This is a genomic window from Methylophaga marina (assembly GCF_030296755.1).
Classification (GTDB): Bacteria; Pseudomonadota; Gammaproteobacteria; order Nitrosococcales; family Methylophagaceae; genus Methylophaga; species Methylophaga marina.
Genome location: NZ_AP027741.1, coordinates 230,686 through 461,371 on the forward strand (window position 1 = coordinate 230,686; position 230,686 = coordinate 461,371).

General features: G+C 43.8%; 203 protein-coding genes, 9 tRNA genes, 1 other RNA gene, 9 pseudogenes and 2 riboswitches (2 of these 224 running past the window's edge). Of the genes and pseudogenes, 91 read left to right on the forward strand and 131 right to left on the reverse strand.

Features of this window, described 5'->3' with window-relative positions; translation table 11 throughout:
* From QUE24_RS01160 to QUE24_RS01170, 3 genes are all read left to right on the forward strand, one after another.
* Window positions 1-105: the end of a zinc-dependent alcohol dehydrogenase family protein gene (locus QUE24_RS01160; RefSeq protein WP_286304875.1), read on the forward strand. 885 nt of this gene lie to the left of the window's left edge; the window shows 105 of its 990 coding nt (coding positions 886-990); its start codon lies beyond the left edge, outside the window; it ends in the stop codon at window positions 103-105.
* A gap of 15 nt (window positions 106-120) precedes the next feature.
* The gene (locus tag QUE24_RS01165; RefSeq protein ID WP_286304876.1) at window positions 121-1,224 is read left to right on the forward strand and encodes an alkene reductase; all 1,104 of its coding nucleotides are present in this window, start codon (window positions 121-123) and stop codon (window positions 1,222-1,224) included.
* Window positions 1,225-1,375: 151 nt separating this feature from the next.
* Entirely contained in the window at window positions 1,376-3,310 is a 1,935-nt protein-coding gene (locus QUE24_RS01170) for a PQQ-dependent sugar dehydrogenase (RefSeq protein ID WP_286304877.1), read from the forward strand.
* A 37-nt stretch (window positions 3,311-3,347) separates the two neighbouring features.
* On the opposite strand, the pseudogene QUE24_RS01180 reads toward QUE24_RS01170, so the two are convergent.
* The 5 genes and pseudogenes from QUE24_RS01180 to QUE24_RS01200 all read right to left on the reverse strand — a co-directional run bounded on the left by QUE24_RS01180 (window position 3,348) and on the right by QUE24_RS01200 (window position 7,760).
* A pseudogene (locus QUE24_RS01180) lies at window positions 3,348-4,972 on the reverse strand (diguanylate cyclase domain-containing protein).
* Window positions 4,962-5,384, reverse strand: coding sequence for a substrate-binding domain-containing protein (locus tag QUE24_RS01185; protein WP_286304880.1), 423 nt, complete (start codon window positions 5,382-5,384; stop codon window positions 4,962-4,964). Before QUE24_RS01185 ends, QUE24_RS01180 begins: the two are co-directional and overlap by 11 nt.
* Window positions 5,384-6,238: a hypothetical protein gene (locus QUE24_RS01190; protein ID WP_286304881.1), complete on the reverse strand. Its 855-nt coding sequence runs from the start codon at window positions 6,236-6,238 to the stop codon at window positions 5,384-5,386. Before QUE24_RS01190 ends, QUE24_RS01185 begins: the two co-directional genes overlap by 1 nt.
* Window positions 6,239-6,267: 29 nt before the next feature.
* A complete protein-coding gene (locus tag QUE24_RS01195) occupies window positions 6,268-6,627 on the reverse strand; it encodes a hypothetical protein (RefSeq protein ID WP_286304882.1) in 360 nt (119 codons plus the stop codon).
* A 629-nt stretch (window positions 6,628-7,256) separates the two neighbouring features.
* A complete protein-coding gene (locus QUE24_RS01200; RefSeq protein WP_286304883.1) occupies window positions 7,257-7,760 on the reverse strand; it encodes a methylated-DNA--[protein]-cysteine S-methyltransferase in 504 nt (167 codons plus the stop codon).
* A 107-nt stretch (window positions 7,761-7,867) separates the two neighbouring features.
* On the opposite strand from QUE24_RS01200, the gene QUE24_RS01205 reads away from it, so the two are divergent.
* The 4 genes from QUE24_RS01205 to QUE24_RS01220 all read left to right on the forward strand — a co-directional run bounded on the left by QUE24_RS01205 (window position 7,868) and on the right by QUE24_RS01220 (window position 14,551).
* A complete protein-coding gene (locus QUE24_RS01205) occupies window positions 7,868-8,272 on the forward strand; it encodes a hypothetical protein (protein ID WP_286304884.1) in 405 nt (134 codons plus the stop codon).
* 442 nt (window positions 8,273-8,714) lie between these two features.
* Complete coding sequence (locus tag QUE24_RS01210; RefSeq protein ID WP_286304885.1) at window positions 8,715-10,043, forward strand: TolC family protein; 1,329 nt, start codon at window positions 8,715-8,717, stop codon at window positions 10,041-10,043.
* Entirely contained in the window at window positions 10,036-11,418 is a 1,383-nt protein-coding gene (locus tag QUE24_RS01215) for an efflux RND transporter periplasmic adaptor subunit (protein ID WP_286304886.1), read from the forward strand. The genes QUE24_RS01210 and QUE24_RS01215 overlap by 8 nt, the downstream gene beginning before the upstream one ends.
* Window positions 11,411-14,551 (forward strand): efflux RND transporter permease subunit, encoded by a 3,141-nt coding sequence (locus QUE24_RS01220; protein WP_286304887.1) that lies wholly within the window; start codon window positions 11,411-11,413, stop codon window positions 14,549-14,551. The genes QUE24_RS01215 and QUE24_RS01220 overlap by 8 nt, the downstream gene beginning before the upstream one ends.
* Before the next feature lie 20 nt (window positions 14,552-14,571).
* Here the strand turns inward: QUE24_RS01220 and QUE24_RS01225 are convergent, their stop codons facing one another.
* Window positions 14,572-14,967 carry a MerR family transcriptional regulator gene (locus tag QUE24_RS01225; protein ID WP_286304888.1) on the reverse strand — a complete coding sequence of 132 codons (396 nt, stop codon included), beginning with the start codon at window positions 14,965-14,967 and terminating at the stop codon, window positions 14,572-14,574.
* A 135-nt stretch (window positions 14,968-15,102) separates the two neighbouring features.
* Between QUE24_RS01225 and QUE24_RS01230 the strand changes: the two genes are divergently transcribed.
* From QUE24_RS01230 to rlmF, 5 genes are all read left to right on the forward strand, one after another.
* Window positions 15,103-15,699 carry a heavy metal-binding domain-containing protein gene (locus QUE24_RS01230; protein WP_286304889.1) on the forward strand — a complete coding sequence of 199 codons (597 nt, stop codon included), beginning with the start codon at window positions 15,103-15,105 and terminating at the stop codon, window positions 15,697-15,699.
* On the forward strand, window positions 15,596-16,879 hold the full coding sequence (locus QUE24_RS01235; RefSeq protein WP_286304890.1) for a heavy metal translocating P-type ATPase: 1,284 nt from the start codon (window positions 15,596-15,598) through the stop codon (window positions 16,877-16,879). The genes QUE24_RS01230 and QUE24_RS01235 overlap by 104 nt, the downstream gene beginning before the upstream one ends.
* Window positions 16,858-17,556 (forward strand): HAD-IC family P-type ATPase, encoded by a 699-nt coding sequence (locus QUE24_RS01240; RefSeq protein WP_350226596.1) that lies wholly within the window; start codon window positions 16,858-16,860, stop codon window positions 17,554-17,556. Before QUE24_RS01235 ends, QUE24_RS01240 begins: the two co-directional genes overlap by 22 nt.
* A 177-nt stretch (window positions 17,557-17,733) precedes the next feature.
* On the forward strand, window positions 17,734-19,005 hold the full coding sequence (locus tag QUE24_RS01245; RefSeq protein ID WP_286304891.1) for an O-acetylhomoserine aminocarboxypropyltransferase/cysteine synthase family protein: 1,272 nt from the start codon (window positions 17,734-17,736) through the stop codon (window positions 19,003-19,005).
* A gap of 272 nt (window positions 19,006-19,277) precedes the next feature.
* Window positions 19,278-20,033, forward strand: a complete 756-nt coding sequence (gene rlmF, locus QUE24_RS01250) for a 23S rRNA (adenine(1618)-N(6))-methyltransferase RlmF (RefSeq protein ID WP_286306147.1) — start codon at window positions 19,278-19,280, stop codon at window positions 20,031-20,033.
* Window positions 20,034-20,048: 15 nt separating this feature from the next.
* Here the strand turns inward: rlmF and QUE24_RS01255 are convergent, their stop codons facing one another.
* Window positions 20,049-20,930: a diguanylate cyclase gene (locus QUE24_RS01255; RefSeq protein ID WP_286304892.1), complete on the reverse strand. Its 882-nt coding sequence runs from the start codon at window positions 20,928-20,930 to the stop codon at window positions 20,049-20,051.
* Between the two features lie 97 nt (window positions 20,931-21,027).
* Window positions 21,028-22,206, reverse strand: coding sequence for a pyridoxal phosphate-dependent aminotransferase (locus tag QUE24_RS01260; RefSeq protein WP_286304893.1), 1,179 nt, complete (start codon window positions 22,204-22,206; stop codon window positions 21,028-21,030).
* 332 nt (window positions 22,207-22,538) lie between these two features.
* Here QUE24_RS01260 and dksA point away from each other — a divergent pair, with 332 nt between their 5' ends.
* Window positions 22,539-22,961 (forward strand): RNA polymerase-binding protein DksA, encoded by a 423-nt coding sequence (gene dksA / locus QUE24_RS01265; RefSeq protein ID WP_286304894.1) that lies wholly within the window; start codon window positions 22,539-22,541, stop codon window positions 22,959-22,961.
* 110 nt (window positions 22,962-23,071) lie between these two features.
* Here the strand turns inward: dksA and QUE24_RS01270 are convergent, their stop codons facing one another.
* The 4 genes from QUE24_RS01270 to QUE24_RS01285 form a co-directional block, all read right to left on the reverse strand.
* Entirely contained in the window at window positions 23,072-25,687 is a 2,616-nt protein-coding gene (locus QUE24_RS01270; RefSeq protein WP_286304895.1) for a translocation/assembly module TamB domain-containing protein, read from the reverse strand.
* 50 nt (window positions 25,688-25,737) lie between these two features.
* Window positions 25,738-27,105, reverse strand: a complete 1,368-nt coding sequence (locus QUE24_RS01275) for an AsmA family protein (protein ID WP_286304896.1) — start codon at window positions 27,103-27,105, stop codon at window positions 25,738-25,740.
* A 2-nt stretch (window positions 27,106-27,107) separates the two neighbouring features.
* Window positions 27,108-28,856 (reverse strand): autotransporter assembly complex protein TamA, encoded by a 1,749-nt coding sequence (locus QUE24_RS01280; RefSeq protein WP_286304897.1) that lies wholly within the window; start codon window positions 28,854-28,856, stop codon window positions 27,108-27,110.
* An 83-nt stretch (window positions 28,857-28,939) separates the two neighbouring features.
* Complete coding sequence (locus QUE24_RS01285) at window positions 28,940-29,860, reverse strand: helix-turn-helix domain-containing protein (protein WP_286304898.1); 921 nt, start codon at window positions 29,858-29,860, stop codon at window positions 28,940-28,942.
* 154 nt (window positions 29,861-30,014) lie between these two features.
* Here QUE24_RS01285 and exaC point away from each other — a divergent pair, with 154 nt between their 5' ends.
* From exaC to QUE24_RS01305, 4 genes and pseudogenes are all read left to right on the forward strand, one after another.
* Window positions 30,015-31,535, forward strand: coding sequence for an acetaldehyde dehydrogenase ExaC (gene exaC / locus QUE24_RS01290; RefSeq protein ID WP_286304899.1), 1,521 nt, complete (start codon window positions 30,015-30,017; stop codon window positions 31,533-31,535).
* 129 nt (window positions 31,536-31,664) lie between these two features.
* Window positions 31,665-33,628 (forward strand): annotated as a pseudogene (acs, locus tag QUE24_RS01295) (acetate--CoA ligase).
* Window positions 33,628-34,029: an RNA-binding S4 domain-containing protein gene (locus QUE24_RS01300; protein ID WP_286304900.1), complete on the forward strand. Its 402-nt coding sequence runs from the start codon at window positions 33,628-33,630 to the stop codon at window positions 34,027-34,029. The pseudogene acs and the gene QUE24_RS01300 overlap by 1 nt, the downstream one beginning before the upstream one ends.
* Before the next feature lie 3 nt (window positions 34,030-34,032).
* The gene (locus QUE24_RS01305) at window positions 34,033-34,461 is read left to right on the forward strand and encodes a MazG nucleotide pyrophosphohydrolase domain-containing protein (protein WP_286304901.1); all 429 of its coding nucleotides are present in this window, start codon (window positions 34,033-34,035) and stop codon (window positions 34,459-34,461) included.
* On the opposite strand, the gene moaA is transcribed toward QUE24_RS01305, so the two are convergent.
* The 3 genes from moaA to QUE24_RS01315 form a co-directional block, all read right to left on the reverse strand.
* On the reverse strand, window positions 34,458-35,465 hold the full coding sequence (moaA, locus tag QUE24_RS01310) for a GTP 3',8-cyclase MoaA (RefSeq protein ID WP_286304902.1): 1,008 nt from the start codon (window positions 35,463-35,465) through the stop codon (window positions 34,458-34,460). The genes QUE24_RS01305 and moaA overlap by 4 nt on opposite strands.
* A gap of 9 nt (window positions 35,466-35,474) precedes the next feature.
* Complete coding sequence (locus tag QUE24_RS15740; RefSeq protein ID WP_350226597.1) at window positions 35,475-35,690, reverse strand: YgaP family membrane protein; 216 nt, start codon at window positions 35,688-35,690, stop codon at window positions 35,475-35,477.
* 68 nt (window positions 35,691-35,758) lie between these two features.
* A complete protein-coding gene (locus QUE24_RS01315) occupies window positions 35,759-36,430 on the reverse strand; it encodes a Bax inhibitor-1/YccA family protein (protein WP_286304903.1) in 672 nt (223 codons plus the stop codon).
* 160 nt (window positions 36,431-36,590) lie between these two features.
* On the opposite strand from QUE24_RS01315, the gene QUE24_RS01320 reads away from it, so the two are divergent.
* The 9 genes from QUE24_RS01320 to QUE24_RS01360 all read left to right on the forward strand — a co-directional run bounded on the left by QUE24_RS01320 (window position 36,591) and on the right by QUE24_RS01360 (window position 43,719).
* Window positions 36,591-36,680, forward strand: a tRNA-Ser gene (locus QUE24_RS01320).
* Between the two features lie 292 nt (window positions 36,681-36,972).
* Window positions 36,973-37,593, forward strand: coding sequence for a hypothetical protein (locus QUE24_RS01325; RefSeq protein WP_286304904.1), 621 nt, complete (start codon window positions 36,973-36,975; stop codon window positions 37,591-37,593).
* On the forward strand, window positions 37,554-37,766 hold the full coding sequence (locus QUE24_RS01330) for a hypothetical protein (protein WP_286304905.1): 213 nt from the start codon (window positions 37,554-37,556) through the stop codon (window positions 37,764-37,766). The genes QUE24_RS01325 and QUE24_RS01330 overlap by 40 nt, the downstream gene beginning before the upstream one ends.
* A gap of 136 nt (window positions 37,767-37,902) precedes the next feature.
* A complete protein-coding gene (locus tag QUE24_RS01335) occupies window positions 37,903-38,505 on the forward strand; it encodes a hypothetical protein (protein ID WP_286304906.1) in 603 nt (200 codons plus the stop codon).
* On the forward strand, window positions 38,502-39,398 hold the full coding sequence (locus QUE24_RS01340) for a ribose-phosphate diphosphokinase (RefSeq protein WP_286304907.1): 897 nt from the start codon (window positions 38,502-38,504) through the stop codon (window positions 39,396-39,398). The genes QUE24_RS01335 and QUE24_RS01340 overlap by 4 nt, the downstream gene beginning before the upstream one ends.
* 23 nt (window positions 39,399-39,421) lie before the next feature.
* Window positions 39,422-42,055: a plasma-membrane proton-efflux P-type ATPase gene (locus tag QUE24_RS01345; protein ID WP_286304908.1), complete on the forward strand. Its 2,634-nt coding sequence runs from the start codon at window positions 39,422-39,424 to the stop codon at window positions 42,053-42,055.
* Window positions 42,052-42,843, forward strand: coding sequence for a M90 family metallopeptidase (locus tag QUE24_RS01350; RefSeq protein ID WP_286304909.1), 792 nt, complete (start codon window positions 42,052-42,054; stop codon window positions 42,841-42,843). Before QUE24_RS01345 ends, QUE24_RS01350 begins: the two co-directional genes overlap by 4 nt.
* Before the next feature lie 57 nt (window positions 42,844-42,900).
* Complete coding sequence (locus QUE24_RS01355) at window positions 42,901-43,332, forward strand: hypothetical protein (RefSeq protein ID WP_286304910.1); 432 nt, start codon at window positions 42,901-42,903, stop codon at window positions 43,330-43,332.
* 150 nt (window positions 43,333-43,482) lie between these two features.
* A complete protein-coding gene (locus tag QUE24_RS01360; RefSeq protein ID WP_286304911.1) occupies window positions 43,483-43,719 on the forward strand; it encodes a hypothetical protein in 237 nt (78 codons plus the stop codon).
* Window positions 43,720-43,867: 148 nt separating this feature from the next.
* On the opposite strand, the gene cmoB is transcribed toward QUE24_RS01360, so the two are convergent.
* The 3 genes from cmoB to tsaB are packed head-to-tail and all read right to left on the reverse strand — an operon-like array spanning window position 43,868 to window position 46,250.
* A complete protein-coding gene (gene cmoB, locus QUE24_RS01365; RefSeq protein ID WP_286304912.1) occupies window positions 43,868-44,836 on the reverse strand; it encodes a tRNA 5-methoxyuridine(34)/uridine 5-oxyacetic acid(34) synthase CmoB in 969 nt (322 codons plus the stop codon).
* The gene (gene cmoA / locus QUE24_RS01370) at window positions 44,833-45,567 is read right to left on the reverse strand and encodes a carboxy-S-adenosyl-L-methionine synthase CmoA (protein ID WP_286304913.1); all 735 of its coding nucleotides are present in this window, start codon (window positions 45,565-45,567) and stop codon (window positions 44,833-44,835) included. Before cmoA ends, cmoB begins: the two co-directional genes overlap by 4 nt.
* Window positions 45,567-46,250: a tRNA (adenosine(37)-N6)-threonylcarbamoyltransferase complex dimerization subunit type 1 TsaB gene (gene tsaB / locus QUE24_RS01375; RefSeq protein WP_286304914.1), complete on the reverse strand. Its 684-nt coding sequence runs from the start codon at window positions 46,248-46,250 to the stop codon at window positions 45,567-45,569. The genes cmoA and tsaB overlap by 1 nt, the downstream gene beginning before the upstream one ends.
* A gap of 259 nt (window positions 46,251-46,509) precedes the next feature.
* On the opposite strand from tsaB, the gene QUE24_RS01380 reads away from it, so the two are divergent.
* Complete coding sequence (locus tag QUE24_RS01380) at window positions 46,510-46,749, forward strand: hypothetical protein (protein ID WP_286304915.1); 240 nt, start codon at window positions 46,510-46,512, stop codon at window positions 46,747-46,749.
* Window position 46,750: 1 nt separating this feature from the next.
* Here QUE24_RS01380 and QUE24_RS01385 read toward each other — a convergent pair whose 3' ends face one another.
* From QUE24_RS01385 to QUE24_RS01410, 6 genes and pseudogenes are all read right to left on the reverse strand, one after another.
* Window positions 46,751-47,323 carry a YceI family protein gene (locus tag QUE24_RS01385; RefSeq protein WP_286304916.1) on the reverse strand — a complete coding sequence of 191 codons (573 nt, stop codon included), beginning with the start codon at window positions 47,321-47,323 and terminating at the stop codon, window positions 46,751-46,753.
* A gap of 14 nt (window positions 47,324-47,337) precedes the next feature.
* On the reverse strand, window positions 47,338-47,889 hold the full coding sequence (locus QUE24_RS01390) for a cytochrome b (protein ID WP_286304917.1): 552 nt from the start codon (window positions 47,887-47,889) through the stop codon (window positions 47,338-47,340).
* A gap of 84 nt (window positions 47,890-47,973) precedes the next feature.
* Window positions 47,974-50,141: pseudogene (locus QUE24_RS01395) on the reverse strand (YgiQ family radical SAM protein).
* Window positions 50,142-50,221: 80 nt separating this feature from the next.
* On the reverse strand, window positions 50,222-50,779 hold the full coding sequence (locus QUE24_RS01400; RefSeq protein WP_286304918.1) for a L,D-transpeptidase family protein: 558 nt from the start codon (window positions 50,777-50,779) through the stop codon (window positions 50,222-50,224).
* Window positions 50,780-50,833: 54 nt separating this feature from the next.
* Entirely contained in the window at window positions 50,834-51,643 is an 810-nt protein-coding gene (locus tag QUE24_RS01405) for a spermine/spermidine synthase domain-containing protein (protein ID WP_286304919.1), read from the reverse strand.
* Window positions 51,643-52,632, reverse strand: coding sequence for a DUF3530 family protein (locus QUE24_RS01410; RefSeq protein WP_286304920.1), 990 nt, complete (start codon window positions 52,630-52,632; stop codon window positions 51,643-51,645). Before QUE24_RS01410 ends, QUE24_RS01405 begins: the two co-directional genes overlap by 1 nt.
* Window positions 52,633-52,768: 136 nt before the next feature.
* On the opposite strand from QUE24_RS01410, the gene rpe reads away from it, so the two are divergent.
* From rpe to trpC, 6 genes are read left to right on the forward strand one after another with little or no spacing between them, the layout of a single operon-like run.
* A complete protein-coding gene (rpe, locus tag QUE24_RS01415) occupies window positions 52,769-53,461 on the forward strand; it encodes a ribulose-phosphate 3-epimerase (protein WP_286304921.1) in 693 nt (230 codons plus the stop codon).
* A 7-nt stretch (window positions 53,462-53,468) separates the two neighbouring features.
* Entirely contained in the window at window positions 53,469-54,137 is a 669-nt protein-coding gene (locus tag QUE24_RS01420; RefSeq protein ID WP_286304922.1) for a phosphoglycolate phosphatase, read from the forward strand.
* A gap of 9 nt (window positions 54,138-54,146) precedes the next feature.
* Window positions 54,147-55,643, forward strand: coding sequence for an anthranilate synthase component I (trpE, locus tag QUE24_RS01425; RefSeq protein WP_286304923.1), 1,497 nt, complete (start codon window positions 54,147-54,149; stop codon window positions 55,641-55,643).
* Between the two features lie 15 nt (window positions 55,644-55,658).
* The gene (locus tag QUE24_RS01430) at window positions 55,659-56,237 is read left to right on the forward strand and encodes an anthranilate synthase component II (protein ID WP_286304924.1); all 579 of its coding nucleotides are present in this window, start codon (window positions 55,659-55,661) and stop codon (window positions 56,235-56,237) included.
* 9 nt (window positions 56,238-56,246) lie between these two features.
* Entirely contained in the window at window positions 56,247-57,260 is a 1,014-nt protein-coding gene (gene trpD / locus QUE24_RS01435) for an anthranilate phosphoribosyltransferase (protein ID WP_284722476.1), read from the forward strand.
* A gap of 4 nt (window positions 57,261-57,264) precedes the next feature.
* Window positions 57,265-58,065, forward strand: a complete 801-nt coding sequence (gene trpC, locus QUE24_RS01440) for an indole-3-glycerol phosphate synthase TrpC (protein ID WP_286304925.1) — start codon at window positions 57,265-57,267, stop codon at window positions 58,063-58,065.
* Here the strand turns inward: trpC and crp are convergent.
* Window positions 58,045-58,731 carry a cAMP-activated global transcriptional regulator CRP gene (gene crp / locus QUE24_RS01445; protein WP_284722474.1) on the reverse strand — a complete coding sequence of 229 codons (687 nt, stop codon included), beginning with the start codon at window positions 58,729-58,731 and terminating at the stop codon, window positions 58,045-58,047. The two genes, trpC and crp, sit on opposite strands and share 21 nt — an antisense overlap.
* A 116-nt stretch (window positions 58,732-58,847) precedes the next feature.
* Between crp and QUE24_RS01450 the strand changes: the two genes are divergently transcribed.
* Genes QUE24_RS01450 through QUE24_RS01460 form a run of 3 tightly spaced genes read left to right on the forward strand, consistent with a single transcriptional unit; the run spans window position 58,848 to window position 59,977 of the window.
* Window positions 58,848-59,267 (forward strand): OsmC family protein, encoded by a 420-nt coding sequence (locus QUE24_RS01450; protein WP_273181719.1) that lies wholly within the window; start codon window positions 58,848-58,850, stop codon window positions 59,265-59,267.
* 59 nt (window positions 59,268-59,326) lie between these two features.
* A complete protein-coding gene (locus QUE24_RS01455; protein WP_286304926.1) occupies window positions 59,327-59,692 on the forward strand; it encodes a VOC family protein in 366 nt (121 codons plus the stop codon).
* Window positions 59,693-59,695: 3 nt separating this feature from the next.
* On the forward strand, window positions 59,696-59,977 hold the full coding sequence (locus tag QUE24_RS01460; protein ID WP_284722472.1) for a YcgL domain-containing protein: 282 nt from the start codon (window positions 59,696-59,698) through the stop codon (window positions 59,975-59,977).
* On the opposite strand, the gene mutS is transcribed toward QUE24_RS01460, so the two are convergent.
* A complete protein-coding gene (gene mutS / locus QUE24_RS01465; protein ID WP_286304927.1) occupies window positions 59,974-62,532 on the reverse strand; it encodes a DNA mismatch repair protein MutS in 2,559 nt (852 codons plus the stop codon). The genes QUE24_RS01460 and mutS overlap by 4 nt on opposite strands.
* A gap of 16 nt (window positions 62,533-62,548) precedes the next feature.
* On the opposite strand from mutS, the gene QUE24_RS01470 reads away from it, so the two are divergent.
* The 9 genes from QUE24_RS01470 (at window position 62,549) to QUE24_RS01510 (ending at window position 69,262) form a co-directional block, all read left to right on the forward strand.
* Window positions 62,549-63,049 carry a CinA family protein gene (locus tag QUE24_RS01470; protein ID WP_286304928.1) on the forward strand — a complete coding sequence of 167 codons (501 nt, stop codon included), beginning with the start codon at window positions 62,549-62,551 and terminating at the stop codon, window positions 63,047-63,049.
* A gap of 56 nt (window positions 63,050-63,105) precedes the next feature.
* On the forward strand, window positions 63,106-64,146 hold the full coding sequence (recA, locus tag QUE24_RS01475; RefSeq protein WP_284722469.1) for a recombinase RecA: 1,041 nt from the start codon (window positions 63,106-63,108) through the stop codon (window positions 64,144-64,146).
* A complete protein-coding gene (locus QUE24_RS01480; protein WP_284722468.1) occupies window positions 64,143-64,592 on the forward strand; it encodes a regulatory protein RecX in 450 nt (149 codons plus the stop codon). Before recA ends, QUE24_RS01480 begins: the two co-directional genes overlap by 4 nt.
* A complete protein-coding gene (alaS, locus tag QUE24_RS01485; RefSeq protein ID WP_286304929.1) occupies window positions 64,582-67,185 on the forward strand; it encodes an alanine--tRNA ligase in 2,604 nt (867 codons plus the stop codon). Before QUE24_RS01480 ends, alaS begins: the two co-directional genes overlap by 11 nt.
* Before the next feature lie 2 nt (window positions 67,186-67,187).
* Window positions 67,188-68,411 (forward strand): aspartate kinase, encoded by a 1,224-nt coding sequence (locus QUE24_RS01490; RefSeq protein ID WP_284722466.1) that lies wholly within the window; start codon window positions 67,188-67,190, stop codon window positions 68,409-68,411.
* 242 nt (window positions 68,412-68,653) lie between these two features.
* The gene (gene csrA, locus QUE24_RS01495; protein ID WP_091711813.1) at window positions 68,654-68,839 is read left to right on the forward strand and encodes a carbon storage regulator CsrA; all 186 of its coding nucleotides are present in this window, start codon (window positions 68,654-68,656) and stop codon (window positions 68,837-68,839) included.
* A 56-nt stretch (window positions 68,840-68,895) separates the two neighbouring features.
* Window positions 68,896-68,985, forward strand: a tRNA-Ser gene (locus QUE24_RS01500).
* 48 nt (window positions 68,986-69,033) lie between these two features.
* Window positions 69,034-69,110 (forward strand) — tRNA-Arg (locus tag QUE24_RS01505).
* A gap of 75 nt (window positions 69,111-69,185) precedes the next feature.
* A tRNA-Arg gene (locus tag QUE24_RS01510) sits at window positions 69,186-69,262 on the forward strand.
* Window positions 69,263-69,589: 327 nt separating this feature from the next.
* Here the strand turns inward: QUE24_RS01510 and QUE24_RS01515 are convergent.
* The 4 genes from QUE24_RS01515 to QUE24_RS01530 all read right to left on the reverse strand — a co-directional run bounded on the left by QUE24_RS01515 (window position 69,590) and on the right by QUE24_RS01530 (window position 74,059).
* Window positions 69,590-70,414: a sulfite exporter TauE/SafE family protein gene (locus tag QUE24_RS01515; protein WP_286304930.1), complete on the reverse strand. Its 825-nt coding sequence runs from the start codon at window positions 70,412-70,414 to the stop codon at window positions 69,590-69,592.
* Window positions 70,415-70,495: 81 nt separating this feature from the next.
* A complete protein-coding gene (locus QUE24_RS01520) occupies window positions 70,496-71,524 on the reverse strand; it encodes a methionine synthase (protein ID WP_286304931.1) in 1,029 nt (342 codons plus the stop codon).
* Window positions 71,525-71,551: 27 nt separating this feature from the next.
* Entirely contained in the window at window positions 71,552-72,571 is a 1,020-nt protein-coding gene (locus QUE24_RS01525) for a DUF1852 domain-containing protein (RefSeq protein ID WP_286304932.1), read from the reverse strand.
* Window positions 72,572-73,150: 579 nt separating this feature from the next.
* Entirely contained in the window at window positions 73,151-74,059 is a 909-nt protein-coding gene (locus QUE24_RS01530) for a LysR family transcriptional regulator (protein WP_286304933.1), read from the reverse strand.
* Between the two features lie 109 nt (window positions 74,060-74,168).
* Between QUE24_RS01530 and QUE24_RS01535 the strand changes: the two genes are divergently transcribed.
* Window positions 74,169-74,963 carry a ferredoxin reductase domain-containing protein gene (locus QUE24_RS01535; RefSeq protein WP_286304934.1) on the forward strand — a complete coding sequence of 265 codons (795 nt, stop codon included), beginning with the start codon at window positions 74,169-74,171 and terminating at the stop codon, window positions 74,961-74,963.
* Between the two features lie 108 nt (window positions 74,964-75,071).
* On the opposite strand, the gene QUE24_RS01540 is transcribed toward QUE24_RS01535, so the two are convergent.
* Complete coding sequence (locus tag QUE24_RS01540; RefSeq protein WP_286304935.1) at window positions 75,072-75,644, reverse strand: DUF2726 domain-containing protein; 573 nt, start codon at window positions 75,642-75,644, stop codon at window positions 75,072-75,074.
* Window positions 75,645-75,863: 219 nt separating this feature from the next.
* Window positions 75,864-77,564, reverse strand: a complete 1,701-nt coding sequence (locus QUE24_RS01545; RefSeq protein ID WP_286304936.1) for a methyl-accepting chemotaxis protein — start codon at window positions 77,562-77,564, stop codon at window positions 75,864-75,866.
* A 265-nt stretch (window positions 77,565-77,829) separates the two neighbouring features.
* On the opposite strand from QUE24_RS01545, the gene QUE24_RS01550 reads away from it, so the two are divergent.
* Together QUE24_RS01550 and QUE24_RS15990 are read left to right on the forward strand one after the other, a co-directional pair.
* On the forward strand, window positions 77,830-79,851 hold the full coding sequence (locus QUE24_RS01550; RefSeq protein WP_286304937.1) for an LTA synthase family protein: 2,022 nt from the start codon (window positions 77,830-77,832) through the stop codon (window positions 79,849-79,851).
* A 114-nt stretch (window positions 79,852-79,965) separates the two neighbouring features.
* Window positions 79,966-80,403, forward strand: a complete 438-nt coding sequence (locus QUE24_RS15990; protein ID WP_491562458.1) for a YMGG-like glycine zipper-containing protein — start codon at window positions 79,966-79,968, stop codon at window positions 80,401-80,403.
* Here the strand turns inward: QUE24_RS15990 and QUE24_RS01560 are convergent.
* The 9 genes and pseudogenes from QUE24_RS01560 to QUE24_RS01600 form a co-directional block, all read right to left on the reverse strand.
* Window positions 80,344-81,216, reverse strand: a pseudogene (locus tag QUE24_RS01560) (allophanate hydrolase-related protein); the annotation flags it as partial. The gene QUE24_RS15990 and the pseudogene QUE24_RS01560 overlap by 60 nt on opposite strands.
* A 5-nt stretch (window positions 81,217-81,221) precedes the next feature.
* Window positions 81,222-82,070, reverse strand: a complete 849-nt coding sequence (locus QUE24_RS01565; protein WP_286304939.1) for an amidase family protein — start codon at window positions 82,068-82,070, stop codon at window positions 81,222-81,224.
* On the reverse strand, window positions 82,070-85,660 hold the full coding sequence (gene uca / locus QUE24_RS01570; RefSeq protein ID WP_286304940.1) for an urea carboxylase: 3,591 nt from the start codon (window positions 85,658-85,660) through the stop codon (window positions 82,070-82,072). The genes QUE24_RS01565 and uca overlap by 1 nt, the downstream gene beginning before the upstream one ends.
* A 73-nt stretch (window positions 85,661-85,733) precedes the next feature.
* Entirely contained in the window at window positions 85,734-86,372 is a 639-nt protein-coding gene (locus QUE24_RS01575; protein ID WP_286304941.1) for an urea amidolyase associated protein UAAP2, read from the reverse strand.
* Between the two features lie 18 nt (window positions 86,373-86,390).
* Window positions 86,391-87,128 carry an urea amidolyase associated protein UAAP1 gene (locus tag QUE24_RS01580; RefSeq protein ID WP_286304942.1) on the reverse strand — a complete coding sequence of 246 codons (738 nt, stop codon included), beginning with the start codon at window positions 87,126-87,128 and terminating at the stop codon, window positions 86,391-86,393.
* Window positions 87,125-87,904, reverse strand: a complete 780-nt coding sequence (locus QUE24_RS01585) for an ABC transporter ATP-binding protein (RefSeq protein WP_286304943.1) — start codon at window positions 87,902-87,904, stop codon at window positions 87,125-87,127. The genes QUE24_RS01580 and QUE24_RS01585 overlap by 4 nt, the downstream gene beginning before the upstream one ends.
* On the reverse strand, window positions 87,901-88,725 hold the full coding sequence (locus QUE24_RS01590; RefSeq protein WP_286304944.1) for an ABC transporter permease: 825 nt from the start codon (window positions 88,723-88,725) through the stop codon (window positions 87,901-87,903). Before QUE24_RS01590 ends, QUE24_RS01585 begins: the two co-directional genes overlap by 4 nt.
* A 23-nt stretch (window positions 88,726-88,748) precedes the next feature.
* Window positions 88,749-89,816, reverse strand: a complete 1,068-nt coding sequence (locus QUE24_RS01595; RefSeq protein WP_286304945.1) for a putative urea ABC transporter substrate-binding protein — start codon at window positions 89,814-89,816, stop codon at window positions 88,749-88,751.
* A 57-nt stretch (window positions 89,817-89,873) separates the two neighbouring features.
* Window positions 89,874-89,972, reverse strand: a riboswitch (guanidine-I (ykkC/yxkD leader).
* A gap of 208 nt (window positions 89,973-90,180) precedes the next feature.
* Window positions 90,181-91,773 carry a methyl-accepting chemotaxis protein gene (locus tag QUE24_RS01600; RefSeq protein ID WP_286304946.1) on the reverse strand — a complete coding sequence of 531 codons (1,593 nt, stop codon included), beginning with the start codon at window positions 91,771-91,773 and terminating at the stop codon, window positions 90,181-90,183.
* Window positions 91,774-91,981: 208 nt separating this feature from the next.
* Between QUE24_RS01600 and rimO the strand changes: the two are divergent.
* A pseudogene (gene rimO, locus QUE24_RS01605) lies at window positions 91,982-93,292 on the forward strand (30S ribosomal protein S12 methylthiotransferase RimO).
* On the opposite strand, the gene QUE24_RS01610 reads toward rimO, so the two are convergent.
* The 7 genes from QUE24_RS01610 to QUE24_RS01640 form a co-directional block, all read right to left on the reverse strand.
* Entirely contained in the window at window positions 93,289-94,053 is a 765-nt protein-coding gene (locus QUE24_RS01610) for a TIGR01458 family HAD-type hydrolase (RefSeq protein ID WP_286304947.1), read from the reverse strand. The pseudogene rimO and the gene QUE24_RS01610 overlap by 4 nt on opposite strands.
* 81 nt (window positions 94,054-94,134) lie before the next feature.
* Entirely contained in the window at window positions 94,135-95,460 is a 1,326-nt protein-coding gene (locus QUE24_RS01615) for a DASH family cryptochrome (protein WP_286304948.1), read from the reverse strand.
* Between the two features lie 85 nt (window positions 95,461-95,545).
* The gene (locus QUE24_RS01620; RefSeq protein WP_286304949.1) at window positions 95,546-97,501 is read right to left on the reverse strand and encodes an alpha-amylase family glycosyl hydrolase; all 1,956 of its coding nucleotides are present in this window, start codon (window positions 97,499-97,501) and stop codon (window positions 95,546-95,548) included.
* A gap of 33 nt (window positions 97,502-97,534) precedes the next feature.
* Window positions 97,535-98,398 (reverse strand): carbohydrate kinase family protein, encoded by an 864-nt coding sequence (locus tag QUE24_RS01625; RefSeq protein ID WP_286304950.1) that lies wholly within the window; start codon window positions 98,396-98,398, stop codon window positions 97,535-97,537.
* Complete coding sequence (locus QUE24_RS01630; protein WP_286304951.1) at window positions 98,395-99,249, reverse strand: HAD-IIB family hydrolase; 855 nt, start codon at window positions 99,247-99,249, stop codon at window positions 98,395-98,397. Before QUE24_RS01630 ends, QUE24_RS01625 begins: the two co-directional genes overlap by 4 nt.
* Window positions 99,246-101,399, reverse strand: coding sequence for an HAD family hydrolase (locus tag QUE24_RS01635; RefSeq protein WP_286304952.1), 2,154 nt, complete (start codon window positions 101,397-101,399; stop codon window positions 99,246-99,248). Before QUE24_RS01635 ends, QUE24_RS01630 begins: the two co-directional genes overlap by 4 nt.
* Window positions 101,400-101,543: 144 nt before the next feature.
* Window positions 101,544-102,179: a 2OG-Fe(II) oxygenase gene (locus QUE24_RS01640; protein ID WP_286304953.1), complete on the reverse strand. Its 636-nt coding sequence runs from the start codon at window positions 102,177-102,179 to the stop codon at window positions 101,544-101,546.
* Between the two features lie 215 nt (window positions 102,180-102,394).
* Between QUE24_RS01640 and QUE24_RS01645 the strand changes: the two genes are divergently transcribed.
* Window positions 102,395-104,341 carry a cytochrome c/FTR1 family iron permease gene (locus tag QUE24_RS01645; protein ID WP_286304954.1) on the forward strand — a complete coding sequence of 649 codons (1,947 nt, stop codon included), beginning with the start codon at window positions 102,395-102,397 and terminating at the stop codon, window positions 104,339-104,341.
* 54 nt (window positions 104,342-104,395) lie between these two features.
* Here the strand turns inward: QUE24_RS01645 and QUE24_RS01650 are convergent, their stop codons facing one another.
* Window positions 104,396-105,979: a molybdopterin-containing oxidoreductase family protein gene (locus QUE24_RS01650; RefSeq protein ID WP_286304955.1), complete on the reverse strand. Its 1,584-nt coding sequence runs from the start codon at window positions 105,977-105,979 to the stop codon at window positions 104,396-104,398.
* A gap of 77 nt (window positions 105,980-106,056) precedes the next feature.
* Window positions 106,057-106,515, reverse strand: a complete 459-nt coding sequence (locus QUE24_RS01655; RefSeq protein ID WP_286304956.1) for a molybdopterin-dependent oxidoreductase — start codon at window positions 106,513-106,515, stop codon at window positions 106,057-106,059.
* A 229-nt stretch (window positions 106,516-106,744) separates the two neighbouring features.
* Window positions 106,745-106,823: riboswitch (cyclic di-GMP riboswitch) on the forward strand.
* Between the two features lie 34 nt (window positions 106,824-106,857).
* Here QUE24_RS01655 and QUE24_RS01660 point away from each other — a divergent pair.
* A complete protein-coding gene (locus QUE24_RS01660; protein WP_286304957.1) occupies window positions 106,858-107,334 on the forward strand; it encodes a hypothetical protein in 477 nt (158 codons plus the stop codon).
* Between the two features lie 213 nt (window positions 107,335-107,547).
* The gene (locus QUE24_RS01665; protein WP_286304958.1) at window positions 107,548-107,730 is read left to right on the forward strand and encodes a hypothetical protein; all 183 of its coding nucleotides are present in this window, start codon (window positions 107,548-107,550) and stop codon (window positions 107,728-107,730) included.
* A 29-nt stretch (window positions 107,731-107,759) separates the two neighbouring features.
* Here QUE24_RS01665 and QUE24_RS01670 read toward each other — a convergent pair whose 3' ends face one another.
* The 3 genes from QUE24_RS01670 to QUE24_RS01680 form a co-directional block, all read right to left on the reverse strand.
* Window positions 107,760-108,284 carry a hypothetical protein gene (locus QUE24_RS01670; protein WP_286304959.1) on the reverse strand — a complete coding sequence of 175 codons (525 nt, stop codon included), beginning with the start codon at window positions 108,282-108,284 and terminating at the stop codon, window positions 107,760-107,762.
* Complete coding sequence (locus QUE24_RS01675; RefSeq protein ID WP_286304960.1) at window positions 108,284-112,036, reverse strand: EAL domain-containing protein; 3,753 nt, start codon at window positions 112,034-112,036, stop codon at window positions 108,284-108,286. The genes QUE24_RS01670 and QUE24_RS01675 overlap by 1 nt, the downstream gene beginning before the upstream one ends.
* A gap of 386 nt (window positions 112,037-112,422) precedes the next feature.
* Window positions 112,423-112,716: a hypothetical protein gene (locus QUE24_RS01680; RefSeq protein WP_286304961.1), complete on the reverse strand. Its 294-nt coding sequence runs from the start codon at window positions 112,714-112,716 to the stop codon at window positions 112,423-112,425.
* A gap of 221 nt (window positions 112,717-112,937) precedes the next feature.
* Between QUE24_RS01680 and QUE24_RS01685 the strand changes: the two genes are divergently transcribed.
* The 4 genes from QUE24_RS01685 to QUE24_RS01695 all read left to right on the forward strand — a co-directional run bounded on the left by QUE24_RS01685 (window position 112,938) and on the right by QUE24_RS01695 (window position 114,486).
* Complete coding sequence (locus QUE24_RS01685) at window positions 112,938-113,126, forward strand: hypothetical protein (protein ID WP_286304962.1); 189 nt, start codon at window positions 112,938-112,940, stop codon at window positions 113,124-113,126.
* Between the two features lie 135 nt (window positions 113,127-113,261).
* The gene (locus tag QUE24_RS01690) at window positions 113,262-113,912 is read left to right on the forward strand and encodes a hypothetical protein (protein ID WP_286304963.1); all 651 of its coding nucleotides are present in this window, start codon (window positions 113,262-113,264) and stop codon (window positions 113,910-113,912) included.
* A 25-nt stretch (window positions 113,913-113,937) separates the two neighbouring features.
* Window positions 113,938-114,108, forward strand: a complete 171-nt coding sequence (locus QUE24_RS15745) for an ogr/Delta-like zinc finger family protein (RefSeq protein ID WP_350226598.1) — start codon at window positions 113,938-113,940, stop codon at window positions 114,106-114,108.
* Window positions 114,109-114,210: 102 nt separating this feature from the next.
* On the forward strand, window positions 114,211-114,486 hold the full coding sequence (locus tag QUE24_RS01695; RefSeq protein ID WP_286304964.1) for a hypothetical protein: 276 nt from the start codon (window positions 114,211-114,213) through the stop codon (window positions 114,484-114,486).
* 60 nt (window positions 114,487-114,546) lie between these two features.
* Here the strand turns inward: QUE24_RS01695 and QUE24_RS01700 are convergent, their stop codons facing one another.
* The 3 genes from QUE24_RS01700 to smpB all read right to left on the reverse strand — a co-directional run bounded on the left by QUE24_RS01700 (window position 114,547) and on the right by smpB (window position 117,350).
* On the reverse strand, window positions 114,547-115,908 hold the full coding sequence (locus QUE24_RS01700; RefSeq protein WP_286304965.1) for a KAP family P-loop NTPase fold protein: 1,362 nt from the start codon (window positions 115,906-115,908) through the stop codon (window positions 114,547-114,549).
* Between the two features lie 561 nt (window positions 115,909-116,469).
* Window positions 116,470-116,807: a transfer-messenger RNA gene (gene ssrA / locus QUE24_RS01705) on the reverse strand.
* A 63-nt stretch (window positions 116,808-116,870) separates the two neighbouring features.
* Entirely contained in the window at window positions 116,871-117,350 is a 480-nt protein-coding gene (smpB, locus tag QUE24_RS01710) for an SsrA-binding protein SmpB (RefSeq protein ID WP_286304966.1), read from the reverse strand.
* A gap of 129 nt (window positions 117,351-117,479) precedes the next feature.
* Between smpB and QUE24_RS01715 the strand changes: the two genes are divergently transcribed.
* From QUE24_RS01715 to QUE24_RS01725, 3 genes are read left to right on the forward strand one after another with little or no spacing between them, the layout of a single operon-like run.
* Entirely contained in the window at window positions 117,480-118,847 is a 1,368-nt protein-coding gene (locus QUE24_RS01715; protein ID WP_286304967.1) for a sodium-dependent transporter, read from the forward strand.
* A 22-nt stretch (window positions 118,848-118,869) separates the two neighbouring features.
* On the forward strand, window positions 118,870-119,310 hold the full coding sequence (locus QUE24_RS01720) for a type II toxin-antitoxin system RatA family toxin (protein WP_007145456.1): 441 nt from the start codon (window positions 118,870-118,872) through the stop codon (window positions 119,308-119,310).
* Window positions 119,297-119,608: an RnfH family protein gene (locus QUE24_RS01725; protein WP_284722449.1), complete on the forward strand. Its 312-nt coding sequence runs from the start codon at window positions 119,297-119,299 to the stop codon at window positions 119,606-119,608. Before QUE24_RS01720 ends, QUE24_RS01725 begins: the two co-directional genes overlap by 14 nt.
* Here QUE24_RS01725 and QUE24_RS01730 read toward each other — a convergent pair whose 3' ends face one another.
* Both QUE24_RS01730 and QUE24_RS01735 read right to left on the reverse strand, forming a co-directional pair.
* A complete protein-coding gene (locus QUE24_RS01730; RefSeq protein ID WP_286304968.1) occupies window positions 119,609-120,430 on the reverse strand; it encodes a ferritin-like domain-containing protein in 822 nt (273 codons plus the stop codon).
* A pseudogene (locus QUE24_RS01735) lies at window positions 120,423-121,402 on the reverse strand (ABC transporter permease). Before QUE24_RS01735 ends, QUE24_RS01730 begins: the two are co-directional and overlap by 8 nt.
* Before the next feature lie 257 nt (window positions 121,403-121,659).
* Between QUE24_RS01735 and QUE24_RS01740 the strand changes: the two are divergent.
* From QUE24_RS01740 to QUE24_RS01755, 4 genes are all read left to right on the forward strand, one after another.
* The gene (locus QUE24_RS01740) at window positions 121,660-122,007 is read left to right on the forward strand and encodes a rhodanese-like domain-containing protein (RefSeq protein ID WP_286304969.1); all 348 of its coding nucleotides are present in this window, start codon (window positions 121,660-121,662) and stop codon (window positions 122,005-122,007) included.
* Window positions 122,008-122,017: 10 nt separating this feature from the next.
* On the forward strand, window positions 122,018-122,773 hold the full coding sequence (locus tag QUE24_RS01745; RefSeq protein ID WP_286304970.1) for a hypothetical protein: 756 nt from the start codon (window positions 122,018-122,020) through the stop codon (window positions 122,771-122,773).
* Between the two features lie 61 nt (window positions 122,774-122,834).
* Complete coding sequence (locus tag QUE24_RS01750; RefSeq protein ID WP_286304971.1) at window positions 122,835-123,683, forward strand: HvfB family MNIO-type RiPP peptide maturase; 849 nt, start codon at window positions 122,835-122,837, stop codon at window positions 123,681-123,683.
* The gene (locus QUE24_RS01755; protein ID WP_286304972.1) at window positions 123,676-124,425 is read left to right on the forward strand and encodes an HvfC family RiPP maturation protein; all 750 of its coding nucleotides are present in this window, start codon (window positions 123,676-123,678) and stop codon (window positions 124,423-124,425) included. Before QUE24_RS01750 ends, QUE24_RS01755 begins: the two co-directional genes overlap by 8 nt.
* Before the next feature lie 47 nt (window positions 124,426-124,472).
* Here the strand turns inward: QUE24_RS01755 and QUE24_RS01760 are convergent, their stop codons facing one another.
* Both QUE24_RS01760 and edd read right to left on the reverse strand, forming a co-directional pair.
* Window positions 124,473-125,105 carry a bifunctional 4-hydroxy-2-oxoglutarate aldolase/2-dehydro-3-deoxy-phosphogluconate aldolase gene (locus tag QUE24_RS01760; RefSeq protein WP_286304973.1) on the reverse strand — a complete coding sequence of 211 codons (633 nt, stop codon included), beginning with the start codon at window positions 125,103-125,105 and terminating at the stop codon, window positions 124,473-124,475.
* 21 nt (window positions 125,106-125,126) lie between these two features.
* Complete coding sequence (edd, locus tag QUE24_RS01765) at window positions 125,127-126,950, reverse strand: phosphogluconate dehydratase (RefSeq protein WP_286304974.1); 1,824 nt, start codon at window positions 126,948-126,950, stop codon at window positions 125,127-125,129.
* Between the two features lie 341 nt (window positions 126,951-127,291).
* Between edd and trmB the strand changes: the two genes are divergently transcribed.
* The 3 genes from trmB (at window position 127,292) to QUE24_RS01780 (ending at window position 131,101) form a co-directional block, all read left to right on the forward strand.
* The gene (gene trmB / locus QUE24_RS01770; RefSeq protein WP_286304975.1) at window positions 127,292-127,981 is read left to right on the forward strand and encodes a tRNA (guanosine(46)-N7)-methyltransferase TrmB; all 690 of its coding nucleotides are present in this window, start codon (window positions 127,292-127,294) and stop codon (window positions 127,979-127,981) included.
* 84 nt (window positions 127,982-128,065) lie between these two features.
* On the forward strand, window positions 128,066-129,295 hold the full coding sequence (locus QUE24_RS01775; protein WP_286304976.1) for an OmpP1/FadL family transporter: 1,230 nt from the start codon (window positions 128,066-128,068) through the stop codon (window positions 129,293-129,295).
* A complete protein-coding gene (locus QUE24_RS01780; RefSeq protein WP_286304977.1) occupies window positions 129,296-131,101 on the forward strand; it encodes an AMP-dependent synthetase/ligase in 1,806 nt (601 codons plus the stop codon).
* Between the two features lie 2 nt (window positions 131,102-131,103).
* Here QUE24_RS01780 and folC read toward each other — a convergent pair whose 3' ends face one another.
* The 14 genes and pseudogenes from folC to QUE24_RS01850 all read right to left on the reverse strand — a co-directional run bounded on the left by folC (window position 131,104) and on the right by QUE24_RS01850 (window position 146,729).
* Entirely contained in the window at window positions 131,104-132,399 is a 1,296-nt protein-coding gene (folC, locus tag QUE24_RS01785; RefSeq protein ID WP_286304978.1) for a bifunctional tetrahydrofolate synthase/dihydrofolate synthase, read from the reverse strand.
* 6 nt (window positions 132,400-132,405) lie between these two features.
* Complete coding sequence (gene accD, locus QUE24_RS01790) at window positions 132,406-133,260, reverse strand: acetyl-CoA carboxylase, carboxyltransferase subunit beta (protein WP_284722437.1); 855 nt, start codon at window positions 133,258-133,260, stop codon at window positions 132,406-132,408.
* A 19-nt stretch (window positions 133,261-133,279) separates the two neighbouring features.
* Window positions 133,280-134,101, reverse strand: a complete 822-nt coding sequence (gene trpA / locus QUE24_RS01795; protein WP_284722436.1) for a tryptophan synthase subunit alpha — start codon at window positions 134,099-134,101, stop codon at window positions 133,280-133,282.
* A 10-nt stretch (window positions 134,102-134,111) separates the two neighbouring features.
* Window positions 134,112-135,332 (reverse strand): tryptophan synthase subunit beta, encoded by a 1,221-nt coding sequence (gene trpB / locus QUE24_RS01800; protein WP_286304979.1) that lies wholly within the window; start codon window positions 135,330-135,332, stop codon window positions 134,112-134,114.
* The gene (locus tag QUE24_RS01805) at window positions 135,325-135,939 is read right to left on the reverse strand and encodes a phosphoribosylanthranilate isomerase (protein ID WP_284722434.1); all 615 of its coding nucleotides are present in this window, start codon (window positions 135,937-135,939) and stop codon (window positions 135,325-135,327) included. The genes trpB and QUE24_RS01805 overlap by 8 nt, the downstream gene beginning before the upstream one ends.
* A gap of 36 nt (window positions 135,940-135,975) precedes the next feature.
* Entirely contained in the window at window positions 135,976-136,755 is a 780-nt protein-coding gene (gene truA / locus QUE24_RS01810; protein WP_284722433.1) for a tRNA pseudouridine(38-40) synthase TruA, read from the reverse strand.
* Between the two features lie 15 nt (window positions 136,756-136,770).
* Window positions 136,771-139,287 carry a motility hub landmark protein FimV gene (locus QUE24_RS01815; protein ID WP_491562454.1) on the reverse strand — a complete coding sequence of 839 codons (2,517 nt, stop codon included), beginning with the start codon at window positions 139,285-139,287 and terminating at the stop codon, window positions 136,771-136,773.
* A 113-nt stretch (window positions 139,288-139,400) separates the two neighbouring features.
* Complete coding sequence (locus QUE24_RS01820) at window positions 139,401-140,423, reverse strand: aspartate-semialdehyde dehydrogenase (RefSeq protein WP_286304981.1); 1,023 nt, start codon at window positions 140,421-140,423, stop codon at window positions 139,401-139,403.
* Between the two features lie 20 nt (window positions 140,424-140,443).
* The gene (gene leuB / locus QUE24_RS01825) at window positions 140,444-141,514 is read right to left on the reverse strand and encodes a 3-isopropylmalate dehydrogenase (protein ID WP_286304982.1); all 1,071 of its coding nucleotides are present in this window, start codon (window positions 141,512-141,514) and stop codon (window positions 140,444-140,446) included.
* 41 nt (window positions 141,515-141,555) lie between these two features.
* The gene (leuD, locus tag QUE24_RS01830) at window positions 141,556-142,194 is read right to left on the reverse strand and encodes a 3-isopropylmalate dehydratase small subunit (protein WP_286304983.1); all 639 of its coding nucleotides are present in this window, start codon (window positions 142,192-142,194) and stop codon (window positions 141,556-141,558) included.
* A 15-nt stretch (window positions 142,195-142,209) separates the two neighbouring features.
* Window positions 142,210-142,800 (reverse strand): YceI family protein, encoded by a 591-nt coding sequence (locus tag QUE24_RS01835; protein ID WP_286304984.1) that lies wholly within the window; start codon window positions 142,798-142,800, stop codon window positions 142,210-142,212.
* Window positions 142,801-142,809: 9 nt separating this feature from the next.
* Entirely contained in the window at window positions 142,810-143,706 is an 897-nt protein-coding gene (locus QUE24_RS01840; protein ID WP_286304985.1) for a flagellar motor protein MotB, read from the reverse strand.
* A gap of 20 nt (window positions 143,707-143,726) precedes the next feature.
* Window positions 143,727-144,490, reverse strand: a pseudogene (gene pomA / locus QUE24_RS01845) (flagellar motor protein PomA).
* An 88-nt stretch (window positions 144,491-144,578) separates the two neighbouring features.
* Window positions 144,579-146,729 (reverse strand): ABC transporter substrate-binding protein, encoded by a 2,151-nt coding sequence (locus tag QUE24_RS01850; RefSeq protein ID WP_284722425.1) that lies wholly within the window; start codon window positions 146,727-146,729, stop codon window positions 144,579-144,581.
* A gap of 129 nt (window positions 146,730-146,858) precedes the next feature.
* On the opposite strand from QUE24_RS01850, the gene QUE24_RS01855 reads away from it, so the two are divergent.
* Both QUE24_RS01855 and QUE24_RS01860 read left to right on the forward strand, forming a co-directional pair.
* Complete coding sequence (locus tag QUE24_RS01855) at window positions 146,859-147,647, forward strand: enoyl-ACP reductase FabI (protein ID WP_284722424.1); 789 nt, start codon at window positions 146,859-146,861, stop codon at window positions 147,645-147,647.
* Window positions 147,648-147,718: 71 nt separating this feature from the next.
* The gene (locus QUE24_RS01860) at window positions 147,719-148,921 is read left to right on the forward strand and encodes a dicarboxylate/amino acid:cation symporter (protein ID WP_284722423.1); all 1,203 of its coding nucleotides are present in this window, start codon (window positions 147,719-147,721) and stop codon (window positions 148,919-148,921) included.
* 43 nt (window positions 148,922-148,964) lie between these two features.
* Here QUE24_RS01860 and QUE24_RS01865 read toward each other — a convergent pair whose 3' ends face one another.
* From QUE24_RS01865 to QUE24_RS01900, 8 genes and pseudogenes are all read right to left on the reverse strand, one after another.
* Complete coding sequence (locus QUE24_RS01865) at window positions 148,965-150,848, reverse strand: SurA N-terminal domain-containing protein (protein WP_286304986.1); 1,884 nt, start codon at window positions 150,846-150,848, stop codon at window positions 148,965-148,967.
* A 92-nt stretch (window positions 150,849-150,940) separates the two neighbouring features.
* Window positions 150,941-151,017: transfer RNA gene (locus QUE24_RS01870), tRNA-Asp, on the reverse strand.
* 9 nt (window positions 151,018-151,026) lie between these two features.
* Window positions 151,027-151,102: transfer RNA gene (locus tag QUE24_RS01875), tRNA-Val, on the reverse strand.
* 11 nt (window positions 151,103-151,113) lie between these two features.
* Window positions 151,114-151,386, reverse strand: a complete 273-nt coding sequence (locus tag QUE24_RS01880; protein ID WP_091711754.1) for an HU family DNA-binding protein — start codon at window positions 151,384-151,386, stop codon at window positions 151,114-151,116.
* Between the two features lie 207 nt (window positions 151,387-151,593).
* Window positions 151,594-152,403 carry a 16S rRNA (adenine(1518)-N(6)/adenine(1519)-N(6))-dimethyltransferase RsmA gene (rsmA, locus tag QUE24_RS01885; RefSeq protein WP_286304987.1) on the reverse strand — a complete coding sequence of 270 codons (810 nt, stop codon included), beginning with the start codon at window positions 152,401-152,403 and terminating at the stop codon, window positions 151,594-151,596.
* A gap of 7 nt (window positions 152,404-152,410) precedes the next feature.
* Window positions 152,411-153,396 (reverse strand): annotated as a pseudogene (gene pdxA / locus QUE24_RS01890) (4-hydroxythreonine-4-phosphate dehydrogenase PdxA).
* A complete protein-coding gene (locus QUE24_RS01895; RefSeq protein ID WP_286304988.1) occupies window positions 153,393-154,658 on the reverse strand; it encodes a peptidylprolyl isomerase in 1,266 nt (421 codons plus the stop codon). The pseudogene pdxA and the gene QUE24_RS01895 overlap by 4 nt, the downstream one beginning before the upstream one ends.
* A gap of 83 nt (window positions 154,659-154,741) precedes the next feature.
* Complete coding sequence (locus QUE24_RS01900) at window positions 154,742-157,000, reverse strand: LPS-assembly protein LptD (protein WP_286304989.1); 2,259 nt, start codon at window positions 156,998-157,000, stop codon at window positions 154,742-154,744.
* A gap of 285 nt (window positions 157,001-157,285) precedes the next feature.
* Here QUE24_RS01900 and QUE24_RS01905 point away from each other — a divergent pair.
* The 3 genes from QUE24_RS01905 to QUE24_RS01915 all read left to right on the forward strand — a co-directional run bounded on the left by QUE24_RS01905 (window position 157,286) and on the right by QUE24_RS01915 (window position 157,605).
* Window positions 157,286-157,361: transfer RNA gene (locus QUE24_RS01905), tRNA-Ala, on the forward strand.
* Between the two features lie 23 nt (window positions 157,362-157,384).
* Window positions 157,385-157,460: transfer RNA gene (locus QUE24_RS01910), tRNA-Glu, on the forward strand.
* 70 nt (window positions 157,461-157,530) lie between these two features.
* Window positions 157,531-157,605, forward strand: a tRNA-Glu gene (locus tag QUE24_RS01915).
* 89 nt (window positions 157,606-157,694) lie between these two features.
* On the opposite strand, the gene lptG is transcribed toward QUE24_RS01915, so the two are convergent.
* Together lptG and lptF are read right to left on the reverse strand one after the other, a co-directional pair.
* Window positions 157,695-158,759, reverse strand: a complete 1,065-nt coding sequence (gene lptG, locus QUE24_RS01920) for an LPS export ABC transporter permease LptG (RefSeq protein ID WP_286304990.1) — start codon at window positions 158,757-158,759, stop codon at window positions 157,695-157,697.
* Window positions 158,759-159,889, reverse strand: coding sequence for an LPS export ABC transporter permease LptF (gene lptF / locus QUE24_RS01925; RefSeq protein ID WP_286304991.1), 1,131 nt, complete (start codon window positions 159,887-159,889; stop codon window positions 158,759-158,761). Before lptF ends, lptG begins: the two co-directional genes overlap by 1 nt.
* Window positions 159,890-159,979: 90 nt before the next feature.
* Between lptF and QUE24_RS01930 the strand changes: the two genes are divergently transcribed.
* The 3 genes from QUE24_RS01930 (at window position 159,980) to QUE24_RS01940 (ending at window position 164,868) form a co-directional block, all read left to right on the forward strand.
* Window positions 159,980-161,470: a leucyl aminopeptidase gene (locus tag QUE24_RS01930; RefSeq protein ID WP_286304992.1), complete on the forward strand. Its 1,491-nt coding sequence runs from the start codon at window positions 159,980-159,982 to the stop codon at window positions 161,468-161,470.
* 2 nt (window positions 161,471-161,472) lie between these two features.
* The gene (locus QUE24_RS01935) at window positions 161,473-161,898 is read left to right on the forward strand and encodes a DNA polymerase III subunit chi (RefSeq protein ID WP_286304993.1); all 426 of its coding nucleotides are present in this window, start codon (window positions 161,473-161,475) and stop codon (window positions 161,896-161,898) included.
* 147 nt (window positions 161,899-162,045) lie between these two features.
* Window positions 162,046-164,868 (forward strand): valine--tRNA ligase, encoded by a 2,823-nt coding sequence (locus QUE24_RS01940; RefSeq protein WP_286304994.1) that lies wholly within the window; start codon window positions 162,046-162,048, stop codon window positions 164,866-164,868.
* A gap of 71 nt (window positions 164,869-164,939) precedes the next feature.
* On the opposite strand, the gene QUE24_RS01945 is transcribed toward QUE24_RS01940, so the two are convergent.
* The 5 genes and pseudogenes from QUE24_RS01945 to QUE24_RS01965 form a co-directional block, all read right to left on the reverse strand.
* Entirely contained in the window at window positions 164,940-165,494 is a 555-nt protein-coding gene (locus QUE24_RS01945) for a PepSY domain-containing protein (RefSeq protein ID WP_286304995.1), read from the reverse strand.
* Window positions 165,495-165,649: 155 nt separating this feature from the next.
* Entirely contained in the window at window positions 165,650-167,344 is a 1,695-nt protein-coding gene (locus tag QUE24_RS01950; RefSeq protein ID WP_286304996.1) for an NAD-dependent malic enzyme, read from the reverse strand.
* A gap of 119 nt (window positions 167,345-167,463) precedes the next feature.
* Window positions 167,464-167,811: a LuxR C-terminal-related transcriptional regulator gene (locus tag QUE24_RS01955; protein WP_350226608.1), complete on the reverse strand. Its 348-nt coding sequence runs from the start codon at window positions 167,809-167,811 to the stop codon at window positions 167,464-167,466.
* 6 nt (window positions 167,812-167,817) lie between these two features.
* Window positions 167,818-168,119: pseudogene (locus QUE24_RS01960) on the reverse strand (response regulator); the annotation flags it as partial.
* Window positions 168,109-169,482 (reverse strand): sensor histidine kinase, encoded by a 1,374-nt coding sequence (locus QUE24_RS01965; RefSeq protein WP_286304999.1) that lies wholly within the window; start codon window positions 169,480-169,482, stop codon window positions 168,109-168,111. The pseudogene QUE24_RS01960 and the gene QUE24_RS01965, both read right to left, overlap by 11 nt.
* Window positions 169,483-169,675: 193 nt before the next feature.
* Here QUE24_RS01965 and QUE24_RS01970 point away from each other — a divergent pair, with 193 nt between their 5' ends.
* The 13 genes from QUE24_RS01970 to QUE24_RS02030 all read left to right on the forward strand — a co-directional run bounded on the left by QUE24_RS01970 (window position 169,676) and on the right by QUE24_RS02030 (window position 183,698).
* Entirely contained in the window at window positions 169,676-169,873 is a 198-nt protein-coding gene (locus QUE24_RS01970) for a hypothetical protein (RefSeq protein ID WP_286305000.1), read from the forward strand.
* 105 nt (window positions 169,874-169,978) lie between these two features.
* On the forward strand, window positions 169,979-171,088 hold the full coding sequence (locus QUE24_RS01975; protein WP_286305001.1) for a type II secretion system protein: 1,110 nt from the start codon (window positions 169,979-169,981) through the stop codon (window positions 171,086-171,088).
* Between the two features lie 204 nt (window positions 171,089-171,292).
* A complete protein-coding gene (locus tag QUE24_RS01980; RefSeq protein WP_286305002.1) occupies window positions 171,293-172,042 on the forward strand; it encodes a type II secretion system protein in 750 nt (249 codons plus the stop codon).
* A complete protein-coding gene (locus tag QUE24_RS01985; RefSeq protein ID WP_286305003.1) occupies window positions 172,030-173,040 on the forward strand; it encodes a type II secretion system protein in 1,011 nt (336 codons plus the stop codon). The genes QUE24_RS01980 and QUE24_RS01985 overlap by 13 nt, the downstream gene beginning before the upstream one ends.
* A complete protein-coding gene (locus QUE24_RS01990) occupies window positions 173,040-174,788 on the forward strand; it encodes a PilN domain-containing protein (protein WP_286305004.1) in 1,749 nt (582 codons plus the stop codon). The genes QUE24_RS01985 and QUE24_RS01990 overlap by 1 nt, the downstream gene beginning before the upstream one ends.
* The gene (locus tag QUE24_RS01995; RefSeq protein WP_286305005.1) at window positions 174,785-175,444 is read left to right on the forward strand and encodes a hypothetical protein; all 660 of its coding nucleotides are present in this window, start codon (window positions 174,785-174,787) and stop codon (window positions 175,442-175,444) included. Before QUE24_RS01990 ends, QUE24_RS01995 begins: the two co-directional genes overlap by 4 nt.
* Complete coding sequence (locus QUE24_RS02000; protein WP_286305006.1) at window positions 175,444-176,535, forward strand: type IV pilus twitching motility protein PilT; 1,092 nt, start codon at window positions 175,444-175,446, stop codon at window positions 176,533-176,535. Before QUE24_RS01995 ends, QUE24_RS02000 begins: the two co-directional genes overlap by 1 nt.
* Before the next feature lies 1 nt (window position 176,536).
* Window positions 176,537-178,165: a GspE/PulE family protein gene (locus QUE24_RS02005; RefSeq protein ID WP_286305007.1), complete on the forward strand. Its 1,629-nt coding sequence runs from the start codon at window positions 176,537-176,539 to the stop codon at window positions 178,163-178,165.
* Between the two features lie 18 nt (window positions 178,166-178,183).
* Window positions 178,184-178,432, forward strand: coding sequence for a hypothetical protein (locus QUE24_RS02010; protein WP_286305008.1), 249 nt, complete (start codon window positions 178,184-178,186; stop codon window positions 178,430-178,432).
* Between the two features lie 20 nt (window positions 178,433-178,452).
* Entirely contained in the window at window positions 178,453-179,403 is a 951-nt protein-coding gene (locus tag QUE24_RS02015; RefSeq protein WP_286305009.1) for a type II secretion system F family protein, read from the forward strand.
* 4 nt (window positions 179,404-179,407) lie between these two features.
* Complete coding sequence (locus tag QUE24_RS02020; RefSeq protein ID WP_286305010.1) at window positions 179,408-179,881, forward strand: hypothetical protein; 474 nt, start codon at window positions 179,408-179,410, stop codon at window positions 179,879-179,881.
* 59 nt (window positions 179,882-179,940) lie between these two features.
* Window positions 179,941-181,971: a type II secretion system protein GspD gene (locus QUE24_RS02025; protein ID WP_286305011.1), complete on the forward strand. Its 2,031-nt coding sequence runs from the start codon at window positions 179,941-179,943 to the stop codon at window positions 181,969-181,971.
* A gap of 68 nt (window positions 181,972-182,039) precedes the next feature.
* Entirely contained in the window at window positions 182,040-183,698 is a 1,659-nt protein-coding gene (locus tag QUE24_RS02030) for a PglL family O-oligosaccharyltransferase (protein ID WP_286305012.1), read from the forward strand.
* Here QUE24_RS02030 and QUE24_RS02035 read toward each other — a convergent pair.
* The 7 genes from QUE24_RS02035 to QUE24_RS02065 form a co-directional block, all read right to left on the reverse strand.
* Entirely contained in the window at window positions 183,695-184,024 is a 330-nt protein-coding gene (locus QUE24_RS02035) for an SUF system Fe-S cluster assembly protein (RefSeq protein WP_286305013.1), read from the reverse strand. The two genes, QUE24_RS02030 and QUE24_RS02035, sit on opposite strands and share 4 nt — an antisense overlap.
* Window positions 184,025-184,036: 12 nt before the next feature.
* On the reverse strand, window positions 184,037-184,393 hold the full coding sequence (gene sufU / locus QUE24_RS02040; protein WP_286305014.1) for a Fe-S cluster assembly sulfur transfer protein SufU: 357 nt from the start codon (window positions 184,391-184,393) through the stop codon (window positions 184,037-184,039).
* 87 nt (window positions 184,394-184,480) lie between these two features.
* Entirely contained in the window at window positions 184,481-185,740 is a 1,260-nt protein-coding gene (locus QUE24_RS02045; protein ID WP_286305015.1) for a cysteine desulfurase, read from the reverse strand.
* A gap of 3 nt (window positions 185,741-185,743) precedes the next feature.
* Window positions 185,744-187,048 carry a Fe-S cluster assembly protein SufD gene (gene sufD, locus QUE24_RS02050; protein ID WP_286305016.1) on the reverse strand — a complete coding sequence of 435 codons (1,305 nt, stop codon included), beginning with the start codon at window positions 187,046-187,048 and terminating at the stop codon, window positions 185,744-185,746.
* A complete protein-coding gene (gene sufC, locus QUE24_RS02055) occupies window positions 187,045-187,806 on the reverse strand; it encodes a Fe-S cluster assembly ATPase SufC (RefSeq protein WP_286305017.1) in 762 nt (253 codons plus the stop codon). The genes sufD and sufC overlap by 4 nt, the downstream gene beginning before the upstream one ends.
* Before the next feature lie 50 nt (window positions 187,807-187,856).
* Window positions 187,857-189,305, reverse strand: coding sequence for a Fe-S cluster assembly protein SufB (gene sufB / locus QUE24_RS02060; protein WP_286305018.1), 1,449 nt, complete (start codon window positions 189,303-189,305; stop codon window positions 187,857-187,859).
* Entirely contained in the window at window positions 189,298-189,780 is a 483-nt protein-coding gene (locus QUE24_RS02065; RefSeq protein ID WP_286305019.1) for an SUF system Fe-S cluster assembly regulator, read from the reverse strand. Before QUE24_RS02065 ends, sufB begins: the two co-directional genes overlap by 8 nt.
* A 191-nt stretch (window positions 189,781-189,971) precedes the next feature.
* Here QUE24_RS02065 and bamJ point away from each other — a divergent pair, with 191 nt between their 5' ends.
* Entirely contained in the window at window positions 189,972-190,652 is a 681-nt protein-coding gene (gene bamJ, locus QUE24_RS02070; RefSeq protein WP_286305020.1) for a BamJ family beta-barrel-assembly machinery protein, read from the forward strand.
* A gap of 52 nt (window positions 190,653-190,704) precedes the next feature.
* Here bamJ and ampD read toward each other — a convergent pair whose 3' ends face one another.
* On the reverse strand, window positions 190,705-191,253 hold the full coding sequence (gene ampD, locus QUE24_RS02075; protein WP_286305021.1) for a 1,6-anhydro-N-acetylmuramyl-L-alanine amidase AmpD: 549 nt from the start codon (window positions 191,251-191,253) through the stop codon (window positions 190,705-190,707).
* 86 nt (window positions 191,254-191,339) lie between these two features.
* On the opposite strand from ampD, the gene nadC reads away from it, so the two are divergent.
* Window positions 191,340-192,182 carry a carboxylating nicotinate-nucleotide diphosphorylase gene (gene nadC / locus QUE24_RS02080; RefSeq protein ID WP_286305022.1) on the forward strand — a complete coding sequence of 281 codons (843 nt, stop codon included), beginning with the start codon at window positions 191,340-191,342 and terminating at the stop codon, window positions 192,180-192,182.
* A gap of 56 nt (window positions 192,183-192,238) precedes the next feature.
* Here the strand turns inward: nadC and QUE24_RS02085 are convergent, their stop codons facing one another.
* The 28 genes from QUE24_RS02085 to QUE24_RS02215 all read right to left on the reverse strand — a co-directional run bounded on the left by QUE24_RS02085 (window position 192,239) and on the right by QUE24_RS02215 (window position 222,371).
* Entirely contained in the window at window positions 192,239-192,739 is a 501-nt protein-coding gene (locus tag QUE24_RS02085) for a PepSY domain-containing protein (RefSeq protein WP_286305023.1), read from the reverse strand.
* Window positions 192,740-192,793: 54 nt separating this feature from the next.
* The gene (locus tag QUE24_RS02090) at window positions 192,794-195,118 is read right to left on the reverse strand and encodes a TonB-dependent receptor (RefSeq protein ID WP_286305024.1); all 2,325 of its coding nucleotides are present in this window, start codon (window positions 195,116-195,118) and stop codon (window positions 192,794-192,796) included.
* Between the two features lie 162 nt (window positions 195,119-195,280).
* Entirely contained in the window at window positions 195,281-196,666 is a 1,386-nt protein-coding gene (cysG, locus tag QUE24_RS02095) for a siroheme synthase CysG (protein WP_286305025.1), read from the reverse strand.
* Window positions 196,667-196,669: 3 nt separating this feature from the next.
* The gene (locus QUE24_RS02100; protein WP_286306062.1) at window positions 196,670-197,176 is read right to left on the reverse strand and encodes a DUF1223 domain-containing protein; all 507 of its coding nucleotides are present in this window, start codon (window positions 197,174-197,176) and stop codon (window positions 196,670-196,672) included.
* A gap of 17 nt (window positions 197,177-197,193) precedes the next feature.
* Window positions 197,194-197,448, reverse strand: a complete 255-nt coding sequence (locus QUE24_RS02105; RefSeq protein ID WP_286305026.1) for a DUF1223 domain-containing protein — start codon at window positions 197,446-197,448, stop codon at window positions 197,194-197,196.
* Window positions 197,449-197,461: 13 nt separating this feature from the next.
* Window positions 197,462-198,541 (reverse strand): tRNA pseudouridine(13) synthase TruD, encoded by a 1,080-nt coding sequence (gene truD, locus QUE24_RS02110; protein WP_286305027.1) that lies wholly within the window; start codon window positions 198,539-198,541, stop codon window positions 197,462-197,464.
* A gap of 2 nt (window positions 198,542-198,543) precedes the next feature.
* Window positions 198,544-199,023: a 2-C-methyl-D-erythritol 2,4-cyclodiphosphate synthase gene (gene ispF / locus QUE24_RS02115; protein ID WP_286305028.1), complete on the reverse strand. Its 480-nt coding sequence runs from the start codon at window positions 199,021-199,023 to the stop codon at window positions 198,544-198,546.
* Complete coding sequence (ispD, locus tag QUE24_RS02120; RefSeq protein WP_286305029.1) at window positions 199,023-199,733, reverse strand: 2-C-methyl-D-erythritol 4-phosphate cytidylyltransferase; 711 nt, start codon at window positions 199,731-199,733, stop codon at window positions 199,023-199,025. The genes ispF and ispD overlap by 1 nt, the downstream gene beginning before the upstream one ends.
* The gene (gene ftsB, locus QUE24_RS02125) at window positions 199,723-200,010 is read right to left on the reverse strand and encodes a cell division protein FtsB (protein ID WP_286305030.1); all 288 of its coding nucleotides are present in this window, start codon (window positions 200,008-200,010) and stop codon (window positions 199,723-199,725) included. Before ftsB ends, ispD begins: the two co-directional genes overlap by 11 nt.
* Before the next feature lie 5 nt (window positions 200,011-200,015).
* Window positions 200,016-201,302: a phosphopyruvate hydratase gene (gene eno / locus QUE24_RS02130; protein ID WP_286305031.1), complete on the reverse strand. Its 1,287-nt coding sequence runs from the start codon at window positions 201,300-201,302 to the stop codon at window positions 200,016-200,018.
* Window positions 201,303-201,337: 35 nt separating this feature from the next.
* The gene (gene kdsA, locus QUE24_RS02135; protein ID WP_091711720.1) at window positions 201,338-202,183 is read right to left on the reverse strand and encodes a 3-deoxy-8-phosphooctulonate synthase; all 846 of its coding nucleotides are present in this window, start codon (window positions 202,181-202,183) and stop codon (window positions 201,338-201,340) included.
* 4 nt (window positions 202,184-202,187) lie between these two features.
* Complete coding sequence (pyrG, locus tag QUE24_RS02140) at window positions 202,188-203,819, reverse strand: CTP synthase (protein WP_286305032.1); 1,632 nt, start codon at window positions 203,817-203,819, stop codon at window positions 202,188-202,190.
* A gap of 85 nt (window positions 203,820-203,904) precedes the next feature.
* A complete protein-coding gene (tilS, locus tag QUE24_RS02145) occupies window positions 203,905-205,245 on the reverse strand; it encodes a tRNA lysidine(34) synthetase TilS (protein WP_286305033.1) in 1,341 nt (446 codons plus the stop codon).
* A gap of 8 nt (window positions 205,246-205,253) precedes the next feature.
* Window positions 205,254-206,210: an acetyl-CoA carboxylase carboxyltransferase subunit alpha gene (locus QUE24_RS02150; protein WP_286305034.1), complete on the reverse strand. Its 957-nt coding sequence runs from the start codon at window positions 206,208-206,210 to the stop codon at window positions 205,254-205,256.
* A 59-nt stretch (window positions 206,211-206,269) separates the two neighbouring features.
* Window positions 206,270-207,370 carry a PilT/PilU family type 4a pilus ATPase gene (locus QUE24_RS02155; protein ID WP_414673349.1) on the reverse strand — a complete coding sequence of 367 codons (1,101 nt, stop codon included), beginning with the start codon at window positions 207,368-207,370 and terminating at the stop codon, window positions 206,270-206,272.
* Between the two features lie 95 nt (window positions 207,371-207,465).
* Entirely contained in the window at window positions 207,466-210,963 is a 3,498-nt protein-coding gene (dnaE, locus tag QUE24_RS02160; RefSeq protein WP_286305035.1) for a DNA polymerase III subunit alpha, read from the reverse strand.
* A gap of 31 nt (window positions 210,964-210,994) precedes the next feature.
* Window positions 210,995-212,755: a mechanosensitive ion channel family protein gene (locus QUE24_RS02165; protein ID WP_286305036.1), complete on the reverse strand. Its 1,761-nt coding sequence runs from the start codon at window positions 212,753-212,755 to the stop codon at window positions 210,995-210,997.
* Window positions 212,752-213,801 carry a beta-N-acetylhexosaminidase gene (nagZ, locus tag QUE24_RS02170; protein ID WP_286305037.1) on the reverse strand — a complete coding sequence of 350 codons (1,050 nt, stop codon included), beginning with the start codon at window positions 213,799-213,801 and terminating at the stop codon, window positions 212,752-212,754. The genes QUE24_RS02165 and nagZ overlap by 4 nt, the downstream gene beginning before the upstream one ends.
* 12 nt (window positions 213,802-213,813) lie before the next feature.
* Entirely contained in the window at window positions 213,814-214,323 is a 510-nt protein-coding gene (locus tag QUE24_RS02175; protein WP_286305038.1) for a L,D-transpeptidase, read from the reverse strand.
* On the reverse strand, window positions 214,320-215,927 hold the full coding sequence (locus QUE24_RS02180; RefSeq protein WP_286305039.1) for a DNA recombination protein RmuC: 1,608 nt from the start codon (window positions 215,925-215,927) through the stop codon (window positions 214,320-214,322). The genes QUE24_RS02175 and QUE24_RS02180 overlap by 4 nt, the downstream gene beginning before the upstream one ends.
* 99 nt (window positions 215,928-216,026) lie before the next feature.
* Window positions 216,027-216,602, reverse strand: a complete 576-nt coding sequence (locus QUE24_RS15750) for a vWA domain-containing protein (RefSeq protein ID WP_350226599.1) — start codon at window positions 216,600-216,602, stop codon at window positions 216,027-216,029.
* Window positions 216,599-217,045 (reverse strand): vWA domain-containing protein, encoded by a 447-nt coding sequence (locus tag QUE24_RS15755; RefSeq protein ID WP_350226600.1) that lies wholly within the window; start codon window positions 217,043-217,045, stop codon window positions 216,599-216,601. The genes QUE24_RS15750 and QUE24_RS15755 overlap by 4 nt, the downstream gene beginning before the upstream one ends.
* Window positions 217,046-217,133: 88 nt before the next feature.
* On the reverse strand, window positions 217,134-218,069 hold the full coding sequence (locus QUE24_RS02190; RefSeq protein WP_286305040.1) for a VWA domain-containing protein: 936 nt from the start codon (window positions 218,067-218,069) through the stop codon (window positions 217,134-217,136).
* Complete coding sequence (locus QUE24_RS02195; RefSeq protein ID WP_286305041.1) at window positions 218,066-218,605, reverse strand: MxaK protein; 540 nt, start codon at window positions 218,603-218,605, stop codon at window positions 218,066-218,068. Before QUE24_RS02195 ends, QUE24_RS02190 begins: the two co-directional genes overlap by 4 nt.
* Window positions 218,598-219,614, reverse strand: coding sequence for a vWA domain-containing protein (locus tag QUE24_RS02200; protein ID WP_286305042.1), 1,017 nt, complete (start codon window positions 219,612-219,614; stop codon window positions 218,598-218,600). The genes QUE24_RS02195 and QUE24_RS02200 overlap by 8 nt, the downstream gene beginning before the upstream one ends.
* A complete protein-coding gene (locus QUE24_RS02205; protein ID WP_286305043.1) occupies window positions 219,611-220,444 on the reverse strand; it encodes a hypothetical protein in 834 nt (277 codons plus the stop codon). Before QUE24_RS02205 ends, QUE24_RS02200 begins: the two co-directional genes overlap by 4 nt.
* An 11-nt stretch (window positions 220,445-220,455) precedes the next feature.
* Window positions 220,456-221,346: a DUF58 domain-containing protein gene (locus QUE24_RS02210; protein ID WP_286305044.1), complete on the reverse strand. Its 891-nt coding sequence runs from the start codon at window positions 221,344-221,346 to the stop codon at window positions 220,456-220,458.
* Window positions 221,347-221,351: 5 nt separating this feature from the next.
* Window positions 221,352-222,371, reverse strand: coding sequence for an AAA family ATPase (locus QUE24_RS02215; RefSeq protein ID WP_286305045.1), 1,020 nt, complete (start codon window positions 222,369-222,371; stop codon window positions 221,352-221,354).
* 306 nt (window positions 222,372-222,677) lie between these two features.
* Here QUE24_RS02215 and QUE24_RS02220 point away from each other — a divergent pair, with 306 nt between their 5' ends.
* Window positions 222,678-224,036 carry a sensor histidine kinase gene (locus QUE24_RS02220; RefSeq protein WP_286305046.1) on the forward strand — a complete coding sequence of 453 codons (1,359 nt, stop codon included), beginning with the start codon at window positions 222,678-222,680 and terminating at the stop codon, window positions 224,034-224,036.
* Between the two features lie 2 nt (window positions 224,037-224,038).
* On the forward strand, window positions 224,039-224,704 hold the full coding sequence (locus tag QUE24_RS02225) for a response regulator (RefSeq protein WP_286305047.1): 666 nt from the start codon (window positions 224,039-224,041) through the stop codon (window positions 224,702-224,704).
* 27 nt (window positions 224,705-224,731) lie between these two features.
* On the opposite strand, the gene QUE24_RS02230 is transcribed toward QUE24_RS02225, so the two are convergent.
* The 6 genes from QUE24_RS02230 to bioA form a co-directional block, all read right to left on the reverse strand.
* On the reverse strand, window positions 224,732-226,288 hold the full coding sequence (locus QUE24_RS02230) for a hypothetical protein (RefSeq protein ID WP_286305048.1): 1,557 nt from the start codon (window positions 226,286-226,288) through the stop codon (window positions 224,732-224,734).
* Window positions 226,252-226,821 carry a hypothetical protein gene (locus QUE24_RS02235; protein ID WP_286305049.1) on the reverse strand — a complete coding sequence of 190 codons (570 nt, stop codon included), beginning with the start codon at window positions 226,819-226,821 and terminating at the stop codon, window positions 226,252-226,254. Before QUE24_RS02235 ends, QUE24_RS02230 begins: the two co-directional genes overlap by 37 nt.
* 158 nt (window positions 226,822-226,979) lie before the next feature.
* Window positions 226,980-228,554 (reverse strand): alkyl hydroperoxide reductase subunit F, encoded by a 1,575-nt coding sequence (gene ahpF / locus QUE24_RS02240; protein ID WP_286305050.1) that lies wholly within the window; start codon window positions 228,552-228,554, stop codon window positions 226,980-226,982.
* Window positions 228,555-228,629: 75 nt separating this feature from the next.
* The gene (gene ahpC, locus QUE24_RS02245; protein ID WP_286305051.1) at window positions 228,630-229,196 is read right to left on the reverse strand and encodes an alkyl hydroperoxide reductase subunit C; all 567 of its coding nucleotides are present in this window, start codon (window positions 229,194-229,196) and stop codon (window positions 228,630-228,632) included.
* 184 nt (window positions 229,197-229,380) lie between these two features.
* Complete coding sequence (gene pqqA, locus QUE24_RS02250; protein ID WP_081443609.1) at window positions 229,381-229,452, reverse strand: pyrroloquinoline quinone precursor peptide PqqA; 72 nt, start codon at window positions 229,450-229,452, stop codon at window positions 229,381-229,383.
* 153 nt (window positions 229,453-229,605) lie between these two features.
* Window positions 229,606-230,686: the 3' portion of an adenosylmethionine--8-amino-7-oxononanoate transaminase gene (gene bioA / locus QUE24_RS02255; protein WP_286305052.1), read on the reverse strand. 221 nt of this gene lie beyond the right edge of the window; only the last 1,081 of its 1,302 coding nucleotides appear in the window; the start codon falls outside the window, past its right edge; it ends in the stop codon at window positions 229,606-229,608.

Sequence of the window (230,686 nt, forward strand, 5' to 3'; positions counted from 1 at the left end):
CTGAGCCCAGTCATAGCAAAGACATTTGATTTTGACGATATCGTGGCAGCACACAGCTATCTGGAAGCCAATAATCAATTAGGCAAAATTGTTATTACACTCTAACTCTAAGGATTCACTATGACATCAATGAATCAGCAAACAGAATCACTTTTATCGCCTATCGAACTGGGTTCTATCAGCTTGAAAAATCGCGTCATCATGGCGCCTTTAACTCGTAATCGGGCTGGTGAAGGCTTGGCTCCGACGGAAATGAATGTGGAGTATTACCGTCAACGTGCATCAGCCGGCCTCATTATTAGCGAAGCAACATTGATTTCAGCAAAAGGGATTGGCTATCCGAACACGCCCGGAATCTACAGCGATGCTCAGATAGAAGGCTGGAAAAAAGTGACTGAAGCTGTCCACGCTGAAGGTGGCAAAATTGTATTGCAAATATGGCACTGTGGCCGGGTCTCACACTCTTCCATGTTACCCGACGGTATGAAGCCACTCGCCCCTTCAGCCATCAAACCTGCCGGTGAGGTATATACCTATGAGGGAATGAAGCCCTATGAAACACCCGAGGCAATGACTGCAGATGATATCAAACAGACAATTGATGACTTCCGAACTGCCGCTTACAACGCGCTCACAGCAGGTTTTGATGGTGTAGAAGTACATTCTGCCAATGGTTATCTGCTTGACCAATTTTTGCGTGATGGCAGCAATCAGCGTACAGATGGCTATGGCGGCAGCATTGAGAACCGTGCCAGACTGACATTGGAAGTCGTTGATGAAGTTTGCAAAATCTGGGGTTCGGACCGAGTTGGGGTTCGTCTGTCACCTCTTCAACCCTTCAATGATATGAAAGATAGTCAGCCTCAGCAGACTTTTGAGTACGTTATTAAAGCGTTAAATGCTTTCAATTTAGCGTATTTACATATCACAGAAATGGGATCAGAAAATCCGGGCATGGCAGGTCCGGCATTTGATCTGAGTTTATGTCGTGAATGGTACCAAGGTCATTACATGACCAACAGTGAATATACGTTTGATACCGCCAATGTTGCTATCAAGAGTGGTGACGCTGACTGTATTTCATTTGGCAAACTATTTATAGCGAACCCGGATTTAGTGGAAAGATTTGCCACGCAATCGCCGCTCAATACTCCGGACAGTGACTCATTCTATGGTGGTGATGCCCATGGTTACATCGACTACCCTTTTCTTACTGAACAATAACTGTCGGTAAAAAGTAATCCATTTTTAGACAATAAGTACTCCAGGTATCAGAAAAAAGCACCCTGATACCCGCATAAAAACAGTGCAGTGATGATAACAATACAGGTGTCGCTGTTCTGATCATTAAGAAATACAGACTAAAGGAGGATGTATGACATTAAAGACTATCTCTAAGCTAGTATTAGCCAGCACAGTAGGACTAATGAGTCAGGCTGTATTGGCAGATCGGGCAGATGCAGAAGCAAATCTGCACAAACTCAACTTGCCAGAAGGATTCCATATTGATGTATATGCTGAAGTCGAGGGTGCTCGTCAAATGGCATTGGGTCAATCAACAGGAACAGTCTTTGTCGGCACACGCGGTAATAATGTTTTTGCTGTTGTTGATAAAAACAAAGATCGCAAAGCGGAAAAAGTCGTCAATATTCTTGATGATTTAAAAGTAGGTAATGGCGTCGCCATGCACCAGGGTAATCTCTACGTCGCTGAGCAAAACCGTATTGCACGCTACGCTGCACCAGGTTTTGACCTGACGCTCCCATTCAAACAAATGCGTGAAGTCATTTACGACAAACTCCCGGATAAAGCCCATCATGGCTGGCGTTATATTGCTTTTGGCCCCGATAACAAACTGTATGTGACGGTCGGCGCCCCTTGTAATATCTGTAACCCTGAAGGTATCGAGGCCAGCATTATTCGTATGAATGCTGATGGCAGTGAGGCTGAGATTTATGCCAAAGGGATCAGGAATTCAGTCGGTATGGATTTCCAGCCCGACACTGGTGACTTGTATTTCACTGATAATAATGTCGATATGATGGGTGATGACACCCCACCAGGTGAGCTCAATGCGGCTCCTGAAGCGGGTATGCATTTCGGTTTCCCATTTTATGCTGGTGGCAAGGCACAACATCCAGATTGGAAAGACAAAAAAGTCCCACAAAAAGTCACCTTCCCAGTGCAAGAGTTTCAGGCACATACAGCGAGTCTGGGCCTTAAATTCTATACAGGAGACATGTTTCCAGCCGATTATAAAGGCGATGCTATTATTGCTCAGCATGGTTCCTGGAATAGAACCAGCCCTGTTGGTTACCAGTTAATGCGCGTCACTTTTGATGATAATCATCAGGTAACGGGTCAAGAAGTCTTTATTGATGGTTGGTTACAAAATGGAGAAGCCTGGGGACGACCAACCGATGTATTACAACTTTCTGATGGTTCATTGTTGATTTCAGATGACTACAATGATGTGATTTATCGTGTCAGCTATGGCGATGACAAAGCAGCAAAAGTCGCTACGTCTCGCTCAAATAGTCAAACGATCAGCGGCTTGGTGATGCCTGAATCAGCAATTGCTGCACCAGATGGACGTGTGTTTATTACTGAAATTGGTGAGTTTGGCAAAGCGGGTGATGGTAAGGTTACCGTTATTGATAAAGACGGTCAAAAGTCAACTTTAGCCACAGGCTTAAATGATCCAAAAGGCATCGATTTATGGAATAACGAACTGTATATTGCTGACGTCGATCATGTCGTGAAAGTCGACATGGATGGCAAGGTCAACGTTATCGCTGATAAGAAAGCACTTCCAGGAAAACCCGTATTCCTGAATGATGTGGAAATTGATGGTAATGGCACCATTTATGTTTCAGACAGTGGCACGGATGAAGGTGAAAACGCTGGTATCTATCAAATCACACAAGCAGGAAAAATAAGTGAAATTTTAAATACCAACTCGGCGATTAAACGCCCAAATGGCCTATTGATGGATGGTAATGACACACTATTAGTCGCCGACTTTGGTACTGGGGATCTGTACCGCACATCTATCAGTTCAGGCAAAACCGAGGCCTTAAACAAGGGCTTTGGTGGCGCAGATGGTCTGGTCAGAGACAGCAAAGGTTATCTTTACGTGAGTGATTGGCAGAATGGTAAAGTCTGGCAATTAGTTGAGCCTAAAGCGACACCTCAGCTCATCAGTGAAGACTTTGTCTCTGCAGCTGACATTGCACTATCTGCAGATGGTCAGTCAATACTGGTACCTGACATGAAAGCCGGCAAATTAATCTCTTTGCCAATTCAGTAAATCATTCTATCTATGCCCGGTGTTCACACCGGGCATTTTAAAATCCAGTGATCACATTATCAGTATCAGCGGTCTTCAAACTGGGTTGTTTAAAATAGTTATAACCATTTTTGTGCTGTGACTTCACTTCATACATAGCCAGGTCAGCATATTTAAGCAGTGATTCCAAGTTGTCGGCATTGAATGGATAAAGCGCGATACCGATACTCGCACTAATATTGACCGTGTTATAGAGCTCACATTCAATTGGTTCACGTAAAATACTCAGCAGTTTTTCTGCGATACGACTCGCTTCCAATAGGTCTGTGGTTAATCTGGCAAAAATAACAAATTCATCGCCCCCCAACGTATCGCCACATCGTCAGCACGCACAGAACTCAATAATCGATTTGCGACTTCAATCAACACTTTGTCACCTGCTTCATGGCCAAACTGGTCATTAACGGGTTTAAAGCCATCCAAATCGATCATAAACAGGCCATAAGCAAAACGCTTAGTCTCAGCTAATGTAATGAGCTGTTCTATCTTATTTTCTCCAGCACCACGATTATAAAGATTGGTTAAAGCATCAACTTCAGCCTGCCCTTTGAGTTTTTCTTCACGATTCCGACGTTCAGAGATATCTTGTAAAACAATCTCAAATGACGACGCTTTATCATCATCAGTCATAAGTGAAATAAGACAATATAGCCATCGAGTCTCACCACTGTCCTCAATTTTTATATCAACGGCACGTGACTCACCTGTTAATAAAACCTCAGCAGCAGCCGACTCTAAACGACTTTTTTCCTCGTCAAAGACGGTGAAGAATGAAACGGGGTCTTGCTGAGAAATTTTTTCAAAACTTGGCTTACCAATAATATTTCTGAATGATGGGTTATGCAGTTTCATTTTGCCATCAATATCCACAATTGCGATGCCATGACTGGATTGCTCAAAGATATCTCTGAAACGGTTTTCGAGCTCTTCTACTTCCTGTCGTAGCGCTCTTTCAAGGTTGATATTATCTTCAACCGAGCTCAATAAGTGGTTGATATCATGAGTTAATAAACCAATTTCATCATATTTGTGTGATGGCGTAGGAACCAGGCGTTGGTCACTACCAATACGAATACTATGCAAACGCTTGGCTAGGCGTTTAATTTCTGTAATGAGCTGTCTGTTAAGTAAAAAAATGATTAAGGTAATTAAAATAAATGTCTGCACAGCGATGAGAGTCACATGATTCATAGCCGTTTTTTTAGCATCGAATTGAATTAAGTCAATATTTGGGGCAACCAATAACTTTCCGACCATTTCACCCGTAACAAAGGGTGAATCTAAATTAAACCGCAGAGTCTCAACGGACTCATCAGGCATAATGCCACGCGTTGATAATGTTTCCTGGGTGGATTTTAGTACCACGGCTTTCACTAAATCACTGGCAGCAATGCCGTCAACTACTTCTTTAGCCAATGTCAGATCATCCAGATAGGCAGCAATGGCAGCAGTTTGGGACACGGCATGAACCAGTTGCCTCAGTTGTTTTTGACTCTGGGCAAACTCTTTTGAATAGGTATAACTATAAAATACATAGCCAGTACATAAGGCCGACACCAGGCCAGCAAGCAACAGTATTAGGGCTAAACGTGTTGCGATACTGGTACGAAGCTTAGTCAACATAACCAAGAATTTTTAATTTATCGTTCACTTTATCTGCTTCAACATAGCCAATAGCATCCGTATCTGTCTCTAAGTAGTTAATCAACTCTTTATCACTGACTTCTCTGGGCAAGGTCGCTCGTCCAGAAAAAAGTAATCGGGCTCGGTATGAATTGATTTCGTTAAGTGTTTTATTAACAAGATTGAGATAAAACTGTTTTCTCGTAGACGAGTTAAGTTTCTGGTCAAGTAAAATAATGCGCTGTCCCGATGCATAGAATGTGGTTCTTCCCATGAAAATATCAATGATTTGTTGTTTTGATAATTCATTTAAAGGATTATTTTTATTGGCCACAACAACAAGATCATCGGCAGAAACCATGCTAGGCATCAATGATAAAAGCAGTATGAATGATACGAATAACGTCTTCATCAGAATATAAAATCCATGGTCAGACTAAACGTATTAAAACTGTGTTGCTTATCTATAGGGTTTTTCTGCTCGAAAATAAAATCGCCATATTTTTCAATCCAGGTTCTATCCCACTGCGCTTTTAATGACACTCTCTGTGACACATCCCAACGCGCACCAATACCAATACTTCCCTGATCGGTATACATAGCATTGCTCGCAGCCTGCGTAATAGCTTGTAGTTGCTGATAAGCGGGAATAAAGGCCGGCGCTGATGTTATCTTCTCTCTACTGCCAAGCGTTTTAAATTTACTGACGATAATATACGGTGTGATTGAACCGAAACGATGACCCACGCTGAGGTATCCGGAAGCATATTTATCTTGAACGCTGGTTTCCGCTTTCACTAAGCTGAGTTCACTTTGAATCAACCAGTTATCTTTGTCATAGCTAACGCCAGCGGCTAAATATTTAAGCCAGGTATCATTGATAGAAAATCCAGCCAGTGAAGCCGCTTCAGGCCAGCCAAATTCTGATGCTTGTATTAAAGCCTCATCAAGTGCCGCTACAGGATCTGCCTTATCATTAATCTTCGCTTGAGAATACAAAACACGAAATTGCCATGTCTGATTTTCCCAACCCAGGCTTACACCATAATTGGGCTCAAAGATAACCTCTTCTGAACCATCGCTAATGGCATAAGGGAAATGACTACGTCCTCCCCAGATAGAGGTGGTCAGCATTCCATCTGCTAGCCTTGAGTTATGTTTTAACTCAACACCATCATATTTATCACTGGCGATCTGGCCATAGAATTCAACTGGATGATGAGCCCATAAATTAGCAAACCCCACGTTCTTATATTCAGATGACATAAAAACGCCATTCGGCATGCGGCCAATATTCAGCTCAAAAGCATCATTGATATGGTAGGAAAAAAAGCTGACTCAATACTTCGGTTCAGGGAGTTTTCTGGTCGTTTTTCTAATAAGAACTGCGTCGTGAATGTCAGTTTATGGTTAAACGCATAGTCCAGCTGCATTCCCAAATTAGAAGCAGTCGTCCAATCAAACCCTTTATCGAAGCCTTCTTGTTCAATCGAATGTCGATAATAAATATCATCACTATCGTTATAGACAAGACCAAGTGAACCATAGCCGTTGATGTGAAAATTATCGATACCGGTATCAAATGCTGCTGCTTGAAATGGATATGTGATTATCCACAACAACAATAGATGTAAACGGTATCTGAGCTTGAACAACTTAATACTCTCACTTTCACGACTTAATTAACGAATTCCCATAAGAATTATATAGATATTTTCCTCAAATTTGTTATGCAAAACTCAATTTCAAGGTATAGCTGGTCATTACGCTAGTTACTCACAATTTCTGTGGAAAATAATGTGGATAACTTTCTAGTAAATCTGTAAGTGTTTCTTTTATGGCAACCTTTATGATGTGGTTAAATTTTAACCAACGAGAAAATCAGCCGAAAAATGTTGATATATCTAGGTTTATGAAACAGACATGATCAGTATTCCAGAAATAATCGTATTCTTTTTACTAACAATTTCAGTGGATAAGCATGTGCATAACTTTCTGGTAAATCTGTAAGTGACTCTTTTATGACAAGCTTTATGACTTGGTTATTTTTTAACCAATCCCATTTTCGCATAGCAAAGTCATCGTTGAAGATGGAAGATCAAAAAGAAGTAAACTCGATAAAAGAATCACTTATTCACCTTACTCACAATTCCAGTGGATAAGCATGTGGATAACTTTCTGGTAAATCTGTAAGTGTTTCTTTTATGACAAGCTTTAAGGAATGGTTAAAATTTAACCAGCACCTATTAAAAAGCTATCCTAAGAAACGCATTATTGAAGATGTTCAAACACTTAATAATGCTCTCTCACGCCCTAATAAAATCTGTTTACGTTCAATGCCCCAGCGATAGCCTGAAAGGTTTCCGTTTTTATTCACAATACGATGACAAGGAACCAGTAATGCCAGTGAATTCGCGGCACAAGCATTGGCAACGGCTCGCACTGACGAAGGCCGACCAAGCATCATTGCGAGCTCAGTATACGTTCTGGTTTGTCCAGCAGGTATTTGCAATAAGGTATTCCATACTGACTTTTGAAACGATGTACCTTCCATCTGAATGGGCAAATCTAGCTCGCCTGTTGGCGCTTCAATATAGTTTAAAATCTGGATTAAATAATCCGTTAATAAGGTATCGTTTTCCTGCTGTTTTGCATGTGGATATTTTTCCAGCAGGTGCTCAACTAACCTGTCTGGATCGTCAGCCAGTGCCACAAAACAGATACCATTGTCATTGCCAGCCACCAGAAGACAGCCGAGGCTGGAAATACCTAACTCATAAAACACCATGAACTTGTCCTCCCTATTGAATGTATTTTTCATATAACATATGAAGCTCTGAACTAAATCGTATTCATCATTGCCAGAGACATGATTGAATACTGAGGAGTGAACCATTGAAAATTTCTAGCTTATTGCTTTTTTTATGCATGTGCCCTGCTGTATTCGCTGGTAATTTGAACTATCAGTTTAGCGGAGATAGTTTACAAAAATTATATGCTGAGCTTCATTATTTACGTGAAGTAGGTATCGAAATTCATCAAAAATACGATGTGAAAAAAAACCCAGATCAGCTTCGCTTTTGTAAGGGTGAGTACGGATTTATTTCTACACGTGCAAAATCCACCATTGGTATTGCAAACCGTTTGACCAGTCCACACAAAGATGAATATATCGCCGCTGGCTGGAAAGCCTATGAATGCAGTCAGTGTAGTGGTAGTATCGAAGCATGTGATGCAGTGCCTCCAGTACTTGAAACCATAAAAGCAGAATTCAAAGAAAAACAAAACGCGACTGAATAAACTAGTGAAAACATTAACGACACATTTGCTACTGCTGTGCATGACACTGATGATGACTTTGTCATCATGGTCAGCGCACGCAGAAAAAGCAGAAATGCGTTCAGCTATGGCTCACTCTTCATCGCACTCTATTCAATCTTCTGATTCTGACCAACACTGCGCAGAAACGATATCCAAAGATTGCAAGCACTGTATGGATATGGATCACTGCCAATCCAATCATCATAGCTGTTTCAACACGGTAACTCTGCCATCAAAGAGCACTTTCTCCACTAATCAGCCTCTGTTAACTCTACTCACCTTGAGTCAGATTGAAGCGAAGCCGACAGATCAACACAACTCCCTGTTCAGGCCCCCTATAAGTTCATAACTCCCATCCCCTCATTTCCATGAGGCCTTAGCACATCTGTGCTTATATCATTATTAATGATTGGTGAAGCTTATGAACCGATGGAATAGTTCCATTACTGCGTGGCTGATTTTACTGCCACTGATTTCCCTTATACCAGCGGCTTATGCGGCTGAAGATACTTCATATAGTATCGAACAGACACAGGCTGTTTTGCCCTTAGATATCGCCATCACTGTGGCAGAGCAGTCCAACCCGGGGCTTGCCCAGCGTCAGGCCCGAGCTGAGGCGATGTCTGCTCTCCCCTCACAACTTGGCAGCCTGCCAGACCCAATGATCAGCATGGGCCTGGTTAACTTACCAACCGATAGCCTCAGTACCTCACAAGAAGCTATGACTCAGTGGCAATTAGGCATTAGTCAGGAGATTCCATTTCCCGGCAAGTTAGCACTGAAACAACAAGCGGCCACTGAACGAGCCAGTGCCAGCGCGTTTATGACGACAGAGTATAAACAGCAGCTAATTAAATCTATAACGAGCTACTGGTGGCAACTGTTTTATCTGGAAAAGACGTTGACGGTAATTTCCAGCAATAAAACGTTGCTTAAACAATTTATCGATATTGCTGAAACAAAATATCGTGTCGGACATGGTCTGCAGCAGGATGTGCTGCTGGCTCAACTGGAATTATCCAAACTCCTAAACCGTGAGATTGAGTTAAACAGTCAACGTGAACAGTTGGTTATCACACTCAATACCTTACTTAGCCGACCTACGCATACGCCCATTCAGCTTCCGGACTTTCAAGATATTGATACCACTCTCCCTGATATTAAATCTGCTGCAGAAATTCTCCATCTCGCGAAACAAAATAGGCCGTTTCTACAACAGCAAAAACACCTGATTGCTGCAGCAGCAGAAGATAAAGCCTTAGCTGAAAAAAACGTGCTACCTGATTTTAAAGTTTCGGCAGCTTATGGTCTCAGACAAGGCAATAATCTGGATGGCTCTGATCGTAGTGACATGCTGTCATTGCAAGTCGGAATTAACGTGCCGTTATTTGCCTACAAAAAACAAAAAATGGCCATTTCACAAAAAAACAGTGAATTAAAACAACAACAGTTCGCCTATCAGGATAGCTGGAATCAGGTTCAAGCAGAGATTGCTAATTACATGACGCAATATGAGCAGGCACGTCAGCAATATAGTTTATTAAATACAGGCATCTTGCCTCAGGCCCGACAAACTATAGCGTCAATGCTATCGGGTTATCAGGTGAATAAAGTCGACTTTCTTAACCTGGTAAGAGCACAAATCACACTTTATGACTATGAAACCCAGTTATGGCTTAGCGTAAAAACAGCAAAAACGGCATTAGCAAATCTGAAGGCCAGTGTAGGTAAGGACACTTTTTATGAATAAAACAACGTATATTTTTATCAGTTTAATCAGCGGCTTATTGATTGGTACTGGCGGTTTAATGACATATCAGCACTTGACCAGCCCACCAGCAGTGACAGCAGAAACCACGCAGAAACCGGCCAAACCGTTGTATTACCGTAATCCAATGAATCCGGAAGTCACGTCGCCAGTTCCTGCTAAAGACCATATGGGCATGGACTATATACCGGTTTACGAAGACGAGGCCTCTACACCAGAAAAAGCTGGTACGGTTAAAATTGATCCGGTCACCGAACAGAATATCGGTGTTCGTACCGCAACTGCCAAACTTTCCAGCTTATCGCACCTTATTCGTACAGTCGGTAAGGTGACCTATGATGAAGAGCGCATATCTAAACTTCACCCCAAAACAGAAGGCTGGGTTGAAAAGCTTTTTGTCGATAAAACAGGTACCAAGGTTGATAAAAACACGATGTTATTAAGTGTGTATTCGCCACAACTGGTCACCAGTTCACAGGAATACTTATTAGCGATTAGCAGTGCAAAAACCCTGGAAAACAGCCCCTTTGACGATATTCGCCACAGTGCAGAACAAATGGTTGTTTCAGCGCGGCAACGTCTGGCATTACTTGATGTGCCTGAGCATCAAATTCACGATATGGTGAAAACAGGCAATATCCCTAAAGCGCTGCATATCCATTCTCCGTTTAATGGCACAGTGATTAATATCGGCGCCCGTGAAGGCCAGTATGTCACACCCCAAACGGAGTTATATATGCTGGCCGATCTCAATAAAGTCTGGGTGATCGCACAGGTCTATGAGTCGGATCTGCCTTGGGTCAGTGAGAACGATACGGTTGACATGCAATTAACTGCCATTCCAGGAAAAACCTTTAAAGGCACGCTTTCTTATATCTACCCCTATGCTGAAGCTGCAACCAGAACCATTAAAGTGCGTATGGCATTTGATAATCCGGATTTGCTATTAAAACCGGACATGTTTGCAAATGTCACCATTCATACCAAAAATCAGCCTGAAGCCATTACGGTGCCGACTGAGGCCATAATTCGTTCAGGTGATAAAGAGCAGGTGTTTATTATGAGAGCAGCGGGTCAGTTTGAGCCGCGTAAGGTCACTACCGGATTAAGTGCCGATGGCAGGACGCAAATCCTAAACGGCGTGAATGTGGGTGATGAAGTGGTAACGTCTAGTCAGTTCTTGATTGATTCTGAGTCTAAACTTAATGAAACGACTGAGAAAATGCGTGCAATTGGCGCCCCTGCTTCTGAAGAAATGCACGATCATCAACAGAACATGATCGAACAGGAAATGTCAGCACCCGTGTCGTCTTCGTCAATGAACATGCCAGAGATGGAGCATCATCACCATGATTAAGTCCATTATTGATCTGGCATTACGTGAAAAGCTACTGGTTTTACTGGCAGCAAGTTTTCTAATCGTCGCCGGTGTCTGGAGTCTGAAAAATGTATCACTGGATGCCATTCCGGACCTATCTGATGTTCAGGTGATTGTATTCACACAGTATCCGGGCCAAGCACCACAAGTGGTTGAAGATCAAGTGACCTATCCCTTAACGACAGCTATGTTAGCTGTACCAAAAGCCAAGTCTGTACGGGGCTATTCCTTTTTTGGCCTATCGTTCGTTTACATTATTTTTGAAGACAATACCGATATGTATTGGGCACGGTCACGTGTGCTGGAATACCTGAATTATGTCAGTAACCGTCTCCCAGAAAATGTATCTCCAAGTCTCGGACCTGACGCTACCGGTGTTGGCTGGGTGTATGAATATGCCTTAGTTGATAAAAGCGGTCGTCATGATTTAGCACAATTGCGTTCCATACAAGACTGGTATTTACGTTATCCGCTGCAAACCGTGGATGGCGTGGCAGAAGTGGCTTCGATTGGCGGTTATGTCAAACAATATCAAATCGAAGTCGATCCCAATGCCCTGCTGAATTACCACATTCCATTATCCAAAGTGAAAACAGCCATTCAGCGTTCGAATAGTGATGTTGGCGGTAAATTAATTGAAATGGCAGAAACCGAATACATGGTGCGTGGATTGGGTTATATCCAATCACTTGATGATATTCGCTCAATTTCCGTCAGTGTGACTGAAGATGGCACGCCAATTCGTCTGGCAGATATCGCTAATATTCACTACGGCCCTGATTTACGCCGGGGACTCGCTGAGCTGAATGGCGAAGGTGAAGTCGCAGGCGGTATCGTCGTTATGCGTTATGGTGAAAATGCACTGAGTACCATTAATAACGTAAAAGAAAAACTTAAAGAACTGGAAAAAAGCCTGCCAGCAGGTGTGGAAATACTGCCCGTCTATGATCGCAGTGATCTGATTCATCGTGGTGTGAATAATCTTAAACACAAGCTGCTGGAAGAGTCGCTTATTGTCAGCTTGATTTGTATTATTTTCTTATTTCATGCACGTTCTGCACTGGTAGCAATTGCTACTTTACCCATTGGTATATTGATGGCATTTATCGTAATGCACTGGCAAGGGATTAATGCCAATATTATGTCGCTTGGCGGCATAGCTATTGCGATAGGTGCGATGATTGATGGTGCCATTGTGATGATTGAAAATGCACATAAACACCTGGAAAAAGCCGCAACTGAATTAGGCAGAAAGCTCTCTTCATCTGAACGCTGGCAAGCGATAGCGACTGCCTCTAAAGAAGTGGGACCGGCATTATTTTTCTCGCTTATGATTATCACCGTGTCCTTTCTGCCGGTGTTCACGCTGCAGGCGCAGGAAGGCCGTTTATTCAGTCCCTTAGCATTCACCAAAACGTATGCCATGGCAGCGGCAGCTATTCTGGCAATAAGTTTAGTACCTGTTTTAATGGGATTACTGATTCGCGGCAATATTCTTGCTGAAGCCAAAAACCCGTTGAATCGTTTATTACACGGTATTCATCGGCCTATTCTAAAATTTTGTATTCATTATCGTTTTCCCGTATTGCTTATCACCGTATTGCTGTTAGCTGTTAGTATCATTCCCATACAACGAACAGGTAGCGAGTTTATGCCACCACTCGATGAGGGTGACATTTTGTATATGCCAACCACCTATCCCGGACTCTCTATCTCTAAAGCACGGGAGTTAGTGCAGCAAACAGATAAGATTCTCCATACCTTTCCCGAAGTGGCTTCGGTGTTTGGTAAAGCTGGTCGCGCTGAAACAGCCACAGATCCGGCTCCGTTATCCATGTTCGAAACAACTATTCGTTTAAAACCGCGAGAGCAATGGCCAGACCCTAGTAAAACCACACGGCAACTGATGAATGAAATGGATGAAGCCATTCAGTTTCCAGGTCTGACCAATAGCTGGACAATGCCCATTAAAACAAGGCTGGATATGTTATCGACAGGCATCAAAACACCGGTCGGTGTAAAAATCAGTGGTCCCAGCTTAACCGAACTCAATACGTTAACGGCGCAAGTTGAACAACTGCTCAACACACTCCCTGAAACCTTGTCTGCATTTGGTGACAAAGCGACAGGTGGGTATTTTGTTGATATCAATATCAACAGAGATGAAATTGCGCGTTATGGCTTACATATTGGCGATGTACAAGATGTCATTCAGACAGCCATTGGTGGTATGAATGTCACCTATACGGTTGAAGGCCTGGAGCGATATCCCGTCAATTTGCGTTATCCACGGGATATGCGTGATAACTTAAATGAGCTTAAACGCACCCTGATATCCGCGCCAACGGGGGCTCAGATACCCTTATCGCAGCTGGCAGATTTGAGTCTCAAACGCGGTGCCCCAGTCATCAAGACAGAAAACTCACGGCCCAATGCCTGGGTCTATATTGATATAAAATCCGATGATATCGGCGGCTATGTAGAGAAAGCACGTCAATTGATTGATGAAAAGGTATCGCTGCCACCGGGTTATACCCTCAGTTGGTCAGGGCAGTTTGAGTATATGCAACGGGCAGCAGAGCGACTTAAATTAGTGATTCCTCTGACACTGTTACTTATCTTTTTATTGTTATACCTCAACTTCCGTAATATTCGGTCACCGCTTATCGTGATGCTGTCGATTCCGTTTGCCAGCATTGGCGGTTTATGGTTGCTCTATTGGCTTGGATTTAACTTCTCTGTTGCCGTTGCTGTCGGTTTTATTGCACTAGCTGGCGTTGCTGCTGAGATTGGTGTGTTAGTTCTAACCTTTATCGATCAGAAGATAGATGAAGTCAGGAAACAGAACCCACAACAACAACTCACCAAAGAGGCTATCTGGCAAGCTGTGTTTTCAGGCAGTGCAGAAAGAGTCCGTCCAGTTGCCATGACCGCTATCGCCATTACCGCTGGCCTGCTACCAATTTTGTGGAGTCATGGTACCGGCAGTGATGTGATGCAGCGCATTGCTGCGCCTATGGTAGGCGGGATGATTTCCGTTACCGTATTAGCCTTGTTTGTTTTACCGTTAATTTATGGTTTGGTTTTACAGTTTATTGAGCGTCGAAAATAGATGTGTAATGCAAATTTAAATCAGACATTAAATGCCGCCAGTATTGCACAGGGTTTGCTTTCCCCGCCTGCAGCGCAGTTACCCGCCAAGCGTTTTAAACTGTCACGTGCTTGCTGCATTTCAGCTATTTTGGCGTCCAGCTCTTGTAAACGTCGCATGGCTAGTTGATATGCGCGGTGATGATCTTGTGTCGAATCAAGCCCTATGAGCTCTTTAATCTCACGTAAAGTAAAGCCTGCTTCCTGTGCTTTACGTATAAATTTGAGACGACGCAAATCATGCTGCCCATATCGACGAATACCGCCAGTGCTATCAGGCGTATCAAGTAAGCCTTTGCGTTGATAATAACGGACGGTTTCCACCGTCACATCGACTTGTTTAGCGAACTGCCCGATGGTCCAACTGTCTTTTTTCATAAGGATATTGACTCTGTACTATGGTACGTACTCTATAGTCTAACCAAGCTCATAAGTTTAATCATCACCATTACTGTCAATTGGGTAGAAAACAGCAATACCCTATTGATAAAACAATTATTTCAGGAGAAGACAATGGCGACTGATCCCGTATGTGGTATGCAGGTTGATGAAACCTCTGCAAAATACCAAACCAGCTATAAGCATAAAAATTATGCGTTTTGCTCTCAACACTGCTTAAATAATTTTAAGGCGGATCCCGAGTTTTATCTTAATAAGCCTGAAACAGAGTCGGCGAAAAGTTGTTGCAGCGGCAAACATGATCATCAGCCTAGTTCAGATAAACACCAGCATACTCATGCCGATGCCAAAGGCGACTATATTTGCCCCATGTGTGAGGGTGTTCGAAACGATGGGCCTGGCAGTTGCCCGAAATGTGGTATGGCATTAGAACCTGAAACCCCCGTTTCAACTAACCAGAAAACCGAGTACACCTGCCCAATGCACCCGGAAGTCATACAGGATGAACCTGGTGACTGTCCGATTTGCGGTATGGCCTTGGAAGCTACCACCGTTGAAGTCGAGCCGGATAACAGCGAATACAAAGACATGTTAAAACGCTTCATTATTGGGGGTATTAACATTACCTGTGTTTTTAATTGCCATGTTACTGGAAATGGCCCCATCACTGTTTCCAGCAGAGAGCAGTATCCAACAATGGTATTGGGCTGAGTTTTTACTCGCCACACCTGTTGTATTCTGGGCTGGCTGGCCATTTCTGGTGCGTGCTGTGCAATCAGTGAAAACTGGCCACTTAAATATGTTCACCCTGATCGGACTTGGCGTGAGTGTCGCCTGGACATACAGCATCATTGCATTGCTCTTTCCTGGCGTATTTCCAGTCAGCATGCAACACGACGGTGTGGTAGCCGTTTACTTTGAAGCTGCCGCCGTCATTACGGTGTTAGTACTGTTGGGTCAAGTATTAGAATTGAGGGCTCGCAGCCAAACCAATACTGCCATCAAACTATTAATGGATTTGGCGCCAAAAACAGCACGAAAAGTCACCGACTGTGGCCATGAAAAAGATATCCCACTGGATCAAGTCAAAGTGGGTGACAAATTACGGATTCGTCCTGGTGAGAAAATTCCTGTTGATGGCTTGGTCATCGAAGGCGAAAGTCACATTGATGAATCCATGGTCACAGGCGAAGCCATGCCGGTGAATAAAAAAGTCGATGACAAACTGGTCGGTGGCACAGTCAACGGCACTGGTAGTTTGTTAATGCAGGCTGAAAAAGTGGGTAGTGACACCCTGCTCTCACAAATCGTGAAAATGGTCGCTGAAGCACAGCGTTCCCGGGCACCAATACAAAAACTGGTAGATAAAGTCGCAGGCTATTTTGTACCGACTGTGATTGCAGTGGCCATTATTACCTTTATTGTCTGGTTTGTAGTTGGGCCTGACCCAAAACTGGCACATGCTTTAATCAATGCTGTGGCAGTATTAATCATTGCCTGCCCTTGTGCTCTGGGTTTGGCGACGCCGATGTCAATTATGGTGGGCACCGGCCGTGGTGCAGCTCATGGTGTGTTGATTAAAAATGCAGAAGCCTTAGAGAGTATGGAAAAAATCGACACGCTGGTTGTCGATAAAACCGGCACCTTAACTCAAGGTAAACCTGAGCTTTCTGTTATCGAAGCCGTTGTTGGCTTTGAAAAAAATGCTTTATTGCAGTGGGCTGCCAGCCTGGAGCAACATAGCGAACATCCGCTGGCAACCGCATTAATTGCGGCAGCAAAAAACAAAATCTATCACTTGCTGAAGCCAAACAGTTTCAGTCACATACCGGTCAGGGAATCAGCGGCAGCGTTGATGGTAAATCTATTTTGTTTGGCAATAAAGCCTTGATGCAAGCCAATAAGGTTGATGTCAGTGGGCTTGAATCACGAGCAGAAGCATTACGTCAGCAAGGTGACAGCGTGATGTTACTGGCTGTAGACGGTCAAGCAGCTGGACTAGTTGCCGTCGCAGATCCGATTAAAGACACCACCAAAGCCGCTATTGATGCCTTGCATAAAGAAGGTATCCGTATTGTGATGCTGACCGGTGACAATCATGTCACAGCCAATGCTGTGGCAAAACAGCTGAACATTGATGAAGTGCATGCTGATGTGCAACCGGAACAGAAAAATCAGCATATTAAAGATTTGCAAAGTCAGGGACGTATTGTCGCAATGGCTGGTGATGGTATCAACGATGCGCCAGCACTGGCTCAGGCAAACATTGGTATAGCGATGGGCACAGGCACCGATGTCGCTGTTGAAAGTGCTGGTATGACCTTAGTAAAAGGTGATTTAACCGGTATTCATCAAGCGCTAAAACTCAGTCGGGCCACCATGAAAAATATCCGACAAAACCTATTCTTTGCTTTTGTCTATAACTCGCTGGGTGTGCCTGTGGCCGCCGGGATTTTATATCCATTTTTTGGATTATTGCTTTCGCCTATGGTGGCAGCCGCCGCGATGAGTCTCAGCTCAGTATCCGTTATTGGCAATGCTTTACGGTTACGCCGGTTAAAGTTATAAGCTTTTCAGAAGCTTAAACTTGTTCTTCTCTAAAGCAGAGTCATGGTCTTGTGGCTCTGCTTTTTATATCTCATGTGACCAATTACCCTCTCATCATGCGTACTCATGTTAATCTCTGCCATGTAGACAAGCTTAACCACAATAAAATGATATAACTCAGCGCTTATGGAGAGAATTATGCGATTAGAATCACTCGCCTTACATCACGGTTATGAATCTGAACCGACGACTAAATCAGCTGCCGTTCCTATCTACCAAACGACCTCATATACGTTTGACGATACTCAGCACGGCGCTGATTTATTTGACCTGAAAGTTCCGGGCAATATTTACACACGAATTATGAACCCAACCAATGACGTGCTGGAAAAACGTCTTGCCGAGATGGAAGGCGGTATTGCTGGTCTGGCCGTGGCATCCGGCATGTCAGCGATTACCTATGCTATCCAGGCGATTGCTGAAGCAGGTGACAATATTGTCAGTAGTACCCAGCTTTACGGTGGCAGCTACAATCTGTTTGCCCATACCTTCCCGCGACAAGGGATTACGGTGCGTATGGCCTCTTTTGACGATTACGACAAAATCGAAAGCCTGATTGACGAGAAAACCAAAGCCTTATTCTGTGAATCAATTGGTAACCCTGCCGGTAATATCGTTGATATACAGCGTTGGGCTGAGATTGCTCATCGTCATGGTGTACCGTTAATTGTCGATAATACAGTAGCCACACCTTATCTTTGCCGTGTTTTTGATCATGGTGCAGATATCGTCGTGCATTCATTAACGAAATACATCGGCGGTCATGGCACAACAGTTGGCGGCATGATTGTCGACTCAGGTCGTTTTGACTGGGTGGCGAATAAAGATCGTTTCCCGATGCTTAACGAACCTGATCCTTCTTACCATGGCGTGGTCTATACAGAAGCATTAGGGCCTGCCGCCTATATTGGTCGTTGTCGTGTCATTCCGCTGCGTAATACGGGTTCAGCCTTGTCTCCTCACAGTGCCTTTTTATTAATGCAGGGTCTTGAAACCTTGGGTTTAAGAATGGAACGTCACTGTGAGAATGCACTGAAAGTCGCTAATTATTTGCAACAACACCCTAAAGTGGAATGGGTCAATTACGCGGCTTTAGAAAACAGCCCCTATCATGCGGTCTGCCAGAAAATTACCAAAGGTCAGGCTTCCGGTATTCTCAGCTTTGGCATCACCGGAGGCAAAGAAGCAGGTGCCCGCTTTATTGATGCTTTGCAGATGATTTTACGTCTGGTCAATATTGGTGATGCAAAATCACTGGCCTGCCACCCTGCTACCACCACTCATCGTCAGTTAAACCCGGAAGAGCTGGCCACCGCAGGCGTATCAGAAGATTTAGTGCGGATTTCGGTCGGGATTGAACATATTGACGACATTATTGCTGATATCGCTCAGGCACTGGAAAAAGCATAAAAACAGCTTTATTTATCTCAACCTGATCTCACGGTCAGGTTGAGCATATTATTTTTTTATTGCCACTCGCCACACTTATAATGGCATCTCATTAAGTTGAGAGCGCTCTTCGTGCCATAACCAACGCCCATCAAAAAAATGACTAAACGCTCACCTAACAAAGGTTTACATCCTAGAAACCTTCATAATCACGGTTATGACTTTCTTGAATTGATAGCCAGCCATCCCCCTTAGACGCTTTTGTATTCACCAATGATTTTGATCATTTATCTATCGACTACAGTGATGCTGAGGCCGTCAAACAACTAAATGCCGCTCTGCTGGCACATCATTATCAAATCAAGGACTGGGCTATCCCCGATGGTGCCTTGTGCCCGCCGATTCCTGGACGCGTCGACTATATCCACTACATAGCTGATTTATTAGGTGTTACAGATCGCACTAGCGATATCCGAATGCTCGATATAGGTATTGGCGCCAATGGCATTTATTCTCTGTTAGCCAGTCGGTGTTATGGCTGGCAATGTGTGGGCAGTGATATCAATGAAACGTCACTCAACAATGTCGCCACCATACTCGATAACAACAAAACATTAGAAACACAGGTGACACTGCGTCATCAGCCAAATCCACATCACATATTTGAAGGCATCATTAAGCAAGGTGAGCGATTTGATGTGAGCGTGTGTAATCCGCCTTTTCATGCTTCTGCTGAAGCAGCATTAAAAACGCATCAACAAAAACAACATAATTTAAAGCTAAAAACCAATAAGCCTACATTGAATTTTGGCGGTTCAGCAGCCGAATTATGGTGCAATGGTGGTGAGAAATTGTTTCTCAAAAAGATGATTCGTGAGAGTCAGGCGTTTGCCGAGCAATGTCGTTGGTTTACCAGTCTGGTGTCAAAAATTGAGAACGTAAAACCCGCAACCAAGTTAATTCAAAAACTGGGCGCTACTGAGGTAAAACAAATTGATATGTATCAAGGTAACAAAATCACACGCATCCTCGCCTGGACGTTTCAGTAAAACGACCAACTGTAGCTAACGAACCTTCACTAAGTTGCCGCCAGCCGCTTTCGCCTCGTACATGGCTTCATCCACCTTGTTTATAGCATCGTCAACACTATAGGCGGGATCAAGGGATGTCACACCAATCGAGGCCGTGACTTGTAATGTATTACCTTCTTTATCGTAAATAATCTGCTGTTCTGCAACCATGCTGCGAATACGCTCTGCCACATGTTCGGCTTGTTCTAATGTGGTATTGGGCATGCAAATCAGGAATTCTTCGCCACCGTAGCGATAAAGCTGATCATAAGGTCTCAATACGTGCTGTAAACATGCGACCGTTTTAATCAATACCTCATCGCCGACTGAGTGCCCGTAGTTATCATTCACCTGTTTAAAGTGGTCAAGATCGAGCATAGCCAATGCGCTGGATTGTTGGCTTCGTTTTGCCAGAGCATGCTCTTTATTCAGTTCAGCCTGCATACCGGCTCGCGTCTGAGCCCCAGTTAAGGGATCCAGGTTCTGGTCCAAATCGGCGAACTCGTGACGTAATGCCTGGAACTGTGTCCGCATCTTTTCAAGCTCATCGTTAAACTCATCAAACAAGCTCACTGGAATCCCTTGATCAGACACGACAAGCTCAATCAGTTGCTTCGCTTTTCTGTGCATCTTTTCATGGGATATTTCCAGAGACACAAAGGTGGGATGTTCCTGAATCAGCTCGATATGTGAGGTGTACAACCACTCACCAAATTCACATGACTTATGTGCATCATTTTTGAGATCTTTTTCATCAGGTGCCACGCGGGACACTAACACTCGCAAAAGCCGTTGATACCATTGTTGATGACTGTCTATCGCTTTATCTATTTCATCAATAACAAAGCGTAATTGTTGGTGAATCACCGTTGTCATGCCTGCCCATCCGATTGGTAATGAATATAGAGCCGACGATGTCAGACTCTCATTTGACTATTCCATATTAGCGTTTGCTAAACAAGCCTTATTTGATTTATCCAGTCATGACACGTTTGATACGCTCAGCAGCTTCTACCAGCAATAACTCATCTCTTGTATAGGCAAAACGACAATGTGACACAGCTTGGTGATGGCCAAAATCCAAACCTGGTGTGATAGCGACACCGGCTTGACTTAGCAGGAACCGGGATAAAGCCATACTATCGGGTATCTGCTCATTCAGCAGTGTTGAACAATCTGCATAAAGATAAAAAGCACCTTGTGGCGTGACGGGTATGGAAAAGCCGATATCTTTCAATAATGGCAGCAAGGTATTTCGGCGGCGCTCAAAGGCTTGGCGACGTTGTTCTAATATCGCTAAGGTATTGGACTGAAACGCCGCCAGTGCGGCATATTGCGACATGGTCGTTGGTGCAAGAAACAGATTCTGGGCTAATTTGTCCATCACTTCGGTATAGCCTTCCGGCACCATTAACCAGCCCAAACGCCATCCCGTCATACCAAAGAATTTAGAAAAGCTGTTGACGACAAACACCTGATCACTCACCGATAAGGCCGTGGGCGCGTGAAAGCCATCATAGGTAAGGCCATGATAAATCTCATCAACGACTAGATGGCCTGATTTTCTCGCGACAGCAGCAGCTAACTCCTTGAGGTCTGGTTGGGTTAACACCGTGCCTGTTGGATTAGATGGTGAAGCGACTAAAGCCATCGCGGTATTATCATCCCAATATTGCTCAATATGCTGAGCGGTGAGTTGGTATTGGTTATTCGCATTAACCGGAATACTATTGACGCGTCCTTCAACAAATCTGGCAAAGTGTTTATTGCAGGGATAACCGGGATCCGCCAACAACACCTGCTTCTGTTTCTCGAGTAACGCTCCCATTACCAAAAGTAATGCGCCTGATGCGCCTGGTGTGACAATAATTCGCTCAGCATTGACCTTTACCTGATACTGCTGTTCATACCAGCCAGCAATTGCTTCTCTTAATTCAGGCAAACCACACGCTGGGGTGTAATGCGTCTTACCTTGCTTTAATGCATGCATGCCGGCTTCGATAATCGGTTGAGGTGTGTCAAAGTCGGGCTCACCCACTTCCATATGAATGATGTTCTGTCCTGCCGCTTCCAGCTGTTTAGCCTGAGACAAAATATCCATAACGTGGAAGGGAGAAATTGCGTTTGCGCGACTGGCGACTTTTTTGGTCATGCCGTATCCGTTTGAGTTTTAAGGTGAAATAATTGGCGGCTAGTTTAGCAAATTCAGCTGGTTTAACAGCAGCTATTGAAAAGGCTTGCCAATGCCCATACATAGGCGTACTAATCTACTGTTGAAAAAGATAGACAGGTGCGCGTTTCGGTGCCATGCTCTCTGGTTTTTAATCAGACTGATGTCGAGACGAAGAGAAAAAGTGATGGTTTTTTATTGTTAAATAATCAATTATCACCACACCCGTTCATCGACGTTAATTTTAATTTTGCACAAGCTGGGCGCTTCTGGTATAGATTCGCCCTTGGTTTTAGAAAGTATGAGGTTTCAAGATGGAAAACACTCAAGTCGACACTAAGATTACTCCTTACCAGGAGCAAGCAGGCGAAGAGTATATGAACGATGCTCAAGTTGAGCACTTTCGTCAGATTTTAGAAAACTGGAGAGCACAGCTTCGTGCTGAGGTCGACCGCACCGTTCATCACATGCAAGATGAAGCGGCCAACTTCCCCGATCCAAATGATCGCGCCACACAGGAAGAAGAATTCACACTTGAGTTACGCACACGTGACCGTGAACGTAAATTAATCAAGAAGATTGATGAGTCACTGGTGGACTTAGAAAAAGGTGACTACGGTTTCTGTGAGTCATGTGGTACTGAAATCGGTATTCGTCGTTTAGAAGCTCGACCAACAGCAACGCTATGCATCGATTGTAAAACTCTGGACGAAATCAGAGAAAAGAACCGCATCTGATTCGTCTGTTATAAGGCGTTGTTTCAAAGCATCAGGATTGATGCTTTAAGACCTCATACGCATAAAAAAGCCCCGATACCGGGGCTTTTTTGTATCGTCTGTTTCAACCTCTAATCATTAGATGGTTCATAGGTATAAAGTAAATCTACACCACTTTCAGTGCCCGATTCAGCTTTTAACGCCCAGATTTTACTTAGCTGATATCGAAGCTCCACACTACTGACTGAATCAAACACGCCAATCCCGTAGCTTAGATAGAGTTTTGGTGATAAGTATTTACCAATCGTCAGCGCTGCATTTTCTTTACTATCACCGGTAATAGCAAACTCATCCAGACCAAACGTGTTAGCAATATCGTCACCAATCATCGCCCCATTTTGTAGGCCAATACCTGTCGCCGCTGAGGCCAATAGCGCCGCATCGGTGGCGCTGGCTTGCTCAATCGGTTTGCCTAAAATCAAATAAGATAAAATATCATCCTGACTCATATCAGGATCAGAAAATAACGTTGCCTGAGGTGCACTCACATTACCTTCAATATACAGGCCTGCAGTCACCTCTTTTGTTTCTCGTACTGCTTTAATATCCAGCTCAGGATTATCAATAGGACCAGAAAAACGAATTTTGCCATTGTCGACTTTCAACAACTGTCCATAGGCAATATAGCTTCCGTCTTTAATCGTTATCTGGCCATTACCTAGCAAGACATCATTAGGGTTACCTGACACCTGCAAATTACCAGTCAAGCGTCCCTGAAATCCCATAGCTTTGATCTGAACTTTGTCACCAAGACTGACCGTGATATCCAACTGAGTTTGTGAGGAACTCGCCTGTTCCGTTTGGGTATCTGAAATGACCTTCACATCAGTACTGGGGCTCACTGATGAGTTAAACCGAGTCGGTTCAATCTGGGCGCGTGGAATCGATACTTTCCCTGTGACTTTGGTGGCTTCCGGAGTCACTGTAATCGTCATATCGGGCTCAGCAATAACCAGTGCTTCAGGTGTGTTCATCACTTCAAGCTGTGACCCTGATACATTTGCAGTCAGCGCCCAGCCCGAGTTCTGTAGCACATATTCACCTGTGACATTGAGCTGCCCTTCACCGGATTCAGCCATTAAGGTCATCTGAACCTTGTCAAGGTTACCGTTAATATCCGCTTGGATATTTTTCACAATAATTCCGGCATCCACCACGCTAACCTGTCCATTAGCCAACTTCGCTTTACCATCAATCTCTGGTTGCTCTATGGTTCCGCTAATACCGATATTGACATCCAGCTCGCCTTGCAAGCCTTCAATGGCCGGATGTGAAAATTGTAATGCTGACATATCCGCGATATGGGTAGTGATCTTACCTTTTAGTGCTGCCTGGTTTGGGTCGGCCATTAAAGCCTCTGCACTGGCTGTTGCTATGTCTGCATTGATGGCTGATACACCCTCTATTTGAGGTTCAATGTGCAGCTGTGCTGTGGTCTGAGTCTCATCTAACTGATACTCAATAAAGGTATTTTTCAGCGTAACGGCTTGCTTTTGTTGAAGGTCTGACTGATTAAGCTTAACAGAACCATTTTCTAGAGAAATTTTGCCTGCCCCCGTCATATTATTGTGCTTATCTGCTGCCAGGTTAAAGCGGCCTTTTAACTGTCCTTGCAGCTGCTCAAGTTCCACGGCTAGTGGCTCAAACAAAGTCAAAGGTAAATCCGCAAACTCGCCTGATACTTGCCACTGTTCTTGAGAATGTATTGCAGCCAAACAGAGATTTCCTTTTTCAGACTGCCAGCAGTGACGGGGAATATCTTGCTGTTGCGCACTGAGTTGAAGCTCACCTTTTTCTCTCAGTTGCCAAACACCCGCCTGTTCATTACCAAAACTGAATTGACTGAACTGTCCTGTCCATATTTCCTTGTTCAGCTGTCCGTCTACTGCTAAATCGAGATTGATCATGTTTGAGTCAACATTAAGCTGTATTTGGTGAGACTGTTGTTTTCCTTGCACAGCAAGCTCAATACGATTTATGAGTTGATCGGATAGCGTCAGTCCAGTAACAAGAATGCTGCTATTGGTATTGCCATTAGTTTGCAGACTGACATCAATATTGCCTGAGAGTGTCTCTATTTTTGTTGTTTCAAAAGCAAGGGCTTGGCCATCAATGTCAGCCAAAATACGTGGCTGTTCGACACTACCTGTTAACTCGCCTTCACCGCTCAGTTGTCCTTGCAAGCCAGGATACAGATCTTGTAGGTCAGGTGAGCTTAATGTCCAGTCAATATCTAGGATGCCATTTTGAAGCTGTCCATTTAAACTCAACTGTGAATCACCGGAGTTTGCTTTGAGAGTATCAATCCAGACATCTTCAGCTTGGGTGCGTAGTTTGGCTTCAATCGCCAGCGGTTTCTGTCTCAGTGTGCCAGATAATCTCAGCGACTCTAATTCGACGGCTAGTTGCTTATTTTTCTGGCTGACTTTTAACGGTACCTGACCGGATAAGTTACCTGGCCATTCTGGCACAATAATCCCAGGGTTGAGCTGTGTTAATGTCAGCTCACCATTCACTAAGGATTCACCCACCCAGGCTAACCGGCCTTGATATTCAACTTTACCCTGCCCCAACTCAACATATAATTGGCTTTGCTCAAACCCTATATCGGTTTGTCCATCACCTGAGGCTTTTACCTTCATGGCGACCTCATTTACCGATAAATCAGTTTCTGAGCGTAATGTCATGCTGCTGGTATTGCCTGCTAAACTTAATCGACCTTCCCTTATATCAATAGCTAATTCACTAAGCGAGTCAGGTATGGTGATATCACGCCAATGGGCCTCAAGATCATAAGTGATTGGGGTTGATGACCAGTCAATATGACCTGCCGTATCGATATTTCCCCCAGACCTTGCATCTCGAGTTGTTCGATTTCAAGCGATGAATCATTGCCTTCCAGCTTTGCCGTGATCGCGATGGGCTCATTCTGGTAACTTGTTACCGTATCCATTGTAGCTTGGTAATGCTTTAATGAACCGGTTAGCATGACTTCGCCTTGCTCACTTTTTATCAACATATCGTCGCCTTGTAATGGCCACTGAAGTTGTTGCCATACCGCCTTAAGATCAAAGGCTATATCAGGTGTATTAGTATTGACCTTGCCTGCGACGGTAATGATTTTGTCGTTATCAGGGGTCGCTGTAAGCTCGATATTCCAGTCAGCCATATCGTCAGTGTTAGCTTGAATAGCCAGATCAATAGCTGGCAATTCCGGCTGTTTCGCCGTCAATTGCAGCGAGCTCGTCATGCTAGACAGCGTGCCTTTAGCTTGAAGATTGACCTTGTTTAGTTCTAATGGCTGCTCAGGCACAAGTTGACTGACATCAACTACATCGGCAGAGACTGTTAATATCCAGTCCAACGAAGAGGTCAGGTCATTAACAACCAGTTTCTGCTCAGATTTAACGGGCTGCTGAACATGCTGAGTGAGTACCAGTTGTTGTTGATTGCCGCTTATATTGCCATCGATGATGACAGTTTCAGCTAAGACATCCGAGATTTGTGCCTGATACGCCAAATCGACCGCATGTTCTGCTGTTAAGCCTATACGCCCTTTCAACTCTAGCTGCCCATCTTCGCGTTCGATGTATAGTTTTTTGATAATGACATCATCTGCTATGGTTTCAAGCTCAAGCTGGACATCTTCCAACAACGTATTGCTTGCTTCAGTTTGAGCAACAGTGACATTTTTAACACTAAGCGTTTCCAGCTTAATGCTCAAAGGTAAATGGATATCCGGCAGTGTGAAGTCAGAACTAGACTGTTCCGTCTCCTGGCTTTGTTCTGATGTGCTCAAGATCAGACCATCCACAGCCACTTGTTGAATGAATAACTGGCGTTTTAATAAAGCTGATGGCTGCCATTGCAATACCACACTCTTAATCTGAACGGCGGTTCCCTGCTCTGGTTGATAACGAACATCAGATAAAGACAACTTGCCGAATAATTGGCCATTAGCTTCTTTTACATTCAGCGCCGGCACAAATGTTTGAACGATATTGAGTGATGCTTTCAGACCTGACTGAGTCGTCAAAAGCCACCCCATACTAAGAATGATGGCCACAAAAACAACAATAACACTGATAAGAATGGGCTTACGCATGTTTATAAATCCGGGCCAATAACGATGTGTAATGCAATGGGCTCATCCTTATCTGAGAGTCCCTTTGCTAAATCAACACGAATTAAACCGACAGGTGAACGCCAGCGAACACCAATACCAACGCTGTATTCAATTGGATCACTAAAACTATTAAAAGCGTTACCAAAATCAGAAAAGACAGCCCCGCCCCAGTCTTTAAGAAACATATGTTCGAGCTCCACACTACCTACCGCGAGATAACGTCCACCCACGACGTCACCATCAGAGTTTTCAGGCCCAAGAGATTGGTAGTCAAAACCGCGAATACTGTTATCTCCACCAGTAAAAAAGCGCAGCGAACTCGGCAGCCTGTCAAAGTCGCTGACCTCAGTCGCACCGACCGATCCTCGTGTAATAAAACGGCTATTCTCACCAAACGACTGAATGAACTTACCTCTGACGACGATCTGACCGAATGTAATATCTGATAATACGGCTTCTGATGCGCCAGACAGACTCAAAGATAAACGAGCCCCGTGTTTTGTGTAGATAGTATTGTCAGCCCAGGTTCTACTCCAAGACATGCCTGGAATAAGTAGTAGTGTCGATTCACTCTCATCAGAAATATCAAAATTTTCCTGTAATACTTTGAGAGAGCCTGTCTCGTCCCAACCCCACCTATCACGTTTGTAATAGCCACCAACAGCGAAGGATTCACTTTCACTAGTATCTGTATCTTGCTGTTTAAATTCAGTATTCACACCCACCGTATTAATGGTTTCACTCCAGAAAGGCATGACATAATCAGCACTGACTGTGTTGGTGACTTGTGATAATCGGGCATTCGCTTCGAGCCGGTGTCCTCGCTTGTTCACGTAACGGTTTTCCCAGCCAAGACTTAATCTTGCACCGGTGTCAGTACCGTATCCCAACCCCGCGGTATAAAGTTGTCGAGGTTTTTCTTCCAGGCTGATATCCATAGGCACTGAACCATCATCACGCTCAGCACGATTGGTTTTTACTGAAACAGAATCAAAATAACCACTGTCACTAAGATTCTTTCTTAGCGTTAATGCTTTTGTATTCAGATAGGGTTCACCTTCGGTATATGGGAGTAACTTTTCCAGTAATGGCTCACCAACTACCGTGTCTGGAAACAATGTTTGACCAAACCGGTATCGAACACCTGAATCATAATGAAGATACACATTTGCGATGTTTTTTGGCACATCGACCTCAACCTCTGATTGAGTCAATTTGCCTTCAAAATAACCTCGACTCATACCCAGCGTTAATATCGATTTTTTTGCAGCTTCGTATTTTTGGTGATTAAGCTGCTGGCCTGGCTCTATGGCAAACGACTTTTTGAGTTTTATAAATTCTGGATCCTCAGCAGCCTCTCCTATAAAAGATAGATCAACCAGAGATAGCTTAACTGGCTCACCAAGAGCAATGGTATAAATGGCTTGCCAGTTGTCTTTGTCATGATGTAATTCAGCGTTGATGTCTGGCTGGTAATAACCAAATACCGTAAGCATTGTGCGCAACTCTTCAATTGCTGAGGTATGCAGTTTTTCCAGATAACGTTGATTTAAACGATCACTGTCTTTTTGTTTTTCAATTGAAAGGCCATTGAGTAAGGTCTTACTCAAGGCTTCATCTACACCGTTGATTTTTACAGTTAATTTAATAGGATCAGAGAGCGATACTGAACTAAAAAATATCAGTATAAATATGAATAATAGTCTGTAAAGAGAGGCTATTGCAGGCAAAATAATCTCGGGTTGAAAGTAAGATAGACAGCTATTATGACAGCAGAATAATGACTTGCCGATGATAAATTGAGATAGGCGTTTTACTTTTTATTGATGAACTTCTGACGATAAACGCTTGGCGCACAGCCAAAAAAACCGGTAAAGCGACGACTAAAGTGACTTAAATCACTAAAACCAAAACTGTAACAAGCATCCGTCACACTTTTACCAGCCTGCATGGCTTCTGCTGCTGCTTTTAAACGAATTTGCTGCTGAAACTCACCCGGCGTACAACCCAATTGCTTTTTAAACTCTACATACAGTCTGCTTCGACTCATACAGGCCTTACGACATAACTGATCCACATCCAGAGGATGAGCAATATTCTGCTCCAAATAATGAATCGCTGCTGTCACACCTGTCGCATCGGGAGATTGCTGGCAATAACTTAATAGGACATCACGCCCTTGTTCCCTGAGTAGTCTAATCACCAGCTCAGTAACACTGAGATCCAACATAATCTCTTTATCTGGATCATTGCGAGTGTACAAAGCCACCATTTTTTCCAGCAAATGCTGAGTATCACCCGTGTGATGTTTATGAATGATTTTGGGCTGATATTCCCACTCGTGATTAGGGGCATCAAGCACAATGAGATCTCGCATACGCTCTGACAGTTTTTCAATTCTGTCTTTTGATATCTCTATGGTCAGACAGGTTGTGGGATCGGTTTCATTGGCATCCGGAAAATCAATTTCCACAAGTTCGCCTGGAGGAACAACATAAGACTCATGCGGCAAAAACAGTTCACCGTCATTCTTATGCGGGCTATGCATGACTTTTCGACCACTTACCATGCCACAGTAGAGCAATTGCTGCGCTTCCAGCCCAACTCGGCTTACGGCACGATAGGTATCGTAAATGCTCAGTTCTGACTCAGGGCCAGCAAACTGAACTTTATTTTCAGTCAAGAATTGTCGTTTTTCACGCCGTTTTACCAGCGAGAGTTTCTCAATTTTCATCCAGACATCTTATACCAAATTCGAAAATAATTTTGGAATGCTTCTGGACTCTCAGTCAAGTGATTGAGATTTTCAGTCAAGCGCACTTGCCAGTGATGGAATTATCCTGCATCTTTATGTTCAGACTATAACCATAAGCAAAGAGAGAAAGACTATGATCTATGCAAAACCCGGTACTGAAGGCGCTGTCGTCAGTTTTGAATCGCGTTATGAAAACTTCATTGGTGGCAAATGGGTTGCGCCAGTGAAAGGTCAATATTTCACGAATACCACGCCTGTAACAGGTGAAGTGATTTGTGAAATTCCAGAATCAACTGCAGAAGATATTGACTTGGCATTAGATGCTGCTCATGCGGCGAAAGATGCTTGGGGTAAAACGTCTGTTCAACAACGTTCTAATATTCTGTTAAAAATTGCCGACCGCATTGAAGAAAATCTTGAAATGCTTGCCGTGGCTGAAACCTGGGATAACGGTAAAGCCGTTCGTGAAACATTAAATGCCGATATCCCACTCGCTGCAGACCACTTCCGATATTTTGCTGGCTGCATCCGTGCACAGGAAGGCACCATGGGTGAAATCGATGAAACGACTGTCGCATACCACTTCCATGAGCCTCTCGGTGTCGTAGGTCAAATTATTCCATGGAACTTCCCGCTTCTGATGGCAGCATGGAAACTGGCACCAGCATTGGCTGCTGGTAACTGCATTGTGATGAAACCGGCAGAATCAACACCTGTTTCCATTCTCAAACTGATGGAAGTCATTGGTGACTTGTTACCTGCTGGTGTTTTAAACATTGTTAATGGCATGGGTCGCGTTGCTGGTGAAGCATTAGCCTCAAGTACACGTATTGCCAAAATTGCCTTCACTGGTTCAACACCTGTCGGCTCGCACATCATGAAACGTGCTGCTGAAAACATTATTCCTTCAACTACTGAATTAGGTGGTAAATCGCCTAACGTGTTCTTCGAAGATATCATGCAACAAGAAGAAGACTATATTAATAAGTGTGCTGAAGGTTTGGTTCTGGCCTTCTTCAACCAGGGTGAAGTCTGCACATGTCCATCTCGAGCGGTTATTCAAGAAAGCATCTATGATGACTTCATTAAAATTGTTATTGAACGCGCTAAGAACATCAAACGTGGTAACCCTCTGGATACTGAAGTACAGGTGGGTGCGCAAGCTTCACAAATGCAATTTGAAAAGATCCTCAGCTATGTTGATATCGGTCGTCAGGAAGGTGCAGAAGTACTTATGGGCGGTCAGGTTGAGCAACTCGGTGCTGAATTCGACAATGGCTACTACATCCAGCCAACATTGATGAAAGGCCATAACAAAATGCGTATATTCCAGGAAGAAATCTTTGGACCCGTTGTCTCTGTAACTACATTCAAAGATGAAGCAGAAGCTTTAGAAATTGCCAATGACACCGAGTTTGGTCTGGGTGCCGGCTTGTGGACGCGTGATATGAACCTGGCTTATCGTATGGGCCGCAGCATTCAGGCCGGTCGTGTGTGGACTAACTGCTACCATATGTATCCTGCTCATGCCGCATTCGGTGGCTATAAAAAATCCGGTGTTGGACGTGAAACCCACAAAATGGTGCTGGAACATTATCAACAAACTAAAAACTTGTTGGTTAGCTATAGCACTAGCCCACTCGGTTTCTTCTAGAAGCCTGTTCACTCCCAAAACTCTCCCTCAATACAAATTGAGGGAGAGTTTTTTATGTCTGCTTAACACACATTGATAATCATTGTATTGTGTTAATTTAGCTAAAGAATAATTATAAAGGTGTCGCATATGGCTCAAGATAATATCGAATCAACCTTACACGAAGATCGTCAATTTCCACCTAGTGAAGCCTTTCTGAAAACGGCATCATTACTCTCAGACCAACTTGATGTCTTATACAAAAAAGCGGAACAAGATCACGAAGCATTTTGGGCTGAGATAGCGCGCCAGGAAATCGATTGGAAACAGCCTTTCACCCAAACTCTAGACGATACTAATGCCCCGCATTACCGTTGGTTTCCGGATGGCAAGCTCAACGTCTCTTATAACTGTCTGGATCGTCAGCTTGAAAAAAATGCGGATAAAACAGCCGTCATTTTTGAAGGTGAAAAAGGCGATGTAGAACATATCAGTTATCGAGAGCTTCATCGTCGTGTCAGCATCTTTGCCAATGCTTTGAAAGCACAAGGTATTGGTAAAGGTGATCGCGTCATTATTTACATGCCCATGATTACTGAAGCTGTCGTTGCTATGCAGGCTTGTGCACGGATTGGCGCGATTCATTCGGTGGTATTCGGCGGGTTTTCAGCGTCATCCTTAAAAGACCGTATCGAAGACACTCAGGCCAAATTGATCATCACCGCCGATGGCGGCTTTCGTGGCGGCAAAACCGTTGAATTGAAAAAAACGACCGATCAAGCATTAGATGCTGGCTGCGAAAGCGTCGAAAAAGTCATTGTTTATCAAAGAACAAAACATGAAGTGCCTATGCAAGCTGGAAGAGATATCTGGTGGTCTGATGTGACAGCAGATCAGCCTGAAGAATGTGAACCAGAATGGATGGACGCAGCAGACCCGTTATTCCTTCTTTATACTTCAGGTTCTACTGGCAAGCCTAAAGGCATTCAGCATAGTTGTGGTGGTTATCTGTTAAATGCCATCACCACCATGCGTTGGGTTTTTGATATTCAGGACTCCGATGTTTTCTGGTGTACAGCTGATGTCGGCTGGATTACCGGTCATACTTATGTGGCCTATGGTCCGCTTGCCACTGGTGCGACACAAGTTATCTATGAAGGCGTGCCAACCGTTCCTGATGCCGGCCGTTTCTGGGATATCTGTCAGCGTCATGGCGTCACCATTTTCTATACAGCTCCCACGGCTATTCGTGCATTAATGAAAGTCGGTGATGAAATCCCAAACAGTTATGACTTATCTAAGTTACGGCTATTAGGCACCGTCGGCGAGCCGATTAATCCTGAAGCCTGGATGTGGTATCACAATGTCATTGGTCAGGAGGTTGCCCAATTGTTGATACCTGGTGGCAAACTGAGACGGGCGCTCATATGATTGCCCCCGTACCAGGCGTTACTCATGCTAAACCTGGCTCTTGTACTCGTCCACTTCCGGGGATTGATGCCGCTATCGTCAATGATGAGGGCGAAGAAATTACCACAGCCAATCAAGGTGGTTATCTGGTCATTCGTAAGCCTTGGCCTTCGATGATTCAAACTATCTGGGGTGATGATCAACGATATAAAGACACTTATTGGCCTTATTTCGGTGGTAAATATTATTTAGCCGGTGATAGCGCCAGACGTGATGATAATGGCTTTTTCTGGATTATGGGCCGTATTGATGACGTGTTGAATGTGTCTGGTCATCGCCTGGGTACCATGGAAATTGAGTCCGCTTTGGTGGCTCATCCACTCGTAGCAGAAGCCGCTGTCGTTGGTCGGCCACATGATGTGAAAGGTGAAGCGGTATTTGCCTATGTTGTACTAAAAGGCGATCGCCCTGAAGGCGGCGAAGATGAAGAGCTAACGAAAGAACTGCGTAACTGGGTGGGTGAACAAATTGGACCTATCGCTAAACCTGATGATATCCGTTACTCAGATAATTTACCTAAGACTCGCTCCGGTAAAATCATGCGTCGTTTACTAAGAACCATTGCCAAAGGTGAAGAAATCACCCAAGACACATCCACGTTGGAAAATGAGTCTATCTTGTTGCAACTGCAAGGTAAGGCTTAATGGCACAACAGGACGCTCGTTCTGAATCTCAACGATTAGATAAATGGTTATGGGCCGCGCGTTTTTATAAAACGCGTGGTCTCGCTGTTGAAGCCATTTCAGGCGGTAAAGTACATGTTAATGGACAACGTGTTAAACCCAGCCGCACAGTCCGTATTGATGATATGCTAACCATCTCAAAGCCACCCTATGAGTTTGAAGTGATTATTCAGGGTTTAAATCTTCAACGCCGCCCTGCTTCTGAAGCTGAACAGCTTTACCAGGAAACTGAGCAAAGCCGTGAAAAGCGCGAACTCTTGCGTGAGCAGATAAAGAATGAGCCACTGGGCTTTAGGCAACAGAAAGGTCGTCCTAGTAAGCGGGATCGACGAAATATCATCAAATTTACCCGTGACACCTGAGTTATGTCAGACAAAGATTTCCTTCTCACGCCGATTAAGCAGACTGAGACCGACGCCTTTAAACTAGCCATTGCTATGCAGAAACGTGCTTCCCAGGCGGGTTTTGACTGGCCTGATTCTGTTGGTGTGTTGGATAAAATTCATGAAGAACTTGAAGAGCTAGGCCAGGAAATAAAACAACAATCTGACAAATCTCACTTGCAGGCCGAACTCGGTGATATCTTATTCGCCTGTTGCAATCTGGCAAGGCATTTGGAGATTGATCCTGAAGAAGCATTGAACAGTAGCAATGATAAGTTCTATCGTCGCTTTAATTATGTTGAAACAGCAGTGACAGCTCAGGGAAAGCAGTTTGCCGATTTTTCACTAGAAGAGCTGGATGCTTTCTGGAATTCAGCCAAGCAACTTGAAAAAGCTGAAGATAAGGATTAGCCGCCAGTCACGCTCATATGACGGAAAATAATCGGCTGCGCCTTGATATCAAAGTCGTGGCCTTTAGGTTTAATGTCCATTGAACCAACAATCGCTTGTTTTAAGGCTTGCATATCACCAGGCTGCTGCCGAATAACCTCACGTAAATCCATAGAGTGTTCCTGCCCTAAACACAGTAACAAACGCCCTTCTGTCGTCACTCTGACGCGATTACAGCTATCGCAAAAATTATGACTATGTGGTGAGATAAACCCAACCTTGCTTGTGGTACCAGCGACTTGATAATAACGTGATGGTCCGCCTGTTGTTTCGATACTGGGCTGCAGGTCAAATGCCGAGTTTAAAGTGGTTAAGACTTCATCGCTGGAGCAATAACTCTCTTCACGTGCATGCGAGACATGACCTAATGGCATTTCTTCAATATAGGAAATATCCAGATCGTTATCTATAGCAAACTGGGCTAAATCAATGATTTCATCTTCATTGCGCCCTTTCATGATGACAGCGTTTAATTTAATACGCTTAAAGTTAGCTTTTTTTGCTGCTGCAATGCCGGCAAGAACTGTGTCTAAATCACCTGTTCTTGTCAGTGCTTTAAATTTTTCCTCGTTGAGAGAGTCCAGACTGATATTAATACGATCTAAGCCTGAATCAGCTAGGGTCTGTGCATATTTTTCCAGCTTGGAGCCATTGGTAGTTAATGTCAGCTCTTTCAGTGAAGTAGAGGACTTAAGCTGGCCTAGTTCATTAAAAAGCCAATCTACATCTCGTCTGACTAGTGGCTCACCACCAGTGATACGCACTTTTTCTACACCGAGTTCGCAAAATGCGCGTAATAGAAAAACAATTTCTTCTAACGTGAGTAATTGCTGGCGAGGCATGAAGGTCATTTCTTCATCCATGCAATACACACAACGAAAATCACATCTGTCCGTAATAGACATACGAACGTAGGTCACTTTACGACCAAAACGATCAATCAGTTGTGTGGGTAATTCAGCCATTGTGTTTATTTAACTCTTTTTGCTTTCTGTATCGACCCGACAAGATGTTTGGCATGTAGACAACCCCAACACTCGATAAGCAAGACATCGACCAGTAAAAGCATTGAATAACAAAGCGACACCTAGTAGCCACCACCAATTATTATCATAGATGGCATAGGCTATTATAACGATGCCGATAATAATACGACACCAACGATCCCAAGTAGCCAGATTTTTTTTCACCGTTCCACCATAAAAATAAACCCCGCAGTGCGGGGTTTATTAGAAAGCAAATGAACCAGATAGTTCAATTAGTCATCGCCAGAGAAGGCACCAATTAATTGCAGCAGGCTAACAAACAAGTTGTAGATACTGACATACAGTGTGATGGTTGCCATGATGTAGTTAGTTTCACCACCGTTGACGATTTGGCTTGTTTCAAAAAGAATCAGACCAGCCATTAATAGAACAAACATGGCTGAGACAGCTAATGACAGACCTGGCATTTCAAAGAAAAATGCAGCTAGACCAGCTAAGAAGGCAACCAAGATACCAACAAACAGGAAGCCACCCATGAAGCTGAAGTCTTTTTCACTTTTTACAGCATATGCTGATAAAGCCACAAAGATGATACCTGTGCCACCCAGGGCCTGCATGACGATTTGTGGGCCATTAGGCAAACCTAAGTAGGCGTTTACAATCGGACCTAAGGTCAAGCCCATAAAACCAGTTAATGCAAAAACAGACACAATGCCCCAGGCACTGTTACGAAGTTTAGATGTTAAGAAAAGTAAGCCAAAATACCCAACCAAGGTGATAATAATGCCAGGGTGAGGCAGGTTGAGTGCCATAGATAATCCAGCAGTCATAGCACTAAATAATAGTGTCATGGCTAATAAACTATAGGTGTTACGCAATAGTTTATTGGTTTGAACCGCAGACTGCTGTGAACGAACAACAGTTGATTCAGCGTTATAATTCATCAGTGATTCTCCGTGTTTTTTCCAGTTGATGAAAAGCTTATAGTAATGACATCTATCCTACCCGATAAGTTCTAAATGGCAATAGATATTATCTATCTACAAATAAATTTATTTTTACGGTTGTGTTACCGGGCCATTATCTGTATTATTTCGCCTCTCTGGAGAGTTGACAGAGCGGTTGAATGTACCGGTCTTGAAAACCGGCGTGGTTTAACGACCACCCAGGGTTCGAATCCCTGACTCTCCGCCATACATTAAAAGCCCCTTCTCGAAGGGGCTTTTTTGTTTCTGGCATAACTAGGCTTCACCCCGCCGTCTTTTAGATATATTCTTCCTCTGAAAATTTCTTCCCTACCTACCTTTAAGCACTATATTTAAAGATAAAAAGTGTGTTCACTTTTCAGTCATTCAAGCCTGCCCATTATCAAAAATAATCCTATACTTCCTACTTACTGATACAGATCATTTTTGCTGATAAATCAGATTGACCAATTGAGTAAGCAGCCATTAAGCTTTAATCAGTTATTCTCACAGAGACGAAGATGATTGATACGTCGGAATTACCTGCTGCCATCCCTTCCCTGAAGTTAAAGTGTGTCGCCATCGATACTTATAAAGAAAACGTGGCCTACTTGCACCGTAGTTGTGGCCTTTATCGTAGTGAGGGCTTTCAAGCACTGAGTAAAATAGAGATTCACACAGCTGATAGTGAGCAACCTGTGATTGCCGTTTTAAATGTTGTCGATGACACTTCCATTACAGATGTCGATGAGCTGGGGTTGAGTGAACAGGTTTATGAACAACTTGGCATTCCTGAAGGTTCTGAGGTGTTTATCAATCATGCCAGTCCTCCAGATTCGCTCAAATCCGTACATAAGAAGATCGCAGGCGAAAAGCTTAATTACGAACAATATCTGCACATCATTCAGGACATCGTTAATAACCGTTATTCAAAAATAGAAACTGCCGCATTTATTGTGGGTTGTGCTGAAACAGGCATGGAGCGTGATGAAATATTACATCTGACGCATGCGATGGTTGATACAGGAGAGCGGATTGATTGGGGGAAAGTTTGGTCTGCGATAAACATTGCATCGGTGGCATCCCCGGCAATCGCACCACCATGCTACTTGTGCCTATCATTGCTGCTCATGGCATGCTGATGCCTAAAACATCGAGCCGGGCAATTACGTCACCTGCTGGTACCGCAGATACCATGGAAGTCTTAGCTAACGTCGATTTGTCACTGCGTCGCCTTCATGAAATTGTCAGTGAACAACGTGCTTTTCTGGCTTGGGGGGCACTGCAAAGCTGGCCCCGGCTGATGATGTGCTGATTTCTGTAGAACGCCCTCTATCCATGGATTCGACTGGTCAGATGATCGCCTCAATACTTTCAAAAAAATGGCCGCTGGAGCGACACATTTAATTATTGATATTCCCATAGGGCCTTCAGCAAAAGTACATACACACATGGAAGCACTGAAGCTGCGTAAGCTTTTTGAGTATGTTGGCGACAATATGGGATTACACTTAGAAGTGGTCATTACTGATGGCAGCCAACCTATCGGTAGAGGCATAGGTCCAGTTCTGGAAACCCAGGATGTTATGAAGATCCTGACAAATGAACCTGATGCGCCCATCGATTTGAAAGAAAAAGCATTGCAACTCGCTGGCAGGATTATCGAATTTGATCCCGATGTCCGAGGCGGCCAAGGTTATACCATCGCCAGAGACATTCTTGAATCAGGCCGAGCCCTCACTAAAATGAATGCCATTATTGATGCTCAGGGTCGTAACAACACTCCGATGCGTGTTGGGAAGCTGCATTATGATATTTGTGCTCAAACAACGGGTAGCATCAGTGCAATAGATAATCTCAAAATCGCCTCCATTGCACGGCTGGCAGGTGCTCCTATGGATAAAGGTGCGGGCGTGTATCTACATAAAAAGGTCGGTGATAAAGTGAAACAAGGCGAGCCTTTGTTTACTATTTATGCTGAGTTTAATGCCGATTTTACCTTTGCAAAAAATGCCGCAATGACCGATAACAGTTATCAGATCGAGCACTTATGAGCATGCCCCCCACCCTATTATTAAGCTTCTCTGACTACGAGCAACAAGCCAAAGCGCTTGCTGTTGTCTGTGGCATTCCTTATGAAACTGTCCTGTTGCACCGCTTTCCAGATGGCGAAAGTCAACTGACCTTGCCAGTCAATTTAGCGGAAACAGTTATCCTATGCCGCAGTCTCGATGATCCTAACCACAAATTAGTCGAATTGATGCTCACTGCACAATCATTACGTCAGCATGGTGTAAAACGGATTATTCTGGTGGCACCCTATCTTTGTTATATGCGACAAGATAAAGCTTTTCACCCAGGGGAAGTCGTTAGTCAGACCATTGTGGGTCATTTCCTGGCTGATTTGTTTGATGCTGTCATTACAGTCGATAGCCATCTGCACCGTATCTCCCAGTTGAGTGAAGCTATTCCGCTGGAACAGGCTATTAATCTCACCGCCACACAACCCATGGCAGAATTTATAGAAGCGCATTTCACTACCCCACTCCTTTTAGGACCGGACGGTGAATCAGAGCAATGGGTAAAAGAGATTGCCACACATTTTGGCTTTGACTATGCCGTGGCACACAAACAACGTTTAGGTGATCATAATGTTGTCGTCACATTGCCAGAGAATGACTATGCCAGACGCAATATTATTATTGTGGATGATGTTGCCAGTACGGGTAAAACCCTACTGGAAGCAGCCAAAAAACTAATGCCATATCAACCAGCATCCGTCAGTGTGTTAGTCAGTCATGCTTTGTTTATTGAAGATGCCATAGCGCAACTCAATGCGGCAGGTGTCAAACAGATATATAGCTGCGATAGCATTCCTCATCAAACAAATAGCGTGAGTTTGGCCAATATTCTCGCTAAGGCTTTACAGGGCGTTTTACAACAATAGATTTAGTTCAAAAGGGGTAAGATTTGACATCATTATTTCAGAAAGCCACTGACGATTTTGCCCATCAACCGATTGCTAAGACTTTTAACTCACTGAATGTCGACGCAAGCCTCGGCTTGTCGGATGCAGAAGTACATCAACGCCAGCTTGATTACGGTCTGAATCAAATCATCAATCAAGAAGAATCCACCTTGCAGCGGATTTTAAAACGTTTCTGGGGCCCGATTCCCTGGATGATTGAAATTGCCGCCATCTTATCTGCCGCGGTGGGTAAGTGGGAAGATTTCATCATTATCAGCGTCTTACTCCTTATTAATGCCGGACTCGACTTTTTCCAGGAGCACCGCGCACTTAATGCCCTAAGTGCCTTAAAAAGCCAGTTAGATACGCAGGTACGCGTGTTACGCGATGGCAAGAGTCAATTGGTTCGCTCACAAGAACTCGTGCCTGGCGATATCATTCGATTACGAATGGGTGATTTGGTCCCCGCTGATGTACAGTTGCTGACTGGTGATTATTTGTCCATTGACGAGTCTTCACTGACTGGTGAGTCTTTGCCAGTCAGCAAAAGAAGTACTGACGTTGCCTATGCCAACACCATTATCCGTCAAGGTGAGATGGATGCGATTGTGATCAATACCGGTCAGCAGACACGGTTTAATAATGTGGTCAGCCTGGTTGCATCAGCTTCGGTTAATGAGCATAGCCACTTTCAAAAGATGGTATTACAGATTGGGCACTTCCTGATTCTCTTATCGCTGGCGATGGTGGCATTGATTGTTATCACAGGCTTATCTCGCCATGAAGATCTGCTGGAATTGGCCCGCTTTGCATTAGTGTTATTAGTGGCAGCAATACCTGTTGCCTTACCAGCAGTGCTATCAGTCACTATGGCTGTAGGCGCTTATAAACTGGCAAAACACAAAGCCATCGTCACTAAGTTAACAGCAATAGAAGAACTGGCTGGCGTCGATATTTTTTGTTCAGATAAAACGGGCACGTTGACCAAAAATGAAATGCAGGTCATGGAGATACTGCCATTCAATGGAACCAGTGAGGCAGCACTTATGCGAGCTGCCGTTTTAGCATCGCGCTCAGAAAATACAGATCCAATTGAAATCCCGTTATTTCGTCATATTAAAGATAACTATCCTGAAAGTGACTGGTCAACATGGCAACAAACGCACTTCACGGCTTTTGATCCCAGCAAAAAATACACAGCAGCTCAGTTACAAAAAGCTGACCAGAAGATGGCCGTATTTAAAGGCGCTCCACAAGTCATTATGGCGATGGTAACGAATCTAACCGATAACGACATCAACACACTCAATCAGCAGATTAATCTTCTGGCAAGTAAAGGCTACAGAACACTGGCAGTAGCGCAGCAATATGAAAGTCAAGAACATGAATTCCTGGGACTGATTCCACTTATCGATCCGCCTCGGGATGACTCTAAACAAGTGATTGATGAGATGCGTCAGCGTGGTGTCGAAGTGAAAATGATCACCGGAGATAATATTGCTATTGCCCGTGAAATTGGGCATATGCTCGGACTAAACAAACGAGCTGTTCAATCTAAACAGATTACCGGTAAATCCGGGCAGGAAATTAAAGAGCTAGCATCCAGTCTGGCTCAGGCTATCTATAAACGATTAAATCCGGATGTGTCTTTCAAACAGGCAAAACAGTTTGCCGATGAGGTAATGACCGATCTGGAAAATATTTACGACACCAGCTTATTAGAAACGGAATTTATTCATACACATGAGTCTGCTTTGCTGGACATGCTGGAGTCTATAGAAATATTTGCCGAAGTCTTACCAGAAGATAAATACATGATTGTCGACGCCCTACAAAAGTCCGATCACATTGTGGGCATGACAGGCGATGGTGTGAATGACGCGCCCGCTCTTCGCAAAGCCGATTGTGGTTTTGCGGTTTCCAATGCGACCGATGCGGCAAGAGCGGCAGCAGATATTATTCTCACCGCACCAGGTTTATCTGTCATCAATCATGCCATAGAGCAAGCGCGTTTTACGTTTGAACGCATGAAAAGCTATGCGACATTTCGTATTGCTGAAACCATTCGCATTATTTTGTTCATGACATTAAGCATCCTGATATTCGAGTTTTATCCCATAACGGCGCTGATGATTATTCTACTGGCGCTGCTCAATGACTTACCGATTCTGACTATCGCTTATGACAACACTTACCAGTCTCCAACCCCAGTCAGGTGGAATATGCATGAATTGTTTATTTTGTCGTCAGCGTTGGGGCTTGCTGGGGTATGCGCATCATTTTTATTATATTTGTTCTTACGCGAGCAGAATTTAGATACTGATACGATACAAACCCTCATATTCCTGAAACTTCTGATTGCCGGCCACAGTACTATTTTTGTGACACGAAATAATGGCTGGTTCTGGCAAAAGCCCTGGCCATCTCCACTGTTATTAGCTGCGACATTGGGTACAGAAATTATTGGTACATTGATGGCTGTGAACGGACTATTTATTACAGCAGTGAGTTGGGAATATGCCGGGTTGATGTGGCTATATGCATTGGTTTGGTTTGTTATCGATAATGCGATAAAAATGGGCATTCAACATTTTATTTTCAATCAACCCAGGACCAAAAAAACGCTCTCTGCATGAATATCATCCGTAAATGGCACACACTCAGAGTCCTTAAACAGTATCCGATACCCTTTGGCTTATGGCATGAGGTGACCCGTCACTTACCTCTTATTGAGGCCAGATCTATTTCTGAACGAGCACGTATTCGACTATTGGCAACACTGTTTATTCATAAAAAAACATTCAGTGGCGCGGCTGGCGTAACGGTGACACCAGAAATGGCTGTTACTGTTGCGGCTCAGGCATGTGTTGCTATCTTGCATTTGGGACTCAACACATATGATGGCTGGCGAGAAATTATTCTCTATCCGGGTGCCTTTCAGATTAAACGTGATATCACTGATGAAAATGGCGTAGTTCATAAGCAAACACAAGGCTTGAGTGGCGAGTCATGGTCACGGGGACCCGTTATCTTTTCCTGGCAGGATATTAAACATGACAGCCAGCAGCCTTACCGAGGTCATCATGTTGTCATTCATGAGTTTGCTCATAAATTAGATATGTTATCAGGCCGTGCCAATGGCATGCCGCCATTACATCCGGATATGTCGTTACAGGAATGGACTGAAACTTTGACGGCAGCCTGGCAAGGTTTATTACATGACTTGGCCACACATAAACATACCTACATGGATCCTTATGCCGCCACCAATCCGGCTGAGTTTTTTGCTGTAATAACTGAGTATTTCTTCACCACACCGGTAGCATTAAAACGACATAACACGCATTTATATGAGCTATTAAAGGCTTATTACCGGCAATCGCCACCCGATTTAGAAAAATTTCATACTAAACATCACGTTTAAGCCGCCGTTTAATACGTAACAGAAACTGTTTCTGAAAAATCCAGTCGAATCATTATCATGCTGACAAGGAGATGTTATGCAAGAGATTCTTGGCACACTTTTATTGATGGCGGTCAACTTCAGTCAGTACGATATGCCAGAAAAAAACCTGTTATCGAACCGGTCAATCATCAGCAACTGATCGATATTCTATGTGATGGTAAAGAATGTAATGCCTTGGCATATTATGACGATAAAAAAGATATCATCTTTTATGACAAGAAACTGACCAAAGATAGCATCATCTCTCAGGGGTATATTGTTCATGAGTTAGTGCATTTTCTTCAGGATCAACATGGAGCGATGATTGAAAAGCCTGACTGCACACAGCGCATGATTCTGGAACGAGAGGCCTATCAAGTTCAACAACGTTTTTTGCGTGATAATCATGTCATGACTTACGATGTTGACATGGCAATCCGTTTATTAAGTGGTGTATGTCGGCGCTGAGGTCTATTTGATAGTTGTTATAATCAAATCGATAGGGATATACTCGACCTTTTACGAAATGAATGATGTTACTTAACCATGTCTCTGGTGGTGCGAAATGAAATTAGAGCACATCCTTAAGTAACGTTTCTACTCCAGTTACGGAAGTCTATGTTTTCAAGCAAAAGGCTCTATATATTAAGTTTAATCAGTGTCAGCCTGATAACTACGGTAACCAGCACGAAAGCTTCTCTGGATTTATTAGCAGGCGTTGAGGCTGGAATTGATACTGATACCGCCATGACCACGCATGACTTACAACAAACCCAAAAATCCTGTCAACAGAAACCATTGGCAAAAGTCATTTCTGGAAGAATGAGGTCACTGGCACCGCTTACGAAATTGTGATTGACCACCATTATTCTTATGGTCACTATCCTTGTCTCGCCTATGACCTTATTATTACAAAAGAGGATAATACCCAGACAAAATCTCTCGATGCCTGCAAAAACAGTAACGATCAATGGATTTCAATTACTTCTGGAGCGACAGCACTCTAGGGCGCTTTAGCGATAAACACACCGCGTTTCGGTGCAGGGTATCCTTCAATCGTTTTTGTGACGTCATTCGGATCAAGGAAATCTTTTAAAGACTCAAATGTCATCCACTCTGTACTTCTTTGCTCATCGAGTGACGTAATAGATTCATCTACACAACGCACTTCTTTGAATCCACACTTCTTGAGCCAAACCAGCATAGTCTCAGTGCTTGGTATAAACCACACATTGCGCATCTTCGCATAACGCCCTTCAGGTATCAGACTCATACCTTCTGGTCCATCAATAATCAATGTTTCCAGCACTAACTCACCGCCCGACTTCAGGCAATGTCTTAATTCCATAAGGTGAGTTAACGGTGAGCGACGATGATATAAGACCCCCATGGAAAACACTGTATCAAACCAGGCCAGTTTCTCAGGCATGTGCTCAATACCTATTGGCACCACAAAATGTCTAGCGCTGGCAATATAACGTTGCATCACATGATATTGCATGGTGAAAACAAGGGTAGGATCTATGCCCATAACAAATTCAGCACCCTCACCCAGCATTCTCCAACCATGGTAGCCATTGCCTCCGCCCACATCTAATACTCGCCGACCAAGAAGCGGACTGATATGGGGTAAGACCCTGTCCCATTTCCAATCCGATCGCCACTCGGTATTGATCTCAATATCAAAAAAACGATAAGGCCCTTTGCGCCAAGGATGAAAAGTCTGAAGACAGGTTTTCAATGCATCAATATCATGACCATTCAAGTCTTGTTGCTGACCTATTCTGACCTCACTTTGTAACTCGATTTGACTTGGAGTAATGTCAGGTAAAGCAGAAAGAGCCTCCTGCCATAAAGGCATTTTGCCATGCGTTTCTTCGGCGAGTTTTTGGTTAATTTGTTGTTCTAATGTCTGCCGCCAGCTATCTAACCCAGCAGACTCAAGATATTGATATAAACCTTGGTAAATCACTTTATGGCAACCATCGAAACAAAGTTAAAACATTGATACCATTTTTCGGTAAAACCAAAGCCAGCAGCACGTAAGCGCTGTTGATGCTGCTCTAAAGATTCAGGGATCAAGACGTTTTCGAGCGCCGTTCTTTTCTGACTGATTTCCATATCACTGTAGCCATTTGCTCGCTTGAAGTCGTGGTGAACATCAATATGAAATTGGTTGATACTGTTATCAGGAAATGCCAGTTTCTCTGACAGAATTAATATTCCCCCCGGCTTTAAACCATTATAAATTTGATTAATTAAAGCCTGACGGTGCGCCAACGGAATAAACTGCAAGGTGAAGTTCATCACAACCACAGAGGCATTTTCAATTACCGTGTCAGCGATATCCTCGCAGACGAGTTGAACCTCAATATCAGAGGCCTTATCAGCCAGTAATATGTGCTGGGCTTTTTCAATCATCGCAGGCGAGTTATCCACGGCAATAATCTGGCAATTCTGCTTTTTTATGCGCTGACGTATCGATAAGGTCACAGCACCAAGCGAACAACCTAAATCATAACAACGGCTATTATCCAAAGCATACTTAGCCGCGAGGATACCGATATTAGATATCAATGTGGCGTAGCCTGGCACTGAACGCTGAATCATATCCGGGAAGACATCGACGACTCTTTCATCAAAGCTGAAATCCACCATTTGTTCTAATGGCGCAGCGTAGATAGTGTCCTGTTTCTTCACCATTATTGCTCACCTTTTTTCTTAGCAACATTATCACGAAGGTAAACAGGCATCGCTTGTTCAGCTGGCAAGGTGTGTCCCTTTTCGGCTTGTTTTTCAGCCAATTTTGCAATGGCAGCAGCCGTAGGTAAGAGCTCATTATCCAGCGTACTTACTTGTTTGGAGAACTTCGCCATCATGGCTGTCTCATACTCTTTCCAACCCGTACCAGCAGCAAAAAATGATTGCTCTGAACTCAACTCGATTTGTTCAGGTAGACACACTCGTTCTTCGCCGACTAATACAGCTAAGCCATCCACGGACTGATAAAGTGCACTATAAACTTCCTGCATACGGGCATCCATGGCCACTGCAATACATTCAGCATGGTGCTCATCAATAGCACGCTGTGCCACCGCTGCTAATGTCGATACGGGCACGACTGGAAGACTGGCAGCATAGGCAATGCCTTGAGTGACACTCACCCCTACCCTAACGCCAGTGAAAGAACCTGGACCGCGACCAAACGCAATACAATCCATATCAGATAGCCGACATCCTGCCTCAACGAAAAGCGCATCCAACATTCCCAGAATTTTTTCTGAGTGCCCTCGTTGAGTCAGCAGTGATTGTTCAAACAGTTCGCCATTTTTAAGGATGGCCACTGAGCACATTTCTGTACAGGTATCGAGAGCAAGAATATTCATAGAGTGCTTATATGTTGGTCATTTGGATGTCACAAACGCGCATTATAATGCAAACAGTCAGATTCAACGGAGGAAATCATGGCTTTATTAATAGATGTACTTTATGTACTACGTGAACTGGGTAAGTTGTTATTTGTGATCGTAACATCACCGTTTGCCTTTGCAGCTGGGCTGTTAACGATGCTGGGAAGCAATTAGAATTTTCATTCAATTCAATCTGTTATAGCATAGTCATGTCAAACTTTTTTGGAGGTTTGCAATGGCTATACAACATCTACAAGCGCTTGAATTAGCCGCACAAGGCGACTGGGACGGGGCTCACAAACTGATTCAAAGTTATGAAGACAGTTTTGCCTGCATGATTCATGGCTATCTTCATTATGTAGAAGGCGACAAAGGCAATGCTGCTTACTGGTATCAACGTGCGGGACGTTCAATACCAGCAAACAGCTTATCTGAAGAATTTGACAGACTCTACGACCTCGCCAAACAAATCTGAATTATTGCTTAATCCCTTCAATGGATAAGGTCAGATACACAACTTGTGATGAAGGGCCTAACATATCAACGTTAATACCGTAGTCGGAAATAGTAAATTCTGTTTCACCAACAAAACCTGCACGGTAACCGCCCCATGGGTCTTCGCCTTCCCCGACTTTTTCAACCGGGAAGCTTAGTTCATGGGTTACCCCGTGTAGTGTGAAGTCTCCTGTAACAACTAAGCTACCGTCGTCCTGTTGTTTGAACGAGGTCGACTTAAAGCTGGCATCTGGAAACTTATCTGTTTCCAAGAATTTTTCACGTAAGTGTTTATCACGTTCAGCAAAGTTGGTATCAACACTGGCGACATCAATATCTACATTCACTTGTGACGCTTCTGGTTGCTCAGCATCATAAGAAAATGTGCCAGAGAAGTCGTTAAAACGTCCACTCATCCAACTATAGCCCAGATGCTGAATGCGAAAATCAATAAAAGCGTGGGCTTTTTCAGTATCGATTACATAATCAGCGGCATAAGCCGGCATGAAAGCCGATAAACCTAATAACGATGTGGCAAGAATAGTTTGTCTCATTTTTTTCTCCTTGTTTATTTTCTACCAAGCATTTGCTTGAGCGTTGCGTCTTTATCAATGAAGTGATGTTTTATGGCGGCTAGAGCATGTACTGATGCCATAGCGATAAGAAAATATGCCGCCCATAAGTGAATAGCGCCTGCCGGATCGACCCAGTCAGGTTTATTTGAAATGATGGCGGGAATGGTGAACCAGTCGAAGACGGATAGACCATCACCTTTGGCTGTGACCATAATATAGCCACTTATCGCAATGATGATAGCGACTACGTTCATGGACTGATGTGTGACTTTTGCAGCCAGGTGCTGCCAATGAGGAATAGAGTTAATGCCAGGCGGCGTTTGCCGGAAAAGACTCCAGCCCCACCGAACAATAATCAATAAGGCTGTGACAATGCCAATCCCTTTGTGCCACCACGGTGCTTGATAATACCAATCGTCGTAGTAGCCCAAATCAACCATCCATAGGCCTGAAGCAAAGAGAGCGATAATAAAAACAGCAATCAACCAATGCAGTAAAACCGAAAAAGCATCATAACTTGAGCGAGCGGTAGATTTCGATTTCATCAATGTCCCTATTCAGAAAATGCGTGATATAGGCAGATTGACCATGGTCAATTAAAAATGTTTCTCAAATAATAATTTTTTTTATTAACGCTGGCGTCTTTTTGCTTTCACTTTGGTTTTACCGGGTCTCGTGTGCTGTGTACGGAAACTTTTGACATTTTTTGCCTTGCGAGTAATACGACGACCTTCACCATTTTCGCCGGTGCCCGCAGGTTGCCAGTTTGGAATTAAATGTTTTTTGCCATTTCCAATTAGATCCGCCCGGCCCATACTTTTGAGAGCTTCGCGTAACATCGGCCAATTTTCAGGATCGTGATAACGTAAGAATGCCTTATGCAGGCGACGTACCTTCAAGCCTTTTGGCACTTCGATATCGCCACTATTTCGTCTGACTTTATGTAAGGTGTTTTTGCCAGAGTGGTACATGGCCGCTGCGGCTGACATTGGTGAAGGGAGATAAGCTTGAACCTGATCGGCTCTGAAACCATTACGTTTTAACCAGAGCGCCAGATTCATCATGTCCTTATCCGTCGTACCAGGGTGTGCGGCAATAAAATAAGGAATCAAATACTGCTCTTTACCCGCCTCTTTTGAGTATTTATCAAACATTTGTTTGAACTTGTCATAAGTGCCAATACCCGGCTTCATCATTTGTTGCAGCGGGCCTTCTTCTGTATGTTCAGGCGCAATTTTTAAGTAACCACCGACATGGTGGGTGACGAGTTCTTTGACATACTCCGGTGATAACACAGCTAAGTCATATCTCAGTCCTGAAGCAATCAGAATTTTTTTAATGCCGGGTAATGAACGAGCGCGTTTATAAAGATTGATAAGAGGGGTGTGATCCGTGTTTAAATTTTTACAAACACCAGGAAACACACAAGATAAACGGCGACAACTGGCTTCGATTTTAGGATCGTTACAAGCCAGACGATACATATTAGCAGTGGGGCCACCCAAATCAGAAATGACGCCAGTAAAGCCCGGCGTAGTGTCTCGTATCGCTTCTACTTCTTTGATGATCGAATCTTCAGAACGACTCTGAATAATACGACCTTCATGTTCTGTAATAGAACAGAACGTACAGCCACCAAAACAACCACGCATGATATTGACCGAAAAACGAATCATATCGTAGGCCGGAATCGTCATCTTTCCGTAACCCGTATGCGGTAAGCGGCTGTAGGGTAAATCAAACACAGCGTCCATCTCCGCTGTAGTCAACGGTATGGGGGCGGGTTCAACCAGACATCCTGATTGCCATGCTGCTGAACTAATGCCAGCGCATTACCCGGATTCGTTTCTAAATGCAGAATACGTGACGTATGTGCATAGGTGACGGGGTCATCTTTTACGGCATTATAGGCAGGCAGCCGTATGACGGTACGGTCAGCATTTCTCGGGGAAACCCGATGAATTTTGATAACGTTCGTATTTTCAGCGGGTTTACTTTGTTCTGTTTTTGCCTTCTCTTCTGCACAACTTTCTTCAGTTTGCATCTGATAGGGATCAATGGGCGGGTTAAGTTTTCCGGGCGTATCCACCAGAGTCGAGTCTTTTTCCCACCAGCCAGCACGCTGTTCATGCTTTTTGGTGTAGGCCGTGCCACGAATATCAGTTAAATCACTGACAGGTTCACCAGCGGCAAGACGATGTGCAATTTCCACCACCTGTCTTTCACCATTACCATAGACTAGAAGATCGGCTTTTGAGTCCATGATGACACTGCGACGGACTTTTTCAGACCAGTAATCATAATGGGCAATACGGCGAAGGCTGGCTTCAATGCCACCGATAATGACTGGCACGCCTTTGTAAGCTTCCTGACAACGCTGACTATAAACCACCACACTTCTGTCAGGGCGTTTACCGCCTGATCCACCTGCGGTATAGGCATCATTGCTACGGATTTTACGATCGGATGTATAGCGGTTGACCATAGAATCCATATTGCCGCCAGTGACACCAAAGAACAGATTAGGCTTACCCAGTTTGGTGAAATCATCTGTGCTGGTCCAGTCGGGCTGAGAAATAATGCCGACCCGAAAACCATGCGATTCTAATAAACGTCCAATCAGCGCCATACCGAAACTAGGGTGATCGACATACGCATCACCAGTGACAATGATGATGTCACATGAATCCCAGCCCAGCGCATCCATTTCCTCGCGGGTCATGGGTAATTCAGGTGCGATACCAAAACGATGTGCCCAGAATTTACGGTAGGAAAACAGATCAGGCGCGGATTGCATGAGGACCCCAGCAGAGTAAAAGCGATAAACGTGGATATTCTAGCAAATTCAGCTGCATATCCGACAATTTTAATCAGGCTTTATTCCATGATTTTGACTTCAGTCCCCACCCTGACAAATGTCAATAACTCATCGATTTCTTTATTTCTCAACGCTATGCAACCTTGCGTCCAATTAGCTATACGATGAATTTCAAGTTTATCTTTGGTTTCAACACCAATTCCATGAATACCAATGACACCACCTAGCGCTGTATTTTGAGGTGGAATGCCGCCAAAAATGTGCGCATCAAGAATTCTTCGATATTGTGACTTTTTGATATGCCCGGCTTTTAAACCATTAATCGCATCTCTGACACTCGGATAATCGAGTTGTAAAAACAAGTGAAACCGTTCACTGTCCTTGATTTTAACGATGTGATAGCTACCCAATGGCGTTAGTCTATCCCCTTCCTTTTGTTTTGCTTTTCTGCCGCCACTGCCAATGGCAGCATGATAAGAGCGTATGACCTTATCGTTTTTCTGCACCAATAATTTATTTTCAGATCGTTTAATAACAATCTTATATGCGTTTTCAGCCCAGCTTACCTGTTGATGTGAAAACAAACTCAACAATAACAGCAAAACCCACTTCTTCATGAAACCCCTACAAACTAAAGACTGACCAATAAGTACACCCACACAAAGCCAATCTTAAATCGCAAATAAACGATGAATGAAATTTCGGTTTTGTCTGATGAGATTTTGTAATGAACGTGGCAAGTTAACTTGATACATCATTTCTAAATTATTGACCTGTTGACGTAATTTCTTCAGATACGCATTTTCCACATTAAACTTGGTGGCTAAAGCGATGACGTTACCTTTATTCTCGACCGGCAGAATCATAGCACGCTGTTGAAAGCTGTCATTAATTCTTTCCATGGTGGAGTTAAACAAAGCACGCTCACTTCCCCATAAGTTGATGCTCAACACACCATTGTCAGTCAGAATCCCAGAACAGGCATCAAAAAAAGCCTGAACCCCCACACTGGCCGCCATCCCATTTTGGTCATAAGCATCAACCAAAATCAGATCATAACTAAAGTCTGTTTGGTAAAAGCACTGATTCACATAGAGATAACCATCACCCAAATTGATGTTTAAATTCGGGTTATCAATCGGAACCTGGAAAAAAGACTGTGCCACATCCACAACGTCGCGACGATATTCCACGACATCGACATAACAATCAGGGAAATGGTGCAATAGAAACTTGACCAATGAACCGCCACCCAGCCCGATAACTAAGACTCGTTGAGGATTGGGATTCAGTAACAAACACCCCATCATTGCTTGTGTGTAACTCAGCTCCAGATAGTGCGGCTGATTAAGCCGCATTGAACTCTGTCTGGGAAAAGTCCCAAAATGCAAGGAGCGGATATTGCCACTGTCTACCACCTCAATTAAACCATCATCAGATACGGCTTGATGGATGAGACTGCCATCACCATAAATGCGCATTAAGCATCATCCTCGGCGATAAAGTGTTTGTGTAGCCAACCACGAACGATGCCAAGAACATTGGCTTCAGCGCCATAGAAGCTGGGACTGATCGTGATGATTTTTCGTTGTTCATAATTGTTCACATTGGCTTTTCTCATATTCGCTTTGCGTTGAACCGCTTTTATATCTGTTTGTAATGGTCTCTCAGCTATCAGATCGAGTATTACTTTTACTTTAGGTGGTTCAGTCAACTCAATATCCGTATTAATCCACACGATGCCTACCTCACCGCTTGCCATTGAAAAACTCTCATTTGCCAGATTGGCTGCTTCACCAAACCCAATAATGGCCGTCGGTCCATCCTGTTTTTCTGCCAGATAACTCATAGCTGCAGCAATGCGTGCTTCATTACTGACTATATAAGGTGTGTTCTCAGTGTCTGATTGTTCACCATCACCTTCAGCAGTTTGGTTCTCTGCGTCGTCTGCTGCTGCCTCTGTCGGCTCCTCACTCTGTTCTGTTGCTGTTTCAGTTTCTGCCGCTGCTGGCTGCTCTGCATCATCGCTATCGTCAGAACTCGTATTAGCAGCATCAGTGTCAGTTGTTTTTTCTGAATTCGATGGTGCGAGGTACAGATTAGGAGTGAGTTCATAGTGTAAAGCGACTGTCATGGTTGACCAGCCAGCTTTGCTTAAGCCCGTTCTGAGGGTGCGAACAATGCCATCGCTATCGATATCCTGACCACGTCCATGCAGAATCAATACTTTCCCTGCTGATTTACCCAGACTATCCGGCATGTATGTGGCATCTATCGATTGCTCACTGACGGTCAGTGCAACATAGCCTTCCACATTACCCTGCTCACGTAACATAATCGGTGAATTTTCTTCGGCAACTGTCTCATTATCATCAGCCCCAGCAGGGGTTTCTGTTTCATCAGCAGCTTGGGCCTGAGCCAGATAAACTGTCATTAACAACAAAGCGATAAATTTCAACCGTTTTCGCAAGTCTAACTCCATCTCATTATTTTCAGGTCCAGTATAATCTCAGCCTATTGATTTCAAAAGCTGAAAAAAGAAAGCCGATACGGTAAAGTATCAGGTTTACATCACGTTTTTATTATTCGATTTAAGAGAGACAATCATGGCTGAATTCAAAATTGCCCCTTCAATCCTGTCTGCAGACTTTGCTCGTTTGGGTGAAGAAGTAGATAACGTTCTTGCTTCAGGTGCGGATATTGTGCACTTTGACGTAATGGATAACCACTATGTACCGAACCTGACAATTGGTCCATTGGTATGTGATGCACTGCGCAAACATGGTGTCACCCATGAAATTGACGTGCATTTAATGGTCAAACCCGTTGATCGCATCATCCCTGACTTTGCTCAAGCTGGCGCAACATTTATTACTTTCCATCCAGAAGCCTCAGAACATATTGACCGTAGTCTGCAATTAGTGAAAGCCGAAGGTTGTAAAACCGGTTTAGTATTTAATCCAGCCACACCACTTTCTCTAGCTGAACACGTTTTAGATAAAGTAGATCGTATTCTGCTGATGTCAGTTAACCCTGGTTTTGGCGGTCAAAAATTCATTCCTCATACGCTGGAAAAACTACGTCAAGCACGCAAAATGATTGATGAAAGTGGTTATGACATTGATTTAGAAATCGATGGGGGCGTTAACGTCAATAACATCCGTGAAATCGCTGAAGCCGGTGCGCGTACCTTTGTGGCTGGTTCTGCTGTATTTGGTGCAGCGAAAGATAGTGATCCTAACCGCTATGAAACAGTGATTGCTGCGCTGCGTGAGGAATTATCTAAAGCAAACGTTTAATCGCTCAATGAAGTTAGATTTACCTGAGGTTGTTTTTATTGACCTTGATGGCACGCTGGTTGACAGCGTGCCAGATCTAACTTGTGCAACCAATCACATGCTCAGCAGTCTAGGATTGGCAAAAGCAAGCGAAACTGACGTCAGAAGTTGGATAGGTAATGGCATTCCCCGACTTATTGAACGAGCACTAACAGGCGAAATGCAACAAAAAGCAGAAACAGCATTACTGCAAAAAGCATTGCCTCTATTCTTAGATTATTATCAGCAGTTCCCCTGTGAAAGCAGTCAGGTTTACCCAGATGTGTTCACAGGACTGTCCTGGCTTAAAAAGAAGCAGATTAAACTAGCTTGTGTCACTAACAAGGATGAAACGTTTACTCTGCCTTTGCTTGAAAAGCTTGGTCTGAAAGATTATTTTGACCTTGTGGTGAGTGGTGATACAACGCCACATAAAAAACCACATCCGGCACCATTACTGTATGGTGTTGATTACTTTCGGATTACCTCCGAAAAGGCATTAATGATCGGCGATTCCGTCAATGACGTAAAAGCAGCTAGAGCTGCTGGACTTGCCATTATATGCGTGAGCTACGGTTACAATCACGGTCAGCCAATTTCTGCAGCTGCCCCCAATACCGTAATAGATACTTTTGCAGAGCTGGAAAGCTTATTTTAGAAAGAAGCAATGAAACAGTCAGAATTTGATCAACTTGCCACAGAAGGCTACAACCGCATCCCCTTATCAAGGGAAGTTTTAGCAGACTTAGATACACCATTAAGTGCTTATCTCAAATTGGCTGATGCGCCCTATTCCTACCTGTTTGAATCTGTTCAGGGTGGTGAAAAATGGGGTCGTTACTCGATGATTGGCTTACCTTGCCACACAATTGTTCGCGTTCATAATAAAGACATTGTGGTGGAACTGGATGGACAAGTTGTTGAAACAGCACAAGCCGACGATCCTCTGGCATGGATAGAACAATTCCAGACACGCTATCGTGTTGCAGAAATCGATTCATTACCAAAATTTAATGGTGGTCTTGTCGGTTATTTTGGCTATGACACTGTACGTTATGTTGAATCACGACTGGGTAATGCACCGGACTCTGACCCGCTCGAATGTCCTGATATCCTCTTAATGGTGTCAGACGAGTTAGTCGTGTTTGACAATCTAAGTGGTCGATTACATTTGATTGTTCACGCAGACCCAAATACAGAAAATGCCTACCGTCAGGCACAACAACGTCTGGACGAGTTAACACAAACGTTGCGTCAGACAGCGATGGACTTCCATCAGAATAAAGCCCATAAACAAGTCAATGAAGAAGACTTTCAGTCTGGCTTTACTGAGAAAGGCTTTACTGATGCTGTCGAAAAGGCAAAACAATACATTAATGACGGCGATATCATGCAAGTGGTGTTGTCTCAGCGCCTGACCATTCCTTACAGTGCGCCTCCGATTGATTTGTACCGAGCCTTAAGAACCCTTAACCCTTCACCTTATATGTACTACCTGAATCTTGGTGAGTTTTTTGTGGTGGGTTCATCACCTGAGATTTTGGTTCGCATGGAAGATCAGGAAGTCACTGTTCGTCCGATTGCCGGCACCCGTCCTCGTGGTAAAAACGAAGAAGAAGACATTGCCTTAGAGCAGGATTTATTATCAGATCCTAAAGAGCTTGCTGAGCACTTGATGTTGATTGACCTCGGTCGTAATGATGTTGGCCGAGTCAGTAAAACCGGTACCGTTGAACTCACCGATAAAATGGTCATTGAGCGCTATTCTCATGTCATGCACATTGTGTCTAATGTTACCGGTCAAGTGGTAGACAATATGTCAGCCATTGACGCTTTAAGAGCGACCTTCCCCGCTGGCACAGTGAGTGGTGCTCCTAAAGTGCGTGCCATGGAAATTATTGACGAATTAGAACCGGTCAAACGCGGCGTTTATGCTGGTGCAGTTGGCTATTTATCTTGGTCTGGCAATATGGATACGGCCATAGCCATACGCACAGCAGTTATAAAAAATGATCTGCTGCATATCCAGGCGGGTGCCGGTATTGTTTATGACTCCGTGCCGGAAATGGAATGGAAAGAAACGATGAATAAGGCCCGCGCGATCTTTCGTGCTGTTGCCATGGCGGAAGCAGGATTGGAAGCCAATCCTCATGCAGAAAGCTAACCTAGGACTAGATACATGCTGTTAATGATTGATAATTATGACTCTTTTACCTATAACCTGGTGCAATATTTTGCTGAGCTCGGGGAAGACGTCGCCGTTCATCGTAACGATAAAATTACCATTGCAGACATTGAAGCAATGAACCCTGACAAAATTGTTCTATCACCCGGTCCATGTACACCAAATGAAGCTGGTATATCCATGGAAGTTATCAAGCATTTCGCCGGAAAAAAACCGATGCTAGGTGTCTGCTTGGGTCATCAAGCCATTGGACAGGTGTTTGGTGGTGAAGTGATTCATGCCAGCCAAATAATGCATGGGAAAACGTCTAAGGTGTATCACAACAATACGAGTGTATTTAGAGGCCTGAATAACCCTTTAGAAGCCACACGTTATCACTCCTTGGTTGTGAGCAAATATAACTTGCCGGATTGTTTCAATATTACCGCCTGGACCCAAACGGAAGATGGTGAGCTGGATGAAATCATGGGCATTGAACATAAAACACTGCCAATAGAAGGTGTGCAATTTCATCCAGAATCCATTCTGACCGAACAAGGTCACGAATTACTGAATAACTTTCTGCAAAGATAAGGGCCTTTCATGGATATACAGGCAGCGATCAAGCAGCTCATCCTGCGCCAAGATTTTAGCCACGACCAAATGACTGACGTCATGAATCAAATCATGACCGGTAATGCCACACCAGCACAAATTGGTGGTTTTTTAATTGGTCTGCAAATGAAAGGTGAAACGGTCACAGAAATTGCAGCAGCGGCCGAAGTGATGCGAAGTCTGGCGACCCCTGTTCACATCAAGGGCAAACATGTTGTTGATACCTGCGGTACCGGTGGTGACGGTGCCAGTACCTTTAATGTTTCTACAGCCAGTGCCTTTGTTGCCGCAGCAGCGGGTTGTCAGGTGGCCAAACATGGAAACCGTTCCATCAGTAGTAGTTCGGGTAGTGCCGATGTGCTTGAAGCCGCTGGCGTTAACTTAGAGCTTAGTCCGGAACAGGTAAAACACTGTATCGAAACAGTAGGTGTCGGTTTTATGTTTGCTCAAAAACATCATGGCGCCATGAAACATGCGATTGGACCGCGTCGTGAGATGGGTGTCAGAACTATCTTTAACCTACTTGGCCCGCTCACCAACCCTGCTCAAGCCGCTCATCAGGTCTTAGGTGTATTTGATAAAAAATGGGTAAAACCGATGGCTGAAGTGTTACAAAAACTCGGCAGCCAACATGTTTTAGTGGTTCATGCTGAAGATGGTCTCGATGAAATCAGTATCGGTGCAGAAACTCATGTCGCTGAGCTCAAAGAGGGTAAAGTGACTACCTACACGATTAAACCGGAAGATTTTGGTCTTCAGCAGAATACGATTGAAACCTTAACGGTCAGCAATGCACAGGATAGCCTATCGCTGATCAAAGAAGTCTTCGACGGCAAACCTGGTCCTGCGCGTGATATTGTTGTGTTAAATGCTGGTGCAGCAATTTATGCAGCTGATATCACTGTTTCACTCGCAGAAGGTATTGCTATGGCGGCAGAGCTTATCGACTCAGGTGCCGCTACTCAAAAATTAAATGCCCTTATTGTTACAAGCCGAACTTAATACTATGTCTGAAAATACACCTGATATTTTACTCAATATCCTACAACGCAAACAGCAGGAAGTCGCTGAACGCTCAGCTAAAATTCCGTTAGCTATCATGCAGCAATTAGCTGAACAAGCTAATCCTGTTCGCGGTTTTGTTGAGTCTATCAGCAAAAAAATGCTTAATAACGAACCCGCTGTGATTGCAGAAATCAAAAAAGCCTCGCCCAGCAAAGGTTTAATCAGAGAAAACTTTATTCCCAAAGACATTGCTGTTAGTTATGAAAAAGGCGGTGCGGCTTGTTTATCTGTTTTAACTGATCGTGATTTTTTTCAGGGGCATGAAGTTTTTTTACAAGAAGCCCGTAATGCTTGCTCTCTGCCAGTGATTCGAAAAGACTTTATCATTGATCCTTATCAGGTATTTGAAGCAAGAGCGATAAGTGCTGACTGTATTCTGTTAATTGTCGCGGCTTTGGATGATAACCAATTAGAAAACTTAAGTCAGCTGGCGATTCAGTTGGGTATGGATGTGTTGGTCGAGGTTCATGATCTAGAAGAGCTGGAACGCGCTTTGGTATTAAACTTACCTTTAATTGGTATCAACAACCGCGATCTTCGAAGCTTTGACACGTCACTCGACACCACCCTGTCATTATTGCAACGCATTCCTCAAGGTCATATCGTGATTACCGAAAGCGGCATTCATACTCGTGATGACGTCAAATTAATGCGTGACAATAAGGTCAATGGTTTCTTGGTAGGTGAAGCCTTTATGCGGGCAGATGATCCCGGTACGGAATTAGCCAAGCTTTTTTACTAAAGGTTTTTTATGACGATGTTCTTCATCATAGATGATCATCGTCTTTCCTTTTGCCCATAACAGGCCATTGTCTTGTAACTCTTTTAGTACACGGCCAACCATTTCTCGAGAACACCCGACCATACGGCTAATTTCCTGGCGTGTGACCTTGATTTGCATGCCATCAGGATGACGCATTGCATCTGGTTGTGCCGCTAATTCATGTAAAGCCGCCTCGACTCTACCTGCCACATCAAGAAATGCCATATCGGTGGCTTTACGAGTCGTTGATAACAAACGTTTCGCTAATTGTTCTGCAATGGTAAATAACAGTGTTGGGTAACACTCTTTTAACTGAGTCTTTGAGAGATTCATGATTTGTTGATACGAAATCTCTTCGGTTCGGACATCCGTTCTGGCACGGACAGTGACCATACGCTCACCGACATCGGAAAACATACCAATTTCACCAATAAAATCACCCTGGTTCAGATAAGCGACGATGAGCTCCTCGCCTTCTTCGTTCTCCATACAAACACTGACAGAGCCTTCACGGATGTAATAAAGCGTGTGAGGAGGATCACCAGGACGAACAATGATATTTTTCGCCGGATAGGTTTTTGTGTGACAGCAGCGAAAAAACTCTGCTAATCCTTGCTCAATGGCCTTGTGTCTATGATAGTCCATCTATTTATCCAAAATGGGTGAGCGGGCAATAATACAGCATAAACGGGTATAATCCCTTAGCGATTTGATAAATATGTCAAATTTAAAGTGACTTATCAACTTTAGGAAACATTTAAATGAAAGCACGAGTGAAATGGGTCGAAGATGTTTTATTCCTCGGCGAGTCAGGAACAGGTCATACCGTAGTGATGGATGGCCCGGAAGAAGCAGGCGGACATGGCACCGGCATGCGTCCGATGGAGTTATTACTGATGGGTATGGCTGGGTGTACAGCCTTTGATGTCATCGAAATATTGAAGAAGTCTCAACAAGATATTCGCGACTGTGTTATTGAGGCGAATGGCGAAAGAAGCGAAGAAGCGCCAAAGGTTTACACTAATATTCATATTCACTACAAAATCACCGGTAAAAACGTAAAGGCGAATTTTGTTGAGCGTGCCATCAAAATGTCGACAGAGAAATATTGCTCAGCCACCATTATGTTGGCAAAGACAGCAACGGTGACGCATGATTACGAAATCATTGAAGTCGAGTAATAAAGAAAAGAGTAACAGATGTCTGAAAAAAACGAGTACGGCCAGGCAAAACCGGTGGCATGCGACATGTCGCCCTCTTTGTTGATGATTTGGCTGCATGTGAACATTTCTATACGGAATTACTTGGGATGGAAGTCGAGTGGCGGCCGGATGAACAGAATGTCTATCTGACTTCAGGTAATGACAACCTTGCCCTACATCAGGCAGCTGAACCTGCTGCACCAGCCCATCAACAAAAATTGGATCATATTGGTTTTATTATTCCAGCCATAGAAGAAGTTGACGACTGGTTCGAGTTCTTAACAGCACATGATGTGAGCATTCGAAACCCACCGCGTACTCACAGAGATGGTGCCAGAAGTTTTTACTGTTACGACCCTAGTGGTACTGTAGTCCAAATTATTTATCATCCACCTATCTCATAGATAATGAAAACGTATATTTATAAAAGTCTAAAAAAAGAAGAGTTATATCTTTACATCAGCAAGAAAGATGATTTTTCAGAAGTCCCACAGGCGCTCTATGACTCAATGGGAAAAGAGCCACAGTTCGTTATGGAGCTTGAGTTGTCACCCGAAAAACCACTCGCCCGTGAAGATGTCATCACCGTGATGAAGAATCTGGAAACGCAGGGATATCATGTTCAAATGCCTCCCCGTCCAGAAAAACTCGGCGACTTTATGAATCAGAAAAAACAGCACCTTCACTAGTGCCTGAGTAATTGGCTAAGCTCATACAAGATATCTAATGCTTGTTTTGGGCTTAGTTCATCGGGGTTTATTTGCTCTAGTCGTTTCTCAAGCGGCGAAGATTCTGCTTCTTGGGTAAATAAGTCTTGTTGTGGCTGCGCGTTTGTCGTGTCGACTGAGTAGTGGGTCTGTTCCAGTTGCTTTAATTTGGTTTTGGCGGCTTTAATTACATCAGCAGGCACACCAGCAAGCTGAGCTACCTGAAGACCATAGCTTTGACTGGCGGCCCCTTCTTTCAACTGATGAAGAAAGACAATCTTGTCACCATGTTCGATAGCATCCAGATGCACATTCCTGGCTTGCTCAAATAACTCGGGTAGTTGTGTCATCTCGAAGTAATGTGTCGCAAATAAGGTATAAGCGCCGATATCACGAATCAGTTTTTCAGCACATGACCACGCTAAAGCTAGACCATCAAAGGTACTGGTTCCACGGCCAATTTCATCCATTAAAACCAGGCTATGGCGTGTAGCGTTGTTCAGGATAGTCGCCGCTTCATTCATTTCCACCATGAAGGTCGAACGACCTGAAGCTAGGTCATCTGATGCCCCGATACGGGTAAAGACTTGATCCACGGGCCCGATAATCGCTTTACTCGCCGGCACATAACTGCCCATATGTGCCATTAGGACGATCAATGCTGTCTGACGCATATAGGTCGACTTACCCCCCATATTGGGACCGGTAATAATTAATGTGGACTGCTCAGCGGTTAATTTCAGATCATTAGCGCAAAAAGCTTGGTTTTGACACACTTCCACAACCGGGTGTCGACCTGCTTCAATATGGATTCCAGCATCATTCACAAACTCAGGGGCGACATAATCCAATGTCTCGGCCCGCTCAGCAAGATTGGCAAGCACATCCAGCTCAGCTAATGACATAGAACATTCTGATAAGGCCATTAATTCTGGGGCCACTTTATCGAACAATTCATCGTAAAGCGCCTTTTCTAAAGCTAATGCTTTTTCGTTCGCACTGAGAACCTGTTCTTCGAAGCGTTTCAGTTCAGGTGTGATGTACCGCTCAGCGTTTTTTAATGTCTGACGCCGAACATATTCATCAGGCAATGTAATATCGTGAGCACGACTAAGTTCGATAAAATAGCCATGCACTTTGTTATAGCCTACTTTGAGCGTATTAACGCCTGTTCTATGGCGTTCTTGTTGTTCAAGTTGATCTAAAAAGCCACTGGCATTTTTATGCAGATCGCGTAAACGATCCAGCTCCTCGTTATAACCTGCTTTAATAACCCCACCATCTCTGATGAGAACCGGCGGTTCATCGATAATCGCTTGTTGTAATAGCAGAAGTAATTCACTGAACGTGCCTAACTGTCGATCCAGTTGTCGCAGATGGGTACTTTGCTTCGATTTTAATAACTGATGTAATTCAGGCAGCGTTTCTAAAAGACGTCGAATATGCATAAAATCACGAGGTCTGGCTGTGCGAAGCGCCATCCGTGACAAAATACGTTCAATATCTCCCAACGACTTCATCAAATCATGACAGTCGTTGAAACTGTTGTGTTCCAAAAACTCCTGAATCACACCTTGTCTATCGACTAATGTTTTGTGATCACGTATTGGACGCATTAACCAGCGTCTCAACATACGTGCGCCCATCGGTGTCGCGGTCCTGTCAAGTACCGAAATAAGGCTATTTTCAATGCCTCCTGCCAGGTTACGTTCAAGTTCAAGATTTTTTCGTGATTGTGGATCCAGTCGAATGCTGTCTTTCGAATACTCAACACTAAGTTGGCGCAAATGAGGCAACGCTGTTCTATGTGTTTCTTGTGCGTAGTTCACTAAACATCCGGCAGCGCGAATAGCAATATCCAGTCCCTCACAGCCAAAACCTTTTAGATCAGTTGTATTGAATTGTTCACATAATCGAGTTTTGGCTGCCTTTAATTCAAAATGCCACTCCGGTAGCTTGCGCAGTTGTTTTTCAAACGCCTCAAACCCCGCCAGTAATGTTTCACTTAATAAAATTTCTGCGGGTTGTAACCTGGCTAATTCCGCTTTTAACAATTCAGCATTATCTAGTTCACTGATAATAAACCGCCCGCTGCTAATCTCAGCATAAGCTAATCCATATCGCCCTTTTTCTTCACAAATAGCGAGCAGGAGATTTTCATTGCGGCTATCCAGCAGTGCTTCTTCCGTCAATGTACCTGGCGTCAGAACTCTGACAACTTGTCGCTCAACAGGACCTTTACTCGTTGCCGGATCACCTATTTGCTCACAAATAGCAACAGACTCACCCAGCTTAATAAGCCTTGATAAATAATTATCTGCCGCATGGTAAGGCACCCCCGCCATAGGAATCGATGCACCGTTACTGCTGCCACGGGCCGTTAATGTGATATCAAGCAGTTCGGCGGCTTTATGAGCATCGTCAAAAAAGAGCTCATAAAAATCGCCCATACGATAAAACAGCAAAAATTCCGGATGTTCGGCTTTGATGCGCAGATACTGCTGCATCATTGGAGTATGATTTTGAATTTGAGTCATTTTTATAGTTTATATCATGCAAAATATTTCTGACGCATCACTGCAAGCAAAAATCATTCAAGTCGCTGAAACTTTAAATAAAAAGCATTTAATGTTGGCGACAGCAGAATCATGTACTGGTGGCTGGGTGGCGAAATGTTGCACTGATCTTGCCGGTAGTTCGAGCTGGTTTGAACGAGGTTTCGTCACCTACAGTAACCAGGCTAAACACGAGCAACTCGGCGTCAAGTTAGCTTCACTCGATCAATATGGCGCTGTCAGTCAGTTAGTAGCCGAGGAAATGGCGATAGGTACACTTCGCCATTCGAAAGCCGATATTAGCGTGTCATTAACCGGTATTGCCGGCCCCGGTGGCGGTACAGAAAACAAACCTGTTGGTACAGTATGGATAGCGTGGGCATCTCAAAGAGATAAAGTCAGCAGTCAGCTTTTTCAATTCGATGGGGATAGAGAAAGTGTCAGACGACAAGCCGTGTTAGCGGCCTTATCCGGAATCATTAAAAACGCTAGAGACTGACTGCTATCTATGGGATAATCGAAGGATTTATTAAAAACAGCTTCAGAGGTAGTGCAATGGATGACGATAAGAAAAAAGCGCTAGGCGCCGCGCTTGGTCAAATTGAGAAGCAATTTGGTAAAGGCTCTGTTATGCGTCTGGGTGATAATGTCGCAGCTCGTGACGTGTCAGCCGTATCTTCTGGCTCAATTGGGCTAGACGTTGCACTTGGTATAGGTGGTCTTCCTCGTGGTCGTGTTATTGAAATTTACGGACCAGAATCTTCAGGTAAAACTACATTGACGTTGCATGCTATCGCTGAGATGCAAAAAACAGGTGGTACAGCCGCGTTTGTGGATGCTGAACATGCTCTTGATCCTGTTTACGCTGAAAAATTAGGTGTCAATATTGATGACCTGCTGGTTTCTCAGCCTGACACAGGTGAACAAGCCTTAGAAATCACCGATATGCTGGTTCGTTCCGGTGCTGTGGATATCGTAGTGGTAGACTCCGTTGCCGCATTGACGCCAAAAGCGGAAATCGAAGGTGATATGGGTGACAGTCACATGGGGCTTCAGGCTCGTTTAATGTCACAAGCATTACGTAAGCTGACCGCTAACATTAAACGCTCCAATACGCTGGTTATCTTCATCAACCAGATTCGTATGAAAATTGGTGTCATGTTTGGTAACCCTGAAACCACAACAGGTGGTAACGCGCTTAAATTCTATGCCTCTGTACGTTTGGATATCAGACGTATTGGTGCAATCAAAAAAGGTGATGAGATTCTGGGTAACGAAACCCGTGTCAAAGTCGTCAAAAATAAAGTCGCTCCGCCCTTCAAACAGGTTGAATTCGACATCATGTATGGTGAAGGTATTTCACGTGAAGGTGAATTGATTGATTTAGGCGTTCAACAGAATATTGTCGAAAAATCAGGCGCTTGGTATAGCTACAACGGAACACGTATCGGTCAGGGTAAAGATAATGTGCGTGGCTATCTTAAAGAAAACCCAGAAATGTCGGCTGAAATTGAAAGCAAAATACGTGAAACCATGTTGCCTAAAAAGACAGCCAAAAAAGATGATAGCGCTGTTGAGGACGACGTCGAGGCGTGAAGCAATCAGCCAGTGCACGAGCCGTAAGCTATTTAGCCAACCGCGAACATAGTGCTCATGAATTGGCACAAAAGCTCAACAAAGCAGGTTTTGATGCAGAAGAAGTTGAGAAAGTTATTCAACAACTAAAAGAAACAAATCTGCAAAGTGATGTTCGATTTGCTGAAAGCTTTATCCGTTCGAGAGCAAATCGAGGTTATGGTGCGGTTCGCATCAACATGGAATTAAAAGATCGGGGTGTGGCTGCCGACATCATCACCGAATGCATGACCGCGGCAGAAATAGATTGGTTTACGCTTGCCTCAGAAGTACGTTGTAAGCGTTTTGGCGAGGAAATACCTGATGATTATAAAAGCCGAGCAAAACAGCAAAGGTTTTTACAGTATCGGGGATTTACTCATGAACAGATAACGGAAAGTTTTAATTTAACCGACGATGAAAAGTAGCGCAGATATTCGCAAGTTGTTTCTCGACTTTTTCGCAAGTAAAGGTCATGAAGTCGTAGCAAGTAGTCCTCTTGTCCCTGCTAATGACCCCACTCTTCTATTCACCAATGCAGGTATGGTGCAATTTAAGGAAACCTTCTTAGGTCAAGAGACGCGTAAGTACACGCGTGCTGTCACGTCACAGCGATGTGTGCGTGCCGGCGGTAAACACAATGACTTGGAAAATGTCGGTTACACCGCTCGCCACCATACGTTCTTTGAAATGCTGGGTAACTTCAGCTTTGGTGATTACTTCAAGCGTGAAGCTATTCAATATGCATGGGAGTTTCTAACAGAAACACTTGGGCTGCCTGCTGAAAAATTGTGGATCACCGTTTTCGAGGAAGATGATGAAGCGGCTGATATCTGGTTAAAAGAAATTGGTGTTTCAGCAGAACGTTTTTCCCGTATTGGCGCAAAAGATAATTTCTGGTCAATGGGTGATACAGGTCCATGTGGCCCATGCTCGGAAATATTCTATGACCACGGTGAAGATGTTGCCGGTGGTCCGCCTGGCACACCAGAAGAAGATGGCGATCGTTATATCGAAATCTGGAATCTGGTCTTCATGCAGTTCAACCGTTCAGCTGATGGTACCTTGACACCGTTGCCAAAACCTTCTGTTGATACGGGCATGGGGCTTGAACGTCTGGCAGCCGTGCTACAACACGTTCATAACAACTACGAAATTGATCTATTCCAACATCTGATCCAAGCGATTCAAAAACTGTCTGGTACAGAAGATCACACTAACTTCTCACTACGCGTTATCGCCGATCATATTCGCTCATGTTCATTCATGGTCACCGATGGTGTTTATCCATCGAATGAAGGCCGTGGTTATGTCTTGCGTCGTATTATCCGTCGCGCGATTCGTCATGGTCATAAGCTCGGACTCAAAGACAACTTTTTCTACAAGCTGGTGCAACCTCTTGTTGATGAAATGGGCGAAGCATTTCCTGAACTTGCCCAATCGCAGGAGCTTGTTGAAAAAGCACTTCAACAAGAAGAAACACGCTTTGCTGACACGCTGGATAATGGGTTAAAAATTCTGGACCAAGCCATTGAAGACATGGGTGATAAAGAGATTCCAGGTGAAACTGTTTTCTTACTCTATGATACATACGGCTTCCCTATCGATCTGACTGCAGATATTGCTCGCGAACGCGGCCTGACAATTGATATCGCTGGTTTTGAACGTGCCATGGAAGCACAACGTAGTCGTGCCCGTAGTGCGAGCCAGTTCTCAGGTGGTTTATCAGACCAAATTACTATTGATAGTAGTACAGAATTTTGTGGTTATGACCTCACTCAACATGACAGCACCATCCTGGCAATCATCGTCAATGGCGAACATGTTGATAGCATTTCTGAAGGTCAAGAAGGGTTAATCGTATTAGACAAGACCCCTTTTTATGCTGAGTCTGGTGGTCAGGTAGGCGATCACGGTGACATCAACGCAGATAACGCGAGCTTCACGGTTACCGATACGCGTAAACAATCTCAAGCATTCACACATATCGGTCGATGTGAACATGGCCGTTTCCAAGTTGGTCAACATGTCACCGCACAGATTGATGAAAATAACCGTCTGGCGACAGCATTAAATCACTCAGCGACGCATTTATTACATGCGGCTTTACGTAAAGTTCTTGGCGAGCATGTGATGCAGAAAGGTTCATTAGTCAATCCACAACGTTTGCGCTTTGACTTTTCACACTTTGAGCCTGTGACACGAGCTCAGCTACGTGAAATCGAACATTTAGTAAACCAACAAATTCGCCTCAACCACCCTGTTGAAACTCGTTTAATGGCCATAGAAGAAGCGAAGAAAAGCGGCGCAATGGCTTTGTTTGGCGAGAAATACGATGACGAAGTCCGCGTATTGAGCATGAGCGATTTCTCAATCGAACTCTGTGGTGGTACCCACGTTAAACAAACCGGTGACATCGGTATGCTCAAAATTATTTCTGAAGCGGGTATTGCATCGGGTGTGCGTCGTATTGAAGCCGTCACCGGTGAAAAAGCGATTGATTACATAGAGCAAATGGAATCAACCCTCACTGATGTATCTGAGTTACTAAAAGCTAAACCTGCCAATGTACAAGACAAAGCCTCACAGCTGGTACAAAGACAACGTGAGTTAGAAAAAGAACTGGACGTATTAAAAGCCAAATTAGCCAGCAGTGCAGGCAATGATTTAGCAGATTCTGCTACCGACATTAACGGTATCAAAGTATTGGCTTCCACGTTGGAAGGCGCTGATGGTAAATCACTTCGAGACACCGTCGATCAGCTCAAAAATAAGCTTGGCACGGCTGCTATTGTACTCACCGCTGTTCAGGATGAAAAAATTACAATTATTGCTGGCGTTACTAAGGATATTACCGATAAAATCCGCGCCGGAGATCTGGTTGGTCATATAGCTAGTCAGGTTGGTGGTAAAGGTGGCGGTCGTCCTGATATGGCTCAAGGCGGCGGTAATGAACCTCAGAACCTGGCAGCAGCTCTAGCTTCTGTACCAGACTGGGTGACTTCGAAGTTGGAAAACTAAGCATGTCTTTAATTGTTCAAAAATATGGTGGCACATCTGTTGGCTCCGCTGAACGTATCCGCGAAGTAGCCAAAAAGATCATTGATTATCGTAATCAAGGTCATGATTTAGTCGTTGTGGTTTCAGCGATGAGTGGCGAAACAAATCGTTTAATCGATTTAGCCAAACAACTAAGCGATAACCCGCGTGGCCGTGAGTTAGATGTGCTTTTATCAACAGGTGAGCAAGTTACCATTGCACTGCTCAGTTTGACACTTGCTCAAATGGGTATGCCCGCTGTTTCTTATACAGGCAGTCAAGTCCGCATCCTGACTGATAATGCACATAACAAAGCACGGATTATGGAGATTGACGACAAGAATATTCGTCAGGATCTCAATCAGGGCAAAGTGGTGGTGGTTGCAGGATTTCAAGGGTGTGATGAGAATGGTAACATCACCACTCTTGGTCGCGGTGGTAGTGACACAACGGCTGTTGCATTAGCAGCTGCACTAAAAGCGGATGAATGCCAGATATACACCGATGTCGATGGCGTCTATACCACTGATCCCAGAGTTGTTTCTGAAGCACGTCGCCTAGACTCTATTACTTTCGAAGAAATGCTGGAAATGGCCAGCTTAGGTGCAAAAGTTTTGCAAATACGCTCTGTCGAATTTGCGAGTAAATATAACGTCCCATTACGTGTCCTTTCCTCATTTACTGAAGGTGGTGGCACATTAATCGCGGCTGAGGACCCATCAATGGAACAAGCTTTAATTTCAGGTATTGCATTTAATCGTGATGAAGCCAAACTGACTATTCTTGGTGTACCTGATCACCCTGGCATTGCTTCACAAATTCTCGGCCCTATCGCAGCTGAGAACATTGAAGTCGATATGATCATTCAAAATACCGGTCATGACTCGACAACAGACTTTACATTTACTGTTCATCGCAATGACTATCAAGCAGCATTAACTATCTTACAAAGAACGGCTGAGGAGCTGGGTGCTAGAGAAGTTAATGGTAACGAAAAAATTGCCAAAATCTCTGTTGTCGGTGTAGGCATGCGCTCGCACGCAGGTATTGCCAGCACAATGTTCGGTTCACTAGCAAAAGAAAACATCAATATCAGTATGATATCCACTTCAGAAATCAAAATCTCTGTAGTTATTGATGAGAAATACCTGGAGCTGGGTGTCAGAACATTACACAAGGCATTTAATCTAGAACAAGCACCTGCTTAAAAGCTAAATGCTTGAGTCTCGTCATGTTTTTGAGATGATTTTATCGCTTAGATGTTCTGTTCCTGATAAAATATTATCTGAACAATGGATAAAAAAGTTTTTTTTATAGTCCATGAATAAAGAGGCGAGAAGACCTCTACATAAATGAATAGGACAAAGGCACGAGGCCTGATCAATCGAAAGGAGTCATCATAATTCTCCTGATACCTCGGCCTAATTTTTGAGAGTAAGGGGAAAAAAACATGTTAATACTCACACGTCGTGTTGGCGAATCACTCATCATCGGTGACGATGTTGTTGTAAACGTACTTGGTGTTAAAGGTAATCAGGTAAGAATTGGTGTAGACGCTCCTAAAGACGTCACCGTACACCGTGAAGAAATCTACGATCGCATTCAGGCTGAAAAAGATCAGCCAAATGTGAGTTAAATTTACAATTATCACTAGCCAAATCGTTATCATCTGATATACTAGGCGGCTTTGATGGAGAGCTGGCCGAGTGGCTGAAGGCGCGCCCCTGCTAAGGGCGTATAGGTTTACCCCTATCGAGGGTTCGAATCCCTCGCTCTCCGCCATAAATTTATTGAAGGCATCTTTGTATGCTTGTATAATAAGCGGCTTTAGCGCCCGTAGCTCAGCTGGATAGAGTACCTGGCTACGAACCAGGCGGTCGCACGTTCGAATCGTGCCGGGCGCGCCATTTAAGTACATAATCAAGCAGTCACCGAGAAATCGGGACTGCTTTTTTATTTCAATAAACGATCACAGATAGATAGCGCCCGTAGCTCAGCTGGATAGAGTACCTGGCTACGAACCAGGCGGTCGCACGTTCGAATCGTGCCGGGCGCGCCATCTGTCTTTGTCGTTAAACCTCTACCCCTTCTCCCTGCCTCTCCTAATATAAGCTAGTTAAAAATAGACTCACTAAGCTGATTAACGCGACTTTTATTTTCCAGTTAAGCAATCAACGTCTGCCATATTTCTCAATTGATACTTTCTTACAGCATCCGTTTTGTCATCCAATTAAGAAGATACGGAAAAATTGTTGGCTGCTCTCATTCTTATATAAATAAGAGCCTATTTATACTGATATGACGCGTTCAGTAAATCGTTGCAGATATTAGGGGCCGAAAGGATGCTTCCTAATATGTACTCATCTTAAAAGCTACTGTCAGCTGTTTACATAAATACTTGAACTAACATACGTAGCCCGGTTATCAACAATATAACTGCAAACACTTTCTTGAGATTTCGAGCATTTAATTTGACTGCCAGGGTAGCGCCAACCGGAGCAAATAATACCGTCAGCGGCACAATACATACAAAGCCGATGATATTCACCAGACCAAATGTACCTGCAGGGGCATCTAATGGTGTGCTCCCGATAAACAACATGGTAAGAGCGCCAGGTAAGGAGATAATTAAACCTATGGCTGCCGCAGTACCAACGGCCTTGTGTGCGGGATAGTTATATAAAGTCAGTAATGGCACGGAGAGTGTGCCTCCGCCGATACCCACCATAGAGCTAAAAAAGCCAATAGCCGAGCCCATCACTGATTGCCCCAGCTTGGCGGGTAATTGCTGAAATAAGGCAGATTTATTTGTCCTTATCAACATATTCAATGCTGATAAGGTCGCAATAATGCCGAATAATGCTGTCAGCCACACTCCATCAACACGTGTCACCAACCAACTTCCTATTAAAACACCAACAAGAATAAACACGGCCCAGCGCTTTAAAAGAGCGAAATCGACATTACCTTTCTTACTGTGTGAATAAATCGAGCTGAGTGATGTTGGCACAATTGTGGCCAAGGATGTGGCTGTTGCAATGACCATGGCAGAATCTGGCGAGACGCCAAAGCCTTGAAACAGAAAAAACAGCACGGGCACAATGACAATGCCGCCCCCTACTCCCAGTAATCCTGCCAGCACGCCAGCAAATATGCCAGTCGCCATCAGGGCCAAAAATGTGGTGATATTTGTTGTTATGAATTCAAGCACACTCGTTTACTTCTCTATGCGATAAAACACTCGTAATCACACCACGAGACTGGTATGGCCTCATGGGTTTTACATTTACGTTTAAGGCGACAGTTCATTTCTGATGATGTCTGCTCCAGCACTCAATGCCTTCAGCTTGCCAAGCGCCAAGTCACGTGGCAAAGGAGCCATACCACAGTTCGTACAAGGGTAAAGGTTTTCGGCATCCACAAATTGAAGTGCTTGTCGCAGGGTATTCGCCACCTCATCTGCCGTCTCTATGCTGCTGCTCGCCACATCGATGGCACCCACCATAATCTTCTTACCTCGAATCAGTTCGATGAGCTCCATCGGCACATGTGAGTTGTGACATTCCAGAGAAATCATATCAAGACTGGACTGTTGTAGCTTGGGAAAGATGGATTCATATTGTCGCCATTCTGAACCTAATGTTTTTTTCCAATCAGTGTTGGCTTTGATGCCGTAGCCATAACAAATATGAACAGCTGTTTCACAAGTGAGTCCTTCTACAGCTCTTTCCAGGGTTGCCATTCCCCAATCATTCACCTCATCAAAAAACACGTTAAAAGCCGGCTCATCAAACTGAATAATATCGACTCCGGCCGCTTCGAGTTCTTTTGCTTCTTGATTCAAAATTTTGGCAAATTCCCAGGCCAGCTTTTCACGACTTTTGTAATGACCATCGTATAAAGTATCAATCATGGTCATAGGACCAGGCAGCGCCCATTTAATTGGCTGATCTGTTTGTTCACGCAGAAATCTGGCATCTTCGACAAAAACAGGTTTTTGTCGGCTTACCGCTCCCACAACCGTTGGAACACTGGCATCATAACGATCACGGATCTTGACTGTTTCACGCTTATCGAAGTCGACCCCATCAAGATGTTCAATAAATGTGGTCACAAAGTGTTGGCGTGATTGTTCACCATCACTGACGATATCAATACCAGCACGTTGTTGTTCGTGTAGTGACAGTTTTAAAGCATCGTGTTTACCATGGGCTAATGCATCACCTTCTAATTTCCAAGGAGACCAGAGCTTTTCAGGTTCTGCCAGCCAAGATGGTTTCGGCAAACTACCAGCTGTTGATGTGGGTAATAGTTTTTTCATAATCATAATTTCTATATTGTAAGTAGACTAGGAAGCGTAATTCTCAAACCATTTCTGCAGCACGGCCTGATATGGTTTGATGAAATGCTCTTCTGCAAATTTGCCTTGTTTAACAGCTAACTGACTGCGTTCTTCTCGGTCATACACAATTTGTGTAATTGAGTGATCAGCATGTCTCAGATTAGGCTTGTAGAGATTACCCGCCACGGCATTGGCGTTATAAATCTCTGGTCGGTAGATTTTCTGAAATGTTTCCATGGTGCTGATCGTGCCGATAAGCTCAAGGTTGGTGTAATCCGTGAGTAAGTCGCCAAAAAAGTAGAATGCCAATGGCGCCACACTATTTGGAGGCATAAAGTAGCGAACTTTAAAGCCCATTTTTTCGAAATATTGTTCTGTGAGAGACGGTTCATTAGCGTTGTACTCGACTCCTAGGATGGGGTGCTGATTTTCAGTGCGCTCGTAGGTTTTATTATCAGACACGCTCAGGCAAATCACTGGCGGTTTATTAAAATTCGCTTTGTAAGTATCTGAGCACACAAAATCTTTAAACAACTTGCCATGAAGCTCACCAAATCTATCCGGAATGGTGAATTGAGACCGTCCTTTATTATGTTCCAGCAGTAACACACTAAAATCATAATCTCGTACATAGGATGAAAAATTATTACCGATGATGCCATCGATAAGCTTGTTTGTTTTTTTATCAACGATATAGGTCTTCAACATTTCAATAGATGGAAAGTGTTGACCATTGCCTTCAATATCAATGTCGACCGAAATGATTTCAAGCTCGACAGCATAACGTTCCCCTTTAGGGTTATCCCAATTCGCTAAGGCATTGAAACGACTGTCTACCATTCTTAAAGCATTACGCAAATTCTCCCGGCGTCTCTCTCCTCTCGCTAAATTAGCGAAGTTGGTCGTGATCCGTGTGTTATCAGAAGGCTGATAATTCTCGTCGAAACGAATGCGCTTAATCGTATACTCAAAGTCTGTATTCATCGTGATTCGTGTCCTGTTAAATGCAATATCATCTTGATTCATTTCACTCGCTGCTCACTGTTTATGCCTAATAGTTGCTTCCAGCTTCAATTAGGTCTTACAAAATCACTTGTGCTTTCAGCGGTGAGAGAAGTTATACAGGGACTTACACATGAATAAAATTGATATTATTTCATATATCGATTAATTAAATTCATGACTTAGATAAACAGAACTGATTATCGAGGGTTTATGGATAAAACACAGACCGCAAATGTTGCCGACCAGACATGACATTTATTCTCTCAATTCCATCCATCTGAGTGGAAAACGAATCTAAAGCGCACGTATGAAAGGACAATGTTGTGGACAGTCAGATGGTGGAGACACTAAATAGCGTGCTGAGATAATAAGCCTGCGGCTGTCACGAGGAAGAAAAATCACTATTACAGCCAATAGAGAAGCCAGACTTTTCGATGAGGCTATGACGTTTATTTACCCGTGCTGTTGAGCGTGACAATTTGTGTCTCAATGACAGTCAACCCTGATAGTCTCTCTGTCACCATCAACTTCATAGCATCTATATCAGCAATACAATAAAAGCTGATTATCAACCGGTTTTGACTGGACGCTGTGTCAACCTCAGTGGTTTATCGAGCCCATAGGATGATTATAACTACGCGCTAGCTCTATAAACGCTTTGAGGTAGGCAATATCCTCATCACTATCACGCGTGCCCAAATAGATTTGCTTAGCTATACCAACTTTACTCAAACGCACCACAGCAAGCGGCAGTTTAAGACAGTATTCTTCTGCTAACCAGCGAGGCAAGGCAGCCACACCGCGTCCAGATGCCACCATTTGCAGCATAATTTCAGTTGTCTCACTGGTTTTATGCTGTTTAGGAACGACCTCTGCCGGGTTAAGAAAATGTGTATAAATATCGAGTCTATTCGTGGCTACCGGATAGGTCAGTAATACCTCATCAGATAAATCTTCTGCCCGAGCATAATCGCGCTCTGCTAATGCATGCTGCCGAGGTACAACAAGCACTTGCTCATAATCAAAAACAGGAGTGAAACTCAGCCCTTTTTTATATAAGGGATCGGGCGTGACTAATAGATCGATTTCATAATCAAGCAGCGCCCCCACTCCACCAAATTGAAATTTCTGTTTCACATCCACATCAACATCTGGCCAGGAATCTAAAAATGGAGAAACCACTTTTAACAACCATTGATAACATGGATGGCACTCCATCCCAATTCTTAAGGTTCCACGCTCGCCATGAGCAATCTGCTTAAGCTTATCTTCTGCGTAATTAAGTAAAGGCAGCACTCTGTTAGCAATATGGAGTAAATAACGACCTGCTTGTGTTAAACGCAGGCTTCGTCCTTCTCGTAACCAGATTTCAGTACCCAGGTTATCTTCCAGTTTTCGCATGGTATGACTGAGCGCTGATTGTGTGACACATAAAGCTTTAGCGGCTGATGTAAGCGAGCCATGTTCTTCAACAGCATGCACAATTTTTAGATGGGTACGTTCGATCATAAGCTTCATGAGTAAAATTAATTGGTATGTGAAAATATACCATTTTTATTCATTGTTTAAGTCATTTAGACTATGGATATGATTAAACATGTACTGATGGATTTATTGAATGAATGATGCTGCCAATACTCGGACCTATCCGGTCGTTGAGTACTTTTGCCAAGTTAAAAAGCTAAATGCATTAACGGCAACAACCTTTGAGATAGAATTAGAAGCGCCTGAAGGGGCTGAGTTAGAGTACGCAGCAGGTCAGCACTTAGCATTGGAATTAGACGTGAATGATGACGGTACACCACAATCACTGTCTTACACGATTGCAAACAATATTGATTCCTCTCGTCCACGCCGCTTACAACTTTTTATTCAGAATGGCAGTGAGTTCGCCAATAAGATCTTAAAAACACTGTCATCCTTGTATGAGAATAATGAGAGATTGAAGGTCACTTTAGCAATGGGAAACGCATACCTGCAAACAGATCTAGCATTACCTCATCTATTAATTGCAGCAGGCTCAGGCATTGCTAAAGTTAAATCAATTACCGAAGAAATCATTAAACAACAGCCTGATGCAAACGTGCATATCTATTGGTCCAATAGACAAGCGAATGAATTTTACCTGCTGGATACGTTTGAGCATTGGTCCAATCAGTATAGAAACCTAAGCTTCACACCAGTATTAGAGGTGACTGATCCAGACTGGCCGGTTCGCTTTGGTTATCTTTATCAAGTGATTCAGGAAGACTTTGACAAGCTGAATGATGTTCAAGCTTATCTCTGTGGTTCGCCGCAAATGGTCTATGGCACAATCGATAGACTTGAACCGAAAGGATTGAAAGAAACAAATTGTTATTCCGACGTTTTTGAATATATGCCAAGAGATAAGTTTACGTCGGCTAAAGGTTAAGATTAACAAGCCATGAGGGCTTGTTTTGCGTGAATTATTGACGATTAGCCGTTTGCCCTTTGGCTAAAGAAAATCCTGTTTAGCCACTTAACGAACATCGGGATGAAATTAGTTATCAGGGTTGATAAGAATTTTTATATCATCAGCTTTGATGGCAGATGACTCATGGATAGCAAACTCGGGATGAATGGCTTTTTTGACTTTGTCTGCAATCAGTTGTGGCTCAGCATTTTCTTCAGGAGAAAAGTGTAATAAAGGTATTTTGGCTGCCCTCAAGGCATTATCGATAAAGGCATTGTACTGCTTATCAGGCTGAGCATCAGAGCTATTATTCAGTTTAATTGCACATAAAATCTCTGACGTCTCTGCATCACTGAGAACAAAATCCACATACATCAACTGAATATATTGGCTTGCTTTTTGGCTGGCTGACTTAGATTTGGTGTGTTTCAACGTCAATAAATCAGAGAGACGGACTTTAGAAGCAATGTCATATTGCTCATTTACAGCAAGCTGAAGTTTGTGTTTAAACGCTCTCTCTGTGGGCGTATACAAAGATGGGCGCTTCAGATAGGGATAAACCTTCATTTTTTCTATCTGTTTATTATCCTTCTTCATCAGCGAAAGAAGCAAAACGGCAACTAATATAACAACAAACAGTGAAATGAAAACAAATGACATTGAGATATCCCAGTTGAAAATCAGATCTTAGAATATGTTGTCATCGCTCAGCAATAGATAAAAGCCTCAACACAGAATGAGCCAGTAAGAATTCGTTTTATAACAAGATAAAACATCGCTACCGACTATGAGTACTTAAACGAATAGAAGATAGAAACACGTTAGCGAAACAGTCACTCCAATCAGAGATAAGCCAGACTCATCTATCTGATCATCAGCTTAAGACACTTTAAATTGTCTCACCATATTAGTGAGTCTTTCACTTAGCTGAGCAATTTCCTGACTAGCTTGTGATACCTGCTCTGAACCTTCGGCCGTATTTTCTGATACCTGTTGAATGTTGAGAACATTGTTATTAATTTCATTCACAACATGACTTTGTTGCTCGGCGGCCGTGGCGATCAGTGTATTCATCTCAGTTATCGAACTGACAGAATTTGTTATTTCCTTCAGTGAGTTAGTTGCATTCACAGCCTTAGCGACTAAGCCCTCAATACTGGTCTTATTCAACTCCATTGAGCTCACAGCATTATCCGAACCTTGTTGGAGAGTGAGAATCAGATCTTCAATTTCTTTTGTTGAGTCCTGGGTTTTTTGGGCTAATGAGCGCACTTCATCAGCCACAACAGCAAACCCCCGTCCCTGATCACCGGCCCGGGCTGCTTCGATGGCCGCATTTAACGCCAGTAAATTGGTTTGTTCAGCAATATTTTTGATTACATCCAGTACAGTCCCAATGTTTTCACTATCAGACTTTAATGTTCTGATGACCGATGTAGATGAGTTAATTTCGTCCGCAAGATTGTTAATCGAAGCGACGATTTCTTCGACAACTTGTCTTCCAGACTCTGAGTCTTTATCGCCTTTGATTGCGGCCGCTGAGGCTTTTTCAGCACTATTCGCCACTTCCTGAACGGTCGCTGTCATTTGTGTAATCGCTGATGCGACATGCGTTGTTTCATTTTTCTGTTGTGCAATATTCTGATTAGTTGAACGACTGACTACCGACGTTTCTTCGGCTGCTGTCGATAATTGTTCAGAAGCGTCAGTGATGCCCATGACCAGTTTTTGTAATTTTTCGACAAAGCTATTGAAGGCATTGCCCATCGCACCGACTTCATCTTTACTGGCAAAATTCATGCGTTTTGTTAAATCATTATCCTGAGCCATCGTCGTCAGCACGCTCATGACACCTTTAATGGGGGTAACGATATTGCTGATAATAATTTTGGAAATGAAGATACCAACAACCAAAGATACCACCGCCATCGCAATCAGGCTGAGTAAACTCGAACTTTGCAGATCCTTGACATTAGTGACCGAACGATTGGTAATGTTATCAATACTGGCTTGCATGGCTTGTAAGCTTTCAAACAGCTTCGCTTCAATAGCCACTAACTGAGCTTGTTCGTCTTTTGAGAGATAACCACCACCTGACATACTGCCACCGCGCTTGATGATTTGAATCGCACTATCGACATACTTCTGGTAATTGGCTTGCTGTTCAACAACTTTAGCCGTATTTTCTTCCAAACTCGCCACATCAGCCTGAAGATCAGCATCTAACGCTTTGTCTTTGGATGCATTAAGAATGGCCACAATATCCTGCATAGCCTGATTAGTTTGCAGCGTGATAGCTTCGATCTTGGCAAAATGCTCTTTGATAACTTTTCTTCTGGCACCAGATTTGGCATCAATCATTAGTGTTTGTAGTTCAGAGGCCTTCTTTAGCTGGAGCTGGCGGGCTTCAGCCACATTCTTCTCAAGCGGTAACGACATTTGATAGATGACAGAAAATTCGCTTGAAATGTCATTCATTTTAAAAATAGCAAAGGCTGAAATCAGCAGCTGCGTTAGCCCAAGAATAACCACCACACTGAAAATCTTTTTCCCAATAGGAAGATTCTTAATAAACTGCATTTCAACCTCATGTATCTACAAATCGTCTGAATTTAGCCTGATATGAAAATTTCATAGCATTACCAGGAATTATATCGGCCTGATTTCCAAATAATGAAGCACTTTTAGCTCATCGTGTCTTAGTTTCTGCCTAATGAGCAATATCACTCATCATGTATCTGTCTTAAGCATCTGTTAATAAGAACAATTCAGACTGACGTCCTACTTTATATGACTAATCCACTCTCAAGTGAGGCTGGAGCAATCAATAACGCTCGGATGTTCCATGTCAAAATATAAAAACAACTTATTCTTTGATCTTTATTTTATTTTTAGTTCGGCATTCATTTTAATGCTGTTACAGACGCTACTAAGAGGCGTTCTCTTATGGCGAAACAATGATCTGACAGCCAGCATTCCCAGTCATGATCTTATTCATGCTTTTCTTACCGGGCTTCGCTTTGATTTGATTGTCACTGTTTATGCGCTGCTGCCATTAATAATTGGCTTACTGTTTAGAAAAGGTTTAAGCAACCGTAAAGCCTATACAGTCTGGCTTACCTTCGTTTCCAGCGTGATGATCTTTCTCGCTATCGTTGAGCTCGACTTTTATCATGAGTTTCATACACGGCTGAACAGCCTGGTTTTTGAATATATGAAGGAAGATCCGGCAACAGTATTAAGCATGATTTGGTATGGGTTTCCTGTCGTCACTTACCTCATCATTATCGGTCTAATGATCACGGCATTATTTTGTATCTTTACTGTAAACAGCCGGATTAACCAAGCCAAGTCCACTGATAAAACTCGATACAGCCTCAGAATGACGGCATTTCTCGTCGTATTGTTAATATCAGTCGTGGCCGCACGAGGCACATTACGTCAGGGACCACCACTGCGTTGGGGTGATGCCTTCCAGAGTAATTATCTTTTTGCCAATCATTTGGGCTTAAACGGGGTTTATACATTAGCTAAAGCCGTTATCGGTACCAAAAAAGGTGATAATAAATGGCTCAAGAAAATGCCATTAGCTGATGCCGACAGTACTGTCGAGGAAATGATTCTAACGCCATCTGATCAACTTATAGACCCCGAGTACTCACCAGTATTACGTAGTTATCATGCACGTGTGGGTTTAACCCAAAAACCATTAAATGTTGTGTTCATTCTGATGGAAAGCTTCAGCGGTGAATATGTCGGTGCTTTAGGTCATGATGAAGGCATCACACCAGAATTCGACAAACTCGCCAAACAAGGCCTGTTATTCAATCGCTTTTTCTCAAACGGCACACACACTCACCAAGGTATGTTTACTTCATTAGCGTGCTTTCCTAACTTGCCTCACTATGAGTATTTAATGCAACAGCCTGAAGGCAGTAACCATTTTTCCGGTTTGATACAAATGACAGCCGACAGGGGTTATCAAAGTATGTACATCTATAACGGTGACTTTGCCTGGGATAATCAAAAAGGCTTTTTTGGTGCCCAGGGTATGCAGCATTTTATTGGCAGACATGATTTTGTGAATCCTGTTTTCTCAGATCCTACCTGGGGCGTATCTGATCAGGATATGTTCGACCGGGCTACCGAAGAGTTACAAAAAATGCCTAAAGACAAGCCATTTTTTGCCTTTTTACAGACTTTATCCAATCATACCCCATATGCCTTACCTACCCAGCTGCCTATTGCAAAAGTGACAGGTCACGGTGAGTTGAATGAACATTTAACGGCAATGCGATATGCCGACTGGGCATTAGGTCAGTTTTTCAAAAAAGTAGCCAAATCAAATTATTTCGATAACACACTCTTTGTTTTAGTGGGTGATCATGGTTTTAGCACGCCCAATCAAGTCACTGATATTGATATGCTTAAATTTCATGTGCCGCTGTTAGTGATTGGTCCAGATGTTGTCAGAAAATATGGTCACACTAACTCAACGGTCGGCGCTCAAGTCGATATTGCACCGACAGTCGCGGGTTTAATGGGTGGAGATACCACTTATAACTGCTGGGGCCGTGATTTATTAAATATTAATGACGCCGGATTTGCTGTCATTAAACCATCAGGCTCAGATCCAACCACAGCTATCATTGATGATAATAAAGTGCTGGTTAAATCAACAGACAACAATGCAACGTTATATAACTATGAGTTATTACCAAAAGCTTCTGCAAACACGCTTCATGACGCTGTTGACACAGAGAAACTGGAGCATCGTTTAGATGCCTATATTGTATCTGCCACATCGACTTTATTACGAGGTAAAGCCGGTATAAAAACACCAGATAACCGCGTTGCTGTAAATTGATCAGCCTAGCGAATAATTGCCATCCTTTTTATATTTAGTTATGTTGTGCACTAGTTATTTGTAAAGAGGATGAATAACAATATGAAAATAAAATTCCTGATCATTCCATTGTTGATGACAGCATTTGCTGCTCATGCTGATAGCTCCACAGTCGATGCAGCAGTAGGTGGTGGCATCGGTGGTGCTATAGGCGCTGCTGTGGGTAATGAGGTGGGTGGTCGCGAAGGCGCAATGATTGGTGGTGCTGTAGGTGCAGCCACTGGTGTCGCCGTTAACACTGATGAAGAAGGTCACAGCGAACATCATGACAAACGTCATCATGAAAACCATCAGGGGCATTTCTGCCCGCCTGGCCAAGCAAAAAAGGCAACTGTTAGTTATCTGAAAAAGCCGTCATCAATGACGGCTTTTTTATATCGCTTATTTATTCAGCAAATACTTACGCCAAGATCTGAAAGATGTAATGTCGGTCGCCTGCTCAAGGCCATAAGACTCACAGATAAACCCTGTAACCCAGCGTCCATCTTTTACTTCAAGCTTGCCCAAACCTAATGGGGCTGCAATGCCTGCCAGAAAAGAGCCTAACGTTGCTGTGGGTAAAGACCAAAGTTCCATTTCAATCTCTGACCCGCTTTCATCACGAACTAATCCAGGTCTTTTGGGCGGACCACCCGCTAAGGCATAAAGCTTATAGGTGTTAGCTGTTACCGTTTTCTCTAAAAATACGCCGCCCCGCTCTGTCAATTGATAATTGAGTGGTTGTCCTTGTAAATGCGCTCCACACACAGCGACAGTGATACGATCACCACAGCTTGAGATAGCCGCTGATGAATCTGGGCAGGCAACATCCATCGCACCTAAAGGCAATCGTAATGTCTGCTGCATCAAATTGGCATAACTTAATAATCGGGCATCACTAAAAGCACGTGAAAATAAGGTCACACCAAACGGTAAACCCGATGAAATAAATCCTGTCGGTACCGCTATCGCACTGCAATCGAGCAGGTTCATAAAGTTAGTGTAATGCCCCAGATTACTATTAAGTTTTATCGGGTCAGCCTGTACCTGTTCAATGGTATAGGTGGTGCCAGCTGTTGGCGTCAGAATAAAATCATAGCTTTGCAACACGTCTCTTACCTGCTGTCGGCAAGCCTGTAACTTATATTCCGCTTTAAATAAGTCATCTGCTCGGGCATCTTCCTGTGTCGCCAGAATATCCTGAATGACTTGCAGCATAGCTTGTCTGTTGACGCCTTCTGTTGCCACACGACGCTCCGCCACCCAAGGGCCTTCATAAAGCAGTCTGGCCGCAGTAAAGAATGGTTCGAAATCGATAAAGTGTTTCTCACCACCCAGGCTTTCCAGATGTTTTACCGCTTGTTCAAACTGCTCAGCATATTCTGCATCACCAAAAAATTCAGCTGATCAGGTTTTGGCACAGCAAAACTAAACGTACTCTCGGCTAACTGACCGTAGTTACCTTTATTGGTATCCAGATTGGGTCTGGCAAACGCATCATTGGCATCAAACTCAGCGGCGACATTAAATACGGTATTGGCATCATCCGTCGTCAAGCTGAAAATAGATACACAATCCAAGCTACGACAGGCTGGCACGACACCATCGGTACTCAATAAACCACGAGTTGGTTTTAAACCAATCAGATTATTAAAGGCGGCTGGCACACGTCCTGACCCAGCTGTATCTGTACCTAGTGAAAAGCTGACTAATCCTAATGCCACAGCCACTGCTGAGCCTGAACTTGAGCCACCAGAAATATAGTCTTTATCAAAACTGTTATGGCATGGTCCCCATTTTTCAGGCGAACGCACGCCCACAAGCCCGGTAGCAAACTGGTCAAGATTGGTTTTACCTAGCGGAATCGCTCCGGCATCAATCAATTGCTGTACAACAAAGGCTGATTTATCGGGCGTGTAAGTATAAGCCTCACAGCCCGCCGTGACAGGGAACCCAGCCAACTCAATATTATCTTTGATGGCAAAGGGAATCCCAAATAACGGTTTTTCTTCAATACTGCTGTTTTCCAAAGCATCCAGATAAGGCTGAAGTTGTTCCATACTGAATAACTCGATCCAGATATTGTGATCAAGGTATTGCTGACAACGCTCTAAGGCATTCTCAATAACTTGTTTTGGCGATAAATCACCAGTTTGATACGCCTGCTGCAATGCCGCAATGGTCATATTTTGTTGTGACATTATTCAACCTCCAACACTAATAAACGGTCACCCATACCTACTTGTGATCCTGCTTTTCTGGAAAGTGAAGTCACTTTACCTGCCTGCGGTGCTGTCACCAGAATTTCCATTTTCATCGCTTCTAAAATCATCAAGGTGTCGCCTTCTTTCACGTCTTGCCCCTCTTCCACTTCGATTTTCCAGATACTGCAATTCAATGGGCTATCCACTGATATCGCATTGTCTGCCAGAGGCAATAAAGCTTCATTCACTTCGGCTTGTTGATCACCACTATCAAAATGCAATAAACCATCACGTTTCCAACGTTCTAATTCTTCATTAAAGGCTTTCTGACGCATGCTGGTGAACGTATCAATTTCAGCTTGATGTTGTTCAATAAAGGCGTTGTAGTCTTTTAAATTGAAGCGTGTTTCTTCAATCTTGAGTTCATAGTTACCATGAATAAAGTCACGACGAATCTGCATTAACTCATCATGGCTGACTTCATAAAACTGAATTTGATCAAAGAAACGTAATAACCAGGGCTTGGTAAATTCTTTGGTTGTTTCGTAACGATTCCACATTTGCAGAGTACGTCCGATAAACTGATAACCACCCGGCCCTTCCATGCCATACACACAAAGATACGAGCCACCAATTCCCACTGAGTTTTCTGCGGTCCAGGTTCTGGCTGGATTGTATTTTGTCGTTACCAGACGGTGTCTTGGATCCATTGGCGTCGCCACCGGCGCACCGAGATACACATCACCCAGTCCCATCACTAGATAACTGGCATCAAACACGATCTTCTTCACATCATCTACTGAGTCAAGACCATTGATACGGCGAATAAACTCAATGTTGTCAGGACACCACGGTGCATTTTCTCTGACTGATTGCATATATTTTTCGCTGGCTAAACGACAAGCTTCGTCATCCCAGGAAATCGGGATATGCACAATACGCGTGGGTAAATCTAAGTCATCCACATGCTGGATATCTTTCTCTGCCTGTTTTAATACAGTCATTAAGTCATCAAGCGATAACACCATACTGTCATAGTGCACCTGCAGCGAACGGATACCTGGCGTCAGCTCTAAAATGCCCGTCACCGCCTGTTCCTGTAACCACAACATTAAGGCATGTACTTTAAACCGCAGATTGATATCTAAGGTTTGCTCACCAAATTCGACTAAGAGATAGTGATCCCCTGCCAGTCTGTAGGTGATATCCATCCCTGATGAAGCATCTTTGCTAATGGCATGAACAGGCGTATCTATAACGGCAGGCTCTACGGATACTGATTGTTGACTTAAACCATCAATCGCCTGATTTTGTGCACGCTCTAAGGCATTGGCTGTTTCAATCGATACAGGTATAAAGCGAACGGTATCTCCTGCTTTTAACTGGCCCACTTTCCATAAATCAGCGGTAATTACGGTTGCCGGACAAACAAAACCACCCAAAGAGGGTCCATCTGGCCCAAGAATAATCGGCATATCCCCAGTAAAGTCGATAGACCCAACAGCGTAGGCATTATCGTGAATATTAGAAGGATGCAGACCAGCTTCGCCGCCATCGGTTCTTGCCCATTCTGGTCTTGGCCCAATCAAACGCACGCCGGTACGACTGGAGTTGTAATGAATTTTCCAGTCTGTGGAAAAGAACATCTCGATATCATTATCAGTGAAAAAGTCGGGTGCACCATGTGGCCCGTACACCACATGAATATCCCAATGATGCTCAATTTCAGGCTGTAAAGCAGCTGCCATCACCGCATTATCAGAGACTTGCTGTTCAGGCAGAATATGTAATACATCCCCTGTTTTTAAGGTACGTCCCACATGTCCACCAAACTGACCTAAAGTGAACGTAGAACGTGAACCTAAATATTCCGGACATTGAATACCACCAGCCACTGATAGATACGCTCTGGCGCCCGTGCCTTTTACCTGACCTAATTTCAGCTTATCACCGGCTTGTACTGAAATAACTTGCCATGGTGATTGCGCTTCACCATTTAACTCAATACTCAGTTCAGCGCCAGTCACCACAATACTGGTCGCTACGTTAAAGCTTAGTTCAGGCCCAGACAAAGTGATTTCCAGACCCGCACAGGACTCATCATTACCTAATAAACGATTACCTAAACGGAATGACAGACTGTCAAATGGCCCAGACGGCGGTACACCGATATCCCAATAACCAACACGTGCAGGATAATCCTGAATCGTTGTCATAGTGCCTGGTGACAGGACATTGATCGTCGAAGGCTGATAGACAAAACTATCTAAATAACGCGTGGTGACCGCCGCGTTTAAGAATGCATCATCTTGTAAAATCTGACCGACATAATCGGCATTGGTCTCAATACCGTAAACCTGTAACTCATCCAGGGCTGCCAGTAGTTTTGTATGAGCTGACTCACGGTTATCAGCATGGCTGATAATTTTGGCTAACATCGGGTCATAAAAAGGAGAGACTTCGATACCGGCTTTCACCCAATAATCAACACGAATGGCCTCACTCTTTGGCCAGATGACTTCTGTCAGTAAACCTGAAGACGGCTGAAACTGTTTATGCGGATCTTCAGCATACAATCTCACCTGAATCGCATGGCCTTTAGGTTGAGGTGCTGTAGCAGGTAATTGAGACTCTTTCGCACCGACCTCGACCATCCAGCGAACCAGATCGACGCCGTAGACTTCTTCCGTGACCCCATGCTCAACTTGCAACCGGGTGTTTACTTCCAGGAAGTAAAACTGTTGATTATCGGCGTCGTAGACAAATTCCACGGTACCGGCACTGCGATAATGAATGGCAGACATCAGTCTGACGGCGACTTCCTGCATCTCAGCACGCACATCATCAGGAATATTAGGTGCTGGCGCTTCTTCAATGACTTTCTGATTACGGCGTTGGCTGGAACAATCTCTATCACCTAAGGCGAGAACATGCCCTTCCCCGTCACCAATCACCTGCACTTCGATATGACGGGCACGAGTAATAAATTTCTCAAGAAATACCCCATCATTGGAAAAGTTATTAGCACTGAGGTTTTTAACTGAGTTAAACGCCTGACGTAATGAAGCTTCATCATCACAACGGTTCATACCGATACCACCGCCACCAGCAGTAGATTTGAGCATGACGGGATAGCCGACATCATTGGCTTGGGTTACGGCATCTTCTAAAGAGGTTAATAAGCCTGTGCCTGGTAATAAAGGCACATCGTTCTCTTCTGCCAATGCCCGGGCACTGTGCTTCAGGCCAAACGACTCCATCTGTTCTGCAGTGGGGCCGAGAAAAACAATATTGTTTTGTTCACATAAACGAGCGAATCCGGGGTTTTCACTCAGAAAACCATAACCGGGGTGAATCGCTTCAGCACCAGACTGTTTGGCAATCTCAATAATGCGTTGTTGATTAAGATAAGTCTCACTGGCACGGCCTTCGCCAAGTGAGTAGCTTTCATCTGCAGCACTGACATGCAATGAGTCTCGATCAGCTTCGGCATATATAGCGACTGCCTGAACATTCATCTCATGCAAAGTGCGAGTAATCCGTGTCGCGATGGCACCACGGTTAGCAATTAGAACTTTCTTAAACATGATGGGTATTCCTAATCTGGGTCGTCCCAGCAAATAATGCGTTGTTTCAGGTCGTCCCGAAACATAATCCGTCTTAGCTCCAGATAACCACTTCTACAGGGGTTGGGTTATAAGCGTTACAAGGGTTGTTCAACTGTGGACAGTTAGATATCAGCACAATCACATCCATCTTCGCTGTCATTTCTACATATTTACCGGCTTCGGAAATACCATCAGCAAAGGTCAGTTGACCGTCTTCTGTTACAGGAACATTCATGAAGAAATTAATGTTATGAGTGATATCACGTTTGCTGACACCAAAATGTTCATTTTCAGCGACCGCCAGCATCCAGCTATCACGGCAGGCATGCATGGTCTTTTTCTCCAGTGAATAACGCACGGTGTTAGATTCTGTGGCACAGGCACCGCCCAGCGTGTCATGTCGGCCACAGGTGTCTGCTGTAATTTCTAACATAGGATTGCCAAGATTTGACAACAGGGTTGTTCCTGCAGTGAGATAAACATTACCTTGTTCACGTAACGTATCAATTGCACTGTATCTTTCACTGGGATCAGCCGCACTGTAAAACAGGGTATCAGCGGCCTGATTACCATGTGAATCAACAATTCGCAGCGTTTCGCCGGCTTTGAGCTCATGCATCCAATAATCGCCTGCTAACACTTCTTCACGATAGCTGGCTTTTTCAGGGTTTAAATTACTTTCTTTAATCACAACAATATTCTTCCCTAATTAATGATGATGACCGCATTGATGGTAGATACGGTTATTCTCAAAACCACGCTGATTCTCTGCACAGTGATTCACGCATTCGTCATCTTCAGTCACCGGTGCAGATTCTCTTAACTGATAGATAACGGGATGTTTGGGGTAGGTTTCAGCGGTATTCATCGGGTGTGGGCAGGTATGGAAGATAACCAGCGTATCCATCTCAAAACGTAAATCGATGAAGTCACCGGCTTTACTATTGTTTTCAACAAACTGCATATTGCCATCAGCATCGGTTTTGACCTGACTGAACAAATTCAGATTGGCCGCCATATCACGACGGTTCATGCCGTATTTGGCTAACTCCACCAAAAATGCATGTTCGCCACTTAAGGTCCAGTCATTGCCCGCTTCCTGATAACTTCTATCAGCCCAACGGTTTTTCATTTTCTCAGTGGAAAGGTTTCCGCCTACAGTATCGTGCCAACCAACGCTGTCATCGATGATAGAGCAAAATACATGTCCCATATCTGAGTACAAACAATGGCCTTTCGTCAGCTTGAATGTATGTTGACATTTCAAGGTGTCTGGCGCGTTGTAACGCTCCAGCTTATTCATCGGGTTGTAGAAGAGCATACCGACATTCGCACCGCCCTCTTTATCAATCAGACGCAGTGTTGTGCCCTTTCTGACTAACATTGACCAATGCGTGCCACCAGGCAATGTATCCTCATAAATCAGATCGTTTTGTTTCTCGCTCATACTGTTTCCTGCTTTTGTTTCATTGTGTTTGAGATGTCATCCAAAGTGGATTTCCTTGTGTCACCGACGGGAATATCAAAAGTAATGGATGCCCCGTATCGATTTGGGTTATCTGGGTCTTGACGGTATTTATCGAACACCAATAAGCGAGTGCCCAAATAAAACCCTTCGGTTAAATCATGGGTAATCATGAAAATGGTGATACCAGTTTTTTGCCAGATATCTAAAATCAAGGCATGCATGTCTGAACGAATACCAGGGTCAAGCGCCCCAAATGGCTCATCCAGCAATAACACTTTGGGTTGTTTGATTAAGGCCTGGGCAATCGCTAAGCGTTGCTGCATACCGCCAGATAAAGAAGTGGGATATTGATTGGCGACATGACCAAGCCCGACAAGTTCTAACATTTCCTGAGCTTGGGCACGGACCTGTCGACGCTTGCTGCCAAAACATCTACCCAATAATTTTGATTGACCAAATTCCACACCCAACATGACATTTTCAATTACATTCAAGTGTGGAAAAACAGAGTAACGCTGGAAGACGATGCCACGGTTAGCATCGGGCTCATCACGAATGGGATCACCATCCAGTAATAGTTCTCCCCGAGAGGGTTTCTCTGTGCCCAGCAGCATTTTCAGAAAGGTGGTTTTACCACAGCCTGAAGCGCCCACCAGCGTTATAAACTCCCCTGCTTTCACTGTCAGGTTGATATTTTCGAGCACGACATTATCGCCGTACTCTTTCCATAACTTTTTCAGTTCAATATTGTTCATTTAGCCCCTCCCTCAGTTTGTTGCCAGGGGAAGGCATATAAAGACAAACGACGTAACAGATAGTCAGTCAGAAAGGCTAATAAGGTAATCCACAACACATAAGGCAAAATGACATCCATCGCCAGATAACGTCTGACCAAAAAGATACGATAGCCAAGTCCTTCTGTAGCCGAGATAGCTTCTGCGGCAATGAGAAACAGCCAAGCCGCACCCAGACTCAAACGCACGGCATCAATCAACTTTGGTAAGACCTGAGGCAGCACTACCCGCACAATCAATTGCCAGGTTGAGGCGCCTAGGGTTTGTGCCTTGATGATGAGTTCTTCAGGTAAGGCCATGACACGTAGCTGCACATCACGAATCAGAAAAGGCGTGATACCCAGTACGATTAAAGTAATTTTAGCGACTTCACCTAAACCAAAGATAATAAACAGGATAGGTAGAATGGCTAATGGCGGTACCAGTGATATAACGGTGACAACCGGTGCAAAACTGGCACGAAGTAAAGGGATAATGCCAATTAAAATGCCAACGACCAGACTGATAAGTGCACTGATGCCCACACCAATCCCCAGCCGTTGCAAACTTGCCAGCGTATCAGCCCACAGAAGATAATCACCGGTACGCTTACTCGGCTCAAACGCCATGGTGTGAATCGCATGACCGAATGCTTCAAATGAAGGCATTAGTTTATCGTTTGGATTCACCGCCAGGCGTTCATTCGATGCGACCAGATAAACCAGTAAAATCAGGATGAAAGGTAAAGCACCTAATAACCATTTACCGGCTTTACTGGGCTGCTGATTGATAAGTCGTTTCATAATGATTCTCGGACTGATGACGGTTACAGAGAACCGTCAGCTGCCATGGACATGAAAGACGAATCAAAACGCAGTTTTACATTAGCCGAATTACCAACCACGGTGCCATCTGGGTAAGCGATACCAATAAAACCAGCATCCATCGCACCTTCACCTAACAGCCCATGTTCAAATGAAAACTCACTGACATATTTCATGGTTTCAGGTAATTGCTTGCTTTCAGCAAAAGCGACTGCCTCTTTTGCTTCATAAAACATATTGGTCGCCGCCAGCTGTGCTTTATATCCTTCCAGATCTGTACCCGATGCTTTTGCCATAAAACTTAAGGCATCAGTATCTTCAGCCGCCATACGCGCCATGATTTCATACCAAGCGCCGGTTAATGCTTTACCGAAAGCGGGGTTATCTTTCAGCGTTTCTGTATTGACCAGCAACATATCAATGATTTCGCCAGGAATTTGCGAGGAATCAAACACTTTACTGGTATTTGGCATAGATGCCACTTCAGATAATAGCGGGTTCCAGGTAACGGTTGACGTCACATCATCCGCGTTAAACACACCGACTAAGTCAGCATCTGATGTGTTCACGACTCTGACGTCACGCTCACTCAGACCAATGGTATCCAGTGCACGTGCTAATAAATAATGTGAAACAGAGAGCTCAACGAGATTAACATTTTGACCTTCAATGTCTTTTAAGCTTTTATCATTGCCTTTAAGAACAATGCCATCATTACCGTTAGAAAAGTCACCCAGGATTAACGCTGTAGAATCAACACCGCCCGCAGCAGGAATAGTCAGGGCATCCATATTCGTCATAGTGCAGCCATCAAACTGACCTGCAGTGTATTGGTTGATGGATTCTACGTAGTCATTGATTTGTACCACGTCAATTTCAATGCCGTATTTATCGGCCCATTTTTTGACGATACCGGCATTTGCCGCATAGTCCCATGGCATCCAGCCTGCATAAATTGTCCAGGCAATACTGAATTTATCTTTTTGTTCAGCATTCGCTGAAAAGGGAACAATCAGAAGAGAAAAAGAAAGCAGCAAGAAGCTGATAATACGAAGATTGGAGAACTTCATGAAGTTACCTCACAGTTAAGTTAGAAACACGGTGCAAGAGATGTTTTACAAAAAACAATCTCCCGGGCTTTTATCCCTCCGTGTAACCTTCACTGTGAAGGTCGGTTACTCTCGGTCCAGACATCATCATTGATCGGAACCCTAGAAACCTTATTTCGTCGACAGTAGTTGGTAAACCACCTCAGCACTTAGCACTGATAACGCAGATACCATGCCAGTTTTATGACTATCAGAATAATTAATGTGTGATCATCAACTTAGCTATTTATGCTAAATCTATCTTGACCTCTCAAGTTGCACCATAATGGCACACCCATGATTTCATGCTCACCGTAATGGTGCAATCAAGACTCACCTGAACTTTTTAGCGAGATGAAAACCGGGTAATCATATTCAGTAGATTTTGTGACTCCTGAGCCAGATTTTCAGCATGCACATTCACCTTGTTGGCATTATTCACCACCATTTCAGCATCTGAACTGATTCTGACCACATTCTGATTAATGTCTTCACTCACCGCGCTCTGCTCTTCAACCGCAGTCGCAATCAAGGTGTTGAGTTCATTAAGTTTCTCCACACTTTCTTTAATAGAGCTCACAGAGTCAATAGAACCCTGAATATCCTGACGGCTTGAGGAGGCAGTATCTTTAGTCGTTTCCATACCCTTCACCACTTTGACGACAGAGCCATCCAGTTTTGAAATCAGGTTCGAAATTTCTTGGGTCGATTCCTGGGTTCGGGTCGCCAATGAACGTACCTCATCAGCAACAACAGCAAAGCCTCTACCATGGTCACCGGCTCTGGCGGCCTCAATCGCGGCGTTTAACGCCAGCAGATTCGTTTGTTCAGCAATGTTACTAATCACATCTACAATAGGATTAATTGCACTGGAGTCAGATTCCAGTGTTTTAATATAGTCACTGATAGTATCAAAGGCTTTATCTAGGCTGGTTAAGCCTTTTACTGCTGTTTCAGATTTAGCCATACTTTGTTGCGTTAACTCATCAACATGATTCGCAGACTGGGAAGCCAAGCTAGCATTGCGTGCCACCTCTTGAATCGTGGAAGACATTTCTGTCATAGCGGTCGCCACCTGCTCAGTTTGTGAGGCCTGAGAATTAATTGATTCCATAATGGACTGTTGAGACTGATAGGTATCGCCAGCCGACTTATCAATATTCCCAGCCGAATCTTTCATTCTGACTAATATAGTATTCAATCTGGCATGAAGTAGTTTATTGACCAGAACAAGTTGAGCCACCTCATCATCCGCACCAGTGTAGACCATGCCCATTAATGGGTTATTAACCTCATCATTGGCTTCTTTAATCGCTCTATCGAGTGATGCAAAAATCCAGTTCTTGAGCAGAAGATACGTCGCCAGTCCACCCAACACAGCGATAAGCACTGGCATGTAATAGGGCAATTGCTGAATGACACTGACTTGATTCAGTACACTGGCGACAAAGGCACTCAGCACTACTGATAAGGTCGTTTTACTTTTTAAAGAAAGTCGGGTGAAGATATTACCGAGTTTAGGTTTTTTACCTTCGTTGATTTGTTTATAAAGCTGTTCTGCCCGCTTCACTTCCTGTTTTTTGGGCTTACTACGAACGGACTCATAACCTATCACTTTATCGCCATCAAAAATCGGCGTGACATAAGCATCCACCCAGTAATAATCGCCCGTCTTTGTGCGGTTTTTAACCATGCCCATCCAGTGTTTACCCGATTTTACAGTAGACCAGAGATCAGCAAACGCGGCTGGAGGCATATCAGGATGACGGATGACGTTATGATTCACATGCATTAATTCATCTGTCTCAAACCCACTGACATATTTAAATTCGCTATTAAAGCTGGTTATGATGCCTTTGAGATCGGTTGTAGAAATCAATGGGTTGTCGAAGGTAATTTCTTTATCCGTTACCGGCAGATTTTTTTCATTGTACTTCACCCTGATGAAAGTGAATGGTAAATACGTATTGCATTTACTGTTATCGGCAGCTCACGGTTCTAACTTAAATGTTAACAACAAATTAATGCATAAGCTTTTTAGTTCGCAAGGTATTGTTGTTTTTAGACCGTAAAAATATTTAATAGGACACAAGCCATATCAACAAGTTTTATTTAAAATATAGGCTTTATGATAATTGGTAAGTCATATGAAAGCACCTCAAGTTGGTATTGTCAGTCTTGGTTGTCCAAAAGCCCTCGTTGATAGTGAACGTATCATTACCAAGTTACGTTCAGAGGGTTATAACATTACCCCAAGTTATGATGATGCTGACTTAGTGGTGGTAAATACATGTGGTTTTATAGATTCGGCTGTTGAATAATCTCTCGGTAGTATTGGTGAAGCCATCGCTAAAAATGGCAAAGTCATTGTAACAGGTTGTCTTGGCAGCCGTGATAACACCATTCGCAAACAACACCCTCAAGTTCTGGAAATTACCGGGGCTCACGCGCTCGAAGAAGTCGTCAGTGCCGTCCACAAACACTTGCCTCCACAACATGATCCTTTCCTTAGCCTGGTTCCACCAGAAGGCATCAAACTCACACCCCGCCATTACGCTTATCTAAAAATATCTGAAGGCTGTAATCACCGTTGTACCTTCTGCATTATCCCTTCTATGCGTGGGGATCTGGTCAGTCGTCCAATTCATCATGTGATGACTGAAGCAAAACGACTCGTTGATGCGGGCGTTAAAGAGCTTCTCGTTATATCTCAAGATACCAGTGCCTATGGTGTGGACGTGAAATATGAAGCACACGACTGGAACGGTAGTGAACGTGCAACACGTTTTTACGACCTTGCCGAAGCCCTGGGTGAGCTGGGAATTTGGGTAAGAATGCATTATATCTACCCCTATCCGCATGTCGATGACGTTGTGCCTTTAATGGCGGAAGGAAAAATTCTGCCTTATCTGGATATCCCATTTCAGCATGCCAGCCCACGTATTCTCAAGCTGATGAAACGACCAGCTTCTTCACAAAATAACTTGGAACGTATTCGTGCCTGGCGAGCAGTTTGTCCCGATATCACCTTACGCAGCACATTTATCGTTGGTTTTCCTGGCGAAACCGAAGAAGAATTCCAAGAATTGCTCGATTTTCTTACTGAGGCACAACTTGATCGTGTGGGCGCTTTTGCCTACTCCCCGGTAGAGGGTGCCACAGCCAATGACTTACCAGATCAAATTCCTGAAGCGGTTAAACAAGAACGTCTTGACCGCTTTATGGTGCACCAAGCAGAAATCAGTGCAGCGAGATTACAATTGAAAGTGGGACGCAAAGGGCGTGTCATCATTGATGAAGTTGTTGAAGAAGGCGCGGTGGGCCGTAGTGAAGCAGATGCGCCTGAAATTGATGGTCAGGTATTCATTGATGGCGCCACTCATCTTAAGGTTGGAGATATCGTCGACGTCGAATTTGAAGAAGCCGATGAATATGATCTTTGGGCGAAACTCATCTAAAAATCCAAATCAAATGCCTGATTGACTGCCTCCACTACCGAGTCAGCAATCATGGCGTTGGCGGCGCTAGCCTCAGCTTCGTCTTCCGGTAGAAACTTACCTGTACGCACCAGACACGCTTGAAGCCCGGCATCAACAGCACCAATCACATCTGAGGCCACATCATCACCTATCATCAGAACATCAGTGGCGGCCATGCCTAATGATGTGAGAGCCTCATGAAAAAAACTGGATGCCGGTTTGCCAATAATCTGAGCTTCCACATGGCTGGCGTATTCCAGAGCTTGAATGAATGGCCCTGCATCTAGTTGCAATTGACCTTCACTTTTAAAAAATCGGTTGCGTCCAATCCCCAGTAGCGGTGCGCCATTCATAATTAATGAAAAGGCTTTGTTTAGATTGTCATAACTAAATAAATACGCTGCATCAGTGACAATCACCGCATTAGGTTGAGACTGTTCTAAGTCACTGAACTCTGGTGTTAAGTCGGGATGAATAAGACAAAATGGTCGATACCCCTTCGTCTGGCACAGGCGCTTAATAGCTAGGGGCGCTGTAAAGACTTCATCAGACTTGATATCAAATCCCATCTGTTTGAGTTCGTTCAAGACTGACTGGCAGGTAGCACGTGAGGTATTGGTCACAAAACGCATCGGAATGCTCTGACGCCTCAGTCGCTTAATGAGATCAACCGCGCCACTGATAGGCTGATTGTCTGTATGTAATACCCCACTGATATCAAACAAAATTGCTTTAGTCATAACAATGGCCTCCACTGTATGAGAGCAATGATTTGAGTATGCAATGCTTTTTAGCGGATCTCAATACTCAGACACGATCACTTATTCATCTTTATTTGGCATGATGGGCCAGTCTGCAGCATCAACTGAATCGAGTGGGTACTGATTCGCCTCGCCATGCCATTGTCGAATGAAGTGATGCTCAGGATCGTAGGTCGCCGTTTGTTTTTCCAGATTAAAATGACGTCCCCCACGCGGATCAGCGCCTACTCCAGCAATATATTGCCAATTGCCCCAGTTAGAGGCGACATCATAATCAACTAACTGTTGCTCAAAATAGGCCGCACCAAACCGCCAGTCCAGTTGTAGTTCATTGACCAAACAGCTGGCGACAATCTGACGACCGCGATTAGACATATACCCTGTTTGATTGAGTTGTTTCATGCAGGCATTAACGATGGGATAAGGGGTATTACCATGACACCATTTCTGATAACGCTCAGGATAAAAACAACACGATACGCGTTGTTTATTTATGCCTTCCGGTCTAAACAGTTTGTGCTGATAACGCTGTGCATACCACTGGAAATATTCACGCCATAACAGCTCATAATAAATCCAATAGGTAGATTCATTGGCGACATTGTCTTTTTCATAACGCTGTAATCTGTCTATCAGCTTGCGAGGTGATAATGCACCACTGGCCAGCCAGGCAGACATTTTCGTGGAATTATCCCATCCATCTAATTCATTTCGAACCGTTTTATAGTGTTGAGGTAACTCAGAGGAAAAGTAGTCGTCTAAATGCTGAAGCGCTGCTTTTTCTCCACCATTGAAACCTTTATGTGAATCCAGCACATTCTCTGCTGTTCGTTTCAACCCTGTCACGGTATCAACAGGGGGTGCTAATTGCTGGGGCATCGCTACCGGTTTATCAATAGCAATGGTTTCACAAGCTTGTTTGAATTCTGTAAATGTCGTCGGCAAATGGTTTAAGCCAAAAGGCAACTGTTCAGGCCGAAATAAGGTATGAGTCCAGATAGAATGAAACGCGATGCGTGGGAAATCAGCTCGAAGGTGATGCCACTGTCTTGTTTCAAATACCCCAACATGATGACTACGATAGACGACATCAATCTCATGATTTTTTATCAAAACAGAGATGGCTGAGACCGGATCGGTTGTCATCACAATCAACCGTTGCTCCCTGTTTTTGAGCTCTTTAGCTAAGTCATGCAAACATTGTTCGATAAATTGTCGGCGTATTAAGCCCATGGGCTTTGCATTAAGCCCCGTTTGTTTGAACCAGGCTGAGTCAAAACAAAATAAACAGATCAGTTGTTCACAGTTCAAACTGGCTTCAAGAAGTGCCGTGTTGTCATGAACACGAAGATCATGATTAAACCAATACAAACCTGTTTTATACATGTCTTCTCCTAGAAACAGTTTCCATTCTGAAACTAGAGGGTTGAATGTCGATATTATGTGAAGTTAGTAGAACAAAAATGGACAATCAGCTTTCTTGCAACCAATAAAAACTAAAGGCCGGTATGACTAAGGCATTTTTGAATAAATCTGGACGCTGACCACTGAATAAGTCATAAAGTTGGCCATTTTGCGGATTTCCCCAGCTACCCAATTCGCTTAAATTTAAATGCTGAGGCTTATCGTTGAAGTTGGCAACCACCAGAACACGTTGATGTTGCTGCTGAATGCAATAACGCTCGAAGACAAATAGATGCTCATTACCTACATCAATGAGTTCACGATTATTGAAATCGGCGAACACATCAATTTCTTTACGTACTGAGATCATCCGTTTTAAGGCGGTAAATATTTCATATTGAGGATGGCCAGGCTGATTACGTAAATCTGCTTTATTCCAGTCAATAACAGGCCGATGTACCCAGCGTGAATCCCCTTTCTTGTATGGATCCTCAAGGTAAGAAACATCGTTAGTGGTACCCACTTCATCACCGTAATATAGAAGAGGAATCCCACCAAAGGACATAATCAAACTGTGCAAGAGTAAGATGATTTTGATTGAATCTTCGATTGCCTCAGGATCGCCAATTTCCAAGGCGTATTCCAAGCCGACCAGAGAGGCTAAAGAACCAGAAATACGAGCATCACCTGTTTTTTCATTTTCACCAAACGGCAAACCTCTGGCGTGAGAATGGTCAAAACGCCCCATGTAATAATCAATCAGAAACTTCCGATGTTGTGCTGGTTGGTATCCAACCAGTTCAATATCACGATCATCAAAGCCCAAACCGATATCATCATGGCAGCGGATATAATTCAGCCAGGTTGCTCGCTCTAATTTCACAGGCAAGCTCTTGATGCCTTGATTGAGTAGCTTGGTATTTTTTGTGGCTACGGCATCCCACATCAAAGCCATATAAGTGGCGTTGTAGGCGATTTCACACTCTTTAGCAATTACCGCATCTTCACCAAAGTACTTGGTGACTTCAACCGGTGCGACAATCGCTTCAGCAATATATAAAACGCCAGGCGCGACCACTTGGCAGCAATCTTTCAGCAATTGCAAAATCAAGTGAGCTTCACGTTCATTTTGGCAGGTACTGCCAATTTTCTTCCATAAAAAAGCAACCGCATCCAAACGCAGAATATCGGCTCCCTGATTGGCCCAAAACAGGATCACATCAAGCATTTCGATAAAAACAGTAGGATTAGAATAGTTGAGATCCCACTGATAACTATTAAACACCGTCATGACCCAACGCTGCATATCCTCATCCCAGGTAAAATTGCCGGGTGACGTTTCTGGAAACACTTCAGGCATGCTCTGCTCGAACATATCTGGGACATTACGATTTTCAAACGTGTAGTAATAATCCTGAAACTTAGGATCACCCTCACGTGCTTTTTGCGCCCACTCATGCTCATCGGAAGTATGATTCAGCACCACATCCATGGTCAGTAAGATATCTCTGTCATGCATGCTGCGTGCGAGTTGATTCAAGTCTTGCAGACTACCGGCACGCTCATCTATTTTTCGAAAGTCGCTCACGGCATAGCCACCATCACTGCTACCTTTTGGGCACTGCATGATTGGCATGATGTGTACTAAATTGACGCCAAGATCCTGAAAGTAATTCAGATGGTCTTTCATGCCTTGCAGGTTGCCAGCAAAGCCCTGACTGTATAACGCCATACCTACCCAGTTCTGACTGAGAAACCAGTTATGGTCTGCTTCACGCTCAATATCTTTCTGACGAAGATCTTCTGGACGGCGAATATACTGCCACGCCATTGTTTCAACCAGTTTCTGAGACCGCTCCTTGAAGTCATCTCGATGACCGTATAAGCGCTCAAATAAGGAGTGTATAGCATAAAAATTTGCGCCCAACCGTGTGTAGAAATAGCGTAAATCCTGCTTTGAAATGCCCGCTTCAATTTCATTGAGGATATCGTTTAACAATGTATGGGCTTGCTGTTCGTACATGCTTAACCTTGTTTGAATTATTCTGAATAAGCGTTATTTGTAAAAATCTGGATTTTTACTGATGGCACCGCGTTGCGTCACCACCCGACAAGCGAAAGCTTGTGCTTTTTCTAATGTCGTTTCAATTGACCAGTCCGCTAAAAGACCGTGAATATACATGGCAGTAAATGCATCGCCAGCACCGACGGTATCGATAACCTGTTCATGTTGAGTAGGTGCGACTTCATGAAACTCACCCTCTGTATCTCTCACGATAGCGCCTTTTTCTCCACGTGTCACAATCAACTGATCAAGGTGAAAGTGCGTATGCATTCGTGTCATGTCCTGATACAAATCAGCAGATTGAAAACCGAGCTCATATAACTCACTCTCGTTGAGTTTTACCCAGCGAGCCTGCTCCAGCCAATGATAGACCACCACTTTCTGCCACCAGGGAGACCGTAAATTCACATCAACAAAAATATCCAGTGATGGGTTTTCCGTCAGTTTTTCCAATGTTTTATACGAGGTCTCATGTCGAGCGACTAATGTGCCATGGTAAAAAAATCCGGATAAAACCTGACTGGCTGACTCACCTAACTCAATAAAGTCCCAGGCACTATCTTCAGCAAATGTGTAGCTTGGCTCATCATCTTTTATGGTGATATCAACGCGCCCTGTCTGGTGCTGGTCGTCAATTTGTATAGCTTGCGTATTCATGCCCCAGCTATCCATCTCCGATAAGATGGTTTTGCCTAAGTCATCATTACCTACCCGGCTGATAAAAACAGGAGAATCACCTAAGGCGTGCAGATGCCAGGCCACATTAAAGGGAGCACCACCAAGAACATTTTCTCCGGTAGGAAAACAATCAAATAAGGCTTCACCAAAAAGCGTTAGATTTGATGATGAAGTCATGATGATGCCTCTTTATTGGTTTGCATAACAAAATGCGGTGCAAAGTGTGCCACGCCCTGTAATACGCCCGCAGCATAATTACCTTCATTATCTCGATGACTTTTCGCCAGGAATAAGGCTTCAGCATGACCATTATGTTTGGATAACTCTACTGCAGTCTGTTTTATTTCCGCGCTGGCGTTATCGACCAGAACCGAGGGGATTTGACTGGTTAGAACAGGCAGGTCATTACCACTATCACCAGCAAAAATCACTTCATCCAGCTGATAGGCTAGTTTGCGTTGTAAAAACTCAATGGCATGGAGCTTAGTTGCATGCTCAGGTAAGACATCCAACAGGCCGATATTTTTAGGTTCATCGACGCTCCAGAGAATACTGGCAGCGACATTAGCATCTTTCAAAAAGGCTTCAACACGGGCAATAATTGTATCTTTATCTAAATACAGTGGCAGGTAGTAACTCAGTTTATGGGTGTTTTGCTTGCTGCTTTCCTGTAAACGCAATTCTTTAATGGATCGTAAAATGTGTTTCAGCTGAGCATGGGTTTTGCCATTCCAGTCTTTATCAATCTCAGCTTCCCAGTCCGCCATTTGTTGCCAACTGCCTTTACCTATCTGGTATATCTTGGTACCAACATCGGTAATCGCAAAATCAGGAACGGGTAAGGCATAGTTTTTAATCGCCCGTTTCACCAGTGATACATGACGACCTGTGACATATGCTAGCTTGACCTCATCACGTTCACAAAAGTCGGAAAACTGTTTACGTGCATCAGCTGGCTCTGGCTGAAAGCCATTAGGAATGATGGTTCTATCCATATCCGTGCAGAGTAAAACTTTAGCTTGGCTCATGATGATGCTTTCTTCGTTTTGACATGATCAAAGAACTGGTAATGTTCGAGTGATTCCAAAATGCCTGCAGCAAATGGTTTGTCTGCGAAATAAATACGGTCAGTATCAATCAATTGTGATAACTCCTCATTATGTCTGTTTGCCACTACCGCAGCGAGCGTGTTGCCTCGCATCATATCTTCATCCGCTCCGGAACCGCCGGCAACAAAAATATGTTCAAGTGGTATTTGCCAATGGTCGGCAACATAGCGCAGAGCCATCCCCTTTGATGCTCTAATCGGTAATATGTCTAAATATTGTCCAAAAGCTAGCTGAACATGAACCGATTGTTCCTCCTGATGTAACAGTCGTTTTATATCTTCAACATCTACCTGTTCAGGATCGATGTAATAACTCAGTTTAAATCGACTCTGTTCTGACTTTGGCTGCTTTTCTAATCCAGGATACCCATCGAGCAACAGTCGTACTTTATGGGGCGTCCAGTGATAATCAATATGTTGAGCCCAGGACGTATCTGGCGTTAGCTTAGGTGCATAGTAGATCTCGGTGCCAGAACTGGTGATTAAAATATCAGGTTCAGGAATCTGATGTTTTTTCATCATTCTAAGGGCAACGTCCAAACGCCGGCCAGTCGCAATGGCAAATTTTGTGGTCTTGCGGTTTTCCCGAATCAGGTTAATCAATTTATGTAACGACACATCGTCGCCGATAAGGTTCAAATCCAAATCGGTGAAAATAGCCTGTTCAGCATAGACATGACTGGTTCGCTCAAGCGGCTTACGTTGAAGTAACTCAGCACGTTGAGCAAGTGGTGTCACCAAATCGATATAACGTTTAGCGTGTGCTTGCCATGAATAACACTTCGCTACCCCTTCCAGACCTTTGCTTGAATAGTCATCCCACACATCATTGTCTGTTAATAATTTCAATAGTGCGTCTGTGATAGTCGATGATTCGAGTGGATCAATTAAAATCCCATTATGACAGTTACCAATAATATCTCTTGGCCCACCATCTTCCGTCGCCACAATTGGTACGCCCGAGGCTGCGGCCTCGATCAGAGTCAGACCAAAAGGCTCTGTCAGCGCCGGGTTTACAAACACCCCACCTGATGCCGCAGCAATACGATACATCAGAGGGACTTGCTCACGCTTGTGGTGCTTAGGCATGACCACTTTGCCATATAAATCGTATCGATCAATGGCCACAAAAAGCTCATGAAACACTTCCTGAGCCCCTGCTTCCAGATCATCAATATCATCACGGTTACCAGCAATAATCACTAAGTTTGCCAGTTGTTGCAGCCTTTCTGACTCACCATACGCTTCAATCAGCACGGTGATATTTTTGCGTTTATCAGGGCGGGATAAGGCCAGAATAATCGGTTTATGCGGGTCTGTGAGTTGGTGCGTCAGCTTTTTAAACAACTCACTTTCCAGTTCATTTCCTTCTGGCGGCTTGAACTGTTTAATGTTGGTACCAGGAGGAATGACACGCATTTGATCAGGCTGATAATGATCATAAATTTCGTATTGTTCTTCGATTTCCTGATGGGTACTGGTAATGACACGTTCGGCGGTGGCTAAAGTAATTTCTTCTGCCTCTATACGCCGAGTCATATTGTAAAGTGACTCAATTTGTTCAGTAGTTAAACCACTGGCCAATAACCTTCTTCGTTTAACCCGTCCTAAAGAATGGCCTGTATGGACAAGTGGAATGCCTAGCAGATTAGCCACATGAGATCCCACCAGGCCCGCGTCAGCATAATGGCTATGAATCAGATCAGGAACATGATCTTGTTGTCTGAAAAAATCCGCCAGGTTGTCTGCAAACCCGTCCAGATGGTCCCATAAATGTTCTTTATAGATGTATTCATCAGGACCGGCTTCTATACGTACGATCCTGAATTTATCATTTACCTTCTCAATGGGTTCGGCATATTCAGCATCAACATGGCTGTCTATCACACGGCGTGTAACCAGATCTACCTGACAGACATTGGGAAGTTCAGACAGTGCTTGAGCGAGTTCCAGAACATAGAGAGTTTGTCCTCCTGTATCGGCATCTCTGCCCAGTTCAAGATTATCAGCCCGTATGAGCCCATGCACACTAATTAGTGCGATATAAATCTGCTCAACCCCGTCAGCCATAAAACCTGCTTCTCCCTTTGTTGTGTATGTAAATGCAGATATCGTCTTACCATTGATACTATAGCATCACACTGTGTCAATAAAGATTAGCTTGGGTTAATTGCAGATTCTCTGTGTATTCGACTAAGACAAAACCAATCAAACTTAAATGGATTTTCGACCTGAAATGAGTCGTTTAAGCTTGGCACTTAAACGATGAAAGAAGCGATGTTTATTTCCAGCGGCTGCACTAGTCAGGAAGTTAATCTGTATGGACTGACGCTTGCCATCAAAGGCCGGATAGCCATGCCAGCAATTATCGGTCACTTTGAAAGCGACAAGACTGCCAGGGCCAGGCGTGACTTCATCCACATAGTCATTCATATCGTGACCATTTCGTAAGATTCTCAGTTTACCTGTATCGGCTTGCCAAGCTTCGTTAAGGTAGATAAGGATGGTAGCTACTTTGGTTTTAGAATCGGTATGGATGCGTCCATCTTTTTGTCTGGAATACCCTCTGAGGGTAATCATCATCGGCAAATCCATGACCTGCACATCAAATTTTTCACAAATGATTCGCCGAAATTCCGGGGTATCAATAGAGGTAATTAACGATTTAAAAGGTTCTTGTAAATCAACATCATCGATATTGTAGCTACCGCCATCTGAGATATCAGGAAAGCTCTTGATGATGGCTTGCACCTGCTCAGGATAAATAGATTGTTCTACCTTGAAATAGGGAAATGGAACCGTTTGTACGGGGGCTTTATCAAGAGATTCCAGTTGAATTACATTCGTCATTGTTTTGTCATCAAATCGTCACAAACTGCAAGATTATCACTCTCACCCAATAACATAAACTCCTAAAAATACAGCCTTCAGCGGTTAATCATCTAAAAGTTAGCTGGGTCGAGAACTTCTCCGAGAGACCTGTATCTAAAAAAATCATTTACTCGCTAATCAGCACTAAGGTTTATACTGCGTACGATTCTCATTTAGAACTGCACTCAAGATAAATGATTGATACAACCACCCTCGCTGGAGCCAATAAAAACGTGTTTAGATTTGACCGTCGTATAACCACAGGTCTCATTATCAGTTTGATGATGATGTTGTCATTTATTCATGCCGCACATGCAAACGATGCACAGAGTGAAACGCGACAACTCATGCAGATAGCTGAGTATGTCGGAGCAGATTATAGTGCTGCTGTGGCCAATGGTGAGGTGATCAACGAAGCTGAGTACAGCGAGATGACAGAATTTTCTGCGCTTGCAGTGGAAAAAACCCGACAACTCGAGAACGGCCAACACGCGCTTGAAGCGGCACTTAAATTACAACAAGCCGTTACTAACAAACAAAACCCTGATGTCATTCATGCCATCACAGTGGATCTTCGGAATATCTTGATTAAGCTCTCACCGGACGTCTCTTTGCCCAGCGAATTACTGCCCATTCAACAAGTAAAACAGCTTTATCAGCAAAACTGCAGTGCCTGTCATGGTGCAATGGGTCAGGGAGATGGCACATTAGCCGCCTCTTTGGACCCCACACCGACAAACTTCACTGATAAAGATCGTGCCATGAACCGTTCAGTTATCGGTTTGTATGATGCCATCACCAATGGTATTGAGGGCACGGCTATGGTGGCGCTGTCTCACCTTGATGAGAAACAGCGTTGGTCACTGGCCTTTTATGCAGGTAGCTTGGCCTTTCAGGATCACACTGGTATGGCAACAGTCCCCACTGCCATGACTATTCAGGATTTTGTCAGTAATAGTCCCCAGACATTACTCAATAAATACCCCACGCTTGACGATGACACAGTAGCTCAGCTTCGCTCACATCCTGAGCCGTTATTTGCATCAAATGATCCACTTGCCATGGCCAAACAACAACTGAAAGCGGCACATACAAGTTATCTATCAGGGGACTATAAAGCGGCACAAGCGCTAGCTGTCAGTGCCTACCTTGATGGCTTTGAGCTCGCTGAAAATGCCTTGGATGCCTACGATCCACAGCTACGCAAAGACATCGAAAAATCAATGATGGCATTCAGACAATTAACGGCTCAGTCTGAAAAACAAGACGACATTACCGCACTGCTTGAACAAACCAATCATCAGCTTAGTCAGGCACAAGATTTGTTGTCTGCCGATACCTTATCGGACTCGACATTGTTTACCGCCAGTTTAGTGATTTTATTGCGTGAAGGCCTGGAAGCTATGCTGGTTGTGTTGGCACTGGTCACTGTTCTAGTCAAAACGGAGCGTCGTGACGCGGTGAAATATGTGCATGCTGGCTGGGTTTTTGCCCTGATTGCGGGTGTCGCCACGTGGTGGGCAGCCCAAAATCTGATTAGCATCAGTGGTGCAAGCCGTGAAATCATGGAAGGTGTGGGCGCCTTGATGGCCGCTGTGATTCTATTCTATGTCGGTTTCTGGATGCATAGTAAAACAAACGCGGCGGCTTGGCAGGCTTATATTAATCAACACGTTCATCGACACTTGAGTAAAGGCACGCTGTGGGGATTAGCAGGCCTGTCGTTCATTGCGGTGTATCGTGAAGTGTTCGAAACAGTCCTCTTTTATCAAGCACTACTTACCCAATCGGCGGCATCACAATCCATGTCTATCGCCACAGGTTTTGTTACGGCTGTAGTGATTTTAGGCCTGTTATTCTGGGTGTTTGTTAAATACTCATTACGCTTACCTATCAGAACATTCTTCACTTTCAGTACCTATCTGATGCTGGCTTTATCATTTGTATTAATAGGTAAGGCGGTGGCCGCCCTACAGGAAGCTGATTTGATCAGCATTTCTTCATTACCCGTTGATTTTGCCTTGTCCTGGCTTGGTATTTATTCAACATGGGAGGGATTGTCAGCCCAGCTGGTAATCGTGATGTTGTCTTTGCTTATTCTGATGGGCATCAGACCTTTCGGTAACAAAGAAACCGCTTAAACATCAACATAAAAAAAGCCCGCGAAAGCGGGCTTTTTTTGCACGCTGTCGAGATTAACTCAATCTGACTTCAACCAAATTGTCAGTAAATGTTGGGGCATGGCCCATATCCACAAACTCAGCTGAACTGACACAGTTCACCGTGCCTTTGTTCAACTGTCGCCAATATCCAAGTGTCGCCACGACGATACCGGGACTGACATCATCTGTAATTTGAGCAAGTGCTTCAAATTTACCCCGGTCATTAAATACGGATACCACATCACCACTTTGAATATTTCGGAGGTCGGCATCCACTGGACTTATCATGACAAACTGTTCACCTTGGCCTTTTATTTTGTTGTCCATATTGGCGTAACAAGAATTCAGAAAGCCGTGGCTTTTGGGCGAAATGATATTCAATGGGTACTTTTCAGCTAATGCCGGATTGCTCTCGTGCGTCTCTCTTGATGGCATATAATCTGGCAAGCTATCTAATGACTCACCAGGCTGGAAGCCTTCATACATCTGCCGGAACGGACCAGCCACAAAGTTGGTAGCCCCTTTCACTTCCAGTTCACACTTTCCACTCGGTGTTGGGAAATTCCCATGGCGATGTGGGGCACGATCATCTTTGGTACCTACTTTTAATTTAGCAAAGCCATGTTGGCGTAAATAAGCTAAATCAATGCCTTCACATGCCGGAGAGTCCCAATCAACATAGTTCTCAAGACACTCACTATCCGACCAGCTAAAGTTATCTTCTTGATAGCCCATTCTGGCTGCCAAGCGTCTGAAAATCTCATTATTTGGTATCGCTTCACCCGGCGAGTCCACACACTTTTCATTATAGGTTAGATATAAGTGGCCCCATGACAGCACCATATCTTCCATCTCTGCGCCCATAGAGGCAGGTAGCACGATATCAGCATAAGATGCGGTATCAGAAAGGAAGTGCTCAGCCGAAACAACAAAGAGATCTTCTCGCATCAAACCTTCAACAATCTTGTCAGTTTCGGCGGCTTGCGTGACGGGATTGGCATTCCAGCACATCATCGATTTAATCGGTGTATCGAGCCCCAATTCTCCTGTTAGTGCCCGACCCAGTTGTATTGCATTCACGACCGGCGTGCCTTCCGGAATCAGATCCGGACGCGAAATAACATCAAACTTATAAGGATGCTCCCAGACAGGAAACTGTAATGCACCACCACCAACATGACGCCACGCGCCGGTTAATGCAGGTAAACAGGTGATGGCACGAATTGCTTGACCACCACCATAGTTACGTTCTACAGCCACACCCAAGCGAATAGCTGCTGGTTGGGTAGAGGCAAACTCGCGCGCCAACTGACGAATATCTTCCGCAGCCACACCCGTTATCGAGGCAGCCCATTCTGGTGTTCTGGTTTTGGCTCTTTCAGATAAGGCCTCAAACCCCACTGTGTAGTTGTCGATATAGTCATGATCCTGAAGTCCTTCTTCAATAATCACATGCATTATGGCCATGGCTAAAGCACCATCAGTGCCGGGTTTAGGCGCAATGTGCCAATCCGCTTCTTTCGCTGTTTTGGATTTATAGGGATCGATAACGACGACTTTGGCGCCCTGCTTCTGGGCATCTTTTACAATGTGCCAATGGTGGACATTGGTACTCACCGAATTACATCCCCAAAGGATGATGTATTTAGAATGGATAAAACTCTCAGGGTCGACCCCAGCTGTTGGCCCCACTGTCAGCAACCAGGCTGTACAAGAACCTTCGCCGCAAAAAGTCCGCTCACAAACGGTTGCGCCCATTTTGTTAAAAAAGCATCGCCACCATTTAAGCCATGCACCAGCCCCTGATTACCCAGATAGCTATAAGGCAAAATGGCATGAGGACCATACTCGTCAATAATGGCTTTCCAGCGGCTGGTGATCTCATCAAGTGCTTCATCCCAACTAATGCGTTCAAACTGCCCACTTCCCTTGGGTCCGGTACGTCGCATCGGATGAAGCAAACGATCCTGATGATAGTGACGCTTTTCATAATCTTTGAGTTTGACGCACAAACCACCTCGCGTCATTGGATGTTCTTTATTGCCTTTAACTGAGGTCAGTTGACCATTTTCAACCTCATACACCATGGAACAGGTATCAGGACAATCATGTGGACAGCCACCATGATGCGTCGTTTTTAATACGCTTGCCATATTGCTCTCTCCTTCTCAGATGTGTTTTTATTTTTTTATTATTCATCTGACTATACACCAGTTGAGAACGGGAAATATGCCCGCCGTATCATCAAGTTAGCTAATGATTTTTATATTCATCTGTTTTCGATTCTGACATTTTCCTGTAACAGTGCTTATCTACACTATAGCTGGATGAACAATTCACCATTTAGCGGGTCCTTACTGTGTTGGATTTTTTTCATCAGTTGTAAATCAAAGCCAAACTCGTCGTGAGGCGGGGTCGGAAAGCCACAGGTCTTCCAAGTGAAGATGGCTGGGTTGCATTGCTTGTTTTTTCAATCTAAACATAAGGGAATTTTTATGAAAAAAGCGATGCTATTTGTCGTAGCTTTATTTTTCTCAATCAGTGTGAATGCCGCAACGTTGTCACTCAGTGCAGCCGGTTCAGCCGGTGCTAGTCAAAGCGTTGATTTATCAGACAACGCTGTTGTGCTTGCTGGCGGTACTGTTTCAAAAGCGGGTGATTGGAATTCAGCATTCACTCTTTCTACTGATGTAGATACACCTGTTGTCATTGAGTGGTCTTTCAACCCTGCTATCACAGCAGCAACATTAGTGTTTGGTGCTGTCGGCAGCACTGTCTCATATGCCATCACTGAAGACTTCAGTTTTACTGCTGTTTTACTAACAGGTGTTGATTACGTATTAAGTATTGTTGATGCCACTTCAGGTGCTGTTAAGTATGACGTGTCTGTTTCAGCCGTCCCACTGCCAGCCGCTTTATTTTTATTTGCACCAGCATTATTAGGTTTCTTAAGCCTACGCAAAAAAGTTTAGCCACTGCCTAAGGTATCTCATACAGTCGTTCAATTAGGGAGCTTCGGCTCCCTTTTTTTATGGTAAATGATGTTGATTAACTCATGCAGTATCACGGCAACATAATGAAAGCTATAGTTTTACAAGCTCGTGCCGGTACATAATTATGTGAACTATTTATCGTTGGAAATGACGAAGGTCATGTAAGATGGCACAAAAAGTAGGAGGTAAGAAATGAGTATTTCACCAACACAAGGCAGCCCAAAGATCAGTATTGATGACTATCTTATGGTGAAGAGTGCTCAAATGAGTAACAACAAAGCCAAACTCGATGGTGCCAATGCACTCAAACTTATCGATTCGGCACTACCCGCACCTACTGCCACTCAAGGTAACAACCTAAACGTAAAAGCCTGATTTTCTCAGGCTTTTTTTTGCCTGTTATCTCAGACTGGCAACTCAATCTCAGAATAAAAATCTTTATAGACCAGTTCCGCTCTTAATCGACTTCCCGCCTTAAGCAAGGCTTGCGGTTGGCTTACCTCTTTCATCCACTGCTCTGCCTGTTCCTGTTTCACCAGGTTACACACATCTCCTATTGGCCAATGAAAATACACCTCATGTTGTTTCTTTAAGGCCAAAATGTCTTTATCTGTTGTCTCAGGTATCGGTAGATAAGAGCTGAATAGTTCTAGTCCACCCTGTTGTTCAGGATCATCAGCAAAGTACTCCACGCTAACATCCCATCCTCGAACCAATCCTTGTTCTTCATCACCCGTTTCAATACTCACACCCAACATCGCTAGCGTGCCATCATTGATTTTCGGTAATTTTTTCAGAACATCCTGTATAGCTATCACTGCTTGTTTATCATCTGCAGATAACACATCAAAATTTAATAACCAATTGCCCAAACCAATGGCTGATTGAATCAGTTGTTTATGTGTTTTATCGAGAAGAATATTTGCCATTATTCACTTTTACCTTGCTGAGCTTTTTCATAATTTTTTATCCAGTCGTACACTTCTTCTGCAGGCATAGGTTTAGCGATAGCGTAGCCTTGGGCCATGTCACACCCCATATCCAGCAGGTACTGAAAATGCTCCGTTGATTCCACACCTTCAGCAATGATGTCACGTTTAAAGACCTGTGCGAGTTCAATAATGCCTTTAACGATAGCCATATCTTCATCATTTCTCAGCATATCTCGAACAAAGCTCTGATCGATTTTTAATGTCTTCACCGGTAACTTTCTTAGGTAAGTCAATGAAGAGTAGCCAGTTCCAAAGTCATCTAATGCAAACGGCACGCCGAGATAATTACTCGCAGCGGCCACGACCTGAGATGTCTGCACGGTTTCCAATGCCGATGTTTCCAATATCTCCAGATCAATCGACTCGGGGGATATGCTTTCATACTGATTCAGTGATGCTTCCAGCTTCTTCAGAAAATCAGTGTGTTGAATTTGCTTGGCAGACACATTAATACTGACCTGAATATTGAGCCCTTGCTCTTGCCACGCATGCAGCTGTTTTAACGCCGTTTTTAATACCCAATCACCCATTTCAACGCTGAACTCATGCCCTTCGACGATAGGCAAAAACTCCATGGCACCTAATAAACCTTTTTCAGGGTGTTGCCAACGTATCAGTGCTTCTACCCCGATCACTCGACCATGTCGAAGATCGACTTTGGGCTGATAATAGAGGCGGAATTCTTCGCCAATTAAAGCCAGGTGCAAGCGCTCCAATTGTGTATGGTATTCGTGCATTTGCTGATCGAGCTTGGCATCAAATATATGGTAGCCATCTCGACCCGCTTGTTTGGCTTCATACATAGCCAAATCGGCATGGCGGATCAGTGTGTCGCCATCGACATTATCAATAGGGTAAATCGCGACACCAATACTGGCCGTCACATGATGTTTTCGGCGATTAAGTTTGATGGGTTCTGCTATTTTCTGGCTCAACCTGGTCAAGATGGGGTCAAGCTCATCAATACTATTGATATTGCTGATGAGTACGACAAATTCATCACCGCCCATCCTGGCAGCAGTATCACCAGAGCGCGCCACTTGCCTTAGCCTTTCTGCCACAGCAACTAAAAGCTTATCGCCCGTTTCATGACCAAACTCATCATTAACCGGTTTAAAGCCATCTAAATCGAGGAAACACACCGCCAAAATTTTCTCGTTGCGTTTAGCAACGGAAAGAGCCTGCTCCAACCGATCTGAGAGTAATGTACGATTTGCTAGCTGGGTCAACGCATCGTAATGCGCCATATTCACTAATAAATGTTCTGTTTTTTTAATTTCGGTAATATCGACAAATAACCCAAGGTAACTGATAATTTCACCTTGAGAATTTTTGATCGCACTAACCGTCAGGATTTCAGCGAAAAATTCCCCATTCTTTTTACGATTCCATATTTCTCCACGCCAGCGCCCTTCTGTTTCGATGCAATCCCACATTTCCTTGTAAAATTCTGAGCTCTGCCTCCCCGAAGCCAGGATTTTTGGATCCTTTCCGATTAACTCGTCCTTTGTATACCCCGTAATTTCTGTAAAGGCCTTATTGACACTGATAATCCGGTTTTCTTTGTCCGTAATAAGAATTCCTTCCCAGGCATCGTTGAACACGCTGGCATGTAATCGAAGCGCTTCTTCGTTTTTCAAGCGATCAGTAATATCGTAAAACCAACCAATATTGCAGTCTTCGCCACCATATTGAATGGGTAAGTATGAAGCCAATGTCCACTTTATTCCCTGGCCTGTTATTTTCAGCTCAGTCAGCTGGTTATAGATTGTCTTACCTTCAATGATTTGGTTTAAGTAGCTTTTTACTACAGAGGGATCAACATAAAATGCAAATGGATTGAGATGGTGTAACTTATCTCTACTTTCATTAACCAGTTCTGCATAACGTCTATTAGCAAAAACAATTTTCTTACGGTGATTGGTGACAATACGAACAGCAATGGGGCTATATTCAAGTAATTCTCTGAGTTTGGCTGTATTGCCTCGCAGCTCATCCTGAATTTTCTTGAAGTACGAAATATCAGTACTCGTACCTATCATGCGTTGTGGTTTTAAGTTTTTATCACGCTTGATAATCATGCCCCGCGCCATGATCCATTTCCACGAACCATCACCACAGAGCATACGAAACTCATCTTGATAATTAGCATATTCGCCTGAAATATACCCTCTGAAACGCAGTCTGGCTTGCTCTCTATCCTCTGGGTGAATGTATTCTGATGTCTCGGTTAGTGTGTCTGGGAAAGTATCATCCATATAGCCCAACATCTTCTTCCAACGCTCAGAATATGTGGCTGTGCCGGCTTCAAGATCGATATCCCATACACCATCCCCGGTTGATTCCAATGCCAGTTTCCAGCGACTTTCACTTTCAGCTAATGACTTTTTACTTTCTGAAAGACGACTTAAATACGAATCGATTCGCTCAGCCATCGAATCAAACGCGCTTGCAGCAAGTGTGATTTCGTCGTTGCCTTTCAACTCACTAGCCAAGGCAACCTTCTGCCCCGACTCAAACCGCGTCATTTCTTTAGTCAAACGCGTGATACGTGAAATCACATTCTTATTTACAGCCATGGTAATTAACCAGCCAGAGATAATCGTCACGGCAAACAACACGACCATTAAAATCGCTAACAACTGATTAACCGGCTCTACTAAATCATCGACAGGGATGAGCTTAAAGTAATGCCAGTCAACGGGCTTTACTAACATAGAGATAGCAATGTAGTTTTTACCATCAACAATAATATCTCTGGCAGCAAGTGTCGGCGTATAGTCAGTAGGCTGTGTGAGTAGCTTTTTCAGCTGACTTTCTGTTTCAAGAAACGCGGTTACCTGAGTTTGGTCAGCTGATTCAAGCTGTTTTTGCCACTGGCCAGCGAGAATGAAATGTCCTTGCTCATCAAGCAGAAAATGCTGTGTGTCAGGATAAAATTGCTGTGAGTTAAAGGTAAAACCAAGCACATTACTCAACTGCATATCCTCACCCAGTGACCCAATCCATTGACCATTGACATAGAGCGGATATAAAGCACTCACCATCCATTTTTGATTAACCGGATCAAATAATGGCGGTGTAAAGGTGTGCTGCTTTTCTGGATTTTGTGACGGTGACGTCAACCCTACCCAAGGAGTTTGCGTGTAATCATTGGCAGCATCTTGATCAAACACGAATTGAGGATAGTGGAAATCAAAAATAACCTCGCTGCGTAAATCAGGAGATAAGTACCACACATTTTCGTATGAACGATTAGCCGATGAGCCAAATACTTCCATCACTTGCTTGATACGAAGATGCTGTACTTTTTGCTCATCTGTTAAGGTTGTTGAGTCGGGTAAGAAAATACCGGCGTGAACCTGACCGTCATATTGGTCTTCTTTATTTCGCCAAATACCATCATCGTTGAGCTGCATCGTTTCAGAAAAGGTGTCGATTTCCTCATCCGTGACAGGTTTGCTCAGTTCTTGCTGTAATAAACGAGCTAAGCCCTTTAACTTAGGCTCTGCATAACTCAATTTCTGAGTGGTAATATCAACCTGATTTTGAGTAACGGCTAATAAGTTGTTTATTTCACGATTAAGAAGTTTTTCTTTGGAGTAGGCGCTGACCCATATAGCAGCGGGTATGGATGTCAGCAGAATACTGACAATCACGATTAAACTGAGTTTTTCTCTAATCTGCATCGAGCATTATCTTTTTGAATCCCCTTTTGTGTTCACTCTGGGGTGTGAATTTTTATAAAGTCAGTCTACACAACCTTATAAAAGATGTTTAGTTTTGCTTATTCATAACTGTGATTGACATCCAGATAAAATACCAAAGAACAAAGACCATATCTTTTGTGCAAGTATTTACACTTACAAATAATATGTTTTCTATAGTAAATACAACTTATAAGTCAATGAAAATAAAAAAGTAGTTATCTATAGAACAATCGCTTGCATGAATAAGCGACATCCCATGCTATCAAATACAATCCAGTGAAAAGACCGACATGCATCGACGCAAATCAATCCGTGGTTCGTCCAGAAAAACCATCAGATGCGCAGCAAATACAGACAGAGTGTGATTATTCTGGCTCGTTTAAACACTCATTTTCAATCATCTCGGCAAAATGCTCGATAACCCTCTGCTTTTCAGCCTCTTCTGCCAAGGCTTCGTTATAAGCTCGCAACATCAAGCCACGAGAAAAATTGCCCACCGTCATCTTCATCGCCTCATGAATAGGCGTGTTGTTTTGCCGAACCTCCATAAACTGCTTGGCCTTATTTCCCCAGCCATGACACTTATCATCCTTACTGACAGTATCAGCATCAACCATCACGCTAAATAACATAAAGCAAACTATCGAGATTTTTTTCATGGTTATCACCTCATACAGATATGGAGATAAACAAACTATAAATGCTTGAAGGGAATATCACAGAGAAAGTTGGAAGGAATTTTGTCGATAGGTTGGGTAGATCCATAGCGAAACCCAGTATTGTTAAATGTTGAATTATCTGGTTCTGCGGGGGGCATGCTTCAATTCAACCTACTGGTTATTTTTACACTGCCCTGAAATATCGCATCAAAAAATTACCCGTGGTGAAATCCTTTCCGTATCCGGGTTTATCAGGGGTGATTCCAGAGAGTAATAGTGGCTTTGGGGATATGGAAAAAATTATGCGTGTGTATCACCAGCTGGAAGTCGGAGCGATTCAGCAGCCGTTTTTAGAATTGAATGAATTATTGGGTAAGCAGGTGGTGGATTTTAGAGAGCCGGATTGGTAGTTTGAAAATAGTAATCAGTAGCTACCAAGCATCAATCATTAAAACATAGACTTTCCACATGAAAAATGTATTAAACTGAACTCAAGTTAGTGAAAAACATACAAAATATATTAACAAGGAAGTAACAGAATTTAGATGGCCAGAAGAAAGAGAAGACAAAGAAAAACTCAACCTGAGCCAACTATACCTTGGTATAAAAAAGTTTGGTTCGTCATTTCTGCTACAGCTGTAGTTGTATCAACAGTTATTATCAATGGACCTTCACTTCTTGAAAACGCTAGAAAACTTCCAAGTGAATACAGCGAAACAAGCAATCAATTCAAATCTTGGATTTATGATGATTCTGGCTGGACGGGTAACTGGAGTGGACATCCCGAAATGTATGCCGACATTGCTGATATGAATCTTTCAGATGTGGATATGAAAATCACACTTAGTTCAAAGGGAGGTTTTATTGATGGCACGATTGCGACAAAAGAAATCTGCAAACGCGTGACAATTTATAATTACGTTATTTTAACTGGTGAGGTAGACATAACGGGTAAAAGTGCAGTGGTTATAGCATGGGATATTTTTCAAGGACAAAAAGTCAACTTCGCAAAACTCAGACTAAATCGAGATGGTGAAATTATGACTGTGATACCTGAAGAAGGTATGAAGGATTTATTTCCACAAGAAGCGAGGATTGCATGGGATGGTCCTATAGAATATGACCATAGTTTCTGTTTAGAAGAAAGAAAAGAAATTTTTAAAAGTTTAAGAAATCCCCATTCACCTAAAGAATAGCGATACTTGGAGCAAACAGTTTTCTATGCGAATTGAATGCCCTCACTGCCATCGAAAAGCCATTATTAGTTCGACTAATGCGCTGTCTCATACGGTGAAAGATTTGTATTGCCAATGCACGAACCTTGAGGGTGGGTTGCGGTGCTTCATTTGTGATGAAACTAGGCTATTCTCACAACTTAAACCCGCCGATTAATAACACACGTCAGATGACGATCAGTTTGTTAAAAAGCCTGACTCTAAGTGAGAGACAAGCTTTGCTTCAAGGTGATTTATTTCAAACATAAGGATATGAATTATGAACTTGTTTTACCGTATTGGTGCTGTACTTGAATATCGTTATCGGTCATTGGTTTTTTTAGCTGTCGGAATAATTGCCGCTACCTTATTTGGCCAGTTTCTTGGGAACATTCTGTCTAATATTCAACATGGGGATAATGCCATGTTGATTTCTATGTATCCTGCCCTTAGGCTTCTTTATATTGCTCTTTATCTCTTTGTCTTTTTTATGGCTTTTTATGTGAGCTTTAAAGTGTTTAAAAAAGACTGGGACACTTTTCATCGAATCTATTAAAAGACAGCCTGCCATTCTTATGAATGGCAGGCTTCTTCGCTTTATATTCGAACTAAACAGCTATTCTTCTTCCGAAAAATTGAATTTTTCTATTAGTTCAATTCGTGAAACTAAATGCTTTAAGTCAACAAAGCCTAATCTTCCTTCATGCGAGTTTTCCACAAGCCAAACAATATCTGCTGAGTATTTTCTTGCTGGATCATCAGTGCTTTTATTTCTTACATTTGCAATATGTTGTTCATATATATTGCCAGTGTTTTCTTCCTTAGGTCCTAAAATCTGTGCTTCAATTAAAGCACAAGAAAACGAGCCCAGACGTTCTTGTTCAGGTACAAGATGATGGAAATGGTTTATCATCTTATTTGGCATAGACTTTGGGTTGATATAATCTTGATAGACTTCTGGGTCTGACTCTTTAGTGGCAAGTAGAAGCGTAAGAAGCGCTGGGTAAAGATAGACATTTTCTTTTGTGGTTAAAATTACAAGATTAATGCGAGCCATTAATTGCTCTATATCTCGTAAGCTATAGTTTTTTGCATTTGCTATAACTTTAAACACACTTTTGAGATGACTAGCATCATGTTCGAATTCTTTGAATTTACTTCTTGCTTCAAAAAATGCATTAAAACCAAACGTGTCATAGAGCTGGTCAATAAATTTATCAAGTTCAGGCTTTATAAGAATATATTCAATATCTATAAACCTTTTCAGGTAGCCAATAGATTCGAAGTCATCCCCATAAATGGCTTTTACACTATGAGATAACTGCTCTTTATCCATGGCTAATACAAACACTACTCCCTCAATATCGAGTATATGTTTTATTCGCTCAAAAAACTCAATGGCATAGGTTGGTCTGCAGCGGTCTAACTCATCGATAAATACATATAATTTTTGGTGTTTACCTTTTTTATCAGTGAGTAAACTTTTAATATTCGTTTTAAACCTTTCTATCTCGGATTTGTTTTTAACATATCTATCAATGATATCACCTGCCATTTCTCCAGCCAGGTCCCCAACTACAGGCAATGCTTCAAGTGCAGTAGGTACTTTATTTACAATGTATGAACCAGCTTGTTTAGCCCTATTCCATGCATCCTGTTTACGGCTATTACCATTGATAATTTTTGAGACTTCTTCATTCATTTCCCCCAAAAATGCCAGCAATGGGTCATTGGCAAAATCGGTTTCCCATGCACTGAAATAAATGGCAGAGCTTCCAGTACTCTCAATATGAGCATGAAGCATTTTTAAAAATGCTGTCTTGCCTGTTCCCCATGGTGCGTTTACTGAGAGTACGATCGGCGCAGTGATATTTGTTAACAACAGAGATAAATTTTTAACTTCTTCTATTCTTGATAAACGATCATTTTTAAAAATATCCTCTTGGTCAATAACAAATTCTCTAGCCTTAAAAGCCATTACAAATCTCCCTATAAATTCATAGTGGATATTAAGGCTAGAGTTTAGCTGATATCAAATTTTCTTTTTATTTAATCGGTTAGGCCGATTGTGCGGACGAAATCAAGGGGTCAGCAAACTTGATTTTCTTAGACCAACTTGTCGGTTATGTTGAAGCATGAAACCCAACAAAACAACGTCGCTTAAAGTCTTAAATGTTGGGTTTCGCTATGGCTCAACCCAACCTACTTCTCAGATCGTCAGGCACAAAAAAACCACCCGAAGGTGGTTGTTTTGTATTTGGTGGAGGCGGCGGGACAGTGATTCCTGAATTTTCATTCAGGCCTGGACTATTCCTTCATCTGATAAATCAGATGGAGAGCGTTTGTGAGTATCTGTTTTACCTTCAACCCACCCTAGTATTCCATGGAGATAAGTCTCGTTAGGAACCTATGAGTCTCTAGCCGGCTTACTGGTTTCCCATTCACCGGACGGCGTTGGCATAGGACCCTTGTCCCGTAGCGTTCACCGTATGAGCTCTCTTTTTCCAATAGGGATCACTCCCTATGGCGACCATTTTACTAATCGAACCCGCGTCCGCAGATCCTCCGCCTTCGGATCTACATGCTTATTTCATCTATTAATTTAACTACCTGCTACCCGATGAACAGGGAAAACAAGTAGCGATCTTGTAAAGTTTTAATCTCTTAGTACCAAGCATACCTTGAGACGATCTTGTGAGAGTCGACGCCCGATACCAGACGCACAAGCACGGATCTGGTCGGACGGCATTCACTGGTTATTAAGCAGCTAGTGCGTAGTTGTTATCGTTAGCAACTAATTTAATTCCAGTCTTTTTTACGAGAGAACTGAAGTACTCGGCATGCACCTTAGGTTTTGTAATCCCCGTCGAAGCCAGGTCGCCCCCAAAGTGTTGAACTCTTATATTGTAACGGATGTGACGTTTTTCAACCAGTGAAAACTTATCTTGCTTTCAGAATTCTGGCTTTATCACGATTCCAGTCGCGATCTTTTTCAGTTGCGCGTTTATCGTGTAGTTGTTTACCTTTAGCCAGCGCAATTTCAATCTTGGCCATGCCCTTTTTCCAATACATATTTAAAGGAATAAGTGTGTAACCTTTGCGCTCTACCGCACCAATCAGTTTGTGTAACTCAGCACGATGCAGCAGTAATTTACGGTCACGTTGCGGCTCTGGTTTGATATGCGTTGATGCTGTTTTTAACGCGGTAATGAGTGCGTTAGCTAACCAGGCTTCACCATTGCGAACGTGCACATAGCTCTCGTTGAGCTGAGCTTTTCCATCACGCAGGCTTTTCACTTCCCATCCTTCGAGAACGAGTCCTGCTTCAAATCTATCTTCGATGAAAAATTCATGCCGTGCCTTGCGGTTCACTGCGATGGTATTTTCGCCTACTTTCTTTTTATTCTTTTTCGCTGCCATGTGGATATTATAGAGTGTTTAAACGGCGGCTTCATTATTTATCATTCATAACAACAAAATGAGTGCAGTTTGTTGAAAGCCAAATATTTTGGGTACAATCGAATGAATTTACTATTTTGAGGCGACCGAATGGCTAGACCAACCAAGTCGATTCATGGCGAGTGGACATCTCGCTGGGCATTTATTCTTGCAGCAACAGGATCGGCTGTTGGCCTGGGAAACATATGGAAATTTCCTTACATCGCTGGTGAAAACGGTGGCGGTGCCTTTGTTTTAGTTTATCTCTTATGTATTGCTATTATCGGTGTGCCACTGATGATGGCTGAAATTCTGATTGGTCGACGTGGTCGACAAAACCCCATGAATACCCTGAAATCCATTGCCGAAGAAGAAGGCAAGAGCAAACACTGGCAGTGGCTTGGTGGCATGGGGGTATTAACCGGCTTTTTTATTCTTTCGTATTACAGTGTGATTGCTGGACAGGCGATGGCCTATATTCCCCGCGCATGTGCGGGGGTATTTGAAGGGGTCACTGCTGACGGTGCCATTAGTATCCATAAAGCCTTAGTCAATGATCCAGAACGCTTATTGGCCTGGCACACCATCTTTATGCTGATGACGGTAGCTATCGTTATTCGTGGTGTTCAGCATGGCTTAGAAAAGTCTGTTCGCATTATCATGCCCGCCCTATTTATTATCATTTTGATGTTAGTGGGATATGGCTATAACACTGGCGAATACTTTCATCAAAGTGTGGACTTTTTATTCGCGACTGATTTTTCTAAGCTGACACATACAGGCGTGCTGACCGCAATGGGGCACGCCTTTTTTACATTGAGCTTGGGGATGGGGGCGATAATGGTTTATGGGTCATACCTGCCTCAAAAAGCCTCTATATTCAAAGTCTCTCTGACTATTTCTGTGATGGATACAGGCGTGGCATTACTTGCTGGCTTGGCGATCTTCCCTCTCGTATTTGCCAATGGTTTAGAACCAGGACAAGGACCCAGTTTAATTTTTGATACGCTACCAATTGCCTTTGGTCATATGCCGGGCGGTGAGTTCTTTGGCGGTATCTTTTTTGTCTTATTATTATTTGCTGCCTGGAGTTCTGGCATTTCACTGGTTGAGCCAATTGTTGTATGGTTAGTAGAAAATAAGAATATGACAAGACTCCGAGCCAGCGTGTACTCAGGTGCCATAATCTGGTTATTAGGTCTGCTGACAATCTTCTCATTTAACATCGGCCGGGAATGGACATTATTCGGATTAACGATGTTTGAGTTGCTTGACTATCTTACAGCGAATATTATGTTGCCTTTGGGCGGATTACTGATAGCCTTCTTTGCAGGCTGGGTAATGAAGCGACAGAGCTCGATGGATGAGCTGGGATTGGGCAATGGAGTGCTGTATTCGACTTGGCGAGTACTTGTACGTTTTATTACACCGATTGCAATTATGATTGTCTTTGCCAATCTTATCGGTCTTCTGAATTAATTAATGACGTAACCGGATTTCAATGACTACCATCACACGAAGCTCTCTGGTCATGTACACACCTGATCAAATGTTTGATTTGGTTAATGATGTTGAAGCCTATCCACGGTTTTTGCCTTGGTGTCGCGACAGCAGAATTATCAGTAAAAATGAAGATGTTATCTGCGCCTCACTGGATATAGCCAAAGGCGGCATTCATCATGAATTTTCCACCAGGAACGTGCTCGATCATGGCAATGCCATTCGGATCGAGTTAATTGACGGCCCCTTTCGCCACTTAGAAGGCCATTGGCAATTTAAACCTATTGGCGATAACCAGGGGTGTCGTGTCCAGCTTGATATGGACTTCGAATTTTCTACCCGCTTATTAGATTTAGCATTAGGCCCTGTTTTCACTCAAATCTCAGGCTCATTGGTAGAAGCTTTTTGTAAACGTGCACAGGAAATCTATGGAAAACGCTGATTTAATGCTAATTGAGGTAGCTTACGCGCTACCGAATGAACAAGTCATTATTCCTATCGAAGTCCCTAAAGATTGCGTCGTAGAAGAAGCAATCAAACGCTCTGGCATCTTAGAGCGTTTCCCACAAATCGATTTAAAAACAGATAAAGTCGGTATCTTTGGCAAAATGTGTAAATTGAATGCCGAGTTGAATGATAAAGACCGTATCGAGATCTATCGTCCATTGATTGCTGATCCGAAAGAATCCCGTCGGCAGAAAGCAGAAATGGAGAAAAAGAAAAAAGCAGCGGCTGAATAATCAGCCCTGCTTTTTGTACACGGCCTGTGATTCGAGCAAATCCATTTCCTGCTGTGTAAATCCTGCATCCAATCTGGCCTCTGTATGAAACGGGCCACGAATCTCACCATTAAAGTAGGTATGAAGTAAGGTTTTAAACGTCTCGAAAGGGTCCACGCCCCGTTGCTCGCACAGAAAATTAAACCAGCGAGTACCAATGGTCACGTGACCAATCTCTTCTTCCAAAATCAATGTCAAAATATCAAACGCTTTATGATCACCAGAGTTTTTTAACTTCTTCATCATCGAAGGAGTGACGTCTAATCCCCTCGCCTCTAAAACGCGAGGTACTAATGCCATCCTTGTCAGTGGATCATGGTGTGTCTTCTGCGCCATTTCCCACATACCGTCATGGGCAGTAAAATCACCATAATGAAACCCCATGCTTTGCAAATGTTCGTCTAATAATAAGAAATGATGTGCTTCTTCATAGGCGACTTGCATCCAGTCCAGATAAAAAGCCTCTGGCATATCAGCAAACCGGGCTGTTGCGTCTAATGCCAGATTAATCGCGTTAAACTCAATATGACATATGGCGTGAATCAGTGTGGCATGACCCGTTTGTTGATTATTACGTCGACGAGGTAACGCTTTGGGCGGGACTAAGTCTGGCTTGTCTGGTCGTCCTGGTATCGTCGGTACATCAAGTGATTGTCGATTTAAATAAAAACCTTCTTTACTTACTTTCTCGTAGAGCGTTCTTGTGTGCTGTGCTTTCTGCCATGGGTCATTCATCAATAAGCAGCTTAAAGCTTGTTGACGCACATCAATCTTATCAACCATCTAATCTTACTCTTGGGTCAACTAAGGTATAGGAAATATCTGTCAGTACCAGCCCCACAATATACAAAACCGATCCCAGAAAGACCATCGAACGTACGATAGCAAAGTCCTGGGCCTGGATAGCATCAATGGTGTAACTGCCTAAGCCGGGAATACCAAAGAAGGATTCAAGGATTAAACTTCCCATAAACAAGGTAGGTAAAACCACGACCGCCCCAGTTAAGATGGGTATCATGGCGTTTTTCAGAACATGTACAAATAACACTCTGATTTCAGACAAGCCTTTCGCTCTGGCAGTGCGAACATAATCCTTTGAGACTTCCTCCAGAAATAGAGTGCGGTACCAGCGTGAGCCTGAGCCAATGCCAGAAACGATACCTATAAAGACAGGCAAAATAACAAATTTAAAGGCATCTAACCCTTGTGCGTAGCCTGATAACGGGACAAGCTGCATGATCTTTCCCACCAAAAACTGGCCACCTATGATGTAAAACAGCCCAGAAATAGACATCAGCACAACACAGAGAATAACCCCACTGAGGTCGAGATAACTGGCTCTAAAAAAACCATCAGCATGGCAAAGGTGATATTGGCCAGCATACCAATAATGAAAACGGGAACCGCTATCGCCAGGCTGGGCCACATACGTGTTTGAATATCTTCGCCAATATCGCGGCCATCATCTGCCTGACCAAACTCAAAGGCGAACAGACTCAACGATTTATCAAAGAATATCGTATCGGTGAGTTTATCCATGCCCTGCTGCTCATGATTCCAGAGCAACGCCTTGTTATATCCTCTCTCTTCTTTCCAGACATTTACCGCTTCTTGAGTAACGTGCTTTTCACCCAGATGCATTCGCGCCATATCATCCGGCGTATTGACCATAAAAAACAAAGCAAAGGTGAGCGCGTTGACCCCGATTAAAATCGGAAACGCATAGAGAATCCTTCGGACAATATAAGCAAACATAGATTAACCAGGTTATTTCATCAATTTTGGCTGATGCATCTTAAGCATCAATATGTATCTGTTTCACATTATGACGCTATGAAACGTAATGAGAAAGGACTATTACATATTTGCAGACCCACTGTTATGCGTTTTATTAATTCTGTCCTTAGTTTCCCTGATTTAATGCATGTCAATTATTTAGAAAATTAGCATTTACTAATACACAAAATTTGTTATCGTGTGTTTTATCATCTGTAAACAATAACGAGGTTGTTATGAGCCTAACTGCAATGGATTTGGTCAAACGAGCCAAAAGTGAAATTAATGAAATCAGCTGTGAAGAAGCGACGTCCATGTTGGATGGTGCCACGGTCATTGATGTCAGAGAACCAGCAGAATATGAGGCAGGCCACATAGACAATGCATTGCCTATTCCCAGAGGTATGCTTGAGTTTTCACTGAATTCTCACCAATCACTGACTAACCTTGAGCAAGCCATTATTGTTTACTGCAAATCAGGTGGACGATCCGCATTGGCTGCCCAAACGTTACAAACGATGGGTTATCAACATGTTTACTCTATCGCCGGTGGATTTGATGCTTGGCTACAGACGAATAACTAAGGGGTATATCATGCGTAGATTTTCTTACATCTCATTCTTGCTGCTGACACTCTCATTTTTACCCTTGGTTGCACAGGCAGAACCCACGCAAGTAATGATTAGAGCAATGGCTGTTGATGCTAAATTTATCGGCACGAGTGTGGGCGGCGTTCGGGTAACTATCAAAGATGCCGAGACAGATGAATTACTCGACGAAGGTTGGATTCATGGTGGCACCGGTGATACTGATCGTTTAATCAAAAATCCAGTTCAACGTGGCGATATGCTTGCAGATAATAATACTGCTGGCTATCTGGCAACGGTAGATATCGATACGCCACGTCTGGTTAAAATTACCTTGTTCGGCCCCTATGCATACCGCCAGTCTCTACAAGAGGCCAGTGTCACTACTTGGTTGATCCCCGGCAAAGATTTATTAGGTGACGGCATCACCATTAAAATGCCTGGCTTTATTGCTGACGGATGGACACAGGTGTTACAGGACGGTGTTGTTGAGTTCTATCTGAATGCTTCATTAATGTGTGGCTGTCCTATTAAGAAAAATGGTCTGTGGAATCCAGATGATTATGAAGCTAAAGCCATTGTGATGCAGGATGAGAAAAAGATAGATGAAATTCCATTAAGCTTTACAGGGCCCATCGGCATCTTTTCAGCAAAAACCCAATTGAAAAAGAATGGTCACTACAAAGCTATTCTTTATGTTGTAGATACAAAAACAGGCAATGTCGGTGTTGACAGGACCATGTTTGAAATTAATTTAGATTGATAGTTGTAACAATCGCAGTATGAATTCGTCTTATCAAGACAGCATTCTGCAGGAGAAGAAAATGGCGCACCCATCATGTCCGGTCTCAGGAACAGGCCTTGGACTACGCCGACAATTTATTGAAGAACTCTTAGAATTGGGCAATCCTGATATCGACTTTATGGAAGTCGCGCCAGAGAACTGGATGGGACTCGGTGGCAAATATGCCAAGCAATTCACGGCTGCTTGTGAACGCTTTCCGATGATGTGTCATGGTTTATCACTGTCTATAGGTAGCCCTGCACCACTCGATGTCGCTTTTCTCAAACAGTTGAAACAGTTTTTCGACAAGCATCAAATCGTTAGTTATAGCGAGCATTTAAGCTTTTGCAGTGATGATGGCCACCTTTATGACTTAATGCCAATTCCGTTTACTGCTGAGTCTGTTCGTTATGTGTCAGCGCGTATTAAGCAGGTTCAGGATATTCTGGAAAGACAACTTATTATAGAAAATGTGTCGTATTACGCCGCCCCAGGCCAAGAAATGACTGAAGTGGATTTCACACGAGAGGTACTAGAAGAAGCAAATTGTGGTCTGTTATTAGATGTAAATAATGTTTATGTGAACAGTATCAATCATGGCTATGACGCCAAGCACTTTATCGATGCGATGCCGACGGATCGAATTGCGTATCTCCATATTGCCGGACATTACAATGAAGCAGAGGATTTGATTGTCGATACTCATGGTGCTGATATTGTCGACCCTGTCTGGCAGCTCCTCAGTCATACTTACGACCGGCATGGCATTATCCCTACCCTGCTCGAGCGTGACTTTAATATTCCTTCTCTGTCACATTTGTTTGATGAGATGACGATCATCAGACAATATCAACAACAGCTATATGATATGCAGGCTCGACATGGCTAATCAGTTTCAAGAAACACAATATCAGTTTGTCGCCTATATCCGAGATCCTGAACATCAGCCTATTCCAGACCAGCTGGAAAGCCGTCGAATGGCGATTTACCGCGATTTATTTTTTAATAATATTGACAGCACCTTATCCAGTGCTTTTCCCGTTATACGGCAACTGATGAACGAAAATGACTGGCTGGCACTGGTCAGATCCTTTATGAAAAATCATTTTTGCCAATCACCTCGGTTTGTTGATGTCTCAAAAGAGTTTATTGAATATTTGAATCAACAGCATGACGTAAATGAAACCATGCCTTTTTTGCATGAGCTGGCTCATTATGAGTGGGTTGAATTGGCATTAAGTATTGCCGAGGAAGAATGGCAATGTAGTGAGATTGATGAAAAAACCAATATGTTGGCCATGTCTTATCAAGGCTCTCCCCTGGCCTGGCTATTAAGTTTCCATTTTCCTGTACATCAGATTTGTGATGATTTTCAGCCGACCACGCCATCTGAACAGCCTCATTATCTGCTGGTATATCGCAATAAAACGGATGACGTAAAGTTCATCGAACTCAATGGTTTAAGCGCACATCTCTTCGAGCAAATCAGCCAGGGAGAAGACGTTGAGTCGGTTATTGATGTTATTGCCAAAGCCATGCCACAACTTGATTATCAGCTGATAAAAAATGGCGCCAAAGAGTTAATAACAGACTGGTTATCAAAAGGCATTTTGCTGGTGAGACAGGCATAAAAAAGGCCGGGATAATCCCAGCCTTTTTATTCTTATTGGATTCGCGCTTAGGCAGTCGCTAATTCAATCGCTTCAGCAGAAAGGCGAGTAATTTCATCCCAGTTTTCCGCATCAACTAAGCTTGCAGCACACATCCATGAGCCACCAACACAACCTACATTAGGAAGACTGTAATAGTCCTTCACATTTTTCTGGTTAACACCACCCGTTGGGCAGAAGGTGATTTGTGGAATCGGCGCACCGATTGATTTCAACATTGGCACACCACCCGCTGCTTCTGCAGGGAAGAATTTCATTGCTGTGATGCCTTTTTCAAGCAGCGCCATTGCCTGGCTTGGATCGGCCACACCAGGTAATAAAGGCACGCCGGTTTTTAATGCTGCATCAATCAATTTTTCTGTGGTACCAGGGCTGACGATAAACTCAGCGCCTGCATCAATCGCTGCATTGAGTGTTTCGATGTTGATGATAGTACCAGCACCAACGATAGCATCAGGCACTTCAGCTTTGATGCGACGGATAGATTCAAGTGCTGCATCTGTTCTTAGAGTAATTTCCAGAACCTTCAAACCACCTTTAACCAAAGCTTTAGCTAAGGGCACAGCATGTTCAACATTATTGATAACCATCACCGGTACAATCGGCGATACTTTCATGATCTCTTGAATTGTTTTAGACATTGATTAACTTATTCCAAATAATTATTCGACATTAAACATGTTGATGGCACCTGTTTCAGCTGATGAAACGCCTTGGCGGAAACTATCAAACAGTTCACGGCCCATGCCATAGTGATGTTCAGTATTAGCCAGTACACAAGCCATACGTGAGTTCAGTTCTTCTTCGTCGACCAACACATTCAACTCACCACGTTGTGTATCAAGACGGATCATATCGCCATCACGTACTTTGGTGAGGATGCTACCATCAGCACATTCAGGACATAAGTGAATAGCAGAAGGCACTTTACCCGATGCACCAGACATACGGCCATCAGTCACAAGCGCGACTTTAAAGCCTTTATCCTGTAATACACCTAATGGTGGTGTCAGTTTATGCAGCTCAGGCATACCGTTTGATTTTGGTCCTTGGAAACGCAGGACAACAATCACGTCTTTATTCATTTCACCACGTTTGAATGCTTCAACGACATGGTCTTGATTATCAAAGACCATCGCAGGTGCTTCAACAACCTGATGTTTAGGATCAACGGCAGATATCTTAGACATACCACGACCAAGATTACCTTTGATAAGGTGTAAACCACCACTTGTAGCAAACGGTGCAGGAACACTACCGATAACATCAGTATCAAGTGAGGCTTCAGGACCTTCTTCCCATGTCAAAGTACCGTCTTTCAGTGTCGGTTCTTTAGTGTATTGCTCCATGCCTTTCTCATCACCGATGGTGATGATGTCAGTATGCATTAAGCCGTGTTTAGATAATTCACGAATCAATACACCCATACCACCAGCAGCCTGGAAGTGATTCACATCGGCAGTACCGTTCGGGTAAATACGTGTCACTAATGGGATGATTTTTGACAGACGGTCAAAATCGTCCCAGTTAATGATGATGCCAGCTGCACGTGCAATCGCGATTAAGTGAATAGTGTGATTCGTTGAACCACCTGTGGCTAACAGACCAACCAAGGCATTCAATATCGCTTTCTCATCGATCATGTGACCAATCGGACGATAATCATCACCCAATGCTGTAAATTTGAGTGCTTGTTCGGTTGCGCGTTTGGTTAATGCATCACGCAGTGGCGTGTTTGGATTAATGAATGAGCTACCAGGAAGGTGAAGCCCCATCATTTCAACCATCATCTGGTTACTATTCGCTGTGCCGTAGAATGTACATGTACCCGGGCTGTGGTATGACTCTGACTCAGCTTTCAATAATTCATCACGACCTACTTTGCCTTCAGCGTAAAGCTGGCGAATACGTACTTTTTCTTTATTGGGTAAGCCGCTCGGCATAGGGCCGGCTGGAACGAAAACGGCTGGTAGATGCCCGAAACTCAATGCACCAATCAACAGACCTGGAACAATCTTGTCACAAACACCGAGGTACATTGCCGCATCAAACATGTTATGGCTTAGGCCAACAGCCGTCGCCATAGCGATAACGTCACGACTGAAAAGTGAGAGTTCCATGCCGGGTTGACCCTGTGTAATACCATCACACATGGCTGGAACACCACCAGCAAACTGGGCTACCCCACCTGCTTCAGTGGCTGCTTTCTTGATGATTGCTGGGAAATCTTTGAACGGCTCATGCGCTGATAGCATGTCGTTGTAGGAAGAGATAATCGCAATATTGGCTTTTTGATCAGCAGCTAAGTCTGCTTTCTCTGACATCGAGCAGGCAGCAAATCCATGAGCTAAATTACCGCAGCCCAATACAGCACGATGAGGGCCTTTTTGAATTGCCTCATCAATACGGGCCAGGTAAATATCCCGTGTTTTTTTGCTTCTCTCGATGACGTCATTGGTGACGGCTTCTAAAACTGGATGAACCATACTTTCCTTCTCTCTTAAATGCTTTGCCTGAATATATGCAAAGATAATTGCGGGTTCGGGGTACCCTTAAGAATCTACGTAAAGACCCGATATTATAACGCTAATACTCATTTTTAGCACGCTGTTATCAAAAACTTACCCCGCAAATGCGCTATGAAAAAGTATCAAATTCTCATTATTATTATTTCAAACACGACGCAATATGGCAGAAATGCTGGCTGTGATGAACTTCACATTCTGCCTTTCAGCTGATGAGAAAGAGACAAAAAAGTTTTGCTCCTCGTGTTATCTAATAGCGCTTCAGGTATCATATCCGGCTTTAATTTTTTACCGAAAATACTATGACAACTGAAACAAAAGCGATGCGACAAATACGTAGTTTTGTTCGCCGTGAAGGCCGTCTGACACCCGGACAACAGCGCGCTCTGGATAATCACTGGCCCATTTTCGGTATTGAAGACGACACAGATTTATCTGATCTCAATGCCCTTTTTGGTCGCACCGCACCTAAAGTTATCGAAATAGGTTTCGGTAATGGTGCCTCATTGATTGAGATGGCTAAGAATCATCCAGATCATGACTATATAGGTATAGAGGTTCATCGTCCTGGTGTCGGTCAGTTACTCAAAGGTATCGACGATGAGCAGCTGAGCAATGTCCGGGTTGCTTGCACCGATGCTGTTCAACTTCTTAAACAGCGCATCAAAAATCAGGCTCTCGCCCGTGTTCAAATTTACTTTCCTGATCCGTGGCATAAAAAGCGCCACAACAAACGGCGAATTATCCAGCCTGAGTTTGTCAATGTCCTGGCAGACAAATTAGAACATGGTGGCCATTTACATCTGGCAACAGACTGGCAAGATTATGCGGAACAAATGCTTGCAGATGTCTCCTCCAATACTCGTTTTCAAAATACAAGCCACGACAATACTTACATCGAACGTCCTGATTACCGTCCCCTGACCAAATTTGAGCAACGTGGTCATCGCTTGGGACATGGTGTCTGGGATTTGGTTTTTAAGCGGATATAAGCTGAGATTGATAAAAGCTTGCACCTGTCAGGTGCTTGAGATACTTTATCAACTTGTTCAAAAACCAGCTGCAAGTAATTGACTATGAAATTAAATATCCTAAAAGCACCCAGTTTCCTTTTACTCAGTACCATGAGCAGTGCTAGTTTTGGTGCAGGCTTCGCCATTATCGAGCAAAGTGTGACAGGCTTAGGAAGAGCTTTCGCCGGCAGTGCTGCAGCAGCTGAAGATGGCAGTACCGTATTTTTTAATCCTGCCGGTCTGGTATATCTAAAACAAGCCGAGATGGACTTCGCACTTAACTACATAGCACCCAATACCGAATTCAATAACGACGGTACAAGCTCTCCTGCAAATGGAGGTGACTATGGCGATGCAGGTAACAATGCAGTTGTACCTAACTTTTACTTTGCGAAACCACTTAATGACAAAGTCGCAATCGGCTTTGGTGTGACTGCTCCTTTTGGCTTAGTCACTGAGTATAACGAAAATTGGGTGGGTCGTTATTTTGCTGTGAAATCGGATCTCAAAACCATCAATTTCAATCCAAGCATTGCTTTCAAAGCGACAGATAAACTCTCTATTGGGTTTGGTGTGAGTGCAGAATACATTGATCTCACACTGTCACAGATGACAGATCGATTTGGCGCGCCTGATCGAAAAGTAAAATTGGAAGCGGATGACTGGGGCTATGGTTATAACTTAGGCATTATGTATCAGATGACGCCAGAAACACGTCTGGCGCTAGCTTATCGCTCTAAAATTTCGCATACGCTTAAGGGTGAGGGAAAAGTGACAATACCAACAGGTGAGATCGAACAAAATATTCAGGGCGATGTAGATTTACCCGAAACGCTCTCACTTGCTATCCATCATCAGCTTAATGATAAATGGTCCGTTATGGCAGATGCCACGATGACCCGTTGGAGCCGTTTTGAAGAGCTTGCCATTGAATCGGATGGCGGCGCCTTCACCGATACCAAAGCTGAAGACTGGGATAACAGCATGCGATATGGGATTGGTTTGAATTATCAATACAGTGATAAATGGCAATTTCGTACAGGGATTGCCTACGATGAAACACCCGTTCCCAATGCCGAACGACGCACTGCGCGAATACCTGACAATGACAGAAAATGGTTAGCGATTGGCGCGACCTATAACTATTCTGACAATCTGGTTATTGATGCAGGCTATGCCCATTTATTTGCAAGCAATCCTTCGATAAGAGAGTCCGACGGAAGTCATAGTCTTAATGGTGATTATGATGTCAGTGTTGATTTGTTAGGAGTTCAACTTCGTTGGTTAATGTAAATGTCATTGGATACAACAGATTATATTTCTATAGCTTCTGCTCAGACTTTATACGGCCTATTCAGAGAGCGGCATAGAAAAACCCCCAACAGCACAGCCTATTCACATTTTTGTGCAGATACTCAACAGTGGCAAACCACCACCTGGTCAGAGGCTGCACAACAAATAGCTATCTGGCAACATGCGCTGAAATCAGAAGGTCTGAGCTCAGGCGACCGGGTCGCGTTGAATTTGAAAAATTGTCAGGAATGGGTGTTTTTTGATCAGGCAGCCTTAAGTCTTGGTCTCATTACAGTCCCACTCTACCCAGATGATCGGCCTGATAGCCTTGCTTTTATCTTGCAAGATGCTGATGTCAGATGTTTATTTCTACAAAACCAGCATCAATGGCAACGTCTGAAACCTTCGTTATCAGACGAACATCAGCTCAAACGTGTGATTATCAAAACTACTGGTGAAAATATACTTGATGCACCAGCTGTATACATGAACGAATGGTTGAGAACGGATACTAACCCGGGCTTGATTGATTGGCAGGCAGATCCTCATCAATTAGCCACGATCATCTACACTTCAGGCACCACAGGTAAACCCAAGGGCGTTATGCTCAGTCATTATAATATTTTGTCTGTTGCCAGCGCTTCACTTGAGTGCTTTCAAGTTCGGTCAGATGATCTTTTTCTATCCTTTCTCCCCCTATCGCACACACTGGAGAGAACGGCCGGTTACTATTTACCCATGATGACGGGGGCTAGAGTGGCTTTTTCCAGAGGCATTCCACAATTAGCCAATGATATTCAAGAGCTGAAACCCTCTGTATTAATTGCTGTACCACGTATTTTTGAACGCATCTATCAACGTATACAGTCTTCTGTGTCATCACAGCCCTGGTACAAACGCTTATTGCTCAAATTGACATCTCATATAGGCTGGACATCTTTTCTCCACGCTCAACGTCGTCACCGCTGGTCTCCTAGTTTCCTAGTCATGCCTGTATTAGAGAAAATAGTAGCCAAAAATATACAAGCCCTTTTCGGTGGGCAATTAAGAATAGCCGTGACTGGTGGGGCCGCTATTCCACATCATGTTGCTGAATTTTTCATCGGCATAGGGATCAATCTTTTACAAGGCTATGGTTTAACGGAAACAAGTCCCGTCATTAGCGTGAATAGAACTTCAGAAAATGAACCGTTTAGTGTGGGTCAACCTATCCCTTCTGTGGAAGCAAAAATAGGTGACAATGCCGAGCTTTTAGTCAAAAGCCCTGGCAATATGTTGGGTTACTGGAATAACCATAAAGCAACAGCGAATACCATTGATGCTGAAGGCTGGTTACATACAGGGGATCAAGCGCGTATAGCTGAGAGTGGACATATCTTCATTACCGGCCGAATTAAAGACATTCTGGTATTGAGTAATGGTGAGAAGGTCTCGCCAGTGGATATGGAAATGGCTATCACTCGTGATGAATTGTTTGAACAGGCCCTGGTATTGGGTGAAGGCAAGCCTTTTCTCTCTGCACTTGTTGTCTTGAATGCAGAACAGTGGCTTCAACTTGCACAAAGGTTGAAGCTAGATGCAATGAATAAAAATAACCTTACTGATAAAAGCCTGCAACAACATATCATTCAGAGGTTCAGAGGCTTGTTACATGACTTTCCTGCCTATGCCAAGATTCGCCGGGTGCATCTCACTCTCTCACCTTGGACAATAGAAAATGGCATGCTAACACCAACCCTGAAAATAAAACGTGCAAAACTTGTTGAGGCCAACCAACAACTTATTGATGAGTTTTATCAGAACTAAGCTTATTTATTTTTAAGGTGGAACTCAGGAAGAATTCGCATGATAGCCTCTACAGTATGAAATGATCCGAATATCAAAATCCGATCATCTGTTTCTGCCTTCTGTAAGGCATGTTGGTAGGCATCATTCACGGTGGTGTAACAGTTATAATTATCAAGCTCGGATGAAGATATTGCTTTTGCTGCCAGAGACTCAGCATCCATACCACGGTCACCATCCAATCCTGCAAAAAACCAATGTGTAATATCCTTTTGCAAGATCTGGATAACCGACTGACAATCCTTATCTTTCAGCATGGCTAACACTGCATATGTTTTACCTTTACAGTTTCGCTGTGAAAGTAATTTGTGAAGGTTTTCAGCCCCTTGCTGATTATGTGTGACATCAAGGATAAGCGTCACATTGTCACGTTTTATCTCTTGAAATCTGCCAGCCAGATTGACATGCTTCAGTCCATTTAAAATAGCCGTATCGGTGATGGTTAATCCCTGCTCTTTCAACAACTCACAAACCTGCACGACGGCTGCAGCATTTTGTATCTGGTAATCACCCACTAAGGCAGGATAAGGTAATACTCTGGCTTCATTTCCAGTAGCTTGCCAGCTCCAGCTATCCTCATTCAATTGTGAATACTGATACGCCTCACCTGCTTTGTATAAAGGCGCATTTTGTTTCCGGGCATGTTCGAGCAGACTACTGGGAGGCACTGTCTCTGAACAGACAACGGGCGTCATAGGGCGAATAATGCCCGCCTTTTCATAAGCGATTTTCTCACGCGTATCGCCTAACCAGGCGGTATGATCGAGCCCAATTGGGGTAATAAGCGCGATATCTGTATCAAACAAATTGACAGCATCCAAACGCCCTCCCATACCGACTTCAAGGACGGCAATATCCACTTTTTCAAGCCTGAAGATTTCCGCCGCGGCCAGTGTGGCAAACTCAAAATAAGTGAGTGAAATGTCACCACGTGCTTCATCGATACGAGCAAAGGCATCACAAATCTGTTGGTCTGAGCAGGGTTGACCGTTGATAGCTATACGTTCGTTATACGCTAGCAGATGTGGCGAAGTATAGGTCCCAGTTTTATAACCGGCCGCCATCAGAATGCTACTGGTCATAGCAACTGAGGAACCTTTACCGTTAGTACCAGCAATCGTCACCAATTTGAATGGTAACTTTGTCTGCCCTTGCATGTTTTGCCATACAAGAGCGATACGATCTAAGCCTGGATCAATTTCAGTGAAGTGTAATTTTTCCTGCCACGCCAACCATTGTGGCAATGTGCTGAACCGCATACAGTTCTATGCTGCACGATGCTGAAGCATGCTGAGGATATTGGATAATCTATCTCGCATTTGACGACGATCAATAATCATATCAATCGCACCATGTTCCAACAGAAACTCTGCTCTTTGAAAGCCTTCCGGGAGTGTTTCACGGACGGTTTGCTCAATAACACGTGGACCAGCAAAACCAATAAGCGCATTAGGTTCAGCCACATTGATATCACCGAGCATCGCTAAACTCGCAGATACACCACCCATTGTCGGATCAGTCATGACTGATACAAATGGAATGCCTGCATTACTTAACTGAGTCAGGATCGCACTGGTTTTAGCCATTTGCATTAAAGACAATAAGCCTTCTTGCATGCGCGCACCACCACTCGCAGAAAAACAGACCAACGGAATATTATTTTTCAGCGCGACTTTGGCTGCTCGAACAAATTTTTCACCTACGACAGATCCCATCGATCCAGCCATAAAGTTAAAATCAAAACTGACTGCAACTAATGGTAAACCATTGACTCTACCTTGCATTGCCAACAAAGCATCGTTTTCGCCTGTTGTTCGTTGTGCTTGGGTAAGACGATCTTTATAGCGTTTACTGTCTTTGAACTTCAGTGTGTCGACAGGTTTAACTTCAGCGGCGATTTCTTTACGGTCTTCTTCATCCAGAAAGCTTTCCAGCCGTGTTCTGGCATTAATGCGCTGGTGATGATCACACTTAGGACATACCATCAAATTACGTTCAAGTTCTGCACGGTAAAGTACATTGTCACAGCTTGGACATTTACACCAGACACCTTCTGGCACTGAACGACTTCGCACAGTTGTACGAATTTTGGATGGGAGTAATCTTTCAAACCAACTCATTTTGTCACCTTCGTTATTTTTATGCTTTTGCTAAATCACGCGCATTGATGGCATGGCGCATTTCAGCTAACAGACCTGCAACTGCAACTGGCAGCTCTTCAAGTCGTTGTGCATGTTCTTCGATGCACTTAACCAGAGTACTACCTACTACCACCGCATCGGCAATCTCGGCAACTGCTGCTGCAGACTTACCATCACGGATACCAAAACCAACACCTAGCGGTAAATCCGTTCTTTCACGCAGCATACTGAGTTTATCATTGACTTCTGTCACGTCTAGCGAAGCCGAGCCGGTCACCCCTTTAATGGAAACATAATAAATGAATCCACGCGCAAAAGAAGCAATCATTGACATACGTTCTGCCGATGTCGTTGGTGCCACCAAGTAGATGGTATCAATATCATGCTGATCCATGATCTCACGAAACTCAACTGATTCTTCGGGAGGTACGTCAACAGTTAATACCCCATCAACACCTGCTTCTTGAGCAAGTTTAGCAAACTCTGCATATCCCACAGCTTCAATAGGATTCGCATAGCCCATTAAGACGATGGGTGTTTCTGTGTTTTTCTCACGAAACTTTTTCACCATTGTCAGCACAGATTTGATGCTGACATCGTTCTTAAGCGCTCTTTCACATGCTTTTTGGATGACAGGACCATCACTCATCGGGTCAGAAAAAGGGATACCAAGTTCAATAATATCGGCACCTGCATCGACCAGCGCATGGAGCAATGGCACGGTTACCCAAGGTTCAGGATCGCCGGCAGTAATATAGGGAATAAGTGCTGTTTGACCATCTGTCTTCAGTTTCTCAAAGCACTGACTTATACGACTCATTATGACTTCCTTAGAATTTTAATCCAGCCATGGCGGCAACGGTATGCATATCTTTGTCACCACGCCCTGACAGGTTAACTACTATTGTTTGCTCTGGAGACATGGTCGGTGCCAATTTTTTCACATAGGCCAACGCATGGCTTGACTCAAGTGCAGGAATAATACCTTCGGTGCGTGTAAGCTCATGGAAAGCAGTTAACGCCTCTTCATCAGTTACCGACACATAATTTGCTCGACCAATATCTTTCAACCAAGCATGCTCAGGGCCCACACCTGGATAGTCCAGTCCAGCTGAAATTGAATGCGTTTCTACGATTTCACCATTGTCATCTTGCATCAGATAAGTACGGTTTCCATGTAAAACACCTGGTCTTCCCGCAGAAAGTGGTGCTGAATGCTGACCTGTTTCAATCCCATGTCCAGCGCCTTCCACACCATGCATTTCAACAGACTCATCTTCGATGAATGGATGAAACAGACCAATCGCATTAGAACCGCCACCAATACAAGCAACCAATGCATCTGGTAGTTTGCCATTGATATCCAGCATTTGCTGCTTGGCTTCACGTCCAATAATAGATTGAAAATCTCTTACCATAGCAGGATAAGGATGGGGACCGGCAACAGTACCTATGATGTAAAACGTATCATCAACATTGGTTACCCAATCACGTAGCGCTTCATTAAGCGCATCTTTTAATGTGCGTGAGCCTGATTCCACCGGCACCACTTGTGCACCGAGCAGTTTCATTCTGTATACATTCTGAGCCTGACGTTCAACATCTTCTACGCCCATGTAAACAATACATTCCAAGCCCATTCTGGCAGCGACCGTTGCTGTCGCCACACCGTGTTGACCAGCGCCTGTTTCAGCGATGATGCGGTTCTTACCCATACGCTTGGCTAATAAGGCCTGACCGATAGTATTGTTAACTTTGTGCGCGCCAGTATGATTGAGATCTTCACGTTTCAAATAAATTTGAGCGCCGCCTAACTTCTGTGTCCAATTCTCGGCGAGATAGAGAGGTGATGGACGCCCTACAAAGGTGCTCAGGTCTTTGTCCATTTCTGCCAGAAAATTGGGATCGTTACGATATTGCTCATAAGCTTGTTGAAGCTCATATATCGCACCCATAAGCGTCTCACCAACAAACCGACCTCCATAAGGTCCGAAATGTCCACGCTCATCAGGGAATGTTTTGTAATAATCGTGAATATGCTCTTTAAGCATTTGCCACCTCTCTCATAAAAGTGCTGATCTTTTCATGACTTTTTATCCCCTTATCACTTTCAACGCCACCACTGACGTCGACTGCATAGGGCTGCACTTGATGGATAGCCTGCAACACATTAGATGCATGTAGACCACCCGCTAAAATAATGGGTTTATCAATACGACTGATCTGAGACCAGTCAAATGTTTTGCCTGTTCCACCAGGTAAGCCTGGTTGATAGGTATCAAGAAGTAACGCCGAAGCTGTTGAATAGTCGTCAGCTACTTCTTGAAGATTTACACCATCTCGCATTCTTACCGCTTTGAGATATGGCATCTCAAATTGGTGACAAAAATCAGGGCTTTCATCACCATGGAACTGAAGTATATCAACCGATAACTCGTCAAGACAGCGTGAAACCAGGTCTTTATCAGGGTCAACAAAGAGTGCCACTTTTGAAACAAATGGCGCCAAATTAGCTGTAATCGTGTTTGCCTGCGCAAAAGATATGGCTCTTGGGCTTGGAGGATAAAATACTAAGCCAATCGCATCAGCTCCAGATTCCGCTGCAAAATCAGCATCTTGCTGACGAGTTATGCCGCATATTTTTACTCGGGTTCTCATCTGTTTCTATGGTTACTCTTAAATAGAGCTGTTACTTTACCAGAGCACCGGAAAAGCTGACACTGCCGGGATTGAATATTGCTCTGGATAACGAACATCCACCAGATATAACCCCTCTGCTGGCGCAGTTATGCCACCTTGACTTCTATCGGTACTGCGCAAGACCTCACCAGCCCATTCAACAGGTTTACTACCATCGCCAATAGCTGTCATGACACCAACAAGGTTTCTTACCATGTGATGTAGAAATGATAGTGCTTCGACATCAATCGCAATACAGTCTTGTTGCTGACTGATGCTAATTTTATCTAAGGTCTTGATTGGGCTTTTTGCCTGGCACTCACTCGCTCTAAATGCTGAGAAATCATGTTGTCCAACTAATTGATCCGCAGCGGCCTGCATCCTTTCAATATCTAATGGCGGATAGTGCCACCACATTCTATGCTGATGAATTGATGACCGGCTCAGACGGTTTAAGATCAGATACCGGTAGCTTCGTTTGATAGCGGAAAATCTGGCATGGAAATCATCATCTACAAACTCTACCCAAGTGACATTCACATCTTTAGGTAAGTTTGCATTGATACCTAAAAGCCAGCCTCGCTTTTCTCTGATTGAGTCTGTATCAAAGTGCACCACTTGATTTAGGCCATGGACACCTGTGTCGGTGCGTCCAGCGGCATACACTTCAACCGGATGGTTAGCTACAACAGAAACCGCCTTTTGCAGTTCACCTTGTACGGTTCTGGAATGGGACTGAATTTGCCAACCACAAAAATACGTGCCGGCATACTCTATGCCGAGTGCTATTCTCACTAATTCCTCTCTCTTTTAGTCTGATAATGAGTCGAGAATAGTCTGGGCACGCACTTTCTGTTCGTCATTTCCTTCGGCAATGACTTCCTTGAGAATACTGGTCGCGCCTTCAGGATCGTCCATATCGATGTAAGCTGAAGCCAGATCCAATTTGGTTTCTGCCTCATCAATTTCATCAATATCGCCAATATCAAATTCGATATCAGCCTCATCATTAAGATCACTGTCAAATGGTGCGATATCAACACGCTCTGGATCCAATGAAGATGATGCACCAGGCTCAAACGGAAGAAGCGAATCATGCTCGACTATGTTCTCTTCTTCATTATTATCATCTTCTTCTTGATGTGTACCAAATGTTGTACCAGTATCAAACGAGAGCAAATCATCCTCAATATGATCTTCTGACTCATTATCAATTTCTTCAGTCAACGTGTCTTCAAGCTGAGTGTCTTCAGCGTTGATGTCGTTTTGCTCATCTATATCAGAAGCCATATTGACCGTTGAAAACTCTAATGGTGTGTCATCACTGTCTTCTTCTGATAGATCCACATCGATAGACACATTATCCACTTCGTCTTGACGTTTAAAATCTAGTTGCTCATCTGTTGCAACATCATCAATAGTCTTTTCTGGTTCTGTTGACTCGTCTGAGACAAATTCCGTATCCGCTGTCTCTTCAGCCTGAAATAAAGGATGCTCTGGGGCCAGTTGTGCTCCCCATTGTTTTATTTCATCCCATTCAATACTTTCTTCATCAAAGTCTGTGTTTTCAGCAAGAGCAATAAAGTCGTCAACTTGTTTTTGTTTGTACAACACAAACAATAATTTGTATGCCACTAAAGTATTATCAGGCTCTCTGGCTTTTGCTTGATCGAGCGCAATTTTTGCTTGAGCATAATCCGCATAACCAACAAACATATCAGCTTGTTCAACGAGCTCCATCACACTTTTCTGTGGTAAGGATTCCTGATTTAGCGTTTCATCTTTAGGCTCATGCTCCGTCACTGGCTCTTCAACTGACGCCTCATTAGCGTAATCAGAGAGCGATGTTTGTGTATCATCAGTAACGGGCATTCCCCCAACAGGTATGGTCTCTTCTGTAAACGATTCGTCTTCCTTGTTTTTTCTTCTAGCCAGTAATAGCAACAAGAGAAGGAAAACAAGTAATGCGCCACCAACCTGCAATTTATACTCAGCTAAAAACCGTTTGATATTATCGACTAAATTAGCGGGTACCAGCTCCTCACTGGATTCTTCACTCAATTCAGCTTGAGCTTGTTCTGTACTAAGCGGAGCATCGGCTGTTTCATTGTTCTTTGTATCAGTATTAGCGTCAGCAGCAGTGTCATCAGGAGCAGCTAACGGCTCTAAATCAGGCTCAGCTTCGGTATTGTCCCCGGCAGCGTTGTTCTGTTCATTCTCTTCCAGCATATCCTGTAATCTAGCGAGATCAGCATCTTTAAGAGAAATGAGTCTACGCATGGTCTCCAACTGCTCTTCCATGGCATCCATACGCGCTTTGAAGTCTATGTTTTCCTGCGCTTGTGCCTCTATCGTTTCCTGAGCAAGCGTCAACTGTTCAGTCAATGCATTAATTTTTTCGTTGCCAGCCAGGTTCGGTGACGCATCATCTTCCGTCGTTTTACTTTGTTCAGGTGCAACGAGCTTCAGACGCGCTTGTTCAGCAGCATCGTCTTCGATTTGTTCACTACTTTCACTATTATCTGCATTCGTGTTATCGATAGTGTTGGCGTCTATTGTATCCTCAGCCGCTGGCTCAGATTCATCAGTGGATGGTTGAATCACCGCTGGTGTTGGCGCGGGTTTGTTCGTAACAGTATTTCGCTGGCGCCATGCTTCATTCTGTGCTTTGAAGGCTTGATATGCCTGTGCCTGTGATTTGGCTAATATCGCAGATTTGTCAGGAATAGACAGCGTATAACCTGCTTTAAGTCCATTTATATTGTTATCAACAAACGCTTCTGGATTAGCATTCACCAGCGCCAACATCATCTGTTGAACGGAGACAGACTCATCAGGACGAGTGTTTAGAGCGATATTCCATAAGGTATCGGCTTTGGCAACAGGACCATATGTACCACCATTAGCCCAAACAGTATTAACATTATTCACTTCTGTAGATGTGTCAGCCTTATTCACAGAAGGTGTAGATGCAGCTTGTTGAGTAGTGCGTTGAGATGACATCAACACTTCAGGTGGATCAAGAAGTACCGTGTACTCTCTGATGAGTTTTCCACCTCCAGCAGAGGCTGTTAGCAAAAAGTCCAAGAAAGGTTCTTTTACAGGTAGTTGCGAAGTGATTAAAACGCGAGGCTTTCCTGATTGCTCAACAACATCAAACTTTAACTGGCTCAGGATATAACTTCGGTCTAATCCTGCTTTTTCAAACTCGTCATTTGAGGCGATTCTGATTTCAAAACTCTCTTTTTCTTCTGTAGAGAGTGAGTTGATATCAATCGTTGCTTTGAAGGGCTCATTAAGTGCTGACATGACTTTAATTTCGCCCAAACCAAACGCATAACTCGTTAAGGGGTGAAAAAGCCTATCGTTGATGCGACAGCGATACTGGCAAAAAGCTGTTTCTTCATTTTCATCCCCTTAACTTCCTTATCTAGCTTATTTTAAAGGTACTTTTCTACTAACACTTCTGCAATTTGAACACTGTTAAGTGCCGCACCTTTACGTACGTTATCAGCAACAACCCATAAATCCAGTCCTTTATCATGGGAAATGTCTTCACGAATACGTCCGACAAATACAGGATCCTGACCTGAAGACTCTGTCACTGCTGTTGGATAACCACCATCTTTACGTTCATCAAGCAGGACAATACCGTTTGCTTTTTCATAAAGTGCTTTACATTGTTCAGCAGTGATCTTGTCACGCGTTTCAATATGAATGGCTTCTGAGTGGCCGAAGAAAACAGGAACACGAACAGCGGTTGGGTTAACCTGGATAGACTCATCGCCCATAATTTTGCGTGTTTCCCAGACCATTTTCATTTCTTCTTTGGTGTAGCCATTGTCCATGAATACATCAATCTGAGGCAGAACATTAAAAGCGATCTGTTTAGGATAAACCTCTGCCTTAACAGGGCGACCATTCAATAAATCTGCAGTCTGTTTCGCCAGTTCATCCATCGCTGGTTTGCCAGAGCCAGAAACGGCTTGATATGTACAGACATTAATGCGTGTAATACCGACGGCATCATAGATAGGCTTTAATGCGACCATCATTTGGATGGTTGAACAGTTCGGATTGGCAATGATGCCACGATTTTTGTAATCAGCAACGGCTTCCGGGTTTACTTCTGGCACGACAAGCGGAATATCATCATCGTAACGAAACTGTGATGTGTTATCGATGACTACACAGCCAGCCGCAGCGGCTTTAGGGGCATACTCAGCAGAGACACTCGCACCTGGAGAGAACAAGCCAACTTGTACTTTAGAAAAATCAAACTCAGCCAGATCTTCGACAATAATGGATTTGTTACCAAAGCTTACTGTAGAACCTGCACTTCGTTCGCTTGCCAGTGCATATACTTTACCTACTGGAAACTGACGTTGGTGCAAAATTTCTAACATGGCTTCTCCTACAGCCCCTGTAGCACCTACTACTGCAACATCTACTTTTTTATTCACAATACACCTTTTGTTTTAATTTATAACGCTGCTAGTACCGCATCACCCATTTCAGAGGTGGACACTTTTGTCATCCCTGCAGAATAGATATCCGCAGTACGAAGTCCATCATCCAGTACTTTACTCACAGCTTTTTCAATTCGATCAGCCATTGCAGCTTCATCGAGTGTGTAACGTAACATCATAGCAGCTGACAAAATTGTCGCCAGTGGGTTGGCAATATTCTGTCCAGCAATATCGGGGGCAGAACCATGAATCGGTTCATACATACCCTTGCTGTTTTCATCAAGCGAGGCGGAAGGCAGCATGCCAATCGAGCCAGTCAACATTGATGCACAATCAGACAAAATGTCACCAAACATATTAGTCGTCACCATCACATCAAACTGTTTGGGTGCTCGTACTAATTGCATGGCTGCGTTGTCTACATACATATGACTCAACTCAATGTCTGGATAAGATTCAGACAATGTTGTCATAGTTTCACGCCACAATTCTGTGCTTTCCAGCACATTTGCTTTATCTACAGAACAAACTCGACCTTGTCTTTTGCTCGCAATATCAAAAGCGACCTTGCCGATTCGGTTAATCTCAGTCTCACGATAGACAAGTGTATTGAAACCCTGCTTTTCGCCATTCTCCAACGTTCTGATACCACGTGGTTGACCGAAATAAATGCCACCCGTCAATTCACGCACAATCATCAAATCCAGACCAGCCACCACATCAGCTTTTAGTGTAGAAGCTTCTGCCAACTGCGGATATAAAATTGCCGGACGTAAATTGGCAAATAAATTCAATTCGGAGCGGATACCTAATAAGCCTTTTTCTGGTCTTACACTGATATCAAGTGACTCCCATTTGTAGCCCCCGACAGCACCTAATAAAATTGCATCGGCCTGCTTTGACATCTGCAGCGTTTCATCAGGTAACGGTGTACCAGTTTCATCATATGCTGCTCCACCAATGAGGCCATATTCCAAAGAGACATCTAGCCCCTCTTGACGAAATGCTTCTAAAATTTTGACTGCTTCAGCTACGATTTCAGGACCAATACCATCACCAGGCAAAACTACAATCTTTTTTGTCATTTTTTATATCTTTAAATAATTTACTGAATTAGAGATTTATCTTACGAGAATAACCAGGGCGCTTCTTGCTTGCGCTTTTCTTCATAAGCCTTGATATCATCTTGATGCTGTAAGGTGAGACCAATATCATCAAGCCCTTCGATTAGACAGTGCTTTTTGAATGCATCAACCTCAAAGTCAATCGACTCACCATCAGGTAACGTGATTTTTTGTTCTGGTAAATCGACTTTCAGTTGGTAGCCATGCATCGCCTCTACTTGCTCAAACAGTTTGTCAATTAGCGACTCTTCCAGAGTGATAGCCAAAATACCATTTTTACTAGTGTTGCTGAAAAAGATATCTGCAAAACTGGGGGCAATAATAACGCGAATGCCAAAATCATCCAGTGCCCAGACAGCATGTTCACGACTTGAACCACAACCAAAGTTCTCACGCGCTAGCAGGATAGTCCCGTTTTTATAGCGTGGTTGGTTAAGCTCAAAATCAGGGTTTAAAGGCCGTCCACTGTTATCTTGTCCTGGTTCACCATGGTCAAGATAACGCCACTCATCAAACAAGTTCGGACCAAAGCCAGTGCGCTTGATAGACTTCAAAAACTGTTTGGGGATAATGGCATCGGTATCGACATTGGGGCGATCCAATGGAATAACGATGCCAGTCTCAACTGAAAATTTTTGCATTGCGAGGAATACCTCTTAGTTCGTCGCGTTTAACGTTAAATAAAAACTTACCGGCACAGCATGGCTTATGTTTGGTAATCCAGCCAGCTCACGTAATTTTTCTACACCCTGTGCCAACTTATAATCATCAACACTCAAAATAACAGGATGAGAAGAGACCACTAGCAACTCATTTTCGGTTACTTTGGTCACAAGCACATCAAATGTCATTTCTTGTTTTTGCCCATGCAGTTCAAAAAAACCATCAATAGATAATGGTTTTGTCTGCCCAACGGTAATCTGTGCTATTTGTTCTGGTGACAGCTGAGCTGTAATCGTCGCTTTAGGAAAGTCAGCGACATTGAAAAGAAACTCCTTCATGCGACTGTCGCGAATTTCTATGCCTGTATTTACCGATGCCAAATCAATGGCAAGAGAAAACTCACCTGTTTCAGCTAAGTTACCAGCAATTTTGTCAAACTGATGAACCTCAGCAATGTTCACCTTTTTTGTTGAAATAAAATTCACTTGAGACTCGTTGTTGTTTATCTGCCATTGTGTTGCAGAAGCTACCGAGCTTGCCAGGAGTATACTGAGTGTCGACACCCAAATATGCATTTTTCTCATTCTTCTTCCTCATCGTTCGATAATAGTAGACACTGAACCATCAACAGCATCATGCTCGTTGATCAGTTCGTCAATTGATCGGGTTAAACTTTCTTCAACCGGCGATTTCAGCACAATAATCTCAACACGTCTGTTAATCGCACGGTTCTCAGGTGAATTATTAGGCACCAATGGTTTGGTATCCGCATACCCTTCTAAAACAAAACGTTCTGGTTTCATATCCCCAGGTTCTAACAATTCATGTACTACAGAGGTGGCTCTTGAGGTAGATAGTTCCCAATTTGATCGATATCTTGGCGTATTAATCGGTACATCATCTGTGTGGCCAGCGACAGCAATTTGACCTCCCGTACTCACTAAAACGTCGTGTATTTTTCTAAGAATAGGTTTAAAGCCAGGGTTCAATCTCGCGTCACCAGATGGAAACGAACCATTTTCTCGAATTCGGATCACAATACGACTGAACTGACTTTCTACTTCAATTAGACCTTCTTTAATTTCTTCATCTAATGCTTCACGAAATTTCTGGGTTTCTTCCGCTATTTCCTGGGCCTGTTGTCGAGCGACCTCTTCTTCATCCATTGTTACCTTGATTTTTTCACGGGTATCATCGATGGTTTCTTGTCTCACTACCTTAAGCGGCGTCGGTTTAGGCTCACCTGGACTATACTCTTGAGCAATAATACTGGTACCAACGGGCACAGCATCAGCGATGACTTCTCGCTGAACGCCAAAAGCATTATCAAGAGATTTCACCACCATCTTGTATTTCAAGGCATCCATTTCAGCAAAGGATAATAACAAAACAAAAAAGCACATCAGCAATGACATTAAGTCTGCGAATGTGCCCATGTAGGCGGGTAAGCCTTCGTCTTGCTTTTTAGGTCTTGGGCTATCTTCACTCATTTCTATGTAACCGAGACCAACTAGGCAGCTGGTTCGTCAGTATCACGCTTAGACGCTGGTAAGAAGTTTTGTAACAGCTCACCTAATACTTTCGGGTTTTGACCTTCCTGAATCCCCATTACACTCTCAATGATAATACTCTTATTCATCAACTCTTCACTGCTACGTAAAGCGAGCTTATCAGACACAGGCAGAGCGAACATATTGGCTAACATTGCACCATAGAGTGTGGTTAATAATGCCACAGCCATGGCAGGGCCAATGGATTTCGGATCGGACATATTTGACAACATTTGTACCAAACCGACTAATGTACCAATCATTCCCATAGCTGGACCAGCATCCCCCATCGTTTTGAAGATTTGCTGGCCTATAGAGTGACGGTTAACGGTTTCATTCATTTCCGTAACCAGTGCTTTTTGACTACCGCTGGTTCATGTCCATCAACCAGCATGCGTATACCTTTTGCCAAAACGGGATTAGCCACCTCCTGTCTTTCCAGAGCAAGTAAGCCCTCTTTTCTTGCAATGGTGGCTAGTTCAACAACAGATTGAATGATTTCTTGAGGTGACTCTGATTTGTATAAGAACGCTTTCATTGCTGTCTTAAACGAGCCAAGAAATTGTCCTAGAGTGAAGCGCATCAATACCACCGCAAAGGTGCCGCCTATGACAATCGCTAATGAAGGCATGTTGATGAATACACCGGCTGCTGCACCAAGAGCAATCGTTGCAATAATCAGACTCCAAGCCGCAATAAAACCTAGCAGTGTAGCTAAATCCACTCAATTACTCCCTAAGACTAGAAACTCATCAATGAAATGCCGTAGCACTGGCAGTGCATTCTACCTAATCGCATAGTAAAAATCTCCTCTATGACGAAGGAAAACGATGCTTTTTATGCTTCTTAGCTCTGTAAATTAAAAACGCAGGCAGAACCATCAGCATAATGACAATAAGTACGACGCCTAATGGCCAGAGTATCGGCTGATTCCACTCAGACTGAAGTTTTTCACGTAATGACGCATCAATACGGCGATATTTCAATGTGTTATTCGCCATTAAGTTAGGCTTAACATTATGATTCCATTGATGATAAAGCGAAAACTGTTTTGGATGAAAGCCCCAGATCCATGGCGCGTCTTTTCTAGCAATCTCAACCATACGGTTTATGATAGATCGGCGCTCGGGACTGTTCGACATCGTTCGCATCTGCTCAAAAAGCATATCAAACTCTTTGTTGTGATAATTGGCGGTATTTTCACCACCAAATTCTGCTCGGCCATTGGGTCCATAAAGTAAAAATAAGAAATTCTCCGGATCAGGATAATCTGCGTTCCAGCCCCATTGGAATAACTGGGTTCGTCCACGACGAATTTTATCTTGAAAACGATTGTAGTCACTGCTTCTGATGACGAGTTGTATTTTGAGTTTTTTGAATTGCTTACGTATCCAATCTAAATCGGCTTTACTATCAGGCCCACTCGCCGTGGTATCCAGGTAAATAACGAGCGGCTCGCCAGTTTTCTCGTTCCTGCCATTGGGGTAACCCGCTTCTGCTAAAAGTTGCTTAGCAGCGTCAAGCGATTTACGAACAGCTTGTCCCTTCTCCCATTTGTATATGTGTGTGTTAATACCTGATTTTCCCTCACTGTAACCAAAAATACCGGGAGGAATGGGCCCTTGGGCGGGGATGCCTCGCCCATTCGCAAAGATAGAAATATATTCCTCTTGATCAATAGCGATTGAAATAGCTTGCCGAAGTTTCCTTGCTCGCTCTGTGTAGCCACCGACAACGGGGTCCAGCATATTAAATCCAGTATAGAAACTTGTCGCCGCAATGGCTGTTTCAAGCTTTATTCCTTTCTCTTTCATGACATCACTTAAACCAAACTCACCTGATGCTGACACATTCACGGCTTGCTCGAAACTGTCTGAACTAATGCCACTTACATCGTAATAGCCTTGCATAAATTTCCCCCAATAAGAGGTACTTTCTTTTTCAAGGGTAAACACAATTTTGTCTGTTAAAGGCAGCGATTTTCCTGCATCGTTCAGCAGACCATTTTGCCGATCCGTTTCCTCCCCTTCTGTTGGATAACGCTCGCCATGAAAATGAGGGTTTTTAGTCAGTACCATGCGTCGGTTTGGATCATTTTCAGTCATATAAAAAGGACCCGTTCCGACTGGGTACCAATCAAGGGTTATGTTCTTATTTATCAAGCCTGGTTGTGAGTAAAACTGTTCTGCTTCCCAAGGGATTGGGGCAAAAAAAGGCATGGCTAACCAATAATCGAGTTGTGGATATTTGCCATAGACCTTGATTTGATAATGGTAGTTATCAACGATGTTGACGCCACTGATGTCATGCTGACGAAGATCGACTACGTCGCCTTTTTTACGAAGATCTCTTAACTTCTGAGCATAGTCTTTTAGTCCAACAATATGCTCTGACATCACACCAAGTATCGGTGAGTGAATTTCGGGATGAGCCAATCTCTTTATCTGATATACAAAATCATCTGCCACCAGTTTACGGGTATCTGTTTGCTCAAAATCTGCTAAATCTTCTATATCAGAGAGTTCTTCATCGGTTAAGTTATGGTACAGCCAGACACCGTTTTCATCTCTGGCAAATGCAGGGTGTGGCTGGTAATAAATATTCTGTTTGATGGGAATCGTATAAATTGAGTATGCAATATCATCATCAGTCTCCTTAACAGGATGATTATCCTTGTCCAGGTAGACTACATCAGGCATTGATTCAGCTGCCAGGGGCTCTAGTTGATAAGGTCTTTTCAGGTAGTGGTATTGATATGGCGGTTCGTAAACCTGGCCAGTAATGATGACCTCGTTTGCGCTGTAGGATCTGGCAGGATCCAAGTGTTTGGGTCGTAGAGAAAAAGCAGCGTATAGGATCTCTTCATCGCTGGACGCTTCAGGATAAGGTGAATTTATCGCCCCCTTATCACAGGCTGTTGTGAAAAACAGCACGATAGCGAGCAAGCAATATATCAATCTCATACAACCTCATTGCGGAACATTAGATAGTGTCTGCATCATACCAGTAGAAGATTACTGCATGCTTGCCCTTTCCGTCATCCCCAAAATCAGGTAAGTTATCCCGCTTTATATGTAGTTTAGGAGAGACACATGGGTTTTCTGCAAGGCAAACGTGCGTTAATCGTGGGCGTAGCCAGCCCCCGCTCTATTGCATCTGGTATTGCTCATGCTATGGCACGAGAAGGTGCTGAATTGGCTTTCACTTATCAAAATGAGAAATTAAAATCACGCGTTGAAAAAATCGCTGAAGAGTGTGGCGCCGATCCTGCACTGGTCTTTCCTTGTGATGTGAGCAGTGATGATGAAATTAATGGTGTATTCAAGTCGTTATCTGAGCATTGGGATGGCCTAGATACGATTGTTCATTCTGTTGCCTTTGCCCCACGTGAGCAGCTACAGGGTGGGTTCGTTGATAGCGTTACACGTGAAGGTTTCGCTATGGCGAACGATATTAGTGCCTATAGTTTTGCTGCATTAGCTAAAGCAGGCAAAGACATGATGGCAGGTCGCAATGGCTCATTATTAACATTAAGCTATCTGGGTGCAGAAAAAGCCATTGATAACTACAATGTCATGGGCGTAGCTAAAGCGGCTTTAGAAGCCACTGTTCGTTACATGGCATACTCAATGGGTGAACAAGGTATCCGTGTCAATGCAGTGTCCGCTGGCCCAATCAAAACACTGGCTGCTGCTGGTATTGGTGATTTTGGAAAAATGCTCGCCTACGGTGAGAGAAACTCACCACTTAGAAGAAATGTAACGATTGAAGAAGTCGGTAATGTAGCTGCTTTTCTCTGCTCTGATTTAGCTTCAGGTGTGACGGGGGAAATTACCTATGTTGACGCTGGCTACAATATTGTCGGTATTGGTGATAAGTAATTCCATTGTATTGCTAGAACTCATAAGGGCATTCATTAATGCCCTTTTTTTGATCCCTATTTGGAGGCCATATGTCTCATAAACATGCCATGATTTTATTGGCCTTCATTGTCCTTGGCGCAGTGAGTGGTGTTTTCTTAGGGTGGTATAAACCTGACACAGCCACACAGATAAGTTGGCTTGGAACACTGTTTCTCAATGCATTGAAAATGACCATCATTCCATTGGTTATTGCATCCATTGTCAGTGGTATCGGGTCATTAGGGAATCTGAAAAAGCTAGGCAGGCTGGGTGGACTGACCTTACTTTATTACAGCTTATCAACCGCTGTCGCCGTTTTTATCGGTCTGGTCGTTGTGAATTGGATTCAACCAGGTGCAGGTATGCAATGGAGTCAGTCAGAGGTGCCTGAATATATTCTGGAGAAACAGGACACCGGTGCCAGTGATATCATCTTATCCTTGGTCTCACCTAATCTGATTGCTTCAGCAGCAGAAACACAACTCCTTCCTTTGATTGTCTTTGCCATTTTGTTTTCAATGGCCTTAAGTACGTTAGGTGAAACAGGCAGACCGGTCTTTCAGCTGTTTGATGGCATCAATGAAGCCATGATGAAACTCGTTATCTGGGTAATGCATCTCGCTCCACTAGGCATATTTGCTTTAATTGCTGCTAGGCTGGGTAATGCTGGAGGTGGTGAACATTTTTTAAGTGAAATGAAAGCGGTTGGCTGGCATGTAGTGACTGTACTGACGGGACTTCTTGCACACGGCATATTGTTATTTATCATTCTGCTATTAATGACACGCCGTGGCATAAGCTATCTGCTTGGAATGGGCCGAGCCTTGGTAACGGCATTTGGTACAGCGAGTTCTTCTGCAACCCTACCATTGTCGATGGAATGCGTCAGAGAGAATGGTATTAGCCATAAAACCAGTAAGTTTGTTCTGCCACTAGGGGCAACAATTAATATGGACGGTACTGCACTTTATGAAGCGGCGGCTGTTATGTTTATTGCCCAGGCTTATGGCATTGACCTTAGCTTGACCCAACAAGCTATTGTTTTTATTACGGCTACCTTAGCTGCTATTGGTGCCGCTGGCATTCCAGAGGCAGGTCTAGTGACGATGGTGATTGTTTTAAGCGCTGTGGGCTTACCACTAGATGGTATTGCATTGCTGCTTTCAGTAGATTGGTTTCTCGACAGATTCAGGACATCAATCAATGTATGGAGCGATAGCGTAGGCAGTGCAATTGTTGATCGACTGACATAAAAAAAGGCGCATGGCGCGCCTTTTTTCTGCTCATGAAGATTGTTTATTTTAATGCATCTTGATGAATATCTATTTCAGCATCATGACGTAATTGAGCGATGAAAGCTTCAACTTCAGCGGCCGCATAAATACCTGTAAGCTGTTGTTGAAGTGCTTTTCTCTGCTCTTCATTCACATCATCAATATTACCGTTTCTGACTGAAGTTAATTTAATAACCACATAATTACCATTATCAGCAGAAAATCCTTCATAGTTAGCTGATGATAATGGTTTAGCCATGGTAAATGCTCTCTGAAGAATCTGACCACTCACTTGTTCAGCATCGCGTCCATAAAACTCAGGCGCTTGCCAATTTGTCAGTAAAGAGTCTGGAGCTTCACCAGATTTCACTTTTTCCAAGATTGACTCACCCTCATCCTGGGCTAGTTTTCTGGCTTTATCAAAAATCAACTGCTGTTTGATAGCAGGAGACACAGACTCAAAAGGTAAAACCGTCTCCGGAATATGCTTGTTCTTATGAATGACCAGCAAATCATTATCTGACAATTCAATCACTGCACTATTCAGATCATTTTTCAATACATCTTCACTGAATGCCGCATCAATTACCTTCTTATTACTGGTAATACCCTCTTCAGTGCCTGTACGGGTAAAACTTGGCGTAGTTTTAATTTCAAGACCCAGAGCTTCTGCTGTCACATCAAGGCTATCCGGATTTTCGAAACTTAGATTGGCTAACTGTTCTGCTTCATCATAAAAAACAGATTCAGCTTGCTGACGGCGATATAAATTTTCAACCTCGTCCCGCGCCTGAGCAAAGCTTTTACCTTCAGGTTTTTGAATCCCAGTAAGTTTAATTAAATGATAACCAAACTCAGTCTTAATGGGCTCACTGACATCGCCAACGTTTTCTAATGCAAATGCCGCTTCTTCAAACGCCGGGTCCATAACATCTCTGCCAAAGAATCCAAGATCGCCACCATTACTGGCCGATCCGGTATCTTGCGAGGCATCTTTAGCTAATTCAGCAAAGTCTTCCCCCTCATTGATACGGGTTTGGATAGCTTTAATTTTTTCTAATGCGCTCTCGTCATCACCTTCAACTAAGATATGACTTGCACGGCGTTGCTCAGGGCCAACAAACTGATTTTGATTATCTGCATAGAATTTTTTCAAATCATCTTCATTGATTTGAATATCTTTTGCTAACTCATCAACAGATAATTCAATATAGTTGAGTTTGACTTGTTCAGGCGCTGTGTATGCGGCTAGATTATCGTCATAATATTGTCGAATTTCTGCATCATCCACATTCACTTCTTCAACAAATTGTTGGATGGGCACAATACCGTAAGCAATCTCACGTTGCTGTCTTTCTAATCTCAATGCTTCATTCAGTAATTTCACACTGGCAATTGATGAGCTTTGAATATTTGTTGTCAATTCTTGTGATAGTAGATCAGCTCTCAATTGGGCTTCGTATTGAGTGGGTGTGTAACCGACTCTTGCCAGAACCATCCCATAATAGTCTGAGTCAAATTGCCCATCACGTTGAAAGGCTGGGGTAGAACGAATGAACTGAGAGACAGCAGCATCACTAATATGCTGTTTTAAGGTGATATTCGCGTCACGCAATAATCGTTGTTCAATAAGACCATCTAAAACATCTTTTTTTACAGTAGCACTGTCGAACATAGCCGGATCGAACTGATCGCCCATCATACTTCTCATGCGGTCACGGTATTGCTGAAGTGACGACTGTAATTCTGTTTGAGTGATGGGAGAACCATTAACTTCGGCCACAACCACTGCCGAAGCACCAGATAAATATGAATTGATGCCCCACAGAGCGAATGGAATACTGATTAAACCAACGATGAACCAGGCAATCCATCCCTGGGCGTGATTACGTATGAAATGCAACATATGAAGAGAACCTTCCCGAAATGTTGTTAAAAACGGCTATTCTAATACAATAGGCAAAAAAAAGGCGCATATGATGCGCCTTTCCTCTTTTTTGGCGGAGCGGACGGGACTCGAACCCGCGACCCCCGGCGTGACAGGCCGGTATTCTAACCAACTGAACTACCGCTCCGTATATTCTTGGTGGGTGCTGAGGGGATCGAACCCCCGACCCTCGCCTTGTAAGGGCGATGCTCTCCCAGCTGAGCTAAGCACCCCAAGAAAAAAACTAGTTTACAGCATCTTTTAATGCTTTGCCAGCTTTAAATGCAGGAATTTTTGCAGCGGCAATTTTGATTTCTTCACCTGTGCGTGGGTTACGGCCAGTACGTGCTGCACGCTCACGAACAGAGAATGTACCAAAGCCAACTAATGTGACTTGATCGCCACTGCTTAGTGCTTTAGTTACGGCAGATGTCATGCCATCAACAGCTTGGGCCGCTTTTGCTTTTGAAATGTCAGCAGCTGCAGCAACTGCATCGATGAGTTCAGATTTATTCACAGCTTAATTCCTCATATCATTATTTATTTATGTCGTCCAAGTCCCAATAGCGACGTTAAGTTATGCTTCTGAGTCCCATTGGTTCTGAGTATCTAACTACAGCAAAATCAGCGTGTCAAGACAGTTAATTTCAGTTGTTAGCAAGATGTTATCTCTATCACACTCATACTTTATCCAGCTGAATTAGATTTGGCTAATCTGGCATGATTATTGAGATTCAGCTGATGCGGCCAGATAACAGCGTGTCAATCTGACAAAAGCATCGACAGAAATGGTTTCAGGGCGTTGTGTTGGATCGATGTCAGCAGCAAGAAAAATTTCTGGAGAAATCAACTTTTTCAATGTGTTAGCTATGGTTTTTCGGCGTTGACTGAAGGCTTGAGTCACAATCTGACTTAACACACGTATATCGACATCCCCACCAAGAGGTTGTTTGCGTGGTTGCAGATAAATAATGGCAGATTCCACTTTGGGTACTGGATCAAACGCCTCTGGTGGCACCACAAATAACATGTCTGTATGACATTGATACTGAATCATGATGCTCAATCGACCATACTGCTTTGTCCCAGGCTGCGCACAGATGCGCTCAACAACCTCTTTCTGCAGCATAAAACACATATCACTAATAGCGTCTGCAAAGCTGAGTAAATGAAACAATAAAGGTGTGGTGATGTTGTAAGGTAAATTGCCAATGATTCTAAGTGGTTTTTGCTCAGTGATTAATTGAGAGTAGTCATATCTCAACGCATCCGCCTCGTGAATCTGTAATTGCTTATAGTCACTAAACTGACGTCTCAATAGCGGCACCAAGTCCCGATCAAGCTCAATCACATCTAGTTTCGAGCAACGTTGTAGTAGTGGCTCTGTCAACGCACCACGTCCAGGTCCGATTTCAACCAGATGTTGCCCTTCTTCAGGGCTGATTGCTTCTAATATTGAATTAATAATACTTTCATCGTGTAGAAAGTTTTGTCCAAAGCGTTTTCTTGCTCGTGGAAAAGATGATTGGCTCATAAGTTACTCATTGTGTATTCGCCATGGCTATTGCCATTTTTAGAGCGGCATACAAACTACTCGGATTCGCACGTCCTGTGCCTGCTAAATCAAGAGCTGTTCCGTGATCTACCGATGTTCTGATGAATGGTAAACCCAATGTGACATTAACGGCCTTACCAAATCCGTGATGTTTTAACACAGGCAAGCCCTGATCGTGATACATCGCTAAGACTACATCATAGTTTTGTAATTTATCTTGATTAAAAATAGTATCGGCTGGCCAGGCACCCGATACGGCATAGCCATCTTGAATAAAGCGATTAATAACAGGCTGGATAATGTCAACTTCTTCGCGACCAAGATGACCATCTTCGCCAGCATGAGGGTTTAATCCACATACCGCTACCCTTGGTAAAGCGAGACCGAAGTGCTGCTGCATGGCATGATGAATGATGGCAATCACCTCACTTAGTTCGTCAGACGTAATGGCATCCGCCACGTCTCGAAGTGGTAAGTGCGTAGTAGCCAAAGCCACTTTCAGTGAATCCGTCGCTAACATCATGACGACTTTTTTACGCCAGCCCCATCTGCAAAAAACTCTGTATGGCCAGTAAACACCTCACCAGAGTCGTTAATGATACCTTTGTGCACAGGGGCCGTGACGATGGCATCAAATTGTTTAGATAAGCAGCCATCCAATGCCGTTTGCAAAGTATCCAAGACATAACGGCTATTCAGGTGATTCAATTCTCCAGCTTTCACATGGGCTTTGAGTCGATGCGGTAAAACAAAAAGCTCGCCAGCCTCGGCTAATTGTCGAGGCTCGGATAGCTCGATTTCAATTAAACTTATCGACAAGCCAAGCAGTTCTGCTCTTTGTTTAAGCAGTTCAGGATCCGCTAAAGCGATAAGCTGAGCTTCATGTTTTTGCTGCGCTAATGACAGAATAAGATCAGGTCCAATACCTGAAGGTTCTCCTGGAGTTAGTGCTATACGTTTGATGACACTCAAGGATTACGATACTCGACGTAAGCTTCATCACGCATTGAACGTAACCATGTTTCCATTTCTTCATCAATTTTACGCTGGCGAATTTGTTCTCGCGCTTTTCCACGTTGATATTCTTCCGCCATATTTTCTTCTCGACGATCGAACACTTTGATTAAATGCCAACCAAATCGACTTTGAAAAACATCGCTCATTTCCCCGACGGCTAAGGCATTCATTTTTTCTTCAAATTCAGGAACCATCACGCCAGGACTTACCCAACCTAAGCTTCCGCCATCAATGGCAGAGCCCGTATCGTCAGAATTCGCTCTGGCTAGCTCGGCAAAGTCTTCACCATTAACAATACGTTCTCTCAGTGTTTCCAGCCGTTTTTGGGCTTCTTCATCTGTTGTGAGTTCGTTGGTTTTAATCAGGATATGACTGGCTAATGTTTGTTTGACAAGATGCACATCTTCACTTTTTTTGTCTTTCACTCTAACCAAGTGATAACCACTACCACTACGCAAAGGTTGGCTGACTTCACCGATACTTAATGTGGGTACCACATCAGCAAACAGTGATGGAAGCTCACCCTGTTTACGCCAGCCTAACTCACCGCCTTCCAAAGCATTTTGACCATCAGAATATCCCGCAGCGACTTGAGCAAAATCGCCGCCTTCGTTCAATAATGCTTGAACTTTCTCTAACTTCTCCTGGGCTGACTGAACTTCTTCAGGTGAAGCGGCTTCGGGCATACTGATGAGAATATGTTGCAGCTCATACTGAACTTGGCCACCCTCTTGCACTTTTTGTGTAGCAAGGAAATTATCGACTTCACGATCGGAAACCACAACGCGGTCTTCGACCTGAGCCTTACGTAATCTTGAAATGATCATTTCATCGCGGATCGTTTCTCTGAATACGCTAAAGTCATAACCATCTTCTTCTAACACATCTCTGAACTGTCTCAATGTCAGTTGATTGTTATCCGCGATCTGCTTGAGGGCAGCATTAAGAGCATCATCCCCTACTCGAATCCCCACTTTATCTGCTTCTTGTATTTGCAGACGTTGCATGATTAATCTTTCAAGCACTTGCTTACGTAGAACATCACTGGGTGGCATTGCAGCATCACGCTGACGGATCTGTTGACGAACCGTTTGCTCCATATCCTGCAAGTCACTTTCAAGAATGACTTCATCATTGACAACTGCAACAATCCTATCCAGAGATTGAGCCCAAACATTGGTTGCCAGCAATAAACCGACAATCAGATACTTAATCATTAAACTCTATTACTCCAAAATTTATTTTTTAATTGGTTTCGTATAAGTCAGAAATGAATCGACTTGCGAATGGCTCAAGGAGTTCATTCCGCTTCGAAACCACGAATACTGCGTTCAAGTAAGCTATCAGATTTTTGACCGAAACTACCTAAGCCTTTTAATTCTATTTGTAGGTAAATCGCTGTATTGCGCTCTTGATCGGAAACATCGTTCACATAATCACGCATAACTAGGCGTGTTGCCCAGCAGCAACTGTCATATTGTAAGCCAGCAATTTTTTCCAACGTTTCACCTTGATCGATAGCATGATACCAACGACCAAAGAATTTCCAACGTTCTGATAATGGAATCTGCGTGGAAATATCAATTTGTTCCAATGACTCTTCAATACCATTATTCGGTGTTGGGTCATCACGACGGTAACGATGAGAAATATTGAAAATACCACCGCTATCATTTTTATAACGCAATCCTACTGATGACATATTCGACTTCAAGCCGCTTGGGTCCCATTGAAATTCACTATTAAATGACCACTCATCGCCAATGTAGGCCACAGCCTCTGCCACCATATCTGAGGTAGAATCTCGTTCAGCAATTGTGCCATCTAACATGACACGCTGATCAGTGAAATATCGAATCTGACCAACCGTTAATCTCAAGTTCTCTTTACCTGACTCTTCATCAATAATTCGACTGGTGACAGCCAGAGTTAACTGATTGGCATCACCAATTCTATCTCGACCAATAAAACGGTTGTGAGAAAATAGGCGTAGTGAGTTGAACGTGGTCAAACTGGTATCAAAGTCGGGAATATCAGTTTGATCCCGCTCAGGTACATACAAATAAAATGCGCGAGGTTCCAATGTTTGGATGTAATTATCACCCCACGCTGTCATTTCACGGTCAAAAAACAAGCCAGTATCAAAGCTGGCAATCGGTAAAGTTCTTGTCGCACTATCATCGTAGGTATTGCTATCGTCGTTTTTCAAACTGTATTGGGTATGGTTTAAGGCTAACCTTGGCGTAGCAAAGAATGCGGCCGTACCCATAGGCATGCTGATTGCTGGTTCGATGTTAATGCGTTGACCATCCACTTTTTCGTTGTGATCAAATTCAACGTATTCACTATCTAATTCATATGTCAGACCTAATGCCTGATCGGGTAAATAACCTTTTAAAACCAGCTGTGGTAAGCGTTTGTACTGCTCTTCCACATCATCTCCTAAGGTCTGGTAACCCTGCGCTCTGGCGGTAAAGCTCCATATATCACCGCTATAGCCTGTTTCCACATTTCTATTTAAATAAGTGCGACTGGAGAGGCTCAGCCCTGATCCAAAGTCTTCAAAATATTCGTCATCAGAGACATAGTTGTAATCAACGATTGCTCTCCAACGGTTATCGAAATAACTTCTGTGCTGCCATGAAAATAGTTTTCTATCTTCCTGGTAGTGCGGGTTGATATCTTCACCATTGGTTTGCAAATCATCTGAATTCAGATAGGTTGCTTCAACTTCACCCTCTCCTGACTCAAATAAGTATCGGAACTGTCCACCCAGCATCAAGCCTCGATCCGACATATAACGTGGTGTCAGCGTGGCATCCATATTCGGTGCTATATTCCAGTAATATGGTGTAAGAACATCAAAGCCGGTTTTATCACTACTACCAACAGAAGGAATCAAAAAGCCTGATTTTCGTTGATCATTTAAAGGAAAGTTGATGTAAGGGGTATAAAAAACAGGCCATCCGCCCATCCTGACCACAACATTTTTTGCTTCACCCACAGCCGTTTCATGATCTAAATGGACTGTATCTGCTTTCAATTGCCAAGCATCACTGTCTTCAGGACATGTTGTATAAGTGGCATCATCAAGATCTGTGGTTTTCTGACCCTTTCTTAATATATGTGCTGCTTCACCTCGAGCATGCATTTGACGGATATGGTATTGCGCATTCAGCATCTGCCCTTGATCATTTGCTACAGACCACTCGGCCTGCTCTGACTCAATCACCATTTCACTATCACGAACACTGACATTGCCACTCGCTCTTACATCGCCACTGTTGCGGTTGTAGGTCGCTCTTTCAGCACTCAGTAATTGGTTATCACGAAGAATATCAACGTTACCAGAAAATACAGAGGTGCCATTCTGTAACAGTTGTACTCTGTTAGCTTTTACGTCGACGGGCGATTCATTCTCGGAAGCTGTTTCTGTAGGAATGGGTAAAAATTGATCTTCATAACCAAAGTGACAAGTTAACCCTTGCTCTTGTTGCGCAGATGCGACGCCAGCTGATAAGGATAGTAACAAGGTTGATAATAGCTTCTTTTTGCGCATGTTCATCCTCAAGCTGCAGCTTTAGCCATGATCGACATCCTGACCTAGTGATAAATAACCCACAATTTATCGCATATTAATGATGAATCGGCAAATTGTAGCGTGATATGGATTAAGCAAAAGTGACTTTATCTAAACAAGCTCAAGTACTTAGTCTAATACTGAGCTTGTTGCCTTAAACACGGTTCATGATAGATTCCGTTTATATCGCAGTAAGATTGAAATTAATTTGTCATGAAATGTTGACAGCATCCAACTCAGTCCCTATGATATGCGCTTCCTTTCGGGGCTATAGCTCAGCTGGGAGAGCGCTTGCATGGCATGCAAGAGGTCGGCGGTTCGATCCCGCCTAGCTCCACCAAAAACCGAAAGAAAAAGTTTTAGGTCCCCTTCGTCTAGAGGCCTAGGACACCGCCCTTTCACGGCGGTAACAGGGGTTCGAACCCCCTAGGGGACGCCAATATCAAAACGGGTTTACAATAAACCCGTTTTTATTTTTAAGAAGTAGAAAAAAGTTTTAAAGTTACTGGGTCCCCTTCGTCTAGAGGCCTAGGACACCGCCCTTTCACGGCGGTAACAGGGGTTCGAACCCCTAGGGGACGCCATCTTTAATCTGTCAGTTCATGACAGATTCTTCTGGCATTATTTCATTCATTTTTATCAACAAGCTATTTTCCACTATCTCATCAACAGCCTATTTTACTCGCTTGTTCATCCACCATGCTAAACCGGCAAATAATAATGTTGGAAACGAGGCGGCCAGCCAAGGCAATAACCCAAAAACCAAACCGATATGCTGAAAACTTTGATTAAACAGGTAAAAACCTAAGCCAATCAAAACGCCAGCCAGAATTCTGCCGCCAATGGGTGATGAGCGTAATGGTCCAAAGATAAATGGCACAGCCAACAAGACCATCACTGCCGTACTGAGCGGCATCATTACTTTACTCCAGAAAGCCAATTCGTACTGAGCGACTGACTGATGGTTTGTCTCAAGGAAAGAGATATAATCCAATAAATTCCATACCGCCAAAAACTCAGGCGGCACCACCACCACATTTAACATGCCTGGGTTCAATTGTGACTTCCAGCGAGCATGTGTTGTCGAACTGACTTTTACACCATTCTCATCAATAGTACTTTGCACGACATCGTTTAATATCCACCCATCATCTTCGTACTTGGCACTACTGGCTTTAGTCAGTGCCCGTAATCTATTGGCCCCGTCAAACTCATAAATGGCAATATTGGTAAATGTTCCATCACTATTAATACGTTCTATATGATTAAAATGATTACCATCTCTTGTCCAGAAGCCATGCTCAGAACGCGTACCGACGGTGCCAGTCTGTGCCACAGACTGTAATTCTCTGGCATGTTCTTCTGTTACTGGTCTGATGACCTCACCAACGACAATCGCTATTAATACGAGAATAGCCGCTACGATCATCACAGACTTATTGATATCTTTGATTGATATACCCGCAGCTCGCATAGCCACCAGTTCACTCTGACTTGCCAAATTTCCTAAGCCAATCACACTACCCAATAACGCAACCACAGGTAGTAATTCATAGATACGTTTTGGCATGGTTAAGGCTAGATAGCTAAGAATATCGAGAAGTTGATATTGTCCTTTGCCAAGATCATCTAGCTCAGTCACGAAATCCATAAAGGTATAAAGCCCAAGAAGCACCAATAACACAACAAAAGTGCTGGACAGAATATGAGATGCGATATATCTGGAAAGAATTTTCATTATTGCTGACGTCTTCGTTTTTGTTGTGTGAGCAGTCGTTGGATTTTTTGTCTATACATCAAAAACAGCATGATCATCGCCATTAGTAGGTGAACCCAAACCATCCCTACACCGACACTAATACTGCCTTTTTCAATCCATGCCTGATTCACACCAAGCAAATTGCTATAGATAATGTAAAGCAATACGGCGGGGACAAAACCCGCATAGCGACCTTGTCTGGGGCCGGCATTAGATAATGGAATAGCTGATATACACAACACAAGCGTCATGATGGCAGCAGAAATTCGCCATTGAATTTCAGCAATATCTTCCAAACCGCCGCGTTGCCATAACACACTGGTCGGGAGCGCTTTATGGCGTTCTCTGACTTGTCCATCATCGCCTTTTTCTACCAACAAACTGTGTGACTCAAATTCTGCAATTGTGAAATCTTGTTGGCCTGCTTTTCCTTCGTAGCGATAACCCTCATTCAGTACCAGAAATTTATCGCCGGTATCGACATCTACTTCAAAATGGCCTGTATCAGAACGAAAAATCAGCGGCTTGTTCTTGCGGTGAATTTCGATAAATACGTTTTCCATTAACTGTTTATCGCTACTAAGTTTTTCAGAATAAAATGTCCAATCGCCATTTCGACTTTCTTTAAAACTCCCCGCAACCAAACCGGTCGTATTCGCTGACATCTTAGCTTTTTGCTCAAGTTCGTAGCGTTCAGCCAAGACACTAGGCACAATAGTTAGCGACAGATACGCAACTATGCCTGCCACAACACCGGAAAATATCAACACATTTCTAATGATTCGTTTACGCGAAATGCCACAGGCGGCCATCACTGTCAGCTCATTATCGGAACTCATTCTCCCGAGTGTGAGCATCACTCCCAGAAAGGCTGCTATGGGTAGCAAGATAGATAGAGCGCCAAGCGAACTGAAACCGAGCAGACTAAAAATAACATCGGCAGGCATATTGCCGACGGCTGCCTCAGCCAGGTAGCGCGCAAATCGTGTAGAGATATAAATTAACCAAAGAACTCCTGTAATTGCCGTCAGGTTAATCACAAATTCCTTGAGCATGTAGCGGTCTATGACCCATAGCCAGGAAAAAATCTGTTGTGGAACGTTGCGCATGAATTAAGAGTCTTGGTTAGAATAGATTGGTATTATCTGACACACTAAAATAACGAAGTCTAAACCAAATTGTCCTTACAGGAGAAATCCATGCAGTATTTTGTCACTAGTGATGCCCTTGCATCTCAGAAAACCGATTGTATTGCCGTTGGTATATACAACGAGGGTGAACTCAGCCCTTCCGCCCAGCAACTTGATAAAGCTTCACAAGGCCAAATCAAGCGTATCGTTGATAATGGTGACTTTAGCGGAAAACCAGGACAAACCTTATTCCTTCACAATCTAGCTGAGATAAACAGCCCTCGAGTATTACTAGTCGGCTTCGGCAAAAAAACAAAAACAACAGAAAATGATTTTAACACCGCCACATCTGCAGCGATTGTAGCGCTGAATGAAAGTGGCGCTGAGAAAGCCGTTTGTAGTTTTACTGATATCGAAGTGAACGATCGCAGTACTGCATGGAAAGCTCGTCAAATTGCCTGCAATGCAGAAACAGCATTGTATAAATATTCACAAACGAAATCTGAAACGAAAGCGGTCGAAAAACCGCTGCTAGCCTGCACTATTTCTGTTGAACAAGATGCTGCTGACATTCAAAAAGCAGCTGAACAAGGTGCAGCTATCGGTGCAGGGATGAATCTGGCTCGTGAACTGGGGAATCTTCCAGGCAACGTATGTACCCCAACTTACCTGGCAGAACAAGCTGTTGCCTTGGGAGAAAAATATGCTTCGATCAATACCACCGTATTAGAAGAGGCAGATATGGAAGCGCTAGGCATGGGCTCTCTACTCTCCGTATCGCGCGGCAGCCGCCAGCCTGCCAAATTAATCACCATGGAATACAAAGGCGCGGGCGACAGCAAGCCAGTCGTATTAGTGGGTAAAGGACTCACCTTTGATGCCGGTGGTATTTCACTCAAACCATCTCAAGGCATGGATGAGATGAAATATGATATGTGTGGCTCAGCGAGCGTGCTTGGCACGCTGCAAGCAGTGGCAGAATTAAATCTACCGATCAACGTAGTGGGCGTGGTGCCAAGTTCTGAAAACATGCCTGATGGTGATGCCAACAAACCTGGTGATATCGTCACTAGCATGGCCGGTAAAACCATCGAAATTCTTAATACTGATGCTGAAGGCCGTTTAATTTTGTGTGATGCACTCACCTACAGCGAGCGCTTCGATCCTGAAATCGTCATTGATATTGCCACACTGACTGGCGCTATCATTGTGGCTTTGGGCAGTACAACGACAGGTTTAATGGCTAATAATCAACAACTGGCTGATGACTTGTTAAAAGCCGGTAATGATAGCTTTGATCGTGCATGGCAATTGCCTTTGTGGGATGACTATCAACCCTTGCTGGACAGCAATTTTGCCGACATCGCCAATGTCGGTGGTAAAGAAGCTGGTAGTGTGACAGCGGCCTGTTTCCTTTCTCGGTTTACAGAGAAATTTACCTGGGCGCATCTTGATATTGCCGGTACGGCATGGAATAGCGGTAAAAACAAAGGCGCTACTGGTCGTCCCGTGCCAATGTTAGTTCAATATTTGCTGAATCGTATCGAGTCTAATCAATAACCATGACTCGAATCAGCTTTTATATTCTAAAATCAAGCGAGCTAGACAAGCGGCAGGCATTTGCCTGCCGTCTTGCTGAAAAGGCCTATCATCAAGGTCATCAAATCTATATCCACACCGCATCAGAGCAGGAAAGTCAGTCAATGGACACGGCCCTCTGGGGAATTCGACCTGACAGTTTTGTCCCTCATGAAGTGACCGATCAATCCGATAATCAAAGCCCGGTTCTCATCGGCTATCAGGACAAAAAGCCTCCAAGACTAATGGATGTGATGATTAACCTGACAGAAGAACAACCTCTATTTTTTAGTCAGTTTGAGCGTGTGGCAGAAATTATTGACGATAATGAATCCAGCAAACAGGCTGGTCGTCAACGGTTTCAGTTTTACAAACAACGTGGCTATGAAATCGAAACTTTCCACGTATAAACCACGCCACTACCGCTAGAAAAACTCAAAACCAACATTCCCTCTGAACAGATGTCCTCACAGCAGGTATAATGCGTCGTTTATTTTGTATCGTATACAAACGACGTTCGTATATTCCGTACACCGACCAGACAGACAAGACATCACATGGACAAAACATACAACCCTGACGCAATTGAGCAACGCTGGTACCAAAAATGGGAACAGGCTGGCGAGTTTAAGCCGACAGGTGAAGGTTCACCCTACGCCATTATGCTACCCCCACCCAATGTGACCGGTAGCCTGCATATGGGGCATGGTTTTAATAACACCATCATGGATACCTTGACTCGTTATCACCGAATGAAAGGTGACAATACCTTATGGCAACCCGGAACCGATCATGCCGGTATTGCCACGCAGATGGTGGTAGAGCGCCAACTTAACGCCGAAGGAAAAACACGTCACGATCTTGGTCGTGATGACTTCACCAAACGTATCTGGGAATGGAAAGAAGAATCCGGCGGTAACATCACGCGTCAATTACGTCGTCTTGGTTCCTCACTGGATTGGTCCCGTAACCGTTTCACCATGGATGACGATTTGTCTGAAGCGGTTAAACACGTCTTCGTGAAATTATACAAAGAAGGCCTGATCTATCGTGGAAAACGATTAGTTAACTGGGATCCCAAACTCCACACCGCCATCTCTGATCTGGAAGTAGAAAACCGCGAACAAAAAGGTCATATGTGGCATCTGCGCTACCCGCTTGCTGATGGATTGACCACCAGTGAAGGCAAGGACTACATCGTTGTCGCCACTACCCGTCCAGAAACCATGCTGGGTGATACAGGTGTCGCTGTGAATCCTGAAGATCCACGTTACAAGGATCTGATTGGCAAAGAGATTCTATTGCCGTTAGTTAATCGACGCATTCCGATTGTGGGTGATGAACATGCCGATATGGAAAAAGGCACGGGCGCGGTAAAAGTAACACCAGCCCATGACTTCAATGACTATGAAGTTGGCAAGCGTTGTGGTCTGCCCATGATCAATATCTTCACACTCAACGCTGATGTACGTGATGTTCCACAGATATTCCATACAGATGGCAGTGCCAATACTGACATTGAAGCCAGTATTCCGGAAGCCTATCGTGGATTAGAGCGCTTTGCCGCACGTAAAGCGATTGTCGCCGACTTTGATACAGCAGGTCTGCTGGAAGAAATCAAAGATCATGATCTGACGGTACCTTATGGAGATCGTGGTGGCGTCGTCATTGAACCGATGCTGACAGATCAATGGTATGTCGATGCAAAAACACTGGCCAAACCAGCTATTGAAGCAGTCGAAACAGGCAAAGTGAAGTTTGTACCCAAGTCTTATGAAAACATGTATTTCAGCTGGATGCGTGATATCCAGGACTGGTGCATCTCGCGCCAACTCTGGTGGGGTCATCGCATTCCTGCCTGGTACGATCAGCAAGGCAATGTTTATGTAGGTCATAATGAAGAGGCTGTTCGAGCTGAGAATAACCTCGCTGCAGACATTCAATTAACTCAGGATGAAGACGTACTTGATACCTGGTTCTCCTCAGCACTTTGGCCCTTCTCAACTCTGGGTTGGCCTAAAGAGGATGACGCAGTAAAAACCTGGTATCCGGGTAATGTGTTGGTTACCGGTTTTGACATCATATTCTTCTGGGTAGCCAGAATGATGATGATGGGCATTCATTTCATGGATGATGTGCCGTTCAAAGAAGTATACATTCACGGTCTGGTTCGTGATTCGCACGGCCATAAAATGTCAAAATCCAAAGGTAATGTGCTAGATCCAATCGATATCATCGACGGTATTGATTTAGAAACACTGGTACAAAAACGTACGTCGGGCATGATGCAGCCACAACTGGCTGAGAAAATTGAAAAAGCGACACGCAAAGAATTTCCGGAGGGTATCGAGCCTCATGGTACGGATGCCTTACGCTTTACCTTTGCTTCGCTCGCTTCTACCGGCCGTGATATCAACTTTGATATGAATCGTATCGCTGGCTACCGTAATTTCTGTAATAAATTATGGAATGCAGCGCGTTATGTTTTGATGAACACCGAAGGACAAGACACCGGTGTTGACAATGATGAAGTGGAACTCAGTCTGGCGGATCGCTGGATTATTTCGCAATTGCAAATTGCCGAAAAAGAGGTCGGTGCAGCCATTGAAGCTTATCGATTTGATCACGCTGCTCAAGGTATTTATGAATTTATCTGGAACAGCTACTGTGACTGGTACTTAGAACTATCCAAACCAGTATTAAATAACGAATCCGCTTCTGATGCAGCCAAACGAGGTACACGTCGTACACTGGTGCGTGTGCTGGAAGCCACATTAAGAATGGCACATCCGTTTATGCCGTTTATTACAGAAGAAATCTGGCAGACCATTGCCCCGCTCGCTGGAGTAAACGGTAAGACCATTATGCGTCAGCCTTATCCTATAGCCGATGAGAATAAGGTTGATCATGCGGCAGTCACCGAGATGGAATGGGTCATGCAGTTCATTACGGGTATCCGTTCTATACGCTCGCAAATGAATATTGCACCGAAGAAAACATTGCCGGTCTTGCTCAAAGATGCTTCTGAATCAGATAGAGCCATTCTGAGCAGTAATCAGCAGTTCCTGAGCCGTCTGGCGAACCTTGAATCAATTGAAATTCTGGAAGGTGCTGCACCCGCAGCTGCAACAGCATTAGTGGGTAAAATGGAAATTCTGATTCCGCTGGAAGGTTTGATTGATAAAGAGGCTGAAATCAATCGCCTGAATAAAGAAATGGCGAAGCTGGATAAAGTCATCAAACAATCTTCAGGCAAGCTGTCGAATGAAAATTACGTCGCCAAAGCACCTCCAGAGGTCGTGGCAAAAGAAAAAGAGAAATTAGCAGGGCTCAAACAATCCTATGCCTTACTTGAACAACAACTTAAGGCTCTGAGCTAACCCACTCTCTGAATTGTAAGCAAAAAAAGCCGCTGATGAACAGCGGCTTTTTTATTTCAGAATAAACTAACTTATTCTTTTTCCATACCAATTTCATACAGTTCGATATTGGCTTCTTCAATTTCACCAGTGGTTGCATCCACATCGACTTTGACTTCATAGCCATGAATGCTTTGAATATCAAATTCGTAGGTCGCATCACCGTCAAAACCCACTTCGTATTCAGAAGCAACGACTTCACCCGGGTGAACAGAAAGAGCGAACTCTTTCGCTTCCGCTTGTGAGATTTTAGCTAATTTTTTGAAAACAGGATCATTAGCATCCACTTCACGCTCAATCTCTGTAATGAAACCTTCTTCAGCGTTACATTCCACATTGTAAGTGTTGCCATCAGCTTTCGCTTCAATGTCGAATTCGTAGATAGGATCATCACCTTCCATTTTCATTTCGACTTTACGAGCATGACCAGGAATAGTGTCTAATGCCGCATCTAAACATGTTTCAATTTTCACGATATCCCAACTGCGAATATCATCTAAATCATAGTTATCCGTATCAGCGAAAGCGGTTGAACTGAGAGTTAAAGCGATGGCAGCGGGAATGGTCTTCAAGAACATTGAAGTCATAGTGTTGAGCTCCTTATTAGATTAGATCAAAAAGATCAGTCTCTACCCACAAGAGCAATGATCAAACTTGTGGGTAAATTATAACATCCACTGAACAGAACAGGAAAAATTCCTATTTCGTAAAATTTTACCAAATGGTAGGCAGGAAGTTTTTCCTAAATACTCACTCGCTTATATTCGCGGTAATCGGGACACCAAAAGATTTTCTCAATTTTTTGCTCTAGTTCTTGATCAGAAATAAAGGGAGCTAATTCTTGTTGTTGAGCCACTTTCACAATTTGTGATGCCATTTTCTTACTCAACTCAGCAATATTGTCTAATGCTGGCAATAAATCACTGCCCTTGCCATTCACAAACGGTGACGCTGAAGCAAGCACCTCACTGGCCACCATCATCATTTCGGGCGTAATGTGTTTTATCTGCCCAGCAATAACAGCTAAACCAATGCCTGGGAAAATATAACTGTTATTACATTGTGCTACAGGGTAAGTTTTATCCTGGTAGTGAACCGGCTCAAATGGACTGCCTGTCGCTATAATCGCTTGACCATCGGTCCAGCGAATCAATGATTCAGGTATGGCTTCAATTTGTTTAGAGGGATTACTCAAAGGAAAGATAATCGGTCTTTCACTGTGCGATAATAGATTTTTTATCAAACTCTCATTAAACAATCCAGCCTGTCCAGAAACACCAATCAACACGGTAGGTTGTACATGCTGAATGACATCATCCAATGCTAATGTGCTGTTATCAACACCCCACTGCTCTCGAATACGAGATTTCTGGCTTAGCCTACGTTGAAAATCAAACAGCCCAGCCATATCGTCAACAAGCAAACCAGCTTTATCAATCATAAACACGCGTTCACGTGCCTGTGCTTCATCCAATCCTTCCGCCATCATTTGACGAATGATTTGTTCAGCAATGCCGCAGCCGGCAGATCCAGCGCCAGCAAATACGATTTTTTGTTGTGACAATGTTTGATTTTTTACCTGACACGCCGCTAATAAGGTGCCAACCGTGACAGCAGCCGTACCCTGAATATCATCATTAAAACAACATAGTTGATGCTGATAATGCTCAAGAATTGGTAAAGCCTTGCTTTGCTCAAAATCTTCAAATTGCAGCAACACATCAGGCCAGCGTTTCTTTACAGCTTTGATAAATAACTCAATGAACTCATCATATTCTATGTCATTAATACGCTTGTGTTTCCAACCGATATAAAGCGGATTATTCAGCAAGGTCTGATTATTTGTGCCGATATCCAACATGATGGGTAGCGTATATGCCGGACTAATGCCAGCGCAGGCCGTATAGAGCGATAACTTACCTATGGGAATACCCATTCCCCCTACGCCCTGATCGCCTAAACCCAGAATTCGACTGCCATCGGTGACCACAATGACCTTAATTTTATCCTTGGTCACGTTATGCAAAATTTCATCAATACGATCTTTATCTGGATAAGAAATAAACACACCACGTGCTCGTCGATATATCTCAGAAAAGCGTTCACATGCTTCACCGACTGTTGGGGTATAAATAATCGGCATCATCTCTACCAGATGCGCCTTTAATAAATAGTAAAACAAGGTTTCATTGTTATCTTGAAGATAACGCAAGTAGATATGTTGGTTGATAGGCGTCTTGAATGTTTTGTATTGAAGATAAGCTCTCTCTGCCTGCTCTTCGATCGTTTCAAACCGATTTGGAATAAGTCCAGTCAGGTTAAAGTCATGACGCTCCTGCTCACTAAATGCCGTGCCTTTATTCAACAATGGGATGGCAAGTAAAGCAGGTCCTGCATGAGGGATATAGATTGGGTCTTTAGGCTTGCTCGCAGTCATCAACATACCTCATTGAGATTTAGGTATGTCCAGTAAAACAGCAAAGCAACAACTGGTTCAAGTTGTTGCTGTATCTTAGCTGATTTTATAACGGTATGTTTGGCACGGGTTTGCTGTGATTAAGGTTTGATAATGCCTAAAACGACAGCAATATTCGCCAGATCGGCTGCGGTATTGACTCGCAACTTATTCTTAATCTGCGTGTTGTAGTTCGCTATGGTTTTATAGCCCAAATGCATATCAGCGGCGACTTCGTGGGCATTCATGCCTTTCGCTAAGCGACAAAACACATCAAACTCTCGTGGTGAAAGTAAGTCCAGCACTTGCCTGTAATGCTCAATATCGTTGTGACGCACATCATCAATTTCAGGCATGAGTTGTTCTTCGATATAGCGCTTGCCATCCGCCACGGTTTTCACCGCTTCCGCCAGCACTTCTGCCGCACTATTTTTACTTACATACCCCATGGCACCGGCTTCGAGCGCGCGCTCTACATAGATCGCTTCATCATGAATGCTATAAACCAGCACGACTGCCTTGGGATCTTGCTTATGCAGACGACGAATCGCTTCCAGCCCCCTATCCCAGGCATAGATAGATCCATCACCACCACATCAGGTTGAAGCCGCTCATATTCCTGAGAGACAAGCTCGCCTTGATTCAAATCGGTGATATCGCCGATAAAGGGCTGAGAAGCCAGTAACATGCGAAACCCTGCCCGGACTACCGCATGGTCATCAACGAGTAGAACGCTGATTTTATGTTCATTTGTCATGTTTTTTCTCTATGAAGGGCATCCACACACGAATTCTGACGCCGCGTCCTCTTGTCGATTCAAAAATAAATTCGCCACCCATGCTCTGCACTCTTTCACGCATGGCTAATAATCCAAAACCATCACTTGTTGAACCACCTCCCACGCCATTATCTTCAACCAGAATAGTAATGCGATGTTCATCTTTAATACTGGTCGGCTTAACAGTCACATTCACTCTGTCGGCTTTGGCATGGCGAACCACATTGGTCAGACATTCTTGTACTATTCGATACACATGAATGGATACTTCTTCGTCCAATTCGTCTACAGAAGGTTCACAGTTAAGGTCAATTTTTAAGATTGGCTGTCGACGTTTCCATTCATTCACTAAATCAGTCAATGTCGCGTATAGACCCAAGTCACTTAAACTTAAAGGGTGCAGTGTGCGCATCATGGATCTGACCACACCGGATAAGTGATTACATATTTCGATAATGGAATCCGCGACTTTATTCACCTCAGCATCAGGCTGTTTTGTCGCCACAGCCATCGCTTTGACCGCGGTTAATGATTGCCCCATTTCATCGTGTAATTCACGTGATAAATGACGACGTTCCGTTTCCTGAATTTGCATGGTGTGGCGAGCCAATGCCTGATTATTCCGACGTGCAACGCTGAGCGCATCTGTTAAGTTATTCACCTCTGTGGCTATCGCATCAAACTCACTGATTCTGAAGCTCGGCAGGTGCTCTTCGTAATTACCACTTTCTACATTTTTTAAGCCAGACAAAATAGTCTGAACGGCCTTCAGCATGGAATGAAACACCACATTTATCGCCAGGAAAATAATGCCAAGCATTAGGACAATCGACCAGAAATAGACCAGTGATTCTCCCCAGGCTTCGTTGATTTCATCCAGTGGATCCGCGGTAATGACAATGCGCTGTATCGCATCATTAGGCAGTTTAATCTCATAGGTTGAGCTAATGGTATCTGTCATCACCGCCGAAACGAACCATTCTGGTGGACGCACTCTCTGCACACCATCACCACGGCGAGAAAGGGTTGTTTCACGACCATTTTCGTCATAAACACTGATTTGCAAGTGGCGTGTCTCACGCAAGCGACTGATATGTTCTATCCACTCCCCCTCTGTATGCATGTTGCGAGTAAATTGGTTAAGTCCAAACTCCACCATTTGCAAGGCCAAATTGTAAGAAGAACTGACCTCTTCCCTCACGGATTCGCGTGCTTGCCAGATAGTCATGCTTGCGCCGAGCAAGATGATGACAAACACGGACATCACAATGCGCAGATTAATTAGTCCTCTCAAACTCATTGGCCAAAACTCCGCTCTAAATAATTTTTCATAATCAATCACACAGTTATTCCTTCCATCATCCTTGATATCCACTAAAGCTATAACATGAACTACGTCACAAAAGCATTTCACAGCGACAAATATAGACCATGGCAAACGCCATTTTTAACAAAAGGAATTTTTCCTATCACGCAAGGATAAATTGCCTGTTTATTATTCGTTCCCGTCCCGACCAACAGAAATTGAATATCGCATGACTGAAAAAACAGACACCAACATTGACACGGTAAAAACCAAGCTACTGGAATTATTTGACGACATGCTTGGGCATGATGGTTTTGGTGATATCAAGGTCGAGATGAAAATTCTAAAACGCCAGCAGAAGGAAGTCATCCTTCACTGCGGGAAGCAGTATCGATTCGTTATCGACAATCCAAACCTGTCAGCGTAAGTGAATCGAGAGCGAAGTGGGTTCGCCTCTAAAAATTAAATAAAAAAGTCATACCAACAGACTGCTTGGGGCAGCTGCGGAGACTAACCCTGAAGAGAGCAATATATGAACATCAAACAAATGAAAAGCATGATCAGCAAATTCCGTTCTGCTGATGTGTCAATGATCAAAGATGCTGATATGCGTGCAAAAGCACAGAAACTGCAAAACAAACAAGGCGGTTTCACCCTGCTGGAATTATTAGTCGTTGTTGCCATTCTGGCCATCATCGCCGGTGCCGTTATTTCATCTCTGGATGGCCAGGAAGAGTTAGCCGCACAGAAAACTACCGTTCATACTATGGCGGCTATGGAAGAAGCAGCTCGTGTTTATGCAGTAACAGAAAACCGTAAATACCCAGGTGGTGTTGAATCGTTACTTTGTGCCCCACTTACTGATGGTACTGATGAATTCACATTAACAGCCGCAGCAGCAATGACAGCCTTAGGTGCCGGCACAGTATTCCCTGTAGGAGCAGGAGCAAATGATGCTAGCTCTGCTAACTCTAACGTACCTAGAACACAGGGCGGCTTAACAGGTGACCTTGCAGGAAGTTTATTAGCAGGTGCATTACCTGACGGGGTTGTTGAAGACATGGCCGAGGATGGCCTAACAAGCGTCAGATATGCCCACACTGATTTGTGTGCAGGAACACTTACATTCGCACAGACAACTTTTAGTGAGTTAGATGAAGATGTCGACTCCGGTGCGCTAGTTGAAGTAGTCAAACCATCATTGATTTTCAGAACTCCCGTTGTCGAAGGCGATGAATGGGAGTATGGCGCGGGTGCAGGAATCAACCTTGTCAGCTTAGATGAGTCTGCAGACAACTCTATTCCTGTTGCTTTTTATGCTGAACCAGCTGAATTGACTGGTAACGCAAATGATATTTTAGTTGCATTTGGTGTAGGCCCTGACTCTGATCTGGTTGGCAGTGTATTAGGTAAAGCACCATCAGACGGTAATGTTGGCCCAGACAAATACGGTCACTTTTCACTCATTTACAAAATTGGTGAATGTCCTGCTGGTGAGGAAGTTGACGAGTATGTTGAGGGTACAGGTTGTGCGGTAGCTGACTGGGACAATGAAGAAATTAAACTGGTCGGCATCATCGATGCAGGTGGCGATGGCTATGATGATGAAATCGCCGAAGCACGTGGTAACCAAGAAGAGTAATTCATCCTTACTCCAATGACCTGATTAGCAGGTCTCCTGAGTTGCTGTGGGTGGGAGGTTGCCCACCCACAGCCTTTTAAGTTGTAGTTCATGTGGATTGAATACTCAAATGTCGTTAACCGTTTTTCTTATCGAAAAGTCTTTTTTACAAAACTGTTTTTTGTTCTCTAAAAACGTTTTTGTAAAACAGTAAAGTCTGTTGTGATGCCTGACTTAAGCCTGTCTCCATCTACCACTCTATCCAAGCAATCCGGGTTTACTATGCTGGAACTGGTGATTGTGGTCGCAATTATGGCGATTGTGGCCGGTAGTGCCATTATGAGTTTTGGTAATACCGAATCAGATGCTGAATACCAAACCACCAATTACACCCTTCGCCAGCTAGCAAGTGCGGTCGATCGCTATCTATCAGATGGTAATACCCTTCCTGAACTTGGTGATGAAATAGAGTCACCAGCCGATATTAATTTTCTGATCACCAAGCCATCAACAAGTGATGATTGGAAACCTGATTATCGTCTTGGCTGGCGTGGTCCCTACATTAAAGGCTACAAACTGTTTTACGTAGATGTGGGAACAGATTTAGAAGCTGATGGTAGCAGCTCCCCCACATCGGGCAGTGTGACCACTGTTCCCACCTTAGCACTGCCAGATGCGTTTTCTCATCAACCTGTCTCGCCCTATTATCTTTGGTACAAAGATGCGGCTGGCAATATTGGTATCGATTCTAAAATTGGGCGCCCCTTCCTTATCCTAAGCCAAGACCTGTCGGGTGATAAAGAAAGCCTAATACGGATTGTGAGTCTCGGTGAGAACGGCACCTATGAACACGCTTGTGATTATTCACAGTCAAATACCCTCCATGAAAACTACTGTTCTCGAGAAACGCTTTGTAGTTCTGGTGAAACTGATTTCAACTCTCAACGCGATGATTTGGTGTTATGTTTCCGTTAAAGAGTTTCCCTCAGACCTCTAACCAAAGTGGCTTTACGCTACTTGAGCTGGTGCTCGTTATGTTCATTATTGCTTTGGTTGCCAGCACGCCATTGCTATTTATAGATGAACAAGATCAACAGTTACGGTATGAAGACACTATTCAAAAGATAGCTTTGATTAAAGATGCCATTATTAAACGTGAAAGCTATCGCGGTCAGCCAATTCTATCGGGCTTTATTGTAGACAATGGTGTTTTACCCAGTGAGAATGCCATTAGAGAATTACTCGAGAAACCTACCCAATGGTTTCAACTTGAGCAAGCCACACCCTATTTCAACTTTGGTAGTGATAGTAGTGATGCCGTTGCAGTTACATTAATAACACAGCGTAAGGGTCATACTGGTCAATATATACTCAGCGGTGTCGACAGCAATAATGACTTACTTGATGGCTGGGGACAGCCTTTTATTGTTGATAGCAGTCAAGCATCTGAGTCAGACGCAGATAATATTGAAAAAGGGGCTGATGTTGGATTTTTACTATCTACTTCTGAAGCAGTAGAGGCATACAGTGGTCGTAAACCAGAGATAACGGTTGATGCCAGTAATTGGCAGATACCTTTGACTGGAATCAATATTCAACTATTCAATTACGATAGCTCTAACGCAATTCCGATAACGGATGACCAGCATCTAGCCATTCTTGTATTTCGTAACTCCACTGATGGTGGAACTCCTGCAAAGCTTTGGACAACCTATCACTTTGCTGTTGATGTATCCAAAGCTTCATCAACAGGTATACCAGCAGTGCAAACTTCACCCAGCATCATCAGTGGCTGGCATCGCAATGACTCTTCTGCTGACGCTAGCGATTACATCCCTGTTGGTGAACACCCAGTATTACTATTGAATGATGATGACAATGACCCACAAGAAGAAGATATCTATCAAATCAGTAAGTTACTTGTGATTCCTAATGGCACTCAACCCACCCTCACACTAACGGTAAGCCCCTGATGTTTGAATCATTACTCAAAAAACCCAGTGGTAAAGGATTACTCGTTCTTAAAACGGATTGTTTAGGTCTGCACGCCAGTATTGTGACGGGCAATAAACAGGAATTAAGCGTGACACATAGCGCTACGTCACGCGAGGTTGAGCCGTTGGCAGCCATGATGGATGTGATCACCCAGTTAAAAAATGCCTCTGGCAAAAATTTACCGCGAGATGCTGTTTTATTACATATCAATACCATTCCCAGCCGTGTGGAGATGACACAAAGTGCAGATGTGTCAGGTGATATGAATCTGGCTGAAATGATGCGATGGGAAATGGACAGTGTTGTCGCGGATCAATCCCCTTTATGGGATCTGGGCTGGATTTTATATCAGCGTCACTACATTAATCTCGCTCAGTACGAGCAGCTTCTATCTTTAGTCATCACCGAAAAAAGACTCTCTGTTAAACATGGCGGTCGGAGTGCCATGCGCGTTGGCGAGATAGCGGTAAGAGAGCATTTTGCTACACAAGATCAGATTGCTGAATGTTTGGCTATTCAGGAAAAACTGCAATTACCTGATCAGCGTTTATTGACACAATGGCGTCCCTTACCCGATGGCGGATTAGATAACGAGATGTTAGGGGAACCAGCCTCACAGGCTGCGTACCTGTGCTCTGCTATGCCTATCACTCAGCATTTACAGTGGGTCAATGCGTTTAAGAAACTCAGTCATCAGAAAGGGTTTGCCAAACTCGAACTGAAACATGTCTACAGCATGGCAGGTAGTACTTTACCTTTAATTGATGCAGATGATGAACGTGTATTAATCACTGAGTTTCACCCCGCTTATGCATTTTGTGCGGTGGTTGAGCATGGAGTTTTGCAAGATATCATGATGTTTAAGGCCTCCAGCCAACCACTGGATGCTGAAGTTATTATCGAGTCACTCAATGAGCATCAATTTACTCAAGTCGATAATTGGATTGTCGCCAATATTGATGGGGTGGATGTCGAGTTTATTGAAGTAGTGGAATCAGGTATCAACTTGCGTCCACAATTTTTACCCAAAGCCAGCCCAATCAAATTGTCGGCCCAACAAAACAGCAAATTCAGTCACCTTGCTGAACTGGGCTGTGCCGCACATATGCTTGGCTTAGCGCCATTGATGGTATCGCCTCTTCCAGGTATGCCACCACCTGAACCGATTTATAAACGTAAAGCGTTTCGTATATCTATGGCTGCTGCCATGGTGCCTGTCATTGTTCTGGGTTACGAAGGTGTGCGTCAGTGGCAGATACAACAGTTGCAATCCACCCTTGCCGCCAAAGAAAAACAACTCGACGCCTATGGGGATGATAAGGGTGTTCAAGCGAGTGATGTCAAAAAAGCGGAAAAAAATATCGCACAGTACAAATCACTGGAACAAGAACTCAAAAGCCTGAATTACAAAAAAGAGCTGGTGCAGTCAGTGATGATAAAACGTCAGAATGTGATTGAGAAGTTACTGCCAACTCTGGCCCACAGCGTGAATGATGGCGTGATCATCGATTCATTGAATGAAACGAATTGGTATCAGTTCACTTTAACCGGTCGTGCCGTTGATCAAAACAGTGTGGATGAATTCAATCGCGTTTTATCAATCAATCTTCAACCTCTGAATTTATACATTCTTAATAGCCCAAGCCGACTCGATGGTCAGGATAGCTATAACTACAGTGGTGTTTATATCTTTGAGTTCACCATTCAACAGCGAGCATCGTTATGAGTGAATCCTTAAAAAATACCAGTCAGCGTGAAAAAGTATTGATTGCGGTGCTCAGTGCCGTGCTGATTGTGTTTGCCTATTTTTTCTTTCGTGGCGCGTCTCTGGATAGACAGGTGCTGATTATTGAAGACCAACTCAGTTCTATCGATAAAAAACTAGATCGGCAAATTAAACGTGCTCAAAAACCCATCAAACTACCCGAGTACAACGGCAAAAAAATTGAGACTTCTGATATTAAAAAGCTTGAAAAGACCATTGAAGTTGAGCAAACCAGCCTGGAAGGTTCGGGGCATGTGTTTGTGGATCTGACCAATGCCAGTGCCCTACCTCAATTGCAGTCGGATATTACTCGCACGGCTGAACGTAACGGGCTATTGGTGATATCCAAACGACCACATCAAGGTGATTTGATTCAGATGGTGACAGGCAAAATGGCTAAACAAAATACCTTGAGCCAAGCCCCCAGCGGAGAGCTAAAACGTCCTTTGTACGACCTATATGTGTCGGGCAATTTTTATGCATTACAAAGCTTTTTACAAGAAATCGGACAACTAAATTATTCCGTCGTTTTAACTCGTCTTCGTATTAATACGACTGATCGGACTGCCCTATCAGGCAACCGTATGCTCGATATTGAAATGACCTTGGCCTTGTAATGAAACATCTTTCTCATCTTGCCCAATTCGAAAGCTATCTGGCCTACATGATTCAACATCATGCCTCAGATATGCATTTATCGATGAACACCTCACCCGTGATGCGTATTCATGGTTTGACCGAAGAGCAGACCCAGTTTGAACGTCTGGAACAGTTTGATTTACAAGCCATCTCTGAAGCCATCATGTCGTCAGAACAGTTGAGTACGCTGCATAATAAACGTAGTTGTGATTTTGGTTACAGTAGCGAGCAACATGAACGTTTCCGTATCAATGCTTATTTTGAGCGCGGTAACTTAGCCTTTGCTGTGCGTTGGTTGGATGGTCAGTTTCACTCCCTGGAAAAGCTGCATCTGCCACCACAAATTGCAGAATTGGTGAAATTGAAAGATGGCTTAGTGTTGGTCACCGGTGCAACGGGTAGTGGTAAGTCCACAACATTGGCCAGTTTGATTAATGAAATCAATAAAGATCGCCCCTGCCATATTCTTACCATCGAAGATCCCATTGAGTTTATTCATCACAACCAAAAAGCCGTCATTCACCAACGTGAAGTTGGTGTTGATGTGCCCTCTTTTGCCGAGGCGATTCGTAACGCCATGCGTGAAGATCCGGATGTTATCTTGCTGGGGGAAATGCGTGATCTCGATACTATGCATGCGGCGATTACCGCTGCGGAAACAGGCCATTTGGTCTTTGCGACATTACATACTAACGATGCAGTTGGGGTCATCGATCGTTTAATTGGTATGTTCCCGGGCGATGAGCAAAACACCATTCGTCAACAGCTATCGATGTGTTTACGTGCCGTAGTGACACAAACATTAGCAAGACGATCCGACCAACAAGGCCGTATTCCTATCAATGAAATTTTGATGGTTAATGGCGCGGTATCGCATCTTATCCGCGAGCATAATCCTTCACAGATCCGATCCATTATGGAAACAGGTCGTTCTCGCGGGAATCAGACCTTTGAATATGCTCTAGCAAAACGGGTGCATGAACGTGCTATCTCGCATGATTTTGCCAGCAGACTGACATCACGCAAAGATCAGTTTGAAGCAGCCTTAAGAACATTAAAGGCACGTTAATATGGCGATTAGAGATAAAGCATTGATCAGTGCCGCTTTAGAACAAGGCCTTATCACCAGTGAGCAATATGAAACGGCACGCAAGGAAGCACGCCGCTTGCAGCGTGAAGAACTCTCGACCTTGTGTTATCAGCTGCGTATTCCTCTAAACCGTTTTATCCATGCCTTTGCAGCATTAAATGACTACCCGTTTATCCGTCCCGCACAATGCCTGCTCGATGAAAAACGTTTACAACGCCTGTCACCAACACTATGCAGACAACTGCGTATTCTACCTATTCATCCCACTAACGATGACAAATCAGTACTCTCTGTTGTCACCGATAGCCCAGATAATCCGGTTTTAAAAAATCAGTTAGGCAGGATAGTAAAAGCGGACTATCAGCTGTGCGTCACAGATAAAGCCACCATGGATTATCAACTGCAGCAGTTATCCCACTCGCAAAACCTGCTGAGTTTTGATGCGGTATCAGAAGTATCTGAGCTACTGAATGAAGCCTATCTCAATCGTGCCTCAGATATTCATATCGAAGCGCTGGAAAACTACTACTTGGTCAGGCTTCGTATTGATGGCAGTTTACAAGAATATGGCCGCCGCTATTTACCTGAAGAAGGTGTGTCCCTGATTAGCCGTATCAAGGTCATGTCCAACCTCGATATTGCTGAAAACCGGATGCCACAAGATGGCGGCGCTAATCACCGAACACCTATGGGCAATGACTTTGATCTCCGTATCGCGACTGCCCCGACTAAGTTTGGCGAACGCGTCACGATTCGATTACTCGGTACCGATAATCAATTATTTACCTTGCAACAGCTTGGTATGTCTGACAGTGCCTTGGAACAATTCAGTGAGATTATCCAACAGCCACACGGCATTATTTTAATTACCGGTCCAACCGGTAGCGGTAAGTCCACCACCTTGTATGCCGCCCTTTCCCAACTTCAATGTGAGGAAATTAATATCCTCACCGCTGAAGATCCGGTAGAGATGGTGATTGATGGTATTTCTCAGGTACAGATGAACGCTAAGGTCAATTTTGCCTCTGCCCTGCGTAGTTTTCTGCGTCATGATCCGGATGTGATTATGGTGGGTGAAATTCGTGATACCGAAACCGGTGAAGTGGCTCTTAAAGCCGCAACGACAGGCCATCTGGTGTTATCCACCTTGCATACCAACTCTGCGATATCGAGTGTGACTCGACTAAAAGATATTGGGCTAGAACCCTTTCTAATTGGTTCAAGCTTACTCGGCGTTATCGCTCAACGTCTGGCGCGTCGCTTGTGTCAGCATTGCAAAAAACCGGCCATGGCTGATGCAGATCAATTAAAAGCGCTCAGTCTGCCTGAAGACAGTGAGGTCGAGCTATGGTCTCCAGTGGGCTGCCCGATATGTGGTGGCAGTGGTTACCAAGGACGAATTGCTCTGTTTGAGACATTCTGGGTCGATGATGAAGTCGAAGCGTTAATTACAGAAAATGTAGACGAACTCACTTTACGTAAACGGGCTAAGCACTTCACTAGCCTTGCCGAAGATGGCAAAGAAAAAGTATTGGCAGGCCTAACCACATTTGATGAAATGCGTCGTCTGGGCTTGCTTACCCTCTTTTCTGAAGAGGATGCCGCATGAGAATAGGAGTCAAACCTCATGCGTTATGAATATCATGGCTTGACCAGTTCGGGTGATAGCAAGCATGGCTTTATTCAGGCGGCAGACCAAAACGCTGTCGTCAGTAAGCTCCAGAAGAAAGGCATTTTTGCCACGCAAATTCGGGTGGCTGCCGATGATAGTCAGGCTGTTTCTATTCAAGGCCTTAATCAAGTCTGGGATCAGGTACTCACCTATATTCCGGTAAAAACCTCTCAGAAGGTTTTTTCTTCAGACAAATGGCATTAATGTTTCGCTCAGGACTCTCTGTGACGGAAGCATTAACTATTCTCAGCCATATCCAACGTGGCAAATTACGTCAGATTGTGAATGCGCTTAATGACGATATCAGTTCGGGTAAATCATTTTCACAGGCACTGGAACAATTTGAATCTATTTTTGGGCCAATGGCTTTGCATATGATTCGTAGTGCTGAAAATAGTGGTGAGCTGGAACCCGCCCTACTACGTATTGCAGATTTTATGGAGCGCAAACACGAAATTAAAACACAGTTAATTTCTACCATGACCTACCCGATTGTGGTCTTGTTGATGACTATCGGTGTGTTCATTTTCATGATGATGACGGTTATTCCTAAGTTTGCTGGTTTTTTTGAACGCAGTGGCAGAACCCCGCCTCCGGAAATGCTTCAGTTGATGGGCATTGCCAACTTTCTCACCACACAATGGTATGTGTTACTGGTTGTTTTTATTGTGGTTATTGGCGGCAGTATTTATACCTACTCCACTCGTGAAGGTCGCCTTTACATTGATATCTTTTTATTAAAAATCCCCTTGATTGGCTCAATGATATCGGCCAGTGCCATGTCGCAGATTACGTGGGGCTTATCCACCTTATTACAAAGTGGTGTGTCAGTGGTGAAGTCGTTGGAAATCATCGGTGACCTCATCCGTAACACAGCCATCTCTGGGAATATCATCGCGGCATCTGAAAGTATTTTGCGTGGCGATGATATGGGGAAAAGCTTTCATAAACCTTATATCGAAGAACTGATCCAGCAAATGGTCTTGGTGGGTGAGCGTAGTGGCAGCATGATTCCCATCATGCGTGATGCTGGTCAGTTTTACGAAGAAAAGATTCGCAACATCACTAAAGCGATTGCTGCAGCAACAGAACCTGCCGCGATTCTGTTAATCGGTGGCATCGTGGGTTACGTCTATTACGCCTTTTTCAAATCTATGTTCTCCATGTCTGGATAAACGAATGAAAAGTTACTGTTTTATTTTTAGCTTGTTTTTGCTCAGCCACAGTGCTTCGGCGAACCCCAATTCGAGACCTGCGATGTCGGACTGGCAAAGTTTGACGGCGGTCGACACACAAGCAGCAATCTCTCGCCCATTGTTGAGAGACCCATTTAGCGATCCACAGACAAGTTATAGCGAACATGGCTCAGCCTTTCAGCAAAACAATGGCGCGTTTGGTTCTGGTTTTCAGCGTGGTCGAGGTGAGTTCACCGTCCCTGAATTAATCTTCAAAGGTTATATCGAGAGTGATGAAGGTGATAAACCCATGGCCTTGATTCAGATTGGTAAAGACAAAGTGCATATGGTGAAAGAAGGCGATGAAATCAATGTTGATCCGTCGCAACCACGCAATGCAATTCGTATTACAAATATTAACCGACTCAGCATCACTGTTGAGACAGGTATATTAGGCACAGTAAGAGTACTTAGATAATGATTAGGCTTAGATTTTGGGCAAGATTAACAACAGCCATTTTATTTTATTTTCTGTACATGAGTTTTGGACATGCAGCAGCCAAAATCAGTGAGATCGAATACAGTGATACGCAGTTAATTGATGTCATTCGTACCCTGTCTGAGCTGAGTGATAGCAATATCATTGCGACACCTGATGCGACTGAAAAACGGGTTACGATTCATCTTAAAAATACAACCGTTCTCGATGCGGTCAAGTCCATATGCCGTATCAGTGATCTGTGGTATCGCTACGATGACGATACCAATACGTATCGGATTATGACGCGAGAAGAGTACAGTCAGGATCTGATCGTCAGAGAAAGCGATCATATTGAAGTTTTCACCTTGCTTAATGCCAACGTGCAAATCGTTGCAGAAGCCATTGAAGACTTATATGGCCAACGGGTTCTGCTCTCCTTGGGGCGTGAGCCTGGTGAACGCACGATCAGTGGTGGTGGCAGTCGAAGCGGTCGCAGTGGCAGTAATAGCGTTCGAAATAGTCGAAGTCTGAGCGGTGGCGGCGGTCGCAATAACAACCTAATTGCTGCTGGTAGTCAGATTGGTCAGTCAGACTTAACGGTCGATCAACTCGCTCAATTGACGCAGCCCAATGCACAAGGCGTCATGTCAAATGTTCTGGATAACGAAACACTTCAACAAGTGACCGTTCAAGCTCAGCCTATCTATGTGACGGTCAATAATGAGCACAATATGATCATCGTCCGAACCGATGATAAAAGAGTGATTCAGTCCATCACCAGTCTTGTTAAACGTATGGATATCCCCGTACCACAGGTCATGTTGGAAATGAAAATCCTCAATGTTCTGCTGGGTGAGGACTTTAACTCTATTTTCAATTTTGAATTGCAACCTTCTGGCAGTAATCAATCTCAACAACCGGTGTTAATTGGTAACAATGCGCTGCCAAACACGGGCACCTTTGTTTACGAGTTTTTAAACAGTCGTTTGCGTGCCAATATCGAATTTCTGGAACGTAATAACCGTTTAAAGGTACTGTCCAATCCGATGGTGGTCGCTTCTAACCATCGTGAGGCAGAACTCTTTATTGGCCAAGAAGCCGTTTTAACAAGAGGATTTACCTTTCAGTCAGCCACCATTGCCAATGGCATTGTGGTTTCTCCAGCTTATGTTGAAACAGAGACTGAGCTCGAAGAGATTGGTATTACTCTCAGAATTACCCCTCGTATTAATTCTGATAAAACCGTTGAGTTGGAGATTGAGCAAGAAAGCTCATCAATTGTGAATGGAGGTGGGTCGATTCCTATTGTTGATGATAGCGGTAATGCCCTTGAATTACCCATCGATACCATTGATACATCACGCCTGACAGGCACGGTCATGGCCAAAGATAACTTAACCGTAGCCATCGGAGGGCTTATTCGCACTTCAAAAAATAACCAACAACGGCAAGTACCTGTGCTGGGTGAAATTCCAGTTCTCGGTCGACTGTTCCGAAGCACAACTGAAAGTGAGGAAGAAAGTGAAACCGTTCTACTGATCACGCCTCGTATTATCAATACACCAGAACAAAGTGAAAATATTCGTCAGACCGATAATGCCTTCTACAAAGGTTACAACCGTGAATTCCCTGAACCCCCTCCACTACCAAATCAATTCATCGGTGATGGTCTGTTTATAGACACCCGTCACATTAGTCCTGAACCATCACAAACCCAATTGTTTCAAGAAATGCAAGCTTACGCATCTAAAACCATAGCTTTGCCTATGATTGAGCGTGTTGAAAATAACCTATACGAGCCAATCAGTATTATTAGCATAGCGGCAGGACTTTTTAATGACCCTGCCATTAAAACTGTTCCAAAAGCTAGCTGGAAACGCGGCAACTATTACATAACTGTTATAAGTCTTTTTAACCGATCCAATAAAGTCGTGGAATTAAATGGGCAGAAGGTAAATGGGCAGTGGTTAAAATCTTGGATCGACACTGATGCACTAAGTCCTGCATCTCAGAAAGGTTCGTCCACATATTTGTATTTGCTATCCGAAAAACCGTTCAATGAAATGCTGACGCCCCTTCTGAATTAATAACTATGACTTCTATAAGAGCAAACCATAAAACAAGTTCATTTTTCATATTATTCGTTCTATTGCTTATGAGCTCACTCTACTTTCATGCCAATATTGGTGGCAGTGGTATGCGAATCCCGAACAATATTCTGGTTTGGCTATTGGGTAGTGTGATTGGCTTTTATGGTTTATATCGATTTAGTCGATCTGACCACATTATTTTGCCACGCTTTACATGGCTTTTATTGGCATTCCCTGTAATGGCGCTATTCTCTGGTGTGGCCGCAGGCGTAGTTAACTCGACAGAGTGGTTTCTGAGGTTATTTTATATCTGGGGTGGCGTGTTATTTTTCTTTGCACTATTCCAGTTTAATTTCACACCTAAAAAAATCGATCAGATACTTTTGTGGATCATTCTTGCCAGCGTATTGCACGCCATTATTGGCATTGCTCAGATACTGTATGTGAATGACTTACCAGGCTGGCTTCCGGTGAATCAACAGGGTGAACCCACCGGTACTTTTCAACAGATAAATAATCACGCGAGCTTTCAGGTCACCAGTCTGATGCTGGTATTTTGGCTACTGACCCGTCCAATTGTCAAATCTGCACACTGGTCAATGATGACCTTATTATTCATCGCCATTTTCAGTTCAACCTTCATTATTAGCTTCAGTGGCTCGAGAGTCGCTATTTTAGGTTTTTTACTGGCATTCCCTTTGTTTGTGCTAAGTCGTTGGAAATACATCCAGACCAATAAAAAACGTTGGGGAGCAGTGATTTTAGTTATGAGTCTGGCTATCATTGCTACTCATCAAATTGACACAGATAAAGGGCTAAGCTCAATAGGCAAAAAAACCGCTGCTATGAACTCTGGTTATTCGGGTGATGCGAGGTTAGGTACTTATACAATCAGTTTTGACCTTGTCAAAGAGAGCCCGATTTATGGTCATGGTATCGGCAATTTCGCTCGTGTATGGCAATTAGCAAAACCTGATTTTTATGAGCATCATCCTGATGCCACACTACCCTCACAACGTGTTTCACATCCACATAATGAAATCATCTATTGGCTGGTAGAAGGCGGACTGTTAGCTGGTATCGGGTTGATACTTTTTGGCGTGGCATTATTAAAAATGCTGTGGCATTTACCCATGAGTCGACGTTACGCATATGCCGCTTTGTTATTGCCAATCATACTCCACACACAGGTTGAGTTACCTTTTTATATTTCTTCCCTGCATTGGTTCATTATGCTTGTCTTATTATTTGTGGTGTTTTATCCATCACGCATGAAACATGAAAAACAGTTATCAATAGCTGCGAATACCAGTCTCAAAGGCTTGTCAGTCATTAGTGGGGTTGTAGCAGTCGCATTCTTTACTCACAGTATGATGGCGAACCTGGAATTTCGTGATTATTTATTAAAGCGTTCTGATCCAGAACAAGTGTTCGATATGGCTATGGAGAATCCGTATTTCCGAGACTTAGCGACACAAGTGACGATGTCGTTACTTTATGAACAAAGCCGACAGATCGGTATTCGCGACAATATTGAGATTTTCGCTGACTGGGTAGAAAATGAACTAAATCGAAACCCACACATTAACCTGTTTAGGTTAGCCATTCGATCGCGTCTTGATTTGAAAGATGAAAAAAAGCTTGTGCTCTTAATAAGAGAGCACAAGCCATTTATCCTAGAGATAAGGGATTTAATACCATCAAAGATGAGTGTAGTGCGTTAGAACATGCCTAACTGTAACTGTGCCGCTTCGGTCATCATATCTTTAGTCCATTGTGGTTCCCAGACTAGCTCGACATGCGCTTTTTTGACACCCGGAACAGACATGACGCGAGATTCAACATCCCCTGGAAATGTTTGAGCAACTGGACAACCTGGTGCTGTTAGCGTCATATCGATACTGACATTACCTGAGGTGCTGATTTGGATATCGTAAATAAGGCCCAGTTCGTAAATATTGATTGGGATTTCCGGATCATAGATAGTTTTTAATACTTCTATGACGTCTTCTTTTAACTGTTCCGGGCTGATTTGATATTGATCGTTCATAAACCTGCCCTTTTATTCTGTTGAAACTGAAATATCATGATCATTGTCTACGGCAGCGTGAACAGTATGCCATGACAATGTTGCACATTTAACGCGTGCAGGAAACTCTTTAACGCCAGCCAGTACTTGGAGTTTGCCGCTGAGTTCAGCCGCATCATCTTCTCCTGTTAATGCTTTGTGCACGTTGTCATACAATGCTTCTGCTTCAGCTAACGTTTTACCTTTCAGGCTCTCCGTCATTAGTGAAGCAGAGGCAACAGAGATAGCACAACCACTGCCCTGGAAGCTGACATCTTCAATCACGTCGCCATTCATTTTCACGTAAACAACCAAGGCATCACCACATAATGGGTTATTACCATGTGCCATGTGATTCGCGTCTGCAATTTCTCTGAAATTACGAGGCTTTTTTGTGATCCATGATCACTTGTTGATAAAGATCGCGTAAATCACTCATCAGGCAAATAACTCCTGTGTGGTATGGATAGCTTTAACCAGTGCATCAACTTCTTGCTCTGTATTGTAAAAAGCAAATGAAGCACGAGCAGTTGCTGCAATACCGTAATACTGCATAACAGGCTGAGCACAGTGATGACCTGCACGAATCGCCACCCCTTCCTGATCAAAGATAGTACCGACATCATGAGGATGAACATCTTCAATCATAAAGGACAAAACACTGGCTTTGTGTTCTGCGGTACCGATTATGCGGATACCTTCTATTGCAGATAATTTATCGGTCGCTAATTCAAGCAGAGCATGCTCATAAGCGGCGAGTTTATCCACACCGATTGACTGCATATAATCAATTGCTGCACCTAACCCCACAGCTCCAGCAATGTGAGGTGTACCCGCTTCGAATTTATAAGGCAATGAATTATATTCTGTATGCTCAAAACTGACCGACAGAATCATATCGCCACCACCCTGCCATGGTGGCATAGCTTCTAATAGAGCCTGTTTTCCATAGAGTGCACCAATACCTGTCGGTGCATACATTTTATGGCCTGAGAACACATAAAAATCACAATCCAGTTCCTGCACGTCCACCTGCATATGTGGCACGGCTTGGGCGCCGTCAATTAATACAGGAATACCTTTGGCTTTCGCTTTTTGTGTCATTTGCTTAACGGGATTCACCGTACCCAGCGCATTAGACACCTGACCTACCGCCATGATTTTTGTTTTATTCGTCAACAAAGCATCAAACTCTGATAAATCCAACTCACCAGACTCTGTCATGGGGATGACTTTTAGCTTAGCACCGGTTTGTTCACACACCATTTGCCAGGGCACGATATTAGCGTGATGCTCCAAATAGCTGATGAGAATTTCATCACCTGCTTGCAATTGTGGTCTGACAAAACTTTGAGCCACTAAATTGATCGCTTCGGTAGCACCTCTGACAAAGATAATTTCTTTATCTGATGACGCGTTCAAAAAGCCCCTAACTTTACTTCTAGCGCCTTCATAGGCATCTGTCGCACGTTGGCTCAATCGATGAACGCCACGATGGACATTCGCATTATCAAGACGGTAATACTGATCAACGGCTTCAATAACCTGAACGGGTTTTTGACTACTGGCCGCATTATCTAAATAAACAAGAGAATGACCATTGACCTGTTGATTCAAAATAGGAAAATCACGGCGAATAGCGGCAATATCGAAATCAGTCAGCATCGACTCAGCCAGATTGTATGTTGATTGTGTCATGAACTACACACCTCGCGGTAATCGGGTTTCAATGACATTGGATAAAGCTTGGCGAATGGGTAAATCAGCAATTCGCTGAAGCACTTCTACTGCAAATGCATAAGTGAGTAGACTTCTCGCACTCGTTTCATCAAGCCCACGTGAACGTAGGAAAAAGATTTGCTGTTCATCTAACTGCCCCACCGTACTTCCATGGCCACACTTCACATCATCAGCGTAGATTTCCATTTCTGGCTTGGTATCGATTTCACAGGTACGTGACAGTAATAAATTACGGTTGCTTTGATTGGCATCCGTTTTTTGTGCATCTTTATGCACGATAACCTTACCGTTAAATACCGCATGGCTGTCGCCATCCAGCACACCTTTATAGATTTCTTCACTGGTCGTGTTGGGTACCGCGTGATCGATACGCGTGTGGTTATCGACATGTTGTTTACCGGTAACCAGATACATGCCATCCATAGTCACATGTGCCTGTTCTCCTAAGAGCTGACTATGAATGTCATTTCTCGCCAGTTTGGCACCGAGTGAAATGTTGTTGGTATGCCAGGTGCTCGTGCTCGCTTGCTTACCCGCCAAGGTGGCAATGTGATAATGAGATAAAGATTCATGCTGCAATTTGAAATGATTCAAACGCGCATTCTCTGCCAGATTCACTTCTGAGATGACATCTGTCAGTCCGACAGACTCATCATTCAGACTGGCATAATGCTCAACGATCGTTAAGTCTGCATCTTTAGCCAAATCAATAACATGACGAAGGTGTGTGGCCAACTTTTCAGTTTCACCTGTGTTAATCACTAACAGTTCAATGGGTTTAGTGATGTTACTGCCAGCTTTAACTTGAATATAAGCGCCTTCATTCATCAGCATCGTATTCAGTGCATTCAAACCTGGCTTTTCAATATCAATCTGCTGGTTCAGTACGGCTTCTGACATTGATAGGGCTTGTGACAGAGGAAGTAGCGTTAAGCCTGCCTCAAGGTCATCAATACGAGATAACTCGGCATTGAATTGACCATCAACAATGACCAATCTATATGCTGATTCCAGCAAGGCAACTTCTGAGCATCGCGTTTCGTTTAACTGAGAGGCTTGAGCTTCGTGAGTAAACGTCTCTTGTGACAGCGCCCATAAAGAAGTGTACTTCCAGTCTTCAACCTTTTTAGAAGGTAAACCATGGCGTTGAAACTGAGCACGCGCCTGTTCACGCAACGTCTTTAACCAATCGAGTTCTTGACCCGGTATTGTGTTATTGACTGCGATATCGCTAAATGGCGTGGTGATATCAGTTAACTGTTTCATGCAGTCTCACCTTCCGGTGCGTCGTGAATCCAGCTATAACCTGATTTCTCCAGTTCTTTTGCCAATTCTTTATCGCCTGATTTGACGATACGGCCTTCAGATAAGACATGTACAAAATCTGGAACGATATGATCCAATAAACGCTGATAGTGAGTAATCATCACGATAGAACGATCTTCAGCACGGAGTGCATTCACACCTTCTGACACAATGCGTAAGGCATCGATATCCAGTCCTGAGTCCGTTTCATCAAGAATCGCTAAAGCAGGTTCAAGTATGGCCATCTGGAGAATTTCATTACGCTTTTTCTCACCGCCAGAAAAACCTTCGTTGACATTACGATGAAGAAATTCTTCATTCATTTTGACCAGTTTCATTTTCTCGCGTACCAGTGTCAGAAAATCCATCGCATCGACTTCTTCCAGACCTTGATACTTACGTACTGCGTTCAATGCAGATTTAAGTAAATACACATTGCTGACGCCAGGAATTTCAACCGGATATTGGAACGCCAAAAATACGCCTCGTTGAGCACGCTCTTCAGGTTCAAGTTCTAATAGGTTTTCACCTTTGTAAATGACTTCACCTTGAGTAATTTCATAGCCATCACGTCCGGCCAAAACATTGGACAGCGTACTTTTACCAGCACCATTAGGCCCCATGATGGCATGGACCTCACCTGGGTTCACTGTCATGTCTATACCGCGAAGAATTTCTTTGCCATCAACGCTGGCGTGTAAATTTTTAATTGTTAACATCTTCACTCTCTAAAATTTCTGAATATTGTTTCGCAGTTCTCTTATGGGTCTTAGCCCACGGAACCTTCTAATGACAAACCAAGTAAGTTTTGTGCTTCTACAGCGAATTCCATCGGTAATTCACGAATCACTTGTTTGCAAAAGCCATTCACAATCATTGACACCGCGTCCTCAGCGTCCAGACCACGCTGTTTACAATAAAACAACTGGTCTTCACTGATTTTTGAGGTAGACGCTTCATGCTCTACTTTTGCTGTCGGATTTTTCACTTCGATGTAAGGGAAAGTGTGGGCACCACAGGTGTCACTCATCAATAAAGAGTCACACTCGGTGTAATTACGCGCATTTTCCGCATTAGGCCCGACTCTTACCAATCCACGATAGGCGTTCTGCGAACGACCGGCAGAAATACCTTTTGAAATAATCGTTGAGCTGGTGTTCTTACCCAGGTGGATCATTTTGGTACCGGTATCGGCTTGCTGCATGTTGTTCGTCACAGCTACAGAATAAAATTCACCGACCGAATTATCCCCTTGTAAAACTACACTTGGATATTTCCAGGTAATAGCGGAACCCGTTTCTACTTGTGTCCAGGAAACTTTCGACGATTCACCACGACAGGCAGCACGCTTAGTGACAAAGTTGTAAATGCCGCCTTTGCCATTTTCATCGCCCGGATACCAGTTTTGAACCGTAGAATATTTGATCTCAGCCCGGTCCATCGCCACCAATTCAACCACCGCGGCATGAAGCTGATTTTCATCACGCATTGGCGCGGTACAGCCTTCCAGATAACTGACATAAGCGTCATCATCGGCAATGATTAATGTACGTTCAAACTGACCCGTATTGGCGGCATTGATACGAAAATAAGTAGATAGCTCCATTGGGCAACGTACGCCTTTAGGAATATAAACAAACGAGCCATCGGTAAAAACGGCTGAGTTCAGTGCCGCATAAAAGTTGTCTTTGTGTGGAACCACACTGCCAATATATTTTTTTACCAATTCAGGATGCTCTTGGATAGCTTCTGAAATTGGCATAAATAGAATGCCTTGCTCAGCTAATTTATCTTTAAACGTGTTTGAAACAGAGACACTGTCAAAGACTGCGTCGACAGCGACACCTGCCAGACGTGCTCGCTCATCCAGAGGCACACCCAGTTTTTCGTAAGTTTTTAATAACTCGGGATCAACTTCATCCAGACTTTTTGGACCGTCTGTTTTTTTCTTGGGCGCTGAGTAATAACTAATGTCTTGATAGTCAATCTCAGGATAATGAACGTGTGCCCATTCCGGCGTATCCATGGTTAGCCAATGACGATAGGCTTTCAATCGCCACTCTAGCATCCATTCAGGTTCATTCTTGATAAAAGAGATTTGTCTGATGACATCTTCATTTAAGCCTGGTGGCAGACTATCTACTTCGATATCAGTAACAAATCCTGCTTTGTATTCTTTCTGCGTAATCGCTTCAAGTTGTTGACTTTGTTCAGTCATGGAACTCACCATCCTGTAAAGTTGTTTTATTCATCCCGTTATAAGATGAATAGAATCTAATCGGGCTGCCCACCAAAGAAGACTGCGGGGCCAGCATGTCCGATAGTTTTACTTCGTCTAACGCATGGAAAACAGCGTCGTTAATTTTGGTCCAATTGGTTTGCACGGCACAGTGTGTTTCCTGATCACAGTGACTGTCTGTGCTTACGCATTCCGTCAACGCAATTGGCCCTTCTATCGCTGTTATGATTTCTGCAACGGTGATGTCATCGGGGTGACGACTTAGACTGTAGCCCCCCATAACGCCTCTTTCTGACTTTAATAAGCCTGAGTGAGACAATAACTTTAAAACTTTTCTAACCGTTGGCAGTGGTACTTTCACTGCTTCAGCAATAGCATGTGCACTATGTTGAACTTGCAGATTAGACGCAAAGTGACTCATCAGCACGATGCCATAATCTGTTAATTTTCCCATTCGCAACATTGGTGCACCTCCTAATTGGTACTATTATAGTATCAATTAGATTAATAACCAAGTGTTTTTCTCAGTTATTACCTCATTGGGGTCGTGAAAATATTGTAGATTTAGCGTATGGTTATGAACTTTCGTTCACAAACAGTGTACTAAAATCGGCACGCACCTTATAAATACATTGAGAGCATTATATGAAATTAAAAACACTCGCTATTTTACCTTTACTATTTGGAGCAAACGTAATGGCTGCTGACAACGCCACAACATTAGAAACAGATAAACAAAAAATTAGTTACATCTTTGGTATTCAAGTTGGTCAAAATATGATGCAAGAAGGTGTGGAACTGGATATCGAAGCTTTCAAAGCAGGTGTTGCCGATATGATGGCTGGCCAGCAACCCCAACTTGACCAAGCCACTGCAGAACAAGTTGTTCAAGCTTACCAAGCCCAAAAAGCGCAAGAGCTAGCTAAAGTCATGAATGAGAAACAAGCTCAAGCTAAAGCATTTATGGAAGAGAACGCTAAGAAAGATGGCGTTGTCACAACAGATAGCGGTCTACAATACGAAGTCCTGAAAGAAGGTGATGGCGCGACGCCAACAGAAAATGACAAAGTCATTGCTAACTATAAAGGTACATTAATCGACGGTACCGTTTTCGATAGCTCATATGACCGTGGCGAGCCAGCTACATTCCCAGTCAATGGTGTTATTCAAGGCTGGCAAGAAGCATTGAAAATGATGAAAGAAGGGTCTAAATGGCGCATCGTTGTTCCAGCTAATCTGGCTTACGGTCCACGTGGTGCAGGAAACTTAATCGGTCCTAACGAAACCTTGATTTTTGAAATTGAGTTGATTGCTATCACAAAATAATTGATGATTAATTATAAAAAGAGCCGCCTAAAGGCGGCTTTTTTTATGTCTGTCATTCCAACATTTTTGTAAGCTTTTGCCAGTCAAAATAAGGACCTGGATCAGTTTTCCGCCCTGGGGCAATATGCTCATGTCCCGTTATTTTTTCATGAGTAAGCGTAGGGTAGGTCTTGCATAATGTCATTATTACTTCAGCAAGCACCTCATATTGCACGTGTTCAAATGGCATATCGTCACACCCCTCCAGTTCAATCCCTATTGTAAAGTCATTGCACCTCTCTCTGCCTTGCCAGTGAGAGACTCCCGCATGCCAAGCTCGCGCATGAAAAGGCACAAACTGGACAATATCCCCTGTCCTTCTAATCAGGAGATGGGATGAGACTTTTAAACCTTCTAGCTGCTGAAAATATGGGTGAGCCGAGCAATCAAGCTTGTTAAGAAAAAGATCATCAATAAATGTGTCGCCAAACTCACCAGGCGGCAGGCTGATGTTATGTATGACGATACCTGAAATATCGTTCTTATCCGGTCGCTCGTCATAATTTGGCGATGATGTCATTATTGCGCTATCAAGCAGCCCTGATTCTCTATTTATTTTCACTGATGTCACTCATGGCATGGATACGATAATTGGATTAATCAGGCAACACACGTTACCCTATCCTATTTAGCCTTTACCATATCGATATGACAATAGAAAATCCATTGCCCGCTGCATTTATCGCCTCTCAAGTTAAACTATCTTTACTTGAAGATATCGGACAAGAGGATTTAACGGCAAATCTTATTCCTGCTGACGCAGTCGCTTCTGCGACATTAATCACTCGGGAAGATGCCACACTTTGCGGAATGCAATGGTTCAACAGTGTGTTTGAACAGCTGGATGCGTCAATTTCAGTAAATTGGAAGGCACAGGATGGCGACAGAGTGAAAGCAAACTCAATCTTGTGTGAACTTCATGGACCAGCCAGAAGCCTACTAACTGGTGAACGCACTGCAATGAATTTTCTACAGACTTTATCAGCTACAGCAACGCTATCATCTGTCTATGCAGATGCTGTTTCCGGGTTGCCCGTAAAAATATTGGATACGCGTAAAACCATTCCGGGCTGGCGTGTCGCTCAAAAATATGCCGTCAAATGTGGCGGCTGCTTTAATCATAGAGTGGGCCTCTATGATGGTATTCTCATCAAAGAAAATCATATTATGGCCGCAGGCTCAATAGAGCGTGCCGTTCATCAGGCAAAAGCTTTATCTGCTAATGTACCTATTGAAGTCGAAGTAGAAAGTCTAGCAGAACTAAAGCAAGCGCTAGTGGCTGGCGCAGATATCATCTTATTAGATAACTTCACAATCGATGATTTAAAACAAGCTGTTACACTGAATAAAGGCCAATCAGAACTCGAGGCTTCTGGAGGTATCACATTGGGTAATATCAGAAGCATCGCTGAAACAGGCGTAGATAGGATATCAGTAGGTGCGTTAACTAAAGATATAAAGGCCGTTGATCTTTCTATGCGTTTTTCTTGAATAAAAAAACCGCAGTACCATTAAAGTGAATGGTGACTGCGGTTGAGAGTAAACCTTTATTCTAAGCCGACTTGCCAAAGCTCCAGATTTTGTTCAATAACTTTCCCTGAAGTAGCGTCAATCTCAATTTTCATTTCTTTACCATCACGAGTGGCAATATCGAATTCGTAGGTGGCTTTTCCGTCTTCTTCTATTTCATATTCCACTTCGACGATTTCACCCGGATACATATCTAAAGCAATGTCTCGTGCTTCCGCCTCACTCATTTTAGCGTGGGCTTTAAACTTAGGGTGGTTAGGATGATCAACCTCTTGCTCTACCTCTATCACCTCACCTGTTCTTACTGAGCATTCCACATCCCAGTCAGCACCATCAATGCCACGAATATCAAACTCGTATACATCTCTTTCATTTTCGACTTTTCTTTCCACTTTAATGACATGACCTGGCTTGAGGTCAGTCACGACAGTTAGACACCGTTCAAAGAATTGAGGTGAATCTTCAGCCAGGAGCGCACCAGAAAACAAAGACAAAATGAAGAACCCTAAAAATTTCATTCAATAATCCTAGATAAAAAAAGGGGCTGATTCTCAGCCCCTTTTACGTTACTACTACATGGTTAACTTAAAGCCAATCCATCCAGCTCTTGGAGAACTTGTTCCAACGAAACGTTCGTCACCTTCATAAGCATCCATTCCTGGAGCTTCATCAGGTTCACCATACAAACCAAAGGTGTTGTACTCACTGTCGAACAAGTTATCGACTTTAGCAAAGAACTGTAGATGCTCGTTCACTTTATAACGGCTATGCAGATTCACTATGCGATATCCAGCGATTTTCTTGTCCACGTTCGCTTCATCACCACGATAACGTTGGCTAGAATGATATGATGCAGTTAGACCTGCAGAAAACTGTTGGGTAAAGGCATAGTCAAGCCCTACTTTCAAGTTATGGGCAGGTATACTAGGTAGACGATCACCTTTAGAGACGTTATACAAATCCCCATCTCTCGAGTAGGTGAAGTTATCTTCAAACGTTGCACGAACATAACCATAGTTTGCTGACCAGCTTAACTTCTCGTATTGACCTGCCATACCCAGCTCAAGACCTGCTCGCGCTGTTTTATCAATATTTCTGAAGTTGCCTAAACCTAAACGTCCACTTACATCTTCTGACTGACTTTCATCTTCTGAAAAGAACAACAAGTCGTCTTTCAACTCTGTGTAATAGACGTTGGCATACCAATCAAACAGCTCTTGTTGACCACGCAGGCCTGTTTCGATCGTTCTTGCGACAACATCATCTAACGGAGGATCTGCTAGGAACGCATTAGGATAAGCACATGGTGACTCAGGTTCAGCACAAGTCAATTCGGTAGCTGTAGGCGCACGATTAGACTCGTTATAGCTGACATATGATGTCATGTTATCAGTCAGTTTATAGGTTAATCCCAATGAAGGATTTAAGCGCTTGAATGTATGAGAGTTACCTGATTCATTCAAATCTTGTTCACCACCTTCGCTGTAACCAGAAATATCAACTTCAATCCAGTTATAACGAGCACCTACAGTCATTGCTAAGCGATCTGTAAATGAATGTGTATTGGTGAAAAAGATGCTGTAAGTATCAGTTTTAATCTTACCATCAACTAACGTATCTTCGATCACGTAGCCAGTGCCTGAAGTACCTCGTGTGTTAGTGAACTGTGCAATTTCAGACTGCGAACTGTAATCCACATCAGAGCGATCGTAACCAACGCCCACGATTAACTGATTGTCACGACCAAAAAGATCTTGCAAAAACGTAGACTGGAATGCAAAGCCATAACTGTCTTGCTCTGTCTTACTTGTGTTGTTTAAAGCAACAAAATCACCATCAGCAAAGCCTAATGCAGCAGCACTTACTGGTAATACTTCATCATCACCGTCAAAAACTCCTTCTACACCATCTTCGTCTTCACCTATCTGACCACCAATCACTGAAAACTCAGAACCATCTCCATTAAATGATGTACGGTCACTCTTGCGATAGTATGTGTTTGCAGCAAGCATGGTGTTGTCATTTATCCAGTGGGTACCGTTCAATGTGAACATACGCAGTTTATTTTGCGTATTATCTGGATGTGTGAACACTGCTTCACGGTCAGCATCGACTAATAGTGTTGGTGAAGCACCATTACCATTCAAATCACTATCAACGGCGGTGATACCGAAGTCTAATGTGGAGTCTTCATCTGCATAGCTCAGGTTGGTAAAGAACTGCTCTACACGTGAAGGTGAAAAGTCACGCCAGCCATCTTCTTTGGTAATTGAGCCAGTCACAAAGTAAGCAAAATTACCATCACTGCCACCACTTTCAATAGTGCCTGAATCACGGCCAAATGAGCCTGTGTAGGCTTCTAGACTATGTCCAGGATTGGTGAAACCGGTTTTTGTTTTGAGGGATAATGCACCACCCAGCGTATTCAAACCAAACAGTGGGTTCGAACCTGGAATTAAATTAGTGCTCGCAATCGCAGACTGAGGAATTAAGTCAAAATTCACTGCATCACCAAATGGTTCATTTACACGAATACCATCTATGTAGACAGATAAACCTTGTGAGTTACCGACTAATGGTGAAGCCGTAAAACCACGAAACTGTAGATCAGGTTGGAAAGGGTTATTTTGAGCTTGGTTTAAGCTAACACTACCCAGCGTTTTGTTCATGAAATCAGAAATATCTAATGACTGAACACGTTCGATATCTTCTTCAGTCGCTGTCTGAACATTAGCAGCTACTTGATCTTTTGGTAAGCCTACGCCATGTAGAGGGGTTGTCCCTACGACTTCTATGTCGCTTAATTTCACATCATCGTCAGCGGCAAAACTCGCACTGGAAAACAGTGCAGAGGTTAGCATGACGCAAATCAGCTTTCTCTTTTGCGGAAATTGCATTACCTATACTCTCCTGAGTTATTTTTATGGTTGTAAAAACTCAATAACAAGAGCATATATAGTGCCAAGTTTATAAATGTTTTTTTAACAAACACTTACAAATCTTAATAGCAGTGAAATCACCTATAAACGGCTACAATGAACCAACCAGGGTGGCTGATATCAACCAGATTTAAACCAAGACAATTTGTCGTGCAGTTTCGTCACTTCACCTATGATAAGTAAGGTGGGTGCTATGGGTTTTTCACGTTCAGCAAGCATAGGTAGCTCAGCAATGTTGCTTAACCAGACTTTTTGGTTTTCAGTTGTACCTTGTTGGACCAGTGCTGCAGGCATATCGGCCGGCATGCCATGCTGTTGCAATTGTTGACTCAATTGAGGTAAGCCAGCAAGTCCCATGTAGACCACCACTGTTTGTCTTGGTTTCACTAAGACAGGCCAATTTAAATTTAATTCCCCTTCTTTCAATTGACCAGTCACAAAAATACAACTTTGGGCATAATCGCGATGAGTCAATGGTATACCAGCATAGGATGCGCAGCCTGATGCGGCTGTGATTCCAGGCACCACCTGAAAAGGAATATTATGTTCAGCCAAGGTATCGATTTCTTCTCCACCCCGACCAAATATAAATGGGTCGCCGCCTTTTAAACGTAAAACACGTTTGCCTTGTTGGGCATGTTTAAGTAATAAATTATTGATTTCTTCCTGTCTAACGGCATGCCATGCTCGTTGCTTACCGACATAGACGAGTTCAGCCTCCTTACGAACCAAAGCCAAAATTTCTTTACTGACCAAGCGGTCATAAAAAACAATATCGGCCTGTTGCATGAGTCTTAGTGCTTTAAATGTCAGTAATTCAGGATCGCCAGGACCAGCCCCCACCAAGAACACTTCGCCGGTGTCAATCGTTTCCGCCTCATCAGCCAGCTGTTGTTGAAGAACCTGCTCAGCCAGAGCTTCTCGACCCGCTAAAACATGGTCAGCAACAGAACCAGATAAAACGTTATCCCAAAACTGTCTGCGTTGACGAAGTTCTCCAAACTTCTGTTTCACCGCATAACGATATTTTCCCATCAATTCGCCTAGCTTACTGTAGCCTGGTGGAATTAAGGTTTCTAAACGTGCACGCAAATTCCTAGCTAAAACTGGCGATTCACCACCACTGGATACCGCCACAATAATAGGAGAGCGATCTAATACTGAAGCAAAAATAAAGTCGCTGTCATCAGGGTTATCAGTGAGGTTGGTTAAGATATTTTTCTTTTGAGCAACCTCATGTACAGACTGATTAACCTTTTCGTCATCGGTTGCTGCAATTACCAAGCGTTGGTCGCTGATATGAGCTGGAGTGAACAATGATCGAGTCCAACTTACCTCGCCTTGCTGAACAAGCGCATTTAATGCATCCGTCAGCTCAGGTGAGACTATGGTCACTTTGGCCTGTGCTTTTAAAAGTAGCTTCGTTTTTCGAGTGGCAACACTGCCTCCGCCCACAACCATGCAAGTTTGTTTTTTTAAATCTAAAAATATCGGTAAATAATCCATGAATTAATCTTTTAAAGGTAAGGCCAGCCCTTGTAAGACATAACCATTTTCCATATTTTGAACGATAGCCACCAATGACATATCAACTAATTTCCAGTCTTTGTCGATAGGAATCTGTGTTTTTAGCTCGGTTGTGCCATCTTTTTTTACCGGGTATGGCCCGAGCCAGGCTCTGACAAGATATTGATGATTAAACGTTGCACCAGCATTGTCACCACCACGGATCTCACTGAGGACATTATTTTCAGTCAGCGCCAGATACACTTGGCTGTGCTCTCTGTTTTCCTGATCTTGCACCGTCACTGTTGTATCCACTGATAAGGTAGTACCAGCAAGCTGTGCGTGTAATGCGATATCGGCTTCAGGCTCAAAGTCACTCACAAAATCAATGGCTTCAAGGCCATGTGCTCGCCAATCATGTAACACCTCTCCACTGATGAAGAATTCAGGTGTATAGACAGTTTGAAATAGATTTAATCTGGCAAGCTGTTTTTGTCTTTCTGTAAAAATCGGACTAGCAAAACGATCTACCCAGCCTTTTTTTCATCCAGATAATCGACGTGGAAATTTAATACCACGATATCTTCGTTTGTCACACCTTTATCAGGCAGCTGTTTCACCCATTTTTCCGCAGGTGGACATAAACCGCAGCCTTCAGCTGTGAACAATTCCATCACAACCAGGTGCTTATTGCTTGTTTCAGCTTGCCAGTCTGAGGCAAGCAAAACAGGAGATGTAAATAAGCTAAACAAGGTCAGGAGTCGGCAGGCTTGTTTAAACATAAAGACCTCCATTTTATTTCTGTTGTGACGGGCTAAGTGGCTGGCTAAATCTTTCACTGCCATCTTCAATAATAGCGAGCTCTCTCAACACAGACGTCGCAAAACAACCTGCTGGTAGAAAAAATGATACTTGCAGATGTGTATCAAACCATTGCCAGTTAAAGTCTGAAGGCAGTAGGCGTATAGCTCGACGTTCTTGCTTGAGCCCTTGTCGAGATAATGCCTGAAGCCAATCCTGCCAATCTGCCAAAATAGTCGTTTCTAATTGCTGGCAGTCATCCTGACTCAACAGATCGCCTTGCCCGACAAGTGGCCCAGTTGGGTGAATATCAAAATGAGCAAGGCGATCATGCAGTTGCATGTCGTCGTTATCGGATTGAAAACAACTGTGACTGCCATTTAACTGCATCACATCACCTTTTAACCATTGATTCCAGTTACTATTTTTGACACGTTCACTCACTATTAAGTTGAACAACCATGAACGCGCAGCAGAGAGGTATAGACCTTTTTTGGTACGACTTTTAGGTTTTCTGCCTTGCTGGAACCATTGTTCAACAGCCTGTAAATTATTCATCTGGTGACCAAATCGCTGTTCACCAAAGTAATTGGGTACCCCGTCTTTTTGTACCTGACTAAGCGCCGATTCCCAACTTTGTTTATCACCTTCAACAACGGTCAAGTTCAGGGTGAACCGATTACCAGATAACACACCACGTTTTAGTTTCTTATTGTGGCGTGTGATTTGATTGATGGTTATCAAGTCAGACTCGAAGGCTGACCAATCTGGTTCAGTGACACCTTCAGTATTAACACTAAGCCATTGCGTCGTGACAGCGTGTCGGTCTTTTAAACCAGCATAGCCAATAGCTACCTCTTCAACACCAGCAAACTGAGCTAACTGTTTAGCTAACCAATCAGTATTCGTATCGGTTTTGGTAATTTGTAACATCACATGAGGCCCTTGACCAGCGGGTTCAAAGGGTAATTGCTCTTCGACTCGAAAATCTTCAGGCGTCTGACGAATAAGGCAACGATGGTTTAACGCTGCTGTATTGACTCTGGCTAAGGCGGCAAAATCAAATGATGACAAGGTTAGTCGTCCATCGGCTTAATCAAGGCGACAGCATGAGTGGCTATCCCCTCTTTGCGACCCGCAAAACCTAACTTTTCAGTAGTAGTCGCTTTGATATTAATGGCAGTGATATCGGTTTGCATGTCGGCGGCTAACAATTCGCGCATTTGAGGGATAAAAGGCGCCATTTTGGGTGCTTGTGCAATAATCGTGGCATCAACATTACTCACAGACCATCCCCGTTTTACAAGATCGTCGATAACACGCCGCAATAAAATACGACTATCAATGCCTTTGAATGCCTCATCGTTATCAGGAAAGTGATGGCCGATGTCCCATAAGCCGGCAGCACCCAATAAAGCATCACAGATAGCATGAATCAGTACATCACCATCTGAATGCGCTTCAAGTCCATGCGTGTGTGGGATGGTCATACCGCCAATGATTAAAGGGGTGTCCTCAGTAAACCGATGAACGTCATAGCCATGTCCGATACGCATTAATTTTCTCCTGCCTGCTGGCGTAAATAAAGTGCTGCAAGTGCCAAGTCTTGTGGAAGTGTGATCTTTAGATTATCACTATGCCCTTCCACCATACGTGGCTGATAGCCAGCAAGTTCCACCGCGCTAGCTTCATCGGTAACGGCGAAAGACTGATCGGATGCCGACTCTAGTGCACGTGAAAGCATTGCTAAACGAAACATCTGTGGCGTCGCAGCACGCCAAAGACCTTGACGGCAAACAGTCTCTTTAATGACGTTATCTGCATCGACTCGTTTGACCGTATCTGATACGGGAATACCTAGAATGCCACCAACCGGATCTTGCGATAAGGTGGCTAACATACGATCAATATCTTCATGTCGTAAACAAGGTCTGGCCGCATCGTGAACCAATACCCAAGGATCGTCAGCTAGCCGTTGCCGTAAAACCTTTAACGCATTTGTTACCGAATCAGAACGATCTTTACCACCTGTCGCTGTCAGCAACTCACAAGGTAAGGTGAGTGATAAATCAGACCACCACGTATCATTTTCAGCTAAAGCAATCACAATGCCATCAATAGCCGGATGTGAAGCCAGACGCTCAAGTGTTAATTGCAATACTGGTTTATTATTAATCTCTAAATACTGCTTAGGAATATCAGCCTGCATACGACTGCCAATACCTGCAGCGGGCACAACGGCCCAAACAGCCTGTTTACTGCTCATCTGGTTTATCAATAATCTGGAAAAAGGTTTCGCCTGGTTTTACCATGCCCAGCTCACTACGAGCTCTTTCTTCGAGGGCATCAAGACCACTTTTTAAGTCTTGTACCTCAGCAGCAAGCACTTGATTTCGCTCTTTTAACTCAGCGTTATCAATGCGTTGCTTTTCTACAGCTTGGTGGAGGCGTAATAAGGAAGGAAGCCCGTCATGACTTAGCCATAATCGGTATTGAAGCAATACCAATATGACGGCTAACAAGATCATGACGGGTTTAGACATATCACCTAGGCTTGTTGGACGTTAAACGCCTTCATACCTGGGTAGCTGGCAGCATCACCTAATTCAGCTTCGATGCGAATCAGTTGGTTATATTTCGCAACGCGGTCTGAACGTGATAATGAACCTGTTTTGATTTGACCGGCATTGGTCGCCACAGCCAAATCAGCAATTGTCGTATCTTCTGTTTCACCACTACGGTGAGATACAACGGCGGTGTAACCATTGGCTTTCGCTAAGTTAATCGCATCCAATGTTTCAGACAAAGTACCAATTTGATTCACTTTGATAAGAATCGAGTTGGCGACGCCTTTATCGATACCTTCTTGCAGAATTTTCGGGTTAGTGACAAACAGGTCATCACCGACCAACTGTACTTTATCGCCAATTTTATCGGTCAACAATTTCCAGCCTTCCCAGTCATTTTCATCCATACCGTCTTCAATACTGATGATCGGATATTTATTCGACCAGTCTGCCAATAAATCGGCAAATTCTGCTGACGTTAATGAGCGATTTTCAGAAGCCAGCACATACATGCCATCTTTATAAAATTCTGAGCTGGCTGCATCTAAAGCCAACATAATATCTTTACCTGCTTCATAACCGGCGTTTTTAATGGCTTCCAGTATCACTTCAATCGCTGACTCGTTAGATGGCAGATCCGGTGCAAAACCACCTTCATCACCGACAGCTGTATTCAAGCCACGGCTGTTCAGCACTTTTTTCAATTCATGGAAGACTTCAGCACCATAACGCACAGCTTCAGTCAGGCTGGATGCGCCGACAGGCATGATCATAAATTCTTGTAAATCGACGCTGTTATCAGCGTGTGAACCACCGTTGATGATGTTCATCATCGGTACTGGCATCACGGCTTTTTCTTCGGTTGACAGGTATTTGTATAAGGTTTTCTTCGCATCGGCGGCAGCAGCGCGGGCAGATGCCATCGAGATAGCTAATAAGGCATTAGCACCTAAACGGCTTTTGTTTTCGGTGCCATCTGTGGCAATCAATTTATTGTCTAAAGCACGTTGGTCGTTAGCGTCCATTCCCAGTACCGCTTCACGTAACTCACCGTTGACGGCTTCAACTGCTTTTAAAACACCTTTACCTAAGTAACGGCCTTTATCGCCGTCACGTAATTCAACGGCTTCACGTTCACCTGTTGAGGCACCAGATGGCACTGCTGCACGTCCAAATGCACCACTTTCCAGAATAACGTCAGCTTCAACCGTCGGATTACCACGTGAATCGATGATTTCTCTTGCTTTTACATCAATGATTTTGCTCAATGCTCTGCTCCCGTAATGTTTTTTTTGATATAGACTTATCGACCAGCTAACAGCTCGTCTTCGATAAAGTCTTGTTGTTTTACTGTTGCATCTATTGCTTGCAGCATTTCTAACAATGCTGTCATTTTATGTAATGGCCAGGAATTAGGTCCATCACTTAAGGCTTTTTCAGGCTCGGGGTGTGTTTCCATAAACACACCGGCAATGCCGGTTGCGACCGCTGCACGTGCCAGTACAGGCACAAATTCACGTTGACCACCAGAGGCACCGCCTTGTCCACCGGGCTGCTGTACGGAGTGTGTTGCGTCATAAACTACAGGACAGTCCATATTTCGCATGGTAGGTAAACCACGCATATCGGAGATCAGGGTGTTGTAACCAAATGAGGTGCCACGTTCACACAACATAATCTGTTGGTTACCGGTTGATTTGGCTTTGTCTGCGACGTGTTGCATATCCCAAGGTGCGAGAAACTGACCTTTTTTGATATTAACTGGCAGCCCCTGACTAGCCACATTGACAATAAAATTCGTTTGGCGACATAAGAACGCTGGTGTCTGCAACACATCTACCACGCTGGCAACTTCGGCTAGTGGCGTATCTTCATGCACATCCGTCAGTACGGGCAAATTAAATTCTTTTTTAACTTTTTCCAGAATCGCTAAACCAGCTTCTAAACCTGGTCCACGATAGCTCTTTGTCGAGGTACGATTGGCTTTATCAAAAGAGGACTTGTAGATAAATGGAATACCCAACTTGTCAGTGATTTCTTTCAACTGACCGGCTACATCCATGGTCATTTGCTCACTTTCAATAACGCAGGTACCGGCAATTAAAAATAAAGGCTGTCTACCACCCACTTCATGACCACATAATTGCATGGTATTACCCTCTATTCTTTTTGTTAGCTTTGGCGGCACTGATAAATCCTTCAAATAAAGGATGACCATGACGCGGTGTCGATGTGAATTCTGGATGGAACTGACAAGCTACAAACCATTGATGTTCTGGAATTTCAATCATTTCAGCCAAGGTTTCATCTTTTGACATACCAGAGAACACTAAACCCGCTTGTTCCAGTTTCTCTTTATAGTTGCTATTGAACTCGTAACGGTGACGATGACGTTCAACAATTTCTTGCTCACCATAAATTTTTTGAGCCAGACTGCCAGGTTTCAGTACACATGGATAACCACCAAGGCGCATGGTACCGCCAAGGTCAGAATCATGATCGCGTTGCTCAACGCTGCCGTCTTCTTTTTGCCACTCGGTAATCAGCCCAATCACAGGATCAACCGTGTTTAAGTCAAACTCTGTACTGTAAGCTTCGGGCATACCGGCTTTATGACGTGCATACTCAATGACGGCAACCTGCATACCTAAACAAATACCCAGGTATGGAACATTATTTTCGCGGGCAAACTGCGCGGTTTGGATCATGCCTTCAACACCGCGCTCACCGAAGCCGCCCGGTACCAGAATCGCATCCATATCCTTGATGCAATCCGGCCCTTGCTGCTCAACCAGTTCCGAATCGACATAATGCACATGCACTTTGGTTCTGGTATGGATACCAGCATGAATTAATGATTCAGACAACGATTTATAAGCTTCGGTCAGTTCCATATACTTACCGACCATAGCGATATTCACTTCGCCTTCCGGTTTAGTCAGGTTGTTGTAGACCTGTTGCCATTGGCTTAAATCAGCCGGTTTAGCATCTAAACCTAATTGTTTCACGACAATGTCATCTAAGCCCTGACGGTGTAATTCCATTGGAATTTTATAGATGCTGTCCACATCCACACAAGACACCACATTATTCACTGCCACATTGGTGAATAACGCAATTTTCTTACGTTCAGATTCTGGCAGAGGACGATCCATCCGACATACCAACACATCCGGTTGAATACCAATGGTTCTGAGTTCTTTAACTGAGTGTTGTGTGGGTTTGGTTTTGATTTCGCCTGCTGATGCAATATATGGCACCAAAGTTAAATGCAGGAATAATGCACGTTCACGGCCCAATTCGGAGCCCATCTGACGAATGGTTTCAAGGAAAGGTAAAGATTCAATATCCCCAACTGTGCCACCAATCTCTATCAACGCCACATCGGCATCACCGGCACCTTCGAAAATACAGCGCTTGATTTCATCAGTAATGTGCGGAATAACCTGTACGGTATTGCCTAAATACTCGCCACGACGTTCTTTACGAATCACGTTCTCATAAATCTGTCCGGTCGTGTAGTTATTGCTGCGGGTCATATCCGCATCAATGAAACGCTCATAGTGACCGAGGTCAAGGTCAGTTTCTGCACCGTCTTCTGTGACAAAAACCTCACCGTGTTGAAGCGGGCTCATCGTGCCGGGATCAACGTTGATGTAAGGGTCAAGTTTTACCAACGTGACTTTCAGTCCACGTGCTTCAAGAATAGCAGCCAGTGACGCCGCGGCAATCCCCTTACCCAGGGAAGACACAACACCACCAGTGACGAAAATAAATTTAGTCATAATATGGAGAGTTCAATAAAAAACGACGCGGCCAGAATGGCTGCGCTCAAAATAGCGTATAAATTATCAGAATTGCCCTTCCCGCTCAATCTAAATCTGGTTGAAGATCACCAGCCAGATAAGGCAGCCAGCCTTTTTCACCAGTATCAGCCGCATAATGTTCAGCATAACCATATCCCACAACGCCGACTAACTCTGCTCCAACAAAAATCAGCGGAATAGTTGCGCGCTTCCAAGGCGGTACTGACCACTCCTGGAAAAGCTGTTTTAATGATTTATGTTGCGGATGTCCCCTAAGCCGGATTTTTTCCCCGCCCTGACGATAACGCATCATAAGATCACCATTGAGCACAGATGTTTTCAAACCATCACCGGAAGTCAACTGCCATTTGAGTGTGCAGTCGTCGGACAACTCAAGTTCTGCAGGGCCAGTGAAATTAATCTCTATTGGAGGGAGTTCTGAATCTGTAGAAGTCTGAACATATAAATCATCTCGATAACGCCTGACTTCAGTATCTGCCCATCTCACCAGCGGGGCTTTATCATCAGCGGCATTGATCACGTCTTCGATAATACGCTGTAAAATCGCTGTAGACGGTAATACATACCCTGCTGTTTCAATCATAAACCGCAACAGGTTTCGTTGCCGCTCCAAGGGTAGTTGTTTCACGGCTGCGATAGATAAATGTCCATCGTGTTTCAACTGACACTGTTCTCGATCCTGTTCCGCCAATTGAGCTAATAACAGACTAGTCTCTTGGCAATGCTTTGCACTTCGACTAATAGTTTTTTCAATAGTGGGCCAACGCTGTTGCAAAAGCGGCCAAATTTCTTGGCGTAGATAATTGCGATTGATATCGATGTTTTGATTACTGGGATCATCAACCCAATGAAGCTGATGAAGTTCAGCATAATCAAGAATATCCTGCTTGGGCACATCTAACAGTGGTCGGATAATACTCATACCATGTGACTGACTTTCAGGCCACATAGCAGACAACCCTAATGGCCCTGCACCACGAAATAGCTGCAGTAAAAGCGTTTCAGCCTGATCATGCTGATGTTGGGCAGTGACCAGCACTTCATCTGACAGTAATTCATCACTCAGAGCCTGATAACGGGCTTTCCTGGCTGCGGCTTCCAAACCTAATTCATCGATATCCTGAACAGTGACATCAATATGACTAAATTCAATATCAAGTTTGCTGGCAACATCGGCACAATGCTTAGCCCACTGCTCCGCTGTTTTATGTAAACCGTGGTTAATATGTACAGCACGAACTTGAGCAAGCTGTGGGTGTTGTGTGGTTGCTAAAAGATGCAATAAGACATGAGAATCGACACCACCACTGTAGGCAAGACAAACAGGTCGTCCTGCCGCCAGTGAAGTAATGTCAGTGATGATTTTTTGGGGATTTAATGACACCCCGTTTTTTATCCCTCAAAAGCGCCGTAATTCAGCAGTTTTTCCTGACGGCGTTTGATTAATTTATCAGCAGGGAGTTTTTCTAACTCTTTCATTTTATTTTCAATGGCTTGTTTGACGCGTTTTGCCATTTCAGGCACGTTACGGTGGGCACCGCCTAAAGGCTCAGCAACAACTTCGTCGATCAGTTTCAGTTCTTTCAGTCGTGAAGAGGTCACACCTAATGTGGCTGCGGCATCTGAGGCTTTTTCGGCACTCTTCCATAAAATAGAGGCACAACCTTCTGGGGAAATCACCGAGTAAATACCGTATTCAAGCATCATCAGATGATCAGCAACACCTACAGCTAATGCGCCACCAGAACCACCTTCACCAATGACTGTACTGATAATGGGCGTTTTTAATTGCGCCATTTCAAACAGATTACGGGCAATCGCTTCACTTTGACCACGTTCTTCCGCACCGATGCCAGGATAAGCGCCAGGCGTGTCAATGAAGGTAATCACAGGCATGCCAAAGCGTTCTGCCATTTTCATCACACGCAATGCTTTACGATAACCTTCTGGTCTTGGCATACCAAAGTTTCTGGCGACTTTCTCTTTGGTGTCACGCCCTTTTTGATGGCCAATCGCCACAACAGGACGACCATTTAAACGACCGATCCCGGCGACCAAAGCAGCATCATCAGCATAAGTGCGATCACCATGCAGTTCTTCGAAGTCTGTCAGAAGTAATTTAATGTAATCAAGGGTGTATGGACGTTGTGGATGACGCGCCATTTGTGTGATTTGCCAGGGCGTTAATGAGGCGAAAATCGATTTTGTCAGACTTTCACTTTTTTCCTTTAACTTTTGAATCTCTTCAGTGATATTTAAATCACTGTCATTACTCATGTAGCGCAACTCATCAATTTTCGCTTCCAGCTCAGCGATGGGTTGTTCGTAGTCAAGGAAATTTAACTGCATCAGGATTACCTTAGATATTCAAAAATGGGTGGATTATACACATTAAGCCAGTGAGACACTTAGCTGAGAATTAATTCATCTGGTGTGTCTGATCCGGCACTGTCATCACCAAGACGAATAGCCAGACTCAAATCATTACGCGAATCGGCATTCATTAATGCGTCTTCTTCTGTGATCTTACCACTGCGATACAGACCGAGCAGCGCCTGATCAAATGTAATGGTACCTTTTTCATTACTGTCACGCATGGCATCTTTGATACTGCCAATTTCTCCTTTATTGATCAAATCTGAGATATATGGAGAATTCAGCATGACCTCAACGGCAGGTACACGCCCTGCATCCTTGGTTGGCAATAATCGTTGAGAAATAATGGCTCGCAAATTAAGCGATAAATCCATTAATAGCTGTCGGTGCAAAATTTCAGGGAAAAAGTTAATAATTCTATCGAGTGCCTGATTGGCGTTATTAGCGTGCAATGTCGCCAGACAGAGATGACCCGTTTCAGCATAGTTAATCGCGTGTTTCATTGTTTCCATATCACGGATTTCACCAATAAGAATGACGTCGGGCGCTTCACGCAAGGCATTTTTTAAGGCGTTTTCATAAGATAAAGTATCAATACCAACTTCACGCTGTTGCACGATTGAACGTTCATGTTTGTGTACAAACTCAAGCGGGTCTTCAATTGTCAGAATATGTGAACTGGAATTACGATTGCGATGACCTATCATCGATGCCAGTGTGGTTGACTTACCTGAACCTGTTGCCCCCACCACTAGAATCAGTCCACGTTTTTCCATGACCACATCACCGAGCACATCAGGCAAACCAATTTGTTCAAAGGTTGGAATGGAGGTTCTGATATAACGAATCACGATAGAACACTCGCCACGCTGACGGAAAATATTGACCCGGAAACGCCCCACGCCTTTCAGAGGAACAGCAAAGTTCATCTCAAGTGTGCTTTCAAATTCCTTTGCCTGCTCATCCGTCATCATCGAATAAGCCATTTCTTTCACATCACCGGGCGCTAATTTCTGGGTGCCAACCGGTCTGATGACGCCCTGAATTTTGATATGGGGTTCAGTGCCAGTGCAGAAAAACATATCTGAGGCATCCTTGTCTGCCATCAGTCTGAAATAAGGTGTCATATCCACTTTGCGGGTCCTCTTGCAACAATGCTCAGATAGTGTGTTTATCCTACAACAATGCGAATGTGCATACTATTATGCGTTTCACGCTTTTCGAGTGCTCAATTTGTCATCGTAGCACGGTATCGAACGGTGACGTTTTGACTTTCCGGCAACATAGCTAACTGACTCATCAAAGTATCGCTGGGGGTAACCTGCCAGTCATCACCTAACATAATTACCGTGCTTGCCTGTTCGTTCTGATATAACAACTCCAGTGATAAAGCACCACCCTTGAAAGGCGTCAGCGTATTTTTCATTTGTTCTATCCACTGACTGACCTTGTCTTTATTATCAATATTAATCTGGAGAGAATGACCAAACGCTTCGCGCGCTCCAGTGATATCAAACACTTTTTCTGCTGTCGCGGCTAGGCCCCCAGTGAAGTTGTCCTGTCCGATTTTGCCTTGAATCACTACCAGCTTGTCAGGCTGAATAAAGCTCTGATATTGGTCATAAACATCGGCAAACACTCGCACTTCCAGACGACCACTCTGATCATCCAATGTGATAAAAGCCATACGGCCGCCATTTTTTGACTTCATGGTGCGAATCGCCACCACCAAGCCAGCAGTTAACACTGGTTTTTCATTACGCTGATACCCTTTGGATTCAGGCGCATCCAGTTCATTGATACGTTTGGGGATAAATTCAGCCAATTCTTTTTGATAACGATCAATCGGATGACCACTCAGGTATAAACCCAGGGTGTCTTTTTCAGCCTGTAATAAATGTTCTTCTGCCCACTCCGCGGCCTGTTCCAGAGGCTCATCCTGACCGCTATCAACTTCCGGACTGAGTCCAAACAGATCATTCTGACCACTGTCTTTATTACGCCGATGTTGATCGGCGATCTGCATCGCTTTTGTCAGGCTGGCCTCAATACTGGCGCGGTGTCCACCGAGAGAGTCCATGGCACCCGCTTTCACAAGCGACTCCATCACCCGACGGTTAATCTTACGCATATCAACCCGGCGACAAAAATCATACAAAGAACTGAAGGTTTCGCCCTGTTCACGCTCAGACACAATACCGGCCAGGGCAGACTCACCCACGCCTTTAATTGCGCCTAAGCCATAACGAATCGTTCTTTCATCTTCCACGGTGAATTTGATTTTGCTGTGATTCACATCAGGTGGTAGCACCTTCAGTTTCATATCACGACACTCATCAATCAAGCCAACGACTTTATCCGTATTATCCATATCCGCAGATAACACGGCTGCCATAAACGCGGCAGGATAATGGGCTTTTAACCAGGCGGTTTGATAAGCGACTAAGGCATAAGCCGCCGAGTGAGATTTGTTAAAACCATACTCAGCGAATTTTTCCATCAAGTCGAAAATCGGTCCGGCTTCTTTTTCCTCAATGCCCCGTTTAGCTGCCCCTTCGAGGAACAATAAACGTTGTTTGGCCATTTCTTCCGGTTTTTTCTTACCCATTGCACGGCGCAACATATCGGCGCCACCCAGGCTATAGTTCGCCAGGATCTGGGCGATTTGCATAACCTGTTCCTGATAGACAATGACTCCATAGGTTGGCTTCAATACAGGCTCAAGATCGGGATGAGGGTAATCAACTTTTGCCCGACCATGTTTACGGTTAACAAAGTCATCTACCATGCCCGATTGCAATGGACCAGGACGGAATAACGCAACCAAGGCCACGATATCCTCAAAATTATCAGGTTGTAAGCGTTTAACCAGCTCTTTCATCCCACGCGATTCAAGCTGGAATACGGCAGTTGTTTCACAACGCTTCAATAAAGCGTAGGTTGGTTTATCGTCCAATGGTAGATTGGCAATATCGATTTTATCGGCGTCTTCTTTAGGTAGCAGCGTGCGGACGTTTTTCATTGCCCAGTCAATCACTGTCAGCGTTTTTAGGCCCAGAAAGTCAAACTTCACCAGACCGACACTCTCCACATCATCTTTATCAAACTGAGAGACAAGACCAGCACCATTGTGCTCACTATAAATTGGCGTGTACTCGGTCAATACTTTTGGCGCGATAACAACACCACCGGCATGTTTACCGACGTTTCTGGTTAAGCCCTCCAGCTGTAAAGCGAGGTCAATCAGGGTTTTGACTTCTTCCTCATTGTCATAACGCTCTTTCAGCAATGGCTCTTGCTCCATCGCTTTGCTGAGTGTCATCTTTAATTCAAACGGGACTAATTTTGCGAGCTGATCAACAAAGCCATAGGGATGACCTAATACACGGCCGACATCACGCAATACCGCTTTGGCTGCCATGGTCCCGAAGGTAATAATCTGTGATACGTGATCCCGACCATAATGTTGTGACACATATTCAATAACCCGGTCACGACCATCCATACAAAAGTCGACGTCAAAGTCGGGCAAAGAAACACGCTCAGGGTTAAGAAAACGTTCAAACAGCAAGTCATATTGCAAGGGATCAAGGTCGGTGATTTTTAAGGCATAAGCCACCAGAGAACCTGCACCCGAACCCCGTCCTGGCCCAACCGGCACATCATTATTCTTCGCCCACTGGATGAAGTCAGCAACGATCAAGAAGTAGCCTGGGAAGCCCATTTGGTTGATAACATCCAGCTCAATCTGCAAACGCTCTTCATAGCGTGCTTTATTCGCTTCTCTATCAGCTTCGTCTGGGAACAACACTTCTAAGCGTTCAGCAAGGCCTTTGAAAGACTCTTCACTGAAAAACTGCTCAATGGTCATGCCCTCTGGTACTGGGAAGTCAGGCAGATAATGCTCACCCAGTGTCAGTTGCAGATTACAACGCTTGGCAATTTCAACCGTATTTTCTATCGCTTCAGGAATGTCTTCAAATAAGGCGGTCATCTCTTCAGCGCTTCGAAGATATTGATGCTCCGAGTAATTCCGTGGACGCCGTGGATCATCCAGCTGACGGCCCTCATGGATGCAGACTTTGGCTTCATGCGCTTCAAATTGATCAGGGGTTAAGAAACGCACATCGTTGGTCGCGACCACCGGTAAGTCTTTTTCTGCTGCTAAAGCTGTAGCTGCCCGGATAAACCGCTCTTCATCTTCTCGTCCGGTACGAATCAACTCCATGTATAAACGGTCAGGAAACAATGTCTGCCAGAAGTTAAGCTGCTGCTCAATTTCATCTTTCTGATGATTGAGTAAGGCTTTACCCAAAATACCTTCACGACCGCCAGATAAACAAATCAGTCCATCAGTTTGGCCTTGCAACCACTCAGCTTCCAGCATCGGTACACCGAGGTGCTGGCCTTCCATATAGGCTTTTGATAACAGGCGTGACAGATTGTGAAACCCATCCAGGTTCATACACAGCAACACAAACCGCGTGCTTTGCTTGGCGTCATTCGGATCACGCAAACGCAGATCGGCACCTAATATCGGTTTCACACCAGCCTGCATCGCCGCATTAAATAATTTCACTGCCGCGAATAAATTATGATGATCGGTGATCGCAATAGCAGGCATGCCTGCATCGGCCACTTGCTTGACCAAGGGTTTGACTCTGACTAAACCATCAACCAGAGAATAATCAGTATGCAAATGAAGATGGACAAACGATTTTGGCATTAATGTATTAAACCTATTTTCTGTGATTAATTTAGCGAGGAAACTCAACAGGGCCTGGAATTCTATCGCCCAGTGTCTGCCCTACAATCGACTCAGCTTCTGCATGGGCTTTGGCAAAGGCTTCTTCCTGACTCATCGCAGGGGAATAAGGTGACGCTTTTGGTACCCCATTCTGACCTCGTTTTAGATAAAGCGTTTGGGTTGGGAACGCAAACTCGATTTCCATTTGATGTGCCAATCTCAGAACATCCAGTAAAAAACGATGGCGTTCTCGAAGCTCGGTGTTCCAGTCCGGTGTCGCCCAAAACACATACAAGAGAATATCTAATGAAGCGGCACCATAATCGTTAAAGTAGACTTGGTAGAGGTCTTTACGCATGTAGGGATGCAACTGAATAATACGCCGAATACCCTCACAAAAACCTTCAATTTTTTCTGGTGGCGTATCGTAGGTGACCGCTAATTTTGTCAGCATACGACGATAACGACGCGCGCCCATATTATCAATTTTGGTGGTGGTTAATATGGAATTAGGCATGGTGACTAATGAGTTATAAAAAGTACGGATTCGTGTACTACGAAAACCAACTTCCTCCACCATTCCTTCGATATCACCAATGACAACCCAGTCACCGATATGAAAGGGACGATCCATCAGCACAGTTAAGGAACCAAAGAAATTACCCAATAAATCTTTAGCGGCCAATGCAAATGCTAAACCACCGAGACCGAGACCCGCTAATAAACTAGTGACATCAATATTCAGATTATCGGCGGCAAATACGATTCCCATCACGACCACAAATACTTTCATACTCTTCGTGATCATGGGCACTAATAAGTCATCGTACTTGGTCTGCGTTCTACTGACGCGAGCCGTCCAATAGGCATTAAAAATATCGACAAGTCTGAATGCACTCCAAATGCCTGAGATTGACACTAACAGTTTCACCGCCACCAGCAAAATCAACAGTGCCGTATCAGGTAAACCCAGTAAATTCAGACCTGACCACCACATCAGAGCCATGGCCATTAAACCTAGGGGACGCAGTACATCATCATCTAATTCTGTGTATAAGGCATGTTTCTGTTTACGGCGTTTGATATGCAGTTTTAATAAAAATGCCAGAGATTTGTCTGCAATAGATCCGATAACAATAATCAGAAATAAGCCAATCCATTGCCAATATTCTAATAAGAAACCAGTCCTCAGAAATTCCGGTATATCTGATCGTAATCTGACACTGACGGGTAATGACACTTTTGCTGAAGACTTTTCAACCAGCTCTTTGTTGTGACTGAGTTCGTTGAAAATATCAGGGATGGCTTCAATAGATTCTGGACTGAATAACCAATCACCTTGCTCATCAAGCTTAAGCACAATATTGCCATTATCTGTTCTTAGATAGGTATATTGCTTGCCTTTCGGATTTTCAGGAATCTCACTGACTTTTGGCGTCTTAGCGATCTGAATAATGTTATATAGCAGGCGTGCCGTTTCGCGACCACGCTCCGTTCGTATAAGCGGACTGACACTGGATAAATCAAAGGTCGAAACAGCGTGTTCTATAGCACTATTATCCCCTTCAGCCACTTTATCCATCGCTTTGATGAAGTGTTTTACCGTGATTCGGGGCTGAGTCAGATTAAGCTTCTCAACCGTAACATCAACAGATTTTTCCTGGCTCGATGAACTCTGCATGCCGACAATAGCGGCAGGATTAATTCCGCCGCCGGCATGGACTGACAAGCTCCATATCATCAAAAAGAAAAACAACGACCTCGTTATCATGTGAGATTTAACTCCATCTCAGGATCAGGTGCGTAATCCATCACGGTTTGCACAGCCTGTTTCCATTCGGCACTTTGTTGTAATTCATGACGAGGCGTCGAATGCCGACCATGCAGGCGCATCAAACGTGCGTTTCTCAACGGATCAGTCGCGACTTTCAGGCCATCAATTACCTGCTCAACACTACCGGGATTATTGCATACCAGCACCATATCACAGCCGGCAGATAACGCTGCTTCGGCTCTTTCCAGAGGGCCTCCCATAATAGCAGCCCCTTCCATGCTCAGGTCATCGCTCAAAATGGCACCCTGAAACTGTAGTTTACCGCGTAGCATGTCCTGCAACCAAAACGGTGAAAAACAGGCCGGTAGTTTGTCATTATTTTCGTAAACAATATGTGCAGGCATAATGCCTGCCAGCTCAGTTTGACATAAACGGGTAAATGGCAACATATCGGCCTGCAGCATATCTTCCAGATGACGGCTATCAACAGGCAAGCCAAGATGTGAGTCGACTTCTACTGCGCCATGACCTGGAAAATGTTTTCCTACCGCCGACATCCAGACGCGTTTCATACCCTGAATATAAGCACGAGCGATGTCCGTTACCGCTAACGGATCACGATGAAAGGCACGATCGCCAATCACCTGACTAACGCCATAATCTAAGTCCAGTACAGGTGCAAAACTGAAATCAACACCAACCGATCTTAATTCTGCAGCCATTAACCAGCCGGTTTGCTCTGCTCTTTCCAGCGTCAATTTTGGATGCTGATGATATTCCTTACCTATGGCAGCCACAGGTGGTAAACGACTAAAGCCCTTTCTGAAACGCTGGACACGACCGCCTTCGTGGTCGACAGAAATCAGCAGATGCGGTTGTCTCAGCTGATGGATGTCGTCACATAAACGGGTAATTTGCTCGACTGACTCAAAATTACGACTAAATAAAATTACCCCGCCGACCAGGGGATGTTTAAGCATTTCTTTTTCTGTTTCGCTCAGTTCAGTGCCGAGCAAATCGACCATCAAGGGGCCTAATGCCATAGTGATTTAACCTTATTCGTGGATCCAGACTTTAAGACCAGGGTGAACCTGTTCAAACAACGTCACTACGTCCTGATTACGCATACGCACACACCCATGAGAGAGCGCCTCCCCCATCGGTAACTCATCAGGACAACCATGGATATAAATATAACGGCGCATTGTATCAACATTTCCCAGTCGGTTTTTACCGACTTCCATGCCGCTGAGCCAAAGAATTCGAGTCAGGATCCAGTCACGATTGGGAAATTGCGCTTTTAAGGCTGCATTGAAAATTTCAGCCGTAGGACGACGCCCGACAAAAACACTATTGATGGGCTGATTATGGCCAATTTTTGCACGGATCAGATGCCAGCCACGCGGTGTACAACCACTGCCATTCTGCTCACCGGGACCATTTAGCGCTGTAGAAACAGGCGCATCAAACAAGACTTTATCAGCCTGACGCAGCCAGCAATGTTGCTGTGTCAGTGATATATCCAGCCAGGCTTCATTATCTTTAATCACATCAGAGTTCATCATTCTTTGGCAGAGACTGACTGTTCATTATGCGATAACAACTGGGGATCATCTTCTTCCTCTATGGCTTCAACAATCATGGTCAGCGGTTCAGTTTCGTAATCACGTTCAATCGTTTCCAATTGCGGCAATGATTTGCTGACTTTCGTTGATAACTGACCAAAGCGATCCACTTTGCCGTATAAGCCCTGCTTCCCTGCCACACCTTTGATGACCTGATTATATTGATTACTAACTGTGCCCAAAGTATTGCCCAATTTTTGTAATCGTTCAGCGACAATCGCTACCTGATTGTAAATATCGCCTGCTTTTTCGCTGATTTCCCGTGCTTCAGCATTACTACGTTCCATCATCCACAGATTAGATACCGTTCTGAGAATCGGTATTAATGTAGTGTGAGACACCAGTACAATGCTTTTTTTATAGCCATACTCAAACAAATCCTTGTTATTTTTTAATGCCTCAATATACGCAGGCTCAATTGGCATAAACATCAACACAAAGCTGGGACTTCGCATGCCGACCACATTGGTGTAATCCTTTGAAGCCAAATCATCAATATGTTTACGCACCGCTCTGACATGATCCGCCATCGCCAAGCTGTATGATTCTGGTGTATCTGATGACACCGCACGGTCATAAGCGTTAAGGGAGACCTTACTATCAATAATGATGTGTTTATTATCTGGCAGTTTAATCAAATAATCCGTTTGTTTCTGTTTGCCTTCAGCATCTTTAAATGCTGTCTGTACTTCAAAATGGGCATCTTCAATTAAGCCGCTCATTTCCAGAGTCCGTCTTAGTTGTGCTTCACCCCAGGCACCACGTTGCTGAGAGTCGCCTTTTAAAGCGGAAGTCAGGTTATGGGCGTCTTCACTCATTTTCAGGCCAATATCCAATACTTTTTTAATTTCAGCATTCAGATTAGTATTGCCCTTGATTGACGCATCATGCACTTCGTTAATCCGTTTCTGGAACCCTTCAATCTGCTCACGAAAAGGTTTCAAGAGCACATCAATGCTCGACTTACTGGTATCGGTGAATGTTTTGCCTTTTTCTTCAAAAATCTTGTTTGCCAGATTCTCAAACTCTTTAGTCATTGATTGTTTGGTATCTGCCAGCTGCGCCATTTGCTCTTTGAAATGTTCTTCCCTTCTCTCTAAAGTCGTTTTTAACTCGGTATGTTGATTGGAGAGTGACTGATAAGCTTGCTGTAAGTCCTGAAACGCCTCTATTTGCTGTTGCAGCTCAGCTTTTTTATCCGTGAATTGCTGTTGTAAAGACTGGTAATTAGCCTGTGCTGTTTCCGATTGTTTTTCAGCCTGATGTAACTGCTGTTTTGTCTGTTCCAATGTTTGATTGAGTTGAAGAATCTGTTGCTTCTGTTCATCCAAAGCAGTCGTTAATCGTGACTCAGTAGCCAATGCCGCTTGCAGTTGTTGTTCTTGTCCACTCTGACTGAGCTCTAAGGCGTGTATGTGGTTTTGTAGTTCGGCTGTTTTGCGGCTATGACGTAAAGCAAATACTAAATAAGCCAATGCAGCAGAAACCACAGCAACAATTGCCAGTAAACCAATAAGTTGATCAGGCGACAGACTTTCTAACATAGTGATTCCTGCAATATAGAGATGGTGCTATCAGCCTGATACGTGCAGGCTGAACAAGCTCTACAAGATAACAAAGCCAGATAATAATTGCGATATTCGCTAGGGTTTATGTGTCGCTTGATACACGCCCAGCACAGTTAACCATCGGCTTAGTACCAATGGTAAAAAAGCGAGTAACGCTATCGACAAAAAAAGATCATGCTGAGATTGCTTCGGTACCCGCTCTTCCACAATTAGAGGCTGTGATTGCTGTTTGTGGATTTCATCAATGGCTTTAGAAAACTCATCCAGTGAGCCTGCTTCAAAAGCCTGGTAAGGTACGCCCAGTTTTTTAAAGGCTTTGTGCAATTTCCGTTCTGGCATATCAATCCAGAGCAGACTGTCATTATCGCTGGCGTCCAACGTCATGCCTTTCATTGATCGTAGGTAAATCCAATATAAATTCAGACGCATCTTTTTAAAAACATGGTGCAGGTATGCTGTCTGCTCGGCAGAAAAAACTTGGCCACCATCGGAAATGAGTAAAATATTTCGTGATCCACGGTAAGGCTCATCTTTGTACATATTCACAGCCAAACTCAGCGCTTTGAAAATATCCGTTTGAGATAAACCTTTACCGAGTCCACCGGCATTGATCGTCGCCAGAACGACTTCTTTGTTGTAGGTAAGCTTCAATATTTCAGTTGATTTGGTGCTAAAAAAACATAACCAAAACGGTCATCTGGACGGCGCTTCACAAACTCAGCAAGATAATCCCTTGAAACTTCGCGTTTGCTTCTACTAATCACAGTGTCCCTTCGAAGGGTATTCCATGGCGGCCTAGCAAATTGATCATCCATACTGCGGCTACGGTCTAACAGAATGACAAACTCCGCTCCTTGGCGAGTGCGTTCAACCACTTGTTCAGGAATGTAAGGGTTCGCCAGAGCCAGAAGTAGAAAAATAATAGCAACGGATGCTGACAATTTGCTAAGCCATGACAGTATTAAAGACAATGAGTCTCTAGGAATAAACCCTTGCCAAACAACCGTTTTAGTCGTGTTCAGAAACAGCCAGGGTAACAAGGCCAGGGGGAGAAAGTAGAAAAAAACAGGATGAGCCCAATTGAACTCAGTCATAACATCCTGCCAGGCGCAGCCATACAAAAGATCTGAAAATCGTCAGACTAAAATGACAATCCCTGTCAAACATAACTTACTCCATGTATTAGTCGTCTGTTCGTACAAACCACCTATAGGGTAGAAACACCAACAAAATTAAAAACAAGGCTGCACCAGCAAACCAGGCATATAAATCATAATCGATGGTTTGCTCACGAGTGTTAGACTCATCTCGGATAGTATCGACTAGATCCACCGGGTCATTTGGTGATGAGACAAAGGCAAATCCTACCCGATTCGCTAAGGTAGCCAAGTGAGATTTTTTCTGTGAGGACAGGTGTTCACTTCTGGGTTTATTCACATTGACATCCCTATCAGCTCGCATTGAGGCAAACACATCTTCATGCATCACCTCATTGATTCCCCATACGCCTTCAATCACACCTTTGTCATTTGTTTTAGGCATAGGAAGAAGCTCCTCACCACCAATCCCGACTAAGATTCCGTGAATCTCACCTGGCTTACCAGCAAACTTAGGAAATAAGGTGGGATTAATCGGGGGAGATTCATGCCCGTCTGTCAACATCACAATGGTCGGTCTGGGATCAATCTCTTTAGCCTGACGAATAGCGGTATAGACCGCTTTTGATACTTCACTGGAACGGGCCCAGGCCATATAAGGATTGACCTGCTCAAGCATCTGTATCAAATCATGATAAGACCCACAGACTTCAACCGGGTTCATCAAAATTAAACTTCTGGATTCGCTGAAAATAGCCAATCCCGCATGAGCACCACATGGCATTTCTAATAACGTTCTGCGCGTAAACTCTTTGGCCCACGCTAAGCGACTGACGTTCTCCCCGTCTAATTCAGCGTCTTTCACATTCATGCTGTCGGTGATATCGATGACAAAGATGGCATCCATGATTTTGACATCTCGCTTGACCAGCGGGAACCATAAAGCAGCCACAACAAATATAAACGCCGTCAGCATCACAATGGCTGTTAGCAATATACGTTTTTGGTAACTCACTCTCATGGAAGATCTACCTTGAACGCTTTACTCTCAATTGAACGCTGGCTGCTGATCACATTCTTTTCATAGTTAGGGTTAACAGCCGGGTCTTCAGGTACCGCTCTCAATGCCACTTCCAGGTTATAGCGTGCATCCCAAAGGTTGGGATCTAACGCTAAAGCGCGTCGAAAATCCTGTTTGGCGAACTCGATTAAGGGTAACTGACGGGCATCAGCTTCCGTCATTTCCAGCGCTGCGCGTAAATTAATATTGCCGCGATTGTAAAAAACCAAAGGCATCAATTCACCCGAAGCCTTACCCAAAGCAATGGTGAGCTGATCCAAGGCCAATTCATGCTGTTCCTGCTTCTCAAAATCAGCCGCTTTAGCAAAATGTGCACGAGCATCGTCTGGTACATCATCACTCGCCGAGGGTGAAGTAATGTATTGCTCAACCTGTATTTCTTGCCACAGTTGCATGGCTAAATAGATAACCGAAGCGGTGCTGGCCAAAATCAATACAATCAACGAAAAACGTAGTGTTTGTAATTTCTTATTCATGGGCTTTTTTTACTCCCCACCATGTATATAAATGTGAACTTGCCAATAACAACATGGCTAACATCGCCAACCAGAGAAAGACATCTTCTTTAGGTTCGTGTGGCAGTGTTTCTTCCACAATCAGTGTTTGATAATGTTGGCGGTCAATTTCAGATAAGGCATCTGCAAAGCTTTCTAATGAGCCAGCTTCAAATGCACGATAAGGCACACCTATCGATTTAAAGAACGTATGTAATTTCCGTTCAGGAATGTCGACCCACAACAAATTGTCATTGTCGCTGGCTTCGAGTGTCATTTCCTGTCTGGATTTAAGATATATCCAGTAAATCGTGAGATTCATCTCACGATAAGTGCTGGCAATCTCTTCTTTAGCTTCATCTGTTAATAATTGCCCACCATCAGACACCAACAAGACAATCCGGGAACCGCGATAAGGCTGGTCTTCAAACATTTTGGCACTGCTGATTAATGCCTCAGCCATATTGGTGTCTGATAAGCCTTTACCCAGAGCATTAGCATTAATCGTTGCTAAAACAGCTTCTTTGTCATAGGTCAACGGTAAAAGATTGATAGCTTTAGTACTGAAAAAGACGAAGCCAAATCGGTCATCAGGACGATTTTTGACAAACTCCGTTAAATACTCCCGAGCCACATTACGTTTTGAATTATCGCCCCCTACACTGACTGTTGCAGCTTGTGCTTTAACAGCAAAAGGATCATCCATACTTCGGCTGCGATCTAATAACAAAACGATCTCCGCACCTTCGCCAATTCGCTCTCTTTTCTGCTCAGGTAAACTGGGTGAGGCTAATGCCAGGATAAGGCAAGCTATGACGAGAGAAGCCAAGCTTTTCAGGGTGAGATTAATCACACGTGATAAAGGATCGACGGGAACCAGATTCACCCAGGCTACGGTTTTATCCAGATTGTGGTTAAACCAGGGTAATAATGCCAGCGGCAATAAAAACAAAAGCCAGGCATGATCCCACTCCAAACCGGCTAGCATCATGCCATTTTCTCCTTAGCACGACATTTTTTTGCCAGTTCAAAAGAGGCGGAGAATGGTGCTTGTTCCACTGGCTCACGGCTAAAGAAGTGGCTGGCTGACTGCTGGTAAAAGTGTTCAATCTCGTCGGCCAGCGGTTCCAACCAAGGGCATTTCTGCCACAGTACTGACAGATCATTTTTAACAAGCACACGACCTGCGCTGCGATTAAATGCATGGTGCAATTGACGACTGGCTTCATCGGCATTTTTACGCCCCAGAAAACGCATTTTATTTAACTCAAATACGGCAGTCGCAAATGGCAAACGATGACGAGGTCGTAAACCAAAGTGCCAAGCCAGCCAAATTAAGATAGCAACTAACAATACAGCTATGGCAATCCACAACTCAGTCAGAAGCTGTTGATGACTTTGTGGCGGTAACACAGCATCGGCACGTGGCTGATATTGACTACCATCCGCATTCGATAAAAATGAACCCAGCTCCAGTGTAGTCGCAGGCACCGTTAAGAACTCTCCTGCTTCTGTGCGAAGTTCTATTTCTGGTGTTTGCACTTCCCGAGTCTGTGCTGGCACATTAATTATCTGAAACGTTAATGTCATCACCGTCCCTTCTGACTGGCGCTTTAACAACTGCAGCCAAGGGCCATAACGTTTTTCGACTTGTGGCAGTGAGTGGGCTTCTAACTGACTGCTATCTACGGGTAAATGGATGGTTGCCTGGATCTGGTCACCGACCAGTAATCCCCAGCTACGATCAAAACGAATAGTGACATCTTCCGCAAAGGCGTTTGCTGTCACCAGCGTAAATAAAAACAGAGCAAATAATCGCATTGTCTGTATTCCTATGAGTTTTTCATGGCGTAAAAATATTCGGTCAACTGTTGTGGCGTCACATCGCCCTCAACATAGAGTGGTCTTATGCGATAACGCATAAAACACGCTGAGAGTTGAGAAAAATGGTCGTCCATTTGTTGTTGCCAACGCTTTTTAATACTTGGCCGCATCCAGACGCTGTGCCGCTGACCTGTCTCAGCATCACGTGTTTCTGCCCATCCCGCATGCGAAGGAAAGTGATCGACATCGTCATGCCGCCATACAATCGGGATGACCGTATATTGCGACAATTTGCGTAAACTTTGCTCCAACAAGCTCAGATCAAAACAAAAATCGGAAGCCAAAAAGACCATGGCGCGTTTACTGTTAATCAGATCGGTGGCATGTGTTAAGCCCGCCGCGCCAGGTGCTTTCGGTTTAGCCGCATCCATCAGGCGCTCAGCCGCAAATGCCGGCATGCTACGTTGCGTGGTGGGCATAATCGTCATGTCTTGGCGCCATTCACTATCAAACGCCGTCATAGCAAACTTATCGCCAATACCAATTGCACTGTGTGCGATCATATGAGCCAGTTTTGCCAGTCGTTGATGATTCACACTGGAAACCGTCATGGATTGACTGATATCAGACATTAACCACAAAGTGATGGATGAACGTTGTTGATAACGTTTTACCAACCAGCGTTGTTGTCCTTGCTGGGTCACATCAGCGGCTTGATGACGCAAACTGGCACGTATATCCAGACGACGAGGGTCCGGATAATCAAACAAATCGGCAAAGCCCGCAAACCGATCGCCACTGCCTAACGCTGTACCGCTATGCGCGCCTGGCACATGACTGAACACCTTATCGGGAAAACGATAAACAAACTCCTGCTGAGGCAGGTTTCTGATAGCCATACAGATTAAGGTGTCGCGATATGATCGCGAAGAGCTCGAACAAATTGCGGCATAATTTGTTCGCGTCGACCTTCATACACTGGAGAAAGGAAGACACGGTGTGTCATGGAAGGTAACAACACGGTATGAATATCATCTGGTAGTACATGATCACGACCATCCAACCAGGCTGCCACTTTTGCGGCTCTTACCATGGCTGACATACCACGAACACTGGCACCGGCCACCACCAGGTCTTCCACATAGATATCAGGCATTTCGATACCTAATTCATGCGGCGTCCAGCTGGCATCCCATAAACGAACCACGTAATTTTCAATTTCAGGTGATACAAAAATACTACGTTGAATATCATGATCCAGAGCATTTAATTGCTGATAGTCCAGTAAGGGTTCACCAATCGTGTTCAGCAGCTGATCCACATCATGAAACGCAGGATCGAAAATAAGTTGGCGACGAATCGCGTCATCAGTCGGGCGGCTGATATTTATCTCAAATAAGAAACGGTCACGAGCGGCGGCACTGAGTTCAAATGTTTCTTCTTTTTCTACCGCATTGCGATCGGCAAACACCACCATATGGGGGAAACGATATTCTTTACCAAATGCTTCAACACTGCGCTCAGCCATGGCACGAAGTAATAATGACTGCACCTGAGGTCTGGCACGGTTAATTTCGTTAAAGAAGAAAACGGCTGTTTCTGCACCGTGATTAATCAATGGGCCAGGATCAATGACCGGTTTACCTTCTGCATTCACCCAAGCACTATAGAGCAGGTCATTCGGCATTAAGTCGACGCTACCCTCAATACGCCCAAAAGCACCACCCAGCGCTTTTGAAAACGTACGTAGTAAGGTGGTTTTACCTACACCTACACCACCTTCCAGCAGCACATGTCCCCGCGCGTGTAAGGCAATCAGAATCAATCTAACTGCTTCTTTTTGACCAACGACAACTTGATTGACGACATTTTCTAACGCCAGCGCTTGTTCTCTTGCTGTCTGTAAAAGCTGAGATTCAGCCATTTTCTCTCCCCTTAGTTGGTTTTTTTATTTCATCACTCTAGCCAGTCCATTGACATAAAATCATATGTATCAACAAATAATCTTATGACGCTATCATTTCAGACCGCTTTATGAATTTGCAATCCACACTGACCTACCGGATGAATAGTGCTCAGTTGATGAATCATATTAGAACTTTATCCTAATCTGCGTTCAGCCGAAATATGCCTAGTGTCATCGGGCAAATTTCCCGACACGATAAACAGCGCTTTGCAGATGTCAGGATTACTCCTAGACTAGCTTCATGTTTGTATCAGTGAAAAACGGATGAATCTACAACTCCAACTCTTCGTGCGAATTTTGATTATTGCGGTGATCTGCATCGTTAGCAGTGCATGGTATGTGTTGTATCAAACCAATCAACAAGCACTGAATGAAGCAGAGGCGACGGCGAGCAGGATTGAGCACCAAATCCGACAACAATTGCTACAAATGTTCCAACGTTATGACTTTACACAATCTTTTCCGGATATTGGGCTATGGAACAAAATTGATAGTGTTCCCGGTTCATGCACGCAATTTTTATCCCGCACACAAAGTCGGCAACGCAGTTTATGTAACGCTACTCAGGCATCAAATAAGGATTACCCGATTTGGTTCGGGCATTTTTATACACAATTTTTTAACCCGGGCGTGGAAGTAAAACGGTCAGTCAATTTCAATGCAATAAAGTACGGGACGATACTGGTTACCTTGAATGTCGATATTGAAACAGCACGCGCCTGGCATAACTTACAAGCTGCACTTGGCGTACTTGTGGTCACCATCATGGCTCTATGTTGTCTGGTTTTTATCACCATTAATCGCATGCTAAAACCCGCGAAAGATATTGTCGCGGGTCTCGAAAAAATGCGAGCCGGTGACTTAGCAATACGTCTACCCGACTTTGACATCGCAGAATGGAAACGTACCAGTCATGCCATCAATGCCTTAGTCAGTACCCAACAAAATATCATGGCGGAAAACAAACAACTCTCGATCAAGATTATGAACACCCAGGAAGAAGAGCATCGCTATATTTCCAGAGAGTTACATGATGAGTTTGGTCAATGCCTCGCCGGTATCAATGCCGTCACCACATCGGCATCACAGTCGGCTAAAAATAGCTGTCCGGAAATAGTGGAGGAGCTAAATTCCATTCGTCACATTACCGGGCATATGATGAGTGCGCTTCGCGATCTGTTGACGCGATTACGCCCCGCAGAGCTAGATGAACTCGGACTGGAAACCAGCTTGAAACAGTTGATAAAAAGCTGGAATCAACGCAGCTCAGGCAAAACGCATTACAGCTTATCTCTTGTCGGTAATATGGATGAACTCGCCGAGACCTTGGCGGTACATACCTACCGAATAGTGCAGGAATGTCTGACAAATATCGCGAAACATGCCAGTGCAGAACACGCTGAGGTCAATATCAATATTCAGGAAGAGAACGCCCTATCACTCATCATAAAAGATGATGGTGTAGCTGATTTGAGTGCATTTTCTTCCAGTAATGGCTTGGGACTACTTGGCATCCATGAACGGGTTGCAGCACTCGGCGGTGATCTCAGTCTGGACACACAAATTAATGGCGGACTGGTGGTAACCATCATTCTGCCGATGACTCAAAAAGCGGAAGCCTGACGATGAATAACTCTATACGAATCATGTTAGTGGATGACCATGCGATTGTCAGGGAAGGTTACCGGGCTTTATTGCAAAAACAAGTGAACTTTGAAGTTATTGCCGAAGCCTGTGATGGTGCAGAGGCATACACTCTCTATAAATCACATAAGCCAGATGTGGTGGTGATGGATATATCCCTTCCGGGCCAAAGTGGTCTAAAAGCCATTGATCGTATTCGCCAATTTGATAATCAGGCGAAAGTGCTTGTGTTTAGTATGCATCAAAATCCGAGTTTTGCGATTCAAGCCACACGAGCGGGAGCACTTGGCTACATTACTAAAAGCAGTGATCCTGAAGTACTGATTAGAGCGATCGCCCAGATAAGTGAGAACAAACATACCTTAAGCGCTGATATTGCACAGGCGCTGGCGATGGAGAAACTGGGCCAAGAACAGTCTGCCATTGATGAGTTGACGGTTAGAGAGTTTGAGATTTTACGCCTGTTGTTAGAAGCAAAATCGAGTCAAGATATTGCCGAACTGTTGAATATCAGCCCTAAAACTGTGGCTAATTCTCATTACATTATCAAAAAGAAACTCGGCGTGAATAGCGATATTGAGTTAACTCGATTGGCCATTAAAATGAACCTCGTCAACCTCTTGGATTTGGTTGACGAGGCCAAGTAATCAAGAACGACGTTTAGCGTTTCCGCACTAGCGTGTGTATTGATAAATAAAGGGCTCACTGCCATCAATGTAATACAGGCATTGAAAACTATCTTCTTTGATATTGATCATGTCGCAGACAAGTGTTTCTTTCTGACCATCCTGTTGCCACTCATCCTGACATGAATCACGGTATTTTGGTGCTGACGTATCAGTTAGCGTTAAGGTTCTGCCCTTCCGCTGCCATTGATACTGGGTTTGATATAAATCACAACTCGCCTTCTGGCTGGTTTCTTTATAGCTACCTGTGCCATCTTCATTCCACTGTTCAGCACCATCCTCTACCCATTGACATGTCTCATCTAGATAAGCCGTCTGCCACTGGCCGGTAATATTAAAATTGTCGTTTGTTGCTTCGGGTTTATTCAGCGTAATTAAACTATCAATGCCTACGCCTTTGTCATTCACCATACTTCGATAACTCAATTGCATTTCCATTCGACGCAGTGTGTCTAATGCAGAATAGACCTCCATACAGCTTTCCATATTTGTGCCGGGTATCGCACTAAAATCCGTATTTTCCATGAGGTCCACCAGCTTTATATAGTTGATGCTAGAGCTGAAACCTAAAGCGTTTGGCGTTAATTCTTCTGATTCAATAGCGCTTATGGCTTGTTGGCTTTTTTCTCCGCTATAGACAACGACATGCGATCCTTTGATGGCTGCAAAAGTTGGGATATCGATAGGTAAAGGAAGATTCAGCGGCACCTCGGTACCATCCGCCGGAATACGGATATTCGCTAGTTCTGGCACAAGCTGAAGCAGAGACAAAATGCCAGTTGGATTGCTTGTTTCCAAACTTAGTAAAAAGTCGATAGACAACGGCTTGGCTGCATCTGCATCAATATGCAAATCAAACAAGGAAAGTCCTAAGCCTTTTATACCTTGAGCCATTCCAGTAACTGCGCCCAGTATCATCGGGCTCATTTGTTTTGATTTGACTTGCGCTTGTTGTAAATCTGGACAACTAAACTCGGCATTGGCAAATTCAGTCCATAATTTTGTCACGCCCGGCGTCAGTTGATCCATATCCAGCGCTACTGCCATGCTTGAAATTTTATCTTCTGCATCAACAACATGATCTGGGATGTGTCCTTGCATGCTTTGCAGAACATTAAGCACTAATGGATGACGTACCTCTAATAACGCACTGACTTTAGCCATGAGCTGATTGTCTTTGACTTCGATATCGTTATATCCCATCAACAGACGAGGTACCTGACTAATCAATTTTAAAGTATCTGCCTGACAGATTTGCATATCGGGATCATTCATCATTTTTTGAGCCAGAGGCGTATCTGAAAAATAGCGTTTGAAATCGTTTGATGCTCTGGAATTATCAGCGACGAAAAGCCCATTCATTAATTTTTCAATATCCAGCATGAAAACTAAATCATTGGTGTATTGCTGTTGCTCACGAATATTGGCTAGATCTTCCTCGAAAGAGACGGGAACGGGTGTTTGTGCAAGACGCTCAGCAGTATCCGTTTCTGTATCTTTATATGTAATCAGGGTGAATACAGCAGAAGATTTTGTTGTCGCCAAAACCAATTGCAGATTTTTTTGTCCACCACCCAACTCAATACAGATTGTTTACCCAGCGTTTTTTCCTGGAAACTAATCCCAGCTTCTTCTGACAGGTTTTTAAACAATGTGACTAACTTTGCCTGATCGACGATGGGCATATTTATGACTGGCACCAGGCCATGTAAATAGGTTGCATAATCGCCTTCAGAAGCCAGACCAAAATAATCGACAAACGCTTGGTAGCTACCATCCGTTTTTTGGCTGTAGTCTGAGAATAAAGCGGATAAAAATCTTGCGGCGGGTGTATTAGACACTGACAGTTCAGATTGAATGTCGTCCAATAAACGAGTTTCTGTGGGGGAAAAACCAAAAACAGGGGAATCGGCTAAAAAAACAGCGAGGGATTTATCAAGCGTTCCCCCCATGTAAAATGCTGTATCAGCAGGTACATACTGCAAAAGCGCTGATGTTTTTGTCTCCTCTTGTTTGTATTGCCATATGAGGAGCCCAGCAATAACGATAAGGACTAGTACTAAAACAACTTTTTTCATCACACTTCCCTGTTCGGTTCAAATCAAGCTCCACATGGTGCTATAAAAAAATGACAAATAAAAATCGTTTTTGCAAAAACGTTAAGTACTTTGCAAAAAAAGACCTACTGACTTTCATCAGTAGGTCTTCATTCAGTTAATAATAAATGTGTGAGGGGTTAAGCCGCTTCACTTTTACCATCAAAATCATTACGAATCAGGTAATCAAAGGCTCCCAGTGCTGCACGAGCGCCATCTCCCATTGCCATAATAATTTGTTTATATGGGATAGTAGTGACATCACCTGCGGCAAATACACCCGGCAAAGATGTTTGGCCATGGTTATCGATTTCTATCTCACCAAATTTACTCAGTTCAATAGTGCCTTTTAACCAATCGGTGTTTGGCAACAGACCAATCTGTACAAACACAGCATTCAATTCAACCGTGTGCTGTTGTTCAGTCGCTCTGTCCATGTAAATCAGCCCATTGACTTTGCCATCGTCTCCTGTGATTTCAGTTGTTTGGGCACCCGTGATGACCTTAACATTATCCAAAGAGAACAGTTTTTTCTGTAACACCGCATCGGCACGTAATTCACCGTTAAATTCAATCAATGTCACATGACCGACAATGCCTGCCAAATCAATCGCGGCTTCAACACCCGAGTTACCGCCACCTATGACCGCAACAGGTTTACCTTTAAATAAAGGCCCATCACAGTGAGGGCAATAAGCGACGCCATGACCACGGTATTCTTTTTCACCTGGCACACCCAGCTCACGCCAGCGAGCACCAGTAGCAAGGATCACCGTTTTACTTGAAAGCGTTGCACCACTCTCCAGTTCAACATCGATCATCTTGCCATTCTTTTTCAGACTGCTTGCACGTTGAAGATTCATCACGTCTACCTCATATTGTTTGACGTGTTCTTCTAATGCAGCAACCAATTTTGGTCCTTCTGTTTCTTTGACAGAAATAAAGTTTTCAATCGCCATGGTATCCATGACCTGACCACCAAAGCGTTCAGCCACAATACCTGTACGAATACCTTTACGTGAGGCATAGATAGAGGCAGAAGCACCCGCTGGACCACCACCAATAATCAACACATCAAAATCTTCTTTTGCGCTGATTTTTTCAGCTTCACGCTTCACTGCACCTGTATCCAGTTTGGCGATGATTTCAGGCAGGCTCATACGGCCTGAGCCAAAATTCTCACCATTCAGGTAGACCGTTGGCACCGCCATAATTTTTCGCTGGTCCACCTCTTCCTGATATAACGCACCATCAATCATGGTATGCGAAATATTCGGATTATGAACGGCCATTACGTTTAATGCCTGAACGACTTCCGGGCAGTTTTGGCATGAAAGTGAAATATACGTTTCAAAGTGGTATTCCCCTTCCAGCCCTTTAATCTGGTCGATCACTTCCTGATCGAGTTTGGTTGGATGCCCACCGACATGTAGCAGAGCCAACACCAGCGATGTAAATTCGTGCCCCATGGGAATACCGGCAAAACGAATTTTTTCTTGTCCATCGGGCTGTTTGATCTGAAATGACGGCTTACGAGAATCGCTGTCAGCATCATCAGCAAAAGTGATGTCACCTGACATATCAGCGATTTCTTGCAACAAATCGCGCATTTCAGTCGCTTTAGCACTGTCATCTAGAGCCGCAATCAATTCAATTGGGCGTTTGATGTTTTGCAGATAACCTTTCAGTTGTCCGGCGATATTTGCATCCAACATAATAATTTACCTTAATCAAAAATAATTTTAGTGACACTGCCCGGGCATTTGCCCGGACAGGTCGATATAGCCTGATTAGATTTTGCCAACCAAGTCTAATGATGGAGACAGAGTCTCTTCACCTGGCTGCCAAGAAGCAGGGCAGACTTCACCATCATGTGTTGCAACATATTGTGCTGCTTGCACACGGCGAACTAAGTCTTTAGCGTTACGACCAATACCCAGATCGTTAATTTCAGCAGCTTTAATCACACCTTCTGGGTTAACGATAAATGTACCGCGAAGTGCCAGACCTTCTTCTTCAATCATCACTTCAAAGTTGCGGCTGATAACACCAGTTGGATCACCAATCATTGGAAACTTAATTTTTTGGATGGTTTCTGATGCATCGTGCCATGCTTTGTGAGTGAAGTGTGTATCAGTTGATACTGAGTAAACTTCAACACCCATTTCTTGCAGTTGAGCATAGTGGTCTGCAACATCACCTAGTTCTGTTGGACAAACGAAAGTGAAGTCAGCTGGGTAAAAAACGAAAACAGACCATTTGCCTTTCAGATCATCGCTTGAAACTTCGATGAATTCGCCATTGTGATAAGCATTCGCCTTAAACGGTTTGATTTCTGTATTAATCAGTGTAGACATTATTTGCTCCTTAAATTTTGCATTAGTGTCGTAAGTGACAGTTCGCATTGTAGTCGAGGCACATAAATAGGTACAACGACTTAATTCTATTAGTATGATTGATAAAAACGATTAAACAATCGGAAAAATAAAAAAAGCCCTTGAAGTCAAACTCCAAGGGCTTTTTTATTATTATTTATCAATCTTAACGATTGCAAATATACATGGTTACTTCGAAGCCGAAACGCATATCTGAGTATTCTGGTTTAGTCCACATAATCAATTCCTCTTAATTTAAGACGTTGTTTCTAGGGAAAACAACGTAGGTATAGACTATCTAAACTGACAAAATGTCACATCAGGGTCTTGCTTGATTCATCTCAGGATTATTCTTATTAAAATAAACGGGATTATTCAGCGATACATGAAACTAGCGCTCAGTAGAATTCAACGCGTTTAATATATGAAAAATCGCATCGCACAACAATTGAAGGTCAGCAGTATCAATAATGTAAGGTGGCATGATATAAATCATGGTTCTGAACGGTCTGATCCACACACCCTGTTCGACAATAAAGCCTGGTAACCAGTCCATCGCATCATCAAGTGGTTTCTTTAGCTCAACGACACCAATGGCCCCTTTTACCCTGACATCCTTAACTAATTCATGATCACGATATTTAGTCAGCTCGGTATTCAAACTATTTTCAATGGTGGATACCTGCGTTTGCCAGTCACTCTCCAGTAACAAATCAATACTGGCAGCTGCCACGCGACAAGCCAGTGGATTCGCCATAAAAGTGGGACCATGCATCAATACACCCGAACCATCTGCAGCAATACCGTCAGCCACCTGCTGATTACACATCACCGCTGCCAGCGTCATATACCCACCGGTAAGGGCTTTACCCATGCAAATAATATCTGGCACGATGCCAGCCTGCTCGTAAGCAAACAGTGAACCGGTTCGCCCAAAACCAGTGGCAATTTCATCAAAAATCAATAGGATATGATATTCGTCACATAAGGCGCGTATTTGACGAAGGTACTCAGCGCAATAGATGCGCATACCGCCGGCCCCTTGAACCAAAGGCTCGACGATGACAGCAGCTAATTCGTGGTGATGTTTTTCCACCAAATGTTTGAAATCTTCGATGTAGCTATCCTGCCAATCAGCATCATCTCGACACTCAGGTGCAGCAGCAAATAAATGCGTCGGCAGCACTTTTTCAAACATTTTATGCATGCCATTAACAGGATCACAGACTGACATCGCACCAAACGTATCGCCGTGATAACCATTTCTGAATGTGAGCAAGCGATGTTTTTCAGGTTTATTCTGAGCAAACCAGTATTGAATAGCCATCTTAATAGCCACTTCAACAGAGACTGAACCTGAATCGGCTAAAAATACATACTGCAAACTGTCATCGGTTATCTCTACCAGCTTTCTGGCAAGATTGACTGCTGGTTCATGCGTTAAACCGCCAAACATGACATGCGACATCGTA

What these genes read in the sequence shown, in the direction of transcription:
- QUE24_RS01985 (WP_286305003.1), top strand. Translation starts at nt 172,030, where the DNA reads ATGTTTCCGTTAAAGAGTTTCCCTCAGACCTCTAACCAAAGTGGCTTT.
- QUE24_RS01230 (WP_286304889.1), top strand. Translation starts at nt 15,103, where the DNA reads ATGGCGACTGATCCCGTATGTGGTATGCAGGTTGATGAAACCTCTGCA.
- QUE24_RS02030 (WP_286305012.1), top strand. Translation starts at nt 182,040, where the DNA reads ATGAGCTCACTCTACTTTCATGCCAATATTGGTGGCAGTGGTATGCGA.
- QUE24_RS01225 (WP_286304888.1), bottom strand. Translation starts at nt 14,967, where the DNA reads ATGAAAAAAGACAGTTGGACCATCGGGCAGTTCGCTAAACAAGTCGAT.
- QUE24_RS01620 (WP_286304949.1), bottom strand. Translation starts at nt 97,501, where the DNA reads ATGTACGAACAGCAAGCCCATACATTGTTAAACGATATCCTCAATGAA.
- QUE24_RS02190 (WP_286305040.1), bottom strand. Translation starts at nt 218,069, where the DNA reads ATGAGAGTGAGTTACCAAAAACGTATATTGCTAACAGCCATTGTGATG.
- edd (WP_286304974.1), bottom strand. Translation starts at nt 126,950, where the DNA reads ATGGTTCATCCAGTTTTAGAAGCCGTCACCAATGACGTCATCGAGAGA.
- ispF (WP_286305028.1), bottom strand. Translation starts at nt 199,023, where the DNA reads ATGCGTATCGGACATGGCTATGACGTTCATCGGTTTACTGAGGACACC.
- QUE24_RS02220 (WP_286305046.1), top strand. Translation starts at nt 222,678, where the DNA reads ATGAATCTACAACTCCAACTCTTCGTGCGAATTTTGATTATTGCGGTG.
- kdsA (WP_091711720.1), bottom strand. Translation starts at nt 202,183, where the DNA reads ATGCAATTATGTGGTCATGAAGTGGGTGGTAGACAGCCTTTATTTTTA.
- QUE24_RS01590 (WP_286304944.1), bottom strand. Translation starts at nt 88,725, where the DNA reads ATGAAACGACTTATCAATCAGCAGCCCAGTAAAGCCGGTAAATGGTTA.
- QUE24_RS01760 (WP_286304973.1), bottom strand. Translation starts at nt 125,105, where the DNA reads ATGTCTAAAACAATTCAAGAGATCATGAAAGTATCGCCGATTGTACCG.
- QUE24_RS01255 (WP_286304892.1), bottom strand. Translation starts at nt 20,930, where the DNA reads ATGACAACGGTGATTCACCAACAATTACGCTTTGTTATTGATGAAATA.
- recA (WP_284722469.1), top strand. Translation starts at nt 63,106, where the DNA reads ATGGATGACGATAAGAAAAAAGCGCTAGGCGCCGCGCTTGGTCAAATT.
- QUE24_RS01640 (WP_286304953.1), bottom strand. Translation starts at nt 102,179, where the DNA reads ATGACGAATGTAATTCAACTGGAATCTCTTGATAAAGCCCCCGTACAA.
- nadC (WP_286305022.1), top strand. Translation starts at nt 191,340, where the DNA reads ATGACAATAGAAAATCCATTGCCCGCTGCATTTATCGCCTCTCAAGTT.
- QUE24_RS01860 (WP_284722423.1), top strand. Translation starts at nt 147,719, where the DNA reads ATGTCTCATAAACATGCCATGATTTTATTGGCCTTCATTGTCCTTGGC.
- QUE24_RS01275 (WP_286304896.1), bottom strand. Translation starts at nt 27,105, where the DNA reads ATGCGTAAGCCCATTCTTATCAGTGTTATTGTTGTTTTTGTGGCCATC.
- QUE24_RS01185 (WP_286304880.1), bottom strand. Translation starts at nt 5,384, where the DNA reads ATGAAGACGTTATTCGTATCATTCATACTGCTTTTATCATTGATGCCT.
- QUE24_RS02035 (WP_286305013.1), bottom strand. Translation starts at nt 184,024, where the DNA reads ATGAACGATCAATATCAAATCAGCCCGGAACAGTTAAAAGAAGACGTC.
- alaS (WP_286304929.1), top strand. Translation starts at nt 64,582, where the DNA reads ATGAAAAGTAGCGCAGATATTCGCAAGTTGTTTCTCGACTTTTTCGCA.
- QUE24_RS01755 (WP_286304972.1), top strand. Translation starts at nt 123,676, where the DNA reads ATGGCTAATCAGTTTCAAGAAACACAATATCAGTTTGTCGCCTATATC.
- QUE24_RS01930 (WP_286304992.1), top strand. Translation starts at nt 159,980, where the DNA reads ATGCAGTATTTTGTCACTAGTGATGCCCTTGCATCTCAGAAAACCGAT.
- QUE24_RS02005 (WP_286305007.1), top strand. Translation starts at nt 176,537, where the DNA reads ATGGCGATTAGAGATAAAGCATTGATCAGTGCCGCTTTAGAACAAGGC.
- QUE24_RS01750 (WP_286304971.1), top strand. Translation starts at nt 122,835, where the DNA reads ATGGCGCACCCATCATGTCCGGTCTCAGGAACAGGCCTTGGACTACGC.
- moaA (WP_286304902.1), bottom strand. Translation starts at nt 35,465, where the DNA reads ATGGCTGAATTACCCACACAACTGATTGATCGTTTTGGTCGTAAAGTG.
- QUE24_RS01550 (WP_286304937.1), top strand. Translation starts at nt 77,830, where the DNA reads ATGTCAAAATATAAAAACAACTTATTCTTTGATCTTTATTTTATTTTT.
- QUE24_RS01645 (WP_286304954.1), top strand. Translation starts at nt 102,395, where the DNA reads ATGATTGATACAACCACCCTCGCTGGAGCCAATAAAAACGTGTTTAGA.
- QUE24_RS01460 (WP_284722472.1), top strand. Translation starts at nt 59,696, where the DNA reads ATGAAAACGTATATTTATAAAAGTCTAAAAAAAGAAGAGTTATATCTT.
- QUE24_RS01850 (WP_284722425.1), bottom strand. Translation starts at nt 146,729, where the DNA reads ATGAGATTGATATATTGCTTGCTCGCTATCGTGCTGTTTTTCACAACA.
- QUE24_RS01670 (WP_286304959.1), bottom strand. Translation starts at nt 108,284, where the DNA reads ATGGCAAATATTCTTCTCGATAAAACACATAAACAACTGATTCAATCA.
- rsmA (WP_286304987.1), bottom strand. Translation starts at nt 152,403, where the DNA reads ATGAGCCAATCATCTTTTCCACGAGCAAGAAAACGCTTTGGACAAAAC.
- QUE24_RS02180 (WP_286305039.1), bottom strand. Translation starts at nt 215,927, where the DNA reads ATGTTAGAAAGTCTGTCGCCTGATCAACTTATTGGTTTACTGGCAATT.
- QUE24_RS01470 (WP_286304928.1), top strand. Translation starts at nt 62,549, where the DNA reads ATGCAAAATATTTCTGACGCATCACTGCAAGCAAAAATCATTCAAGTC.
- QUE24_RS01615 (WP_286304948.1), bottom strand. Translation starts at nt 95,460, where the DNA reads ATGTATAAAACAGGTTTGTATTGGTTTAATCATGATCTTCGTGTTCAT.
- QUE24_RS01585 (WP_286304943.1), bottom strand. Translation starts at nt 87,904, where the DNA reads ATGAACAATATTGAACTGAAAAAGTTATGGAAAGAGTACGGCGATAAT.
- trmB (WP_286304975.1), top strand. Translation starts at nt 127,292, where the DNA reads ATGACAACTGAAACAAAAGCGATGCGACAAATACGTAGTTTTGTTCGC.
- QUE24_RS15990 (WP_491562458.1), top strand. Translation starts at nt 79,966, where the DNA reads ATGACAGCATTTGCTGCTCATGCTGATAGCTCCACAGTCGATGCAGCA.
- leuD (WP_286304983.1), bottom strand. Translation starts at nt 142,194, where the DNA reads ATGCAAAAATTTTCAGTTGAGACTGGCATCGTTATTCCATTGGATCGC.
- trpA (WP_284722436.1), bottom strand. Translation starts at nt 134,101, where the DNA reads ATGAGTCGTATAAGTCAGTGCTTTGAGAAACTGAAGACAGATGGTCAA.
- csrA (WP_091711813.1), top strand. Translation starts at nt 68,654, where the DNA reads ATGTTAATACTCACACGTCGTGTTGGCGAATCACTCATCATCGGTGAC.
- QUE24_RS01675 (WP_286304960.1), bottom strand. Translation starts at nt 112,036, where the DNA reads ATGCAGATTAGAGAAAAACTCAGTTTAATCGTGATTGTCAGTATTCTG.
- QUE24_RS01745 (WP_286304970.1), top strand. Translation starts at nt 122,018, where the DNA reads ATGCGTAGATTTTCTTACATCTCATTCTTGCTGCTGACACTCTCATTT.
- QUE24_RS01680 (WP_286304961.1), bottom strand. Translation starts at nt 112,716, where the DNA reads ATGAAAAAAATCTCGATAGTTTGCTTTATGTTATTTAGCGTGATGGTT.
- QUE24_RS01725 (WP_284722449.1), top strand. Translation starts at nt 119,297, where the DNA reads ATGGAAAACGCTGATTTAATGCTAATTGAGGTAGCTTACGCGCTACCG.
- QUE24_RS02195 (WP_286305041.1), bottom strand. Translation starts at nt 218,605, where the DNA reads ATGAATAAGAAATTACAAACACTACGTTTTTCGTTGATTGTATTGATT.
- QUE24_RS01835 (WP_286304984.1), bottom strand. Translation starts at nt 142,800, where the DNA reads ATGAGAAAAATGCATATTTGGGTGTCGACACTCAGTATACTCCTGGCA.
- QUE24_RS02215 (WP_286305045.1), bottom strand. Translation starts at nt 222,371, where the DNA reads ATGGCTGAATCTCAGCTTTTACAGACAGCAAGAGAACAAGCGCTGGCG.
- QUE24_RS02020 (WP_286305010.1), top strand. Translation starts at nt 179,408, where the DNA reads ATGAAAAGTTACTGTTTTATTTTTAGCTTGTTTTTGCTCAGCCACAGT.
- QUE24_RS02150 (WP_286305034.1), bottom strand. Translation starts at nt 206,210, where the DNA reads ATGCAGTTAAATTTCCTTGACTACGAACAACCCATCGCTGAGCTGGAA.
- ahpF (WP_286305050.1), bottom strand. Translation starts at nt 228,554, where the DNA reads ATGTTGGATGCAAATATCGCCGGACAACTGAAAGGTTATCTGCAAAAC.
- QUE24_RS01865 (WP_286304986.1), bottom strand. Translation starts at nt 150,848, where the DNA reads ATGTTGCATTTCATACGTAATCACGCCCAGGGATGGATTGCCTGGTTC.
- nagZ (WP_286305037.1), bottom strand. Translation starts at nt 213,801, where the DNA reads ATGGCATTAGGCCCCTTGATGGTCGATTTGCTCGGCACTGAACTGAGC.
- QUE24_RS01535 (WP_286304934.1), top strand. Translation starts at nt 74,169, where the DNA reads ATGAATGATGCTGCCAATACTCGGACCTATCCGGTCGTTGAGTACTTT.
- QUE24_RS01315 (WP_286304903.1), bottom strand. Translation starts at nt 36,430, where the DNA reads ATGAATTATAACGCTGAATCAACTGTTGTTCGTTCACAGCAGTCTGCG.
- QUE24_RS01775 (WP_286304976.1), top strand. Translation starts at nt 128,066, where the DNA reads ATGAAATTAAATATCCTAAAAGCACCCAGTTTCCTTTTACTCAGTACC.
- QUE24_RS01245 (WP_286304891.1), top strand. Translation starts at nt 17,734, where the DNA reads ATGCGATTAGAATCACTCGCCTTACATCACGGTTATGAATCTGAACCG.
- QUE24_RS01730 (WP_286304968.1), bottom strand. Translation starts at nt 120,430, where the DNA reads ATGGTTGATAAGATTGATGTGCGTCAACAAGCTTTAAGCTGCTTATTG.
- uca (WP_286304940.1), bottom strand. Translation starts at nt 85,660, where the DNA reads ATGTTTAAGAAAGTTCTAATTGCTAACCGTGGTGCCATCGCGACACGG.
- QUE24_RS02090 (WP_286305024.1), bottom strand. Translation starts at nt 195,118, where the DNA reads ATGCAATTTCCGCAAAAGAGAAAGCTGATTTGCGTCATGCTAACCTCT.
- QUE24_RS01940 (WP_286304994.1), top strand. Translation starts at nt 162,046, where the DNA reads ATGGACAAAACATACAACCCTGACGCAATTGAGCAACGCTGGTACCAA.
- QUE24_RS02205 (WP_286305043.1), bottom strand. Translation starts at nt 220,444, where the DNA reads ATGCGATTATTTGCTCTGTTTTTATTTACGCTGGTGACAGCAAACGCC.
- QUE24_RS01955 (WP_350226608.1), bottom strand. Translation starts at nt 167,811, where the DNA reads ATGGGGTATGTAAGTAAAAATAGTGCGGCAGAAGTGCTGGCGGAAGCG.
- QUE24_RS01385 (WP_286304916.1), bottom strand. Translation starts at nt 47,323, where the DNA reads ATGAGACAAACTATTCTTGCCACATCGTTATTAGGTTTATCGGCTTTC.
- QUE24_RS01210 (WP_286304885.1), top strand. Translation starts at nt 8,715, where the DNA reads ATGAACCGATGGAATAGTTCCATTACTGCGTGGCTGATTTTACTGCCA.
- QUE24_RS01970 (WP_286305000.1), top strand. Translation starts at nt 169,676, where the DNA reads ATGACTGAAAAAACAGACACCAACATTGACACGGTAAAAACCAAGCTA.
- ftsB (WP_286305030.1), bottom strand. Translation starts at nt 200,010, where the DNA reads ATGTCTAAACCCGTCATGATCTTGTTAGCCGTCATATTGGTATTGCTT.
- QUE24_RS02000 (WP_286305006.1), top strand. Translation starts at nt 175,444, where the DNA reads ATGAAACATCTTTCTCATCTTGCCCAATTCGAAAGCTATCTGGCCTAC.
- QUE24_RS02105 (WP_286305026.1), bottom strand. Translation starts at nt 197,448, where the DNA reads ATGTTTAAACAAGCCTGCCGACTCCTGACCTTGTTTAGCTTATTTACA.
- QUE24_RS01170 (WP_286304877.1), top strand. Translation starts at nt 1,376, where the DNA reads ATGACATTAAAGACTATCTCTAAGCTAGTATTAGCCAGCACAGTAGGA.
- QUE24_RS01380 (WP_286304915.1), top strand. Translation starts at nt 46,510, where the DNA reads ATGGCTATACAACATCTACAAGCGCTTGAATTAGCCGCACAAGGCGAC.
- QUE24_RS01450 (WP_273181719.1), top strand. Translation starts at nt 58,848, where the DNA reads ATGAAAGCACGAGTGAAATGGGTCGAAGATGTTTTATTCCTCGGCGAG.
- trpD (WP_284722476.1), top strand. Translation starts at nt 56,247, where the DNA reads ATGGATATACAGGCAGCGATCAAGCAGCTCATCCTGCGCCAAGATTTT.
- QUE24_RS02200 (WP_286305042.1), bottom strand. Translation starts at nt 219,614, where the DNA reads ATGATGCTAGCCGGTTTGGAGTGGGATCATGCCTGGCTTTTGTTTTTA.
- QUE24_RS01360 (WP_286304911.1), top strand. Translation starts at nt 43,483, where the DNA reads ATGTTTTCAAGCAAAAGGCTCTATATATTAAGTTTAATCAGTGTCAGC.
- QUE24_RS01995 (WP_286305005.1), top strand. Translation starts at nt 174,785, where the DNA reads ATGAGTGAATCCTTAAAAAATACCAGTCAGCGTGAAAAAGTATTGATT.
- pyrG (WP_286305032.1), bottom strand. Translation starts at nt 203,819, where the DNA reads ATGACTAAATTTATTTTCGTCACTGGTGGTGTTGTGTCTTCCCTGGGT.
- QUE24_RS01390 (WP_286304917.1), bottom strand. Translation starts at nt 47,889, where the DNA reads ATGAAATCGAAATCTACCGCTCGCTCAAGTTATGATGCTTTTTCGGTT.
- rpe (WP_286304921.1), top strand. Translation starts at nt 52,769, where the DNA reads ATGGCTGAATTCAAAATTGCCCCTTCAATCCTGTCTGCAGACTTTGCT.
- cysG (WP_286305025.1), bottom strand. Translation starts at nt 196,666, where the DNA reads ATGGATTATTTACCGATATTTTTAGATTTAAAAAAACAAACTTGCATG.
- QUE24_RS01405 (WP_286304919.1), bottom strand. Translation starts at nt 51,643, where the DNA reads ATGCGCATTTATGGTGATGGCAGTCTCATCCATCAAGCCGTATCTGAT.
- QUE24_RS01215 (WP_286304886.1), top strand. Translation starts at nt 10,036, where the DNA reads ATGAATAAAACAACGTATATTTTTATCAGTTTAATCAGCGGCTTATTG.
- QUE24_RS15755 (WP_350226600.1), bottom strand. Translation starts at nt 217,045, where the DNA reads ATGACTGAGTTCAATTGGGCTCATCCTGTTTTTTTCTACTTTCTCCCC.
- QUE24_RS01935 (WP_286304993.1), top strand. Translation starts at nt 161,473, where the DNA reads ATGACTCGAATCAGCTTTTATATTCTAAAATCAAGCGAGCTAGACAAG.
- crp (WP_284722474.1), bottom strand. Translation starts at nt 58,731, where the DNA reads ATGGACTATCATAGACACAAGGCCATTGAGCAAGGATTAGCAGAGTTT.
- sufD (WP_286305016.1), bottom strand. Translation starts at nt 187,048, where the DNA reads ATGAAACAGTTAACTGATATCACCACGCCATTTAGCGATATCGCAGTC.
- QUE24_RS01695 (WP_286304964.1), top strand. Translation starts at nt 114,211, where the DNA reads ATGAACTTGTTTTACCGTATTGGTGCTGTACTTGAATATCGTTATCGG.
- trpE (WP_286304923.1), top strand. Translation starts at nt 54,147, where the DNA reads ATGAAACAGTCAGAATTTGATCAACTTGCCACAGAAGGCTACAACCGC.
- dksA (WP_286304894.1), top strand. Translation starts at nt 22,539, where the DNA reads ATGGAAAACACTCAAGTCGACACTAAGATTACTCCTTACCAGGAGCAA.
- QUE24_RS02165 (WP_286305036.1), bottom strand. Translation starts at nt 212,755, where the DNA reads ATGATAACGAGGTCGTTGTTTTTCTTTTTGATGATATGGAGCTTGTCA.
- sufU (WP_286305014.1), bottom strand. Translation starts at nt 184,393, where the DNA reads ATGGCACATGGTAATAACCCATTATGTGGTGATGCCTTGGTTGTTTAC.
- QUE24_RS01610 (WP_286304947.1), bottom strand. Translation starts at nt 94,053, where the DNA reads ATGACTAAAGCAATTTTGTTTGATATCAGTGGGGTATTACATACAGAC.
- bamJ (WP_286305020.1), top strand. Translation starts at nt 189,972, where the DNA reads ATGAAATTAAAAACACTCGCTATTTTACCTTTACTATTTGGAGCAAAC.
- QUE24_RS01950 (WP_286304996.1), bottom strand. Translation starts at nt 167,344, where the DNA reads ATGACTGCGAGCAAGCCTAAAGACCCAATCTATATCCCTCATGCAGGA.
- QUE24_RS01855 (WP_284722424.1), top strand. Translation starts at nt 146,859, where the DNA reads ATGGGTTTTCTGCAAGGCAAACGTGCGTTAATCGTGGGCGTAGCCAGC.
- QUE24_RS01165 (WP_286304876.1), top strand. Translation starts at nt 121, where the DNA reads ATGACATCAATGAATCAGCAAACAGAATCACTTTTATCGCCTATCGAA.
- QUE24_RS01945 (WP_286304995.1), bottom strand. Translation starts at nt 165,494, where the DNA reads ATGACTTCAATGTTCTTGAAGACCATTCCCGCTGCCATCGCTTTAACT.
- QUE24_RS01525 (WP_286304932.1), bottom strand. Translation starts at nt 72,571, where the DNA reads ATGAATCAAGATGATATTGCATTTAACAGGACACGAATCACGATGAAT.
- QUE24_RS01190 (WP_286304881.1), bottom strand. Translation starts at nt 6,238, where the DNA reads ATGTCATCTGAATATAAGAACGTGGGGTTTGCTAATTTATGGGCTCAT.
- ahpC (WP_286305051.1), bottom strand. Translation starts at nt 229,196, where the DNA reads ATGTCTACACTGATTAATACAGAAATCAAACCGTTTAAGGCGAATGCT.
- folC (WP_286304978.1), bottom strand. Translation starts at nt 132,399, where the DNA reads ATGCGGTTCAGCACATTGCCACAATGGTTGGCGTGGCAGGAAAAATTA.
- smpB (WP_286304966.1), bottom strand. Translation starts at nt 117,350, where the DNA reads ATGGCAGCGAAAAAGAATAAAAAGAAAGTAGGCGAAAATACCATCGCA.
- QUE24_RS01635 (WP_286304952.1), bottom strand. Translation starts at nt 101,399, where the DNA reads ATGGCTGACGGGGTTGAGCAGATTTATATCGCACTAATTAGTGTGCAT.
- QUE24_RS01340 (WP_286304907.1), top strand. Translation starts at nt 38,502, where the DNA reads ATGAGCATGCCCCCCACCCTATTATTAAGCTTCTCTGACTACGAGCAA.
- QUE24_RS01900 (WP_286304989.1), bottom strand. Translation starts at nt 157,000, where the DNA reads ATGCGCAAAAAGAAGCTATTATCAACCTTGTTACTATCCTTATCAGCT.
- QUE24_RS01700 (WP_286304965.1), bottom strand. Translation starts at nt 115,908, where the DNA reads ATGGCTTTTAAGGCTAGAGAATTTGTTATTGACCAAGAGGATATTTTT.
- QUE24_RS01580 (WP_286304942.1), bottom strand. Translation starts at nt 87,128, where the DNA reads ATGAGCGAGAAACAAAACGATCTGATTTATGAGGATACATTGCCTGGT.
- sufB (WP_286305018.1), bottom strand. Translation starts at nt 189,305, where the DNA reads ATGACTGAACAAAGTCAACAACTTGAAGCGATTACGCAGAAAGAATAC.
- QUE24_RS01260 (WP_286304893.1), bottom strand. Translation starts at nt 22,206, where the DNA reads ATGACCAAAAAAGTCGCCAGTCGCGCAAACGCAATTTCTCCCTTCCAC.
- QUE24_RS01330 (WP_286304905.1), top strand. Translation starts at nt 37,554, where the DNA reads ATGCTACTTGTGCCTATCATTGCTGCTCATGGCATGCTGATGCCTAAA.
- mutS (WP_286304927.1), bottom strand. Translation starts at nt 62,532, where the DNA reads ATGACTCAAATTCAAAATCATACTCCAATGATGCAGCAGTATCTGCGC.
- QUE24_RS02235 (WP_286305049.1), bottom strand. Translation starts at nt 226,821, where the DNA reads ATGAAAAAAGTTGTTTTAGTACTAGTCCTTATCGTTATTGCTGGGCTC.
- QUE24_RS02175 (WP_286305038.1), bottom strand. Translation starts at nt 214,323, where the DNA reads ATGATGAACTCTGATGTGATTAAAGATAATGAAGCCTGGCTGGATATA.
- lptG (WP_286304990.1), bottom strand. Translation starts at nt 158,759, where the DNA reads ATGAAAATTCTTTCCAGATATATCGCATCTCATATTCTGTCCAGCACT.
- QUE24_RS01715 (WP_286304967.1), top strand. Translation starts at nt 117,480, where the DNA reads ATGGCTAGACCAACCAAGTCGATTCATGGCGAGTGGACATCTCGCTGG.
- QUE24_RS01545 (WP_286304936.1), bottom strand. Translation starts at nt 77,564, where the DNA reads ATGCAGTTTATTAAGAATCTTCCTATTGGGAAAAAGATTTTCAGTGTG.
- QUE24_RS02225 (WP_286305047.1), top strand. Translation starts at nt 224,039, where the DNA reads ATGAATAACTCTATACGAATCATGTTAGTGGATGACCATGCGATTGTC.
- QUE24_RS01355 (WP_286304910.1), top strand. Translation starts at nt 42,901, where the DNA reads ATGCTGACAAGGAGATGTTATGCAAGAGATTCTTGGCACACTTTTATT.
- QUE24_RS01975 (WP_286305001.1), top strand. Translation starts at nt 169,979, where the DNA reads ATGAACATCAAACAAATGAAAAGCATGATCAGCAAATTCCGTTCTGCT.
- accD (WP_284722437.1), bottom strand. Translation starts at nt 133,260, where the DNA reads ATGAGTTGGTTTGAAAGATTACTCCCATCCAAAATTCGTACAACTGTG.
- QUE24_RS01300 (WP_286304900.1), top strand. Translation starts at nt 33,628, where the DNA reads ATGGCACAACAGGACGCTCGTTCTGAATCTCAACGATTAGATAAATGG.
- QUE24_RS01220 (WP_286304887.1), top strand. Translation starts at nt 11,411, where the DNA reads ATGATTAAGTCCATTATTGATCTGGCATTACGTGAAAAGCTACTGGTT.
- cmoA (WP_286304913.1), bottom strand. Translation starts at nt 45,567, where the DNA reads ATGGTGAAGAAACAGGACACTATCTACGCTGCGCCATTAGAACAAATG.
- QUE24_RS01565 (WP_286304939.1), bottom strand. Translation starts at nt 82,070, where the DNA reads ATGTCACAACAAAATATGACCATTGCGGCATTGCAGCAGGCGTATCAA.
- QUE24_RS01305 (WP_286304901.1), top strand. Translation starts at nt 34,033, where the DNA reads ATGTCAGACAAAGATTTCCTTCTCACGCCGATTAAGCAGACTGAGACC.
- QUE24_RS02010 (WP_286305008.1), top strand. Translation starts at nt 178,184, where the DNA reads ATGCGTTATGAATATCATGGCTTGACCAGTTCGGGTGATAGCAAGCAT.
- QUE24_RS01665 (WP_286304958.1), top strand. Translation starts at nt 107,548, where the DNA reads ATGAGTATTTCACCAACACAAGGCAGCCCAAAGATCAGTATTGATGAC.
- QUE24_RS01400 (WP_286304918.1), bottom strand. Translation starts at nt 50,779, where the DNA reads ATGAAGAAGTGGGTTTTGCTGTTATTGTTGAGTTTGTTTTCACATCAA.
- QUE24_RS02025 (WP_286305011.1), top strand. Translation starts at nt 179,941, where the DNA reads ATGAGTTTTGGACATGCAGCAGCCAAAATCAGTGAGATCGAATACAGT.
- QUE24_RS01490 (WP_284722466.1), top strand. Translation starts at nt 67,188, where the DNA reads ATGTCTTTAATTGTTCAAAAATATGGTGGCACATCTGTTGGCTCCGCT.
- sufC (WP_286305017.1), bottom strand. Translation starts at nt 187,806, where the DNA reads ATGTTAACAATTAAAAATTTACACGCCAGCGTTGATGGCAAAGAAATT.
- dnaE (WP_286305035.1), bottom strand. Translation starts at nt 210,963, where the DNA reads ATGCCAAAATCGTTTGTCCATCTTCATTTGCATACTGATTATTCTCTG.
- QUE24_RS01530 (WP_286304933.1), bottom strand. Translation starts at nt 74,059, where the DNA reads ATGATCGAACGTACCCATCTAAAAATTGTGCATGCTGTTGAAGAACAT.
- QUE24_RS01740 (WP_286304969.1), top strand. Translation starts at nt 121,660, where the DNA reads ATGAGCCTAACTGCAATGGATTTGGTCAAACGAGCCAAAAGTGAAATT.
- QUE24_RS01840 (WP_286304985.1), bottom strand. Translation starts at nt 143,706, where the DNA reads ATGAGTGAAGATAGCCCAAGACCTAAAAAGCAAGACGAAGGCTTACCC.
- QUE24_RS02065 (WP_286305019.1), bottom strand. Translation starts at nt 189,780, where the DNA reads ATGGGAAAATTAACAGATTATGGCATCGTGCTGATGAGTCACTTTGCG.
- QUE24_RS02085 (WP_286305023.1), bottom strand. Translation starts at nt 192,739, where the DNA reads ATGAAATTTTTAGGGTTCTTCATTTTGTCTTTGTTTTCTGGTGCGCTC.
- leuB (WP_286304982.1), bottom strand. Translation starts at nt 141,514, where the DNA reads ATGACAAAAAAGATTGTAGTTTTGCCTGGTGATGGTATTGGTCCTGAA.
- QUE24_RS01655 (WP_286304956.1), bottom strand. Translation starts at nt 106,515, where the DNA reads ATGGCAAGCGTATTAAAAACGACGCATCATGGTGGCTGTCCACATGAT.
- ispD (WP_286305029.1), bottom strand. Translation starts at nt 199,733, where the DNA reads ATGAGCAGTAAACAGGCTGTTTGGGCCGTTGTGCCCGCTGCAGGTATT.
- QUE24_RS01980 (WP_286305002.1), top strand. Translation starts at nt 171,293, where the DNA reads ATGCCTGACTTAAGCCTGTCTCCATCTACCACTCTATCCAAGCAATCC.
- QUE24_RS01595 (WP_286304945.1), bottom strand. Translation starts at nt 89,816, where the DNA reads ATGAAGTTCTCCAATCTTCGTATTATCAGCTTCTTGCTGCTTTCTTTT.
- QUE24_RS01625 (WP_286304950.1), bottom strand. Translation starts at nt 98,398, where the DNA reads ATGACTTCATCATCAAATCTAACGCTTTTTGGTGAAGCCTTATTTGAT.
- QUE24_RS01430 (WP_286304924.1), top strand. Translation starts at nt 55,659, where the DNA reads ATGCTGTTAATGATTGATAATTATGACTCTTTTACCTATAACCTGGTG.
- exaC (WP_286304899.1), top strand. Translation starts at nt 30,015, where the DNA reads ATGATCTATGCAAAACCCGGTACTGAAGGCGCTGTCGTCAGTTTTGAA.
- QUE24_RS01540 (WP_286304935.1), bottom strand. Translation starts at nt 75,644, where the DNA reads ATGTCATTTGTTTTCATTTCACTGTTTGTTGTTATATTAGTTGCCGTT.
- QUE24_RS01520 (WP_286304931.1), bottom strand. Translation starts at nt 71,524, where the DNA reads ATGAAAAAACTATTACCCACATCAACAGCTGGTAGTTTGCCGAAACCA.
- QUE24_RS01325 (WP_286304904.1), top strand. Translation starts at nt 36,973, where the DNA reads ATGATTGATACGTCGGAATTACCTGCTGCCATCCCTTCCCTGAAGTTA.
- QUE24_RS01285 (WP_286304898.1), bottom strand. Translation starts at nt 29,860, where the DNA reads ATGAAAATTGAGAAACTCTCGCTGGTAAAACGGCGTGAAAAACGACAA.
- tsaB (WP_286304914.1), bottom strand. Translation starts at nt 46,250, where the DNA reads ATGAATATTCTTGCTCTCGATACCTGTACAGAAATGTGCTCAGTGGCC.
- QUE24_RS01270 (WP_286304895.1), bottom strand. Translation starts at nt 25,687, where the DNA reads ATGACATTACGCTCAGAAACTGATTTATCGGTAAATGAGGTCGCCATG.
- QUE24_RS01780 (WP_286304977.1), top strand. Translation starts at nt 129,296, where the DNA reads ATGTCATTGGATACAACAGATTATATTTCTATAGCTTCTGCTCAGACT.
- QUE24_RS01455 (WP_286304926.1), top strand. Translation starts at nt 59,327, where the DNA reads ATGCGACATGTCGCCCTCTTTGTTGATGATTTGGCTGCATGTGAACAT.
- QUE24_RS01200 (WP_286304883.1), bottom strand. Translation starts at nt 7,760, where the DNA reads ATGGTGTTTTATGAGTTAGGTATTTCCAGCCTCGGCTGTCTTCTGGTG.
- QUE24_RS01350 (WP_286304909.1), top strand. Translation starts at nt 42,052, where the DNA reads ATGAATATCATCCGTAAATGGCACACACTCAGAGTCCTTAAACAGTAT.
- QUE24_RS01630 (WP_286304951.1), bottom strand. Translation starts at nt 99,249, where the DNA reads ATGAGCCAAGCTAAAGTTTTACTCTGCACGGATATGGATAGAACCATC.
- QUE24_RS02210 (WP_286305044.1), bottom strand. Translation starts at nt 221,346, where the DNA reads ATGGCTATCAGAAACCTGCCTCAGCAGGAGTTTGTTTATCGTTTTCCC.
- QUE24_RS01720 (WP_007145456.1), top strand. Translation starts at nt 118,870, where the DNA reads ATGACTACCATCACACGAAGCTCTCTGGTCATGTACACACCTGATCAA.
- QUE24_RS01895 (WP_286304988.1), bottom strand. Translation starts at nt 154,658, where the DNA reads ATGATTAAGTATCTGATTGTCGGTTTATTGCTGGCAACCAATGTTTGG.
- lptF (WP_286304991.1), bottom strand. Translation starts at nt 159,889, where the DNA reads ATGCGCAACGTTCCACAACAGATTTTTTCCTGGCTATGGGTCATAGAC.
- QUE24_RS01420 (WP_286304922.1), top strand. Translation starts at nt 53,469, where the DNA reads ATGAAGTTAGATTTACCTGAGGTTGTTTTTATTGACCTTGATGGCACG.
- QUE24_RS01805 (WP_284722434.1), bottom strand. Translation starts at nt 135,939, where the DNA reads ATGAGAACCCGAGTAAAAATATGCGGCATAACTCGTCAGCAAGATGCT.
- QUE24_RS02045 (WP_286305015.1), bottom strand. Translation starts at nt 185,740, where the DNA reads ATGACACAATCAACATACAATCTGGCTGAGTCGATGCTGACTGATTTC.
- trpB (WP_286304979.1), bottom strand. Translation starts at nt 135,332, where the DNA reads ATGCTTAAAGAGCATATTCACGATTATTACAAAACATTCCCTGATGAG.
- trpC (WP_286304925.1), top strand. Translation starts at nt 57,265, where the DNA reads ATGTCTGAAAATACACCTGATATTTTACTCAATATCCTACAACGCAAA.
- QUE24_RS01990 (WP_286305004.1), top strand. Translation starts at nt 173,040, where the DNA reads ATGTTTGAATCATTACTCAAAAAACCCAGTGGTAAAGGATTACTCGTT.
- QUE24_RS01660 (WP_286304957.1), top strand. Translation starts at nt 106,858, where the DNA reads ATGAAAAAAGCGATGCTATTTGTCGTAGCTTTATTTTTCTCAATCAGT.
- QUE24_RS15745 (WP_350226598.1), top strand. Translation starts at nt 113,938, where the DNA reads ATGCGAATTGAATGCCCTCACTGCCATCGAAAAGCCATTATTAGTTCG.
- QUE24_RS01690 (WP_286304963.1), top strand. Translation starts at nt 113,262, where the DNA reads ATGGCCAGAAGAAAGAGAAGACAAAGAAAAACTCAACCTGAGCCAACT.
- QUE24_RS01335 (WP_286304906.1), top strand. Translation starts at nt 37,903, where the DNA reads ATGGAAGCACTGAAGCTGCGTAAGCTTTTTGAGTATGTTGGCGACAAT.